General features: G+C 71.0%; 210 protein-coding genes, 4 tRNA genes, 1 pseudogene and 1 riboswitch (1 of these 216 only partly in view). Of the genes and pseudogenes, 133 read left to right on the top strand and 82 right to left on the bottom strand.

Annotated features, from left to right (window positions below; all coding sequences use genetic code 11):
* The 21 genes and pseudogenes from F4558_RS27125 to F4558_RS27025 form a co-directional block, all read left to right on the top strand.
* Positions 1–870 carry the 3' portion of a sensor histidine kinase gene (locus F4558_RS27125; RefSeq protein WP_197281397.1) on the top strand. The gene continues 210 nt to the left of window position 1, outside the view, so the window shows 870 of its 1080 coding nt (coding positions 211–1080); the start codon falls outside the window, past its left edge; its stop codon occupies positions 868–870.
* Positions 871–989: 119 nt separating this feature from the next.
* Entirely contained in the window at positions 990–2834 is a 1845-nt protein-coding gene (locus F4558_RS27120) for a DUF4153 domain-containing protein (protein WP_245241369.1), read from the top strand.
* Positions 2835–2879: 45 nt separating this feature from the next.
* The gene (locus F4558_RS27115; protein ID WP_231639855.1) at positions 2880–3293 is read left to right on the top strand and encodes a DUF485 domain-containing protein; all 414 of its coding nucleotides are present in this window, start codon (positions 2880–2882) and stop codon (positions 3291–3293) included.
* Complete coding sequence (locus F4558_RS27110; RefSeq protein ID WP_053651541.1) at positions 3294–4934, top strand: sodium/solute symporter; 1641 nt, start codon at positions 3294–3296, stop codon at positions 4932–4934.
* An 89-nt stretch (positions 4935–5023) separates the two neighbouring features.
* Positions 5024–5788: an ABC transporter ATP-binding protein gene (locus F4558_RS27105; protein ID WP_053651543.1), complete on the top strand. Its 765-nt coding sequence runs from the start codon at positions 5024–5026 to the stop codon at positions 5786–5788.
* Complete coding sequence (locus tag F4558_RS27100; protein ID WP_053651545.1) at positions 5773–7476, top strand: hypothetical protein; 1704 nt, start codon at positions 5773–5775, stop codon at positions 7474–7476. Before F4558_RS27105 ends, F4558_RS27100 begins: the two co-directional genes overlap by 16 nt.
* Positions 7477–7573: 97 nt before the next feature.
* Positions 7574–8128 (top strand): sigma-70 family RNA polymerase sigma factor, encoded by a 555-nt coding sequence (locus tag F4558_RS27095; RefSeq protein ID WP_167946500.1) that lies wholly within the window; start codon positions 7574–7576, stop codon positions 8126–8128.
* A complete protein-coding gene (locus F4558_RS27090) occupies positions 8121–9347 on the top strand; it encodes a DUF11 domain-containing protein (protein ID WP_167946498.1) in 1227 nt (408 codons plus the stop codon). Before F4558_RS27095 ends, F4558_RS27090 begins: the two co-directional genes overlap by 8 nt.
* A gap of 71 nt (positions 9348–9418) precedes the next feature.
* Complete coding sequence (locus F4558_RS27085) at positions 9419–9910, top strand: SRPBCC family protein (RefSeq protein WP_053652309.1); 492 nt, start codon at positions 9419–9421, stop codon at positions 9908–9910.
* Positions 9911–10064: 154 nt separating this feature from the next.
* A pseudogene (locus F4558_RS27080) lies at positions 10065–10616 on the top strand (flavin reductase family protein); the annotation flags it as partial.
* A 272-nt stretch (positions 10617–10888) separates the two neighbouring features.
* Positions 10889–11254, top strand: a complete 366-nt coding sequence (locus F4558_RS27075; RefSeq protein ID WP_053651549.1) for a DUF485 domain-containing protein — start codon at positions 10889–10891, stop codon at positions 11252–11254.
* Entirely contained in the window at positions 11232–12923 is a 1692-nt protein-coding gene (locus F4558_RS27070; RefSeq protein ID WP_053651551.1) for a monocarboxylic acid transporter, read from the top strand. Before F4558_RS27075 ends, F4558_RS27070 begins: the two co-directional genes overlap by 23 nt.
* Before the next feature lie 93 nt (positions 12924–13016).
* Positions 13017–13994, top strand: a complete 978-nt coding sequence (locus F4558_RS27065; RefSeq protein ID WP_053651553.1) for an NAD-dependent epimerase/dehydratase family protein — start codon at positions 13017–13019, stop codon at positions 13992–13994.
* Between the two features lie 76 nt (positions 13995–14070).
* A complete protein-coding gene (locus F4558_RS27060) occupies positions 14071–15294 on the top strand; it encodes an LCP family protein (protein ID WP_053651555.1) in 1224 nt (407 codons plus the stop codon).
* Between the two features lie 474 nt (positions 15295–15768).
* Positions 15769–16800, top strand: a complete 1032-nt coding sequence (locus F4558_RS27055; protein ID WP_231639874.1) for an LCP family protein — start codon at positions 15769–15771, stop codon at positions 16798–16800.
* 126 nt (positions 16801–16926) lie between these two features.
* The gene (locus F4558_RS27050) at positions 16927–17931 is read left to right on the top strand and encodes an LCP family protein (protein ID WP_446685548.1); all 1005 of its coding nucleotides are present in this window, start codon (positions 16927–16929) and stop codon (positions 17929–17931) included.
* 58 nt (positions 17932–17989) lie between these two features.
* On the top strand, positions 17990–18325 hold the full coding sequence (locus tag F4558_RS27045) for a rhodanese-like domain-containing protein (RefSeq protein WP_053652311.1): 336 nt from the start codon (positions 17990–17992) through the stop codon (positions 18323–18325).
* A gap of 10 nt (positions 18326–18335) precedes the next feature.
* A complete protein-coding gene (locus F4558_RS27040; RefSeq protein ID WP_053651559.1) occupies positions 18336–19124 on the top strand; it encodes a glycerophosphodiester phosphodiesterase in 789 nt (262 codons plus the stop codon).
* Between the two features lie 52 nt (positions 19125–19176).
* Positions 19177–20628: a PAS domain-containing sensor histidine kinase gene (locus tag F4558_RS27035; RefSeq protein ID WP_053651561.1), complete on the top strand. Its 1452-nt coding sequence runs from the start codon at positions 19177–19179 to the stop codon at positions 20626–20628.
* A gap of 61 nt (positions 20629–20689) precedes the next feature.
* Positions 20690–21106: an ATP-binding protein gene (locus tag F4558_RS27030; protein ID WP_312877450.1), complete on the top strand. Its 417-nt coding sequence runs from the start codon at positions 20690–20692 to the stop codon at positions 21104–21106.
* A gap of 61 nt (positions 21107–21167) precedes the next feature.
* Positions 21168–22055 carry a DUF5926 family protein gene (locus F4558_RS27025; RefSeq protein WP_167946494.1) on the top strand — a complete coding sequence of 296 codons (888 nt, stop codon included), beginning with the start codon at positions 21168–21170 and terminating at the stop codon, positions 22053–22055.
* A gap of 26 nt (positions 22056–22081) precedes the next feature.
* Here F4558_RS27025 and F4558_RS27020 read toward each other — a convergent pair whose 3' ends face one another.
* Positions 22082–23311 (bottom strand): arginine deiminase, encoded by a 1230-nt coding sequence (locus tag F4558_RS27020; protein ID WP_167946492.1) that lies wholly within the window; start codon positions 23309–23311, stop codon positions 22082–22084.
* Positions 23312–23474: 163 nt separating this feature from the next.
* Here F4558_RS27020 and F4558_RS27015 point away from each other — a divergent pair, with 163 nt between their 5' ends.
* The 5 genes from F4558_RS27015 (at position 23475) to pheA (ending at position 26932) form a co-directional block, all read left to right on the top strand.
* Entirely contained in the window at positions 23475–24215 is a 741-nt protein-coding gene (locus F4558_RS27015; protein ID WP_167946490.1) for a hypothetical protein, read from the top strand.
* Between the two features lie 163 nt (positions 24216–24378).
* On the top strand, positions 24379–24837 hold the full coding sequence (locus F4558_RS27010) for a hypothetical protein (RefSeq protein ID WP_053651568.1): 459 nt from the start codon (positions 24379–24381) through the stop codon (positions 24835–24837).
* Between the two features lie 74 nt (positions 24838–24911).
* Entirely contained in the window at positions 24912–25301 is a 390-nt protein-coding gene (locus tag F4558_RS27005) for an ACT domain-containing protein (protein ID WP_053651571.1), read from the top strand.
* A gap of 79 nt (positions 25302–25380) precedes the next feature.
* The gene (locus F4558_RS27000; RefSeq protein ID WP_312877400.1) at positions 25381–25965 is read left to right on the top strand and encodes a hypothetical protein; all 585 of its coding nucleotides are present in this window, start codon (positions 25381–25383) and stop codon (positions 25963–25965) included.
* Between the two features lie 10 nt (positions 25966–25975).
* Positions 25976–26932: a prephenate dehydratase gene (gene pheA, locus F4558_RS26995; RefSeq protein WP_167946488.1), complete on the top strand. Its 957-nt coding sequence runs from the start codon at positions 25976–25978 to the stop codon at positions 26930–26932.
* A gap of 76 nt (positions 26933–27008) precedes the next feature.
* On the opposite strand, the gene F4558_RS26990 is transcribed toward pheA, so the two are convergent.
* From F4558_RS26990 to F4558_RS26980, 3 genes are all read right to left on the bottom strand, one after another.
* A complete protein-coding gene (locus tag F4558_RS26990) occupies positions 27009–27731 on the bottom strand; it encodes an AIM24 family protein (protein WP_053651572.1) in 723 nt (240 codons plus the stop codon).
* 107 nt (positions 27732–27838) lie between these two features.
* Positions 27839–28186, bottom strand: coding sequence for a metallopeptidase family protein (locus tag F4558_RS26985; RefSeq protein ID WP_312877449.1), 348 nt, complete (start codon positions 28184–28186; stop codon positions 27839–27841).
* Positions 28187–28354: 168 nt separating this feature from the next.
* Positions 28355–28786 carry an OsmC family protein gene (locus F4558_RS26980; RefSeq protein WP_053651575.1) on the bottom strand — a complete coding sequence of 144 codons (432 nt, stop codon included), beginning with the start codon at positions 28784–28786 and terminating at the stop codon, positions 28355–28357.
* A gap of 172 nt (positions 28787–28958) precedes the next feature.
* On the opposite strand from F4558_RS26980, the gene F4558_RS26975 reads away from it, so the two are divergent.
* The 3 genes from F4558_RS26975 (at position 28959) to F4558_RS26965 (ending at position 31551) form a co-directional block, all read left to right on the top strand.
* The gene (locus F4558_RS26975; protein ID WP_167946486.1) at positions 28959–29705 is read left to right on the top strand and encodes a hypothetical protein; all 747 of its coding nucleotides are present in this window, start codon (positions 28959–28961) and stop codon (positions 29703–29705) included.
* 212 nt (positions 29706–29917) lie between these two features.
* Entirely contained in the window at positions 29918–30739 is an 822-nt protein-coding gene (locus tag F4558_RS26970; protein WP_167946484.1) for an HAD family hydrolase, read from the top strand.
* The gene (locus F4558_RS26965) at positions 30739–31551 is read left to right on the top strand and encodes an HAD family hydrolase (protein ID WP_167946482.1); all 813 of its coding nucleotides are present in this window, start codon (positions 30739–30741) and stop codon (positions 31549–31551) included. The genes F4558_RS26970 and F4558_RS26965 overlap by 1 nt, the downstream gene beginning before the upstream one ends.
* 7 nt (positions 31552–31558) lie before the next feature.
* Here F4558_RS26965 and F4558_RS26960 read toward each other — a convergent pair whose 3' ends face one another.
* Positions 31559–32161 (bottom strand): bacterial proteasome activator family protein, encoded by a 603-nt coding sequence (locus F4558_RS26960; RefSeq protein ID WP_053651583.1) that lies wholly within the window; start codon positions 32159–32161, stop codon positions 31559–31561.
* Positions 32162–32253: 92 nt separating this feature from the next.
* Between F4558_RS26960 and F4558_RS26955 the strand changes: the two genes are divergently transcribed.
* The gene (locus F4558_RS26955) at positions 32254–33051 is read left to right on the top strand and encodes an alpha/beta hydrolase family protein (protein ID WP_053651585.1); all 798 of its coding nucleotides are present in this window, start codon (positions 32254–32256) and stop codon (positions 33049–33051) included.
* Between the two features lie 79 nt (positions 33052–33130).
* Complete coding sequence (locus F4558_RS26950; RefSeq protein WP_167946480.1) at positions 33131–34318, top strand: ABC transporter substrate-binding protein; 1188 nt, start codon at positions 33131–33133, stop codon at positions 34316–34318.
* A 75-nt stretch (positions 34319–34393) separates the two neighbouring features.
* On the opposite strand, the gene ddaH is transcribed toward F4558_RS26950, so the two are convergent.
* The gene (ddaH, locus tag F4558_RS26945) at positions 34394–35227 is read right to left on the bottom strand and encodes a dimethylargininase (protein WP_334550341.1); all 834 of its coding nucleotides are present in this window, start codon (positions 35225–35227) and stop codon (positions 34394–34396) included.
* 59 nt (positions 35228–35286) lie between these two features.
* Here ddaH and F4558_RS26940 point away from each other — a divergent pair, with 59 nt between their 5' ends.
* Both F4558_RS26940 and F4558_RS26935 read left to right on the top strand, forming a co-directional pair.
* Positions 35287–35745, top strand: a complete 459-nt coding sequence (locus F4558_RS26940; protein ID WP_053651590.1) for an Lrp/AsnC family transcriptional regulator — start codon at positions 35287–35289, stop codon at positions 35743–35745.
* A gap of 79 nt (positions 35746–35824) precedes the next feature.
* Complete coding sequence (locus F4558_RS26935; protein WP_167946478.1) at positions 35825–36781, top strand: zinc-binding dehydrogenase; 957 nt, start codon at positions 35825–35827, stop codon at positions 36779–36781.
* A gap of 5 nt (positions 36782–36786) precedes the next feature.
* Here F4558_RS26935 and F4558_RS26930 read toward each other — a convergent pair whose 3' ends face one another.
* The 3 genes from F4558_RS26930 to mobA all read right to left on the bottom strand — a co-directional run bounded on the left by F4558_RS26930 (position 36787) and on the right by mobA (position 38960).
* Complete coding sequence (locus F4558_RS26930) at positions 36787–37893, bottom strand: T3SS (YopN, CesT) and YbjN peptide-binding chaperone 1 (protein ID WP_053651594.1); 1107 nt, start codon at positions 37891–37893, stop codon at positions 36787–36789.
* Between the two features lie 81 nt (positions 37894–37974).
* Positions 37975–38268 (bottom strand): DUF6457 domain-containing protein, encoded by a 294-nt coding sequence (locus F4558_RS26925; RefSeq protein WP_167946476.1) that lies wholly within the window; start codon positions 38266–38268, stop codon positions 37975–37977.
* Positions 38265–38960 (bottom strand): molybdenum cofactor guanylyltransferase, encoded by a 696-nt coding sequence (mobA, locus tag F4558_RS26920; protein WP_167946474.1) that lies wholly within the window; start codon positions 38958–38960, stop codon positions 38265–38267. The genes F4558_RS26925 and mobA overlap by 4 nt, the downstream gene beginning before the upstream one ends.
* A gap of 155 nt (positions 38961–39115) precedes the next feature.
* Between mobA and fdhD the strand changes: the two genes are divergently transcribed.
* Positions 39116–39970, top strand: coding sequence for a formate dehydrogenase accessory sulfurtransferase FdhD (gene fdhD / locus F4558_RS26915; RefSeq protein WP_167946472.1), 855 nt, complete (start codon positions 39116–39118; stop codon positions 39968–39970).
* Here the strand turns inward: fdhD and F4558_RS26910 are convergent.
* The 3 genes from F4558_RS26910 to F4558_RS26895 all read right to left on the bottom strand — a co-directional run bounded on the left by F4558_RS26910 (position 39960) and on the right by F4558_RS26895 (position 42803).
* Positions 39960–40673: a GAP family protein gene (locus tag F4558_RS26910; protein WP_167946470.1), complete on the bottom strand. Its 714-nt coding sequence runs from the start codon at positions 40671–40673 to the stop codon at positions 39960–39962. The genes fdhD and F4558_RS26910 overlap by 11 nt on opposite strands.
* 83 nt (positions 40674–40756) lie before the next feature.
* Complete coding sequence (locus tag F4558_RS26905; protein ID WP_053651598.1) at positions 40757–41338, bottom strand: TetR/AcrR family transcriptional regulator; 582 nt, start codon at positions 41336–41338, stop codon at positions 40757–40759.
* 418 nt (positions 41339–41756) lie between these two features.
* Positions 41757–42803: a DUF4192 domain-containing protein gene (locus F4558_RS26895; RefSeq protein ID WP_167946468.1), complete on the bottom strand. Its 1047-nt coding sequence runs from the start codon at positions 42801–42803 to the stop codon at positions 41757–41759.
* Positions 42804–42965: 162 nt separating this feature from the next.
* Between F4558_RS26895 and F4558_RS26890 the strand changes: the two genes are divergently transcribed.
* From F4558_RS26890 to F4558_RS26870, 5 genes are all read left to right on the top strand, one after another.
* Positions 42966–43880: a fructosamine kinase family protein gene (locus tag F4558_RS26890; RefSeq protein WP_167946466.1), complete on the top strand. Its 915-nt coding sequence runs from the start codon at positions 42966–42968 to the stop codon at positions 43878–43880.
* On the top strand, positions 43877–44890 hold the full coding sequence (gene moaA / locus F4558_RS26885) for a GTP 3',8-cyclase MoaA (RefSeq protein ID WP_167946464.1): 1014 nt from the start codon (positions 43877–43879) through the stop codon (positions 44888–44890). The genes F4558_RS26890 and moaA overlap by 4 nt, the downstream gene beginning before the upstream one ends.
* Positions 44891–44893: 3 nt before the next feature.
* Positions 44894–45148, top strand: a complete 255-nt coding sequence (locus F4558_RS26880) for a MoaD/ThiS family protein (RefSeq protein ID WP_167946462.1) — start codon at positions 44894–44896, stop codon at positions 45146–45148.
* Positions 45149–45161: 13 nt separating this feature from the next.
* On the top strand, positions 45162–46406 hold the full coding sequence (locus F4558_RS26875; protein ID WP_053651607.1) for a metallophosphoesterase: 1245 nt from the start codon (positions 45162–45164) through the stop codon (positions 46404–46406).
* A gap of 61 nt (positions 46407–46467) precedes the next feature.
* The gene (locus F4558_RS26870) at positions 46468–49665 is read left to right on the top strand and encodes a UvrD-helicase domain-containing protein (protein ID WP_167946460.1); all 3198 of its coding nucleotides are present in this window, start codon (positions 46468–46470) and stop codon (positions 49663–49665) included.
* Between the two features lie 70 nt (positions 49666–49735).
* On the opposite strand, the gene F4558_RS26865 is transcribed toward F4558_RS26870, so the two are convergent.
* On the bottom strand, positions 49736–50365 hold the full coding sequence (locus tag F4558_RS26865) for an A24 family peptidase (RefSeq protein WP_167946458.1): 630 nt from the start codon (positions 50363–50365) through the stop codon (positions 49736–49738).
* Between the two features lie 10 nt (positions 50366–50375).
* Positions 50376–51374, bottom strand: a complete 999-nt coding sequence (locus F4558_RS26860) for an EamA family transporter (protein WP_209273412.1) — start codon at positions 51372–51374, stop codon at positions 50376–50378.
* 272 nt (positions 51375–51646) lie between these two features.
* Between F4558_RS26860 and F4558_RS31810 the strand changes: the two genes are divergently transcribed.
* From F4558_RS31810 to F4558_RS26845, 3 genes are all read left to right on the top strand, one after another.
* Positions 51647–52279: an LppU/SCO3897 family protein gene (locus F4558_RS31810; protein WP_370469199.1), complete on the top strand. Its 633-nt coding sequence runs from the start codon at positions 51647–51649 to the stop codon at positions 52277–52279.
* 415 nt (positions 52280–52694) lie between these two features.
* Positions 52695–53117 carry an LppU/SCO3897 family protein gene (locus F4558_RS32270; protein WP_167947687.1) on the top strand — a complete coding sequence of 141 codons (423 nt, stop codon included), beginning with the start codon at positions 52695–52697 and terminating at the stop codon, positions 53115–53117.
* A gap of 152 nt (positions 53118–53269) precedes the next feature.
* Positions 53270–54511 carry an ATP-binding protein gene (locus F4558_RS26845; RefSeq protein ID WP_053651611.1) on the top strand — a complete coding sequence of 414 codons (1242 nt, stop codon included), beginning with the start codon at positions 53270–53272 and terminating at the stop codon, positions 54509–54511.
* A 22-nt stretch (positions 54512–54533) separates the two neighbouring features.
* Here F4558_RS26845 and F4558_RS26840 read toward each other — a convergent pair whose 3' ends face one another.
* Positions 54534–55082, bottom strand: a complete 549-nt coding sequence (locus F4558_RS26840; RefSeq protein ID WP_053651613.1) for a GNAT family N-acetyltransferase — start codon at positions 55080–55082, stop codon at positions 54534–54536.
* A gap of 135 nt (positions 55083–55217) precedes the next feature.
* Here F4558_RS26840 and F4558_RS26835 point away from each other — a divergent pair, with 135 nt between their 5' ends.
* Both F4558_RS26835 and F4558_RS26830 read left to right on the top strand, forming a co-directional pair.
* Positions 55218–55766: a DoxX family protein gene (locus tag F4558_RS26835; protein ID WP_053651615.1), complete on the top strand. Its 549-nt coding sequence runs from the start codon at positions 55218–55220 to the stop codon at positions 55764–55766.
* Positions 55767–55981: 215 nt separating this feature from the next.
* Entirely contained in the window at positions 55982–57427 is a 1446-nt protein-coding gene (locus tag F4558_RS26830; protein ID WP_167946454.1) for a glycosyltransferase 87 family protein, read from the top strand.
* Positions 57428–57431: 4 nt separating this feature from the next.
* On the opposite strand, the gene F4558_RS26825 is transcribed toward F4558_RS26830, so the two are convergent.
* The 5 genes from F4558_RS26825 to F4558_RS26805 all read right to left on the bottom strand — a co-directional run bounded on the left by F4558_RS26825 (position 57432) and on the right by F4558_RS26805 (position 63465).
* Positions 57432–57860 carry a molybdenum cofactor biosynthesis protein MoaE gene (locus F4558_RS26825; RefSeq protein WP_053652324.1) on the bottom strand — a complete coding sequence of 143 codons (429 nt, stop codon included), beginning with the start codon at positions 57858–57860 and terminating at the stop codon, positions 57432–57434.
* Positions 57857–59113, bottom strand: a complete 1257-nt coding sequence (locus F4558_RS26820; protein ID WP_167946452.1) for a molybdopterin molybdotransferase MoeA — start codon at positions 59111–59113, stop codon at positions 57857–57859. Before F4558_RS26820 ends, F4558_RS26825 begins: the two co-directional genes overlap by 4 nt.
* Before the next feature lie 61 nt (positions 59114–59174).
* On the bottom strand, positions 59175–59645 hold the full coding sequence (locus F4558_RS26815) for a MogA/MoaB family molybdenum cofactor biosynthesis protein (RefSeq protein WP_167946450.1): 471 nt from the start codon (positions 59643–59645) through the stop codon (positions 59175–59177).
* On the bottom strand, positions 59642–60133 hold the full coding sequence (gene moaC, locus F4558_RS26810) for a cyclic pyranopterin monophosphate synthase MoaC (protein ID WP_053651621.1): 492 nt from the start codon (positions 60131–60133) through the stop codon (positions 59642–59644). Before moaC ends, F4558_RS26815 begins: the two co-directional genes overlap by 4 nt.
* A gap of 260 nt (positions 60134–60393) precedes the next feature.
* Positions 60394–63465: an AfsR/SARP family transcriptional regulator gene (locus tag F4558_RS26805; protein ID WP_167946448.1), complete on the bottom strand. Its 3072-nt coding sequence runs from the start codon at positions 63463–63465 to the stop codon at positions 60394–60396.
* Positions 63466–64100: 635 nt separating this feature from the next.
* Here F4558_RS26805 and F4558_RS26800 point away from each other — a divergent pair.
* From F4558_RS26800 to F4558_RS26780, 5 genes are all read left to right on the top strand, one after another.
* Entirely contained in the window at positions 64101–66626 is a 2526-nt protein-coding gene (locus F4558_RS26800; RefSeq protein WP_167946446.1) for a putative bifunctional diguanylate cyclase/phosphodiesterase, read from the top strand.
* 80 nt (positions 66627–66706) lie between these two features.
* Entirely contained in the window at positions 66707–68035 is a 1329-nt protein-coding gene (locus F4558_RS26795; RefSeq protein ID WP_167946444.1) for a glycosyltransferase 87 family protein, read from the top strand.
* A 41-nt stretch (positions 68036–68076) separates the two neighbouring features.
* A complete protein-coding gene (locus F4558_RS26790) occupies positions 68077–68709 on the top strand; it encodes a phosphoribosyltransferase (protein ID WP_167946442.1) in 633 nt (210 codons plus the stop codon).
* 22 nt (positions 68710–68731) lie between these two features.
* Complete coding sequence (locus F4558_RS26785) at positions 68732–69106, top strand: TFIIB-type zinc ribbon-containing protein (RefSeq protein WP_053651634.1); 375 nt, start codon at positions 68732–68734, stop codon at positions 69104–69106.
* A 102-nt stretch (positions 69107–69208) separates the two neighbouring features.
* Complete coding sequence (locus F4558_RS26780; protein WP_167946440.1) at positions 69209–69886, top strand: maleylpyruvate isomerase N-terminal domain-containing protein; 678 nt, start codon at positions 69209–69211, stop codon at positions 69884–69886.
* 12 nt (positions 69887–69898) lie between these two features.
* Here F4558_RS26780 and dnaB read toward each other — a convergent pair whose 3' ends face one another.
* Positions 69899–71302, bottom strand: a complete 1404-nt coding sequence (gene dnaB, locus F4558_RS26775; RefSeq protein WP_053651638.1) for a replicative DNA helicase — start codon at positions 71300–71302, stop codon at positions 69899–69901.
* A 398-nt stretch (positions 71303–71700) separates the two neighbouring features.
* On the opposite strand from dnaB, the gene F4558_RS26770 reads away from it, so the two are divergent.
* Complete coding sequence (locus F4558_RS26770; protein WP_167946438.1) at positions 71701–73266, top strand: hypothetical protein; 1566 nt, start codon at positions 71701–71703, stop codon at positions 73264–73266.
* Between the two features lie 178 nt (positions 73267–73444).
* Here the strand turns inward: F4558_RS26770 and rplI are convergent, their stop codons facing one another.
* The 4 genes from rplI to rpsF form a co-directional block, all read right to left on the bottom strand.
* Positions 73445–73891 carry a 50S ribosomal protein L9 gene (gene rplI, locus F4558_RS26765; protein WP_053651640.1) on the bottom strand — a complete coding sequence of 149 codons (447 nt, stop codon included), beginning with the start codon at positions 73889–73891 and terminating at the stop codon, positions 73445–73447.
* Between the two features lie 14 nt (positions 73892–73905).
* Positions 73906–74187, bottom strand: coding sequence for a 30S ribosomal protein S18 (gene rpsR, locus F4558_RS26760; protein ID WP_051723758.1), 282 nt, complete (start codon positions 74185–74187; stop codon positions 73906–73908).
* Entirely contained in the window at positions 74187–74720 is a 534-nt protein-coding gene (locus F4558_RS26755) for a single-stranded DNA-binding protein (protein WP_197281387.1), read from the bottom strand. Before F4558_RS26755 ends, rpsR begins: the two co-directional genes overlap by 1 nt.
* Positions 74721–74800: 80 nt before the next feature.
* A complete protein-coding gene (rpsF, locus tag F4558_RS26750) occupies positions 74801–75091 on the bottom strand; it encodes a 30S ribosomal protein S6 (protein ID WP_007073791.1) in 291 nt (96 codons plus the stop codon).
* A 624-nt stretch (positions 75092–75715) separates the two neighbouring features.
* On the opposite strand from rpsF, the gene F4558_RS26745 reads away from it, so the two are divergent.
* Both F4558_RS26745 and F4558_RS26740 read left to right on the top strand, forming a co-directional pair.
* Positions 75716–76507: a deoxyribonuclease IV gene (locus tag F4558_RS26745; protein ID WP_053651642.1), complete on the top strand. Its 792-nt coding sequence runs from the start codon at positions 75716–75718 to the stop codon at positions 76505–76507.
* Entirely contained in the window at positions 76504–78984 is a 2481-nt protein-coding gene (locus F4558_RS26740; protein WP_245241367.1) for a hypothetical protein, read from the top strand. Before F4558_RS26745 ends, F4558_RS26740 begins: the two co-directional genes overlap by 4 nt.
* A 27-nt stretch (positions 78985–79011) precedes the next feature.
* Here F4558_RS26740 and F4558_RS26735 read toward each other — a convergent pair whose 3' ends face one another.
* The 3 genes from F4558_RS26735 to F4558_RS26725 form a co-directional block, all read right to left on the bottom strand.
* Entirely contained in the window at positions 79012–80520 is a 1509-nt protein-coding gene (locus F4558_RS26735; protein ID WP_167946436.1) for a glycosyltransferase family 87 protein, read from the bottom strand.
* 128 nt (positions 80521–80648) lie between these two features.
* Positions 80649–83489, bottom strand: a complete 2841-nt coding sequence (locus F4558_RS26730) for a transglycosylase domain-containing protein (protein WP_167946434.1) — start codon at positions 83487–83489, stop codon at positions 80649–80651.
* A 197-nt stretch (positions 83490–83686) separates the two neighbouring features.
* Complete coding sequence (locus F4558_RS26725; protein ID WP_167946432.1) at positions 83687–84130, bottom strand: DUF5318 domain-containing protein; 444 nt, start codon at positions 84128–84130, stop codon at positions 83687–83689.
* Between the two features lie 173 nt (positions 84131–84303).
* Here F4558_RS26725 and F4558_RS26720 point away from each other — a divergent pair, with 173 nt between their 5' ends.
* Together F4558_RS26720 and F4558_RS26715 are read left to right on the top strand one after the other, a co-directional pair.
* A complete protein-coding gene (locus tag F4558_RS26720; protein ID WP_053651651.1) occupies positions 84304–84942 on the top strand; it encodes a PadR family transcriptional regulator in 639 nt (212 codons plus the stop codon).
* A gap of 23 nt (positions 84943–84965) precedes the next feature.
* Positions 84966–86045, top strand: coding sequence for an inositol-3-phosphate synthase (locus F4558_RS26715; protein ID WP_053651653.1), 1080 nt, complete (start codon positions 84966–84968; stop codon positions 86043–86045).
* A 113-nt stretch (positions 86046–86158) separates the two neighbouring features.
* On the opposite strand, the gene F4558_RS26710 is transcribed toward F4558_RS26715, so the two are convergent.
* Positions 86159–86644, bottom strand: a complete 486-nt coding sequence (locus F4558_RS26710; RefSeq protein WP_167946430.1) for a methylated-DNA--[protein]-cysteine S-methyltransferase — start codon at positions 86642–86644, stop codon at positions 86159–86161.
* Between the two features lie 141 nt (positions 86645–86785).
* Here F4558_RS26710 and F4558_RS26705 point away from each other — a divergent pair, with 141 nt between their 5' ends.
* The gene (locus F4558_RS26705) at positions 86786–87328 is read left to right on the top strand and encodes an NfeD C-terminal domain-containing protein (RefSeq protein WP_053651657.1); all 543 of its coding nucleotides are present in this window, start codon (positions 86786–86788) and stop codon (positions 87326–87328) included.
* Between the two features lie 26 nt (positions 87329–87354).
* The gene (locus tag F4558_RS26700; protein WP_167946428.1) at positions 87355–88890 is read left to right on the top strand and encodes a flotillin family protein; all 1536 of its coding nucleotides are present in this window, start codon (positions 87355–87357) and stop codon (positions 88888–88890) included.
* 138 nt (positions 88891–89028) lie between these two features.
* Here F4558_RS26700 and F4558_RS26695 read toward each other — a convergent pair whose 3' ends face one another.
* On the bottom strand, positions 89029–90489 hold the full coding sequence (locus F4558_RS26695; RefSeq protein WP_053651662.1) for a CCA tRNA nucleotidyltransferase: 1461 nt from the start codon (positions 90487–90489) through the stop codon (positions 89029–89031).
* Positions 90490–90614: 125 nt separating this feature from the next.
* Between F4558_RS26695 and murJ the strand changes: the two genes are divergently transcribed.
* The 7 genes from murJ (at position 90615) to F4558_RS26660 (ending at position 98984) form a co-directional block, all read left to right on the top strand.
* Positions 90615–92372, top strand: coding sequence for a murein biosynthesis integral membrane protein MurJ (gene murJ, locus F4558_RS26690; protein ID WP_053651664.1), 1758 nt, complete (start codon positions 90615–90617; stop codon positions 92370–92372).
* Between the two features lie 446 nt (positions 92373–92818).
* Positions 92819–94423 (top strand): protein kinase family protein, encoded by a 1605-nt coding sequence (locus F4558_RS26685; protein WP_053651666.1) that lies wholly within the window; start codon positions 92819–92821, stop codon positions 94421–94423.
* A gap of 43 nt (positions 94424–94466) precedes the next feature.
* On the top strand, positions 94467–95174 hold the full coding sequence (gene sigM, locus F4558_RS26680) for an RNA polymerase sigma factor SigM (protein ID WP_167946426.1): 708 nt from the start codon (positions 94467–94469) through the stop codon (positions 95172–95174).
* On the top strand, positions 95171–96175 hold the full coding sequence (locus F4558_RS26675) for an RsmA family anti-sigma factor (protein WP_167946424.1): 1005 nt from the start codon (positions 95171–95173) through the stop codon (positions 96173–96175). The genes sigM and F4558_RS26675 overlap by 4 nt, the downstream gene beginning before the upstream one ends.
* 182 nt (positions 96176–96357) lie before the next feature.
* Positions 96358–97308 carry a thioredoxin-disulfide reductase gene (gene trxB / locus F4558_RS26670; RefSeq protein ID WP_053651670.1) on the top strand — a complete coding sequence of 317 codons (951 nt, stop codon included), beginning with the start codon at positions 96358–96360 and terminating at the stop codon, positions 97306–97308.
* 30 nt (positions 97309–97338) lie between these two features.
* Positions 97339–97662, top strand: a complete 324-nt coding sequence (trxA, locus tag F4558_RS26665) for a thioredoxin (protein WP_053651673.1) — start codon at positions 97339–97341, stop codon at positions 97660–97662.
* A 161-nt stretch (positions 97663–97823) separates the two neighbouring features.
* Complete coding sequence (locus F4558_RS26660; RefSeq protein WP_053651675.1) at positions 97824–98984, top strand: N-acetylmuramoyl-L-alanine amidase; 1161 nt, start codon at positions 97824–97826, stop codon at positions 98982–98984.
* 56 nt (positions 98985–99040) lie between these two features.
* Here F4558_RS26660 and F4558_RS26655 read toward each other — a convergent pair whose 3' ends face one another.
* Positions 99041–99709, bottom strand: a complete 669-nt coding sequence (locus F4558_RS26655; protein WP_053651677.1) for a GNAT family N-acetyltransferase — start codon at positions 99707–99709, stop codon at positions 99041–99043.
* Positions 99710–100005: 296 nt separating this feature from the next.
* On the opposite strand from F4558_RS26655, the gene F4558_RS26650 reads away from it, so the two are divergent.
* Both F4558_RS26650 and F4558_RS26645 read left to right on the top strand, forming a co-directional pair.
* Positions 100006–101319 (top strand): aminotransferase-like domain-containing protein, encoded by a 1314-nt coding sequence (locus tag F4558_RS26650; RefSeq protein ID WP_053651679.1) that lies wholly within the window; start codon positions 100006–100008, stop codon positions 101317–101319.
* Positions 101320–101326: 7 nt separating this feature from the next.
* The gene (locus F4558_RS26645; protein WP_167946422.1) at positions 101327–102328 is read left to right on the top strand and encodes a D-alanine--D-alanine ligase family protein; all 1002 of its coding nucleotides are present in this window, start codon (positions 101327–101329) and stop codon (positions 102326–102328) included.
* A 414-nt stretch (positions 102329–102742) separates the two neighbouring features.
* Here F4558_RS26645 and F4558_RS26640 read toward each other — a convergent pair whose 3' ends face one another.
* The 9 genes from F4558_RS26640 to rpmH form a co-directional block, all read right to left on the bottom strand.
* The gene (locus F4558_RS26640; RefSeq protein ID WP_376767577.1) at positions 102743–103783 is read right to left on the bottom strand and encodes a hypothetical protein; all 1041 of its coding nucleotides are present in this window, start codon (positions 103781–103783) and stop codon (positions 102743–102745) included.
* Between the two features lie 1593 nt (positions 103784–105376).
* Positions 105377–106405 (bottom strand): ParB/RepB/Spo0J family partition protein, encoded by a 1029-nt coding sequence (locus tag F4558_RS26635; protein WP_053651683.1) that lies wholly within the window; start codon positions 106403–106405, stop codon positions 105377–105379.
* 27 nt (positions 106406–106432) lie between these two features.
* On the bottom strand, positions 106433–107521 hold the full coding sequence (locus F4558_RS26630; protein ID WP_280846146.1) for a ParA family protein: 1089 nt from the start codon (positions 107519–107521) through the stop codon (positions 106433–106435).
* 470 nt (positions 107522–107991) lie between these two features.
* Complete coding sequence (gene rsmG, locus F4558_RS26625; RefSeq protein WP_370469166.1) at positions 107992–108900, bottom strand: 16S rRNA (guanine(527)-N(7))-methyltransferase RsmG; 909 nt, start codon at positions 108898–108900, stop codon at positions 107992–107994.
* Positions 108901–108904: 4 nt separating this feature from the next.
* Positions 108905–109516, bottom strand: a complete 612-nt coding sequence (locus tag F4558_RS26620) for a Jag family protein (protein ID WP_053651690.1) — start codon at positions 109514–109516, stop codon at positions 108905–108907.
* Between the two features lie 211 nt (positions 109517–109727).
* Positions 109728–110714: a membrane protein insertase YidC gene (yidC, locus tag F4558_RS26615; protein WP_167946420.1), complete on the bottom strand. Its 987-nt coding sequence runs from the start codon at positions 110712–110714 to the stop codon at positions 109728–109730.
* The gene (gene yidD, locus F4558_RS26610; RefSeq protein WP_209274737.1) at positions 110711–110974 is read right to left on the bottom strand and encodes a membrane protein insertion efficiency factor YidD; all 264 of its coding nucleotides are present in this window, start codon (positions 110972–110974) and stop codon (positions 110711–110713) included. The genes yidC and yidD overlap by 4 nt, the downstream gene beginning before the upstream one ends.
* 29 nt (positions 110975–111003) lie before the next feature.
* Entirely contained in the window at positions 111004–111420 is a 417-nt protein-coding gene (gene rnpA, locus F4558_RS26605; protein ID WP_053651695.1) for a ribonuclease P protein component, read from the bottom strand.
* A 34-nt stretch (positions 111421–111454) separates the two neighbouring features.
* The gene (gene rpmH, locus F4558_RS26600) at positions 111455–111592 is read right to left on the bottom strand and encodes a 50S ribosomal protein L34 (RefSeq protein WP_007453904.1); all 138 of its coding nucleotides are present in this window, start codon (positions 111590–111592) and stop codon (positions 111455–111457) included.
* Between the two features lie 632 nt (positions 111593–112224).
* Between rpmH and dnaA the strand changes: the two genes are divergently transcribed.
* From dnaA to F4558_RS26575, 5 genes are all read left to right on the top strand, one after another.
* Positions 112225–114051, top strand: coding sequence for a chromosomal replication initiator protein DnaA (gene dnaA, locus F4558_RS26595; RefSeq protein ID WP_167946418.1), 1827 nt, complete (start codon positions 112225–112227; stop codon positions 114049–114051).
* Positions 114052–114879: 828 nt separating this feature from the next.
* Positions 114880–116013, top strand: coding sequence for a DNA polymerase III subunit beta (gene dnaN / locus F4558_RS26590; RefSeq protein WP_053651697.1), 1134 nt, complete (start codon positions 114880–114882; stop codon positions 116011–116013).
* Positions 116014–116053: 40 nt separating this feature from the next.
* Positions 116054–116926 carry a phosphogluconate dehydrogenase (NAD(+)-dependent, decarboxylating) gene (gene gnd / locus F4558_RS26585; RefSeq protein WP_053651699.1) on the top strand — a complete coding sequence of 291 codons (873 nt, stop codon included), beginning with the start codon at positions 116054–116056 and terminating at the stop codon, positions 116924–116926.
* Positions 116927–116942: 16 nt separating this feature from the next.
* On the top strand, positions 116943–118076 hold the full coding sequence (gene recF, locus F4558_RS26580; RefSeq protein WP_053651701.1) for a DNA replication/repair protein RecF: 1134 nt from the start codon (positions 116943–116945) through the stop codon (positions 118074–118076).
* Between the two features lie 76 nt (positions 118077–118152).
* On the top strand, positions 118153–118704 hold the full coding sequence (locus tag F4558_RS26575; protein WP_053652330.1) for a DciA family protein: 552 nt from the start codon (positions 118153–118155) through the stop codon (positions 118702–118704).
* Here the strand turns inward: F4558_RS26575 and F4558_RS26570 are convergent.
* Positions 118695–118940, bottom strand: coding sequence for a hypothetical protein (locus F4558_RS26570; protein ID WP_053651703.1), 246 nt, complete (start codon positions 118938–118940; stop codon positions 118695–118697). The genes F4558_RS26575 and F4558_RS26570 overlap by 10 nt on opposite strands.
* A 101-nt stretch (positions 118941–119041) precedes the next feature.
* Between F4558_RS26570 and F4558_RS26565 the strand changes: the two genes are divergently transcribed.
* Positions 119042–119533, top strand: coding sequence for a MarR family winged helix-turn-helix transcriptional regulator (locus F4558_RS26565; RefSeq protein ID WP_167946416.1), 492 nt, complete (start codon positions 119042–119044; stop codon positions 119531–119533).
* Here F4558_RS26565 and F4558_RS26560 read toward each other — a convergent pair.
* A complete protein-coding gene (locus F4558_RS26560; protein WP_053651707.1) occupies positions 119518–120072 on the bottom strand; it encodes a hypothetical protein in 555 nt (184 codons plus the stop codon). The genes F4558_RS26565 and F4558_RS26560 overlap by 16 nt on opposite strands.
* Positions 120073–120595: 523 nt before the next feature.
* On the opposite strand from F4558_RS26560, the gene gyrB reads away from it, so the two are divergent.
* The 9 genes from gyrB (at position 120596) to F4558_RS26520 (ending at position 128412) form a co-directional block, all read left to right on the top strand.
* Positions 120596–122542, top strand: a complete 1947-nt coding sequence (gene gyrB, locus F4558_RS26555; RefSeq protein WP_053651709.1) for a DNA topoisomerase (ATP-hydrolyzing) subunit B — start codon at positions 120596–120598, stop codon at positions 122540–122542.
* A gap of 129 nt (positions 122543–122671) precedes the next feature.
* Positions 122672–125194, top strand: a complete 2523-nt coding sequence (gene gyrA, locus F4558_RS26550) for a DNA gyrase subunit A (RefSeq protein WP_053651710.1) — start codon at positions 122672–122674, stop codon at positions 125192–125194.
* Positions 125195–125198: 4 nt separating this feature from the next.
* A complete protein-coding gene (locus F4558_RS26545) occupies positions 125199–126104 on the top strand; it encodes a DUF3566 domain-containing protein (protein ID WP_167946414.1) in 906 nt (301 codons plus the stop codon).
* A 150-nt stretch (positions 126105–126254) separates the two neighbouring features.
* Positions 126255–126328, top strand: a tRNA-Ile gene (locus F4558_RS26540).
* A 43-nt stretch (positions 126329–126371) separates the two neighbouring features.
* Positions 126372–126500 carry a DLW-39 family protein gene (locus F4558_RS31325; RefSeq protein ID WP_209273410.1) on the top strand — a complete coding sequence of 43 codons (129 nt, stop codon included), beginning with the start codon at positions 126372–126374 and terminating at the stop codon, positions 126498–126500.
* A 37-nt stretch (positions 126501–126537) separates the two neighbouring features.
* Positions 126538–126613: transfer RNA gene (locus tag F4558_RS26535), tRNA-Ala, on the top strand.
* Between the two features lie 202 nt (positions 126614–126815).
* Positions 126816–127355 (top strand): hypothetical protein, encoded by a 540-nt coding sequence (locus tag F4558_RS26530; RefSeq protein ID WP_209273409.1) that lies wholly within the window; start codon positions 126816–126818, stop codon positions 127353–127355.
* Positions 127356–127454: 99 nt separating this feature from the next.
* Positions 127455–127994 carry an RBBP9/YdeN family alpha/beta hydrolase gene (locus tag F4558_RS26525; RefSeq protein ID WP_209273408.1) on the top strand — a complete coding sequence of 180 codons (540 nt, stop codon included), beginning with the start codon at positions 127455–127457 and terminating at the stop codon, positions 127992–127994.
* Positions 127995–128091: 97 nt separating this feature from the next.
* Positions 128092–128412, top strand: a complete 321-nt coding sequence (locus F4558_RS26520) for a hypothetical protein (RefSeq protein WP_231639861.1) — start codon at positions 128092–128094, stop codon at positions 128410–128412.
* Between the two features lie 11 nt (positions 128413–128423).
* Here the strand turns inward: F4558_RS26520 and F4558_RS26515 are convergent, their stop codons facing one another.
* Both F4558_RS26515 and F4558_RS26510 read right to left on the bottom strand, forming a co-directional pair.
* Positions 128424–129257 carry an MBL fold metallo-hydrolase gene (locus tag F4558_RS26515; protein ID WP_376767576.1) on the bottom strand — a complete coding sequence of 278 codons (834 nt, stop codon included), beginning with the start codon at positions 129255–129257 and terminating at the stop codon, positions 128424–128426.
* Positions 129142–133611 (bottom strand): cation-translocating P-type ATPase, encoded by a 4470-nt coding sequence (locus F4558_RS26510; RefSeq protein WP_167946410.1) that lies wholly within the window; start codon positions 133609–133611, stop codon positions 129142–129144. Before F4558_RS26510 ends, F4558_RS26515 begins: the two co-directional genes overlap by 116 nt.
* Positions 133612–133855: 244 nt before the next feature.
* On the opposite strand from F4558_RS26510, the gene F4558_RS26505 reads away from it, so the two are divergent.
* The 5 genes from F4558_RS26505 to F4558_RS26485 all read left to right on the top strand — a co-directional run bounded on the left by F4558_RS26505 (position 133856) and on the right by F4558_RS26485 (position 137730).
* Positions 133856–135265: an MFS transporter gene (locus F4558_RS26505; RefSeq protein ID WP_312877398.1), complete on the top strand. Its 1410-nt coding sequence runs from the start codon at positions 133856–133858 to the stop codon at positions 135263–135265.
* Positions 135266–135318: 53 nt separating this feature from the next.
* Positions 135319–135972, top strand: a complete 654-nt coding sequence (locus F4558_RS26500) for a GAP family protein (RefSeq protein ID WP_167946408.1) — start codon at positions 135319–135321, stop codon at positions 135970–135972.
* A gap of 78 nt (positions 135973–136050) precedes the next feature.
* The gene (locus F4558_RS26495; protein ID WP_231639864.1) at positions 136051–136854 is read left to right on the top strand and encodes an SDR family oxidoreductase; all 804 of its coding nucleotides are present in this window, start codon (positions 136051–136053) and stop codon (positions 136852–136854) included.
* A gap of 37 nt (positions 136855–136891) precedes the next feature.
* Complete coding sequence (locus tag F4558_RS26490; RefSeq protein ID WP_053651724.1) at positions 136892–137086, top strand: hypothetical protein; 195 nt, start codon at positions 136892–136894, stop codon at positions 137084–137086.
* Positions 137087–137181: 95 nt separating this feature from the next.
* A complete protein-coding gene (locus tag F4558_RS26485; RefSeq protein WP_053652334.1) occupies positions 137182–137730 on the top strand; it encodes a YbaK/EbsC family protein in 549 nt (182 codons plus the stop codon).
* A gap of 48 nt (positions 137731–137778) precedes the next feature.
* On the opposite strand, the gene F4558_RS26480 is transcribed toward F4558_RS26485, so the two are convergent.
* The 6 genes from F4558_RS26480 to F4558_RS26455 form a co-directional block, all read right to left on the bottom strand.
* On the bottom strand, positions 137779–138414 hold the full coding sequence (locus F4558_RS26480; protein ID WP_053651726.1) for a DsbA family oxidoreductase: 636 nt from the start codon (positions 138412–138414) through the stop codon (positions 137779–137781).
* 20 nt (positions 138415–138434) lie between these two features.
* A complete protein-coding gene (locus tag F4558_RS26475; RefSeq protein ID WP_167946406.1) occupies positions 138435–138860 on the bottom strand; it encodes a SufE family protein in 426 nt (141 codons plus the stop codon).
* Positions 138861–138927: 67 nt separating this feature from the next.
* On the bottom strand, positions 138928–139353 hold the full coding sequence (locus F4558_RS26470) for a CBS domain-containing protein (protein ID WP_053651731.1): 426 nt from the start codon (positions 139351–139353) through the stop codon (positions 138928–138930).
* Between the two features lie 47 nt (positions 139354–139400).
* Positions 139401–141182, bottom strand: coding sequence for a proline--tRNA ligase (locus F4558_RS26465; RefSeq protein WP_167946404.1), 1782 nt, complete (start codon positions 141180–141182; stop codon positions 139401–139403).
* Between the two features lie 71 nt (positions 141183–141253).
* Positions 141254–142411, bottom strand: a complete 1158-nt coding sequence (locus F4558_RS26460; protein WP_312877448.1) for a hypothetical protein — start codon at positions 142409–142411, stop codon at positions 141254–141256.
* On the bottom strand, positions 142297–143436 hold the full coding sequence (locus F4558_RS26455) for a transporter substrate-binding domain-containing protein (RefSeq protein ID WP_167946402.1): 1140 nt from the start codon (positions 143434–143436) through the stop codon (positions 142297–142299). Before F4558_RS26455 ends, F4558_RS26460 begins: the two co-directional genes overlap by 115 nt.
* Before the next feature lie 356 nt (positions 143437–143792).
* Between F4558_RS26455 and F4558_RS26450 the strand changes: the two genes are divergently transcribed.
* The 3 genes from F4558_RS26450 to F4558_RS26440 all read left to right on the top strand — a co-directional run bounded on the left by F4558_RS26450 (position 143793) and on the right by F4558_RS26440 (position 145984).
* Positions 143793–144560 (top strand): SGNH/GDSL hydrolase family protein, encoded by a 768-nt coding sequence (locus F4558_RS26450; protein ID WP_053652335.1) that lies wholly within the window; start codon positions 143793–143795, stop codon positions 144558–144560.
* A gap of 2 nt (positions 144561–144562) precedes the next feature.
* Positions 144563–145009 (top strand): hypothetical protein, encoded by a 447-nt coding sequence (locus F4558_RS26445; RefSeq protein ID WP_167946400.1) that lies wholly within the window; start codon positions 144563–144565, stop codon positions 145007–145009.
* Positions 145010–145081: 72 nt separating this feature from the next.
* Positions 145082–145984, top strand: a complete 903-nt coding sequence (locus tag F4558_RS26440) for a sulfurtransferase (protein WP_053652336.1) — start codon at positions 145082–145084, stop codon at positions 145982–145984.
* A 183-nt stretch (positions 145985–146167) separates the two neighbouring features.
* On the opposite strand, the gene F4558_RS26435 is transcribed toward F4558_RS26440, so the two are convergent.
* From F4558_RS26435 to F4558_RS26425, 3 genes are all read right to left on the bottom strand, one after another.
* On the bottom strand, positions 146168–147349 hold the full coding sequence (locus F4558_RS26435; protein WP_167946398.1) for a hypothetical protein: 1182 nt from the start codon (positions 147347–147349) through the stop codon (positions 146168–146170).
* The gene (locus tag F4558_RS26430; RefSeq protein ID WP_053651743.1) at positions 147346–147888 is read right to left on the bottom strand and encodes a SigE family RNA polymerase sigma factor; all 543 of its coding nucleotides are present in this window, start codon (positions 147886–147888) and stop codon (positions 147346–147348) included. The genes F4558_RS26435 and F4558_RS26430 overlap by 4 nt, the downstream gene beginning before the upstream one ends.
* Before the next feature lie 66 nt (positions 147889–147954).
* Complete coding sequence (locus F4558_RS26425; protein ID WP_053651745.1) at positions 147955–148536, bottom strand: TetR/AcrR family transcriptional regulator; 582 nt, start codon at positions 148534–148536, stop codon at positions 147955–147957.
* 106 nt (positions 148537–148642) lie between these two features.
* Between F4558_RS26425 and F4558_RS26420 the strand changes: the two genes are divergently transcribed.
* A complete protein-coding gene (locus F4558_RS26420) occupies positions 148643–149791 on the top strand; it encodes an FAD-dependent oxidoreductase (RefSeq protein ID WP_053652337.1) in 1149 nt (382 codons plus the stop codon).
* A gap of 9 nt (positions 149792–149800) precedes the next feature.
* A complete protein-coding gene (locus F4558_RS26415; RefSeq protein WP_167946396.1) occupies positions 149801–150364 on the top strand; it encodes a VanZ family protein in 564 nt (187 codons plus the stop codon).
* On the opposite strand, the gene F4558_RS26410 is transcribed toward F4558_RS26415, so the two are convergent.
* Positions 150258–151523: an MFS transporter gene (locus F4558_RS26410; protein WP_167946394.1), complete on the bottom strand. Its 1266-nt coding sequence runs from the start codon at positions 151521–151523 to the stop codon at positions 150258–150260. The genes F4558_RS26415 and F4558_RS26410 overlap by 107 nt on opposite strands.
* 124 nt (positions 151524–151647) lie before the next feature.
* Here F4558_RS26410 and F4558_RS26405 point away from each other — a divergent pair, with 124 nt between their 5' ends.
* The 5 genes from F4558_RS26405 to F4558_RS26385 all read left to right on the top strand — a co-directional run bounded on the left by F4558_RS26405 (position 151648) and on the right by F4558_RS26385 (position 159470).
* Positions 151648–153435 carry an HSP90 family protein gene (locus F4558_RS26405; RefSeq protein WP_167947672.1) on the top strand — a complete coding sequence of 596 codons (1788 nt, stop codon included), beginning with the start codon at positions 151648–151650 and terminating at the stop codon, positions 153433–153435.
* A gap of 2 nt (positions 153436–153437) precedes the next feature.
* Positions 153438–156314 (top strand): hypothetical protein, encoded by a 2877-nt coding sequence (locus tag F4558_RS26400; protein WP_167946392.1) that lies wholly within the window; start codon positions 153438–153440, stop codon positions 156312–156314.
* A 129-nt stretch (positions 156315–156443) separates the two neighbouring features.
* Positions 156444–157013 (top strand): TetR/AcrR family transcriptional regulator, encoded by a 570-nt coding sequence (locus F4558_RS26395; protein WP_157552169.1) that lies wholly within the window; start codon positions 156444–156446, stop codon positions 157011–157013.
* A gap of 72 nt (positions 157014–157085) precedes the next feature.
* The gene (locus F4558_RS26390; protein WP_167946390.1) at positions 157086–158453 is read left to right on the top strand and encodes an acetyl-CoA carboxylase biotin carboxylase subunit; all 1368 of its coding nucleotides are present in this window, start codon (positions 157086–157088) and stop codon (positions 158451–158453) included.
* Positions 158454–158549: 96 nt separating this feature from the next.
* The gene (locus F4558_RS26385; RefSeq protein ID WP_053651758.1) at positions 158550–159470 is read left to right on the top strand and encodes a hydroxymethylglutaryl-CoA lyase; all 921 of its coding nucleotides are present in this window, start codon (positions 158550–158552) and stop codon (positions 159468–159470) included.
* Between the two features lie 60 nt (positions 159471–159530).
* Here F4558_RS26385 and F4558_RS26380 read toward each other — a convergent pair whose 3' ends face one another.
* A complete protein-coding gene (locus F4558_RS26380) occupies positions 159531–160106 on the bottom strand; it encodes a snapalysin family zinc-dependent metalloprotease (protein WP_053651760.1) in 576 nt (191 codons plus the stop codon).
* Positions 160107–160270: 164 nt separating this feature from the next.
* Between F4558_RS26380 and F4558_RS26375 the strand changes: the two genes are divergently transcribed.
* The 3 genes from F4558_RS26375 to F4558_RS26365 all read left to right on the top strand — a co-directional run bounded on the left by F4558_RS26375 (position 160271) and on the right by F4558_RS26365 (position 165831).
* Positions 160271–161803 (top strand): acyl-CoA carboxylase subunit beta, encoded by a 1533-nt coding sequence (locus F4558_RS26375; RefSeq protein WP_167946388.1) that lies wholly within the window; start codon positions 160271–160273, stop codon positions 161801–161803.
* A 71-nt stretch (positions 161804–161874) separates the two neighbouring features.
* Positions 161875–163023, top strand: coding sequence for an acyl-CoA dehydrogenase family protein (locus F4558_RS26370; RefSeq protein WP_053651763.1), 1149 nt, complete (start codon positions 161875–161877; stop codon positions 163021–163023).
* 144 nt (positions 163024–163167) lie between these two features.
* Positions 163168–165831 carry an ATP-binding protein gene (locus F4558_RS26365; RefSeq protein WP_167946386.1) on the top strand — a complete coding sequence of 888 codons (2664 nt, stop codon included), beginning with the start codon at positions 163168–163170 and terminating at the stop codon, positions 165829–165831.
* A gap of 284 nt (positions 165832–166115) precedes the next feature.
* On the opposite strand, the gene F4558_RS26360 is transcribed toward F4558_RS26365, so the two are convergent.
* Complete coding sequence (locus tag F4558_RS26360) at positions 166116–166637, bottom strand: MarR family winged helix-turn-helix transcriptional regulator (protein ID WP_053651767.1); 522 nt, start codon at positions 166635–166637, stop codon at positions 166116–166118.
* A 101-nt stretch (positions 166638–166738) separates the two neighbouring features.
* Here F4558_RS26360 and F4558_RS26355 point away from each other — a divergent pair, with 101 nt between their 5' ends.
* Both F4558_RS26355 and F4558_RS26350 read left to right on the top strand, forming a co-directional pair.
* Entirely contained in the window at positions 166739–167320 is a 582-nt protein-coding gene (locus F4558_RS26355; protein WP_053651769.1) for a YceI family protein, read from the top strand.
* 281 nt (positions 167321–167601) lie between these two features.
* Positions 167602–169080 carry a glutamate-cysteine ligase family protein gene (locus tag F4558_RS26350; RefSeq protein ID WP_053651771.1) on the top strand — a complete coding sequence of 493 codons (1479 nt, stop codon included), beginning with the start codon at positions 167602–167604 and terminating at the stop codon, positions 169078–169080.
* 72 nt (positions 169081–169152) lie between these two features.
* On the opposite strand, the gene F4558_RS26345 is transcribed toward F4558_RS26350, so the two are convergent.
* Entirely contained in the window at positions 169153–170622 is a 1470-nt protein-coding gene (locus F4558_RS26345; protein ID WP_209273407.1) for a hypothetical protein, read from the bottom strand.
* 122 nt (positions 170623–170744) lie between these two features.
* On the opposite strand from F4558_RS26345, the gene F4558_RS26340 reads away from it, so the two are divergent.
* Together F4558_RS26340 and F4558_RS26335 are read left to right on the top strand one after the other, a co-directional pair.
* The gene (locus F4558_RS26340) at positions 170745–171428 is read left to right on the top strand and encodes a PASTA domain-containing protein (RefSeq protein WP_167946382.1); all 684 of its coding nucleotides are present in this window, start codon (positions 170745–170747) and stop codon (positions 171426–171428) included.
* Positions 171429–171585: 157 nt separating this feature from the next.
* The gene (locus F4558_RS26335; protein WP_053651778.1) at positions 171586–172428 is read left to right on the top strand and encodes a PASTA domain-containing protein; all 843 of its coding nucleotides are present in this window, start codon (positions 171586–171588) and stop codon (positions 172426–172428) included.
* 31 nt (positions 172429–172459) lie between these two features.
* On the opposite strand, the gene F4558_RS26330 is transcribed toward F4558_RS26335, so the two are convergent.
* Both F4558_RS26330 and F4558_RS26325 read right to left on the bottom strand, forming a co-directional pair.
* A complete protein-coding gene (locus F4558_RS26330; RefSeq protein ID WP_053651780.1) occupies positions 172460–172885 on the bottom strand; it encodes a hypothetical protein in 426 nt (141 codons plus the stop codon).
* A 105-nt stretch (positions 172886–172990) separates the two neighbouring features.
* Positions 172991–173275 (bottom strand): hypothetical protein, encoded by a 285-nt coding sequence (locus tag F4558_RS26325; protein ID WP_053651782.1) that lies wholly within the window; start codon positions 173273–173275, stop codon positions 172991–172993.
* Between the two features lie 611 nt (positions 173276–173886).
* Between F4558_RS26325 and F4558_RS26320 the strand changes: the two genes are divergently transcribed.
* The 3 genes from F4558_RS26320 (at position 173887) to F4558_RS26310 (ending at position 175568) form a co-directional block, all read left to right on the top strand.
* Complete coding sequence (locus F4558_RS26320; protein ID WP_053651784.1) at positions 173887–174762, top strand: helix-turn-helix domain-containing protein; 876 nt, start codon at positions 173887–173889, stop codon at positions 174760–174762.
* Entirely contained in the window at positions 174732–174953 is a 222-nt protein-coding gene (locus tag F4558_RS26315) for a DUF397 domain-containing protein (protein ID WP_053651787.1), read from the top strand. Before F4558_RS26320 ends, F4558_RS26315 begins: the two co-directional genes overlap by 31 nt.
* 213 nt (positions 174954–175166) lie before the next feature.
* A complete protein-coding gene (locus F4558_RS26310) occupies positions 175167–175568 on the top strand; it encodes a hypothetical protein (RefSeq protein WP_053651789.1) in 402 nt (133 codons plus the stop codon).
* Here the strand turns inward: F4558_RS26310 and F4558_RS26305 are convergent.
* Positions 175536–176135 (bottom strand): hypothetical protein, encoded by a 600-nt coding sequence (locus F4558_RS26305; RefSeq protein ID WP_053651791.1) that lies wholly within the window; start codon positions 176133–176135, stop codon positions 175536–175538. The two genes, F4558_RS26310 and F4558_RS26305, sit on opposite strands and share 33 nt — an antisense overlap.
* A gap of 216 nt (positions 176136–176351) precedes the next feature.
* On the opposite strand from F4558_RS26305, the gene F4558_RS26300 reads away from it, so the two are divergent.
* Entirely contained in the window at positions 176352–177908 is a 1557-nt protein-coding gene (locus F4558_RS26300) for a S8 family peptidase (RefSeq protein WP_167946380.1), read from the top strand.
* A 72-nt stretch (positions 177909–177980) separates the two neighbouring features.
* On the opposite strand, the gene F4558_RS26295 is transcribed toward F4558_RS26300, so the two are convergent.
* The 3 genes from F4558_RS26295 to F4558_RS26285 all read right to left on the bottom strand — a co-directional run bounded on the left by F4558_RS26295 (position 177981) and on the right by F4558_RS26285 (position 180049).
* Positions 177981–178787, bottom strand: coding sequence for a WecB/TagA/CpsF family glycosyltransferase (locus F4558_RS26295; RefSeq protein WP_053652339.1), 807 nt, complete (start codon positions 178785–178787; stop codon positions 177981–177983).
* On the bottom strand, positions 178784–179899 hold the full coding sequence (locus F4558_RS26290) for an NAD-dependent epimerase/dehydratase family protein (RefSeq protein WP_209273406.1): 1116 nt from the start codon (positions 179897–179899) through the stop codon (positions 178784–178786). The genes F4558_RS26295 and F4558_RS26290 overlap by 4 nt, the downstream gene beginning before the upstream one ends.
* Positions 179900–179963: 64 nt before the next feature.
* Positions 179964–180049 (bottom strand) — tRNA-Leu (locus F4558_RS26285).
* Positions 180050–180258: 209 nt separating this feature from the next.
* Between F4558_RS26285 and F4558_RS26280 the strand changes: the two genes are divergently transcribed.
* The 8 genes from F4558_RS26280 to F4558_RS26245 are packed head-to-tail and all read left to right on the top strand — an operon-like array spanning position 180259 to position 190036.
* Positions 180259–181047, top strand: coding sequence for an FHA domain-containing protein (locus F4558_RS26280; protein ID WP_007454122.1), 789 nt, complete (start codon positions 180259–180261; stop codon positions 181045–181047).
* A gap of 6 nt (positions 181048–181053) precedes the next feature.
* Positions 181054–181542: an FHA domain-containing protein FhaB/FipA gene (locus tag F4558_RS26275; protein ID WP_053651797.1), complete on the top strand. Its 489-nt coding sequence runs from the start codon at positions 181054–181056 to the stop codon at positions 181540–181542.
* Positions 181539–182999 carry a protein phosphatase 2C domain-containing protein gene (locus tag F4558_RS26270; protein WP_053651799.1) on the top strand — a complete coding sequence of 487 codons (1461 nt, stop codon included), beginning with the start codon at positions 181539–181541 and terminating at the stop codon, positions 182997–182999. The genes F4558_RS26275 and F4558_RS26270 overlap by 4 nt, the downstream gene beginning before the upstream one ends.
* A 30-nt stretch (positions 183000–183029) precedes the next feature.
* Entirely contained in the window at positions 183030–184520 is a 1491-nt protein-coding gene (locus F4558_RS26265) for an FtsW/RodA/SpoVE family cell cycle protein (RefSeq protein WP_167946376.1), read from the top strand.
* Positions 184517–186022: a peptidoglycan D,D-transpeptidase FtsI family protein gene (locus F4558_RS26260; protein WP_167946374.1), complete on the top strand. Its 1506-nt coding sequence runs from the start codon at positions 184517–184519 to the stop codon at positions 186020–186022. Before F4558_RS26265 ends, F4558_RS26260 begins: the two co-directional genes overlap by 4 nt.
* A 1-nt stretch (position 186023) precedes the next feature.
* Positions 186024–187505: a serine/threonine-protein kinase gene (locus F4558_RS26255; RefSeq protein ID WP_167946372.1), complete on the top strand. Its 1482-nt coding sequence runs from the start codon at positions 186024–186026 to the stop codon at positions 187503–187505.
* Positions 187502–189322 carry a Stk1 family PASTA domain-containing Ser/Thr kinase gene (pknB, locus tag F4558_RS26250; RefSeq protein ID WP_053651807.1) on the top strand — a complete coding sequence of 607 codons (1821 nt, stop codon included), beginning with the start codon at positions 187502–187504 and terminating at the stop codon, positions 189320–189322. Before F4558_RS26255 ends, pknB begins: the two co-directional genes overlap by 4 nt.
* An 18-nt stretch (positions 189323–189340) precedes the next feature.
* The gene (locus F4558_RS26245; protein WP_167946370.1) at positions 189341–190036 is read left to right on the top strand and encodes a SanA/YdcF family protein; all 696 of its coding nucleotides are present in this window, start codon (positions 189341–189343) and stop codon (positions 190034–190036) included.
* 29 nt (positions 190037–190065) lie between these two features.
* Here the strand turns inward: F4558_RS26245 and F4558_RS26240 are convergent, their stop codons facing one another.
* The 4 genes from F4558_RS26240 to F4558_RS26225 form a co-directional block, all read right to left on the bottom strand.
* Positions 190066–190716: an aminodeoxychorismate/anthranilate synthase component II gene (locus F4558_RS26240; RefSeq protein ID WP_167946368.1), complete on the bottom strand. Its 651-nt coding sequence runs from the start codon at positions 190714–190716 to the stop codon at positions 190066–190068.
* A 2-nt stretch (positions 190717–190718) separates the two neighbouring features.
* Entirely contained in the window at positions 190719–190997 is a 279-nt protein-coding gene (locus F4558_RS26235) for a hypothetical protein (RefSeq protein ID WP_053651811.1), read from the bottom strand.
* A gap of 3 nt (positions 190998–191000) precedes the next feature.
* Positions 191001–192503: a class E sortase gene (locus F4558_RS32420; RefSeq protein ID WP_446685552.1), complete on the bottom strand. Its 1503-nt coding sequence runs from the start codon at positions 192501–192503 to the stop codon at positions 191001–191003.
* A gap of 230 nt (positions 192504–192733) precedes the next feature.
* Positions 192734–193537, bottom strand: a complete 804-nt coding sequence (locus F4558_RS26225) for a DUF881 domain-containing protein (protein WP_053651815.1) — start codon at positions 193535–193537, stop codon at positions 192734–192736.
* Between the two features lie 221 nt (positions 193538–193758).
* Here F4558_RS26225 and F4558_RS26220 point away from each other — a divergent pair, with 221 nt between their 5' ends.
* Positions 193759–194022 (top strand): cell division protein CrgA, encoded by a 264-nt coding sequence (locus F4558_RS26220; RefSeq protein WP_053651817.1) that lies wholly within the window; start codon positions 193759–193761, stop codon positions 194020–194022.
* A 291-nt stretch (positions 194023–194313) separates the two neighbouring features.
* Positions 194314–196512, top strand: coding sequence for a (Fe-S)-binding protein (locus F4558_RS26215; RefSeq protein WP_167946366.1), 2199 nt, complete (start codon positions 194314–194316; stop codon positions 196510–196512).
* Between the two features lie 65 nt (positions 196513–196577).
* Here F4558_RS26215 and F4558_RS26210 read toward each other — a convergent pair whose 3' ends face one another.
* Positions 196578–197246 carry a GOLPH3/VPS74 family protein gene (locus tag F4558_RS26210; RefSeq protein WP_053651821.1) on the bottom strand — a complete coding sequence of 223 codons (669 nt, stop codon included), beginning with the start codon at positions 197244–197246 and terminating at the stop codon, positions 196578–196580.
* A gap of 81 nt (positions 197247–197327) precedes the next feature.
* Here F4558_RS26210 and F4558_RS26205 point away from each other — a divergent pair, with 81 nt between their 5' ends.
* From F4558_RS26205 to F4558_RS26195, 3 genes are all read left to right on the top strand, one after another.
* Entirely contained in the window at positions 197328–198641 is a 1314-nt protein-coding gene (locus F4558_RS26205; protein WP_167947669.1) for a hemolysin family protein, read from the top strand.
* Positions 198634–199638 carry a hemolysin family protein gene (locus F4558_RS26200; RefSeq protein WP_167946364.1) on the top strand — a complete coding sequence of 335 codons (1005 nt, stop codon included), beginning with the start codon at positions 198634–198636 and terminating at the stop codon, positions 199636–199638. Before F4558_RS26205 ends, F4558_RS26200 begins: the two co-directional genes overlap by 8 nt.
* A 164-nt stretch (positions 199639–199802) precedes the next feature.
* Entirely contained in the window at positions 199803–200813 is a 1011-nt protein-coding gene (locus F4558_RS26195) for a C40 family peptidase (protein ID WP_053651824.1), read from the top strand.
* Between the two features lie 67 nt (positions 200814–200880).
* On the opposite strand, the gene F4558_RS26190 is transcribed toward F4558_RS26195, so the two are convergent.
* Complete coding sequence (locus tag F4558_RS26190; protein WP_053651826.1) at positions 200881–202854, bottom strand: N-acetylmuramoyl-L-alanine amidase; 1974 nt, start codon at positions 202852–202854, stop codon at positions 200881–200883.
* A 234-nt stretch (positions 202855–203088) separates the two neighbouring features.
* A riboswitch (cyclic di-AMP (ydaO/yuaA leader) is annotated at positions 203089–203226 on the top strand.
* A gap of 13 nt (positions 203227–203239) precedes the next feature.
* On the opposite strand from F4558_RS26190, the gene F4558_RS26185 reads away from it, so the two are divergent.
* Positions 203240–204280 carry a C40 family peptidase gene (locus F4558_RS26185; protein ID WP_053651828.1) on the top strand — a complete coding sequence of 347 codons (1041 nt, stop codon included), beginning with the start codon at positions 203240–203242 and terminating at the stop codon, positions 204278–204280.
* A 75-nt stretch (positions 204281–204355) separates the two neighbouring features.
* Here F4558_RS26185 and dcd read toward each other — a convergent pair whose 3' ends face one another.
* The gene (gene dcd, locus F4558_RS26180; RefSeq protein WP_053651830.1) at positions 204356–204934 is read right to left on the bottom strand and encodes a dCTP deaminase; all 579 of its coding nucleotides are present in this window, start codon (positions 204932–204934) and stop codon (positions 204356–204358) included.
* Between the two features lie 77 nt (positions 204935–205011).
* Here dcd and F4558_RS26175 point away from each other — a divergent pair, with 77 nt between their 5' ends.
* Positions 205012–205569, top strand: coding sequence for a pyridoxamine 5'-phosphate oxidase family protein (locus F4558_RS26175; RefSeq protein ID WP_053651832.1), 558 nt, complete (start codon positions 205012–205014; stop codon positions 205567–205569).
* Between the two features lie 67 nt (positions 205570–205636).
* Here the strand turns inward: F4558_RS26175 and F4558_RS26170 are convergent, their stop codons facing one another.
* Positions 205637–206620, bottom strand: a complete 984-nt coding sequence (locus F4558_RS26170; RefSeq protein ID WP_167946362.1) for a zinc metalloprotease — start codon at positions 206618–206620, stop codon at positions 205637–205639.
* A 202-nt stretch (positions 206621–206822) separates the two neighbouring features.
* Between F4558_RS26170 and F4558_RS26165 the strand changes: the two genes are divergently transcribed.
* Positions 206823–206896 (top strand) — tRNA-Gly (locus F4558_RS26165).
* 443 nt (positions 206897–207339) lie between these two features.
* On the opposite strand, the gene F4558_RS26155 is transcribed toward F4558_RS26165, so the two are convergent.
* On the bottom strand, positions 207340–207774 hold the full coding sequence (locus F4558_RS26155) for a hypothetical protein (protein ID WP_167946360.1): 435 nt from the start codon (positions 207772–207774) through the stop codon (positions 207340–207342).
* A gap of 104 nt (positions 207775–207878) precedes the next feature.
* Positions 207879–208667 carry a nucleotidyltransferase domain-containing protein gene (locus F4558_RS26150; RefSeq protein ID WP_167946358.1) on the bottom strand — a complete coding sequence of 263 codons (789 nt, stop codon included), beginning with the start codon at positions 208665–208667 and terminating at the stop codon, positions 207879–207881.
* Between the two features lie 64 nt (positions 208668–208731).
* Here F4558_RS26150 and F4558_RS26145 point away from each other — a divergent pair, with 64 nt between their 5' ends.
* A complete protein-coding gene (locus F4558_RS26145; RefSeq protein WP_053651845.1) occupies positions 208732–209097 on the top strand; it encodes a VOC family protein in 366 nt (121 codons plus the stop codon).
* 75 nt (positions 209098–209172) lie between these two features.
* On the opposite strand, the gene F4558_RS26140 is transcribed toward F4558_RS26145, so the two are convergent.
* Together F4558_RS26140 and F4558_RS26135 are read right to left on the bottom strand one after the other, a co-directional pair.
* The gene (locus tag F4558_RS26140) at positions 209173–209874 is read right to left on the bottom strand and encodes a dihydrofolate reductase family protein (protein WP_167946356.1); all 702 of its coding nucleotides are present in this window, start codon (positions 209872–209874) and stop codon (positions 209173–209175) included.
* Between the two features lie 111 nt (positions 209875–209985).
* Positions 209986–210390: a hypothetical protein gene (locus tag F4558_RS26135; protein WP_167946354.1), complete on the bottom strand. Its 405-nt coding sequence runs from the start codon at positions 210388–210390 to the stop codon at positions 209986–209988.
* Between the two features lie 40 nt (positions 210391–210430).
* Here F4558_RS26135 and F4558_RS26130 point away from each other — a divergent pair, with 40 nt between their 5' ends.
* Positions 210431–210598: a cytidine/deoxycytidylate deaminase family protein gene (locus tag F4558_RS26130; RefSeq protein ID WP_245241365.1), complete on the top strand. Its 168-nt coding sequence runs from the start codon at positions 210431–210433 to the stop codon at positions 210596–210598.
* 53 nt (positions 210599–210651) lie between these two features.
* Positions 210652–211530, top strand: coding sequence for an LLM class flavin-dependent oxidoreductase (locus F4558_RS26125; RefSeq protein WP_167946352.1), 879 nt, complete (start codon positions 210652–210654; stop codon positions 211528–211530).
* Between the two features lie 7 nt (positions 211531–211537).
* Here F4558_RS26125 and F4558_RS26120 read toward each other — a convergent pair whose 3' ends face one another.
* From F4558_RS26120 to F4558_RS26110, 3 genes are read right to left on the bottom strand one after another with little or no spacing between them, the layout of a single operon-like run.
* The gene (locus F4558_RS26120) at positions 211538–211969 is read right to left on the bottom strand and encodes an ASCH domain-containing protein (protein WP_167946350.1); all 432 of its coding nucleotides are present in this window, start codon (positions 211967–211969) and stop codon (positions 211538–211540) included.
* A gap of 55 nt (positions 211970–212024) precedes the next feature.
* Positions 212025–213098, bottom strand: coding sequence for a questin oxidase family protein (locus tag F4558_RS26115; protein ID WP_167946348.1), 1074 nt, complete (start codon positions 213096–213098; stop codon positions 212025–212027).
* 33 nt (positions 213099–213131) lie between these two features.
* On the bottom strand, positions 213132–213683 hold the full coding sequence (locus F4558_RS26110; RefSeq protein WP_167946346.1) for a phosphoribosyltransferase family protein: 552 nt from the start codon (positions 213681–213683) through the stop codon (positions 213132–213134).
* A gap of 186 nt (positions 213684–213869) precedes the next feature.
* On the opposite strand from F4558_RS26110, the gene F4558_RS26105 reads away from it, so the two are divergent.
* The 4 genes from F4558_RS26105 (at position 213870) to F4558_RS26090 (ending at position 218245) form a co-directional block, all read left to right on the top strand.
* On the top strand, positions 213870–214508 hold the full coding sequence (locus F4558_RS26105; protein WP_053651861.1) for a septal ring lytic transglycosylase RlpA family protein: 639 nt from the start codon (positions 213870–213872) through the stop codon (positions 214506–214508).
* A gap of 101 nt (positions 214509–214609) precedes the next feature.
* On the top strand, positions 214610–215737 hold the full coding sequence (locus tag F4558_RS26100; protein ID WP_167946344.1) for a PP2C family protein-serine/threonine phosphatase: 1128 nt from the start codon (positions 214610–214612) through the stop codon (positions 215735–215737).
* A gap of 129 nt (positions 215738–215866) precedes the next feature.
* A complete protein-coding gene (locus F4558_RS26095) occupies positions 215867–217723 on the top strand; it encodes an acyl-CoA dehydrogenase (RefSeq protein WP_167947667.1) in 1857 nt (618 codons plus the stop codon).
* Between the two features lie 252 nt (positions 217724–217975).
* Entirely contained in the window at positions 217976–218245 is a 270-nt protein-coding gene (locus tag F4558_RS26090; RefSeq protein WP_007454197.1) for a DUF6458 family protein, read from the top strand.
* A 43-nt stretch (positions 218246–218288) separates the two neighbouring features.
* Here F4558_RS26090 and F4558_RS26085 read toward each other — a convergent pair whose 3' ends face one another.
* Positions 218289–218828: a SixA phosphatase family protein gene (locus tag F4558_RS26085; protein WP_053651864.1), complete on the bottom strand. Its 540-nt coding sequence runs from the start codon at positions 218826–218828 to the stop codon at positions 218289–218291.
* A 113-nt stretch (positions 218829–218941) separates the two neighbouring features.
* Here F4558_RS26085 and F4558_RS26080 point away from each other — a divergent pair, with 113 nt between their 5' ends.
* Complete coding sequence (locus tag F4558_RS26080) at positions 218942–219229, top strand: DUF6458 family protein (RefSeq protein WP_053651866.1); 288 nt, start codon at positions 218942–218944, stop codon at positions 219227–219229.
* A 205-nt stretch (positions 219230–219434) separates the two neighbouring features.
* Here F4558_RS26080 and trhA read toward each other — a convergent pair whose 3' ends face one another.
* Entirely contained in the window at positions 219435–220112 is a 678-nt protein-coding gene (trhA, locus tag F4558_RS26075; protein WP_053651868.1) for a PAQR family membrane homeostasis protein TrhA, read from the bottom strand.
* A 108-nt stretch (positions 220113–220220) separates the two neighbouring features.
* On the opposite strand from trhA, the gene F4558_RS26070 reads away from it, so the two are divergent.
* From F4558_RS26070 to F4558_RS26060, 3 genes are read left to right on the top strand one after another with little or no spacing between them, the layout of a single operon-like run.
* Positions 220221–220970, top strand: a complete 750-nt coding sequence (locus tag F4558_RS26070; protein WP_167946342.1) for a 5-oxoprolinase subunit B family protein — start codon at positions 220221–220223, stop codon at positions 220968–220970.
* Positions 220967–221830, top strand: a complete 864-nt coding sequence (locus F4558_RS26065) for a 5-oxoprolinase subunit C family protein (RefSeq protein WP_167946340.1) — start codon at positions 220967–220969, stop codon at positions 221828–221830. Before F4558_RS26070 ends, F4558_RS26065 begins: the two co-directional genes overlap by 4 nt.
* On the top strand, positions 221814–222563 hold the full coding sequence (locus F4558_RS26060) for a LamB/YcsF family protein (protein WP_053651874.1): 750 nt from the start codon (positions 221814–221816) through the stop codon (positions 222561–222563). Before F4558_RS26065 ends, F4558_RS26060 begins: the two co-directional genes overlap by 17 nt.
* A gap of 69 nt (positions 222564–222632) precedes the next feature.
* On the opposite strand, the gene F4558_RS26055 is transcribed toward F4558_RS26060, so the two are convergent.
* Entirely contained in the window at positions 222633–224465 is a 1833-nt protein-coding gene (locus tag F4558_RS26055; RefSeq protein WP_167946338.1) for an NHL domain-containing thioredoxin family protein, read from the bottom strand.
* Positions 224466–224585: 120 nt separating this feature from the next.
* Positions 224586–227249, bottom strand: coding sequence for an LppU/SCO3897 family protein (locus F4558_RS26050; RefSeq protein ID WP_167946336.1), 2664 nt, complete (start codon positions 227247–227249; stop codon positions 224586–224588).
* Positions 227250–227541: the final 292 nt, after the last annotated feature.

Here is a 227541-nt window from a genome sequence, read left to right as displayed (position 1 = left end):
GCCCACGGGATGACCTCACCGCTGCGCGAGATGACCGCCGCCGCCGGGGCGATGGCCCGCGGCGACTACACCCGACGGGTACGCGCCACGTCCCGTGACGAGGTCGGTGAGCTGGCCCAGGCGTTCAACAAGATGGCCGAGGATCTGCACGCCGCAGACCAGCGCCGACGCGAGCTGATCGCGAACGTCTCGCACGAGCTGCGTACGCCGATCACCGCGTTGCAGGGCGTTCTGGAGAACATGGTGGACGGGGTGGCCGAGCCCGAGCCGGCGGCGCTGCGCGCGGCGCTGTCCCAGACCCAGCGTCTGGGCCACCTCGTCGCCGACCTGCTCGACCTGTCCCGCCTCGACGCAGGGGTGGTGCCGTTGCGCCGGGTCCGCATCGACGTGGGGGACTTCCTCGACGAGGCTGTGGAGCACGCCACCGCCAGCGCGGCAGGCGCGGGGCTGGACGTGCAGTTCCGGCTCAGCGAGCTGGCGGCGCCGCTGACAGTGCACGCCGACCCGTGGCGGCTGCACCAGGTGTTCGCGAACCTGCTGGACAACGCGGCGCGGCACAGCCCGCCCGGCGGCACCGTACGGGTGAGCGCCGACGAACACGCCGGGCAACTCCACTTCGAGGTGAGCGACGAGGGGCAGGGCATCCCGTCGGCCGAACGTTCCCGGGTGTTCGAGCGGTTCACCCGCGGCGACCGGGCGGCCGGCGGTGGGACCGGGCTGGGCCTGGCCATCGCCCGGTGGGTCGTCGAGCTTCACGGCGGCCAGATCCGCGTCCTCGACCCCGCCGGAACCGCGAAGGGCTCCGCACCCGGGTGCCACATCCAGGTCACCATCCCGAGCAACGGATCACATCGAGAAGAGGCCGCATGACCAGCCCTGGCAGTACGTCCGCTCCGGCGCCCGGTCCGGTCGGACCGCCGCCCGCGCCGGGCCAGCCATGGTTCGGCCCCGCTCCGGCAAGCCCGCCGACAGCTGGCCAGTCCCGGCCCATGCTCACCCCACCCGTCCCACCAGGGCAGCCTTCGTTCATCGACAAGCACTGGCCGGGGCCGTCCCGCGCCCCGCACCCGCTGCTCCTGACCGTGCTGGCGGTGGCGGCAGCGCTCGGCGCCTCGACGCTGACGGTGGTCCGTCCCGGCCTCGGCTGGCTGGTGGCCGCGCTGGCGGCCACAGCCGCGCTCGCCGTCGCCGGTGCCGTCCGGCCGGGCACGTCGCCGCTGTCTGGCAGCACCGGACAGACCGCGCCCGGGGACGCACCCGACACCCGGCAAACGCCGCCGCCCGCCGCCACGTCCGCCCCCACCGCCGTCGGTTCCACGGTCGCGCCGCCGCCCGACCCGAAGCCGGCCACGACCGCCGCGACGTCACCACAGGCGTCGACCGCCGCACGGTCCGAACCGGAGCCCACAACGACGGCCGCCCCGACCACCCCGCCACCGACGGCAGCCACGCCGCCGGCCGCCCCGACCACCGCACGGCCCGCTGCGACCACGCCGAGCCCGTCCACGGCAGCGACAGCCACTCCGGCGGTAGCGACCGCCCGTCCCGATGCCACGGGGGCACCGGGGCGGGCGGCGCAGGCCGCCTGGGCCGCCGCGACCGTCGCGCTTGTCGCCGTGGGCACGGTCCGGGCCGCTGGCTGGCTGTTCGTGCTCTGCCTGCTCGCCGCCGCGGTGACAGCGACGCTCGCGGTCACCGGCGGGCGTACCCCTCTGGGGATGCTTGTGGCCGCGACGCTGCCGCCGGCCGCCGCGGTACGGGCGATGCCCTGGGCGGTACGCGGATTGCGCCGCACCGGCCCGGTCGGCCCCGGGGTGGGCCGGATCATCACCAGCCTCGCGATCTCGGCAGGTCTCCTGACACTGTTCGGTCTGCTCTTCTCATCCGCGGACGCCGTCTTCGCCGACCTGGTGAGCGGCCTCCTGCCGGCCATCTCGCCCGCCAGCGTGTTCAACTGGCTGTTCCGGCTGGGGCTGATCGGCATGGGCCTGCTCGCTGGCGCGTACCTGGTCAACCGCCCGCCCGACCTGGCCGGCGTGCGGGCGACGCCGGGTCGACCGGCGCACCGGCTGGAGTGGATCCTGCCGCTGGTGCTGCTCGACGCCCTGTTCACGGTGTTCGTGCTTGTGCAGTTGACTGTGTTCTTCGGCGGCGCGGAGCACGTGCTGCGCACGGCAGGGCTCACCTACGCCGAGTACGCCCGAGGCGGTTTCTGGCAACTGCTCGCCGTCACCGCGCTCACCCTGCTGGTGATCGCGGTCGCCGCCCGCCGGGCACCGAAGGCGACCCGTACCGACCGGCTGGTGGTCCGGGTGCTCCTCGGCGCGCTGACAGTGCTCAGCCTGGTCGTCGTCGCCTCGGCGCTCTATCGGATGCAGGTGTACGCCGACGCGTACGGCGCCACACGCCTGAGGTTGTTCGTGGCGACCGTCGAGCTGTGGCTCGGACTGCTCTTCGTCCTGGTGGCAGTGGCCGTGGCTCGACTACGGGCGGACTGGCTGCCCCGGCTGGTGATCGGCACTGCGGTGCTGGCGCTGCTCGGGTTGGCGCTCGTCAACCCCGATCGGCTGATCGCCGAGCGGAACGTCGACAGGTACCTGGAGACCGGACGCCTGGACGTCAGCTACCTGTCCGGGCTCTCCGCCGACGCCGTACCGGCTCTGGACCGGCTGCCCGAGCCGATGCGGACGTGCGCCCTGTGGGGGATCGCCGCCGAGCTGCCCCGGGACGGCTTCTGGGCGACGAACCTCGGACGGGAACGGGCCCGGCGCGTGCTCGACCCGATCCTTGCCAGCGGCAGCCCCGCGGACTGTGTCGGGATGCATCGCTGGTAGGCGGGGAGCGCTTGACATTCGCGCCGGGCGGGCAAGACTGCCGGGGTGGCCAAGCAACTCCCCGACGTGGGGTCGGGCGGTGCGACACCGCCGCCCCAGCGCGCCCGGATCGTGCTTGCCGAGATCACCCGGCGGGGCAGCCACGCCGAGCGGACCCGCGCCGAGCTGGCCCAGCAGACCCAGGTCGGTGAGGCGCTGGTCCGTGGCCTGGTCCGGGCGCAGCTCGCGCTGGCACTGCGGCTCTCGCTTGTGGTCGCCATCGGGCTGGGCGGGCTGCCCTGGCTGTTCGCCATCGCGCCGTCGCTCGGCCGGACCACAGTCGGGGGCGTCAACCTGCCCTGGCTGCTGCTCGGCGTGGCCTCGTTCCCGTTCCTGATCGCGGTGGGCTGGGCCTACGTACGGCTTGCCGAGCGCAACGAGCAGGACTTCACCGACCTGGTGCAGCGGCCGGAGCGCTGAGTGGGCAACGACTACGTGGTCCCGGCCATCGTCGCGGTCACCCTGGCCACGGTCGGGATTGGTTTCTACGGGCTACGGCTGGGCCGGACCACCTCCGACTTTCTGGTCGCCTCCCGGGTGATCAGCCCGACCTGGAACGCCGCGGCGATCGGCGGGGAGTACCTGTCGGCGGCGAGCTTCCTCGGCGTCGCCGGCCTGGTCCTCAAGTACGGCGTGGACGTCCTCTGGTACCCGGTCGGTTTCGCCGCCGGCTACCTGGCTCTGCTGCTCTTCGTTGCCGCGCCGCTGCGCCGCTCCGGCGCGTTCACACTGCCGGACTTCTGCGAGCTGCGGCTCGGGTCACGGCGACTGCGCATCCTGGCCACCGCCTTCGTGATCTTCATCGGTTGGCTCTACCTGGTGCCGCAGCTACAGGGGGCGGGCCTCACCCTGGCCACGCTCGCCGGCGCCCCGTACCCGGTCGGTGCACTGCTTGTCGCCGCCGTGGTCACCGCCAACGTGGCGCTCGGCGGGATGCGGGCCATCACCTTCGTGCAGGCCTTCCAGTACTGGCTCAAGTTGACAGCTCTCGCCGTACCGGTGATCTTCCTAGCGTTGCAGTGGCAGGCCGACGGCCGCCCGGCGGTGACGCCGCCCGACGGGCCGACGTTCCGGACCGCGACCACCGTCGTGGTCGAGCACCGCGCGACCCTCACCCTGCCAGGTGGCGACATCCGGGAGGTACGCCCCGGCGACGAGCTGTCCTTCGCCGCCGGTGACCCGGTGCCGCAGGTGTCCGGGGTGGCCACCGGAGCGGCGGACTGGCTGCTACCGAGCGCCGCCGGTGACGACGACCGAGGGCTGTTCGCCACGTACTCGCTGATCCTCGCCACGTTCCTGGGCACCATGGGTCTGCCGCACGTCCTGGTGCGCTTCTACACCAACCCCGACGGTGCGGCGGCCCGCCGGACGACGCTCGTGGTGCTGGCCCTTGTCGGCGTCTTCTACCTGCTGCCCACCCTGTACGGGGTGCTGGGCCGGATCTACACCCCGCAACTGCTTGTCAGTGGGCAGACCGACGCGGTCGTGGTGCTGCTGCCCGGCGCCGCCCTCGGCGACGGACTCACCGGGCGGCTGCTCGCCGCACTTGTCGCGGCGGGCGCGTTCGCAGCCTTCCTCTCCACCTCGTCCGGGCTGCTGACAAGCGTCGCCGGGGTGATCTCGACGGACGTGCTCGGTCAGGGCTCGGTACGCGGCTTCCGGCTGGCCACCGTGATCGCCGGCGCTGTGCCGGCGGTGCTGGCGCTGCGCCTGTCCGGGCTGGACGTGTCGCAGGTGGTCGGGTTGGCCTTCGCGGTCGCGGCGTCCAGCTTCTGCCCACTGCTGGTGCTGGGCATCTGGTGGCGAGGGCTCACCGACCTGGGTGCCGCCGCCGGGGTGCTGGTCGGCGGGGGCGCGGCGATCAGCGCGGTGCTGGTCACAGTGCTCGGCCCGCCGCTGTCCGGTTGGCCCGCCGTGCTCATCGCCCAGCCGGCCGCCTGGACGGTGCCGTTGGCCTTCACCGTGATGATCGCGGTGTCGATGGCGACCCGGCGGCGAACACCTGTCGACGTCGCCGCCACGATGCTCCGCCTGCACACCCCCGAAGCCCTCCGGCTGTGACACGGGCCATCCTGGTCCGCCACGGGGATGACCACGCGTCCGCCTGCCGCCGGACGGCAGAAGTGGTGGTCGCCCGATAACGTCGGCCCATGACTGTTGAGCACCCCGCCCTCGCGCTGCGTGGCCTGGCCAAGCAGTTCGACGGCACGGTCGCGGTGGCCGGCGTCGACCTGGACGTCCCCGCCGGCTCCTTCTATGGCCTGCTCGGCCCGAACGGCGCCGGCAAGACCACCACCCTGTCGATGGCGGTAGGCCTGCTGCGACCGGACGCGGGCTCGGCGTGGGTGCTCGGTCACGACGTGTGGCGCGACCCGGTCACCGCCAAGCGGCTGCTCGGCGTCATGCCCGACGGGGTGCGACTGTTCGACCGGCTGACCGGTGCGGAGCTGCTGGCGTACAACGGGCTGCTGCGGGGGATGGACCCGGCGGTGGTCGACAAGCGTGCGGCGGAGCTGCTGGACGTGCTGGCGCTCGGTGACGCCGGCCGGACGCTCGTGGTGGACTACTCGGCCGGCATGAAGAAGAAGATCGGCCTGGCCTGCGCGTTGCTGCACGGCCCCCGGGTGCTGGTGCTTGACGAGCCGTTCGAGGCCGTCGACCCGGTCTCGGCCGCGTTGATCCGGGACATCCTCACCCGGTACGCGGCCGGCGGCGGCACTGTGGTCTTCTCCAGTCACGTGATGGAGGTCGTCGAGCGGCTGTGCTCGCACGTGGCGATCCTCGCCCAGGGCGTCATCAAGCGGGTCGGAACGCTCGCGGACGTACGCGGCGACCGCTCGCTGGAGCAGGTCTTCGTCGAGGTGGTCGGCGGGCGCACCGCGACCGGTGACGAGTTGTCGTGGCTGTCCCGGTGAGCGTCGACGCCGCAACCGCCGGTCCGGTGCGGGCGGTCTCCGCACGGCACTTCGTGCGGCTCAAGCTGCGGGTGATGGGCAACAACTTCCGGGGCCAGGGCTGGCGGGTCGCCCTGTTCATCGGCGGCGCGCTGTTCGGGCTCTGGTTCGCCGCCAGCGGTTTCTTCCTGTTCGCCGCGCCGGGCATGACGGACAACGGCAAGTACGCGGTGTTGGTCGCGGCGGCCGGCGGCGGACTGCTGGTGCTGGGTTGGCTGCTGCTGCCGCTTGTCTTCTTCGGGGTCGACGAAACGCTCGACCCGGCCCGGTTCGCGTTGTTGCCGCTGCCCCGTCGCACGCTTGTCACCGGCCTCTTCGCCGCCGCGCTGGTGAGCGTTCCGGTGCTGGCGGTGTTGATCGCGTCGTCGGGGCTGGTGCTGACCTCGTGGGCGTTGGGGGGATGGTCCGCCGGTCTGGTGGCCGTGGTCGGCGTGCTCGGTGGGTTGTTGCTCTGTGTGGCCGCCAGCCGGGCGGTCACCAGCGCCTTCGCGACAATGCTGCGGTCCCGCCGGGTGCGGGACCTCGCGGCCGTGCTGCTGGCGGTGACGGCGGCGCTGCTCGGCCCGTTGCAGATATTCGGCCTCGCCGCGCTGCGGGAAACGGACTGGACCCGGCTGACCGGCGCGGCGACAGTGCTCGGCTGGACACCGCTCGGCGCACCGTGGACCGCAGGCATCGACGTGGCACAGGGGCGGGCGTGGGCGGCCCCGGTCAAGTTGCTGATCACGGCGGCGGCCATCGGTGCCCTGCTGGTCTGGTGGTCTCGGTCGTTGGAGTCGGCGATGGTCGGTGCCGCGAGCTCCGGTAAGGCCCCCGCTCAGCGCGGAGTCACCGGCGGCGCGGTCACGCAACTGTTTCCCCGGGTCGCCGGCTCGTTCCGTCGGGACCGGTTCGGCGCCCTGGTCGCCCGGGAGGCCCGTTACTGGTGGCGGGATGCCCGCCGCCGCGCCAACCTGATCACGATCGCCGTGGTCGGCCTCTTCGTCCCGGTGATGATCAACCTTGGTGGCGCGAGCTTCGCGGTCGATGGAGGGGAGGGCTTCACTATGGGTGCCGGCGACAGTTCGCCGGTGCTGGTGACCGTCTCCATGATCTTCGTGGGGGTGCTGGCCTCGGTCACGCTGGCCAACCAGTTCGGCTTCGACGGCAGCGCGTACGCCGCGAACGTGGTGGCCGGTGTGCCCGGCCGAGTCGAGTTGCGCGCCCGGATGACGGCCTTCTCGCTGTACGTCCTGCCCCTGCTGGCGTTCGTCGGCGTGGTGCTGGCGGTGGTGCTCGGTCGACCGGGCTGGATCGGGTTGACCGCCGGCAGCCTGGCCGCCACCTACGGCGTCGGGCTGGCGGTGAACAGTTTCGTCTCGGTGCTGGCGGCGTACTCGCTGCCGGAGACGAGCAACCCGTTCGCGATGAACAGCGGTGCCGGCCTGACGAAGGGTCTGCTCACCTTCGTGGCCATGATCGTCACGGCGGTGGGGGCTGTGCCGATGGTGGTTGCCGCCGCGCTGCTCGGTGACGCCTGGCTGTGGCTGGCCCTCCCGCTCGGCGCGGCGTACGGGTTGGGCGCCGCCCTGCTGGGCGCTTACCTGGCCGGCGACGTGCTGGACCGCCGGATGCCGGAACTGCTCGCCACTGTGACTCCCCGCCGCTGAGAATCGGGCGGTAGCGCCGCAACCTCCCACACCCGCACGGGGTGTGCTGATCAGACACCGCGCCGACCGGGGCGGTGGACCAGCAGGGGAGGCGCCGATGATGGTGCGGCAGCACGACCCCGGTGATCTCCGGGACGGGTTGTCTCCCACGGGCACAGGGGCCGCGGTAGACAGCTTCGAGGATTTCTACGCGGCCAACTTCCAGCCGCTGACGCTCCAGTTGTACGCCTACACCGCCGACATCGGCCAAGCGCAGGATGCGGTGCAGGAGGCGTTCAGCCGCGCCTGGGCCCGGTGGGACAGGTTGGTCCGCTACGAGCGTCCGGCGGCCTGGGTCCGTACGGTCGCGATGAACGTGGTGCGCAACCGTTGGCGTCGGCTGCGCGCCGCCCGTGCACACGCACGGTTCCACCGGAACGAGACCGTCGAGGGTCCCGGGCCGGACCGCATCGCCCTGGCCCGCGCTCTCGCCACGCTGCCGGAGACCCAGCGCCGGGCGGTCGTGCTGTTCCACGTGGCCGATCTCAGCATCGCCGAAATCGCCGATCAGGAGGGCGTCGCTCCCGGGACGGTGAAGTCCTGGCTGCACCGGGGCCGGGCCGCGCTCGCCGCCCAACTCTCCGACCCGAGGACGGAGGACCGCCATGTCTGACCACGACACGACACCCGAGCTGGACGAGGCCTTCGCCACCTTCCGGTCCGGTGGACCGCTGGTGGTGCCTGCCGGCGCCGGGGCCGCCCGCGAGGTCGCCCGCCGCCGTCGTACGAGCCGGGTGGTGGCGACCGGCGTGATAGCCGCCGCGTTGGTGGCCACGCCGGTGCTCGCCAGCGTGTGGGCCGATTCGGACCCGCCGACGCCACCGGCGCAGACCACCTCCCCGTCGCCCGACTCTCCTCCGACCGCCGCTTCCACCGCCCCCACGCCGTCGACGGCACCGACCTCCGCCGCGCCGCCGAACGGCCGGATCACTGAGAAGGACCTCGGCAACGCCGTCCTCGAACTGCCGGCCTGGCCCGGAACCCTCGCGGACGAGTGCCCCGCCGGCCGGGTCAGGTTCTCCCACGGCATCGCGCAGCGTCCGTCGGGCGTGGAGCTTCGAGCCCGCATCGTCCAGGTAGTCCATGCCGACCTCGACCGGGACGGGGCGCAGGAGACGGCGGCGCTGATCGACTGCAGTGGCCTGGAGATGGGTGAGGCGCGGGTGCTGGCCTTCGACCGGGACCGGGCCGGAGCCATCGTCACCATGGGCATCGTGATCGGGCAGACCGGCGACATCGGGGGAATCCGCCGGATCCGAGGGGAGGACCGGTCGGTCGCGGCGGAGGTGGTGGACCGGGCGGGCGACGGCCTTCCCGACAACCTCGCACAGCGTCAGTGGCGCACCTACTCCCGGCCGGACGGCACGTTCGTCCAGACGGGCGGGCCCACGGCGTTCCCGGCCAACCCGAGGATCACCGACCTCGCGGTCGACGGGAGCGAGCTCCGGCTCGCGCCGGCCGACGGGGACAAGGCGAGCGGCACGCTGCGCCTGACGGTACGGAACGACGGCCCCCAACGGGCCGCCGGCCCGCGGGTACGGGTGGCCCTTCCAAAGGGGTTCGACGTGACCTCCCTGCCCACGACCTGTACGCGCTTCACCTCCAGCCGGGGTGCCGACTTCACCTGCCGACTGTCGGCGCTGCCGGTGGGCGGCCGGGCGACTCTCGAGCTGCCGGTCTCGGTCGTGCGGTCCCAGGTGGGCACGGGCGTCGTGGGCACGTACTCGGCTGAGGTGTGGTGGAGCGACACCGACGAGGGGTTGCCCTATCCCGAACCGGCCGACGCGAAGAAGAACAACGTGATCAGGAAAGACATCCTCGTCACCGGCTGAATCGCGGCGAGGCGCCCGGGACCCTCGACGGTGACCTCCGGGCGCCTCGCCCCGCCGGGCACAATGGTCTGATGCCCGTCGTCGAAGCGGTGGTCACCGTGCCGGTCCCGCCCGAGCTGGCCTTCGCGGTCTCCCAGACCACCGCGCCCGTGCGCTATCGGTGGGACCCGTTCGTCCGCGAGCAGCACTTCGTCGACGGGGCGACCCGGCCCGGCAAGGGGGTGCGCACCTTCACCCGGTCCCGGCACGGTCTGGCGATGGTCAGCGAGTACGTCTCCTTCGCACCGCCGACGAACGTCGGCATGAAGATGGTCCGGGGGCCGTGGTTCTTCGAGCGGTTCGGAGGCGGTTGGCGCTTCGAGCCCGGCCCGCAGCCCGGCACGACGGTGGCCACCTGGCGGTACAACTTCCGCTGCCGGCCGGCGTTCCTGCGCCCGGTGGCCGATCGGATCGGCGTCTGGCTGCTCGGTCGCGACATCCGCCGCCGCATCGCCGGGTACGCGGCCGGGTGCGCCGACCCGGAGGTGCTGACCGCCGCCCGCCGGTCCCTCGGTGACGACTGAGCGCTCCCTGTCAGCGCAGGCGCATGAAGGCGTCCAGCCGATGCTGATTGATCGTTGATGTCACGTTCACCAGTTCCCACCCGAACTGCGACAGGTGCTCGATGGCGGAGGGCACTGTAGGGCTGGCCCGCCATCGTCGTCGGGGGCCGGTCAGCGGTGTCGAGGCGGCACAATGTTTCACGTGAATCCAGAGCCGGGCGCTGAAATCCATTCCACCGATCCGTTCGCGACGCCGTCCGCGCAACGCTCGCCGGTACGCAGGCTGCGGGGTCGGCTGGCCGCACCGGTGACGCTCTGGACCGCACCCGGCCCGGCCGGGCTGACCGTGTCGTCGACAGTGGTCGCCGAGGGTGAGCCGGACCGGCTGCTGGGCCTGATCGACCCGGAGTCGGACCTCTGGGCGGCGGTCGAGGACGCTGGGCGGTTCGCGGTCGCCCCGCTAGGCCCGCGCCACAGGCAGCTCGCGGACCGCTTCGCCGGCCTGTTCCCGTCGCCCGGCGGGCTGTTCGCCCTCGACGCCTGGACCGAGACGCCGTACGGCCCGGTGCCCGCGGACGCCGGCGGGTGGGCGGGTTGCCGGCTCGACAGCGCCCGGGAGTACGGCTGGGGCCTGCTTGTCGAGGCCACAATCGAGTCCGTCGACGTCACTGACGACGCCCCTCCGCTCCTGCACTACCGCGGCCACTACCGCGAGCTGTCCATCTGATCCGCCACCCGCCCACCGCCAGCCGCCCGCCGCTTCTCGCGTTGATCATGAGGTTGGCGGCGGCCGGCGTCCGATTTGTCGCCGCCAACCTCATGATCAACCGTGGAGGTCCGGACCGACCGGTCACCGGAGTGACCTGAGTCACTCGGCGCAGCCAGGCAACCGCTCGGCGCACTCGACGACCACTGTCGATCTCACCCTTCCCCGTCCGGGAGCGCGCTCTTTACCGTGCGCGAAACTCCTCCGACGCCTGTGAAGGTGGTGATCCACAGATGTCCACGGACACGCCCGCGCCGACCGCTTCCCAGCCGGACAAGTATCTGGCCGTACAACGGTCGGACGAGTTCGCCGGGCTGCGGCGCGCGTTGCGCGGCTTCGTCTTCCCGATGACCGTCGCGTTCTTCCTGTGGTACGCGCTCTACGTCATCCTCTCCGCGTACGCCCGGGACTTCATGGGCACGAAGCTGTTCGGCAGCAACATCAACGTCGCACTGGTCTTCGGCCTGCTCCAGTTCGTCTCCACGTTCCTGATCGCCTGGCTGTACTCGCGGTACGCCGACCGGAAGATCGACCCCATCGCCGACCGCATCCGCGCCGAGATCGGGGAGGTGACCCATGAAGACGGTCCACGCGGTTGAGACGTTCCTGGCTGCCGAGGCGACAAACCACACCGCCCGCAACCTGACGATCACGCTCTTCCTGGTCTTCGTGGCGGTCACGCTGGCCATCACGATCTGGGCCAGCCGGCAGACCAAGACGGCTACCGACTTCTACGCGGGTGGCCGGTCGTTCTCCGGCTTCCAGAACGGCATGGCGATCGGCGGCGACTACATGTCGGCCGCCTCGTTCCTCGGAATCGCCGGCATCATCGCGCTGTACGGCTACGACGGCTTCCTCTACTCGATCGGCTTCCTGGTCGCCTGGCTCGTGGCCCTGCTGCTCGTCGCCGAACTGCTGCGCAACTCCGGCCGGTACACGATGGCGGACGTGCTCGCCTTCCGGATGCGTCAGCGTCCGGTGCGTACGGCGGCCGCGGTCTCCACGATCACGGTGTCGATCTTCTACCTGCTGGCGCAGATGGTGGGAGCGGGCGCACTTGTCGCGCTGCTGCTGGGCATCCGGCCGGGCACGACGTTCCTCGGCATGGACGCCGCCACCGCCAAGGTCGCCACCATCATCATGGTCGGCGCCCTGATGATCATCTACGTCACCGTGGGCGGCATGAAGGGCACCACCTACGTGCAGATCGTCAAGGCGTTCCTGCTCATGGGCGGCGCGCTGCTGATGACCCTGCTGGTGCTGGCGAAGTACAAGTTCAACCTGTCGTCGCTGCTCGGCGACGCCGCCGCCTCGTCCGGCAAGGGCAGCGCGTTCCTCGAACCAGGGCTGCGCTACGGCGTCGAGGTGGCCGGCAACGCGACACAGACCTTCTACAACAAGGTCGACCTGCTGTCCCTCGGCATCGCCCTGGTGCTCGGCACCGCCGGTCTGCCGCACATCCTGATCCGCTTCTACACCGTGCCGACCGCGAGGGCGGCCCGAAAGAGCGTGCTCTGGGCGATCGGCATCATCGGCACCTTCTACCTGCTCACCCTGGCCCTCGGCTTCGGTGCGGCGGCGCTGGTGGGCAGCGAGGCGATCACCGCGCAGGACAAGGCCGGCAACACCGCCGCGCCGCAGTTGGCCGAGGCGCTCGGTATCGACTTCTTCGGCGGCGACCTAGGAGGGGCGGCCCTGCTGGCGATCATCGCGGCGGTCGCCTTCGCCACCATCCTGGCGGTGGTCGCCGGGTTGACACTGGCCTCCTCCTCCAGCCTGGCGCACGACTTCTACGCGAACGTCATGAAGAAGGGCGAGGCGTCGGAGCGGCAGGAGGTGCGGGTCGCCCGGATCTCCGCCCTGGTGATCGGCGCGATCTCCATCCTGTTGTCGATCTACGCGCAGAACCTCAACGTGGCGTTCCTGGTGGCGCTGGCCTTCGCGGTCGCCGCGTCGGGCAACCTGCCGGCGATCCTCTACAGCCTGTTCTGGCGGCGGTTCAACACCTCCGGCGCGGTGTGGGCGATCTACGGCGGCCTGCTCTCGGCCGTACTGCTGGTGTTCTTCTCGCCGGTGGTCTCCGGGGCTGCGACGTCGATGTTCCCGGACCACGACTGGCAGTGGTTCCCGCTGTCCAACCCGGGCATCCTCTCGATCCCGTTCGGTTTCCTGTGCGGGTGGATCGGCACCGTCATCTCCAAGGAGCACGACGAGGACAAGTACGCGGAGCTGGAGGTCCGCGCCCTCACCGGCGCAGGCGCCCACTGACCGCCGCACATCTTGTAAGGAAGGGACCCCTGTTAACGCCAGGCGTTAACAGGGGTCCCTTCCTTACATATCGGGATCGGTAGGCTGACCGGCATGAAGGTTGCTGAGCGCTTCGGTTCCGGTCACCGCGTTCTCGTCACCGGCGGCGCCGGTTTCGTCCCCTCACACCTGGTCGACTCGCTGATCGCCAGGGGCTGCACGGTGGTGGCGCTTGACAACTTCGTGACCGGCTCGAAGGAGAACGTCGCCCACCTGCTGGACCGGCCGACCTTCACACTGGTCGAGGCGGACATCTCCGAGGGCCTGCCGGCCCACCACCCGGCCCTGGCCGAGCGCTTCGACGCGATCCTGCACATGGCCTCGCCGGCCAGCCCCACCGACTTCGCCCAACTGCCCGTGGAGATTCTCCGGGTCGGCTCGGTGGGCACCCTGCACCTGCTGGACCGCGCGGTCGCCGACGGCGCCCGGTTCCTGATGGCCTCCACCTCCGAGGCGTACGGGGACCCGAAGGAGCACCCGCAGCGCGAGACCTACTGGGGCAACGTCAACCCCATCGGCGTACGCAGCGTCTACGACGAGGCGAAGCGCTTCTCCGAGGCGGCCACCATGGCGTACCACCGCTACCGGGGGCTCGACGCGGCGATCGTCCGGATCTTCAACACGTACGGCCCGCGGATGCGCCCGGACGACGGGCGGGCCATCCCCACCTTCATCTCGCAGGCGCTGCGCGGCGAGCCGATCACCGTGCACGGCACCGGCAACCAGACCCGCTCGATCTGCTTCGTCGAGGATCTGGTGCGGGGCATCCTGCTGCTGCTCGACTCGACCGAGACCGGCCCGGTCAACTGCGGCACCGAACACGAACTCACGATGCGGCAACTCGCTGAGTTGATCGTGTCGCTCTCCGGCAGCACATCCGAGGTGACCTACGTCACTCGCAGCGCCGATGACCCGGAGATGCGGCGTCCCGATCTTGGCCTCGCCCGGGAGCTGCTCGGATACGAGCCGACCGTCGCGCCCGAAGACGGCCTACGACGCACGATCGAGTATTTCCGAGCTCGGCTAGGGTAACCGGCGCGCGACGGACCGCCCATCGCCGAGTGTCGCCTGGCGGCGGGAGTGGCTCCCACTACGTACCCTGAGTTACATGTCAGCGACCTCTGCCGGCGTTCCTCAGCCGTACCTGCACCGCAGCGCCGGCCGCGCCTCGGTGCCCGGCTCCGACCGGGGCGCCTCCGGGCGCGCCCGCCCGACGGAGGCCCGCTGGTACCCGTCGCACGACGATGAGCAGCGTCAGCCGGGCGGCCCTGCCGGACCGCGAGGGCCGGGAGGCCCGGGTGGTGGCGGCGGCTCGGGGCGACGTGGCCCACGGCCACGCTGGGGACGCATCGGCCTGGTAGCCGGGGTCGCGGTGCTGGTCCTGGCGCTGCTCGGCGGCCTCGGCGCCTGGCTGTACGCGCGCAACCTCAACAACGACCTGGCCCGCACCGACCCGTTTGCGGAGATCACCGGCGGCCGGCCTGCCAAGGCTGTGGACGGCGCGCTGAACATCCTGCTGGTCGGCAGCGACTCCCGGGATCCGGACGCGCCGGTCGACACCAAGAGCCAGTGGCGGGCCGACACGATCATCGTGATGCACATTCCGGCCGACCACCAGGAGGCCTACCTGGTCTCCATTCCGCGTGACCTCTACGTGCCGATCCCGGGAAGCGCCGGCGCGGACTGCGGCTCCGGCCAGCGCGGGAAGATCAACGCAGCGTTCGCGTTCGGCGGTCTACCTCTGGCGGTCCGCACCGTGGAGTGCTTCACCGACGTCCGGATCGACCACGTGATGGCCATCGACTTCGGCGGGTTCAAGGAGGTCACCGACGCCCTCGGTGGCGTCGACCTGAAGGTGGAGCGGACGATCACCTCGATCCACAAGCCGTACCGGACGTTCACCAAGGGCACCAACCACATGGACGGCGCGGAGGCGCTGGACTGGATCCGGCAGCGCAAACAGTTCCCGGACGGCGACTTCGCACGGATGCGGCACCAGCAGGAATTCCTTCGGGCATTGATGGACAAGGCGGCGAGCACCGGCACGCTTGCGAACCCGAAGAAGCTCAACGACTTCCTCAAGTCGGTGACCGCTGCCGTCACGGTCGACCAGGACTTCTCGTTGACAGACATGGCGGTGCAGTTCCGTAACCTGCGTGGGCAGAACCTCACATTCCTGACCAGCCCCAACTCGGGCAGCGAGACGATTAACGGTGAGTCGGTGGTGGTCTCCGACCGGGAGAAGGCGCTGGCGATGTACCGGGCCATGTCAGCGGGCACCATGGCGGACTGGGTCAAAGCCAATCCGCCGAAGAGCAACGACGGCGGCTGAACACACCGTTTTAACGCCTGGGAATCATCAACGAAACCGTCGCTCACCTTCGGCAAACAACTCGATCACCGAGGGTCATTTCCTTCGGATGAGGCCAGCGTCATACCGCAACCAGCTCGACGGGTCATCGAGATAGGCCGATCGCCGGTAAGCTGCACCTGACATCCGAATTGAATCCGGATGAACTCGCCAAGTCGATTTGATGCACGTACAGTGGTCGCCGCCCCATCCTGATCACGAACTGGAGCACGAATGCCGGTTCAGGCCAGCCGACGCCCTACCTCAGCCGCGCCGAGCGGCCGAATTGCCGCATCCATACCAGTGCAGCCGGGCCGATCGGGTGGTGGGCCGGGTGATCGCCCGCCAGGTGGTGGTGGCGACGGCCGGTCGGGTGGAAAAGGGCCAGCCAAGAAGCGGCCCCGCCGCAAGGATCCGCTCTGGGCACGCCTGACTGTGATCTTCGGTGCGGTGCTGATGCTCAGCAGCGGGGTGGGCATCGTCGGCGGCAAGGTGCTGATCGGCCAGGCCACCGGAGACATCGCGCAACGCAACCTGCTCGGTGAAGCCAGCAAGTCCGACGCCGAGGGCGGGGCCAGCCTGGACGGCCCGATCGACATGCTGCTGCTCGGCGTGGACGCACGGGAGCGCTGGGCAGCCGACGACGTCCGCTCGGACAGCATCATCATCCTGCACATCCCGGCCTCGCACGACCAGGCGTACCTGATCTCCATCCCCCGGGACACCCAGGCGCAGATCCCCGCCTTTTCGAAGAGCGGCTACGGCGGCGGCACTGGCAAGATCAATAGCGCGTTCCAGGCCGGCGCCGCCAACGGCGGTGGCTGGGAGGGCGGCGCCCAACTGATGGCGCAGACGATCAAACGGCTCACCGGGATCAGCTTCGACGGCGCGGCGATCATCAACTTCGGCGGCTTCAAGAACGTCATCGACACGCTCGGCACCGTACGGATCTGCGTCAGCCAAGAGGTCGAGTCGCTGCACATGTCGTACGTCGACGGCAAGCCGATGTGGAACGCGGACGCCAAGAAGACAGGCAAGCCGAGGACCCCGGTGGTGCACAAGAAGGGTTGCCAGGAGATGGAGGGCTGGGCGGCCCTGGACTACTCCCGGCAGCGCAAGACCCTCCGCAACGGCGACTACGACCGGCAGCAGAACCAGCAGCAGCTGATCAAGGCGATGGCCAAGAAGGCCACCGACGGCGGCATGCTCACCAACCCGGCGAAGATGCAGCAGCTGATCAAGGCGGCCGGCAAGGCGTTCGTGCTGGACACCGGCGGCACGTCGATCGAGAACTTTATTTACACCATGCGCGGTGTCACCGCCAACGAGCTGACGATGCTCAAGACCAACAACGGCACCTTCAACAGCACCGGCACCGGCGCCGAGGCGCTTAGCGAAGAGACGATGGCCATGTTCCGTGCGATCAAGCAGGACAAGCTTGCCGAGTTCGTCTTCGCCAACCCCCAGGTGATCTCCACCCGCAAGTGAGCGGGCCGATGTGGGGGAAAACCCGCGACCGTCCCGTCACCGGCCGTAGCCTGACGTGAGCACGTTTCACGTAACAGCTGCGGGGAGGCGGACACGTCCAGGTCCGGACGCAACGTGGTGGGCCAAGTGGGCGCCGCCCGGTCGCGTCGTGCCCGTGGCTCACGGATCATGCTCGGCGTCGGGCTGGCCCTCGCCCTCCTGGCCGGGCTCACAGTGGTCGGTCTCAAGACACTCTCGCACCGGTACGACAGCTCGGTGACCAGGGAGCAACTGCTCGACGACGACGCGCGCAGCGGACGCACCGACCTGGACGGGCCGCTCAACTACCTGCTCGTCGGCACCGACAGGCGCGCCGGCAGCAGCGAACCCGACCAGCGGTCGGACACCATCCTCATCGTGCACGTACCCGCCGGCAGGCGCGAGGCGTACCTGGTCTCCATCCCACGTGACCTGCTTGTCGCCATCCCGCCGACGAACGGGTTCGGCGGCGGCCAAGACAAGATCAATGCGGCGTACGAGCGTGGCGGCGGTGGGCAGGCCGGCACCCAACTGCTCTCGGCCACCCTGAGCCGGCTCACCGGCCTCCGGTTCGACGGTGCGGCGCTCGTCGACTTCTCCGGCTTCCGGAAGGTCATCGACCTGCTCGGCGGCGTACGGATGTGCGTGGACACCGAGGTCCGCTCGATCCACACCAACCGGGTCTTCCCCACCGGCTGCCAGAGGATGGACGGGGCGCAGGCGCTGGACTACGTGCGGCAGCGCTACGACCTGCCCGGTGGTGACTACGACCGGCAGCGCCACCAGCAGCAGTTACTCCGGGCGATGCTGGACAGCGCCGGCCAGGCGGACCTGCGTACCGACCCGATGAAACTGGATCAGGTGCTGCGGGCCGTCGGCGGCTCGCTGACTGTCGACACCAACGGCGTACCCCTGGAGGATCTGCTCCTCGCACTGCGTGCGCTGCCGCCCGACGGGATGCGTGGTGTCCAGGTCCCGTCGTTTCCGCAGACCATCGACGAGGTCTCGTACGTGGTGCTCGACAACGGCGGGAACGGGCTGTTCGAAGCCGTCCGGAGCACCCGACTGCCGGCCTGGGCGCAGGCCAACCCGCGCTGGGTGACCCGGTTGTGATGGTGTCGACGGCGGGGCCGACACCGAACCGGCTGGCGAGGATCTAATGTTGGTCCCTGTGTTCGGACCCCAGGTTCCCACCGTGCCCGTGACCGAGATCGCCGACGACACCTACCTGCTCGACGTGCGGGAGGACGACGAATGGGCGGCGGGCCACGCCCCCAACGCCCATCACCTGCCGATGATGGAACTGCCGGCCCGGTTGGCCGAGGTGCCAACCGACCGGGATGTGGCGGTCGTCTGCCGCTCCGGCGGGCGCTCCGCCCAGGTCGTCGCCTACCTGGTGAACAACGGCTGGGACCGGGTGCGCAACGCCGACGGCGGGATGCGCCAGTGGGCAGCCGTCGGCCGGCCGGTGGTCGACGGAAACGGACAGCCCGGCCAGGTCATCTGAGGCGGTTTGCATGGGCGGGCCTCTGGTCTTCGCGCACCGCGGCGCCTCGTACGACCTTCCGGAGCACACTCTCGCCGCCTATCTGCGCGCCCTCGACGAGGGCGCCGACGGGCTGGAGTGCGACGTCCGGTTGACCCGCGACGGGCACCTGGTCTGCGTGCACGATCGACGTCTGGACCGCACCAGCAACGGCCGCGGTCTGGTCAGCGCACGTACGCTCGCCGAGTTGGAGGCGCTCGACTTCGGTTCCTGGCATCCGGGCGGCGCCCCGAGCGGTGACCTGCCGCCGGACGAGTCGCACACCCGGCTGCTCACCCTGGCCCGGCTGCTCGACGCCGTGCTGGCCGCCGGGCGGCCCGTCCGGTTGCTTGTGGAGACCAAGCATCCGTCCCGCTACGGCTCGAACGTGGAACGGCGGCTGGTCGCCCTGCTGCGGCGCTACGGGCTGGCCGATCCGGCACCCGACGACCTGGTCCAGGTCACCGTGATGTCGTTCTCACCGCTGGCGGTCCGGCGGGTCCGGGAGTTGGCCCCGACGCTGCCCACAGTGCTGTTGCTCGAGGTGCTGCCACGCTGGTGGCCCGCGGGTCGGCTGCCGTTCGGCGCCCGCATCGCGGGGCCGGGCATCGGTCTGGTCCGGGCCCGACCGCAGTTGCTGCCCGCGCTGCGGGCCGCCGGCAACCAGGTGTACGTCTGGACGGTCAACGAGCCGGCCGATCTGGAGTTGGTGCTGGCTGCCGAGGTGGACGGGATCATCACCGACAGGCCGGCGCACGCCCTCGCCCGACGGGATCGCTGATCGGCGTCGACCGGGGGTGCCGAAAGCCGGATCTCCGGGGCAGACTCGGCACATGCCGGAGCGTATCGACTTTCCCGCTCTCATCGCCGGCCACGCTGTCGTGATCGAGATGATCAATTCTGGGGACGCGGGGTTGCCGGTCCTCACCCAGCTGCTCCGGGCTGCCCAGCCGGCGCTCGGGGCGAGAGGTATGGCGTTCGTCGAGTTCGGTCCGACCGGTGGCCGGGTGATCGCGGCGACCGGCGCTGCGGACTGGGCATTGGGCCGTCCACTGGCAGCCGACGACCCGGACACCGTCTGCCTGCTCTCCGGGCCACGGGTGCGCCAGGTCCGCGTGGCGGACCTGAACGGCAAGCTCGCCGGTGAGCTGGCCGGCAGCGGGCTACGCCGGATGGTGGTGTCCCGGGCCGAGATCGGCGGGCACACCGTCGGCAGCCTGCACGCCCTCTACCCGGGCGACGGCGAGCCGGGCGACGAGCAGGCAGTGGTCTCCTACCTCGCATCGTGCATCGCGCACATGTACGGCGACGCGAGCGGGCTGCCGGTGCACGGTGACGGACCGGTGGTGGCGGCGCTCGCCGACGGTCTGGCGGTTGTCGACCGGGAGGCGACCGTCCGACTCTGGAACCCGGCCGCCGCGCAGGTCACCGGTCAGACCGCCGAACAGGCGTTGAACCGACCGCTGCCGTTGCCGCTGCCGCCTTCCGGCCAGGTCCGCGACCACCGGCTCCCGGACGGACGCTGGCTGCGAATCACCTCCGGCGAGCTGCCCGGCCCGGGTGCGCTGCGGGTGGTCACCTTCCGCGACATCACCGACCAACAGCGCCGCGACCACGACCGGGAGCTGTTCGTCGCTGTGACAAGCCACGAGCTGCGAACCCCGGTCACCGTGATCAAGGGATACGCGGACACCCTCACCGACCACTGGGACTCGCTCAACGACGCCGACCGTCGGCAGGCCGCCCGGGTGATCGGGCAGCGCGCCAACGAGCTGGCCCGGCTGGTCGACCGGCTGCTCTCCTCGGCCGCGGAGACCGGCCCCGGCGACGACCCGCCCAGCCCGTTCGACCTCGGTGAGGCTCTGCGTGCCGCCGTCGTCGACCTGCCTGTGGAGCTGCGTCGGCGGCTGGTGCTGCGCCTCCCCGCCGACCTGCCCAAGGCGCTCGGCCACCGGCCCAGCCTGACCACTGTGCTGACGGAGCTGGCGACGAACGCCGGCAAGTACTCGCCGCCGGGCTCCCCCATCGAGATCACCGCCGGAGTCGACGGCCAGCTCGTCGGGTTCCGGGTCAGCGATCGAGGAATCGGCATCCGTCCCGAGCACGTGGAGCGGGCGTTCGACAGGTTCTGGCAGGGCGAGTCCGGCGACCGGCGCGGCTACCCGGGGGCGGGGCTCGGTCTCTATCTCGTCCGCCGGATCGTTGAACAACAGAATGGATGGGTATCCCTACGTCCAAGGACCGACGGCGGTACGGTCGCAGAGGTGCGACTGCCGCGCGGTTGACCGGCGGCGGCGCGACGTGGAGGCGACGGTGGCAGCGGCAGTGAGGGATCGGGCGTGGTGCGTGGTGGTTCCCCACCATCCCGCTGGAGCACGGCTGGCCCGGCACCGGCTGGCCGACGATCTGGCTGACGTCGTACCCCCGAGGCTTCTCGCGGACCTGATCGCGGTCCTCGCCGAGCTGGTGGGCAACTCGGTGCGGCATGCCCGGCCGCTTCCCGGCGGCGTGGTCCGGGTGGCCTGGCGGTTGCGGCCCTCGGCCGAGGGTCCGCGCGTCCAGTTGGGGGTGACCGACGGCGGCGCGAGCACCAGGCCACGGATCCGGACGGCCAGCCTGGACGCCGCCGACGGGCGGGGTCTGCACATCGTGGCCGGTCTGGCCACGCGCTGGGGTGTCGAGCGCGATGGCATGGGTCAGCGTGTGTGGGCGGAGTTCGATCCGGCGACGACGAGCCGTTCGGACCTGGTGGCTGCGGGCTGAACGGCGGTACGGGGCGGGTCCGGCCCACGACGGGCCGACCGGCCCTCTAGGCTGTGACGCCGTGAGCAAGCGTCGAAAGAGCCAGCGCGCCGCCGTCGACACCGCCCCCCGGAAGGACAAGGTGCGGGACGTTTTCGTGCCGCGACCGTTCGAAGGGCTGGCCGACGAGCCTGAATGGATCGCGCTGCGTGAGCTGGTGCCCGCCGCGTCCGCGCCGCTGCGGCTGGCGCCCACTGTCGTCGAGGAGTTCGGCGACCGGCCTGTCACGCTTGCCACGGTGCTGCCGATGGCCGCACCCGCTGTGAGCAAGCCGGACGGCCGGGTGCTCATCGGCCTGCAACGGCACCAGCAGTCCGGCGACGTCTCCCGCGACCTGGCCGACGCTCTGCTCTGCGCGTTGCGGGCCGAGCCGGGCGGCCAGGTGGCCGTGCCGCCGCTGCCCGGCCCCGGCCCCCGACTCCAGGACATCCTGGTGGACGGCCCGCTGGAGATCACCATGCACGACGGGTTCGAGTTCTGGCTCGATCCCGGCGCGGCGGACGATCCGACCGTCCAGGCGTCGCTGGAGCGGGCCAACGCCGCCATCTACCCGACCGTGCGGATGGCGGCGGCGAGGGCCGCGTACTGGTGCCAGGTCCCGGAGAAGGCACACGTGCGCTGGGTGCTGCCGGACGACGAGGACGCCGCCCTGGACGCGCTGGCCCGCCTCGGCGCGGCCGGCACGCTGACGCTCGGCGAGCAGACCAAGTTCGCTGGCATGTTCCGCGCGCACGGCCGGCTGGTGCCGGTCTGGGACCTGCCGGAGCAGGCGCCGGCGACCGACTGGGAGGACCCGGTGGCGCAGTTCAGCAAGCGGTACGCGGAGGCGCTCGCCGCCACCGATCCGCTGGACGCCGCCGGCCGCCGGGCCCGTCAGGGGCTGCTCGGCCGCCAGCTCACCCTGCGCTGACGTTAGGAGGGGCCCCTTGTTATGCATCAGGCGCTAGTAGGGGGCCCTTCCTTCAGCGAGTCGCGGACTATCGGGCAGGACATGCAGCGGGGGCCACCCCGGCCGGAGCCGAGCTCGGAGCCGGCGATCGGGATGACCTCGATGCCGGCCCGCTCCAACTGCGCGTTTGTGGCGGTGTTGCGTTCGTAGCCGACGCAGAGCCGGGGCGCCAGGGCGAGCGTGTTGTTGCCGTCGTCCCACTGCTCGCGTTCCGCGGTGACCGGGTCCAGCCCGGTGTCGATGACCCGGAGCTGGTCGAGGTCCATCGCGTCGGCGGCGGCCCGCAGGAAGGGCGCGGGGCCGTCGACCCGCGGGTCCTCGCCGTCGGCGCCGGCGATCACGGTGTACGCCGAGAGGGTGCTGGCGATGTTGGGATACATGAGCACGGCGTCGGCGTCGACCATCGTGCAGACGGTGTCCAGATGCATGGTGGCGCGTTCCTGGGCGATCGGCACCACGAGGATGGTGTGGGCCAGCCCGGCGGCGAAGACCTGCCGGCCCAGACGTTCCGCGCCGGCCGGTGTGGTGCGCTCGCCCACCCCGACCGCCAGCACGCCGGGGGCGAGCAGCAGCACGTCCCCGCCCTCCAGGTGCTCCAGGTGGGGGCGGTAGACGAACTCGGTGCCGGCGAAGCGTGGATGGTGGCGGTAGATGGCGTCGGTGAGTGTGGTTTCCCTGCGGCGGGCCGGCATGGCCAGGCTGGTGACACCGACCCGGTCGCCGATCCACAGCGACGAGTCCCGGGTGAACAGCAGGTTCGGCAGCGGATCGATCACAAAATCGTGACGGTCCATCAGGGTGTAGACCAACCCGCCCGGCCGCTCCGGGCTGATCCGCAGTTCCTCGTGGGCGAGCCCGGCGGTGAGCACGTCGGCCAGCGCGACCGGGTCCAGGTAGGCGAGGTGGTCGGCGACCCGGGCGCGCAGGGTGTCGCCGAGCCGGGGGGAGCGCAGCACGTGCTCGGTGAGTTCGGCCCGGGCGTCGGCGACGGCGAGCGTCTCGGCCAGCAGGGTTGCCAGGTAGAGCACCTCGACACCGCGCTCGCGCAGCGCGGCGGCGAACGCGTCGTGCTCCTCCTGGGCGCGGCCCACCCAGGGGATCGCGTCGAACAGGAGGGAGTCGTTGTTGCGGGGGGTGAGCCGGGCCAGTTCCGGGCCGGGCCGGTGCAGGAGCACGGTGCCGAGCCGGCCGACTTCGCTGTCGACGTAGTGGGTCACCCCCGCAGCGTAGGGCAGGGTTTAGCGGCATCCGACAAAAGAACTGTGGATGAATATGGCATTCATCCACAGTCACTCCGGCGTTCCGGCTTGCCGAACACCGGGAGTGGCAACGTAGGGTAGTGAGGACATAACTTCGAGGGACCTTTTGCCGGAGGTCGCGATGACTGTCTTTCCCGCACGACGAGCCGTACCGACTGGCCGGGCACTGCCGCCCGCCGCGGTGCCCCACCCCCGCGTCGAGTCGCCGGGGGTTCTCGAGCCGATCCGTCCGACACCTCTCGAATGGGCGCGCCGCCGGCGTGCCGAGCGGGGCGCCCGTCGGCTGGAGGCGGCCGGAGCACGGGCACTCGGTCAGCTCGACCATCTCGGGCCGGCCTGGCACGTCATCGAGTGGCCCCGCACGGATGTGGCGGACGCCCTGCTCGACCGCGCTCAGGACGACCGCGCCGGGTTCCTTGCCATCGGGCCGAGCGGCCTGTTCGCGGTGACAATCGCCGACCACGGTCGCGCCCGGGTGCTCGTCGCCGGTGACGTGGTGCAGATCAACGGCAAGCGGCCGCCGTACGTGGCCGAGGCCCGTCGGGACGCCAAGCGGGCCAGCAAGGCCCTCAGCGACGCTGTGGGGCTGACGATTCCGGTGTCGCCGGTGCTGACCTTCGTGGGCTCCGGCGTGATCAGCGTCTACGGCCTGCCGAAGGACTGTCTGATGGCGACCCACCGGGAGCTCGACCGGCTCCTCGTGGCAGGTGGCAGCCGGATCAGCCCCGCCACTGCCGAGAAGCTGTCCCGGGTGGCGCAGCATCCGAGCACCTGGCTGAAGGGCACGTACCGTCCAGCGGCCGACTACCGGTGGTACGACGAGGGCCGAACGGCCGCTGACAAGCCGGCCCACCACCGGTAACGTCACCGACGACGCCACGCGGCCCCGGTTCCCACCCCCACCGGTTCCCGCGCCGTCACCGACCGCCCGGTTCCGACCGTGCGGTCCGGTGACCCGGTGCGCTCGGTGGTCCCGTCGGAGACCGGCTAGCGTGGACAGTCCGTCGGTGTACATAGGAGGCTCGGTGGCCCACGTCGAACTTTCGCTCTCGGAAGTGTTCGTGCCGGCGGCGCGAGCCTCCACAGAGCCGGAGTCCGACAACTTCGGCCAGTGGTCCTCGACGGTCTGCCGGGCCGACGAGCCGTGCCTGCTGATCGACGCCGACACCCGGGTGGTCGCCATCTCCACGGCCGGCTGCGAGCTGCTCTGCCTGGGCGAGCCGGCCGGCCTGATCGGGCGGCCACTGCTCGACGGCGGGCTACGCCTGCTGGACTTCACCGCCAACCGGGGCGAGCTGACCGAGGCCGAGATCGACAAGATCCCGCCTCTGCTGGCACTCTCCTCCGGCCGCCTCGCCCGAGGTCTGCTGCGGGTGCAGGGCGCGGCGGCGGGCAGCTCCGACGCGACCGTCGATGCGATCTCCACCCCGGTGCACGCCGACGGCACAGTGGCAGGCTCCCTCACCTTCTTCTCCGAGGTCTGACCTGCGGCGGATGTGGCGTTCACCGCACGCGGCGATGCCGGCGGCGGCCCACACCGACACCGTAAGGTGCCTTCATGCTCGATATCGCTCTGCTGCCGGGGGAGTACGCCGTGTGCCGGTTGGCCCCCGGCGCCGCCCTGCCGTACGCGCTGTCGAGCGAACTGGACCCCGCCGAGGTGGTAACTGTGAGCTGGACCACCGACGGGATATCGGTGATCTGCCCGACCACCCGAGCCCCGGCACAGGCCGTGATGGAGACCTCCTGGCGCTGCCTCAAGGTCGCCGGCCCGGACGGCGTGGCCGCCACGGGAACGCTTGCGGCTCTCGTCGCGCCGCTCACCGACGCCCGGGTCAACGTGGTCACCTTCTCCACCTTTGACACCGACTACCTGCTGGTGCCGATCGTCCGCCTGGCCGAAGGCACGGCGGCCCTGGAGCGCGCCGGGCACCGCGTACTCGGCTGAGCTTCACCAGGCCGGCCGCTCGCCCTACGATGGGCTCGGCCACCCCCCGGCCGCCACGACCTTCCCCGAGGATCGGCCTGTGCCGTTCACCCCGTTGCGCCGCCCGTCTCCCCCACCGCAGGCGACGGTCCGTACGCTGCCCACGACCCGGATCCTGCTGGCGCTCTTCACGATCGTGGCGCTGACCGGCTGCGGAGCCCCACCTGAACTGCGGCAGCCATCCAGCGTGCCCACGGTCACCGGCACGCCCACCGCGCCAGGGCCTACCGGCAGCCCGACGGCATCGCCCACCGCCGTGCCCACTGCTCCTCCGGTCGGCACCCCGTCGGCCACGCCCGATGCCGGCCTGGTCGCCATCGCCTGCCGGAACGGGCCCACCGGTCACCAGGTTCTCCGGCTGCTGCGCGGCCGGACGGGAGTCCTCCCGAACAACGTGCAGGTAAAGGTCCGCAGCGGGCCGCTCTGCGCCGCCGACTGGCAGTACACCGTGGTCACCGTGACCGGGCACGAGGAGCTCCAGGTCGTCACCCGGGGCCGACCCACCGCCCCCGAGCTGGTCACCGCCGGCACCGACGTGTGCACCGCCGAGGTCCGGGCCACCGGGCCGGTCGGGATCCGCACCCTCGCCTGCGACGCCGGCACACCGCCCGGATCGGGTGCGTAGGCTGGTCGGCATGCCCGGAACACCGCCCACGCGCTTCGTCTACCTCGGCCCGGAGGGCACCTTCGCCGAACAGGCCCTGCGCACGATTCCCGCCGCCGAACACGGCAGCCGTACGCCCGCCCGCAGTGTCGGGGAGGCGCTGGACAGCGTCCGGGCGGGGGACGCCGATGCCGCGCTGGTGCCGCTGGAGAATTCGATTGGCGGGGCGGTCGGCATCACCTTCGACGAGATGATCGAGGGCGACCCGCTGGTGATCACACGCGAGGTGATCCTGCCTGTGGAGTTCGTGCTCGCCGCACGGGCGGGGACGTCGCTGCCGTCGATCCGCACGATCGCGGCGCACCCGCAGGCGTCCACCCAGTGTCGGGGCTGGCTGCGCGACCACCTGCCCGACGCGGTGGTGGTCGACGTGCTCTCCAACGGCGCGGCCGCCGCAGGCGCCGGCTCGGGTGAGTTCGACGCGGCGATCTGCGCGCCGATCGGGGCGGCCCGGCATCGGCTCGCGCTGCTCGCCGACAAGATCGCCGACCACCCCGACGCGGTGACCCGGTTCGTGCTGGCCTCCCGCCCAGGCCCACCCCCGCCGCCGACCGGTGACGACCTCACCTCGCTCGCGGTCTACATCGCCCACGACCGGGTCGGTGCGCTGCTGATCGTGCTGATGGAGTTGGCCGTCCGTGGGGTCAACATGACCCGCATCGAGTCCCGGCCGACCGGCGAGGCCCTGGGCCGGTACGTCTTCTTCCTGGACTGCACAGGGCACGTGGCCGACGTACGGCTGGGCGAGGCGTTGCAGGGGCTGCACCGGGTCTGCGCCGACGTCCGCTTCCTTGGCTCCTATCCCCGGCACCGCTGGGCCGAGACAGCCGGCGAACGACCCGTACCGGCGCCGGCCGGTCTCTCCGACGTCGACTACGCCGACGCGGCGGCCTGGCTGGCCCGACTGCGCACCGGAGAGCTGACCTGACCCCGGCTGGGCCGGCTGGTGGGCCGGGCTGGGCGACCCCGCACGACTGACGCGCCCGCCCAGCCAACCGAACGGGTCAGCTCAGCAGGCCGCCGAGCAGGCCGCCCTCCTGCTGCTGCTCGCCGCTGCCCCTGACCGGCGGTTCCTCGGACGGCTGCACCACGACGAAGCCGTGCCCGGCGAAGCTCATCGTGTACGCCTCACCGGTGCGCCGGCCCAGCAGTGTGCCGAGACCGAGCTGCTCGGCGCGGTGGTAGCCGGTCTGGAGGTTAGCCGACCAGCAGACCGCGGCCTGCGGGTCGACGTACGTCGGGGCGTCCACGTTGAGCACCACAGGGGTGCCCTTGGTGGTGATGGCGATCCGGCCGTAGCCGCTGAAGACGCAGTTGAACAGGCCCGACGAGGAGGTCATGCCGGCGCCACCGACCATCCTGATGTCGTACTGGAGGGTCGAGTCGAAGGCGAGCACGCTGGAGCCGTTGATGGAGAGCGCGTCGCCCGGCTCCAGGTCGATGATGTGCACGTCCTTGGCCAACTCGGCAAGGAAGACGTCACCCTGGCCGGTGACCTTCATCAGCGGTACGCCCTCGCCGGTGAGCTTCTGCTTGAGGAACTTGCCGAGCCCGCCCGAGCCCAACGCCTGGAACTGCACGTTTCCCTGGTAGGCGACCATGGACCCGACCCGGGCCATCGCCTCACCGTTGAGCTCGATCTTCAACATCTTGGAGTTCTGCAGCCGCATGCCGGGCTGCGCGGACTCCTTCTCGAGGTTCTCGGCGGAGAACAGCTCGCTGCGCATGAAAGGTGCCTCCTGAAAGGTCGCGGTTGCTGCACCGACGGTAGGCGACTCCAGCAAGCACGGACCATCAGCCGAGCGGCGTGCCGCTGCCGGGAGGTGGGGCGGGGTCAGCCCCAGCCCAGCGCGTGCAGTCGTGCGTCGTCGATGCCGAAGTGGTGGGCGATCTCGTGGACCACCGTGACGGCCACCTCGTCGACGACGTCCTCGTCGCTGTCGCAGATCCGCAGGATCGGGCGGCGGTAGATGAAGATCCGGTCCGGCAGCACGCCGGCGTAGTCCCAGCCCCGGTCGGTGAGCGCGTGCCCTTCGTAGAGGCCGAGCAGGTCGGGCTCGGTGGGCGGCGGGTCGTCCTCGACCAGGATCACGACGTTGTTCATGAGGCCGAGCAGTTCCCCGGGCACATCGTCGAGGGCGTCACCGACCAACTCTTCGAAACGCTCGCGGGTCATCTCCACCGGCACGCCACCATTGTGCCCGACGTCCGGCCGATCGGCCCGGTCACGCCGCAGGACCTGATCGAGGGCCGGCGGAGAAGGCGCGATGCCCGCGCGCTCGCGGAGGGAGCGGCCGCCCGGTCGGGCGGCCGCTCCCTCCGTGAACGTACGGGGTAGGGGTCCGTCGCCTCAGGAGGCCAGGCGAGCGGTGAGGGTGATCTCGGCACCCGGCGAGAGCAGGCGGGAGATCGGGCAGTTCGCCTTGGCGGCCTCGGCGAGCTTCTGGAACTCCGCCTCGTCGATCCCGGGCACCTGGCCGACGGTCTCCAGGTCGATCCGGGTCACGGTCATCCCGGCGTCGGTCTTGTCCAGGTGGACCTTGGCGGTGGTCTCGACGGAGGTGGGCGTCGAGCCGGCGTCGGCGAGGCCCTTCGAGAACGCCATCGAGAAGCAGCCAGCGTGCGCCGCGGCGATCAACTCCTCGGGGTTGGTGCCCTCGCCCTCCTCGAAGCGTGACTTGAAGGAGTAGTTGCCGGACAGGCCGCCCTTACCGGTGCGGACCGTGCCGGAACCCTCGGTGAGATTGCCCTGCCATTGTGCGGAAGCGGTACGGATTGGCATGAGGAGAACGCTAGCGGAAAGGTGACCGCCGAGCGACCGACCGGCACCGACGCCCGCCCTGCGATCCCTGTCACCTGATCGCGGTTCGGCGTGGGCGACTTCGCCAACGCGACCAGCCACTCGCTCTGTGCCATGATTCGACGCAGGCCCGTGACCGGCGGAAGGATGGCCGATGTCCGATGAGCTGCCGATCCCCCGCCAGGGCGACCCGTCCGACGGACCGAGCGTGATCGAGTGGGGTGGCGACGACGAGCCCAACGAGCGTCGACGCTTCGGCTTGTCGCTCACCGGCTTCACCCGCGATCCCCGGCTGCCCCTGTTGCTCGCCGGGCTCGGCGGGGTCGCCGGGGTCGCTTCGCTGATCGGCGAGTGGCTGGTGATGACCCTGCCCAACAGCGGGCCGGTCGGGACCAGCACCATCGACGTTCCGGCCGGTGTGTCCGACATTGGCGGTTTCGGGGTCGGCTACCTGGTGGGTCTTCTCGGCCTGGTCTGCACCGTCGCGTTGGCGCTGCGGGGCACTGCGTCCGTCCGGCAGAACGCCCGGCTGATGGGGCTCGCCCTCGCCGGATCCCTGCTGGCGCTGCTGATCGCCGCGACGGCGACGCTGAACGACAGCGGTCAGCGGACCTACTTCTACGCACCGCAGGACGGTTTCCGGGTCGAGTACGGCCGCGGTCTGGTGATGGCGTTCGTCGCCTGCGTGCTGCTCGGGGCGGCCCTGCGGCTGGCCCCGAGCGCCCCCGAGCAGGTGCAGGCGGGGCCGACTGCCGACCACCACCCCGACGACGGGGCACCGGAGCGCGGTTGGCGCCGCCGCCGGGACCGGACCTCGACCCCGGAGGACGGCCTGCCCGCGCCGGCCGACCTGACCGTCACGTCGGCGGCACCGTTCACGCATCCCCAACCTCCGGCCTGAGCTGCGCGCCCCTGGCCCCGACGGGTCAGTGAGCGCACCCGCCTGACCTGCCGTTTCGGCGACACCGACGGTAGGCCGCCCGTTGGTTACCGATTCGCCTGGAAGCCGTGGTTGCGACCGCTCACGCGAGGTACGGTTGCTGCCCGCCGTCACGCCGGGTTCGATCCGGGACCGCACGGCAGGCTGCGACGGCGGCGGGCGAAGGAGGAACCATGACCCGCCCGGGACTACCCAAGCTGATCGCCACCGACCTCGACGGAACGCTGGTACGCAGCGACGAGACCGTCTCCGCGTACACCCATGGGGTGCTGGACCGGGTGCGGGCCGCCGGAATTCCGGTAGTGGCCGCCACCGGACGCGGCCCCCGATTGACCGAACTGACCCGCAACGACATCCGGGCCGCCGACTTCCTGGTGATGGCCGGTGGCGGTCGGGTCGTCGACCAGAGCGACCCGACCGGCCCGGTGGTGCTCCGCGACGAGCGGCTGGCCGGCGAGGTGCTCGCCCAGTTGCTCGCCGACCTGGAGGCGGCGGCCGGCCCGCTGACCGTCATGGTCGAGGCGTCCGATGAGCACGACGCCCCGCTGTGGGGTGACTACCACGCGAGCTGGCCCTACCAGGACCGGTTCGAGGCGCGCAGCCGTGCGGAGTGCCTCTCCGGTGACGTGATCAAGGCGTTCGCGCGCACCGCCGACCACCACGTGGATGAGCTGCTGGCGGTGGCCCGCCAGGTCATCCCGCCGCACATCGCCACGCTCACCCAGGCCGGGCTCGGCTTCATCGAGATCTGCCCGCCCGGCGTGGACAAGGCGTCCGGGCTGACGGCTGTCGCACAGACCCTCGGTGTCGACCCGGGTGACGTGCTGGTCTTCGGTGACATGCCCAACGACCTGCCGATGTTCGAGTGGGCCGGCTGGTCCCGGGTGGCCGTTGCCAACGCGCACCCGATGGTGCGCGCCATAGCCGACGAGGTGACCCTGCGCAACGACGACGACGGGGTGGCCGTCTACCTGGACCGACTACTGTCCCGGTGATGGGAGAGACCCCTCGACTCGTCGCCACCGACATTGACGGCACGCTGATCCGCGACGACCACACGGTCAGCGCCCGCACCGCTGGCGTGCTCGCCCGGCTCGTCGCGCAGGGCACGCCGGTCGTTCTGGTCACCGGCCGTCCGGTCCGCTGGCTCAAAATGGTGTACGAGCAGCTGGCCGAGCCGCTGCCGGCGGTGTGCGCAAACGGCGCCGTGGTCTACGACCCGGTACGCGACGAGGTGCTGCGGGCCGACCCGCTCGCTCCGCAGCACCTCGCCGAGGTGGCCGAACGGCTACGCGCCGAGGTGCCCGGCATCAGCTTCGCCGTGGAGATCCTGGACAGCCGGGAGATGCGTCACGAGACGCACTACCCGCTGCGCTGGGATGCCGACGTCGACGGCATCCGGCCGATCGCGACGCCGGAAGAGCTGCTCTCCCTGCCGGCGGTGAAGCTGCTTGCCCGGGCCGGCGAGCAGGACCCGGACGCGTTCGCCGCGCTGATCGCCACGGCGGTGGCGGGGCTCGCCGAGGCGACGCACTCGTCGTCGTCCGGGCTGGTGGAGATCTCCGCGGCCGGAGTGACAAAGGCGGCAGGGCTCGACTGGTACTGCGACCGGCTCGGCATTGCCGCGGCGGACGTCGTTGCCTTCGGTGACATGCCCAACGACGTACCCATGTTGACCTGGGCCGGGCGCGGCGTGGCGGTGGCAAACGCGCACCGCGCCGTCCTGGCGGTCGCCGACGAGGTGACGTCGGCGAACTCCGAGGACGGCGTGGCGGCGTACCTGGAGAAGATTTTCGGGGTGGGCTGAGCGCCGATCAGAGGTACTGGCCGGTGCTGTGCCCCTCGCCGCCGGCCGGCTGACCGATGCCTGGCATCCCGGGCACCATCCCGCCGGCTCCGCCAGGGCCGCTGGGCAGCGCCTGCCGGCCGCCGCGCATCTGCTCCAGCTGCACCCGGGCGGCCATCTGCTGGGCGACAAGGGCCGCCTGGATGCCGTGGAACAGGCCCTCCAGCCAGCCGACGAGCTGGGCGTGCGCGATCCGCAGCTCGCCCTCGCTCGGTGCCTTGTCCTCCGTGAAGGGCAGCGAGATCCGCTCCAGCTCGTCGCGCAGCTCGGGGGCAAGGCCCTCCTTGAGCTCGACGATCGAGCGCTCGTGGATCTCCCGCATGCGGTGCCTGCTGGCGTCGTCAAGGGGAGCCGCCTTGACCTCCTCCAGCAACTGCTTGATCATGCTGCCGATCCGCATCACCTTGGCCGGCTGTTCGACCAGGCGGGTCGGGTCCTCACCCTGCCCCTCCTCGGTCTGCACCGTGCCGATCGGCCGCCCGTCCGCGCCGACCACCACCACGGTGCCGGAGTGGCCGGAGTCGTCGGAGCCGGGCTCATCGTTCTGTCCAGCGGAGTGCGCTTCGGTCATGGGTCCATCTTTACCCAGCCCGCGCGAGCCATGCCGCCCGGGACCAACTCCCGGGGCCACGCCACCCGGGCATGACGCGCTACCGTCGCGCCATGCCTGCCGACCCACGCGACGTGCTGACCCGGCCCGCGCCCGCGCCGGACCGGACGGTGGCCTACGGCGATCACCCGGACCAGGTGGCCGACCTGCGCTTTCCGGCTGGGGATGGCCCGGCCCGGCCGCTGGTCGTCGTGGTGCACGGCGGCTTCTGGCGGGCCGAGTACGACAGGGGGCACACCGGTCCGCTCGCCGCCGCGCTCGCCGCCGACGGATATCCGGTCGCCCAACTGGAGTACCGGCGCACCGGTCAGCCGGGCGGCGGTTGGCCGGGGACGCTGTCCGACGCGCTGACCGGGATCGCGGCGCTGCCGGAGTTGGCCGCCGAGGCGCTGCCCGGCCGTGTGGACGCTGGCGCCCCGATCGTGGTCGGTCATTCCGCCGGTGGTCACCTGGCGCTGTACGCGGCAGCGACCGCGCCGTCGACGGTGCGCGCGGTGCTCGCGCTGGCCCCGGTGGCCGACCTGGTCGAGGCGTATCGGTGGGATCTGGATTCGGGTGCGGTGACCGCGCTGCTGGGCGGCGGTCCGGCGGAGGTTCCGGACCGGTACGCGGCGACTGACCCGCGATTGCTGGTGCCCACGCGAACACGCACAGTAGTGATACATGGGTCTGTGGATCTTCAGGTTCCGGTGGCGATGAGCCGGGACTTTGTCACAGCGGCACGTGCCGCAGGGTCCGATATTTCCCTTATTGAGCTGCCCGGATGCGAGCATTTCGGGCTGATCGACCCGGAGTCTGCGGCTTGGTCCCGGGTCCTCGATGCATTGCGCTCACTGCACGATGATCATTAACCATTGACGCAGCGTCGTTGAGCAGGTAGAACGCCGGAGGGGCGTGTTCTGCCCTGAAACGCTCCTTGGAAGGAACTCGGTGTCGCAGATGAATCGCAGGCGGGCGCTCCAACTGTTGGCCGCGCTCGGTACCACCGGATTCGCCGCCGGGTGCGGCTCCGACACCGACAGCCAGCCGACCACCAACCGAAGCCCGATCAAGATCGGTCTGATCGTACCCAAGTCCGGCGGCGTCAAGTCCATCGGCGACGACATCACCAACGGCTTCCAGCTCTTCCTCGACCTGCACGACCAACGTCTGGGCGGGCACCCGGTGGAGTTGCTGATCGCCGACGAAGGTGAGACCGCCAAAAGCGGCAAGGCCGCCGTCGACCAACTTCTCAAGCAGAACGTGCTGGCGCTCACCGGGGTGGTCAGCTCGTCGGTGATGGTCGGCATCCGCGACACAGTGGAGGAGGCCCGCGTCCCGCTCATCGGCTCGAACGCCTCGCCGAGCAGCCTCCAGAGCGTCGTCTACATCTGGCGCACGTCGTACGTGCTTGACGAGGCCGGCCGGGCCCTGGGCCGCTACCTGCGCGACCAACTGCCGGCGAACGGCCGGTTGGCGATCATCGTCCCGGAGAACGTGGGCAGCCCCGACGTGGTGCGCGGCTTCCGGCAGGAGTTCGGCGCCACCGACGGGCGCATCGCCGACCCGGTGACAAACACCAACCCCACCACCAGCCCCAACAAGACCACCTACGTGGCGGACATCGAGAAGGCGTTGGCCAAGAAGCCGACGGCGGTCTTCTGCTTCTTCTCGGGCGCGGCCGCCGTGGAGTTCATCAAGCAACTGCGCGACCAGTTCTCCGGGCCCGTCTACGCGCCAGGCTTCCTCACCGAGGGCAACGTGCTGGAGAGCCTAGGCCAGGACGCCCTGGGCATCCAGACCGCCCTGAACTACTCGGCCGACCTCAACAACACGTCGAACCGGGTCTTCGCCTCGGCCTACCGGAAGAAGCACCAGCTCACGCCCACCACCTACGCCATGGCGTCGTACGACGCGGCGCAGGTGCTCGACCAGGCCATCCAGCTGAACGGCGGGTCACCGTCACCTCAGCAGGTCAACCTGGCCCTGGGTCGTATCGGTCAGATCGACAGCCCGCGCGGGATCTGGCAGTTCAACCAGCCACGCACCCCCCAGCAGAAGTGGTACCTGCGGGAGGTGCAGCGCGACGGTCAAGCCACCTCGAACGTGCTGATCAACGAGCTGGCCACCCTGGGCTGAACGCCCGTCGGAGCACGATCAGGGGCCGGCCTCCCGCACGGGAGGCCGGCCCCTGCCGTACGCGGCGGTGAACGGTCAGTGCCGCAGTTCGGCGATGCAGCACTTCACGCTGCCGCCGCCCTTCTTCAACTCGGCCAACTCGACCGGGACCGGTGTGTAGCCGGCGGCCTTGAGCTTGCCGGCCAGCCGGGTGGCTTCGCTGTTGAGGACGACATTCGCGCCGTCGCTCACCAGGTTCAGCCCGAAGGCCAGCGCATCCTCGCCGTCAGCGACCACCGCGTCCGGGAAGAGCTGGGTGAGGACCCGCTGGCTGGCCGCCGAGAACGCGCCGGGGAAGTACACGACGTTCGAGTCGTCGATGGCGGCGAGCGCCACGTCCAGGTGATAAAAGCGAGGGTCGATCAACCGCAGCGACACCACAGGGCGGCCCAGCGCCTCCTGCGCCTCCGCGTGCGCCGCGATCTCGGTCCGGAAGCCGTGCCCGGCCAGGATGAGCCCGCCATGCGCCTCCGGCACGTACGCGAAGTCACCCTCGCCCTCGTTGGTCTCGCTCGGCGCGATGAACCGGCAGCCCTGCGACTCGTAGAAGGCGTGGTGGGCGGCGGCCTCGGCGGCCCGCTGCTCGTGCTTGAACCGCGCGCCGTAGACGCTGCCGTCCACCATGAAGGCGCCGTTGGCGGCGTACACCATGTCGGGCAGGCCCGGTTCGGCCGTCAGCACGTGCACCTCGTGACCGAGGCCGATGAGCGTCTCGCGCAGCCGGTCCCACTGCTTGACGGCCAGGTCCCGGTCGACAGGGGCGGTCACGTCCATCCACGGATTGATCGCGTACTCGACCGCGAAATGCTCCGGCGAGCACATGAGATATGTCCGCTTTCGCGGGAATCGCTGCTGGTCCACGGTCACCAAGAGTAGGTACCGTAGAACTTTGGTAACAGCCACAACCATTGCTTCCCAGAGGCGGAACGTTGCAGATAGACGCCGTAGACCAGCGGATCATTGCGTTGCTCGTTGCCGACGCTCGTGCGTCGTACGCCGACATCGGCACCCGGGTGTCACTCTCCGCCCCAGCGGTCAAGCGTCGGGTGGACCGGCTGCGCGCGACCGGCGTGATCAGAGGGTTCACCGCCGTCGTGGACCCGGCTGCCGTCGGCTGGACCACCGAGGCTTTCGTCGAGCTGTTCTGCGCCGGCCGGACCACCCCCGCGCAGATCGGCGTCGCCGCACGCCGACACCCGGAGGTGGTCGGCGCCTACACCGTCTCCGGCGAGGCGGACGCGCTCGTGCACCTGCGCGCCGCCGACATCGCCCACCTGGAGGCGGCTCTGGAACGGCTCCGCGCCGAGTCGTTCGTGACGTCCACCCGCAGCACCATCGTGCTGTCCCGACTCGCCGAGTCCCCCGGCGTTGGCCCGTCCACCCGCTGACATTGACCTCAACCCGCGTTGAAGTGCTGGACTGCCCCTTCGAGTGGGCGGCGACGCGCGGAACGATCGAGGGGATCTCATGCGGGCAATCTGGTTACGTGAGTTCGGCGGCCCCGACGTGCTGGTGCCCGGCCCGGCACCCGACCCGACGCCCGGCCCCGGTCAGGTGCTGATCGACGTCGCGCACGCGAACATCACCTTCATCGAGACGCAGCTACGCTCCGGTCGACCCGGGCCGTTCCAGGTCACCCCACCGCTCATCCCCGGCAACGGCGTCGGCGGGGTGATCGCCGCAGTCGGGCCGGACGTCGACCCGGCGCTGACCGGGCGCCGGGTCGTCAGCGCCACCGGCGGCTCCGGCGGGTACGCGGAACGGGCGGTGGTGGACGCGGCAGCGCCCTTCGAGGTGCCGGCCGGGCTGGCGCTGGACGACGCGGTTGCCCTGCTGGCCGACGGACGGACCGCCACCCTGCTGGTCGAGGCTGCCGGCGTCCGCCCCGGCGACCGGGTGCTTGTGGAGGCGGCGGCGGGCGGTGTTGGCAGCCTGCTCGTGCAGCTCGCGGCCAGCGCCGGCGCACAGGTGATCGGTGTGGCCGGTGGCGCACGCAAGGTCGACCTGTTGCCCGGCCTCGGTGCCGACCTGGCGGTTGACTACCGCCTGCCCGGCTGGGCCGACCAGGTCCGGCACTCCGTGGGTGGAGTCGACGTGGTGTTCGACGGCGTCGGCGGGCCGACCGCCCGGACGGCGTTCGAGCTGCTGGACCCGGGTGGCCGGATGGCCAGTTTCGGGTTGGCCAGCGGCGAGTGGTCGCCGGTGTCGGCGGAGGACGCCGCAGCCTGGCAGATCATGCTGGTCCGATACGACGCGCCGCCCGCACGGATGCGGGCGTACACCGATCAGGCGCTGGCGGGCGCGGCGGCCGGCCAGCTACGGCCGCTCATCGGCCAGCGCTTTCCCCTGGAACGCGCCGCTGACGCGCACGCCGCCATCGAGGCGCGCGCGACAGTCGGCAAGACCCTGCTGGACGTGGCCTGACCCGCTCAGAGGTACATGCCGGTGCGGTGCTCGGAGTCCTCGCGTCGCACCGGCTTGTCGCCCTCGCTGAAGAACCGCTTGCCGCCGAACTCGCCGTGCAACCGGTCGTCCAACTCGTCGGCGAGACCTGTCATCACCTGCACCGCCAGCATCAGGTGGGTGGCCTGGAAGTTGCGGCCGAACACCGGGATGGACGCCCAGACCGTGTCATCGGCGCAGTAGAGACGACCGATCGGCATCCGGTTGGTCAGCTCGGACAGCTTCACGTAGAGCCGCTCGGTGGGCTCGACCTCGGTGAGCACCGGGGAGAAGACGTCCACCAGCGGCGGGTTGTCGCGCACCCGCACGAAGACCATCGCCGAACCGGCACGGATGTTGATGTCGCCGTCCGAGTCGATCTGCAACCGGTCGGGCTCGGACTTCAGCATCGTGGACACCACTGTGCGTACGCGCTCGGCCAGGTCGAGCACGTCGTCCCGCTCCACCTGCGCGGCGGCCGCCTCGGCCAACGCCTCTTCCAGGTCGCCCTCGACGTCCGCGTCCGGGCCGAACTCGCTGCGCGCGGTGCCCAGCGGCCCCACTGTCAACGGCTCGCCCTCGGCGTCGTGCACCAGGTAGACGAGGAAGGCCGGGTGCGGAGCGCCGTAGACGTCGCGCAGCGTCCGGGACAGCAGCGGGGCGATCCGGGCCGCCTCCGCCGTCGTGCCGTCCAGCCCGAACGAGCCGCCGGACCCGGGCACCACCCCGGGTGGCGACCAGCCCAGCGCCACCATGTCGGCCACGGCGGCGCGGTCCAACCGGTAGCCCTGCGGCAGTGCCGCGTTGCCGACCGCCCGAGCCGAGAGCCCGCCACCGCCAGCCACATCGACGCTGATCGAGTAGACGGCGTCACCCGTGCCGGAGGCCGTGGGGTCCAGAGTCAACTCCAGGTGCGCGCCGACGGGGAGTTCCCGCAGCCGCAGGGCGAGCATCCGGGCAAACTCCTGCCACGCCTCGGTCACCTTGGCCCGCAGGTCGGTGGTGCTGGGTTCGTCGAGCAGAATCGACTCCCCGTGCTCGGTCGTACCGCTGGGCAGCTCACCGTCCGGCGCCGAGGGGTGGTCAGCCGTCATGATCGCCTCCGTCCGTTCCGAACACCCTACCCACGCCCTCCGGAGGCCGAATCCACCCGGACCGGCATCGGACAACGGCGGTCAGGAGACTGTGGGATCGGCCGGGGCGGTGGGGTCGATGGGGTCGGCCGGGGCGCCGCCCAGCGCGACCGGCCAGTTGGCCGCGAGCGCACTGAGCCGGGCCGCGGCGTCCGCCGGGTCGGCGCCCCGACCAACCGCCAACCCCAGCAGGTACGCGGTGACGGGCGCGCCCGGTCGAAGCACCTGGTGGGCGACGTCGCGGGCAAGATCCAGAACCGCCGGAACCGGCACCTGGGTAGGGTCCAGATCCACCTCGGCGCACGCCGCCGTGACCCAGTCGTCGAGCACCGTCATCGCACCCACTCCTTCGCCCGGCGGACGTCATCGTCAGTGTCGCAGTCGAACCAGGGCGGCGGGCCGTCGACGGACCATGGCACCTCCCGCACGACAAGGCCGGCCAGCAGAGCCCGGACGGACGCACCGGCCAGGTCGCCGTCCCGCTCGACAGTCAGCCGCGCCAGCGCGGCCCGCAACGCGGCGACCCGCCACACCCCGCACAGCGACTGCCGCCGGCCGGACGCGTCGACGAAGCACACCCCGTCCGGCCGCTGCTCGCCGTCGACTGCGCCGGTGCGCTCCGGCGGAATGCCGCCGCCTGCGCCGGTGCGCTCTGGCGGAGTGCCGTCGCCCGGCGGGGCGGTTCCGGGGCCGTCGAGGTGGTTCAGCAGCACGCCGAGCGCGGCCCTCGTGAGCAGCGGCAGGTCTGCCGCGAGCAGCGCGACCACTGCCGTGTCCTGGTCGAGCAACGCCAGCCCCGCCGCCGTCGCGGCGACCGGCCCCCCGCCAGGCGGATCCTCCCGGGTGACCCGCACTCCGGCAGGGACCACATCGGCCGGACCGACGAGCACCAGCGGCACGGCATCGGCGACAGCCGCCAGCACCCGGTCGCGCATCGGCAGGCCACCGACCGGAAGCGCGGTCTTGTCCACCCCGCCCATCCGGCGGGCAGCCCCACCGGCGAGCACCACAGCGGCGTACGTCCCCACCCGGTCACGGTAGCCGGATCGACGCCGAACGGCGGTGCCTGCCGGGTGGCCCGATCCCGGGGGGCGTCGTGTCGGAGCCCTGGCGGCCGGTCACTGCGGGTGCCCGATGCCCGGCACTCGTGCGGGCGTACCGGCGCGGGGTGCAGGATGGCGGGATGGGACGGGCAACTGACCGACGGGGCGTACTCCGGATCGACCTGGGCGCGGCGGCCGACGGCCGCCGTTCCGTGCGCCGGCCGGACAACCTGGCGGTGGAGGAACCGCTGGAGATCCGGGTGGGCGCTGCCGGGCCCGGGCGGCGCAAACCCCTCGCCGTCACGATGCGCACGCCCGGCGACGACCTGGACCTGGCCATCGGGTTCCTGTTGACCGAAGGGCTGATCCGGTCGACCGACGACGTGCTTACGGCCCAGCTCTGCGCAGGCGCGGAGACGCCGAACACGTACAACGTGGTGGACGTGGTGCTCGCCCCCGGCGTGCCGGAACCGACCACCGACCCGTCCCGGAACTTCTACACGACCAGTTCCTGCGGGGTCTGCGGCAAGGCCAGCATCGACGCGGTCCGTACCCGGTCACTGTTCCCGGTCGAGGCGGACCAGCTCACCGTTGCGGCAGCCGTCCTCGCCGAGTTGCCCGACCGTCTGCGCGCTGCCCAGCGGGGCTTCGACCGGACCGGCGGGCTGCACGCGGCCGGGCTCTTCACCCCCGCAGGTGACCTGGTGGTGCTGCGGGAGGACGTGGGCAGGCACAACGCGGTGGACAAGGTGATCGGCTGGGCGGTGCGGGAACGCCGACTGCCGCTGGCCGGGCACCTGCTGCTTGTCTCCGGCCGGGCCAGCTTCGAACTGACCCAGAAGGCGTGGATGGCGGGCCTGCCGCTGCTGGCCGCCGTCTCCGCCCCGAGCACCCTCGCCGCCGAGCTGGCCGAGGAGGCGGGGATGACGCTTGTCGGTTTCCTGCGCGGAAACACGATGAACGTCTACGCCCGCCCCGAGCGGGTCACAGTCTGATCACCAGCTCGTCGAGCAGCCCCAGCCGGATCACGGCGTCGCGGGCCAGCAGGAAACCGGCGATGCCGAGGATCCAGCCGAGCATGCCGCCGGAGTGCCGCACGATCCACGCGTTGAGCCGGACCAGCACCGGCTCGACGAGCCTCGGCCACGCCAGCCTTGCCGCGAGCAGCAGGACCGCCGGCAGCACCATGACCAGGCAGTATCCGGCGAGCAATCCCACCATCTGCGCCGTGCCGACCCCGGAGGTGGTCAGCAGACCTATCGCTCCGAGGTACGGCAGCATCGTCGCCACCTCCGCCAGCGCGGCGAGCAGCGCCAACCCCACCAGCCAGCGCGTCGAGGAGTCACCGGCCGTCGCACGGTCCCGCCACCGCAGCACACCGCCACCGCGCGGGCGTCGCTTGCCGTCGTAGCGGAAGCTGAGCGCGAACAGCCCCACCCCGAGGACGAGCTGTGCCCAGAGCACCGGCCGGTTGTCGAACGCCCCGCCGAGGACGTCGGCCAGTCGGCTGCCGCCCACTGCGAGCAACAGCCCGACCGCGAAGTAGAACAGGGTGATCGTGCCCAGGTAGACGAGAATCCGCCGGGCGTTGACCGTTCCTGGCGCGAGCAGCAACCAGACGGGGATGAAGAGGGTGCCGATGCTGGTGCTGTCGACCAGGGCCAGACCGGCGAGCGTCAGCAGCAGTGCGACGCTCACGTGGGGCATTCGCTTCGGAGAGGCACCTGATCATTCTGCGGCGACGCACCGCCGGACAACTCGACCCATGGAACGAACGTCGGCTACATCCTTCGACGGACAGCTCCCGGTGCCCGAGCACCGTCGAGGAAGAGCGCGACGAGCTGAGCGCTGCCGTCGGGTTCCTTCGTGAGGTCGGTCGCGCGTACGAGGTGGAGGAACGCGTTCATGAGGAACCAGGGATCACCTGCGACGTCTCCGGCCTCGACTGCTCCGCGAAAGAGCTCGGCGACCGGGTTGAGAACGCCGTCGACGTACCGCTGTGACACGTCGGTGCGTGTCTCCTCGGAGACGAGGTCGAGCGCGTCGTAGACACGCTGCTCGAAGGAGATGGCCCGGGGGGAGTGCTCCGCCGACACCACTGCGAGCGCCCGCAGCTTCTCCTCAAGCGTCCCTTCGGTTGCCAGCGCCGCCGCGAGGCGGGTACGGAGATCCTCGACGAACCTCAGCGCGACGGCCGCGTAGAGCTCCTCCTTGCCACCGGGAAAGTGGTGGTAGATGGACGGCTTCTGGATGCCCACCGTCCGCGCAACTCCGACCAGGGACACGCCCTGATAGCCCACGGCTGCCAACTGCTCGCCGAAGGCGTCCAGGATCTGCGACCGGGTGTCTGCTGTGGCGGTCATCGGTTCCTCCGAGCGTGGTTGACGGCCAGGACGCAGGCGGCGACTCCAGCGACGACCGTCCGGGGTTCGTCGGTCTCGGCGCGGAACGACGCAGGCGAGGTGGTCAGGAACGTCCGCGTGGTGGGTTCGTCAGTCAGCCCGAGGGTCAGGGTGCGTTCCCCGACCCACCGTTTCAACGACTCCGGGGAGCCCCTGTGCGGTGACCGCGCCGTCGCGGAGCACCACGACGTCGGTGGCGAGGACGTCGGCCTCGTGCAGCGATCCAATGCGTTCCGGGTGCCGTAGGACTTCGTCAGGTCGCTGACGGAGATCGTAGAGGTGGCGGTCATGGAACCCAGCCTACCTATCGGTAGGTAGGCAGCCGGGCTGGGGTGACGCAGCAGACACCGCGCCCCTGGTGGCCACGCATCGGAGCCGGTCAGCTGCGGCCACGCCGGCGCCTCCTGCGGGGGCGGACCACGCCCGGCATTCCGACCGAGGGCCAGCCGTCCAGCTCGGACGGAGGCACGCCCCGCCGCAGCAGGTCGTCCAGGAGGAGGGCGAGCGAATAGTCCGGGTGCAGGCCGAGCGTGCGCTCCAGCGCCACCGCCGCCAGCGCACCCTGCCCAGCTCGCCAGGCGGCGAACGCCAGCAACGCACCGGGCGCGGCGGTGAACTCCGGCTCGGCCCGGCGCAGCACGTCGGTCCAGAGGGCGATGTCCCGGTCACGGCCGTCGGTGCGTTCCCAGGCGTGGTCGCGGACCGGCAGGTGAGTCAGCAGCAGGCACAGCCAGGCGACCTCGTCGTCGTCGAGCAACTCGTCGCAACGCTGGCGGCGCTGCGCCTCCCGGATCGCAGCCGCGCCTGCGGAGCGCACCGCCCGGCCGCCGAGCAGGTCACTGGCGGAGGCGTGCTCGATCAGGTCGGCCAGCCGCCGATCGGCTCGGACGGTGGCGGCGCGCAGCGCGTCCCGGGCGGAGCCCTGCACTGGCGCGACCTGCGCCACGAGGGCCGCCCGGTCAGGCAACGCAACCTGGCCGGCGAAGACGGCCGACGCGGTGACGGGATTGGCCGCCGGGTCGTAGGGCCGACCCTCGGGTGGGCAGCAGTCGGCCTCGGTGCAGAGGTAGGACCACCATCGACCGTCGGTCACCCGCAGCGCGTCGAGCACGTCCAGGCCGGCTCCTGTCAGGGCGATGCGGACGGCGTCCACGCTCGGGGTGACCCGGTCGGGCGGCCCGTAACCTACGACGGTGGCGGCCTCCGCGCCCTGCCGGTGGATCACTCCGGCGAGGTGCCGGGCCTGGTCGACCGGATCGGTGGACGGGTCGGGCAGGTCGGCGCGGGCGGCGAAGATGATCTGCCGGCCGAGCAGCGCCACAGCGACCACACTGTCGGCGGGATGGAAGCCGAGCAGGTACGGCACGGCGGCGAGCAGGTCGGCAGGTGAGCGGACGGCGAGCTGCGGGCGTTCGGTCGAGGTCATGTCGGCAGCCTGCGGGGCGGCCCTCCGGCTGCGCCGCCCCTGTGGATGACACGCGGCTTATCCACAGCTACGCAGCGTATTCGGCCTGGTAATCGCCGATCACGCATGCCTCGATGTGGTCGCGTACACCCGGGTGTCACGGGCAGCGGCTACCGTGCGCTGATGGACCTGGCGTACCTGCGCGCGCACCCGGCACACCTGCCGACGTTCCTGACCCATCAGCGGATCCGGGAGACGCCGGTCGCCGGTGGGGACATCTGCGCCGCAGCTCGGCTCACCCTCGACGACGGCCACTCGATCTTCACCAAGTCCTGGCCGGAGCGGGCCGACCAACCGGCGCCGGAGGGCTTCTTCGCCAGCGAGGCCGCCGGGCTGCGCTGGCTGCGGGAGGCCGACGCTGTGGGCGTACCCGAGGTGATCGTGGCGCTGCCCGACCTGTTGGCGCTCGACTGGCTGGAGCCCGGCGAGCCGACGCCCACGGCGGCCGAGCGGTTCGGTCGGGAGTTGGCCGGCCTGCACCGGGCCGGTCCGCCGGCCTTCGGCGCGACCTGGCCCGGCTTCATCGGGGCGCTCCCGCAGGACAACACCGTCGACGACCGGCAGTGGTCGACGTGGTTCGCCGAGCGTCGACTCGTTCCCTACCTGCGTCGATCGGTCGACGGTGGCGCGTTGGAAGGTGCCGACGCGGCGGTGGTCGAGCAGGTCATCGGCAGGATCGGCGAGTTCGGCGGGGACGAGCCGCCCGCCCGCATCCACGGTGACCTGTGGCCGGGCAATGTGCTGTGGGGTGCCGAGGGGCGGGTCTGGCTTGTCGACCCGGCGGCGCACGGCGGGCATCGGGAGACAGATCTCGCCCAGTTGGCGCTCTTCGGCGGCATCCCCCACCTGGATCGGGTCCTGGCGGCCTACCGGGAGACCTGGCCGCTGCCGGACGGATGGCGTGCCCGGGTGCCTCTGCATCAACTGCATCTGCTGCTCGTGCACACAGCGCTCTTCGGTGCCAGCTACCGGGATGCGGTCGTCCAGACCGCCGGTGCCGCTCTGAGCGGGCTCGAGCGCGCTACGGTCGACAGGTGAGCGTCGCCCCGCCGACCGACGGCGTCCTCGTCGACCGGTACGGCCGCGTCGCGCGGGACCTTCGCGTGTCCCTCACCGACAAGTGCAACCTGCGGTGCACCTACTGCATGCCGGCCGAAGGGCTGCCCTGGCTCGCGGGTCCGCAACTGCTGACCGACGACGAGATCGTCCGGCTGGTCCGGGTGGCCGTCGAGCGGCTCGGCGTGACAGAGGTGCGGTTCACCGGCGGTGAGCCACTGATCCGACCCGGGCTGGTCGGCATCGTGGCCTCGGTCGCCGCGCTCATGCCCCGCCCTCGCATCTCGCTCACCACGAACGGCATCGGCCTCGACCGGCTGGCTCCCGCGCTGGCCACGGCCGGCCTGGATCGGGTGAACGTCTCGCTGGACACCCTCGACGCGGCCCGGTTCACGCAGCTGACCCGCCGTCCCCGCCTGGACGCGGTGCTCGCCGGTCTCGCCGGAGCGGCTGCCGCCGGCCTCAACCCGGTGAAGATCAATTCGGTGTTGATGCGCGGCGTCAACGAGGACGAGGCGCCGGCACTGCTCCGCTTCGCCGTCGACAACGGCTACCAGTTGCGGATCATCGAACAGATGCCGCTGGACGCGCAGCACGGCTGGGACCGCACCACGATGGTGACCGCCGAGGAGATCCTGGCCTCTCTGCGTACCCGGTTCGATCTGAGCCCCGACCCGGCCGAGCGCGGCGCGGCCCCGGCGGAGACCTGGTTGGTAGACGGCGGCCCAGCCCGGGTCGGCGTGATCGCCAGCGTCACCCGCCCTTTCTGCGGCGACTGTGACCGCACCCGGCTGACCGCCGACGGCCAGGTCCGCGCCTGCCTGTTCGCCACGGAGGAATCCGACCTGCGGGCGGCCCTGCGCAGTGGCGCGACCGACGACGAGTTGGCCCAGCGGTGGCGCACCGCGATGTGGGGCAAGCGCGCCGGGCACGGCATCGACGACCCGGCCTTCCTCCAGCCAACCCGGCCGATGTCCGCGATCGGAGGCTGAGGCGTGACCCAGGACCAGCTGACCGTCCGCTACTTCGCGGGCGCGCGTGCCGCGGCCGGGCGCTCCGAGGAGACGGCGCCCGCCGGCCGGTCGCTCGACGACCTCACCGCCGACCTGGCCCAGCGGCACGGTGATCGGCTCGCCACCGTGCTGCGGGTCGCCAGTTTCCTCGTGGACGGCGTCACCTGTCATGATCGGCAGGCACCCCTGCCCGGCGGGGCCACGATCGATGTCCTGCCCCCGTTCGCGGGCGGCTGAGGGAGGCGCACGGATGTTGGCGGTACTCGGGTTCGTGACCGTGCTGGCTTTGGTCACCGGCCTCATCCACCTCTACCTGTGGAAGCGGCTGATCCGCGACACCACAGCGCCGGGCCGCCGGCGACGGGTCGGTGGGATCGCCGCCCTGGTGCTGGCGCTGCTCGTGCCGGCCACCATGGCCGGCACGCAGGCCGGTCTCTACTGGCTCGCCTGGCCGGGCTACCTCTGGCTCGCGCTGATGTTCTACCTGCTGGTCGTCCTCGTCGTGCTCGAAGTGCCGATGCTCGTGGCCCGGCTGGTGCTCCGCCGCCGCGTGACCGCCGCCGAGCCGACCACCGCGGCACCCGAGCCGGTGCTCGTCGGCGCCGCCGGGCCCACCGAGCCTCCGGCCGCCGCCGCCGTGCGGACACCGGACCACGACCCGGCCCGCCGGCTGCTGCTGGCCCGCGGGGCGGCCATCTTCGCCGGCCTCACCGCCACCGGCATCACGGGGTACGGCATCCGCACGGCCCTCGGCCCACCACAACTCGACAGGGTGCAGATCCCGCTCGCGAAGCTCCCGCGCAGCATGGACGGCCTCCGCATCGCCACCGTCTCCGACATCCACATCGGCCCGCTGCGTGGTCGTGCGCACACCGAGCGGATCGTCGCCGCGATCAACCGTCTCGACGCCGATCTGGTGGCCGTCGTCGGTGACCTGGTCGACGGTTCCGTCGCCGAGTTGGGCTCGGCCGCCGCGCCACTGCGTGACCTGCGTTCGAGATACGGCAGCTTCTTCGTCACCGGCAACCACGAGTACTACTCGGGGGTGGAGGAGTGGGTCCAGGAGGTGGACCGGCTCGGCCTGCGGGTGCTGCAGAACAAGCGGCAGGAGATCCAGGCCCGGGGTGGCGTGCTCGACCTGGCCGGTGTGAACGACCTGTCCGGCACGGGCACCGGCCTCGCCGCTGGCCCGGACTTCGCCGCCGCCCTCGGTGATCGCGATCCGAGCCGCCCGGTGGTGCTGCTCGCGCATCAGCCCGTGGCGGCGAAGGAAGCGGCCCGGTACGGCGTCGACCTGCAACTCTCCGGGCACACCCACGGCGGGCAGATGGTGCCGTTCAACCTCGCCGTCCGCCTGGAACAGCCGGTGGTCAGTGGCCTCGGTGAGGTCGACGGCACCAAGGTCTACGTGACGAACGGCGCCGGTTTCTGGGGTCCGCCGGTGAGGGTCGGCGCCGAACCGCAGATCACCCTCGTGGAGTTGCGCTCGTCATAGCGGACGTCACGTCCGCGCGTGGCGGTAGGCGGTGGGCATGGCGCACGTGACAGGATGCGGCGTGCCCCCGTTCAGCGCCGTACCCCCCGGTGGCTTCCCGCCTTTCGTCGCGGACCTGCACATCCACTCGAAATATTCGCGCGCGTGCAGCCGCGATCTCACGCTGCCGAACCTGGCGTGGTGGGCCCGGCGCAAGGGCATCGCCCTGCTCGGCACCGGTGATTTCACCCATCCCGCCTGGTACGACCACCTGCGGGAGACGCTGCGCCCGGCCGAGCCGGGGCTCTACCGCCTGGACCCGGAGGCGGAACGCGACATCGCCCGTCGGCTGCCGCCGCGCCTCGCCGGCACGACCGACGCGGACGCGGTGCGGTTCATGCTGAGCGTGGAGATCTCCACCATCTACAAGCGGGACGACCGCACCCGCAAGGTGCACCACCTGATCTATCTGCCGGACCTGGATGCGGTGGCCCGGTTCAACACAGCGCTGGGGCGGATCGGCAACCTCGGCTCGGACGGCCGGCCGATCCTCGGTCTGGACTCCCGGGACCTGCTGGAGATCACCCTGGAGGCGAGCCCGGATGGCTACCTCGTCCCGGCGCACATCTGGACGCCGTGGTTCTCGGCGCTGGGCTCGAAGTCCGGCTTCGACGCGATCGCCGACTGCTACGCCGACCTGGCCGAGCACATCTTCGCCGTGGAGACCGGGCTCTCCTCCGACCCGGCGATGAACTGGCGGGTCGGCAGTCTGGACGGCTATCAACTGGTCTCCAACTCCGACGCGCACTCCCCACCGGCGCTGGGCCGCGAGGCCACTGTGCTGGCGGCCGAACGGGACTACTTCGCCATCCGGGAGGCGCTGCGGACCGGCGACGGTCTCGCCGGCACCATCGAGTTCTTCCCCGAGGAGGGCAAGTACCACGCGGACGGGCACCGGCTGTGCGGGGTGAACTGGTCCCCGGAGCGCACCCGGGCTGCCGACGGGCGCTGCCCCGAGTGCGGCAAGCCGCTCACAGTGGGCGTCCTCAGCCGCATCGAGGAGTTGGCCGACCGCCCGGACGGGCACCGACCGGCACACGCCCGCGACGTCACCCACCTGGTGCCGCTCGCCGAGATCCTCGGTGAGATCAACAAGGTGGGCGCGCGTTCGAAGAAGGTGGAGGGGCGGCTCAACGAGTTGCTCGCCGCGCTCGGCCCCGAGCTGGAGATCCTCACCACGACACCGTTGCCGGACATCGCCCAGGCCGGGGGCGAGTTGCTCGCGGAGGGCATCGGTCGACTGCGGCGCGGCGACGTACGCCGGGTGCCCGGCTACGACGGCGAGTACGGCGTCATCACCCTCTTCGATCCGGCGGAGCTGGGAGCCGGTGCCGGTACGGCACAGGAGACGCTGTTCGACGTACCTGTGCCGGCGCAGCGGCGGCCCACCGAGCCGGCGGCCCGCTCCACGGCCAAGCGCCCGGCGGCGGCGAAGGCGGAGCCGAAGCGGAAGGCTCCGGCGCCGCCTCCTGCTCCGCCGATCGCGTCGCCGCCGTCGCCGCACGAGCCGTTCGAACCGATGCTCGCGGGGATGGAGGAGGTCGGCACCGGTCTGCTGGACCGGCTGGACGCGATGCAGCGGGTTGCGGCGTCCGCGCCCGGCGGCCCGCTGCTCATCGTGGCCGGTCCGGGCACCGGGAAGACCCGGACGCTCACCCACCGGATCGCGTACCTCTGTGCGGAGCTGAACGTCTTTCCCGAGCACTGCCTGGCCATCACCTTCACCAGGCGGGCGGCCGAGGAGCTGCGGCACCGTCTCGACAGCCTGCTCGGCCCGGTCGCCGAGGACGTCACGGTGGGTACGTTCCACGCGCTGGGGCTGACGATCCTGCGGGAGAACGCCGAGGCTGCGGGCCTGCCGGCCGACTTCCGGATCGCCGACGACGGCGAGCGCGCGGCGGCCCGGTCGGAGGCCGGCGACGACCTCACCAGCTATGTGGCGCTGCTGCGCAAGCAGGATCTGGTCGACCTGGACGAGCTGGTGAGCCTGCCGGTGGAGTTGCTGCGGGCCGACCGGAAGCTTGTCGAGCGGTACCGGGACCGCTGGCGGTGGATCTTCGTCGACGAGTACCAGGACGTCGACGCGGTGCAGTACGAGCTGCTTCGGCTACTCAGCCCCGCCGACGGCAACCTCTGCGCGATCGGCGACCCGGACCAGGCGATCTACTCGTTCCGGGGTGCCGACGTCGGCTACTTCCTGCGCTTCTCCCAGGACTTCACGGACGCCCGGCTGGTCCGGCTCAACCGCAACTACCGCTCGTCGGCACCGATCCTGGCCGCCGCCGTGCAGGCCATCGCGCCGTCTTCGCTGGTGCGTGGCCGGCGACTGGACCCGGCCCGACTCGACCCGGAGGCGCCGCTCGTCGGCCGCTACCCGGCGGCGTCGGTCGCCGAGGAGGCCGACTTCGTGGTCCGTACCGTCGACGAACTGGTCGGCGGGCTGTCCCACCGCTCGCTGGACTCGGGCCGGATCGACGGCCGGGTCACCACCCTGTCGTTCTCCGACATCGCCGTGCTGTACCGCACCGACGCGCAAGCCGCCCCGATCGTGGACGCACTGGCCCGGGCCAACATCCCGGTGCAGAAGCGCTCGCACGACCGGCTGCGGGACCGACCCGGGGTGGCAGCCATCGCCCGCGAGTTGCGGCACGCCGACGGGTTGGCCGGTTCGCTGGCCGCCCGGGTGCGCCTGGCCGGCCAGGTCGTCGCGGAACGGTTCGCGGTGCCCACCCTCGACGGCGCCGCCAGCACGGTACGCCCCGAGGACGTCCGCTCGGCCGTGGACCTGCTGACCCCACTTGCCCGACGTTGCGGCGACGACCTGGAGATGTTCCTGTCGCAGTTGGCCACCGGCGCCGAGGTGGACGCCCTCGACCCGCGCGCCGAGGCGGTCACGCTGCTGACCCTGCACGCCGCCAAGGGTCTGGAGTTCCCTGTGGTGTTCCTGGTCGGTGCCGAGGATGGGCTACTGCCGCTGCGCTGGCCCGGCTCGACATCCGACGAGGACGCGGTCGCCGAGGAACGTCGACTCTTCTTCGTCGGCCTGACCCGCGCCCAGGACCGCCTGTACGTCAGCCATGCCGCCCGCCGCACCCGGCACGGTGTGGAGCGCGACTGCTCGCCGTCACCGTTCCTCGGTGCCATCGACCCGGGCCTGTTCGAGCGGTTCGGCGAGACCGAGCCGCGCCGCCCGAAGGACCGCCAGCTCCGCCTGATCTGACGGTCCGGTGCGCGGGGGGGCGCGGGCCGCTCGGCCAGGGGTCGGGCGGTGGGCCGCCGGAGCGGCAGCGTCAGCGCACCACCGTGGCGAGCCAGGCGCCCGCGAGCAGGGCCGGGCCGAATGGCAGTAGCGTGCCCCGGCGGACCCGCCGCGCGGCGAGCAGGCCGAGCACCACGGCTCCGTGCAGCAGGTGTGGCAGGAACAGCCCGGCCAGCAGGGCGTCCCGGCCGAGCCAGCCGAGCGGTAGGCCGAGAACGCCCGCGAGCTTCACGTCCCCGAAGCCCAGCCGGGAGCCGGGCAGCACCGCCAGCAGCACGTGCGCCGCGCCGGCGACCGCCGCGCCTGCCAACGCACCGACCAGCCGCCCGGAGGTGTCGGTCAGCAACGCCGCGCTGGTCAGGCCACCAAGGGCCAACGCGCCAGCGGTGAGGACCAGTGCGTCGGGCAGCCGCAGGCAGGCCAGGTCGACAAGGGCCAGCACCAGCCCCACCGCCGCCACCGCGAGGAAGACCGGCAGTGCCGGGTCGTCACCGAGCGCTGCGGCGAGCCCGACGAACACGGCCGCCGCGAGCGGCGGACTGAGCCAGCCCGAGACGCGCCGAGGGGACGGCACTGTCGTAAAGCGCCGGGCAACCAGGGGTACGACGACACCGACCAGTGCGCCCAGCAACGCGACAGGCACCAGCGTGGCGGCAGACATGGACCGGAAGCTACTGCCGGTCGCCCGCTGGCGCGGCCCCCGATCGTGTAACCGCGCTCTTGCGCCGGGGCCGTTCGGTGCTCACCACCAGAGCCACCCCGGCGACGAGGACGGCACCGCCGAGCAGCACCTGCGTGGTGATCGGCTCGGCCACCAGCAGCGCACCCAGCGCCACCGCGACCGCCGGGTTCACATAGGCGTACGTCGAGACGAGCGAGATGGGTGCGTTGTGCAGCAGCCACACGTACGCCGTGAAGGCCACCAGCGAGCCGGCCACCATGAGGTAGACGAGTGCCGCCCACGAGCGGGTGCTTACCGACGCCGGATGGAAGTCGCGCAGCTCGCCCCGGAGGGCAGCGACGACGGCCAGTGCCAACGCGCCGGCCACCATCTCGTACACGGTGGCCACGAACGGGTCGGTGGGCATCCGGATCCGTCCCGACAGGAACGACCCGATCGACCAGGCGGTGGCCGCAGCCACCACTGTCAGCGCCCCGACCAGAGGCACCGCGCCCCCGCCGCCGCTGGGCAGCACCAGCAGGACCAGACCTGCGAAGCCCACCGTGACCCCGGCGAACGTCCAGAGCGGTGGCCGGTCCCCGGTCGCGGAGCGCAGCAGCACGACGAGCAGTGGCACTGTCGCCACAAGCAGCGCGGCGATCCCGGAGGGCACCGCCACCCCGGGCGGCCCGGATTCGGCTAGCACCACCAGGCCGTTGCCGCCGGTGAGCAGGAGGACTCCGATAAGCGCGGCGGAGCCGAGTTGCCGCCGGTCCACCCGCAGGGCACCGGGCCCTCGGCGTAGCCGCAGCACCACCGCCAGCACCAGAGCGGCGGCGGCAAATCGCCAGGCGGCCGAGAGCAGCGGAGGAAGCGTCTCCACGGTGACCCGGATGGCCAGGTAGGTCGAGCCCCAGAGCAGGTAGACCACGATCAACGCGGTCCAGATCATTGCCGGTGCGGCGTCGGCGCGGCGGCCTGGTGCGGCACTCGGTGGGGATGAGGTCATCGGTGGACCACGCTACGGTGACTTCGAAGTCGGCGTCGTCCATTGGTGGCCGGCCTCTCACCAGCCTGGAGGGCGGAATGACGAACTACGGACCACCGGGTGGCGGCGTCGGGGGCCCGTGGCGTGGGCAGCGACCCGACGACACGCCCGAACAGCGGGCTCGGCAGCCCTACCCACCTGCGGCCGAGTCCTACCCACCAGTGCCGCAGGGACCGCCGAGGTCCTACGGCGACAGTTCGTACGGCAACGGCCCCTACGGCGGCGGTCCAGGGGTGCCCTACGGCGGCGAGGACGGCGGGACGGCGTACGGAGGCGGCAACCCGGCGCCCTACGAGTCGGGCACGCCCTACGGCGGCGCGTACCGGCCCGCCGAGGCGAGCCCGGCGTACGGCGGGGAGCCGTACCAGCCCGCCGGTGATCCGTACGGCGGAGATCCCTCGCCCGCGCCGAGTAAGCGTGGCCGGGGGCCGCTGATCGCGGTTCTGGGCGTCGTGCTGCTGCTCGTGGCGGGCGGTGGCGCCTACTGGTTCCTGCGCGGATCGGACGACCCGGCCACTGTTGCCACCCCGACCGCTTCGGCCGCCGCCGGGGAGCCCGACGCGGACGTGCCCGCGCCGACCGATCCAACGCCGAGCGCCGCAGCACCGGAGTCGTCCGCCGACCCGCGATTCGCCAAGGTCGGCCAGTGCGTACGCAACGAGGGTCCGGCGGGCGGCAAACCGAAGCTGCTGATCAGCGACTGCGCGCCGAAGTCGTACGAGGTGCTGCGCCGCATCGATGGCGCGACAAGCGGTGAGCGCGACGCCGAGGCCAAGTGCGCCAAGGTCGAGGGCTACACCAACTGGTACTTCTTCGACAGCGAGTTGGACACCCTCGACTTCGTCCTCTGCCTCAAGCAGCGCTGAACCCACCATTCCGGGGGATGACATGACGACCTACGGCCCACCGCCCGACGAGGACCCGACCCGACAGCAGTGGGGCCCGCCGTCCGGCGGCGAGCCACCGACCGTACCCAGGTGGGATCCCCCGCCCGGTGCGGAGCCGCCGCCCGCCGCGTGGGGCCCTGCGCCCACCTCGGACGCGGGTCCTCCGTCCGGTGCCGGCCAGCCGCCGCCCGGCCCGTTCCCGCCCGCCGGCCCGACGCCGGGGCACTTCCCGCCTCCGGGCCAGTTCCCACCGGCCGGCCCTCCTCCGGGCCAGGCGGGTCCGTTCCCGCCCGCCGGGCCGGGCCCGGGAGACGCGCCGTGGGGGCTGTCGGCGCCTGGTGGGTACGGGATGCCGCCGGCCCCGCCGACGAACAGGACCGGCCGGAAGGTCGCTCTGATCGTGGCGCTTGTGGTGCTGCTCGTGCTCTGCCCCTGTCTGGGTCTGGCCGGCTGGGCGGTCTGGAAGGTCACCGACGAAGGTGAGGAGGCCAGGCCAATGCCGTCGGCGAGCGTTTCTGTCGTTCCGCCTGCGCTGCCCAGCGACGCTCCGAGCCCGGCCGAGCCGTCGCCAGCCGAGCCGTCGCCGGACAGGGAGGAGTTCGCCAGGGGTGACTGCGTGGTCAACGACGGCACCGAGGCCGACGCGGATCTGCGCAAGGTGCCGTGTGGGCCGGGCACCTACCAGGTGCTGCTGCGGATTCCGGCGACGACCGACGGGGACCGGTGCAAGACGCTGGCGCCGCAGGCCACTGCGAACTACGTGCACGACAACACTGTCGACCTGTTCGACTACGTGCTCTGCCTGAAGAAGCGCTAGGCGATTGACAAAACTAGGGCTGTCTAGCGTGGACGCTAGACAGCCCTAGTTTCTTGTCGACGGCCCCGACTTGCTGGCGACAGCCGACACGCCGGTAGCTCCGTCTATCCATTTCTAGCCTGGCAGCTAGATGGGCCGATACTCTGCGATGCGTGGATCCGGTCCGCAACCCCTACGCCCCGGGCGCAGGTCAGCGCCCGCCCGAACTAGCCGGACGGGGGCGGGAGCTCGACGTCTTCGACATCGTGCTGGAGCGCATCGCCCGGGGCCGCCCCGAGCGCAGCCTGATGCTCACGGGGCTTCGCGGAGTCGGCAAGACCGTCCTGCTCAACACCCTGCGGTCGCAGGCGATCAACCACCTCTGGGGCAGCGGCAAGATCGAGGCACGTCCGGACCAGTCACTGCGCCGCCCCGTCGCCGCCGCGCTGCACATGGCGGTCCGCGAACTCGCGCCCCGGCACCGCGCGCCCGACCGGATCGACGCCTTCCTCGGCGTCCTCAAGGCGTTCGCCCAGCGGTCCGCACCGGCTGGGCGCGCTGGGGCGTCCCCGAAGCTGCGCGACCGGTGGCAGCCCGGAATCGACGTTCCCGCCGCCAGCGGCCGCGCCGACTCGGGCGACATCGAGATCGACCTGGTCGAGCTACTCAGCGACGCCGCCGCCGTGGCCAGCGACGTGGGCACCGGCATCGCCATCTTCATCGACGAAATGCAGGACCTCGGGCCGGAGGACGTGTCGGCGCTCTGCGCCGCCTGCCATGAGCTGTCCCAGATCGGCGCGCCACTGATCGTCGTTGGCGCCGGCCTTCCGCACCTGCCGGCCGTACTCAGCGCCGCGAAGTCGTACTCCGAGCGGCTCTTCCGCTACCAGCGCATCGACCGCCTCGACCGGATCGCCGCCGACCAGGCGCTCTGCGCGCCGGCCGAGCGTGAGGAAGTGGAGTACGAGCAGAAGGCGCTCGATCTGCTCTACGAGAAGTCCGGCGGATACCCCTACTTCGTGCAGGCGTACGGGAAGGCGACCTGGGATCACGCGCCGCGCTCCCCGATCACGGCCGCCGACGTGCGGGTCGCCGCCCCGGAAGCGGAGGCCGAACTGGCAGTCGGCTTCTTCGGCTCCCGGTTCGAGCGGGCCACCCCGGCCGAACGCGAGTACATGCGGGCGATGGCCACGCTGTCCCTCGTGGACGGCGAGTCCAGTGGTGTCACGCGCGACGACATGGACGCCGCGGTGCCCACAGCGGAGATCGCCCGAGCGCTCGGCCGCAAGCCGGCCAGCCTCTCACCGGCCCGGGACGCGCTGATCAAGAAGGGGCTTATCTACTCCGGGGAGCGCGGCACGGTGGCCTTCACCGTCCCGCACTTCGGCCGGTACCTGCGTACCCAGCCGGCCTGACAGCGCACGGTCGTCTGCGGCGTCAGACCTTGGACCAGGGCGCGGGAAAGAGCACCTCACCTCGCGGCGGCGGTGCCTCGCCGCTTGTCGACGGCGGCAGGACCAACGCCTGCCACGGTTCGCCGAGCCCGGACCACGGGCTTGTCAGGCCCAGGTCGACGGCCGGCCCGAAGCCGAACCGCCGGTAGAAGGCCGGGGCGCCGAGCACCACTACCGTCTGCTCACCCAACTCGGTGGCCGCGTCCAGCGCGGCCTGCACCACCGCCGTGCCATGCCCCACCCGCTGGCGGTGGGGTGCGACGCCCACCGGCCCCAGTGCCAGGGCGGGAGCGTCGCCGCCCCGGTCGGGGCGCACCCGTACGCGGGTCAGCAGCGCGTACCCGACGACCTCACCGCCGTGCTCGACGACCATGGCGAGCTCCGGCAGCCACGCCTCGGTGCCCCGCAGCTCGTCGACCAGGACGACCTCCGGCGGTGTCGACACGTCCGGTCGGGCGAACGCGCCTGCCAGCACCCGACGCACCGACCCGGTGTCGGCCGGACCCTCGGGTCGGAGGCGCAGCGTCGTCACCCGCGCGACGTTACCCGTCGAGGCCGGTCCATCAGCGACTGTCGCTCGAATCGGCGTGGCGCGGCGTGCACGTCCACCGATCCGGATCCGGCGGTTGGCAGGGTAACGAACGCCGCGACGGGGTATGACTGATCCATGACGCCCGTACGCTCCCTCTCCCGTGCCATGTTGAGCGGCATCTTCGTCGTCAGCGGATACCGCAACCTCCGTGCCCCGGAACGGCTCGCCCAGAAGGCCGCGCCGGTGACCGAGCGGGCGACGCCGCTGCTGAAGAAGGTGCACCCCAACTTCCCCACCGAGACCGAGCAACTGATCCGCATCAACGCGGCGGTGCAGCTCGGCGCCGGGCTGATGCTCGCCACCGGACGACTCACCCGGCCCGCCGCGCTGGTCCTCGCCGGCACACTCGTGCCGACGACCGTCGCCGGGCATCCTTTCTGGAACCAGGACGACGAACCAGCCTTGCGTGACACGAACAAGGTTCACTTCCTGAAGAACCTCGGTCTCCTCGGCGGTCTACTGCTCGCCGCGGCCGACACCGAGGGCAAGCCGGGTCTACGGTGGCGCACCGGCCACCGCATCGGTCACTCTCGACGTTCCGTGCAGCGTGCCGTCCGTACGGCCAAGCGGGAGGCCCGGATCGCCGTCCGGTCCGCCGCGACCGCCCGACGCCTGCCCGGCTGACCTGCGTCGATCTCCCTCTCCGCTGCCTCCCACCCCCGCTAAGGCCGCGAATTACCTGAACCACCCGCTTGGCGTTAACGCGGTGGAAATGTCAAAAACATGTGTGGGATCGGACACGGTCGCATAACGCGGGAGGCACTGACGTGAGGCGCCGTTCTAGGCTCCGTGCAGGACCTGGACGGGTAGGACGACCTTGGTACGGGGGTGGCCACGCCATGCCGACGATTGTCGGTAGACGGGCGGACCGCCTCGCCCCAGTTCAACGCGTGATGCGTGGGATCGATCGCAGGAACGTCGTACGGGGTGCCATCGTGGCCGCCGTCGCCTATGCCGCATGGCTTGCCATCGGCGAGTTCGGGCGACCGTACAACTTCTTCGACATGAAGATCTACCACGGCGCGGTGGTGTGGTGGGCGAGCGGTCACGAGCTCTACGAGTTCATCGCGCCCGGCACCACGCTCGGCTTCACCTACCCACCGTTCGCCGGGCTCGTCATGCTGCCGATGGCGCAGCTTCCGATCGCCGGCGCCGGCATGGTCAACGCGCTCGCCAGCATCGCCGCGTTGGCGCTGATCCTGGCCGGGCTGCTCCGACCCATAGTGGACCGGCTGGGCTGGCCCCTCTGGTTCACAGTGGCGGTGGCGGTGCCACTCGCGGTCGCCATCGAGCCGGGCCGGGAAACCCTCGGCTACGGCCAGGTCAACATCCTGCTGTTCGCCCTGATCATGGCCGACCTGATCGGGCTTCGGTGGCGCTCACGCCGGGGCACCCACTACGACGCGACCGACGGCCCCCTGCTGCGCTTCATCTACAGCGGCGCCTGGGCCGGTGCCGGCATCGGCCTGGCCACCGCCGTCAAGCTCACTCCGGCGCTGTTCATCGCCTACCTGCTGATCACCCGTCAGTGGCGGGTGGCGGCCACCGCGATCGGCACCACCATCGGCGTCACAGTGGCGAGCTTCGGCATCGTCGGCGACGAGTCGCGGGCGTACTTCGGCAGCGTGTTGTGGCAGACCGAACGGGTCGGCGCGGCCGACATGACGCCCAACCAGTCGCTCGCCGGCCTGCTGGCCCGGTTGTACGACTCGATCGAGACTCCGGGGCTGCTCTGGTTCGCCTTCTCGGTGCTGATCCTGGCGCTCGGCCTGTCACGGGCGGCCAGTTCCCGCGCCGACGGTGACGAGTTGACCGCGTTCACTCTGGTCGGCCTCACCGCGAATGTGATCAGCCCGATCTCCTGGACGCACCACCTGGTCTGGGTGATCCCGGCGATCATCGTGCTGGCCGACGCGGCGGTCCGTCGCCGGGAGGCGAGTCGGAGCGTGGCGCAGCGCAGCAGCCAGGGTCCGGCGTTCGGCGGGCTGACCGGTCTCAACAGCCTCCGCCCACCGATCTGGTACCCCACCCTGACCGGGCTGCGGCACGGCGTCGCCGCGGTCGGGCTGTACCTGCTCTTCCTGGTCTCCCCGATCTGGCCGTACGAGCACCAACTGCCGGAGGAGTCGCACTACCAGGACGGCCTGTTCGGTGCGCTCATGGAGAACTCGTTGGCTCTCGCGCTGATCGTGCTTGTCGCCGCGCTGCCGTGGCGGCCGGGCGCCGAGCCGGCGTTCTACGGGGAACGCCTCAACCGCGCCGCGCTCGTCAACGGTCGCCGCTGAACCGTCAGGGGCAGTTGACCCATTCCTCGGTGCCGTCGGCGAAGACCTGACGCTTCCAGATCGGCAACCGGGCCTTGGCCTCGTCGACGAGCCGGGCGCAGGCCGCGAAGGCGGCCGCGCGGTGCGCGGTGCTCACCGCGGCGACCAACGCCACGTCACCGATCGCCAGCGGGCCGACCCGGTGCGAGACCGCCACCGCGTACACGTCGGGATCGGCGGCGATCTCGGCGGCCACGTCGCGCAACACCTGGGCGGCGCTCGGGTGCCCCTCGTATTCCAGGCTCACCACCGGGCGTCCGTGGTCGTGATCGCGGACCACGCCCTGGAAGGAGACGACCGCCCCGGCCCGCCGGTCGGCGACCGCAACCTCGTGCGCGGCGAGGTCGAGCGGCTGGTCGGTGACCTCACCGAACGTGATCACCGGCGTGGTCACGACGCCCACTCCCCAGGCAGTAGCGGCAGCGGCACGATCGGCACCCGGTCGCCCGGCTCGCCGCTGGTGTCGGGCCGGATGACAGCGAACCCGTCGGCGCCGGCAAGCCCGCGCAGCATCGCCGAACCGACGTGCCGCACCGGATGGGCGGTGCCTGCGGCCCGGTCCAACCGGACCAGCGCCAGATGTGTGTGATTGCCCCGGCCGGGCACCGCCTCGGCCAATGTGGCCTGCGGCAACACCGGCATCGAGCGGCCCTGGAGCCCGGCGAGCAGCGGGGCGACGAGCGACACCAACGCGACGATCGCCGACTGGGGGTTGCCGGGCAGACCGGCGACGAACCGGACCCGACCGTCGTGGCCGGCGAGCCGGGCCAGCAGCATCGGGAATCCCGGCCGGACCGCCACGGTGTTGACCACGTAGTCGGCGCCCAGCGCCTCCAGGGCCGGGTGCAGGTGGTCGACCGGGCCGTGCATCGTGCCGCCGGTCGTGCAGACCAGGTCGGCGTTTGCCAGCGCCGATCGCAACGCCGCCACGTGCGCGGGCAACGTGTCGGCCACGGGCCCCACCACGTCGGATGGGCGGACCTGGCAGCCGTACCGTCGCAGCCAGGCCGGGACCGCCGGCCCCAGGGCGTCGCGCACCCGACCCGCCGAGGGCGGGCCCGCGGTGAGCAACTCGTCGCCGAAGACCAGCAGCGCGGCCCGCGGCGCCCGCCGGACCCGCAGCGTGTCGTGTCCGCAGGAGGCGGCCAGGCCGATCACCGCCGGGTCGACAGGCGTGCCGACCGGCAGAAGTTCCTCATCGGCGTACGCCTCCTCGCCCGGCTGCCGCCACTCCGGTGTCTGCCGGGGAGTGCCGCTGACCAGGCCATTCGTGACCGTGGACTCCTCGACGCGCAGCACGGCCGTGGCGCCCTCGGGCACCATGGCCCCGGTCGCGATCTCGACTGTCGTGCCGTCGTCAGCGAGCGGGGCGGGAGTGTTGCCGGCCAGCACCCGGCCGACGACGCGCCACGGCCCATCGCCCCGCACGGCCCAGCCGTCCACGCTGGAGGTGGGAAAGGCCGGCAGGTCGGTGCGGGTGGTCAACGGCTCGGCCAGGGTCAGACCGTCGGTGTCGACAAGTGGCCGGGCGACGGCGGGGAGCGCTGCGGACAGGCCGACCGCGTACACCCGGGACCGCGCCTCCTCCCACCCGGCCGGCGGGGGCGCGACGACCCGGTCCGCGGTTGGTGCGGTTTCCGTGCTCACCGGTCGAGCCTAGCGGGGCGGACGGCACCACACCCTCGGTGCCCGCACCCCGCCCGCCCGGTCAATGGTCGCCGCCGCGAAGTTGGTCGACTGTGTGCCCGAGGATCGGCCCGAGCACGGCCAGCCCGTCGCGGGCGCCACCTGTCGAGCCCGGCAGGTTGACCACCAGCATCCGGCCGGCCACCCCCGCCAACCCGCGGGACAACACCGAGGTGGGGACGCGGTCACGGCTGTGCGCGCGGATGGCCTCTGCGATGCCGGGGATCTCGTAATCCAGCAGGCCGCGGGTCACGTCCGGCGTGCGATCCGACGGGGTGACGCCGGTGCCGCCGCTGGTCAGCACCACGTCGACGCCGTCGTCGAGAGCATCCTCCAGAGCTCTGCCGACCGGCTCACCGTCGGGCACCACCACCGGGTCGTCGACCTGACAGCCCAACTCGCGCAGGCCGGCGACGAGCAGCGGGCCACTGGTGTCGGCGTACACGCCGGCCGCCGCCCGGTTGGACGCGACGATCACCCGGGCCCGGATCACGGCCGGTCCTCCGGTCGGACCCACTCGCCGGTCTTGCCGCCCTCCTTGCGCAGCACCCGGACCGCCTCCACCGAGGCCGCCGGATCGACAGCCTTGACCATGTCGACAAGGGCGAGACCAGCGACGGCCACCGCGGTGAGCGCCTCCATCTCGACGCCCGTCCGGTCCGCCGTACGGGCGGTGGCGGTGATCTCCACCGTGTCGGCGGTCAGCCGCAGGTCGACGGTGACACCGTGCAGGGCGATCGGATGGCAGAGCGGGATCAGCTCCGGAGTGCGCTTGGCGCCCATGATCCCGGCCAACCGCCCGACCGCCAGCGCGTCGCCCTTGGGCAACCCGTCACGGTGCAGCAGGTCGATGACCTCGGGCGTCGTCCGCAGGCGGCCCGCCGCGACGGCCAACCGGCCGGTCACCGGTTTGGCGGAGACGTCGACCATGCGGGCCGCGCCGGCGCGATCGACGTGGCTGAGCTGCGCGGGTTCGGTCACGGCGTGAGCCTATCGGTGAGGTACGACGTGAAGGTGCTCGGAAGGAGCGGCAGCCCGGTCACGTCGCCGGGTGCATCAGCGCGCTCGCGGGACCGCCGCCCCTTCCCACCAACCCGCCACCGAGGTCACTGGGGAACCTGGCAGCAGGTGCCGTGTCGACGATTTGGTTCTGCCCAGAGGCAGAACCTCCCCCGTGCGTCGTCACGGCGCAAAGCTAGCGGGTCCGGCGATAAGAAATCGATAAGCGCTGTCCGCGCAGGTCAGTGCCCTGCTTCGGTGGTTTCCGTCTCGGCAAGGCGGCGCTCGGCGTCGAAGCGCTCCGGTACACCCATCCGCCGGAAGATCGCCAGCGCGCGCTCCCAGTGCCGCCGGGCCTCGGCCGGGTCGATGCCGGCGAAATGTTCGGCCAGCCCGGCCAGAGCCCGGCCCTGCTCGTACGGATGCGCGATCCGGGTCGCCAACCGCAGGGCCGCCTCGTGCATCTCGGCCGCCTCGACGTCCCGCCCCTGCGCCCGCAGGGTGCGCCCGAGGTCGTTCAACGCCGCCGCCTCGACGTGCCGTTCCCCTGAGGCGATCGACAGCTTCCGGGCGACCTCGTGTTCCTGCTGGGCCTCGACCAGTCGGCCAAGACCGCGATAGGCGATTCCGAGGTCGTTGCGCACCTCAGCCTCGGCATACCGATGGCCGGTTCGCTCACGCAGGGCCAACGAGGCTAGGAGGATCCGGATCGCCTGGGGAAGATCGCCCATGCGGGCTCGCACGCCGCCGATGTGGCTGAGAGCGTTGAGCACATGGAAATCGTCGGAGTGCATTCGCGCCCACGCCAGGTGGAGACGGTGTAGCCGCAACGCCTCCTTATGGCGTCCCAACGCCGAGAGCGCCAACCCAAGGTTCGGCAGCAATATCGGCCCGCCTACTTCGCCATAGGCCTTGTCACGCATGCACTCGAAGCCCAGCGTCACAGACTCGTTGAGCTGGCCGCTCCACCAGTAGACAGCGGCAAGGTTGGCGCGGTAGCGCGCCGTCCTCAACACGTCCCGGGAGTCGCGGGAGAGGGCGACGGAACGGGTGAGATGGTCCAGCGCCTTGCGGTTGTCACCGGTTCGGACATAGGCCGAAGCCAGGTAGTTGTTCATCAACGCCATCGCATCGGTGTCTCCCGCCGCCTCCGCCGCCTCCAGCGCATCACGGTGGGTCAGGATGATGTCTTCGAAATATCCGCGGATGTAGCAGAACCGCCAGAGGGCGCGGGCCAGTTGCCAGGAGTGCCGATAGAAGCCTGCCTCATGTGCTGCCAACACCATCGTCAGCAGCTCCGCCCGCTCGGACTCCAACCATTCAGCGTGCGGCTCTCCGAGCGCCTCGAACAGTTCAGAACGGCCGGACCAGAGGTGGGTGACCTGGGATCTGACGACACCGGGCTCCAGTAGATCGGCGACCCTGAGGGCCGCCTCCAGCATGAAGTCGAACAGCCGGCCAAGCCCGAGGCTCCGGTCGCTCGGGGAGTCGGTGCGAACGCACAGCTCGATGGAGTACTCGCGCATGAGGTCGTGCAGCCCGTACCGCGCGGAGTCCAGGTCCTCCGCCAGGTTCCGATCGACGAGCTCGTCGAGCGCCGCGCGGGCTTCCGTCACCGTCAGGCCGGTCAGGGCGGCGACGGCCGACGGGCTGAGCCGCTTACCGGGGTACAGACCGAAGAACCGGAAGACTCGCCTGGTCGCCTCCGGCAAAGGTTCGTACGAGGCGGCGAAGGCTTTGGCGACAGCGCTCTCCTCCTGCGCCAGATGGTGCAGCGCAGGCCCGCCAGCGGCCATCTGCTCGGCGAGATCCGCCAACCGCCAGTTGCGCCGGTGGGCCAGCCTCGCGCCGGCGAGTCGGATCGCCAGGGGAAGGTGACCGCATCGCCGGACCACCTCGGCAGCCGCCTCCGGCTCGGCGCTGACCCGAGCCCGGCCAACAGTCAGCGCAAGGAGGTCGACGCTCTCTTCGGGGTTCATGACCGGCAGCGTCTGCGAAGGGGCGACGTCCGGGTGGGAGAGTCGCCGCCGTGACGACACAAGCACAACGGCGGTCGGCTCGGTCGGCAGGAGTGGCAGGATCTGCTCGCTGCTCGCGGCGTTGTCGAGGACGATCACAGACCTCCGGCGAGCCAGTTCTCGTCGCCACAACTCCACCTTGGCCTCGAACTCGACCGGAACCTGCTCGGCCGGCACCTCAAGTTGACGAAGCAGGGTGACCAGGGCGCTCGCTGGCTCCACCTGATTCTTCTCGCCATGCCCGCACAGGTCGATGAACAGCACGGCATCCGGATACCGGGCGGACAACCGACGGGCCAGGTGGACGGCGAGGGTCGTCTTCCCGCTGCCAGCCATCCCGTCGATGATGTGCACGGCGGGCACTCGTTCCTCGACGCGCCGCGTCTCCGCCAGCAACCGCGCCAGCACGTCTTCCCGCCCGACGAAGTCGGCGACCGCCCGGGGCAGATGATCCACCGGCTTGAGCTGGCGCGTCTGTTCAGATACCGCTGCACTCTCCCCGTCGCGCACTATCGACTCGGAGCGTTCTGGTTGGGCGACCACGACCGGCGTCGGGACTGGGGTGGCGATCCTGCGGTGCAGTTCTTCGATATCGGCCCCTGGGACCACCCCCAGCTCCGCGCTCAGCCGTGTCCGGATCTCGTCGTACGCGACGAGCGCTCCAGCATGATCGCCGCTCTCATGCAGCGCCCGCATCAGGAGGGCGTAGGCCGGTTCGCGGAGCGGATGGCGGGCCACCACCTCCCGCAACAGCGGAATCGCCAGGTCATCCCGGCCGCAGCGGAGTTGGACATCCGCCAGGAGTTCCGTGGCCAACAGGCGCTCTTCCTCGGCAGCCACTGTTCGGGCGGTCAGGACCGGCCCGAGCGGGATGCCTGCCAGCATCGGGCCCTGCCACCGCGTCACGGCGCTGCCTAGCAGCACCCGAGCCTCGTCCAGGTGGCCGGCGGTCAGGGCTTCCCGACCAGCGCTTCGCTCCGCCTCGAAGCAAAAGATGTCTATCAGCTCCGGCGGTACGTCGAGCCGATAGCCGTTCCGCTGCCGCACGATGATCCCTCGGCCCGACGGGCAGGCCTCGAAAGCCCGGCGCAGATTCGCGGCATAGCTGAGAACATTCGCGACCGCTGATCGCGGTGGGCAATCGCTCCATAACTCATCGACGAGCTCGGACACTGTCACCAGCTGGCCCGGCTGAACTGCGAGCATCGCGAAGATCGCTTGCTGTTTCGGCGTACCAAGGCGCAACGTGCGGGTAGGGACTTGCACCGAAAGGCCGCCCAGAACCTGAATCTCCACCCCGTCCCCGCTCCAGCCATCGCCGGTATTCAGTCAATCACGCAACGAAGTTGACGACTTGCGCCTTGGACGCCTCGCCACTCGCGCGCGGAGCCACGGGTCGTCGACCTCAGGATCTACCGAGGAGACGCCGATTGCCCACCCATTACGGCAGCATGTCAGCAGCAAGTTGCATCGCCTGTCCCAGCAGGACGCCCCGACTGTGCCAACTTTGCCCAACCCGCCCTTACGCTCAGCCAAACTTCGGATGAGGGATCTGCCGTAACTCCCCCAGACTCAGGGGAATAACACGTCCATAACTTGAACGGATAGCGTCCGCTGTTGTCGCCTGGCCCCGGATCCAGCACCGACAGACCGACCGCACTCCGTTTAGCGGCGATGGACAGAACGTGATAAATGAGCCTCAGCTTGGCTAATGTTGCGCATACCGACATTTATTACTTCTAAGCTGCCCTTACTCCTCTTAAGCTGCCTTTCGTAGGAAGACCCCCTGGGGGTAGGTCATCCAACGGCACGGCTGAAGAGAGGGGCATCCCGATGCGTGGCACCGACTGGAACTGAAAACTCGGCCCGGGACTTCTGAGGCCCGAGGGGTAGGCTGCGAACACGGTGGAAGCAGTCCTTCGGGAGCGGGCGTGACCCTTCCTCAGCGACGAGAGATCGAGACCGATCGGCGGCTGTTGCTGCTCGTCGGTCTCATCGTCGTTGTGGCCGGAACCATCGTCGTCACATCGCTACCAGCCGCACTGAGTTCAGCAAAGCCTGCGACGGTGAACGACGCGGCGAAGCTCGTCATGATCACCCTCGTGATCGCGCTGGGCACCCTGGTCAAGGCCCGGGTGCGGATCCGGTCGACGACCCAGTCGATCAGTTGGAACGATACGGCGATCATCGTCGGCGCAGCCATTGCTCCGACTTCGGTCGTGGTGCTCTGCACTGCGGTCGGGATTGCTCTCGCTTCGATTCGCCTCGCGCCGATGAAGCTGGCCTTCGGCATCGGAAAGAACGTGATCGTGGCCTGGGGTGCCGGCACGGCACTGGCAATGACGACGTGGACCTGGCCCCCCGCGGGCACCGCGTCCCTCATCGTGCCGTTGGCCCTCGCCTACATGGTCGCCGCCCTACTGGACGATCTGCTCGCCATCCCGGTCATCGCGCTGGCTTCCGGGACCAAGGTCGTGAAGCAGTTTCGGAGCAATCTCGACCTCCGGCTCGGCGGCTTCGCCGTGCGTTTCATTGTCGCGGCCTGTACGCTGCTCGTCCTGCGCATAGACCCTCGTCTACTGCTTGCCGTCCCACCTCTGGTCCTGAGCTTGCACCTGGCCTACTCCGCGCGCATCCGGGGCCGCACCGAGCAGCAGGCGTGGCAGCGCCTCGCCCGCACCACCGACGCCCTCAACGTCGTCGACCTCGACAAGGTCCTCACCACCGCAGTTACCCAGGCGGCCGAGTTGTTCTCCGCCGACGAGGTCGAGATCGAGCTGCGCGAGGGCGCTCGTACCGTCCGGGGCGGCACCGGCGGCATCACCTTCGACGCCGCGACCGGTACGCCCACCGAAGTGGACGGCACCGTCGTCCCCGCGCCGCTGGAAGGTCATGACCGTTCCGTCGACGTCGGCATGCTGCGGCTGCGTTTCCGGGGCCCGGTGCAGCTCTCCGAGCGGGAGCGGTACACGCTGCGTACCTTCGCGTCCGCCCTCTGCACAGCCGTCCGAAACGCCCAGGCGTACGCCGAACTGGCCCGGGTGGCCGACGAACACGCGTACGCGGCCGCGCACGACGCGCTGACCGGCCTGGCCAACCGTCGGCACCTGCTCGATCAAGGCACCGAACAGTTGAGCACCCGGCACGCCGACGGCGTGACCGCGCTGGTGTTGATCGACCTCAACCACTTCAAGGAGGTCAACGACACGCTCGGTCACGCCGCCGGGGACCAGGTGCTGGTGCAGGTCGCGGACCGGCTGCGCAACGCCGCCCAGGGCAGTGACCTGGTGGCGCGTCTCGGCGGCGACGAGTTCGCCGTACTCCTGCGTGGGCTGCCGGCCCCCGCGATCGCCGCGCACCGGGCGGAAACGCTGCTCGCGGCGTTGCACGAGCCGTTCGGGCTGGACGGCATGCGGATCAGCGTCGAGGCCAGCGGCGGGATATCCGTCGCCCCGGCCAGCGGCGGCATGGCCGAGTTGCTGCGCCGCGCAGACGTGGCGATGTACCAGGCCAAGCGGGCCGGGCAGCGCATCTCCACGTACGCCCCGACCCGGGACACCGCCGACCTGGGCCGTCTCACCCTCGGCGGCGAACTGCCACGGGCCGTCGCGGACCACGAGTTCATCGTCAACTTCCAACCCATCGTCGACCTGGGCACCGGCGAGGTGACGAGCGCGGAGGCGTTGGCCCGCTGGCACCACCCCACGCACGGGCTGATCGATCCGCTGCGTTTCCTGGAGGCGGTGGAGCGCTCCGGCCTGCTGCCGGCCTTCGCCGAGGCGATCCTCGACCAGGCGCTGATCGCCGCGACCAACTGGCGTGACGCCGGCTTCGACATACCGGTCGCGGTGAACGTGTCTCCGCGCAGCCTGCTGGACGCGCGCTTCCCGGGCTCGGTGCTGGCCCGCCTGCGCACCCACGACCTGCCACCGGACCGGCTGGTGCTGGAGTTGACCGAGACGTTGACGCTCAGTCAGCTCGACGTGGTGGACCGGGTGTTGAGCCGGCTACGCGACGAGGGCGTCCGGCTTGCGCTTGACGACTTCGGCACCGGCTACTCCTCGCTCTCCCTGCTCTCCCGCATCCCGGTGCACGAGTTGAAGATCGACCGCAGTTTCGTGACGACGATGGAAAGTTCGGCGGAGGCAGCTGCCGTCATCCGCTCCACCGTCGACCTGGGCCGGAGCCTCAACCTGGACGTGGTCGCCGAAGGTGTGGAGAGCGAGCCGCAGCGACGCGCCCTCTGGGAGCTCGGTTGCGTCGCCGGCCAGGGCCATCTGTTCGCCCGGCCGATGCCCGCCGGCACGCTGCTCGCCACCTTGCAGCGGGGTTCGGGTGGCCGGCCCGGCGCTCTGGCACCGCCGCTGCACGACACCGGCGCGGTGATCCGGCTGACGCAGTCCCGCCGTCCGGGCGGCCGATCCCGCCCTGACCAGCTTCCCCACCTGCCGGCCTGACGGTCGCGCACCACCCGCCGGACGATCCCGCGGCGACGCGGACAACCGGGTGAGCAGCGAGGTCTGCCAGACTGACGCCCGTGATCGCCGAAGCCCCGACCGCCCGCCACCGTCGCTGGCGAACGCTCGACAACGCCGCTGGCGGGCTCGCCCTCGACCTCGGCCTGTACGCCGCTTCGGCCCTCTTCGCAGCGATCACAGCGGTCACCTCGACCCTGCTGCCGCATCGGGCCTGGGGTGCGGTCGCCGCCGTGGGATACCTGGTCGCGGCCCTTGCGGTGGTCGCCCAACTCCTCCTGCGTCGACGCATCCCGACATCCCGGCTGGTCGGCCTGCCGGCCCGCTGGGCGGTCACCGGACTCACCTGGGCCAGCACCGCACTGCTGCCCGTCATCTGGCAGAGCTTCGAGCGGGCCACCGGACGCACCGACCGGGCGCAGGAAGAGGTGCTGGTCGTGGAACAGGCAGGCATCCGGCTGCTCGACCACGGCACCCCGTACCTGGGGCGCGACGCGATCGCCGCCCTGCCGCCGGGCGAGCAACTCCTCGGCTACACCCCGTACCAGCCGGGCATGGCGATCTTCGGCCTGCCCCGGGCGCTGCTGGACAGCCCCTGGACCGACTCCCGGGTGTGGTTCGCGGTCGGCACCGCGCTGGCACTCGCCCTGGCCGTGAACGCCCTGCGCACCCCGACGCCCACCGCCGGAGATCACCCGCGAGGCGCCGCGCTGCTGCGGGGCGTACAGGCCGCCACCGTCCTGCCGATCTGCGCACTCACCCTCGCCACCGGCGGCGACGACCTCCCCGTACTCGCACTCTGCCTCCTTGCCCTCGCGTTCGCCGCCGCCGACCGGCCCGGCCGGGCCGGAATCGCTGTCGGCCTTGCCGGCGCACTGAAGCTGTTCGCCTGGCCGATCGCCCTCGTCCTGATCATCTGGGGCCTGACCCGGCGTGCCGGCGGCCGGGTCGCCGCAGGCGCTGTCGGACTGCCCGTCGCCGCCCTGCTCCCGGCCCTGCTGGTAGACCGCGACGCGCTCATCGAGAACGTGCTGCGCTTCCCCCTCGGCCACGGCCTGGTCACCAGCCCTGCCCAGTCCCCGTTCCCCGGCTACCTGATCGCCTCCGCACTGCCCGCTGGCAGGTTTGTCGCCTCCGCACTGCTCGTCGCGGCCGGTGTGGCAATCGCCGTCCGGCTCGTCCGCCGCCCGCCCCGCACTGCCGTCGCCACCGCGCTGATCTGCGGGTACGGGTTGCTCGCCGCGATCGCCCTGATGCCGTCCACCCGGTTCGGCTACCTCCTGTACCCGCTGGCCCTGCTCACCTGGGCACCCGCACTGCACCGCCCGGCAACCACCGAACCGACCGCACCGGCACCTGAGCGCGTTTCCGGTCGGGCCACATCGGTGTAACTGGCGGGCGGAACGACGCCGCAGGGCGTAGACCTGAAGGCATGACCACGTACCGCGACCGCGACGACGCGGGCCAGGTGCTCGCCGACCGCCTTACCGCACTCGTCGGCGACCCGGACGTCGTCGTCCTCGGCCTGGTCCGGGGCGGCGTGCCGGTGGCCCGGGTCGTCGCCGAGCGGCTCGGCGCGCCCCTTGACGTACTCGTCGTTCGCAAGCTCGGCATGCCCTGGGCACGGGAGGTCGCCTTCGGCGCGGTCGGCCCGGGTGGCGTGCAGGTGCTCAACGACGTGGTGGCGAGCCGGCTCAGCAGCGACGACATCGCCGAGGTCAACCACCGCGAACTGGCCGAGTTGGAACGTCGGGAACGGCTCTACCGGGGCAACCGCCCACCGTTGGACCTCACCGACCGGACCGCCGTGATCGTCGACGACGGGCTGGCCACCGGCGCGACCGCGCGGGCCGCCGTCGAGGTCGTCCGCCGGCTCGGCGCCCGCCGGGTAGTGGTCGCCGTCCCGGTCGGCGCGCAGGAGGCGTACGAGTTGCTGGCCGCCGAAGCCGACCAGGTCATCTGCGCCCAGCGCCCGCCGGAGTTCGGAGCGGTGAGCGTCTACTACGACGACTTCCACGAGGTTTCCGACGACGAGGTCACCGAGGCGCTCACAGCAACCGCATAGCTGCACCGGGTACCGTGTGGCGATGAGCCTCACCTGTCCCAAGTGTCGCGGAGAAATGCGTCAGTACGAGCGCAGCGGTGTCGTCATCGACCAGTGCGGGGAGTGCCGGGGCATCTTCCTCGACCGCGGCGAGTTGGAGAAGCTGTTCGAGGCGGAGGCCAACTGGAGCCGCCAGCAGGCCGGTGGCCCACCGCCGCCGCCTCCCGCCCAGCAGCCCGGCGGCTACCCACCGCCGCACGCCCCAGCGCAGCACCAGCCCGGGTACGGCTCCGTGCCTCCGCCGCCGCCCCCGCCCGGCTACCCGCAGGCGCCGGTCTACGGTCAGCAGCACCACGGCTACCACGGGCACTACAAGCGCAAGAAGCGCAAGGGCTTCCTCGACGAGATGTTCGGCTGAGCCCGACCGACACCTCCTGCCCGGGCCGATCCACGCGTCGGCCCGGGCACCTGACCCCGTCGATGGTTGGCGGGTGGTGCGGCACGTGCGAGGCTGCATCGCATGACCGCGATTCCGCAGGCCGAGGCGCTGGCCCAGGCGTACGACGGCATCACCGCCGTGGTCGACGGCCTGGACGACGCGGGCCTGCAACGGCCCACCCGCTGCCGGGGTTGGCTCGTCGCGGACCTGCTGCTGCACGTCCTCGGTGACGCCCAGCGGGCCCTGGTCACACTGGCCAGCCCCACCTCCGGCCCCGCCGACAGCGACGACGTGAGCTACTGGCGTGACTTTCCCGCCGACGGTGCTGACGCGGCCCAGCACGCCTGGTGGGTCCGACGATCAGCTGCCGCGTTCGACCGTCCTACCGGAATCGTCAGGCTCTGGACCGAGACCGCACCGGCGGCCGTCCGCGCCGCCGCGTCAACCGACCCCGAGGGGTACGTGAGCACCCAGGGCCACGTGCTGCGCGTGCCGGATTTCCTCGCCACCCTCACCACCGAGGCAGTCGTCCACCACCTCGACCTGACACCCGACCTGCCCGACGCCCCGCCGCCCGGTCCACTGGCCGTACGCGTCGCCGTGGCCACCATGGACGGCCTGCTCAGCGACGACACGGTCCGCCCGACCGCCTGGGACGATCACGATTTCCTGCTGAAGGCGACCGGGCGACTTCCGCTCACCGACCGGGACCGGCTGGAGCTGGGCGAGTCGGCAGGTTGGTTTCCGCTGCTCGGTTGACAGTCGGACCTGTCATCCGATTGCCATGTCCACGAACCGGGACAGGTGCAACTGCGCCGCCACTGTCACCGTGTCGGTCGGGCCATTCCGATGCTTGGCAACAATGAAATCCGCCTCGCCCGCGCGCGGCGACTCCTTGTCGTAGTAATCGTCGCGGTGCAGAAGTATGACAACGTCGGCATCCTGCTCGATCGAGCCAGATTCCCGCAAATCCGACAATTGGGGCCGCTTGTCGGTGCGCTGCTCGGGACCACGGTTGAGCTGACTGACAGCGATGACCGGGCACTCGACCTCCTTGGCTAGGAGCTTGAGGCCACGGGAGAGGTCGGCGACCTCCTGCTGACGACTCTCGGTGCGCTTCGGTGAGGTCATCAGCTGGAGATAGTCGACCACGATCATCTTCAGGTCGTGTCGCTGCTTGAGCCGGCGGGCCTTGGCCCGAATCTCCATGAGGTTCATGCTCGGGGTGTCGTCGACGAAGAGCGGAGCTTCGCTGATCTCGCCCATGCACCGGGCCAGCTTGGTCCAGTCGTCGTCGGAGAGCTGCCCGCTGCGCAGCACGTGCAACGGCACCCGCGCCTCGGCCGAGAGCAGCCGCATGACGATCTCGACCTTGCTCATTTCGAGCGAGAAGATGGCGGCCGCCTGGTTGGCGCGAATAGCAGCATTTCGGGCAAAGTCCATACTTGCGGTTGATTTGCCCAAACCAGGCCGGCCCGCCACGATGATCAATTGCCCAGCGTGGAGGCCGTTGAGCAGCCGGTCCAGGTCGGTGAAGCCGGTCGGCACGCCGGTCATCATCCCGCCCTGCGCGCCCACCGCCTCGATCTCGTCCAGCGTCGGCTGCAACATGTCGGCCAGGATCGCGAAGTCCTCGCTGACCCGCCGTTCGGTGACGTCGTAGACGGCCTGCTGGGCGAGGTCCACGATGTCGTCGACGTCTCGACTGCCGCCGTTCGCGGTGCCGTAGCCCAGCTGCACGATCTTGGTGCCGGCCTCGACCAGTCGGCGCAGCACCGCCCGCTCACTGACGATCCGCGCGTAGTAGGAGGCATTCGCGGCGGTGGGCACGCTGGCGATGAGGGTGTGCAGGTAGGGAGCCCCGCCGATGCGGGCCAGGTCGCCCGAGTCGGTAAGGGCGGCGGCCACGGTGATCGGGTCGGCCGGCTCGCCCCGACCGTAGATGTCGAGGATGGTGTCGAAGATCGTGGCGTGGACCGGCCGGTAGAAGTCGTTGGTCTTGAGGATCTCGACGACGTCGGCGATCGCGTCCTTGGACAGCAGCATGCCGCCGAGCACGCACTGCTCGGCGGCGACATCCTGGGGTGGGGTCTTGTCGAACTGGCCGTCCCGCTGCGCGGGCGGCTGGCCGCCGCCGGAGCGCGACTCCGCCCGCATGTCGTCGGTGACCGACACGGGTCCCCCTCCACTGCGTCGGATCCGGTCCCAGCTCTATCGCCGGGGTACGACACTTCTCCTCCGACCAGGCCGGTCGATCGGGGGCCATCGCGCCGGCGGTCGAGGGCCAACCATACGGACCCCGAGGTCAGCGACTCAACAAGGCCGGTGGACAAGCCTCGGGACAACCTGTGGACGCCGGTGGACGAGCATGTGCGCAGCGTGTGCACAGCCTGTGGATAACCGTTGGGGAATTCCTGGCTGCAACCCCCTGACCTGCTGATACGTAGTCCCCAGCCTGTGGAGGGGAATATTTCGGTCGGGTATTCGCCACGATCGTCCCGTACTATCTCCAGCGAACGGCTACACCTGGACAGCGGATTACGCTTTCGGTTCAGAAGGGTCACACTCCGGCCGTGAGTTACCGGGACTGGGAGCGCGGGGAGGGCAGCCCGCGCGAGCGCCAGCCGACCGCCTCGTGGGGTGATCCCATGCCCCTCTCCCCGGTCGACCCGTACGACGAGGATGCGCGCTATCGCACCTCCAGTCGGCGTCGCGCTCTGGAGCGGGGGCAGGACGAGCCGGTCGACGCGTACCTGCCCCGGTGGGCGCTGGAATCGGGTGTTCGACACGCCGACGGCGGTGGCCGGCATGCCGCCCCCGACGACGACGCCGAGGTCGAGCGGCCGGGCTCGGGGGCAGGCTGGCAACGCCCCGAGCAGCCGGGTTCCGGTGCCGGCTGGCGAAGCCCTGAGCCGACCGCCACCCGACGGTGGGCCGGCGAAACCACCTGGCGGGAGCAGCCCGCGATCGGTGCGGCTCCCGACTCGGACCACACCCGGGAGTGGACGCTCGACCGTCCACAGGAGCAGGGGTACGCGGGCCGACGGCGTGCCAACTCGGCGGAGGAAGACCCGGTTTCCGGCGCGGTTCCGGACCGTCGCCCCCGGCGTGCGCCCGCCGGCCGCCCCCAGGTGATCTGGTCCGGTGGCGACCTGGATGACGCCCCGTCGGAGCCGACGTCCCGCCCGGAGGTGAGCCGGCCCACCCGGCGCAGCAGGCGGGCAGCGGAGGATTCGTGGACGCGGCCGGCGGTCGATCCATGGGAACGCGGCTCGGAGCGGGCGGTGGAGCCCGACCCGACGTACGCCCCCGCGGTGGACCCGTGGGACGCCTCGGGCGTGCACGCGTGGCCGCCGACTGGTGCTGACGGCACGGACCTGAGCGAGCAGTGGTCGCAGGCGGAGAGCATCGGTGGCTGGGAGCGGTCGGACCAGACCGGCCAGTGGGAGCGGTCGGCGGTCGAGGACGACCAGTGGGACCGGACGCTGGCGCCTCGCTCCGACCGCTCCTCGGCAGAGGGATGGCCGAGTCGTGACAGTGGGTTCTGGTCCGGCACACGGTTGTCCGGGGACGACCCACGCTGGATGGACACGTCGACGTCGGCGCCCCGCTCACCGGTCGTGGGTTACACCGCTCCGCGACCGCGCAGCGCGCCCGTACCCCCTCAGGGTGTGCCGCGACGCCGGGCGAGCCAGTCGCCGGTCGGTACGGCGTCGGTACGTCGACGGGCCGAGTCGGTGGCGACGGGCGGCTGGGCGCGGCGCCTGGAGGACGACCTGCTCGACCCGGATCCCGGTGGGTCCTTCCGACCGCTGCTCTACACCGCGGCCTGTTACCTGGTGCCTGCGGTATTGATCTTCGTCTGGTTGTTGACGTTGGACGCCCAGGCGCCGGCGGGCTGTGTCACGGACATCAGCGGGGGCGGGTGTGACTCGGCCCGGTCGCGGGCGTTGGAGTCGCTGCTCGCCGGCTCGCCGCGCTTCGGGCTGGCGTTGCTGAGCAGTCTGGTGGTGGCGGCGCTGCTGCGGCGGGTCGGCACGACGTGGCGGTCGGCCACAATCGCGCTCGCCGCCGCGGTTGTCGGCGGTGGCCTCTCCACCGTGATGATCAGTGCGGTGACCGGTCAGCCGATCGGCTGACGGCACCGCCCACCGCCGCGCCTCACCGCCGCATCGCGGCATCGTCACGTCGCGCGTCGCCGCACTGTGCTGCACCGCTGCACCGCTGCACCGCCGTGCCGCGTCGCAGCACCGCATGAACACACGAGGGCCCGCACCGAGCGATCGGTGCGGGCCCTCGTGGTGGTGTTGCTGGCCGTCAGCCCTGAACGACGTTCAGGTTGAACGACGCGGTCACGTCGGGGTGCAGCTTGATCTTCACCGGGTAGGTGCCGGTCGACTTGATGTGACCGGGAACCTCCAGCCGGCGCCGGTCGAGGACCGGACCGCCGGCGCCCTTGACGGCGTCGACGATCTCGGCCGAGGTGACCGAGCCGAAGAGCCGCCCGCCGTCGCCGGCGCGGGCCTTCAGGTTGACCTTGAGACCCTCGAGCTGACCCTTGACCTCGTTCGCGTGGTCGAGGTCGCGGATCTCGCGGGCCGAACGGGCCCGCTTGATGACCGTGACCTGCTTTTCCGCGCCCTTGGTCCAGGCGATCGCGAAGCCCTGCGGCAGCAGGTAGTTACGGCCGAAGCCGTCCTTGACCTCGACGATGTCGCCCGGGGCACCGAGGCCGGACACTTCCTGAGTCAGGATGATCTTCATATCGGTGCCTCCTCTCAGCGGGTGGTGGCCGTGTACGGCAGGAGCGCCATCTCACGGGCGTTCTTGACCGCACGGGCGATCTGACGCTGCTGCTGCGAGGTCACGCCGGTCACCCGACGAGCGCGGATCTTGCCGCGGTCGGAGATGAACTTGCGCAGCAGCGCGGTGTCCTTGTAATCGATGTAGGCGATCCCGTCCTTGTCGAGCGGGTTCACCTTCTTCTTCGGCTTGCGCAGTGCCGCAGCCTTGGCCGTTGCACGTGCTCCTGGTTTGCGATCGCGAGCGCTAGGCGCCATTAGAACGGTGGCTCCTCGTCAAAATTGGCGCCCGAACCGGCACGCGCGGGAGAAGGAGCGGCCGAAGCCCAGGGGTCGTCGAAGTTGCCTCCGCCGCCGCCCTGGTTGCCACCACCACCGCCACCGAAGCCGCCGCCACCGCCGCCGGAGCGGGACATCTTCTGCACCTTTGCCGTGGCGTAGCGCAGCGACGGGCCGATCTCGTCGACCTCAAGCTCGATGACAGTGCGCTTCTCACCCTCGCGGGTCTCGTAGGACCGCTGACGCAGCCGACCCGACACGATCACCCGGGCGCCGCGCTGCAGCGACTCGGCGACGTGCTCGGCGGCCTGCCGCCAGACGGTGCAAGCGAGGAACAGCGGCTCGCCGTCCTTCCACTCGCCCGACGCCTTGTCCATGAAGCGGGGCGTCGAAGCGACTCGGAACTTGGCGACCGCGGCCCCGGAGGGGGTGAACCGCAACTCGGGGTCATCGGTCAGATTGCCGATGACCGTGATGGTGGTGTCTCCTGCCATGACCATCTCCTCGCGCACTCAGCGTCTCGTCGTACAGGCTCTCAGAGCCCTCCGACAGAGTCGCGGAGGCTGATCCGGACGAACCGGGGTTTGAAGGCTTAGCGCATTTCCGGTCGGATGACCTTGGTGCGCAGCACGGACTCGTTGAGTCGCAGCTGACGGTCCAGCTCGGCGACAGCGGCAGGCGTGGCCTGCAGGTCGACGACGGCGTAGATGCCCTCTGCCTTTTTGTTGATCTCGTACGCGAGGCGCCTGCGGCCCCACACGTCCGTCTTCTCAACCGAGCCACCCGCGGTCCGGATCACGTTCAGGTACGTGTCGAGAGACGGGGCAACGGTGCGTTCCTCGAGGCTGGGATCGAGGATCACCATGATCTCGTAATGACGCAAGACGTTCTCACCTCCTGTGGGCTAAGCGGCCACGGTCCTTCCGTGGCAGGAGGTCGTGCGTCGTTGCCGCACGCGCCGGGGGGTCCCGGCCGGACGCGGACAACCTGACCAGGATAGCCGGTCCGGACGATCATGCCCGGGGCGGGCGGGGCAGCCGTCGGCACGCGTTGACGGGGGCCGCCGTCCGACCAGCACTGGTCGGTGACGAGCCCCCGTCAACGAGGCCGCGGGGCGTCCCGTCCGCATTCCTTGGGTGGGACCTGGGGAGGAACGACCACACCGATGAGGTTGGATCGAAGACGCCCCGCGGAGCTTTATCGTGTTGTTACCTGACGATACAACGGCCCTCGTCCCTTGTTGGGGGAAAAGGCGCAATTTTCCGAGAATCTTCATCGGTGGACGTCTTGTGCGTCGGAGGGGTGCGCCCCCGTCCCGCCGGGCCGCGAGACGGGGTGCCCTCGCTGTCGAGCCGACGACCGCCGTTGCCGTCCGGGGCGCTCACGCCACCAGCGGTGTCGGACGCTTGTCGCCGGTTCAATTCATCAACGATCGTCGGTCCGGCCGGTGACGACACCGCACCGGTCGTTACCGCACCCGTCGGAGGGGCGACGTAGGCTCGCTCCCATGCGTATCGGAGCCCACGTCGACTCGACCGACCCGCTGGCGGAGGCATCTGCCCGATCCGCCGACACCGTGCAGTTCTTCCTCGCCGACCCGCAAGGGTGGAAAGCCCCCAAGCCGCGGGAGGACGCCGAGCAGCTGCGCGCCGCCGAGGTCGACCTCTACGTGCACGCGCCGTACGTCATCAACGTGGCCACCCTCAACAACCGCATCCGGATCCCCAGCCGCAAGCTGCTGCTCGGGCACGCGACCGCCGCCGCCACGATCGGCGCCAAGGGCCTGATCGTCCACGGTGGGCACGTCAACGCCGGAGACGACCTGGCGGTCGGCTTCGACAACTGGCGCAAGACCTTCGCGTACGCGGCCGACTCCGGCGGATTCGGCGTGCCGGTTCTGATCGAGAACACCGCAGGCGGCGACAACGCGTGCGCGCGCCGGCTGGACGCGCTGGCCCGACTCTGGGACGCCATCGGCGACCACGAGGTCGGCTTCTGCCTGGACACCTGCCACGCGTACGCCGGTGGTGAGGAACTGCTCGGGCTGGTCGACCGGGTCAAGGCGATCACCGGGCGGATCGATCTGGTGCACGCCAACAACTCCAAGGGCGGGTTCAACTCCGGCCAGGACAGGCACGACAACCTGGACGGCGGGACGATCGACCCGGAGTTGGTCGTGGCGGTGATCCGGGCCGCCGGTGCGCCGGTGATCGTCGAAACCCCGGGCGGCGTGGCCGGCCAGGCAGCGGACATCGAGTTCCTCCGTCAGCAGCTCGGGACGGAGCACCCGGGAGCATGACGACCGGACAGCACGGGACGGGCAACGTCCGGCCCTCCGTCGGCGGGGACGCCCCGCTCCGACCGACCAACCCGCCCGGCACCGCCAAGGCCAACGCCCAGTCCGGCACCGCCGAAACGAGTACCAGCGCCGCCAAGGCAAGCACTGGCAGCGTCAAAGCCAGCGCCGCAGAGGCGACCACCGGCGCCACCGGCACGGACGGCTCGGCGGGAGACAACACGAGCACGAGCACGGACGACACCGCGAACATCAGCGCGGCGAGCAACGGCGCCACGAATGGCGCGGCCGGAGGAAGCACGGACAAGGACGCCGCCGAGAAAGCGACCTCGACCGGTAGCCGAAAGGCCGGGTGGTGGAAAGCCGGGACCGCCGACGCCGCAGGCAAGGCCGATGTCGGCACGGCCAAGGCCGGTAGCGGAACGGACGCAGGCAAGTCCGCAGCCGGCACGGCCGTCGCCGGAAGCGTGACGGACGCGGACAAGGCCAAGACCGACACGACCAAGATCGACACGGCCAACGCCGACACGGCCAACGCCGACACCACCAAGGTCGAAAGCGAAACGGACGCGGGCGACAGCGCCGCGACCCGGACCAAGACCAAGACCGATGCCACCGAGAAAAACGCCGACGAGAAGGCTGCGGGCGAAACGGTCGCCGATGTCGCCGAGAAGGACGCGGCCGACGGCAAGACGAAGCCCGTGGAGGCCGAGCGGTGGAACGCGTTCGCCTCCGCGCCGGAGCCGGCGCCCAGCCGGTTGACCCGGGCCGGCCGGGCGGTCGGCCGGTTCGTGGTCCACGAGTGGACCCTGGCGAGCCTGGCCTCCGTGGCGCTGGCCGTGCTGATGACCTGGCCGACGATGCGTTACCCGCGCTACACGCTCCCGCAGGACTACTGGGACCCGAGCCTCCAGGCCTGGCAGATGGCCTGGTCCGGGCACATCCTGCTGACCGAACCGGCGCGGCTGTGGCAGTCCAACACCTTCTTCCCCGAGCTGTGGAGCTTCGCGTTCTCCGACACGCTGCTCGGTTACGCACCGGCGGGGATGCTCGGCAGCGGGCCCGAGGACGCGGTGCTGCGCTACAACATCATGTTCGTGCTGGCGCACGCGCTCGCCACGCTCGGGGCGTACGCGCTGGCCCGGCAGTTGGGCGCGGGTCGCATCGGCTCGGCCGTGGCCGGGGTCGCCTACACGTACGCGCCGTGGCTGCTGGCCCAGGCCGGGCACCTGCACGTGCTGTCCAATGGCGGCATTCCCCTGGCCCTTGCCATGCTGGCGCGCGGGCACGGCTGGTCGCTGCGGTACGGCTACCGGCCCGAGCGGCGACACGACGGCTGGGTCTACGCCGGGTGGCTGGTGGCTGCCTGGCAGATCAGCCTCGGCTTCGGTATCGGCCTGCCGTTCGCGTACATCCTGGCCGGCGGGGTCGTGGTCACCGCGGTCCTGTTCGTCGTGCGGCGGCTCCGGACGGGTCGGGCGCTGCCGTTCGGTCGCCGGCTGTTCGTCGCCGACCTGGTCGGTGGCGCGTTCTTCGCCGGTGTCGGTCTGCTGATGGCGTACCCGTACTTCAAGGTGACCGAGCTGCACCCGTACGCCGAACGGTCTATCGACGACATCCGCATGTATTCGCCGCCGGTGTCCGGGTTCGTGACGGCGCCCGCCGAGTCGCGAATCTGGGGTGGCTTGCACGAGGGCGCCCGCGGTGCTCTGCCGTGGCACCCGGAGATGACGCTGTTGCCGGGGTTCGTGCTGTACGCGCTGGCCGCCGGCGGGCTGCTCTTCTCGGTGTGGCGGCTGCGGCACCGGCTGCTGCTGCTCGCCGGGGTGCTGGTGACGATGGCCTTCGCGATGGGCACCCGCTTCTTCGGCGGCAGTTTCACCTATGGGCTGCTGTTCGAGCACGCGCCGGGCTGGAACGCCCTGCGTACACCGGGGCGGTTGATGCTCTGGACGACGTTGCTGCTCGCGTTGCTCGCGGCGGGCGCGGTCACCGCTCTCACCGATCGTGTCCGTGAGCTGGCCGCGCAGCGGATCCCGTCCTGGCCCGGGCCGTGGTTGCGGCTGGCCACCCTGCTGCCGCTGCTGCTTGTCATCGCCGAGGGCCTGAACGCCACGCCGCACCAGGTGGTGCCGACCCAACCGACAGCGATGCGCGCAGCGGAGGGCCCGTTGCTGGTGCTGCCCAGCAGCCAGAACCAGGACCAGCACGTGATGCTCTGGTCGACGAGGGGGTTCCCCGATGTGGTCAACGGCGGCAGCGGCTTCACCCCGCGCCAGCTCGACGACGTCCGCCGGGTGAGCCAGTCGTTCCCGGACCAGACAAGCGTCGACTACCTGCGGACGTTGGGCGTGCGCACTGTGGTGCTGCTCCGCAGCCAGGTCGTCGGTACGCCATGGGAGATCACCATCGACGCGCCTGTCGAATCGCTCGGCATCAGCCGGCAGGACGTCGGTGACGCTGTGGTGTACCGGCTCTGAACCCTCTCTCGACGCCCGGGGCCCGGCTCAGGTGGTGACTGCCGGCTCGGGCTCCGGCGCGGGATTGCCCTCCCGGCGGCGCCAGCGGTCCAGCCAGGGTGCGTCCGGCGCGCCGTCGAGCACGCCGCCGTCCGGGTCGTCGTCATAGGTGGCCCGTACCGCGTCCTGCTCGGGGTGCAGGATCTCCCGGATGACCAGCACGCAGAGCACCACCACGGTGCCCAGCCGCAGCGACGCGGCCAGCACGAACACCCCTTCGGGGAAGACCGGGCGGCTGGTCGCCGCGCCGAGCAGCTCACCGTAGAAGGCGACGAAGTAGCAGACCTCGGCGATTTGCCAGGCCAGGAAGGCGCCCCACTTCGGCCGGGCCAGCACGATCAGCGGCAGCATCCAGAGCACGAACTGCTGGGACCAGACCTTGCTGAAGATGAGGAACGCGGCGACCACAAGGAACGCGAGCTGGGCGAGCCGGGGCCGGCGTGGTGCCCGTAGCGCCAGCACCGCCACGCCGAGGCAGGCCAGCCCGAACAGGGCGTACGAAACGATGTTGAGGGTTGGGATGTTGGCGTTCAGCCACTCGAACGGACCGAGCCGGCCGGGATCGGTGCCGATCTTGCCGTCGAGGTAGCGCCCGATGTACCAGAGCGTGCCCCAGTCGATCGGCCGGGTGGTGTTCAGTTCGAAGAAGCGGCCCCAGTTCTCCGGGTACGCCCGCGCAGGTTGCAGGTTCACGAGCACCACGGCGACGATCGCGGTCCCGATGGCGGTGAGCGCGGCGCGGAGCCGGTTGGCTCGCAGCGCCAGGATGAGGATCGGCCCCAGCAGGAACAGCGGCCAGAGCTTCGCCGCACCGGCGAGACCGAGCAGCACGCCTGCCACCGCCGGTTGTCGCCGTGCCCAGGCCAGCAGCCCGAACGCGGCGAGCCCGATGGCGAGTAGGTCCCAGTTGACGGTGGCGGTGAGCAGCAGCGCCGGGGCGATCGCGAACAGCGCGGCGTCCCACGGTCGTCTGCGACGCAGCGCGAGGATCACCGCCACGGTGGCGACCGCGAGCGCGCCGAGCACGAGGGCGTTGAGGTTGTAGAACCACTGGGCCTGGTTGATGGTCGGGTCGCCGTCGCCGATCGCATGCACCGGCAGTCCGAGGGCACCCATGAAGTAGCCGGTCAGCACCGGGTACTCGACGGGATGGTCGCGGTAGGGCACCTTGCCCTCGTTGAGCCCTTCGGCGTAGTAGAGGGCGAGCACATCGGTGTAGCAGAACCGGTTGTACTGGACGTTGTTCTGCCAGGCGCCGTCCTGGCAGGGCGACTTCTGCACCCAGTGCAGCGCCAGCGTGAGGCAGACCAGCGCCAGCACGATCCGGGCGGCGGTCCAGAACCGACGCTCGGAGCCGGCCGGCTGGTCCAGTGCCGTCGCGTGGTCGCCGAGCGGCCCGCCGATGGCGCCGGAGAGGCCGCGGACGAACCCATCGGACCGGGACGGGTGGTCGGTGGTTCCGGCGTCGTCGATGCCGGGCGTCGACTGGGTGCTCATGAAAAGGCATCCTGCCGTACGACGGGGGTGCGCGTCCCGCCCCAATGCGGGAGATGTCCGGGTACGCCAAACGCCGCCGCCGGTCGGACATGTCGTCCGGCCGGCGGCGGCGTCGCGTGCGGGGTGGGTCAGTCCCGGGTGGAAGGTGGCAGGCTGGGTAACAGGCCGCCGCCGTTGCCGCCATTGCCGGGCCGACCGGGCCCACCGGGAGTGTCGCCGCCGGCGTTGCCGTCGGTACGCGGGCAGAACGGGTTGGTCAACGGGTCACAGGGCTGCCCGCCGCCAGGCCCGCCGGGTCCACCCGGTCCGCCAGGCAGACCGGGGGTCGGCGGCGGAGCCACCGGCTCCTTGCCGTTGCCTGCGTCAACGTCGCCCTCGCCAGTGACGCTGGGCAGGGAGACCTCGTCCTGCCCCTTGAGCGCGGTGTTCATGTACTTCTCCCAGATCGGACCAGGCAGTGTCGAACCGCCGATGGGCTTGCCGCCGGTGAGGCGGATCTGGGGCTTCCTCGGGTCACGGCTGCCTACCCAGACCGCTGTGGCGATCTGCGGGGTGTAGCCGACCGTCCACGCGTGGGCGTTGTCCTTCCGGTCGTACTCCCAGGTGCCGGTCTTGGCGGCGGCCGCGCGGCCGCCCTCGAGCGAGAGCCCGTTCGGGCCGGGGATCTGCTTCAGGACACCGGTGACCTCATCGGTGATCTTCTTGTCGATCCGCTGCTCCGGCTTGATGCGCTCGCTGCCGACCACCTTCCACTTGCCGGTGTCCTTGTCCTGCTGCTCCACCTTGATGATGAAGTGCGCCTTGATGTACTTGCCGTCGTTGGCGAACGTGGCCATGGCGTTGGCGTGGTCGAACACCGTGATCGGGTACTTGCCGAAACCCGTGTAGTTGTCGAACGGGTTCGGCCCCTTCTTCGACAGGTCGAAGGCCTGCGGCGGGTCGACGCCCCACATGGTGGTCACGCCGGCCTTCCGGGCCATGTCGACGACCTTCCCGGCACCGATCTTGTCGGTGACCCAGTAGAAGGGCACGTTGTACGACTGGACCGTCGACTCTTCGAGCGTGCACCACTTGCCGCACTTGAGGTTGGTACGGCCGGCGTTGCCGATCGCAACCGCGGAGCCCTCCGGCTTGTACGGCGTGGGGTCCCAGTGCGACTTGACCGAGATGCCGGCCTCGATGGCGGCAGCCAGTGTGTAGACCTTCATCGAAGAACCCGGCTGGTGACCGCCGGTCAGGTCACCGTTCTTGTCGGTGTTCTTGCCGGCGTAGTCGAAGTCCGCGCCGCTGTCGCCACCGTAGTAGGCGAGCACGCGGCCCTTCTTCGGGTCGATCGAGACGACAGCCGCCATGAGGTTCTTGGGCTGGTCGTTGAGCTCGGAGCCCTTCTTCGACTGCATCGCGACGTTCTCGGCGGCCGACTGCAACTTCGGGTCGATGGTGGTGGTGATCCGGTAGCCGCCGTCCCGTAGGGCGTCGACGCAGCTGGCCTTGCCCTCCGCCCCGCTGTCGGAGCAGAGACCCATCTGGTCCATCTCCTGGCGGACGTAGTTGATGACGTTGCCCCGAGGGCTCTTGACGCCGAAGCCGACGCCGTCCTTCTTCGGCGGCAGCGCCTTCGGGTATTCGAGCTGGGTGGCGGGGTCCAGCCAGCCCTCCTTCTTCATGCCACCGATCACGTAGTCCCACCGGGTCTTGGCGTCCGTCGGGTTGACCGCCGGGTCGTAGCCCTTGTGGGTGGTAGTGGCCACCGGTTGCTTGATCAAGGCGGCCAGGACCGCGCCCTCGGCGGGGGTGAGCTTGATGGCCGACTTGCCGAAGTAGGTCTGCGCCGCAGCCTCGATGCCGTACGCACCCCGCCCGAAATAGATCACGTTCAGGTAGTGCTGCATGATCTCGGGCTTGCTGTACGTGTCGTTGAGCTTGGAGGCGAGGATCGCCTCCTTCACCTTCCGGCCGTACGTGTCGTCCTTGAGGTTCTCGAACGCGTTGCGGGCGTACTGCTGGGTGATCGTCGAGGCACCCTGCTTGTCACCGTTGGAGACGTTGTTCCACGCAGCCCGGACGATGCCCTTGTAGTCGACGCCGGAGTGCCGGTAGAAGTTCCGGTCCTCGGCTGCCGCCACCGCGTGCTGCACGTGCTCCGGGATCTGGTCGATGGTGACAAAGGTGCGGTTCTCGCTGCCCAGCTTGGCCAGCTGGGTCTTGCCGTCCTTGGCGTAGACGGTGGTGGACAGCGGCAACGGCATCTCGTTGGGCATGACCACGTTTGTCGAGTAGTAGGTGAAGCCGACCACGCCGATGCCCGCGAGCATGATGAAGACGGCGAACCCGGCGATCAGCAGGTTCATCCGCTTGCGCTTCTTGGCGCGGGCCGCCCCACTCGGGTCGCCCGAACCGCGACCGCCCCGGCCACCGCGACCCGGACCGTTCGGTCCGCCCGGGCCACCTGGCCCACCCGGGCCACCGGAGACCGGGGAGACACTCGCCCGGGCGACAGCGGCACGGCCACCTACCGACGCCGTACCGACCCTGGCCCGGCCTGCCGAAGCCGCGCCGACGGAGGCGGCGCCGACGACGGCACGGCCCGAAGGCGCGCCCGGGGACACCGGCACCGAGGCCCGGCCGGCGCCGGCACGACCGGCTGCCACACCAGGAGCCGGGGACACCGGCACGGAGGCCCGGCCGCTGCGGCCCGGCGTAGCCGGACCCACCGAGGCGGATCCGGCGGCGACGCCGCGCGGCGGCACGGAGGCCGAGCCGCCCACCGAGGCACGACCACCGGCGGCCCGCGGTGTCACAGAGGCCCTGCCGGGAGGTGCCGCTGGCTCCGGGGCGGACCAGCCGCCCGCGCGGGAGTCACCGCCGGGTCGACGGTACGAGTCGTCCGCGCCCGGTCCGGGGTCACCGTCCGGGCCGGGGTACTCGGCCCGCCCGCGCGCAGAACTGGGATCGCCGTACGAGTTCATTCCTCACACCCTGCCGGTCGCGGTGGGGCGCTGCTGCGCCGCCACCGGGTTGCCGTGAGTTGCTTCACCCGGGGCACCGGCACGGGGGTGCCGGTTCGCTGGGTCCATTGCTGTATCAATAGGGCCAATCGGACCAACGAGCGGTTGGCCGTCCCGGGTCACGTCCACGGCCCCGGGGCCGGTCCAACCACCTGAGATCACCGTTGCGCCTCTCGCCTCCGTCGACCTGCGCCCTCGGCGCTGGCCACGTCCTGCTCGTCAGCGCCGTCGCCGCTGAGACCGTCCCGGCCGAGCAGGTACTGCTCGACGAGGTGGTTCCAGTCACAGCCGAGGCACACCTCCACCACGAAGACCTGGAACTCACGCAGTGTCATCGCCAACACGGGCAGCTCGGTGAGCGTCCGGGCCTGCCCGGCGGACTGCTTGAGTTCGTCACCGTAAATGTAGTGGACCAGGGTCAGATTCTCGCTGCGACAGATCGGGCAGCGCAGGTCGGTCGGCTCCCCGTGGAACCGGGCAGCGTTCTTCAGGTACGGCGAGGCGTCGCACACGTCGTACGTGCCGACCCGGCCGGCCAGAAGCTCACGCAGCACTGCTCGCTTCTGAAGCGAGTAGTCGACGACCTGGCGCTGCGTACGCATGCGGAGAAGGGTACGCGGTCCGGCCGGACCAGGCGACCATCGTCACGATCCGTGACGGCAGGATCCCGGAACGAGGGTTTGCCCTGGCTTCGATGACCCGCTAACGTGCGATGTATCGGTCCGATACATCGCGGCGGTTACCGCTCGGCGCCAGGGGTAAGAGAGGGTGGCCCATGCTCGACCTCGCCATCCTCGGCCTGCTGCAGGAGTCTCCGATGCACGGCTATGAGCTGCGCAAGGAGTTGACCGCCAAGCTCGGGGCGATCCGCGCGGCGATCAGCTACGGCTCGCTCTATCCCACGCTACGCAGGCTCCAGGCGGCGGGGTGGATCACCGAAGCCGCTGAGACACCCGTCACCGCCGAGGAGGTTCCCGCGCTGACCAGCCGACGAGGTCGGGTGGTCTACAAAATCACTGCGGAGGGCAAGGAACGCTTCGCCCAGCTGATCGCACAGGCGGGGCCCGAGACGTACGACGACACGGGCTTCGGGGTGCACTTCGCGTTCTTCGCCCGGACCGACCAGGCGACCCGACTCCGCATTCTGGAGGGTCGCCGCCGCAAGATCGAGGAACGTCGCGAAGGGCTTCGCGACGTGCTGGGCCGGGCGGCCGAGCGCCTCGACGCTTACACCTTGGAACTGCAGCGCCACGGCCTTGACGCCTGTGAGCGTGAGGTCCGCTGGCTGGAGGAGCTCATCGCCAACGAGCGCTCCGGCCGAGCCCCGACGGTCCCGCAAGCGGGGACGGCCGGTGGCCGACGAGAAGACAACAGCCCGCCTCCGCCTGGAGATACCAGGAAAGAGCGGCCGTGACAGAGAAGAAGGAGGCAGACGCTATGGGCTCCGTCCGCGTCGCCATCGTCGGTGTGGGTAACTGCGCCTCGTCCCTGGTTCAGGGCGTCGAGTACTACCGCAACGCCGACCCGAACGACCGCGTCCCGGGTCTCATGCACGTCACCTTCGGCGACTACCACGTCTCTGACGTTGAGTTTGTCGCGGCGTTCGACGTCGACGCCAAGAAGGTGGGCATGGACCTCGCGGAGGCGATCGTCGCCAGCGAGAACAACACCATCAAGCTCTGCGACGTGCCGCCCACCGGCGTGTCCGTGCAGCGCGGTCCGACCTTCGACGGTCTGGGCCAGTACTACCGCGAGATCGTCGAGGAGTCCGACGCCACCGCCGTCGACGTGACTCAGGCGTTGCGTGACGCGCAGGTCGACGTCGTCGTCTGCTACCTGCCCGTCGGCTCCGAGCAGGCCGCCAAGTTCTACGCCCAGGCGGCGATCGACGCCGGTTGCGCGTTCGTCAACGCCCTGCCCGTCTTCATCGCCTCGGACCCGGAGTGGGCGCAGAAGTTCACCGACGCCGGCCTCCCGATCGTCGGTGACGACATCAAGAGCCAGGTCGGCGCCACCATCGTGCACCGCGCGCTCGCGAAGCTCTTCGAGGACCGCGGTGTCGAGCTGCTGCGCACGTACCAGCTCAACTTCGGCGGCAACATGGACTTCATGAACATGCTGGAGCGCAAGCGGCTGGTCTCGAAGAAGATCTCGAAGACCCAGTCGGTCACCTCGCAGATCCCGCACGAGATGAGCAAGAGCGACGTGCACATCGGCCCGTCGGACCACGTGCCGTGGCTGGACGACCGCAAGTGGGCGTACATCCGCCTGGAGGGTCGCTCCTTCGGAGACACCCCGCTGAACGCCGAGCTCAAGCTCGAGGTGTGGGACTCCCCGAACTCGGCCGGTGTCATCATCGACGCCGTCCGCGCCGCGAAGATCGGCCTGGACCGGAAGATCGGCGGTCCGATCCTGTCGGCCTCGTCGTACTTCATGAAGTCCCCGCCGGTGCAGTACGCCGACCACGACGCCCACCAGGCCGTCGAGGAGTTCATCGCCGGCGAGGTCGAGCGCTGACCCGCTGAAACACCAGCACGGTCGAGGGCCGGGTCCGCATGGACCCGGCCCTCGTCGCGTTCAGCTCGACATCTCCAGGTACGGCGAAAGCCTCAGCACCTGCTCGGTGAGCGTCAACCAACGGCCCAGGTGTGTCGCAGCGCGACCCCGGCCTCCAACTCCAGCAGCTTGACCTTGCGGGGCAGACCCCCACCGAACCCGACCAGCTTGCCGCCGGCGCCGACGATCCGGTGACACGGCACGATCACCGGGACCGGGTTGCGGTTACAGGCCACCCCCACCGCCCGTGCCGCACCGAGATCGCCCACCACGCTCGCCACCTCGCCGTACGTCGACGTCTCGCCGTACGGAATGCGGGTCATCTCCCGCCACACCGCCCGCTCGAACTCCGAGCCGCGCGGAATCGACACCGGAACGGTGAATGCTGTCAGTTCACCGGCGAAGTACGCCCGCAACTCGGCGACAGCCTGCCGGGACACCGCGTCGGCGGGCTCGTCGGCCGCAGCGTCGACACGACCGAAGTGCGTGCCGCACACGCTCGTGCCGTCAGTGGCCACGGAGAACTCGCCGATCGGTGAATCGAGCACGGTCCAGCGCATCCACCCATTGTCCCTGTCGCGGACTTCCCCGTTGGCCCGGCTACCAGCGTCGGGCCGAACGCCACTCCTGCGCCGCCCGGATCGCCGCAGCGGCAGTGGCTCGCGTGGCCAGATCAACTTCGCGTCCACTGGATCATCGAAATGTTGCGGGACGTCGATACTGTGCAGGTCGTGGCCACCGGGACGCTCATCTTTCTCCTCATCGGCGCGGCAGGTGTCGGGGTGCTGGTGCTCGCCCTGCTCGGCACCGAACTATTGCATTTCGGGCACGCCCACGTGGATGGACCGGCCTCGACCGAGGCGGTGGCGGGCTTCGCGGGCGCGTTCGGGTTCGGCGGGGCCATCGCCAACGAACTGCTCGGTGCGCGTACACCAGGAATGATCGCTGGCGCGGCGGCCGCCGGTCTGGTCGCCGCCGTGCCCACCGCGTGGTTGGCGTCCCGGCTGAGTCGAGCGGCGCGCAACATGCGCACCGACCCCACCCCCACCCGCAACGACCTGGTCGGCGCGCTCGGCCTGGTGGTGACCCCGGTGCCGGTCGACGGGTACGGCGAGGTCCGCGTACGCGTCGCCGGCCAGCCGGTCAAGCTCAACGCCCGCGCCGACCAGCCGATCCCGATCGGCGCCCAGGTCTTCGTCGTGCAGGCGCTCAGCGAGACCAGCGTGCACGTCGAGACCTACTGACTCCTCCTCGAAGACAGGATTCCTTCATGCCCTTGCTGATCGCCGTAGGCGGCGCCGTTCTTCTCGTGCTCGTCCTGGTGTTCTTCGTCCTCTCCCGGATCAAGGTGGCCGGGCCGAACGAAGCGTTCATCGTCACTGGCCGTAAGGGCCGCACCACCCAGACCGCCGACGGTGGCCGGTCCACCGACAACTCCGGGCAGAAGGTCGTGCTGGGTGCCTCGGTGTTCGTGCTGCCGGTGGTGCAGAAGCTCCAGTCGCTCGACCTGTCCAGCCGGCGGATCGACGTCGGCATCCGGGGCGCGGTGAGCAAGCAGGGCATCCGCGCCGACCTGAACGGCGTGGCGATCGTCAAGGTCGGCGGGACCGAGGACGCGATCCGGGCGGCCGCGCAGCGGTTCCTGCACCAGCAGGACGAGATCGACAACTTCACCCGGGAGGTGCTGGCCGGCGCGCTGCGGTCGATCGTCGGCCGGCTCACCGTCGAGGAGGTCATCCGGGACCGGGCGGCGTTCGCCAACGCGGTGGCCGAGGAAGCCGAGCACTCGATGACCAACCAGGGGCTGGTGCTGGACACCTTCCAGCTTCAGGACATCCTCGCCGAGGGCTCGTACCTCCAGGACCTGGGTCGGCCCGAGGCGGCCCGGGTGCTCAAGGACGCGGCGATCGCCGAGGCCCGGGCCCGGCAGCAGGCCGAGCAGGAGCGGCTGCTCGCCGAGGAGGCCATCGCCGAGGCGAACCGGAACCTGGCTCTGAAGCAGGCAGGCATCCAGGCGGAGATCGACGCGGCGAAGGCGAAGTCGGCCGCGGCCGGACCGCTGGCCCAGGCGGAACGGGACCAGGCGATCCTGTCCGAGCAGCAGAAGGTCGCCGAGCGCAACGCCGAACTCAAGCAGCGCCAACTGGACACCGAGGTGCGCAAGCCGGCCGACGCCGCCCGGTACAAGGTGGAGCAGGAGGCCGAGGCTTCCCGCGCTGCGGCGGTGCTGAGCGCGGACGCGCAGCGGCAGGCGGTCATCGCCGCCGCGCAGGCCTCCGCCGAGCAGGCCCGCCTCACCGGTGAGGGCGAGCGGGCCCGACGGGCCGCGCTGGCCGAGGCCAACGCGATCGAGGGCGCCAAGGAAGGTGAGGCCGAGCAGCGGCGGCGGTCCGCGATCGCCGAGGCGGTCGAGCGGGAGGGCACGGCCGAGGCCGCGGCCATCCTGGCCCGGGGCCAGGCCGAGGCCGACGCGATGGCCCGCAAGGCCGAGGCGTTCGCGGCGTACGGCGAGGCGGCGGTGCTGGACCTGCTTGTCAAGGTGCTTCCGCAGGTGGTCGAGGCGGCCAGCGCCCCGATCGGTGCGATCGACAAGATAACCGTCATCTCCACCGACGGCGCGTCCTCGCTGACGAAGTCGGTGGCCGGCAACGTGGCACAGGGGCTCCAGCTCGGCAGCGACCTGACCGGCATCGACCTGCCCGGCCTGCTGGCCCGGCTCGGCTCGGCGTCCGCCGCCGCCGGCAACGGCGCCTCGGCCGGCAAGGGCACCACGGCCGTGGACGGGACGGCCGTCGAGACCCGCTGACGACGTACGCCGACGGGCGCCGCTCCCGGTTCGGGGGTGGCGCCCGCCTGTGTACCTGAGAGATCTTGGAAGAAAACTACCCCCGGTGGGGCGCTTTCCCTCCAAGATCTTGCCGCGCGGTAGGGCGGAGAGAGCCGGCTAGTCGATCAGGCCTTCGGCGCGGGCCCAGCGCAGCAACTCCGCCTCGGCGGCGTCGCGGTCCAGCGGGCCGTGTTCCAGGCGCTGTTCCTTGAGGTGCTTCCAGGCCCGACCGACCACCGGCCCCGGCGGTACGCCGAGCAACTCCATGATCGCGTTGCCGTCGAGGTCGGGGCGGACCCGGGCCAGGTCCTCCTCAGCGGCGATCCGGCCGATCCGGTCCTCCAGCGCGTCGTAGTCGGCGGCGAGCTGGGCAGCCTTGCGGCGGTTGCGGGTGGTGCAGTCCGAGCGGGTCAGCTTGTGCAGCCGGGGCAGCAGGTCACCGGCGTCGGCTACGTAGCGGCGCACCGCCGAGTCGGTCCACTCGCCGCGCCCGTACCCGTAGAAGCGCAGGTGCAGCGCGACAAGCGCGGTCACCTTCGCGGTGATCTCCTTGGGGTAGCGCATCGCCTTCATCCGGGCCTTTGTCAGCCGGGCGCCTACCACCTCGTGATGGTGGAAGCTGACCCGGCCGTCGGACCCGACCGCCTTGGTCGCCGGCTTGCCCACGTCGTGCATGAGGGCGGCCATCCGCAGGATGAAGTCGCAGCCCTCCTCCTCGAACGAGACCGCGTTCTCGACGACCGTCAACGTGTGCTCGTAGACGTCCTTGTGTTGGGCGTGCTCGTCGATCTCCAGCTTCAGACCGGTCAGCTCCGGCAGGAACCGCTCGGCGAGCCCGGTGTCGACAAGCAGCCGCAGGCCGGCGATCGGGTCGGCGCCGCAGAGCAGCTTGGTGAACTCGTCACGGATCCGCTCGGCGGTGATCCGGTCCAGGTCGGCGGCCATCTCGGTCATCGCCACGTACACGTCCGGGTGCACGGCGAAGCCCAGCTGGGCGGCGAAACGGGCTGCCCGCAGCATCCGCAGCGGATCGTCGCCGAACGACTCGCGCGGGGTGCTGGGAGTACGGATCACCTTGGCCGCGAGATCGCCCAGCCCACCGTGCGGGTCGGTGAACCGGTGCTCCGGCAGGCTGACAGCCATCGCGTTGATCGTGAAGTCCCGCCGCCGCAGATCCTCGTCGAGGCTCGTGCCGTAGACCACCACCGGGTTGCGGCTGACCTGGTCGTACGACTCGGCGCGGAAGGTGGTGATCTCCAGCCGGAGGCCGCCGCGTTGGGCACCGATGGTGCCGAACTCCCGGCCGGTCTCCCAGATCGACTCGGCCCAGCCCTTGATGATCCCCAACGTCTCGTCGGGGTGCGCGTCGGTGCAGAAGTCCAGGTCGTCGCCTAGCCGCCCGAGCAGGGCGTCCCGCACCGAACCGCCCACCAGGTGCAGCTCATGACCGGCGCGGACGAACCGGCGGCCCAACTCGTCGGCCACCGGGGAGACCCGCAGCAGTTCGGCGACGGCGTTGCGCTGCGCGGCGGTGAGTTCGCGGCGGTCAGCGGTGTGAGGAGCGGAGGCTTCGGACATGGGATCGCCAGACTATCGGGCCGGCGTGCGATCCGATCCGCCGGGCGCGGGTAATGGGCGGGGTTGACTAAGGTCTGTGGCGTGCGGGTCGGTGCCCGGCTCGACGTACCCCTGGGAGGCTGGAGATGAGCGGCGGGCTCTACCGCAGCGCGAACGCCGCGCGCGACGGCGGGCCCGGAGCCGGTGGGCGCCCGCAAGACGGCGCCACCTTCATCTCCGCCGAGCCGCTGAACCAGCCGGCCATGGAGTCGACGGCGCCGCCGCAGGAGCAGGTGGCCGAGGCGAGCGCCGCGACAAACAGCGCGGTGATGGCCGTCGGCAGCCTGGTCAGCCGGGGTACGGGCTTCCTGCGCAACCTCGTCATCGCGGCGGCGCTCGGTGGCGCGCTGGTCGGCGACGCGTACACGACCGCGCAGATCCTGCCCGGGATGGTCTACGAGTTCCTGCTCGGCGGTGTGCTCACGAGCGTGCTGATTCCGGTGCTGGTCCGCCGCCGCAAGTCCGACGCCGACGGCGGCCAGGCGTACGCGCAGAGGCTGTTGACCCTCGCGGTGCTCGCCCTCGGCGTGGCCGCCGTGCTCGCTGTCGCGTTGGCCTCGCCGCTGACCTGGCTCTACGGCAGTGGCGAGTCGACAGGCGACTATTCGCAGCTGGTCACAGCGCTGGCCCGCCTCATGCTGCCGATGATCTTCTTCTCGGGGCTGAGCGCGCTGATCAGCGCGGTGCTCAATACCCGGGGGCACTTCGCCGCCCCGATGTGGGCGCCGATCCTCAACAACCTGGTGGTGATCGGCACCGCCGGCCTCTACATCGCCGTGTTCGGTGCGGAAATCGTCCGGCCGGGGGACATGACCACCGGGCGGGTGCTGCTGATCGGCGGCGGCACCCTGCTCGGCGTCGCCATCCAGGCGGCGGGCCTGCTGCCGGCGCTGCGCAAGGTCGGCTTCCGCTGGAAGCTGCGCTTCGACTTCCGCGCGCTCGGGCTGCGCGAGCTGGGCCGGCTCGGTGCGTGGATGATCTGCTACGTCGCGGTGAGCCAGGTCGGCCTGATCGTGCTGTTCAACCTGCTGAACCGGGCCGGCAAGGAGAACGCGGCCGGTCCGCTGATCTACAACAACGTCTTCCTCCTGCTGATGACCGCCCACGGCATCATCGCCGTCTCGATCATCACCGCGCTGATGCCCCGGATGAGCGCGGCCGCCGCCGACGGCAGGTACGCCGACCTCGCCGCCGACCTCTCCCGGGGCACCCGCACGGTCACCGCGGTGCTCGCTCCGATCGCGGTCTGCTACGCCGTTCTGGCCACGCCGATCGCGTTCACCCTGTTCCGGTTCGGCGCGTTCAACGAGGACAACGCCACCGCCACCTCGATCGTGCTGCTCGCCGCGGCGTTGGCGCTGGTCCCGTTCGCTGTGAGCCAGCTCTTCACCTTCGCGTTCTACGCGCTGCCCGACACCCGGACCCCGGCTCTGATCAACATTCCGGTCGTGGCGCTCCGGATCGGGGTGCAGATCGTGCTCTTCGTGGCCTTCTCGGCGAGCTTCGCCGGGGCCGGCATGATGATCGGTAACGCGATCTCCTATCTGGCTGCCGCTATCGGCTCCGCGTGGCTGCTCCGGCCGCGCGTCGGTCGGATCGGTCTCGGCGAGATCATGCGGACCGGCGGCCGGGTCGCGGTCGCGGCACTCGGTTCGGCACTTGTCGGTCTGCTGGTGGTCAAGCTGCTGCCCGGTGATGACACGCCGACGCGCCTGGAGGCGATCGTCCAGCTCGTGGTCGGCGGTGCGGTGATCGGCGGGACGTACCTCGGGTTGGCAATGGTGCTGCGGATCGGGGAGATCACCGAGGTGGTGGGCATGGTCCGCCGCCGCCTCGGTCGCTGATGGTCAGCCGGCGATCACAACAAGTTGGTAGACATACCGACGGTGACTGCGGATCACCAGCCTGGGGATGCACCTGTGGATAACTCCGCGATTCGCCGGCCAGCAACCAGATCGGCCTGTGGATAACCAACCGTACGGATGAGCGTGGCCGCCCGATCGGGGGGAACCCGATCCCCTGCGGGACGCGCCGACCGGGCCTGGCCCCACCGTCGATCGCTTGCGGTGAAGCCGTAGATTGGGTTAGTACATGTGCCAGCAACATGGCTGACAACGGTCGCAACCGGACTACTTCTCCGACTCCCGGCACCCCGCTGGGTACGGCGGGAAGATGACATGTCGGAGAGACGGGCAACCCGGGTAAGGTCGCTCTCGACGGGTGCGGCGGCGCCGACGCTGGGCGTCGACACCGGTCGGCCGGTTCCTTCGACGGCAGAGCGGGAAGCCACATGCCCAGCAGTGCGGGTCCATCGATCGACACGATCACCGAGGGAGGACGGGTGACCCAGGTCGGCGAAGGTCAGGAGGCGGACGAGAGCGCTCCGCCGGTCATGACCTTCGGTGCTCCCACGGCCGGTGAGATCCTCGCCGAGCGGTACGAACTGGTCGAGCACATCAACAACGACAGCGCGGGTCGGCTGGTCTGGCGCGGGGTCGACGTCATCCTGCGCCGTCCCGTCGCGGTGGTGCTCCGCTACCCGGGTGGTGACTCCGCCACCGAGATGCTCCAGGCCGCCGTCGCGGCCAGCCGGGTCATCCACCCCAACCTTGTCGGCGTGTACGACGCCATCGACGAGGCCGACCGGGCGTACGTGGTCCGGGAGTGGGTCGACGGGCAGTCGCTGCGTGACCTCGCCGCCGAGGGCCCTCTGGACCCGGCCCGCGCCACAGCCATCGGCAACGCCGTCGCCAGCGCGCTCGCCGCCGTGCACGCCACCGGGATGGTCCACGGAAACGTGCACCCCGGCACCGTCATGATCAGCGACGAGGGACGTGTGGTCCTGGCAGACGCGCGCACCGACGGCGACGACAGCCAGGAGAGCGACATCCGGGCGGTCGGCGGCGTCCTCTACTTCGCGCTGACCGGTCACTGGCCGCACTCCGAGGCACCGCTGCGCGGCGCTACCGCAGGCCATGGCCGGGCCGCCATCTCCGACGCCGTCCGGGACGCCGCCGGCACGATCGCGGCCCCCCGCCAGGTCCGGGCCGGAGTGCCCGCGTACCTGGACGACCTGACAATGGATCTGCTCGACGCCGAGATCGCCCCGCCGTCGTCCGATGTGCTCGCCGCCGAGCTGGCCCGCCTGGACGTACCCGAGGACGAGCACTACCTCGACACCAGCGGGCCGTTGCGGTTCGCCGCCGACACCGGGGAGGAGCCGTCCCCGCTGGCCGCGGCGGGTGGGCGCAAGGTCGCCATCGGCATCGCTGGCCTGCTGGCTGTCGCCCTGGTGGGTCTGCTCATCGGCATCAGCGCGCTCGGCGACAAGGACGAGGATCCGCAGAACACCGCCGGTGCCACGCCCTCCGCCAGCGCTCCGGCAGGTGACGCCACCCCGGCCGCCGCCACGGTCCGCAACCTGAAGGTGCAGGGCATCCGGATCGTCGACCCGGACAGCACCAAGCGGGACGAGCTCGGCGGCGCTGACAAGATCATCGACGGCGACAACGACAAGGGTTGGGAGACCGACCGCTACCCGAACGCCACGTACGGCAACCTGAAGACCGGCATGGGTGTCTGGCTGGATCTGGGCTCGCCGCACACTGTGAAGTCGGTGCAGGCCGTGCTCTCCGGTCGTGGTGCCACCGCGCAACTGCTCGCCGGCACCGCCGGCTACCCCTCCAGCTCCAACGGTGACAAGCAGATGGTGGCGAACTACAAGACCGAGATCGGTGTGTTGAAGGAGCACGACGGCACCACGATGACGTTCAACGGCTTCAACGCCGACGAGAAGTACCGCTACCTGCTGCTCTGGTTCACCGAGTTGCCGCCCAGCGGCGACGAGGACGGTTTCCGACTCGGGGTGCAGGAGATTACGGTCCAGGGTTCGTGAGCCGGGCAGCACGAGCCCGGCAGCGCCTCCGCCGGCGGTGGTGATGGAGGGGCGCGACGCGGCGACGGACCTTGAGCTGCTGCGCGCCCATGTCGCCGGCGACCGGGACGCCTTCGCCGAACTCTTCCACAGGCACCGCGACCGGCTCTGGGCGGTGGCTCTGCGGACGATCGGTGACCGCGAGGAGGCCGCAGACGCCCTTCAGGACGCCCTGCTGTCGGCCCACCGTGCCGCCGCGCGTTTCCGTGGCGACTCCGCCGTCACGACCTGGCTGCACCGGATCGTCGTGAACGCGTGCCTGGATCGGATCCGCCGCCGACAGGCGCACCCCACAGTGCCGCTGCCCGACGGCATCAGGTCCGTGGACGGGTCGGGCATCGGCGGCGTCGAACCGGCCGCACCGGCACACGACCACGACACCGCGCTTGTCGTCCGTGAGGCGCTCGCCGCGCTGCCCGTCGAGCAGCGGGCCGCTCTGGTGCTCGTCGACGTGCAGGGCTACCCCGTGGCGGAGGTCGCCCGCATCCTCGGTGTCGCGGAGGGGACTGTGAAGAGCCGGTGCGCTCGCGGTCGGGCGCGCCTGGCGGTGCTGCTCGGGCATCTCCGACCGGCGGCGTCGACGGTCCCTCGGACTTCGGCCGACCCGAACACGGACGTGCCCGGCGTCACGGCGGGGAACCCACGCCCGTCCGAGGGCGTCGGATCGGGGTCGGGCCGGTACCGGCGGGACGCCAACCAGGAGGACTCGTGACGACCGAGGGGTTCAGGGAGGTCGACAACGACCTGCTCGCCGACTACCTCGGCGGGGCGTTGGACGGCACTCCGCAGGAGTCGGAGGTCGCCCGACTGGTGGCCGTCGACCCGGCCTGGGCGCAGGCGTACGCGCTGCTGGCGCCCGCGATCACACAGGTCCACGCGGACCTGGCGCGGTGGGCCGAGCCAGCCCCGGAGATGCCGCCAGATGTCGCCGACCGACTCACCGAGGCGCTGGCGGCGGCAGGTCCCCTGCCGGATGACAGCGAGCACTCCACGAGCACGCCGGAGCCCGCTGCCGGCTCCGCGACGCCGGTGCTTCTGCCTGCGCAGGGCGGTCGCCGGCCCGCCGGCTCCGCGCCGGCCGAGCCGGGGCGAAGCACTCCCACCGGTCCGGGGCGTCGACAGCGACGGCAGCGACGGTGGGTCCGAGGTGCCGCTCCGGTGGCCGTCGCGGCAGTCGCCGTCGTCGCGGTCGGACTGGGGCTCACCCAACTGACGGGGAACGGCGCTGACACCGCCGACACCAGCGCCATGGACCGCCCGGCCAGCGCGCCCGAAGCAGCGGCGGGGGCCGGGGCGGCGCGCACCACCGGGCCGCCGCTGCGCAGCGGCACCGACTACACCCCGCAGACCCTCGGGCAGTCCACGGGCAGCGCCGTGACCGCCCGTCCGTTCAAGGAGCCCAGCGGAGGTCCCGGCGAGCAGCCCGGTGTGGACGCCGAGGGGGGCCGCCGGCCCGCTCCGGACGGCACGGACCAGTTGACCCGGCTCACCGACGAGGCCGCGCTCACGGCCTGCCTGGCGGACGTGGCTGCCGAGCACGGGTCCGCGCCGCTGGTGGTCGAGGTGCTCGACTACGCCAGGTTCCAGGGCGAGCAGGCACTGGTCATCCGGTTCACCGACGCGGCCGGTGCCCGCTGGGCCTGGGTGAGCGGCCCGGAGTGCGGCGTCCCCGGGTCCGGCTCGGACGGCAGGTATTCAGCGCGGGTAGGGTGAATCCGCGGTCATCGGTGCGATAACCGTCCACGTGACCTGACCCACCGGATGCCCGGCTCGGGAATCCCCACTTCGTACGATGACGTTCTGGAAGTCAGTTGCCGGCACGCACCACCCGCCGGCACTTGGATCAGCATCGGTGCGCGCGCCGACGCCGAACACACACAACTCGGGAGACGGCAGTGGACGAGGTCCGCAACCTGATCATCATCGGCTCCGGCCCGGCCGGTTACACGGCGGCGGTCTACGCGGCCCGCGCCAACCTGAAGCCGCTGATCATCGAGGGCGTGCAGTCCGGCGGCGCGCTGATGACCACCACCGAGGTGGAGAACTTCCCCGGGTTCGCCGACGGCATCCTCGGCCCCGAGCTGATGGACAACATGCGTAAGCAGGCCGAGCGCTTCGGCGCCGAGTTCCTCACCGACGACGTGACCCGCGTCGAGCTGGTGGACACCGGCGACGCCGGCGCCGGCGCGGTGAGCACCGTCTGGGTCGGCGAGACCGCCTACCAGGCCCGCGCGGTAATCCTCTCCACCGGCTCGGCCTGGCGTCCGCTGGGCGTGCCGGGCGAGCAGGAATACCTGGGCCACGGCGTCTCCTCGTGTGCCACCTGTGACGGGTTCTTCTTCCGCAACCAGCACATCGTTGTCGTCGGCGGTGGTGACTCGGCGATGGAGGAGGCAAGCTTCCTCACCCGCTTCGCCGACTCGGTCACGATCATCCACCGGCGAGACTCGTTCCGTGCCAGCAAGATCATGGCGGACCGGGCGCTGGGCAACGAGAAGATCAAGGTCGAGTGGAACAGCACCGTCGAGGAGATCCTGGGCGCCGACGGCAAGGTCACCGGCGTACGGGTCCGCAACGTGCACACCGGCGAGTCCAAGGTGCTGGACGTCACCGGCGTCTTCGTGGCCATCGGCCACGACCCCCGCAGTGAGCTCTTCCGGGGCCAGGTCGAGATGGACGACGAGGGGTACGTGAAGGTCCAGGCGCCAAGCACCCGGACGAGCGTGCCCGGCGTCTTCGCCGCAGGCGACCTGGTCGACCACACCTACCGTCAGGCGATCACCGCGGCCGGCACCGGCTGTGCCGCCGCGCTTGACGCCGAGCGGTTCATCGCGACGCTCAGCTGAAACAGGAAATACATCCCGGAGGAGGGCATAGTGGGAAATACCAAGGCGGTCACCGACAAGAGCTTCGTCGCTGACGTGTTGCAGGCAGACAAGCCGGTTCTGGTGGACTTCTGGGCCGAGTGGTGCGGTCCGTGCCGCAAGGTGTCGCCGCTGCTCGAGGAAATCGCCGGCGAGATGGGCGACCGGGTCAGCATCGTCAAGCTCAACATCGACGAGAACCCGGAGACGGCACGCGCCTACCGGGTCATGTCGGTGCCGACGCTCACCGTCTTCAAGAACGGTCAGCCCGTCCAGTCGATCGCTGGCGCCAAGCCGAAGGGCGAGTTGGTTCGGCTCATCGAGTCGGCCCTCTGACCAGCAGAAAAGCCACCGAACCCCGTACCCGATCGTTGGGTACGGGGTTCGCTGTCTTCGCGGCCCGCGTTTTTCCGGCCCTAGCCACCTGGCCGCCCCGGAACGCATAACCTCAAGCCTGGGCCGCCCGGCCAGCCAGCTTCCTGCAGAGGGGGTCGAGCGTGCGTCCGATCCGACCCGGTGACCGGGGACCAGCGGTCACGGAGATCCGTACCATCCTGCATGGTCTCGACCTGCTCGCCGCCGGTCCGCAGACCGACGAGTTCGACGTCGACGCCGAACGCGCGGTGCGGGCGTTCCAGCAGTCCCGTGGGCTCAGCGTGGACGGCCGCGTCGGCACGGAGACCTGGGGCGCCCTGGAGGCCGCGCGGTGGCGGCTCGGCGCCCGCACCCTCTACCACGCGGTGCCCGACCCGCTCACCGGCGAGGACGTCCGCTCGCTCCAGGAACGACTACTGGAGATGGGGTACGACGTCGGCCGCGCCGACGCCATCTACGGCATCCGGACCTCCCGCGCCGTGGCGCAGTTCCAGCGGGAGGTCGGGCTCACCCCCGACGGCTCCTGCGGGCCGCACACGATGGACGCCCTGCGCCGGATCGGCCGCAAGGTCGTCGGCGGGCGCCCGCAGTGGCTCCGCGAGTCCGACGCGATCCGCCAGTCCGGGCCGGCGCTCGTCGGCAAGACGGTGGTCATCGACCCCGGGCACGGAGGCACCGACCCGGGCATGGTGGTGCCGGACGGCCCGCTGCGCTGGACGGAGGCGGATCTGGTCCACGACCTGGCGAGCCGGCTGGAGGGACGGCTCGCCGCCTCCGGTGTACGGGTGCAGCTCACCCGGGGTCCCGCGCCGGACAAGTGCCTGCCGGACACCGAGCGGGCGATGCTCGCCAACTCGCTCGGCGCCGACGTGTTCGTGTCGCTGCACCTGGACGGGCACGCCAACCCGGAGGCGGAAGGGGTGGCGACCTACCACTACGGCACCGACAACGGGGTCACCTCGTCGACAGGCGAGCGGCTGGCCGGGCTGGTGCAGCGGGAGATCGTCGCCCGGACCGGGCTGCGGGACTGCCGCACCCACGCCAAGACGTGGGACCTGCTGCGGCTCACGCGCATGCCGGCGGTACGGGTGGAGGTCGGCTACCTCACCTCGCCGACCGACCGAGCCCGGCTCATCGACCCCCGTTTCCGGGACCGGGTGGTCGAGGCGATCGTGGCCGCGGTGCAGCGCATGTACTTCCCGATCGAACGGGACGTACCGACCGGCTCGATCGACGTCAGCGAACTGCGGGCGGTGGTCACCGCCGGCACCGTCGTCGACTGACCCTCCCGCCCGTGGGTCGACTGACCCCGCCCGGGCGAAAGGCCGCCGCCCGACCGTCAGTTGCTGCTGGTGGACCGGGTGGCCGGTGCCGGTCGAACCGGACGCAGCAGGGTTTCCGGGCTCATCGAGCCGAGGAGCTTCTCCAGCGCGTACTCGACGTCGGACTTCCAGCTCAGCGCGGTGCGCAGCTCAAGCCGCAGGCGGGGGAAGCGGGGATGCGGACGTACGGTCTTGAAACCGACCGACAGGAAGAAATCGGCCGGCGCCACGCAGCCACCGGCCGGGTCGTCCGCGTCACCGAACTTGGCATCGCCGAACGCCTCGATCGCCTTGATCCCCCGCTTGGTCAGATCCCGCGCCACACCCTGCACCAGCATCCGGCCCAACCCGCCGCCGGAGAACGAGGCGACCACGTTGGCGGTCATCAGCAGCGCCGCGTCGGCCGAGACCGGAGAGGTCGGAAAGGCCATCGAGCGGGGCACGTAGGCGGGCGGCGCGTACATCACGAAACCCGCCGGCATGCCGTCGACGTACGCGAGCTTGCCGCAGGAACCCCACTCCAGCAGCGTCTGGGAGACCCACGCCTCCTTCTCCAGACCGGGGTCACCGGCGGCGCAGGCCCGGTCGGCGGAGACCGGATCCAGCTCCCAGTAGACGCACTGCCGGCAGGGACGAGGAAGATCTTCCAGCGTGTCGAGGGTCAGGCTGACCAGACGTCGCGACATATGGCGCATCCCCACAATAGGCTCGGTGGTGAGACCGGCACGGAACGACAGCGCCGCCTTCCTGCCCCCGACGAGCGATCGTACGCCGCTGATCGACCGTACGGGAGGGGACGCGCAGATACCCACCGCCCCGGGGGGACGGCGGCGGGCGTCCGGGATGTGGTCGGTCCGTCACTGCAGGCCGACATGCAGGCTCAGGCGGGCTACGATCGACAATCGGTGCCTCCAGCCCTCATGGTCACGAGTGGGCGGGGTACCCGGGGCGGGAGCCACCGAGCAGCGATCGAGGTGAGGTCATGACCGGCACGACGCTCGACGACTACACCGACCGGTACGCCCGGCGTGTACGCGGCATGACCGCCTCGGAGATCCGAGCACTCTTCGCGGTGGCCAGTCGGCCGGAGGTCGTCTCACTCGCCGGTGGCGCTCCCTACATCGCCGCGCTGCCACTCGACGCCGTGGGCGAGATGCTGGGCCGGCTGGGCTCCGAGCATGGTGTGACCACCCTCCAGTACGGCATCGGCCAGGGCACCCTCGAACTGCGCGAGCGGATCTGCGAAGTGATGTCCCTCTCCGGGATCGACGCCGCGTGTGGCGCCTCACCCGAGGACGTGGTCGTCACTGTGGGCGGGCAGCAGGCTCTCGACCTGGTGGCCCGACTCTTCCTCGACCCAGGTGACGTGGTGCTCGCCGAAGGCCCCACGTACGTTGGCGCGCTCGGGGTCTTTCAGGCCGCGCAGGCGCAGGTGGCGCACGTGCCGATGGACGCCGACGGGCTGATCCCCGAGGCCCTGGAGACAGCCATCGCCGACCTGGCCCGCGCCGGCAGGCGTGTGAAGTTCCTCTACACCATCCCCACCTACCAGAACCCGACTGGCGTGACGCTCAGCGAGGAGCGCCGGGAACGCGTCCTCGACATCTGCGAACGGGCCGGCCTGCTCGTCGTCGAGGACGACCCGTACGGCCAACTGGGTTTCGAGGGTGAGGCGCCCGCGCCTCTGCGTGCCCGCCGCCGCGACGGCGTCTTCTACCTCAGCACGTTCTCCAAGACCTTCGCCCCCGGGCTGCGGGTCGGCTGGATCCTGGCGCCCCACGCGGTCCGCGACAAGCTGGTCATCGCCAGTGAGGCGCAGATCCTCTGCCCCAGCGGCTACGCCCAGGCCGCCGTCGCCACCTACCTGAGCACGATGCCGTGGCGGGAGCAGCTGAAGGTCTACCGCGAGGTCTACCGGGAGCGCCGGGACGCCCTGCTGGACGCGCTGGCCGACCTGATGCCCGAGGGCACGAGCTGGACGACGCCGGCCGGCGGCCTCTTCGTCTGGACCAGCCTGCCCGACGGGCTCGACTCGAAGGCCATGATGCCGCGCGCTATCGCCGCGCGGGTCGCCTACGTGCCCGGCACCGGCTTCTACGCCGACGGGACGGGCACCGACGCCATGCGGCTCAACTTCAGCTTCCCGCCGCCGGAGCGCATCCGTGAGGGCGTCCGCCGGCTCGCCGGCGTCATGGAGCAGGAGATCGCGACGCGTCGCGTCTTCGGCGCGGTCAGCGGCACCGGAGGCCGTCGTGGCCGGCCCGGCTCCGACGTGCCGGGGCCCGACTTGGCATGATGCCGCAATGGGTACGACCGCTGTCGAGCGCCTCGCCGTGACCAACTCCGCTGTCGCGGCCGACCTGCGGGTGCTCGTACTCGCCGGCGGCCTCTCCTACGAACGTGACGTTTCGCTGCGCTCCGGTCGCCGGGTGATCGACGCCCTGCGTGCCGTCGGGGTCGAGGCAGAGCTGCGGGACGCCGACGTGGCGCTCCTGCCCGCCCTCGCCGCCGACCCACCGGACGCCGTCGTGATCGCTCTGCACGGGGCGAGTGGCGAAGACGGCTCCCTGCGGGGAGTCCTCGACCTGTGCGGCATCCCGTACGTCGGCTGCGACGCCCGCGCCTCGCGGCTCGCCTGGGACAAGCCGTCCGCCAAAGCAGTGCTCCGCGAAGCGGGCATCCCCACCCCGGACTGGGTGGCACTGCCACACGACCGCTTCTCCGAACTGGGTGCGGTCGCCGTCCTGGACCGCATCGTCGACCGGTTGGGTCTGCCCCTGATGGTCAAGCCGGCGCAGGGCGGGTCGGGTCTGGGCGCCGCTGTGGTCCGGGACGCCGCGTCACTCCCGGCCGCGATGGTCGGTTGCTTCGCGTACCACTCGACGGCGCTCGTCGAGCGGTACGTGGCCGGCAAGGACGTGGCGGTCTCCGTTGTCGATCTGGGTGACGGGCCGCAGGCGCTGCCGCCGGTCGAGATCGTGCCGCGTAACGGTGTCTACGACTACGCCGCTCGTTACACCGCCGGCCGGACCACCTGGCACGCCCCGGCCCGGCTGGAGCCGGAGGTGGCCGCCGCAGTGGCCGACGTGGCCCTCGCCGCGCACACCGCGCTCGGCCTCCGGGACCTGTCCCGGGTCGACGTGATCGTGGACGCCGCCGGTCAGCCACACGTGCTGGAGGTCAACGTCTCGCCCGGCATGACCGAGACGTCACTGCTGCCGCTCGCCGTCCAGGCCGCCGGTCTGGACTTCGGTCGGCTCCTCGGCTCGCTTGTCAGCCGCGCCGCTGCCCAGCACGCATCCTGACCCGTTACACGGCACGTGGCGGATCCGGGCCGGGGTGGGCAGCGCTGAGCTTCGTGGAGGCGATTGTCGCCAAGGAGTGCGGCTACGTACCCCGGCCACCCGGACCGGAGCGGGTGGCCGCGGACGACGAGCTGCCGATCTGCGCGTGAGGTGGACGGGTGTGGTGCCGCCGCCCGGCTGACAGGTCGGCAGTGGGCGGATGGTCGGTCGGCTCGGGTGTGCTTGCCGGTGCGGCGACATCGTCCGTCGCGTCTGGCGCGGTCGTGGGCGTGGCTCGGCAGGCCGACGATCAGTGGGCGGATTGCACGCCGAGTGGGGTGTGCTGGTTGGGGCGGCGGCGTCCATCGCGTCTGGCGCAGCCGCAGGCGCGGCCCGTGCGGCTGCGGGCGTGGCTCGTGCAGTCGCGGGCGTGACTCAAGCGGTCGCGGGCGTGGCTCCGGGGCCGGGTGCTGCCTCGGGGTCCTGGTCGGCGTCTTGCTCGGCGTTCTGTTCGGCCGCTGGGCCGACTGCTCGCTCGGGCGGGCGGAGCGCGTGCACGGCTGGGCCGGCTGCTCGCTCGGCTGAGCCGGCCGGGTTGACGGCTCGCTCGGTTGACCCGGCTGGGCTGACCGCTCGCTCGGCTGACCCGGTTGCTTGCTCCCGGGCTAGGTGGCCGGCGGCGACAGTGGGCGCGGATGGCGGGTCGATGTCGGTCGCGGCCGGATCGGTGACGGAGGGCACCCCGTCGTCCCCATCGCCGTCCGCGAGGTCGGCGGCGGGGCTTTCCTCGTTTGCCGGCTCCGGGATCTCCTCTGCCGCCTCGATCACCGAGACGGCCTCCTCTTGGGCCGCAGCGGCGTGCGCGGCTTCGGACTGGGCCAGCAGGCTCGATGGTGCCTGCCACTGGATTCGGGGCGGCTCCGCCAGCGGCCGACCGCCGAACTCAGCGAGCCAGGCGGCGACGAGCGCCAGATTTTCCCGCCACTGATCCTCGGAGATCGGCGGCAGGATCGAGTCCCACAGCGACAGGAAGGTTCCCCGCAACTGCAGCCGGCCGTACGGGCGGGCCAAGAACCACATGTGCAGGTGAGCGGAGCCGTCGCCCCAACGGTTGACGTGCACCCGCGCCACCCCGTCCAGCGACCGGATTGCACGTTCCAGGCGAACTGTCATCACCCCGAGTTCGGCGGCGAGCAGATTCGGTAGATCGCCCAGATCGAGGTGGGTCCGCGACTCCAGGATGAGCACCATGGGCAGACCGGTGGGGCGATCCATGGCGCGTACCCGCCACCGCTCTCCCACCCAGATGTACGCGTCGTCGGGAGCGTTGCAGGCGGTGCATTCCCGGAGGCCCTCGCCCTTGCGTGGCGGTTCGACCGGGACCGGTTCGTCGAGCTGCTTCACACGGAGATCACCTTCGAAGGGGAACGAAGGCCACTGGGTGAAGTCCGGGACTGAGGGAGGGGTGTCGTGCACGAAGCTGACCCTAACCGAGTCTGGCACCCATGTCCCTACTTGTTTGATCGGTCCGGGCCGTCCAGATCAGTGCCTCGCGTCGATCGGCCGACCCGACGCCAACACCCCGCCAAAGCGATATCCACAGGCTGCCGAGACGGCGAACACAGGCCGTCATCCACAGGCCGACACCCGCGTCCACGCGGTGTTTCACGTGAAACGGGGGGTGCCTGTGGACAAAGGGTGTGGATAACTTTTCCACCGCTCGGTCGTTGCGGTCGGGCTGCGGTGAGCCGGCTCAGACGACGTTTCGATGGAGTCGCGGACGACGGTCACGCCAGGTCGCTTGAGGGGCGCCGAGTCAGGTTCGGCTCTGCCGTTAAAGCGGCGGACCGGCCGTGGCGCCGTCCACAGGTTTGAGGGCTCCTTGCGGCGGCGGCGGAGGGCCTTCCGGCAACGGTGGCCTCTATCGCGGCGGTGGCTTCTGGCCGGGGATCGGCTAGGTGCGTGGCTCTCGCAGGTGCGTGGCTCTCGCAGGTGCGTGGCTCTCGCAGGTGCGTGGCTCTCGCAGGTGCGTGGCTCTCGGAGGTGCGTGGCTTCCACTGGGGCTGTGGGCTGGCGCGGGCCCATGCCCGTCTGTGCGGCCGAAGCTCTCGACGACGGCTCTCAGCGGTATGGCGTGCCCTTCGTCAGGCAGACCGCCGACGTGGGCCGGCGGTGGTCGGGGTAGTCGGGGTAGTCGGGGTAGTCGGCGGGCATCGCGCTTGATCGACTCGGGTTCCATGAAATCGGGGTGTCACCGGCGATGAGACACCTCGATTTCCGTGAACGCGAGTCGATCATCGGTCGAGGTGGCGCCGTTTCACGTGAAACGCCCGCGCTATGGCCCCTCCGGCCATACGTAGATCCTGAGACGGCGAGCGGACGCCTCGCGCGCCCTCTCAGCGGGCCGCTGCCGGCTCCCCGCCCTCTCCGAGCACCTCGGGTACGGCACGTGTCGCTGAGCGCCCTTAGAGCCGCAGAGGTCAACTCCGTTCTGAGCTTCATGCGGGCGGGCGCCCCCGTTCCGCCTCGCGCGTCCTTGCGGCAGGACCGCCAGGACGCGCGAGGCGGCGTGAGGCGGCCCAGGGCTGTCCCGGGGCGCGCCCTCCGGTGACGCAACGCGCAGGGCGACCCGGTGAGGCAGCGCGGGCGCGCGGGGCGAGGCGGGTGGCGGGCGGGGCCGGGCGGCGCGGGTGGCGGGCGGGGCCGGGCACGCAAAGCCGGGGCTGGGCGGCGGGGCGGGGGCCGGGCACGCAGAGCCGGGGCGGCCCGGGAAGAGCGACACGACGCTGGACGCCATGGCAGAGCGCGCTGAGTCGGGGCGGTGCCCAAAGCTAGGACGGCGCAGCCGAGGCGGCAACCACAGCGACCAAGGTGACGCGGAAGGGGCCGAGCAGCCGAGCAGCCGAGCAGCCGAGCAGCCGAGCAGCCGAGCAGCCGAGCAGCCGAGCAGCCGAGCGATGCTACGCCCCCAACCGACGCGCAGGGCCACGCGTCTGTTTCACGTGAAACGGGCCCAGACGCAGGACGGCCGCGCTACCCGGGGGAAGCGCGGCCGCAGGGGAAGCGCGATCAGTCGCCGGAACCTTCCTGCTGCACTCCGATGATCCCGACGATCCGCTCCAGGTCGTCCACCGTGGCGAACTCGATCGTGATCTTGCCCTTGCTCCGGCCGATGTCGACCTTCACCCGGGTGTCGAAGCGGTCGGACAACCGGTCGGCCAGGTCCGACAGGGCGGGTGCGTGCGGCTTCGCTCGGCGCTTCGCCGCCTGCGTCTTCGCGGGCCCGTCGTTCAGCGCCAGCGCGACGACCTCTTCGGTGGCTCGCACCGACAGTCCTTCGGCCACGATTCGCAGCGCCAACTGCTCCTGGGCCTCCGGGTCGTCGAGGCTCAGGAGTGCGCGGGCGTGGCCGGCGGAGAGGATACCCGCCGCCACCCGGCGCTGCACCTGCGCCGGCAGGTTCAACAGGCGGATGGTGTTTGAGATCTGTGGGCGGCTGCGGCCGATCCGGCGAGCCAGCTCCTCGTGGGTGGCCCCGAACTCCTCAAGCAGCTGCTGGTAGGCGGCGGCCTCTTCGAGCGGGTTCAGGTTGGCCCGGTGGATGTTCTCCAGCAGCGCGTCGCGGAGCATGGCGTCGTCGCGGGTGTCCCGGACGATGGCCGGGATGCTGTCCCGCCCGACCGCCTGGGCGGCACGCCAACGCCGCTCACCCATCACCAGCTCGTACTTCTCGTCGTCGAGCTGCCGGACGACGATGGGCTGAAGGAAGCCGACCTCCTGGATCGAGGTCTTCAGCTCCTCAAGCGCCTCCTCGTCGAAGACCTGGCGGGGCTGCTTCGGGTTCGGCAGGATCGCGTCGACCGGGATTTCGGCGAACCGGGCGCCCGGCACCGGACTGAGAGTGGACTCCGGCTGGTGGGCCGGCACGCTGACAGGCGCAGCCGGTACGGCCGAGGTCGCCGCACCGTCGTCCACGTCGACGTCCACGTGCCCGTTCTCCGGCTCGGCCGTCACGGTGCCAGCGGCACCTGGCACCGGCCCGGTCGGGATGAGCGCCCCAAGGCCCCGTCCCAGACCGCCCCGAGGACGGTTCTTCATGCCAAGCCTCCCAGCAACTTGTCCGCACTACGCATTCCGGCCCACCGGCTCCTTGACGCCCCGCTCGGCGATCTCCTGGGCTGCCTCGAAGTAACTCGTCGCGCCCCGCGAACCGGGATCGTAGGTCATCACCGACTGGCCGTAGCTGGGCGCCTCGGAGACCCGGACGTTGCGGGGAATGACGGCCTGGAGAACCTTGTCGCCGAAGTGGTTCCGCACGTCCTGCTCCACCGCGTCCGCCAGCCGGGTACGCCGGTCGTACATGGTCAGCAGGATGGTGGAGACGTCGAGCTTCGGGTTGAGGTGTTGGCGTACCAGGTTGATGTTGTTGATCAGCTGGTTGAGCCCCTCCAGGGCGTAGTACTCGCACTGGATCGGGATCAACACCTCCTGCGCGGCGACCAGGGCGTTGACAGTGAGCAGTCCGAGCGAGGGCGGGCAGTCGATGAAGACGTAGTCAAACTGGCCCGGGTAGGCGGTGATGGCCCGGTCGAGGCGCGACTCCCGCGCCACCACCGACACCAGCTCGATCTCCGCGCCGGCGAGGTCGATGGTGGCCGGTACGCACCAGAGGTTCGGGATCCCCTCGACCGCCTGCGCCACCTCGGACAGCGGCACGCTGTTGATGAGGCAGTCGTAGACGTCGGGAACGCCGGTGTGGTGCGGAACGTTGAGGCCCGTCGAGGCATTGCCCTGCGGGTCGAGGTCGACCACGAGCACCCGGTTGCCGTGCAGGGCGAGAGCCACCGCCAGGTTGACAGTGGTCGTGGTCTTGCCCACGCCGCCCTTCTGGTTGGCGACGCACATGACCCGGGTCCGGTCCGGCCGAGGCATTGTCACCTCGCCACTGGGATTCAGGATCTGCACGGCGCGCATCGCCTCCATAGCCAAGGGTGGGTCATCCTCTTCGCGCGTCGGGGTTTCACGTGAAACGTACGTGGGATCGGACGTGGCCGCCGTCGGCGACTCGGTCGGCACCTCGGGGACGACCACGGCATCCCGGGGTGCCGCAGCGGTGGGCTGATGCGGGACCGCAGGCTCGAAGCGCACCGCCGCAGCCGTGTTCCGCCGACCTGACGTCGGCCGCACCTCGGGTGCGTTGACCGGTCGGGTCAACCCCTCCGGTGTCCGACGACCAGCCGTCGGGGGCTCGACCGGGGCCGGCTGGCCCGCCGGTTCGTCCCGCGACACCGGCGGATCTCCGCCCTCCGCAGGAGGGGACGCCCCGGGCGCACCGGGCGACCAGCTCGGGTAGTCGGTTTCACGTGAAACAGGGTCGCTGGTTGACCCGGTCACGCGTGGATCGTCGTACCTGCCGTCGTCATGCACCTGTCATCCCTGCCCGCTTCGGATGGTCGGTCCGCGCCTCGGTCAACTTGGCCCGCACCCGCGCTCGCACCCCGGGGCGTACGGCCCCTTGGGAGCGGTCGGAGTCCGCGACGTCCGTCGGCCGCTCCACACTATCGACGCGCGGTCAGCCTACGGCGGACGGGCGCGGCCGGTCCACGTCGGGTTCTCATTCCCTCGTTCCATCCGTACGGGTACAACGAGGCAACCCACTGACCGGACGCCCGATGGCGCAACGATCAGCGGCGGCGTGCGCGTCCTGCACGGGCGCGCTTGCTGGCGGCCGGACGAGGTTGGCCGACAACGCGTTCACGGACGATCTCCACGACTGTGGTCGGCGGGTCGATCACCTCGACCCCGCACAGGCGCACTGCCGCCTCGCCGCCACCGAGCCGCGCCACGACGCCGGCGTGCTCCTCGACCTCCGCCGCGGCGGACGATCCCTTGAGTGCGAGCAGCCGTCCACCGCGTACCGCCAGGGGGAGGCACCAGGTCGCCAGCCGGTCCAGAGGTGCGACAGCGCGGGCGGTCACCACGTCTCCGCTGATCGGGTACCGATCGGCCGATCCGCTGGCGGCCTCGTCGGCCCGTCCCCGGAACACCCGCACCGACCTGGTCAGGCCGAGTTGTTCGACGGCCTCGATCAGGAACGACGTCCGTCGGGCGAGCGGTTCGATCAAGGTGACGGTCAGGTCGGGGCGTGCGATGGCCAGGACCATCCCGGGCAGGCCCGCGCCGGAGCCGACGTCGAGCACCGTCGCGTTGGCCGGGATCAGTTCCGCGACCGCCGCACAGTTGAGCAGGTGGCGGTCCCAGATCCGAGGTGCCTCCCGAGGGCCGATCAGACCGCGGACCACGCCGTCGGTCACCAGCAGTTCGGCGTACGCGGCGGCCAGGTCGAGCCGATCACCGAAGAGGGTGAGCGCGGCCGGAGCCAACTCGGGCGGCAGTGCCGCGTCGGCAGGCGACGGGCTGCGGTCACCGGACTCTGCCGCCGACGACGTGTCGCCGACATGCGCGTCCGGTGCGGAAGTGCCGCCGTCCTCGTCGTACCTATTCGGATCGGTGTCGGGCCGGACAGCGGACGGCCCGGGCGGCGTACCGCCCGGGCCGGTCACGGCGTCAGCCGCGGGGTCGTCGTGGGCCACCCGGTCAGTCCGCCGGCCGTACGACGATGCGACGGTTCGGCTCGACGCCCTCGGACTCGCTCGCCACTCCGGACATGGCGTTGACGACGTCGTGGACGCACTTGCGCTCGAATGCGGACATCGCCTCCAGCCGGACCGGCTCGCCGTACTCCTTGACCTTCTCGACGGCGTTCTTGGCGACGGCGGCGAGTTCCTTGCGTCGGGTCGCCCGGTAGCCACCGACGTCGAGCAGCAGGCGGCTCGGGGTCCCGGTCTGCCGGAAGATGGCCAGCCGGGTCAGCTCCTGAAGCGCCTCCAGGGTGGCGCCGCGCTGGCCCACCAGGTTCTGCAGTCGGGCACCGACCACCTCGACCACCGGCCGGCCACCGGCGACCAGTTCGTCGATGTCGCCGTCGTAGTCGAGGATGTCCAGCAGTCCTTCGACGTAGTCCGCCGCGATCTCGCTCTGCCGGAACAGTTCGCCCTCGCCGGCGGCCTTCTTCTCACGGCCACCCGCGGCGGGGGCGTCGTCGTCCACCTCAGACTCGTCGGCCTCGGTGTCGCCGTCTGCTGCGAGAGGCGCGGTGTCCTCCTCGTCCAGGTGCTGCTCGACGCGGGGGATGCTGGTCTCGGTCACGGTCTCATCTCCGTACTCGCTCGGCCGGACCGTCGGGTCCGCTGGTTTCCCGGGGCCGGCGGGAGGTCGCCGGTGCCCGCGGGCACGTCTGTACGGGCAGTGTCGCCCGTGACCGCGTCGTGCGCGGCCGGTTCCGCCCGGCGCCGGCCATCCGGCGGCTGCACGGTGCGGAACGGGCCGTCGCCGGTGGTCCGACGACGGCCCGTACGGGTCAGCCCTGCCGCTTGGCGGGGCGGCTCTTCTTCGGGTTCACCGGCTTGGCGCCCGGCTTCGGACCGGCCACCTTGGGGGCGGTGGCCTTGACCGGCGCGGGCGGGGTCGACTTGCCACGGCCGAACAGACCACCGGACTTGGCGGGCTGCACAGGGTTGCGGCTGGCGGCGGGAGCGGTGGTCTTCTTCGCGGTCACCGGCGGGGGGAACTTGCGCAGCACCCACTGCTGCTGGCCGAGGGTGAAGAGGTTGTTCGTGACCCAGTAGATGATCACACCGATGGGGAAGATCGCGCCGGAGATCAGCAGCGACGCCGGGATGCCGTAGAGCATCAGTCGCTGGATCATCCGCTGCTGCGGGTCTTCGGCCCAGCCGGTCTTGAGGATCATCTGACGGCTGGTCAGGTAGGTGGTCGCGATCATGATCAGGACCAGCAGACCGGCGATGACCTTGACCGTGGTGCCGTTGGCGCCGAGGCGGGCCAGCTCGTCGGCGGTGGATCCGAACTTGCCGGCGATCGGGGCGGTGAAAATCTTCGCGTTGGACGCGCTGTCGAACTGGCTGGCGGTCCAGCCGTAGAGGTCCTTGCTCTGCTTGGCCGGGTCCAAGCGGCGCAGCACGTGGAAGAGACCGAGGAACACGGGGATCTGGAGGAACATCGGAAGGCAGCCCATCAGCGGGTTGGCCTTTTCCTTCCGATAGAGCTCCATCATCTCTTTCTGGAGCGTCTCCCGGTCACCCTTGTGCTTCTCCTGCAGCTCCTTGACCTTGGGCTGGAGGGCCTGCATCGCGCGCTGCGACTTGATCTGCTTGACGAAGACCGGGAACAGGATCACCCGGACGGTGACCACCAGGAAGACGATGGCCAGGATCCAGGCAAAGTTGGTGCCGATCACCGCGCCGACGGGCACCCCGATGGCGTCCCAGGCGGAGTGCCAGGTCAGCAGGATCCACGAAATCGCGTAGTAGATCCAGTCGAGACTCAATTCGGTGCTCCAGTCACATCGGCACGGCGGCGACCGCCCGGCTCCGGCACCGGGTCATGTCCACCAGGGTGGAAGGGGTGGCAGCGCAACAACCGCCGGACCGCCAGCGCGGCTCCCCGGAGCGCGCCGTGGGTGGACACCGCCTCCTGGGCGTACGCACTGCACGACGGGTAGAACCGGCAGCGGGCCGGCAGAGCCGGACTTATCCACCGACGGTACGCGATGATAGGCGCTGTCAGCACCTTGGCACCGGTCGACATCGGGGACGCGGCGGCGGTCTTGTCGCTGCTCAACGGGACCGCCTCTCTCGGGGCGACCGGGCAACCGCGACGGCGGCGTCCAGGTCTGCGGCGAGCCGGGGATATGACGCCTCGGCTGCTGCGGGCAACGCCCGAACGACCAGGGTACTGCCGGTGGGCAAGGCGGCCAGTCGTTCCCGGACCAGCGCGCGCAGTCGGCGCCGGACCTTGTTGCGGACAACCGCGTTGCCCACCGCCTTGGACACGACGAAGCCGGCGCGGGCCGGGACGGAGGCTTGCTCCGCACCAGTTTCCCGCGCCGGCTTCGGCGAGGTCGATGTGGTGGGGTCGGCGGTCACCGGCACGGTCAGGTGGACCACGACGGCACCTCGTCCGGCGCGTCGGCCACCGCGAACCGCTGCGGCGAAGTCAGTGCTGCGCCGCAGTCGCTGCGCAGCGGCCAGCACGACTGCCCACGTCCCCCGGACCCGCCCGGTCGGCTCAGGCCGACAGGGTGGTACGACCCTTGGCGCGACGGCTCGACAGGATGGCACGGCCGGCACGGGTGCGCATGCGCAGCCGGAAGCCGTGGGTCTTCGCGCGCCGGCGGTTGTTCGGCTGGTAGGTGCGCTTGCTCACGTCAGGCTCTCCGTATTCGTACGCGCCCCGCGCGACGGGATCGCCGGGGTTCTGGGGTGGTCCAGGCCACCTCGACGGTGACCACCGATCGGTGCTGCCCTGCGGAACGGGACCTCGGCGACGCGGGGATGCGACCGTGGGCAGCAAACACCCATCACCCTAGCAGAGGACGAGAGAGCAGCCGCTCCAGCCTACGCAGGGGCGCAATGACCGTCAAACATGCCCAGCGCCGCCGTCGAGGACGCGCCCGGGGCCGAAGGGGCGGTTTTCGCTGATGCCGACAAGGTCGCTGCCGCGTCGCCGGTTGATGGGGCAGGGACAACGCTGTTACCGTGCCCGATTGCGGTGAGCATCGGAAGCTCCGGTCGTCGCGCGCAGGCAAGACCGGACACGCCGGTGAATCGTTCGGCACGGTGAACCCGCTTCAACGCCCGGCCAGGCAGGGGGCAGGTCGCACCCGCGTCCGCCGGGCGGCCCACAATCGGTCGGTACACAGGCTGTGGATAACCTGTGGACGACCCACTGGTCAGTCGTCCGGGTGGGTGATGTTCCACCCGCGCACGGGGCGGGCCCGGGACGGCCGGCTGGCAGACAGCGGCGGCCGGGAGCAGAGGCGAGGGGGTGGCACGACGGTGGCCGGTACGACCGACCTTGCCGCGGTGTGGTTAGCGGCGACCGACGAGCTCGCCGACGAGATCATCTCCGCCCAGCAGCGCGCCTACCTCCGGCTGACCCGGCTACGGGCGATCGTCGAGGACACCGCGCTGCTCTCCGTTCCGGACGCGTTCACCCGGGACGTGATCGAGTCACGGCTGCGCCCGGCGATCACCGAGGCGTTGACCCGCCGGCTCGGCAGGCCCATCCAGGTGGCGGTGACGGTGCGGGTGGCCGAGGACGCCACCGGACGCCCGGCCGGCACCGTCTACCGCAGCGCACCGGAGCCGGGCTCGACCGACGGCGAGATCCCGCTGTCCGGTTCCCTCGACGACGGGCACTCCGGACGGCCGCCGGCCGACAACACCATCCCCGAGCAGCATCAGCCGGGGTACGACCTCGCCGCACCGCCGGCGCCGCCCGGTCCGCCGCCCGGACCGGCTGCCGACGGCCACCGGTCCGGGCTGATTCCGGCCAGCCGCGACGGGCAGGAGGCGCTGTTCAGCGCCGCGTTCGTGGAGCCGCTGCGGTCTCCGCCCCGGGCGGGGTCGGACCGGCGCGGCTACGACGACCAGCCCTCCCGGCAGGATCAGCCGGGCCCGGACACCCGGCCCTACGAGCCCCGCTACCGCGAGGACGCCGGGTCGCCCCGGGACCAGCACGTGATCCGTCCGCTGCCCCGCGACGGTGGAACCGACAGCGGGCCCGGCCGCGGCGGGATGGATCACCGCGCCGGCGGCCGCGACGACCGTCGGCTGCCCGGCACCGACACCGGCGGCAACAGGCTGAACCCGAAGTACATGTTCGAGACGTTCGTCATCGGCTCGTCGAATCGCTTCGCCCACGCGGCGAGCGTCGCGGTGGCCGAGTCGCCGGCGAAGGCGTACAACCCGCTCTTCATCTACGGCAGCTCCGGGTTGGGCAAGACCCACCTGTTGCACGCCATCGGCCACTACGCCACAACGCTCGGTAACGCGCGGTCGGTGCGGTACGTGTCGACCGAGGAGTTCACGAACGACTTCATCAACTCGCTCCGGGACGACAAGACAAGTGCGTTCCAGCGCCGCTACCGCGACGTCGACATCCTGCTGATCGACGACATCCAGTTCCTGGAGAACCGCGAGCGTACGCAGGAGGAGTTCTTCCACACCTTCAACACCCTGCACAACGCCAACAAGCAGATCGTGATCACCTCCGACCGGTCGCCGAAGCAGTTGGCGACGCTGGAGGACCGGCTGCGGACCCGCTTCGAGTGGGGCCTGCTCGCCGACATCCAGCCTCCGGACCTGGAGACGCGGATCGCGATCCTGCAGAAGAAGGCAGCGCAGGAGCGGCTCTACGCCCCACCGGACGTACTGGAGTTCATCGCCTCCCGGGTGTCGAACTCGATCCGGGAGCTGGAGGGCGCGCTGATCCGGGTGACCGCGTTCGCCAGCCTGACCCGGTCGACCGTCGAGCTGTCGCTGGCCGAGGAGGTGCTGCGGGACTTCATCCCGGACGGCGCCGGCCCGGAGATCACGGCCGACCAGATCATGGTCTCCACCGCCGACTACTTCGGGGTGAGCCTGGAGGACCTGCGCGGCCAGTCCCGCTCCCGGGTGCTCGTCAACGCCCGCCAGGTGGCCATGTATCTCTGTCGGGAGCTGACCGAGTTGTCGTTGCCCCGGATCGGGCAGGCGTTCGGCGGTCGGGACCACACCACTGTCATGCACGCGGACCGCAAGATCCGGCAGCAGATGGCCGAGCGCCGCTCGCTCTACAACCAGATTGCCGAGCTGACCAACCGGATCAAGCAGAACACCTGAGGGGTACGGCGGCACGCGTACCCGGGACACGCCCGGCCGGAGATCCGGTCGGGCGTTCTTTTCGTCCGCGCCGGGGCACCGGCCCGTCTCCGAGGCGCCCGACTCGCGCTCTTTTTGTCTCCCGCGAGGGGGCCTCGGTTGACCCTCGACATGGTGCAGACCACAGGATCGACGCCGTGTCCGCTTCGTTGCTCACTCGTTCTCCACAGCTCGTTATCCACCGTCAGTGGATAACTACGGTCCGCGCTCCGCCAGTTACCCACAGGCTGTGGAGAAACCCTGTGTACGACGCTGTGGACGGCTGGGGACAACCGCGAGGTTATCCACCGACGCCTGTCCACCTGTGTACGGGCTGTTGAAGGTTCTGGGGACAACCACAATGGTGATCTTCCCGGCTGTCCACAGGCATGGGGAGAAAGTCGGTGGATTACCGGTGGACAACCGGTGGACAACGGTGGACAACCTGCCGCCGTCGCCGGGCTGTGGACAGACGAGGCGGTTGTACCCCGGGTTCTCCACAGCTAAATCACCGGTGGATAACCTGTCTGAGCTGCGCGAACTTGAGTTCTCCACAGTTTGCACAGGTGCGATGAAGACGATGAGTTATCTCTTCTAAGAGAACAAAAACCAATCATCACCGTTGGGCTTTCTGTGGATCGGGCCGAACGCTGCCGGACAGGCCGGTCAGCATCGACACGATCCATGGGGTCGGGCGCACAGCCGATGCCCCCGCGCCCTAAGGTGCGATGGGTACCCGCACGGTCGGGCGGGACGGTAGGCAGCGGTCGGCATGAGAGAGTTGTCGCTGACGTCGACGCGGAGGCATTGATGAAGTTCCGAGTGGAGCGCGACGCGCTCGCCGAGGCCGTGGCGTGGACCGCGAAGAGCCTGCCCAACCGGCCATCCGTACCGGTGCTCGCCGGGGTGATGCTGCGCGTCACCGACGGCAACCTGCGGGTTTCCGGGTTCGACTACGAGGTCTCCAGCCAGGTCACCGTCGAGGTGCAGGGTGACGCCGACGGTGCCGCCCTGGTCTCCGGCCGGTTGCTCGCCGAGATCACCAAGGCGTTGCCGGCCAAGCCGGTGGACATCGCCGCGGTCGGGGCCCACCTCGAGCTGGTCTGCGGCAGCGCCCGGTTCACCCTGCCCACCATGCCTGTGGAGGACTACCCCGCGCTTCCCGAGATGCCGCAGAGCGCCGGGACCGTGGACGCGGCAGCGTTCGCCACCGCCGTCGCCCAGGTGGCCGTCGCCGCCGGCCGCGACGAGACGCTGCCGATGATGACCGGCGTCCGGGTCGAACTCTCCGGCAGCACCCTGTCCATGCTCGCCACGGACCGGTACCGGCTGGCGCTGCGTGAGATCCAGTGGCGGCCCGACGACCCCGACGTCAGCATCAACGCGCTGGTGCCGGCCCGCACGCTCAACGACACCGCGAAGGCGCTCGGCCCGATCGGTGGCGAGGTCACCCTCGCCCTCGCGCAAGGTGCTGCCGGTGAGGGCATGGTCGGTCTCGCCGGAGGCACCCGACGCACCACCAGCCGCCTGCTCGACGGCGCCAACTACCCACCGGTGCGATCCCTCTTCCCCGCCACCCACAACGCCGAGGCCCGGGTGCCGGTCAGCACCCTGATCGAGGTGGTCAAGCGGGTCGCGCTCGTCGCCGAGCGGACCACCCCGGTGCTGCTCAGCTTCAGCGCCGACGGTCTGGTGGTCGAGGCCGGTGGCTCCGAGGAGGCCCGGGCCAGCGAGGCCATGGAGGCCACCTTCACCGGTGAGGCACTCACCATCGGTTTCAACCCCCAGTACCTCATCGACGGCCTGGCAAACCTGGGTTCCCAGACCGCCATGCTCTCGTTCGTCGACGCCTTCAAACCCGCGGTGATCTCGCCCGCTGGCGAGGATGGCGAGGTCATTCCGGGGTACCGGTACCTCATCATGCCGATCCGCGTGTCCCGCTGATCGCGCCCAGCAACACCCAGATCCACGGAGGTAGGAACAGATGCAGCTCGGCCTGGTAGGACTCGGCCGGATGGGCGGCAACATGCGCGAGCGGTTGCGGGCAGCTGGGCACGAGGTGGTCGGCTTCGACCACAACCCGCAGCTGAGCGACGCCGCCGACCTCGCCGAGCTGGCGGCAAAGCTCGAATCGCCGCGCGCTGTCTGGGTCATGGTGCCCGCCGGCGTCACCGACGCCACCATCGACGAGCTCGCCGCAGTGCTCGGCGAGGGCGACATCATCATCGACGGCGGCAACTCGCGCTTCAGCGACGACGCTCCGCGCGCGGAGCGGCTCAACGAGCAGGGCATCGGCTACATCGACGTCGGCGTCTCCGGCGGCGTCTGGGGCCGCCAGAACGGCTACGGCCTGATGGTCGGCGGCTCCCAGGAGCACGTGGACCGGCTCATGCCGATCTTCGACGCGCTCAAGCCGGAAGGTGAGTTCGGCTTCGTGCACGCCGGCCCGGTCGGCGCGGGGCACTACTCGAAGATGGTGCACAACGGCATCGAGTACGGCCTCATGCACGCCTACGCCGAGGGCTACGAGCTGATGGCCGCCTCCGAGTTGGTGACCAACGTCCCGGGGGTCATCAAGTCCTGGCGTGAGGGCACCGTCGTGCGCTCCTGGCTGCTCGACCTGCTGGACCGGGCCCTCGACGAGGACCCGGAGCTGGCCGAGCTGAGCGGCTACACCGAGGACACCGGCGAGGGCCGGTGGACTGTCGACGAGGCCGTCCGGCTCGCCGTGCCGCTGAACGTCATCACCGCCTCCCTGTTCGCCCGGTTCGCGTCCCGCCAGGACGACTCACCGGCCATGAAGGCGGTCTCCGCGCTGCGCCAGCAGTTCGGCGGCCACGCCGTCCACAAGCGCTGAGCGGTATCCACACCCTGTGTACGTCCAGCGGCTGGAACTGGTCGACTTCCGCTCGTACGAGCGGGTCGCCGTCGACCTCCAACCGGGGGCGAACGTCCTGGTCGGCGCCAACGGCGTCGGCAAGACCAACCTCGTCGAGGCGCTGGGCTACGTGGCGACCCTGGACTCGCACCGGGTCGCCACTGACGCGCCGCTCGTCCGGATGGGCGCCTCCTCGGCGGTGATCCGCTGCGCTGTCGCACACGAGGGGCGGGAACTGCTGGTCGAGCTGGAGATCGTGCCCGGCAAGGCCAACCGCGCCCGGCTGGGCAGATCTCCGGCACGGCGTGCCCGGGACGTGCTCGGCGCCCTGCGCCTTGTGCTCTTCGCCCCGGAGGACCTGGAGTTGGTCCGGGGTGATCCGGCCGAGCGTCGCCGCTACCTGGACGACCTGCTTGTCACCAGGCAGCCCCGCTACGCGGGCGTGCGGGCCGACTACGAGCGGGTCGTCAAGCAGCGCAACGCCCTGCTGCGCACCGCGTACCTGGCCCGCAAGACCGGCGGGTCCCGCGGCGGAGACCTCGGCACCCTCGCCGTCTGGGACACCCACCTGGCCCAGCACGGCGCCGAACTTCTCGCCGGCCGGTTGGAGCTGGTAGCTGCGCTCACTCCGCACGTCGCCAAGGCGTACGACGCGGTGGCCGCCGGCCGGGGTGCGGCCAGCATCGCCTACCGGCCCTCGATCGAGCTGACCGACGCGACAATGGACCGGGCCGCGTTGGCCGAGGCGCTGACCGCAGCGCTGGCCGCCTCCCGGTCCGCCGAGATCGAACGGGGCACGACCCTCGTCGGTCCGCACCGCGACGAGCTGGCCCTCGCCCTCGGCCCACTGCCCGCCAAGGGGTACGCCAGCCACGGCGAGTGCTGGTCGTTCGCCCTCGCGCTGCGGCTGGCCGGCTACGATCTGCTGCGCGCCGACGGCATCGAACCGGTGCTGATCCTCGATGACGTCTTCGCCGAGTTGGACACCGGACGCCGGGAGCGGCTGGCCGAGCTTGTCGGCGGAGCGAGTCAGCTGCTCGTCACCTGCGCCGTGGACGACGACGTACCGGCCGCCCTGCGCGGCACCCGATACCAGGTCGGCGAGGGGGCTGTACGCCGTGTCGAATGAGCCACGCGCCAACGGGAACGACACGGGCCGGACCGACCGGCGGGCCGGTGACGCCACGGACGCGCGTACCCCAGGGGTGTCCGCGGACGGCGGAGCTGGCGGGCAGGCGGAGGCCGCGAGCGGGCCGGAGCTGGCCCGTGCGGTCCTCGACGCGGCGCTGTCCCGGCGGCAGGCGGCGGCCCGCGCACGACGTACCCCCTCGGGCGCCGGTGGCGACGGCGCTGGCGGTTCGGGGCGGAGGCTGCGTGGCTACTCCGGTCCCGGCCCCGACCCGCGCGACCCGCAGCCGCTCAGCGCGGTGCTGAACCGGCTTGTAAAGGCGCGGGGCTGGCAGCAGCCGGCGGCCGAGGCCACCGTGTTCGGCGCCTGGGAACGGGTGGTCGGCGCGGAGGTCGCCCAGCACAGCCGGCCTGTCAAGCTGGAGAACGGCGAGCTGACGGTAGAGGCGCGCTCGACCGCGTGGGCGACCCAGCTGCGCCTGCTGGCCGGCTCGCTGCTCAAGCAGATCGCCCAGGAGGTGGGCCACAACGTGGTGCGCAAGCTGCACATCCACGGCCCGGCCGCGCCGTCCTGGTCGAAGGGGCCACGTCGGGTACGTGGCCGGGGACCACGGGACACCTACGGCTGAGCGGATCCGCCCCGGTTCCGGCCGGCCTCGCGGGCAGCCCGCTTCCGTTCGCGCTGCTCCTGGGTGTGACGCTTGCGCTCGGCCAGGTCGCGCTTCCACGCCTCGCGGGCCTCGGCGGTGCCGCCCTGAATCGCACCCTGCACACCTTCGGCGGGGCCGGCGAGGTTGCGGAAGGTCCAGCGCAGGAACCGGCCGCCCTCGCCCGGAGACTTGGGGGCCGCACCGTTCTCAGTCATCTGTCGCCTTCTCTCGCCGCGCCCGACAGGTAATTGGGCTACCAATGGTTGGTGTACCAATGATCGCTTACGATAATGACCATGCGTGGGGAGGGCAACCGATGATCGACCGACCGGAGGGCGACGATCCGCTGGCGTTGGAGCAGCAGGTCTGTTTCGCCCTCTCGGTGGCGGCGCGCAGCGTGGTGGCCGTCTACCGGCCCCTGCTGGAGCCGATGGGGCTGACCCATCCGCAGTACCTGGTCATGCTGGCGCTCTGGCAGCACGCGCCGCTCTCCGGTCGCGACCTGAGCCGTCTCCTGCAACTCGATCCGGGCACGCTGTCACCCCTGCTGAAGCGGTTGGAGGCCGCCGGCTATCTGCGCCGCGAGCGCGACGCCGCCGACGAACGCAGCCTCGCCGTCACCCTGACCGCCAGCGGTGCCGCCCTGCGCAGCCAGGCCGAACTGATCCCGGCAGCGATCGTGCGGCGGCTCGGGCTGCCCGTGGCGGACCTGCAGCACCTGCACGAGGTGCTCACCCGGGTCATCGCCGCGGCCAACCGGCCCGCCGACCAGCAGCCCTCGGAGGCGCCCGGTCAGGCGTCGGCGTAGACGGCGAAGCCGCGATCGGCGCAGCGCCTGTAGAACGCCGCCAAAACCCCCAACTCGGGGCAGGTGAAGTTCCACTGCGGCGGATCGCCGCTCTCGTCGCGCATCGCGTCCAGCCGGCTCTCCAGCCACCGGAGCTGTTGCTCGGCGAGCCGACCGTCACCGAGCAGCGAACGCAGAACCGTGCTCACCGACTCGAATGTGACAGCCTCGCCGTACGCGCGATGGCCGGCCACGAACCGTTCGATGCCGGCCGCGATCCAGGCACACCCGTCCGGATCGATTACCGGGTCCTCGTCCTCTGCCGCGGCGTCTGTGGCATACAACACACCCTCAAGGCCGAGCAGGAGATCAACCAACTCGGTGTACGCGGTCGCGCGGATGGTGCCGGTCTTCGCGATCAGCTCCGCCAGCGCCGCCGTCGGCGCCGAGATCCCGGGTACGTCGACGATCTCGCCGAAGTCGACGAACTCGGCCGGCGCGACCGGATCGTAGAAGCGGCCGGTCCGCGGCCAGTGCACCGCGACGTTGTCCAGCCCCATCTGTCACCTCTTAAAGAGCACGTGTCGGGACGATCGGGTCGATCGTCCCGGTTCCGGCCGCTAAAGATCAAGGCCGCTTCCGGAGCGCCGCAAACCTACGACACCCGAGATCCGACCGCGACCCCCGACCCGCCCGGCCGTGGGTCAACCCGTCCGGCGGCGGCGCGTGCGATCGAGGCATGGCGTGTGGGGGGAGTCGTGGGTAATGGGGTTCTGCCGGCTATGGACATCTCAGCCGCCTCGTTGAGGGTGCCGAGTGGCGGTTCTGTCCCGCGCGCACAGTAGGATTGACAGTGAGACGAAGACCCGGTGCGGAGTGCGGGACGGGGCCGGTGGCCCCGGATCATTCTCCATGTCGGGTCGAGCCGATCGCGATCCGCGGGCAACCGCGGCGACCGGCGCGTTCGACCCGCTGTCCGGAGGTCTCCGGCACCGGTCCGCGCGCCGACGTCGCGTCCTGTCCGCCGAACCCGCGCCCGACGCGCCCTGTTTTGGCGTGGACGACGCGAGAAAGTGGCCGAGGGTGGCAGCGCAGGACAAGCAGGAGTACGGCGCAGAGTCGATCACCGTTCTCGAAGGGCTGGAGGCCGTTCGCAAGCGGCCCGGTATGTACATCGGGTCCACCGGCGAGCGCGGTCTGCACCACCTCGTGTGGGAGGTCGTCGACAACGCGGTGGACGAGGCGCTGGCCGGATACTGCGACACCATCGACGTCGTGCTGCTCGCCGACGGCGGCGTACGCGTCACCGACAACGGCCGTGGTTTCCCTGTCGACCTCCACCCGAAGCTCAAGAAGCCCGGCGTCGAGGTCGCGTTGACCATCCTGCACGCGGGTGGCAAGTTCGACGGCAAGGCGTACGCGGTCTCCGGCGGTCTGCACGGCGTCGGTGTCTCTGTGGTGAACGCGCTCTCCACGAAGATGTTCGTCGAGATCCACAAGTCCGGCTCCGTGTGGCGGCAGCACTACACCAATTCCAAGCCGAGCCCGCTGGAGAAGGGCGAGACCACCGACCGCACCGGCTCTGCCGTCTCCTTCTGGCCCGACCCCGACGTCTTCGAGACCGTCGACTTCGACTTCCAGACCATCTACCGGCGTCTCCAGGAGATGGCCTTCCTCAACCGCGCCCTGCGCATCCACCTGCTCGACGAGCGGGTGGCCGAGGAGGAGGACGGCCGGCAGCGTGAGGTGACCTTCTACTACGAGGGTGGCATCGCCGACTTCGTCCGACACCTCAACGCCTCGAAGAGCCCCATCCACAAGACCGTGGTCGAGTTCGAGGCCGAAGAGGAGGGCATGTCACTCGAGATCGCCATGCAGTGGAACGAGTCGTACGGCGAGTCGGTCTACACCTTCGCCAACACGATCAACACGCACGAGGGCGGCACCCACGAGGAGGGCTTCCGCTCCGCGCTGACGAGCGTGGTCAACCGGTACGGCACCGACAAGAAGCTGCTCAAGGGGGACGAGAAGCTCTCCGGTGAGGACATCCGGGAAGGGCTCGCGGCGATCATCTCGGTCAAGCTGGCCAACCCGCAGTTCGAAGGTCAGACCAAGACCAAGCTGGGCAACACCCCTGTGAAGAGCTTCGTGCAGCGGGTCTGCAACGACCGGCTGGTCGACTGGTTCGACCGCAACCCGGCCGAGGCCAAGATGATCATTACGAAGGCCTCCCAGGCGGCTCGGGCACGGATCGCCGCGCAGCAGGCGCGCAAGCTGGCCCGGCGCAAGTCTCTGCTGGAGTCCGGCTCGATGCCGGGCAAGCTCGCCGACTGCCAGTCAACGGACCCCCGCGAGTCCGAGGTGTTCATCGTCGAGGGCGACTCGGCGGGTGGCTCGGCCAAGCAGGGCCGCGACCCGCGCACCCAGGCGATCCTGCCGATCCGCGGCAAGATCCTCAACGTGGAGAAGGCCCGGATCGACAGGGTGCTGAAGAACAACGAGGTCCAGGCGCTGATCACCGCGCTGGGCACCGGCATCCACGACGACTTCGACATGGAGAAGCTGCGGTACCACAAGGTGGTGCTGATGGCCGACGCCGACGTCGACGGCCAGCACATCCAGACGCTGCTGCTCACGCTGCTGTTCCGCTTCATGCGTCCGCTTGTGGAGATGGGCCACGTCTACCTGGCCGCCCCGCCGCTCTACAAGATCAAGTGGAACAAGAAGGGCGACGACGCCCAGTACGCGTACTCCGACCGCGAGCGGGACGGGCTGATCGCACTGCGCCAGCAGAAGAAGCCGAACGCCAAGCCGGACGACATCCAGCGCTTCAAGGGCCTCGGCGAGATGAACTACCCCGAGCTGTGGGAAACCACGATGAACCCGGCAACGCGTACCCTGCGTCAGGTCACTCTCGACGACGCGGCGACCGCCGACGAGTTGTTCAGCGTGCTGATGGGTGAGGACGTCGAGGCCCGCCGGTCGTTCATCCAGCGCAATGCGAAGGACGTGCGGTTCCTGGACATCTGACGGACTGCGGCGGATCGGCCGGGCGCACCCGACCGATCCGCCGGTCCACAGAGTTATCCACAGCTTGGCCGGTATCCACAGCGGTTATCCACAGCACGAAAACGACTCTGAGTCTGATAAGGGTATACAGTGACCGATTCTCCCGAGTCCACACCGAACGAGCCCGAGGTCCCCGCCGAGGCCATCGCCGCGGTGGTCGCGCACGACCGGATCGAACCGGTCGGGCTCGAGGTGGAGATGCAGCGCTCCTACCTCGACTACGCGATGAGCGTCATCGTCGGTCGTGCGCTGCCGGACGTCCGGGACGGGCTCAAGCCGGTCCACCGCAAGATCCTCTACGCGATGTTCGACTCCGGCTACCGTCCGGACCGCGGCTACGTCAAGTGTTCCCGCGTCGTCGGCGACGTGATGGGCCAGTTCCACCCGCACGGCGACTCGGCCATCTACGACGCGCTGGTCCGGATGGCGCAGCCCTGGTCGCTGCGCTACCCGCTTGTCGACGGCAACGGCAACTTCGGCTCGCCGGGTAACGATCCGGCCGCCGCGATGCGCTACACCGAGTGCAAGCTCGACCCCCTCGCCATGGAGATGCTGCGGGACATCGACGAGGACACCGTCGACCTGCAGGACAACTACGACGGCCGGGCCAAGGAGCCCACGATCCTGCCGTCGCGGATCCCCAACCTGCTTGTGAACGGCTCCGAGGGCATCGCGGTCGGCATGGCCACCAAGATCCCGCCGCACAACCTGCGGGAGATCGGCGCGGCGGTCCAGTGGTGTCTGGAAAACCCGGAAGAGGACGAGGAGACGACCCTCGAGGCGCTGCTCGGCATCGTCAAGGGTCCGGACTTCCCGACCCACGGTCTGATCGTCGGCACGACGGCCATCCAGGACGCCTACCGCACGGGTCGTGGCTCGATCCGGATGCGCGCAGTGGTGGAGGTCGAGGAAGACAAGCGGGGTCGGCCGTGTCTGGTCGTCAGCGAGCTGCCCTACCAGGTCAACCCGGACAACCTGGCCGAGCGCATCGCCGAGCTGATCAAGGAGGGCAAGCTCGCCGGTATCGCCGACATCCGTGACGAGTCCTCCGGGCGTACCGGTATGCGGATCGTGCTCGTGCTCAAGCGCGACGCGGTCGCCAAGGTCGTGCTGAACAACCTCTACAAGCACACCCAGCTTCAGGAGACGTTCGGCGCCAACATGCTGGCCCTGGTCGACGGGGTGCCGCGCACGCTCAACCTGGCCCAGTTCATCCGCTACTACGTCGAGCACCAGATCGACGTGATCCGCCGGCGGACCGCGTATCGGCTGCGTAAGGCTGAGGAGCGGGCGCACATCCTGCGCGGTCTCGGCAAGGCCCTCGACGCGCTGGACGAGGTCATCGCGCTGATCCGGCGTTCGCCAACCGTGGACGACGCCCGCCAGGGCCTGATCCGGCTGCTGGAGATCGACGAGATCCAGGCGACCGCGATCCTCGACATGCAGCTGCGCCGGCTCGCCGCCCTGGAGCGGCAGCGGATCGTTGACGATCTGGCCAAGCTCGAGATCGAGATCGCCGACCTGAAGGACATTCTCGCGAAGCCGGAGCGGCAGCGCAGGATCGTCTCGGAGGAGCTGGGCGAGATCGTCGCGAAGTGGGGCGACGACCGGCGTACGCAGATCATTCCGTTCGACGGCGAGGTCTCGATGGAGGACCTCATCGCCCGGGAGGACGTGGTCGTCACGATCACCCGAACGGGTTACGCGAAGCGGACGAAGGTCGATCTCTACCGCTCACAGCGGCGTGGCGGCAAGGGCGTCAGCGGCGCCACGCTGCGGCAGGACGACATTGTCAGCCACTTCTTCGTATGCTCCACCCACGACTGGATTTTGTTCTTCACCAACAAGGGCCGCGTCTACCGGGCCAAGGCGTACGAGCTGCCGGAGGCCAGTAGGGTAGCCAAGGGCCAGCACGTGGCCAATCTGCTCGCCTTCCTACCCGACGAGCAGATCGCGCAGATCATCGAAATCCCGAACTACCAGGTAGCCCCCTATCTGGTACTGGCCACGAAGAACGGCCTGGTGAAGAAGACGCGGCTCGAGGAGTTCGACTCCAACCGTTCCGGCGGAATCATCGCGATCAACCTGCGCGATGAGGACGAGCTGGTCGGTGCTGCGTTGGTGGCTCCGGAGAACGACCTGCTGCTGGTCTCCAAGAAGGCGCAGGCGATCCGGTTCAACGCCTCCGACGAGGCGCTGCGGCCGATGGGCCGGGCCACCTCGGGCGTGATCGGCATGCGCTTCACGGACGACGACGTCCTGCTGGCCATGGAGGTCGTCCGGGACGGTTTGGACGTCCTGGTGGCCACTAACGGGGGATACGCGAAACGTACCCCGATCGAGGAATACCCGGTGCAGGGCCGGGGAGGTAAGGGCGTGCTGACTGCGAAGATCACCGAACGGCGCGGTGGTCTGGTCGGTGCCGTGGTGATCGACCCGGACGACGAGCTGTTCGCGATCACCAGCAACGGTGGTGTCATCCGGACTCCGGTGAAGCCTGTACGCCGTACACGTGACCGGAACACAATGGGGGTCAAGCTGATGGACCTCCCGGACGGCGTGACTATCGTGGCGATTGCTCGCAATGCCGACGAGCCTGACGAACAGGACTAGTTGAATGACGGAGACACAGGCGAAGTCGGGGAACACGGGGACCTCGGCCAACCCGGTCGACGAGGAGGCCGCCAAGAGCGGCACACCAGCGACCGGCCGCGCGGCCGTGGGCCGGGCCACGGTTCCCGCCGACGCGCCTGCCCCGAAATTCACAAGGGCTCCCGGTATGACGCCGCCGCCGGAGCAGCCCGGCGACGACGGTGGATCGGGCGAGGGCAAGGCGGAGAAATCCACCACCGAGGCGCCGACGTCCGCCGGCTCAGCCCCGGCGGCGTCTGCCGGGAACTCGGCTCGCCCGACGACCACTCAGCCGATCAGCACACGACCCGGTCAGGCGTCCTCGACCAGCGCCACCGGCACCCAGCCTCGGATCACGCCGGGTATGGCCCGGCCGGATTCGGGGCGTACCGCCGCTGGTGGCCGCCCGGCGAGCGGCGGCGGCCTGCCCCCGGGCATCGGTAACGCGTCCGCCGTCGGGGCCGCACGCGTCGGTGAGGCGGTACGCGCCGCGCGTACCTCAGTCAGCTCGGCCGCGTCCCGCGGGCCGCGCCGGGCACGGCTGAACCTCAAGCGCATCGACCCCTGGTCGGTGATGAAGTTCGCGTTCGCCGTCTCGGTGGTGCTCTTCATCGTGGTGGTGGTCGCCACCTCGGTGCTCTACCTGGCATTGGACGCGATGGGCGTGTTCCAGAGCGTCAACGACAGCCTCAGCGACCTGGTGAACGCAGGCGGTGGGCAGAGCACCAGCGGCTTCCAGATCAACGCCAAGGGCGTGATCCTCAGCTCGGCGCTCATCGGCCTGGTCAACGTGGTGCTGTTCACCGCGCTGGCCACGCTGGGAGCGTTCGTCTACAACGTCTGCGCCGACCTGGTCGGTGGCATCGAGCTGACGCTCGCCGAGCGGGACTGAGTGACCGGGACGCCGGGGCGCTGCGAAAATGCGGTCGCTCCGGCGTCTCGTACTCGGGTAGGTTTCCAGGTGTCGATGGCCCGGCTCGCGGGGCTGGACCCCGATTTGGGGCCAGCTGAGCGGATGGGTTAATCTTGCTCGTCGCAACGCGGGGCTATAGCTCAGTCGGTTAGAGCGCAGAGCTGATAACTCTGAGGTCGCTGGTTCGATTCCAGCTAGCCCCACCGCATTGTCGTCCGACGGTAGTCGAGCGCAAGGGGTCGCCCCATGTTCAAGAAGCTGCTGATCCTGGCTAGCGTCGTCGGTGTGGCCGCCGTCGTCTACAGCAAGGTCAAGGCCTCCAACGACGAGCGCGCGCTGTGGCACGAGGCGACCACCTCGCCTGACCTGCGCTGACGTCAGGCCGCGACGAGCGATTGTCACGGCCACCCGCGGGGCCCTAGCTCAACTGGCAGAGCACTGCCTTTGCAAGGCAGGGGTTAGGGGTTCGAGTCCCCTGGGCTCCACCAGCACTTTCATCGGTTGATCTCGGTCGGCTGTCATTCGGATCGTGGAGTTCCCGGCAGTTCCATCACCGTGAGCACTGTTCTAGGCTTGCCGACCATGGCCGTACCCCTTGCCATCCCCGCACCGGACGCGACGGTGATACCCACGGGCCGGCGCCGTGCCCGGACGGGTCTACCCCTGGCCCTGCTTGCTGTCCTGGCCGGGGTGGCCGGTCTCGTCGCGGCTGTCGCGATCGTGGGCGGGATCCACGAGCCCCGGTCGTTCATGGCGGGGCTCTTCGGGGCCGGCATCCTGATGGCACTCGGTGTGCTGGGGGTTGTGCTCTTCGTGGTGTTCTGGCGGCAGCGCCACACGAGGGTCCTCATCGACCGCACGGGGCTGTGGCTCGACATCGGCGCCCGGCGGAACGTCGTCCCGTGGCGCATTCTCGCCGGTGTCGGCCTGTTTCAGAGCCAGGGGCGCAAGATCGCTTTCCATTCGCTGGAGTTGTACCCGACGGGTCCCATCGACCGTGACGATCCGGTGCTGTGGACGCTGGTGCGCGACGAGGAGCCGTTCCGCCCCGGGCTGCCTCATCTGCGGTACCGGCTCCGGATCGAGACAGCCGACGTGCCCCTGGCGGTGGCCGCGGTCCGCCACCACGCGCCGCACCTCTGGTTGGGTGAGGCCTGGCGTCCGGGCGGTCACATCGGACGTCCGGACCGCGCAGGGCATCGCGAGCGCACTCGGGCGCGGAGGCGGTAGCCGGCACGCGTCCCGCCACGCCTTACTGTCGGTGAGCCTGAACGCGGGAGCCGCTCGACGGATCACATGGTTGGATCGACGAGTCGACCCGGAGGGGGCATGGTGGCGGCCAGAGCGATCATCTTTCACGGGACCGGCGGCAGCCCGGACGTCTGCTGGTATCCCTGGCTGGCAGAGCGGCTCAAGGGCCGGGGCTATACCGTCGAGGTACCGCACTACCCAGCCATCAACGTCGAGCCGATCGCCACGTTCCTGCCAAGGGTGCTGAACGGGCACCGCTTCGACGAGGACACGGTCCTGGTGGGGCACTCCGGCGGCGCGGCTCTCCTGCTGGCTCTCCTGGAGCACGTGGACGTGACCGTTGCTCAGGCGATCCTGGTCGCCGGCTACTGCACCCCGCCCAACACGGAGGAAGAACCGGTCCTTCAGCCGAGCTACGACTGGGCCGCGATCCGGTCGCACGTGCGTGACATCTACTTCGTCAACTCGCGCGAGGATCCGTACGGCTGCGACGACCGGCAGGGACGCGCCATGTTCGAGCAGCTCGGCGGCACCCAGATCGTGCGCGACGACGGGCACTTCGGCGACTACGACCAGCCGTACGACCGATTCGAACTGCTCGACCGCCTCATCCCCTGACGCCGTGGGTAAGACCTCGAGGCACAGGTGTTTGGCTGGTTCCTTGCCTGAGCCGGCCCGTTTCCCGTCTCGATGTGCCGGAATGCATGATCACTGGATGAACGAGCAAACAGTGACGATGCAGGTGTACTGCCGGCTGGAGGTGATCGTGACCGATCCCGCGGCGGTCAGCGCTCTCGCCGTGCGAGAGCTTCGAGCCGCCGATATCGACTGGTCCACTGAGGAAGATGACCTCGAATCCGCCGTCGAGGAGTTGCGGGCCGACCTTGCCAGTTCCCTGGCCGGTGTCGTGGACATCAGTGGGCTCGTCGACGGCATCCCCGGGGTGGAGTTCCGCGGCGGCCTCTGCTGGGCGGAGCAGGCACCGCCCCGCGATCCGTTCGGGCAGCGGGATAAGCCCGCTCCGGCAGCCGGATAAGGCGCCGTCCGTCAGGAAGGCGGGGTGAGCGGGGCGGTCTCGCCCCGGGCGATGGTGCGTACCTGCTTGACCCAGCCACGGCGGCGGGCCTCGTCGACGAAGTCCCGCAGCGGGGAGCGGAACACCGGATAGTCGTCGTAGTGGATCGGCACTGTCAGCTTCGGCCGGATCAGCTCCACCAGGTCGGCGCCCTGCTGGGCGTCCATGGTGAGCAGGATCCCGGCGACCTTCGTGCCGCCGAGGTGGATCAGCATCGCGTCGATGTCCGGGTAACGCTCGGGGATGGCCGTGAGCAGGGGCCGGTTCAACGTGTCCCCGGTGACGTAGAGCCGGAACTCGCGCCGCCCGGCGCGCTCCACGTCGATCATCGTGCCCATCACGTCGGGGAGTAGCCGGTCCAGCGCGCCCGGGCCGTGCTTGCCGGGCATGGAGGTCAGTCGCATTGTCGTACCGTCGCGGTGCAGTTCCCGGGACGACCAGGTGGGCAGGCCCTCGGCGGCCCGGAAGCCCCAGCGGCGCAGCTTGCGCTCCGCTGCGGGCGTCGTGACGATGGGCAGCTCGCGGTCCAGTTCGCGTCGGGCGACCCGGTCGAAGTGGTCGCCGTGCAGGTGGGACAGGACCACGGCGTCCAGCTCGGGAAGCTGGGCGATCCGCAGCGCAGGGTCCGTGCGTCGGCGCGACCACAGACCCTTTACCCCAGCCGATTGCGTCCAAGCGGCGCGGCGGCGATCAGTCCTGGGATGCGTCCGTAGCCTGGTCCGGGTCTTCGCTCGATGGTTGCCGGTCGCCGGCGGACGGCAGGCGCTCCACCAGCCTGGTGAGCGCGCCGTTGGCGAAGGTGGCACCGAGCGCCGATCCGGCCCCGATGGTCCAGCCGACCGGCCCGAGCGGCGTGCAGCCGAAGAACTGGCTGAGCCCCGGTGTCTGTACCACAACGACCAGCACACCCAGTGACGCCGCCGTGGACGCCAGCACCGCGGGGCTGGTGCCTCCGGCCAGGACGGTCTGGCCGAGCTGGGTGCCGACCAGGGAGACGAGGGCGACAGTTCCGGCCCGCCGCCGGCGGCCGGTGTACCGGGCGAGCGTCCACCCGGTGGTCGCGCCAAGTGTGGTGGCTGCCGCGCGCAGCCCGATCTCCCTGCTGAGGGTCGCTCCGAGCGACGCGTCCGGACCCTCCCGGAGCAGGCTGTCGGTGCTGTCCGCGGCAGGTGGGCGGACGGCGATGGCCAGCGCCGGTGCCAGGTCGGTGAGGAGGTTGACCAGCAGGAGTTGTCGCCCGGTGAGCGCGGAGCGGCCGGTAGCGGCGGCGCTCAGGACGCTGAACGCGATCTCGCCGAGGTTGCCGCCGACGAGGATGCTGAGTGCGTGGCGTACCGACGACCACATGGCCCGACCCTCGACAAGGGTGGCGATGATGGTTTCCAGTCGATCGTCGGTGACCACCAGGTCGGCGGCAGCTCGGGCGGCCGGGGTGCCCCGCTGGCCGAGCGCGATACCGACGTCGGCGAGTCGGATCGCTGGCGCGTCGTTGGCGCCGTCGCCGGTCATGGCAACGGTCCGTCCGCATTTCTGCAGGGACTGGATGATCCGTACCTTGTGCGCCGGGGTGCAGCGGGCCACCACGTCCGTGCGGGCGAGCCGTTCGGCGAGTGCCTCGTCGTCGAGTTGGTCCAGCTCGCCGGCAGTGACGACCCGCTGCTCGTCGTGCTCGCTGATGGTGGCGGCGATCGCTTCGGCGGTGGCCGGGTGGTCGCCGGTGATCATGATGGTGTGCACGCCGGCCTGGCGGATCCGGCGTACGGCCGGCGCGGCGCTCTCCCGGACACCGTCGGCCATGGCGAGGAAGCCGACGAAGGCCAGGCCCTGGACCTGGTCGTCGGTGACGTCCGGGCTGGTCACCGTGCACTCGGCGACGGCAAGGATCCGGTGCCCCGCGCCGGCACGGTCGGCAAGCATCCGGTGCAGCTCGGCGCGTCCGGCGTCGTCCAGCGGCTCCTGCCGGCCGTCGACGCGGCGGGTCGCGCAGCGCGGCAGTACCGTCTCCGGCGCGCCCTTGACGCTCAACAACAGGCGGCCGTCGGTCTCCCCGACGCTCGCGTGGTAGCCGCGGGACGGCTCGAACGGCAGCCCACCGGCCGCCTGCCACCCGGGCGCGCCGGTCTGCTCCACCACATTGCCCGTGGTTGCCCCCCGCCGGACCGCCCGGTCGGTCTGCAACGCCAACTCCTCCGGATCGGCCGCCGCAGGCGTCGCCCGCAGCGCCGCCGCCAGCGTCAACCGGAGCCGGTCGTCCAGCCGGTCCACCGACGCGTACCGGTCGCCGGCACCGTCACCGACCCCGGCGAGCAGCAAACGGCCCTCGGTGAGGGTGCCGGTCTTGTCGAAGCACAGCACGTCCACCCGGCCCAGCGCCTCGATCGTGCGTGGATTGCGGACCAGGGCACCGTGCTCGGCCAGCCGTCGGGCGGCGGCCAGTTGTGCCGCGCTTACCAGAAACGGCAGCCCTTCCGGCACCGACGCGACGGCCAGGTTCGCGGCGGTCGCCGCCGTCTCCCGCAGGGGTACGCCCCGAAGCAGTCCCGCGCCGGCGACCGCGATCGCCGATCCGGCTGCCAACGGGATGGCGGCCTTGGTCAGCGAACCGAGCCGAGCCTCCACCCCACTGGTCGGAGGTGCCTGCCGGACGAGCGCCATGCTGCGCCCTGCCTCGGTGTCGGCGCCGGTCGCAACGACGACTGCGGTGCCGTGCCCGGCGGCGATGGTGGTGCCGTCGTAGAGCATCGAGTGCCGATCGGCGAGGGCGGTGGCGACCACCGGCCTGTCGGTCTTGGCCACCGGCAGCGATTCGCCGGTCAGCGATGACTCGTCGGCCTCCAGCCCCACCGATTCGAGCACCCGGCAGTCGGCGGGCACCGAGTCACCGGATTCGAGGGTGATGAGGTCCCCGGGCACCAGGTCCTCCGCGGCGACCACCCGTTCGGTGCCGTCCCGGCGGACCCTCGCGGTGACCGCCGAGCGGGACAGCAGTGTGGCAAGTGACCGTTCGGTGTTGCGCTCGTGGACCGCCCCGACGAGTGCGGAGCCGCCCACCACGCCGCCCACGAGTGCGGCGTCGACGAGCGAGCCGAACGTGGCCGAGAGCACCGCCCCGGCGGCGAGCACCGGGGTGAGTGGGTTGGCCAGCTCGTCCACGAAGGCGCGCAGCAGCCCACCGGCCGGGGCGTTGCTGTCGGGCCTACCGTGTCCGCTCTGCCGGCGGGACGCCTCCGCGCTGCTCAGACCGCCCGGCCCGGTGTGGAGCCGGTGCAGGACCGCGTCGACAGGCATCAGGTGCCAGGCGGTCGCCACCGGTGCAGGGGTGTCCGTGTGGTCCGGAACGCGCCCGGCCCGCCACACGCCGTGGGCGAAGGCGAGCGCCGCCGCGCCGTTCACCGAGGCGAGGGCGCGCAGGGGGAGCTGCGTCCGTGGGGCGGTGAAGGCGCCCAGTGCGCCGAGACCGGTGCCGGCCATCGCCAGGCGGATGTTCTGCCCGGCCATCCGTCGGGCCACCCCGGCCGCCTCCACGATGAGCGCCACCACCCGCAGGTCGGTGCCGACCAGCAGGTGCGCACCCCACGGTGGCAGGTCATCCGGCCCGCTCAGACCGAGGCCGCAGTCGGCGGCGGCGAGCCCTGCCCGGTTTCCGGACACCAGCATCACCACCGCGCCGTCACGTTGCAGTGTCCGCACCGAGTCGGCGAGCTGGTCACCGCCGGGCAGCAGGGCGTCGGCGAAGCCGTACCGTTCGTCGTCCGCTCCCGCGACCACCAGCCGCAGCCCGCTGTGCCGTGCGGCGGTCGGAAGGCCGTCGACGCCCGGCGCGGGTTCCGGCTCGACACGCAGCAGCGCGGCAAGCCGGTCGCCGTGCGCGAGGCCGAGCACCTGGCCGCCGGCCGAGCGCAGCCGGTCGCTGTCGGCGGTGTCGCCGGGGTCCTCGGCGTGCAGTTGCTCCAGCGGGCCGAGTCGCCAGCCGTCGACCTCCCGCGACGCGCCCGGCGCGTCGGGGTCGAACAGCGCGAACGCCCGCTCGGCCACCTGGTCGACGTCGGCTCCGGGCAGCGGTGCCAGGTCGGCGAGGCCCCCTCGGTCGGAGCCGAGTACGGCGGCGTCGAGCACCAGCGTGTCGATGCGGTCCAACTCCCGCAGCACGCTGCGGTCCATGGCGATCACGCCTCGGCGGGCCAGGATCCGGCCGAGCTGCGCGGCGTACCCCTCGCGGCCACTGCCGGGGGCCTTGGGCAGCGCGGAGAGGCCTACCGAGCCGGCGCGTTTGTGCCCGACTACGGGTATGGCCGCCAGCGCTCCCGCCGCGCCGGCGATCAGCATGCCGTTGACGTACCGCTCGATCGGACCGTCCGGCTTCGGTCGGGGGCGGTCGTCCGGGTGCCACCGTGCGCTGGCCCGGTCCGGTGCGCCGGTCAGCCGCGGTTCGGCCTGTTCCCAGGCGCGTAGCTGTGCCCGGGCTTCGCCCCACTGCACGATCCGCTGTGCGCCGTCCAGGACGATGCCGATCCAGCCGCCGGTGAGGCCCTGCACCACTGCCTCGGTGAGCGGAAACAGCAGTTCGGCGCGCGGGTCCGAGCGGAGTCCCCGATCGGCGAGCGCGTGCAGTTTCGGGTGCAGGTCGACAGCGCCTACGAGCCCGACCACCTCACCGGGTACGGGTGTCAGCGGCAGGATCCGGGTCGCCGCGGAGATGGTCAGGCCCAGCACGTCGGAGGCCAGCGCTCCGAGGGTGCGTGGCGTACGCGGCCCCTCCTCTGGCGGGTGGGGCGGTGGGACGTCCGGATCGGGGTCGTGATCGCAGGTCCGCTCGGTCCGCTCGATCGTCCTGATCAGGTCGCCCAGGTCCGGCTCCGGCGCCTGCACCGCGACCACCACCCGGCCTGAGGGCGCGTTCACGCGTGCCCAGATCACCCCGGGCAGCCCTTCCAACGCGCTCTCCACCTGCCGGGCCAGCTTGTCGCCGCCCGGTTGGCAGACACCGTGCACCTCGATGTGGTGCCGGCCGGGCCGGGAGCGGACCTTCCGGCGGGTCAGGCCGGCCAGCCGGGCCAGCCGGGTCGCGGTCGGGCCGACGGTGCGCGACGCCGCGCCGACCAACTGCGGCACGTTGACGGACGGCAGCAGACGGCCGGCGGCGCGACCCACCGCCGTCATCGAGGCGTACGGTCGCAGTGGCGCCCGCCCGGCTCCCTGCCGCTGCTGGTTCTGCCGTCGGCCATCGTGCCCTCCCGCTGCCTCGGATCCGGAGGGCTGGCTTCCCGACGTGGCATCCGTTATGCCCCGCGAGGAGGGGAACTTCGCCGTGGATGGCGGACGAGAGTCAGGTCACTCCCGGTTGACCTGAATTGAGGTTGAGGTCGCAGGCTTGGGCCATGCCGACCAGTACGAACCCGAACCCGTGTCTGACCGACGCTCCGACGGCGGCCCGGCGGTGACCGCCACCGCTGTTTCGCCGGAGCCCGGGCTCTGGGCACCGCGGCTGCGGGCCATGACAGTGGGCAGCGTCGCGCTGATCTCGCTCGTCGCGTTCGAGGCCCTCGCGGTCGGTACGGCGATGCCGACGGTGGCGCGCAGCCTGGACGGTCTCGCCCTGTACGGGATCGCGTTCGGCGGTTCGTTCGCCGCCAGCGTGATCGGCATGGTGGTGTCCGGCATCTGGTGCGACGCCCGGGGGCCCCGGGCGCCCCTGTGGCACGGCGTCGGCTGGTTCGTCGTCGGGTTGGTGGTGGCCGGAACGGCGCCGCTGATGGGTTTCCTTGTCGTCGGTCGGGTGGTGCAGGGCTTCGGCTCGGGCCTGCTCTCGGTGGCGCTGTACGTGATCGTCGCTCGGGCGTACCCGGAGGATCTGCATCGGCGGATCTTCGCGGCGTTCGCCGCCGCGTGGGTCGTGCCGTCGCTCGTCGGCCCGGTGCTGGCTGGCCTGATCGTCGAGCACCTGGGCTGGCGCTGGGTGTTCCTGGCGGTGCCGGCGTTGGCCGTTCCCGCGGTGTTGCTGATCCATCCCGGCCTGCGGTCGTTCGGCGCTACGGTCGCGAGCCGGGTGCCGGCGGGGGCGGTGGCCCGGATCGCCTGGGCGTGCGGGGCGGGGGTGAGCGCCGCGCTGTTGCACATCGGGGGACAGCAGCGCGGCGTGACCGCCGTGGTGCTGGTCGTCATCGCCCTGGCCGGTCTGCTGGTCTGCGCTCCCCGCCTGCTGCCGGCCGGGTTCCTGCGGGCCGCCCGAGGGCTGCCCACTGTGATCGGTCTGCGGGGTCTGGCCTCGGCGGCCTTCGTCGGCGCCGAGGTGGTCATCCCGCTTCTGCTCTCCCGGGAGCGAGGGTTCTCGCCGACGGCTGCCGGGCTGGTCCTCACAGTGGGGGCGTTGGCGTGGTCGGTGGGCTCCTGGGTGCAGGGGCGTGTCCCGGTGCCGGCCTCCCGGGCGAGCCTGCCCCGGGCGGGGCTGACCTTCATCACTGTCGGCATCGCGTTGGTGGCGGTCGCTGTCCAACCTGTTGTGCCGGTGGCAGTCCTCGTGCTGGGCTGGGCCGCGGCCGGTGTGGGCATGGGTCTGCTCTATCCGTCGCTGTCGGTGCTCACCCTTGAGTTGTCCGCCCCCGGTGAGCAGGGCCGCAACAGTTCCTCGCTGCAACTGGGCGACGCGCTCTTCGCGGCGACCGTACTGGCGCTCACCGGTGCCGTGCTGGCGGCCGGAAGCGCGCCAGGTGCGGGCAGCTACACGGTGACCCTGGTGGTGGCCGGCGGCCTGGCGTTGGTCGGTGCGCTGCTGGCCGGTCGGGTGGTGGTCGGACGTACGCGGCCGGGCGGGTGATCCGCGCGGATTCGACCGTGTGATGCCCGGCCGGGCCGGGAGGATGGCGGGCAATGAGCTTCCTGACCGTCCTGCCACTGGCCGTGGTGGTGGCCGCCGGAACGAAGCTGATCGTGGCGGTCTTCCTCGCCTCGTCGGACCGGCCCCGGGCAGCGTCGCTGAGCTTCCTCGCCGGTGTTGGGCTGGTGGTGGCCGCCGGGGTGACGGCGAGCTGGCTGCTGACCCGCTGGTTGGGTGGGCTGACCGCCGACGCCAGCGCCGTCGCGGGCCGGGTCGACAGGGGCCGGCTCATCGACGTGGTGGTGCTCGTCCTGCTGGTGATGCTGGCCGCGGTGGTCTGGGTGCGCCGGAACCGGGCCGGGCCACCCCGGTGGCTGGGCAGCGTCGGACGCGGCGACCCGCGCTGGGCGCTGCGAGCGGGTGTGGTGCTCGTCGTGGTGGCGCCCACCGACGACCTGACGATGGCCGCCGTCGGAGCGAGCGTGGCCCGACACGATCTGCCGTGGTGGCATCTGTTGCCGTTCGTGCTGGTCACCGTGTTCCTGCTGGCGTTGCCGTTGTTGGCGTTGCTGCTGCTCGGGCGTCGCGCGACCCGGGTGTTGACGGCCCTGCGGCGGTGGGCCGAGGGGCATGCCTGGGTGGTGAACGAGGTGCTTATCGCGTTCTTCGCGCTGTTCACAGTGCTGGACCTGGTGCGCTCGGGGTGAGGCGGCGCACACCTTGTCACGTGTCGCCTCCGACTGCCGTCATCTGCCGTGGGCCGGGTGGCTCGGTGGTGACAGTGGATGGCGGCGGGACGGGAGACGACGATGAAGGTGCTTGTCACCGGGGCGGGTGGTCATCTGGGTCGGCCGACGCTGGCCCGGCTACGCGAGGACGGGGTGGATGTCCGTGCCACCGGCCGGCGGGCGCGTCAGGACTCCGACGTCGAGTGGGTGGTCGCCGACCTTGCCACCGGGGACGGTGTGGCCGAGGCGGTGGCGGGAGTGGACGCGGTGCTGCACCTGGCGTCCTCGCCTCGGGGCAGGACCCACCAGGTGGACGTGCTGGGCACCCGTCGGCTGGTGGTGGCAGCCGCCGCGGCCGGCGTCCGGCACCTGGTCTACGTCTCGATCGTCGGCGTGGATCGGGTGCCGATCCCGTACTACCGGCACAAGCTCGCCGCCGAGCAGGTGGTCGCTGCCGGTCCGGTGCCGTGGTCGGTGCTGCGGGCCACCCAGTTCCCCCAGTTCCTGGACGACCTGCTGGCGTCCAGTTCCCGGCTGGGCCCGGTGATCGGCGACCGGGCGGTGCTCGCCCAGCCGGTCGACCCGGGCGAGGTGGCGGCCCGCCTCGCGGCCCGGCTGGTCGCCGGCCCGCTCGGTGGAATCGAGGAGTACGGAGGCCCGCAGGTGCTCCGCTTCGACGAGGCGGTCCGCGCCTGGCGGGAGGCCCGAGGCTCACGCAGACCGCTGCTGCCGGTGCGGATTCCGGGCCGGCTCGGTCGTGAGCTGCGCGCCGGTGGTCTGCTCACCGACGCCCTGCCGCGCGGCGTACGCACATGGGCCGACCATCTCGCCGACACGTACGGGGGAACCGGCCGGAAATGAGACCGACGGCCGTTCACGTTCGCCTTACGGTGACGCCATGTTCGCTGTCGTCATCACCGTGATCCTCTACGTCGCCGGTTTCGTCTTCCTCTACGGCGTGATCCGGGTCGGTGTCCGGCACGCCCTGGAGGATCTGGAGTTGTATCGGGCCAAGGCCCGTCGCGCCGAGGAGATGGCCGCCTCGCGCGACCGCACCTTCCTGCGCGAAAACGCCTTCCTGTCCGGCAGTTGAGTCGCGCTCCCGTGCAGCCCGACCAGGTGGCGTCGCGGGACGGCTCGGAGGTCGACGGGCGACCCGACGCGGCAGGTGCGAGGATCGCACCCGTGATGGGAACGCTGAAGACCGAACCGGCCCGTGCCCGCCTCGACCTGCTCGCCGCGCCGGTGGCGGAGGCCATCGCCCAGTGGCCCGTCGAGGCGCCGGTGGACGTCGACGACGTGTTTGTCGCTCCGATCGACGCCGACCTCGCCGACACGGCTGCCTTCTGCGCCGCGTACGAGGTGGGGCTGGAGGTGTCGGCCAACTGTGTGGTGGTGGCCGGCAAGCGTGAGGGTGTGGTCCGCTACGCGGCCTGCGTCATCCTGGCCACCACCCGTGCCGACGTCAACGGGGTGGCCCGGCGGGCGTTGGACGTACGCAAGGCGAGCTTCGCCCCGATGGACGACGCGGTCGAGTTGACAGGCATGGAGTACGGCGGCATCACGCCGATCGGGCTGCCGGCCCAGTGGCCGATCCTCGTCGACGCTCGGGTGATCGCCACGCCGCACGTGATCATCGGGTCCGGCGTACGGCACAGCAAGATCGCGCTGCCGGGGCCGGCGCTCGGCGCCCTGCCCGGCGCGCAGGTCGTCGAGGGCCTGGCCAAGCCCGCCTGAGCAGAGATCACCGTCGATACTGTTGCACGTGAAACATCGCGTGCGTGGTCAGTTCGTCGCAGACTCCCGCTGCTCGACCTCGGCGAGAGCGGCCAGCAACGTCTGCGTCTCCTGTGCGCCGGAAACCGCGTACTTCCCGGCCAGGACGAAGGTCGGCACGCTGCTGATGCCCAGGTCCCGGGCGGTGGCCAACTGTGCGGTGATGTCGGCGACGCGCTCGTCGGACTCGAGGAACCGGCGTGCGTCGGCGGCGTCCAGGCCGATCCCGCCGGCGATGGCGGCCAGTGCCTCCCGGGAGCCGATGTCGACACCCTGTTGGAAGTGCGCCTGGTAGAGCGCCTCGACCATCTCGGCGGCCCGACCGTGGTCGGTGGCGTACGAGACCAGCCGGTGCGCGTCGAAGGTGTTGGCGATCAGCGCGCTGTCGAAGTCCAGTCGTAGCCCGTCAGCGGCAGCGATCTGGGTCACGTGGTCGAACATCTGCCGCGCCCGCTCCGGCCCGCCGAACTTCGCGGCCATCGCCTCCACAGTCGGGCGGGGCTCGGGCACCGGCGACGGGTCGAGCTGGAACGGCCGGTAGCGCACCGTCACCTCGCCCTCGTAGCGGGCCAGAGCCTCATCCAGCCGCCGCTTGCCGATGTAGCACCACGGGCAGACGACGTCGGCGTAGATTTCGATCTCCATGATCGGTGGCAACCGCCCGGTCAGCCGAGTTGTTCCCGTACCTGCCGCTTGAGTCGGCCCAGGATCGCCGTGCCACCGCGTACGCGCAGCGGGCTGATCGCCTGCGCCAGGCCCATCCGCTGGTAGAGGTCGTCCGGCACGGCCAGCACCTCCTCGGCGCTCGCGCCGGCCAGTCCTTCGGCGAGGATCCCGGCGAACGCCCTCGTGGTGGGCGCCTCCGGCGGGCAGTCGAAGAGGGTGTCGACGACCCCGTCCGGCGTCACCCGGGCGCGCAGGAAGAACGCCGTCTGGCACTCCGGCACCTGCTCCATGCCCTCGCGCACGGTGTCGTCCGGCAGTGGTGGGACGACGTCCGCGTACTCCAGGAGCATCTCCAGCACCAGGTCGCGCGGCGCGGCAGCGAACTCGTCGACGATCTCGGCCAGTCGGGCCGGCATGTCAGCCATGCGTCGAGGCTACCGCCGTTAGGAGGGGCCCCTTCCTATACCCGAGGCGTTAAGAAGGGGCCCTTCCTTACACAGTGGGGGTTTGCTCGCTGATCTCGCTGAGGGCGCTCGTCGGGTCGAGCTGCATGGCCAGGTCGCCGAGCGACACGATCCCGACAAGCTTGCGGTCGCTGTCGCAGACAAGCACCCGCCGGATGCCCCGGTCCCGCATGAGCGTCGCCGCCTCACCAGCCGTGCAGTGCTGCTCGATCATGACCACCTCGCGGGTGATGATCGAGCCGATGGTGGTGGACGCCGGTGAACTGTTCTCGGCCACCGCCCTGACCACGATGTCGCGATCGGTGAGCATGCCGGCGAGAGTGGCGCCCTCGGTGACAACCACGTCGCCGATGTCCGCCTCCTTCATCACCTTGGCCGCCTCGTCCAGGGTGGTCTCCACCGGCAGATAGACCACCTGCTTGGTCATCACATCACTGACCCGGTAACCGGCCATGAGTTCCTCCGAAGACTTTTCCGCCCGATCGAACTGCCGTACCCCCGTCACCTGGCGGCTACACCCAGGTTCCCACGTTCGCTGTGTACTTCGTGGACGATGCGCTCCACCAGACCGTCCAACGGCAATTCCACGCGGTCGTCGCCGACCCGCGTACGCACCTCGACGTACCCGTCGGTCAGGCGGCGGCCGACCACGACGCTGCGCGGGATGCCGATCAGCTCCGCGTCGGTGAACTTCACACCGGCCGACACGTGCGTCCGGTCATCGACAAGCACGCGCACGCCGGCTGCGGCGAGGCGTCCGCCGAGCTCCAGCGCCGCGTCGAGCTGCGGCCCCTTACCCGCAACCACCAGGTGTACGTCGCACGGCGCGATCGCTGCCGGCCAGCAGAGCCCCCTGTCGTCGTGGTGCTGCTCGGCGATCGCCGCCACGGCCCGGGAGATCCCGATGCCGTAGCAGCCCATCGTGGGCCGGACGGGTTTGCCGGCAGGGCCGAGCACGTCGACAGCGAACGCGTCGGTGAACCGGCGGCCGAGCTGGAAGATGTGCCCGATCTCGATGCCCCGCCGGATCGTCAACTCGCCGTCGGCGCAGTCGGGGCAGGGGTCGCCGGCGCGTACCTCGGCCGCCTCGATCGTGCCGTCCGGTGTGAAGTCCCGTCCGGACACCACACCGGTCGCGTGTCGACCCGGCTCGTTCGCGCCGGTCAGCCACGCCGAGCCGGGTGCCACCCGCGGGTCGACCAGGTAGCGGACGCCCAGCTTGTCGAGCCCTTGCGGGCCGATGTACCCGCGTACCAGTTCCGGATGCTCGGCCCACTCGTCGAAGACGGCGACCTGTGCCGGGTGCAGGGCCGCGCCGACCCGCTTCAGGTCGACCTCCCGGTCACCGGGCAACCCGATCACCAGGGGCTCGGCCCGCTCGGCGCCCGGCTGCCGCACAGTCAGCACGACGTTCTTGAGGGTGGCGGCGGCTGTCCAGTCGTCCCGGCCGCCCAGCCGGCGGGCGTTGGCCAACTCCACGAGGCTGGCGATCGTCGGCGTCTCGGGAGTGTCGTGCACCTCGACGGCAGGCTGCGCGACCGGATCAGCGGCGGCCGGCGCCCGCGTGACGACCGCCTCGGTGTTCGCCGCGTAGTCGCAGGTCGTGCAGCCCACGAACGTGTCCTCGCCGACCGGCGTCGTGGCAAGGAACTCCTCCGACGCCGAGCCGCCCATCGCGCCGGACATCGCGTGCACCACCGTGTAGTCCAGGCCCAGCCGGTCGAAGATCCGCCGGTACGCCGCCCGGTGCCGGGCGTACGCCTCCCGCAGCCCTTCGTCGTCCAGGTCGAAGGAGTACGCGTCCTTCATCAGGAACTCCCGGCCGCGCAGCAGCCCTGCCCGGGGCCGTGCCTCGTCGCGGAACTTCGTCTGCACCTGGAACAACGTCACCGGGAAGTCCCGGTACGAGGTGAACAGGTCCTTGACGAGCAGCGCCGCCATCTCCTCGTGGGTGGGCGCCAGCAGGTGCTCGGCGCCGCGCCGGTCGGCGAGGGTGAAGATGTCGTCGCCGTACTCCGCCCACCGGCCGCTGGTCTGGTACGGCTCGGCGGGTAGCAGCGCCGGGAAGTGCACCTCCTGGTCGCCGATCGCGAACAGTTCGCCCCGCACCACCTCGGTGATCCGGTCCAGCACCAGCTTGCCCAGCGGCAGCCAGGTGTAGCCGCCCGATGCGGCGCGGCGGATGTAACCGGCGCGCAGCAGCAGCCGATGGCTCGGCACCTCCGCGTCGGCCGGATCCTCGCGCAGGGTCCGCAGCAACAGGGTCGACATGCGAAGCAGCATGGGCGCAGCGTAGAACGCACGCGTCGACCACGACGACTCAAATTCACCTCGCGCCGGGGCGTCGGCCCGTGTTACTTCGCGCCGGGTAGGCGGCCCGCGCAGCGCATGTCCGGGTCGGTAAGCGGTCGTCGGGGCATCATCCACTCCAGGGCGGTCTCCTCCACTGGCCAGCCGCGCACCGACACCAGGCTGTAGGGCGCCGCTGCCGCCTGCGGGCAGAGGACCTGCGACTGGACCTGGCCGTTCGGCAGGAACCGCACACCGGCGGTCTGGTCCAGCACGATCGTCGACGTGTCGGTGACAGTGATGAGCGCCCCGAGCACCACCTCCGTACCGGCCCCGCTGGCCGGCGGCGGGGCCGCCGTGAGATCTGGCGGCGGGCTCGCCGTCGGGTCCGGGGCCTCCGTGCGCGGCGTCCCGACCGCCGCCTTCGGCGCCACCTCGATCGCGGCGGTGGGCAGCAGCGGCACCCGGAGGAAGACCGCGCCCATCACCAGCGGAAGCACGGCGGCGACAGTGAACGCCAGACCGTGGGTCAGCGCCGGGGCGATCCAGCCGGGGATCGGGCCGGTGACCACCACTGTGGTGACGGGTGGCACCGCCAGCAGCGCCGCGGTGGCCCACTCGCCCTCCCGGAGCGCCGTCCAGATCGCCGGACCCAGCAGGCTGTACGCCAGGATCGCCGCCGCCAGCGGCAGCGCCACACTGACCAGCAGGATCCGCGTCGGTTCCTGCGGGTGCAGGTAGCGGGTGCGCAGCGCGAGCAGCCACAGACCCAGCATCAGCAGCGCCGGCAGGAAACGCAGCTGCCAGGTGAGCGCCCCCAGCGCGACAGCGGCGGTGAGCACCCAACCGGGGGTACGCGCCGTCAGGGAAGCCAGCAGCGACCGTTCCGGGTCGAAACGGTCAGGGGCGCTGAGCCGGAGCAGTCGGCCGAGCACCCCGAACGTCAACACGACAACGGGGAACGCCCACACCAGGGCGATCAACAGGGCGCTGAGCAGACCGAGCGGGCTCACGTACTGCACAAGCAGCAGCATCGTGGACATGTCCTGCCGGCTGAGCTGCCACAGCCGCAGCACCAGGAGCAGGACGGGGAATGCGGGCAGGAGGGTCAGCAGCCACTGCTGCGCCTGCCGCGCCCCCGCCATCCGACGCGGACGGCCCGCGTTGGCGGGGTTGCTGGCGATCCGGGGTGCGCCGGGGCGGGTAGCGCGATCCTCTCCCACGGCCACTGTCGCACCTCCACCTTCCTCGCCTCGGGTTGCTGCTGTTCCGCGACCGGCTGCGGGAGGTTGTATCCCTGCTGCCAGCGGAGGTTGGTGTTGTACGCGTCCTCCCAGGTCGAGTCCTCCTCGTCGTTGGCCGAGACGTAGAGCGCGAGGTCGACAAGGTCGCGCAGCGCCTTGTTCGGGCCGGTGTTGATACCCCACCTCTCCTGGGGCGACGAGCCGATGTCCCAGTGCTGCAACGGCTTGACGTTGCGGAGCGTGACCGGGAAGCGCTGACCGCTGTCGTCGGGCCGGTCGCCGGTGACGAAGCCGGCGAGGATCGCCGCGTCGGTGGTGACCGCCTCGACCGTGCCGTCGTACAGCATCTGGATGCACTCGCTGATCCGGTTGCGGCCTGTCGGCTTGGCGCCGGCCTCACCGAGGCGCTGGATGGACGTCGACGTGGTGAGCGAGCACACCGTCCGCCCGCTCAGGTCCTCCAGGCTGCTCACCTGGCCCTTGAAGCTCTTCAAGGTCACCACCGACTGCTCGGTGTGCAGGTACGAGGAGGAGAAGACAGCGCCCTCGTCCACGCGCTTGTCGTTGATGCTGTAGGAGGCGATGACCAGGTCGACGGTGACGAAGCCGTCGTTGTCGCGGGCCTGTCGACGGGCCCGGTCCTCGCTCTCGATCGGCAGGAACCGCACCTGGGAATGATCGAACCCGAGGAACCCGGCGATCATGTAGGCGATGTCGACGTCGAAGCCCTTCCAGACGTTGTTGCCGAAGCGCTGGGAGATGCCGGGCTGGTCGTCCTTCACCCCGATGACGAGCTGTTGCTTACCCTTCATGCCGGCCTGTTCGAGCAGTTCGTCGCGGGTCGGGGGACCGGCGGCGAGCACGATCGGGACAAGGGCCGCCACCAGGACGGCAAGCGCGACAGTGAGCCCCACGAGGCGGATCTGGCGACTCCGGGCGGTGCGTGGCGAGGTGGTGTCCGCCGGGGCTGGCCCGGCGGGGTTCGGTTCGCTTGCCTGACTCAAGTAGGCCTCCCGCTGCGCGGCCTGGTGACCGGCCCTCCATTGTGAGCCCTGGATGCGAGCCGGGGCGACCCGACGCGAGCCGGATTGTCGACTCACATCCGGTGCGCTCCCGGCGGGTCGCACCGACCGGCGTCGCACCGACCGGCGTCGCACCGACCGGCGTCGCACCGACCGGCGTCGCACCGACCGGCGTCGCACGGACCGGCATCGCACCGAACGGCGTCGCACCGACCGGCATCGCATTGATCCTCAGAACGGATGACGTCCGCCACGTCGCCCCTCCGGGGCATCGTCCGTCGCGTCAGCGGTGACAGACTGGTCGCCGCAAGCAACGGGGTGGCGTGAGGGAGACGCGGGTGCGCTGGCGCAGTTATGTCGCGGTCGGGGACAGCTTCACCGAGGGAATGGACGACGCGTACCCCGATGGCACCTACCGGGGTTGGGCGGACCTGGTGGCGACCCGGCTGGCGGCCGAGGCCGGCCCCGACTTCCGCTACGCAAACCTGGCCATCCGGGGTCGCCTCTTTCCCAGCGTGGTCGCCGAGCAGGTGCCCGCCGCGGTGGCGATGAAGCCCGACCTGATCAGCTTCGCGGCCGGCGGAAACGACGTGTTGCGCCGCACCTTCGACCCGGAAAGGATCGTCACCCGCTTCGACGACGTGGTTCGCCAACTGCGCTCGGGCGGCGCGGACGTCCTGCTCTTCCGGTTCGCCGACGTGATGGCCCGGCTGCCCGGCCAGCGCCTCGTCGCCCCCCGGGTGGAGTTGCTCAACCAGGCGGTCGGTGAGACCGCCGAGCGGCACGGCGCCATCCTCGTCGACCTGTACGCCGACGACACCTTCCTCAACCCGATGCTCTGGAGCACCGACCGGCTGCACCTGTCCGAGTTCGGGCACCGGCGGGTCGCCGGGCAGGTGTTGAACGCGCTCGGCGTGGGCTGCGACGAGGAGTGGCTGATGGTTCCGCCGCACCCGGCCCCGTCGCCGTGGCTCGCAGCCCGCGCGGCCGACCTGCGCTGGGCCGGCCGGCACCTCGCCCCGTGGATCAAGCGGCGGCTCACCGGCCGCTCGTCCGGCGACACGGTGACCGCGAAGCGTCCGCTGCTCGGGCCGATCGTCGACTGAGCGTGCGCACCCTGCACACCGCGCCCCTGCTGCGGCGTACCCCCGACGGCGAGGCGGTGCCGGGCCACGCCGTGCTTGTCGGTGGCGACCGGGTCGAGGCGGTGGGTCCGCTGGCCGAGTTGATCGAGGCGTACGCCGGTGTGCGTGTTCGCCGTTGGCCAGGCACGCTGGGGCCGGGGTTGACGCACGACGGGCCACTGCCAATGGCGCCCACCCCGCGCGAGCGGGTGCACGCGCTGTTGCGGCACGGGGTGACGACGGTGCTGGCCGAGCACCTGACCGACCCGGCGCTGCGGGCCGCCGTCGACAGAAGTGACCTGCTCGTGCTGTCCGCACCCGTGCCGCCGCACCTGCTTGCGGGCGGTCGGGCCGACCTGGCGGTGCACGACGCCGACGGCACCTGCCTGGTGACGGTTGTCGCCGGCCGGATCGCCCACCGTCGCGCCTGAGCCCACCCGACGTGTGCCGCGTCGCACCCGATGGCCCTCTGCCGGGCGGCACAGCGGCGTACCTTGGGGATCATGTCTGTGCCGAACGATCCTGATCCCCGCCTCCAGTCGTACGCGGACCCGCAGCGGCTGGTCACCACCGAGTGGCTGGCCGAGCACCTGGGCGACGATGGCCTCGTCGTGGTCGAGTCCGACGAGGACGTGCTGCTCTACGAATCCGGTCATATCCCCGGCGCCGTGAAGGTCGACTGGCACCTCGACCTGAACGACCAGGTGACCCGGGACTACCTCGATGCCACGCGCTTCGCCGAGATGTGCGCCGCCAAGGGCATCGGCCGGGGCGACACTGTCGTCTTCTACGGCGACAACTTCAACTGGTGGGCCGCGTACGCCCTCTGGGTGTTCTCGCTCTTCGGCCACGTCGATGTGCGACTGCTCGACGGCGGCCGGCAGAAGTGGGTCGCCGAGGGGCGCGAGCTGACCCGTGACAAGCCGAACCGGCCGCGCGCCGACTACCCGGTGCCGCTGCGCGACGACGCGCCGCTGCGGGCGTTCCGCGAGCAGGTGATGGCGCACATCGCCGTCGGACGGCCGCTTGTCGACGTCCGGTCCCCGGGGGAGTACACGGGCGAGATGCTGCACATGCCGGACTACCCGCAGGAGGGCGCGCTGCGCGGCGGGCACATCCCGGGCGCTGTCAACAAGCCGTGGAAGTCCGCCGCGAACGAGGACGGCACGTTCCGGTCCGCCGACGAGCTGCGCGCCATCTACGCCGACCAGCTCGGGCTCAGCCCGGACGACGACGTGATCGCGTACTGCCGGATCGGCGAGCGGTCCAGCCACACCTGGTTCGTGCTGCGGCACCTGCTGGGCTACCCGCAGGTGCGCAACTACGACGGTTCGTGGACCGAGTGGGGCAACCTGGTCCGGGCACCTGTCGTAAAGGGTGACCAGCCCGGCGGTATCGCCGCCTGAACAAGCCCGCCGCGTGGGCGGACACGTGCACGACCCGGCCGGCTGAGCGCTGTCACGCGCCAGCCGGCCGGACGCACGAGGGCGCCAGCCGGCCGGACGCACGAGGGCGCCAGCCGGCCGGACGCACGAGGGCGCCAGCCGGCCGGACGCACGAGGGCGCCAGCTGGCCGGACGTGCGAGCGGTCAGCCGGCCAGCGCCACGATGCCGGCGCGGTCGCGGAGCACGCCAGTGATCTCGCCGGTCTCCGGGTGCCACCGTGCCAGGCCCGCCGGTTCGAGGCGGAGCAGCACGGCACCCTGCTTGTCCCAGCCCAGCACCTCGCAGCAGCCCTTCGCCCGGTCCCAGCCGAGGTCGAGCACGTGGGCCACCGCGCCTGTGCGGGCGTCCAGCACCGCCACTCCCTCGGCGCCGTCGATTCTGTCGTTGGTGATCCAGGCAGCGCGGGCCACCCGGTCGCCGTGCAGCCAGCCCCGGCCGTAGAACTCGTTCACCTGGTAGGGGGCGGGCAGCAGTTCGCCAGTGACGCGTTCTTCGGAGCGGAGTGCGCCCTCGCGGGCGGTCCGGCTGCGCAACGTCAGGCCGTCCCGCTGGCCGCCCGTCTCGATCAGCGCGGCCTCGCGTCCCGCCTCCGGGTCGGGTACCGCCAGGTCCCAGGCCGACACGTCGATGGTGCTCGCCGCCTCGGTGTCGCGCTGCACCGCGTACGTCCGGCCGTCGCCGCCGACAAGCACCCGGTCGTTCGCCCAGACCACCAACTCCAGGTAGCCGTCGAGCGGGACGCGACGTACGCCCGCCTTGGTGAGGTCGACCATGACCAGCTCGTTGGTCTGCGCGAAGGCGGCCCACCGGCCGTCCGGCGACAGCACGCCCGGTTTCACGGCGGGCGCCTCGTTGCCGTCCCGGTCCCGGGTTGGCGCCAGCGTCACCACGTCGAGACTGCGCACCACGCCGTCGTCGCCGAGGACCCGGACCGGGCCGTCCGCGCGGTACTGGTCGTCAAGGGGTTGGTACAGCGCCAGCGCCCGCTGGACCGGACGGTCGGACAGCCGCACTGTCGCCTGGTCACCGAGCCGCGACAGCGGATCGGGTGGGTAGGTCAGCTCCGCCGGCGGGTGCTGCACGGGACCAGCGTGGGTCGCCTCGACGGTCGGTGTCACAGGGTGTCCCGGCGGCGGGCTGGCGGGCGGGCGCAGCGCGGCCACGGTGCCGCCGCCGACGAGCGCCACGGCCATGACGACCGCGCCGACAGTCCTCCGGGTACGCCGGGTACGCCGTGCCCGATCCCAGCCTGCCGACGCCGGTTGGCTGGGTAGGACGTCCTCGACGCTGACGGTGAGCAGTCGTCGCAGGTCCTGTTCGTTCACGGGTTCACCTCCACACCGGTTGCCAGGTCGCCCGAGTGCGCTCGGGTGGGCGGGGCGAGGTCCGGTGCCACCTCGCGGAGTCGGCGCAGGGCGCTGTGGCACTGGCTCTTCACGGTGCCGACTGTCACGCCGAGCGCTTCGGCAGTGGCGACCTCGGTCAGGTCCTCGTAGTAGCGCAGGACCAGGACGGCCCGCTGCCGGGGCGGGAGTTGTCCCAGCGCGTCGTGCAGCGCCAGCCGCAGCGCGCCGTCGCGGTCGCGGGTCGCCTGGTCCGGCGGCGCGGCGCTCAGCCACTCCCGGCGTCGACGACGCCACCAGGACACGGCGTCGCGGTAGAGGATGGCCCGCACGTAGGCGGCGGGGTCGCCGTCGCGTACCGAGGTCCAGCGCAGCGCCAGCTTCAGCAGGGCGTCCTGGAGGAGGTCCTCGGCCTGGTGTCGATTACCGCAGATCAGGTACGCCGCGCGGAGCAGCCGGTGCTGGTGGCTCTCCACGAAGGCGAGGTAGCCGTCGCGGCCGTCGTTCGCCGTCGGTGCCATCCGCCCCCCTCCCGGCTGTCGCGGTGCGTCACCTGGCAGACGCATGGCGAGGGGCAAAAGGTTGGGTCAGTTCTCGACCCGCCCGGTCAGGTAGCGCTGGAGGGTCGGTGCGATCCAGGAAACCAGTTCCTCCGGTGCCAGGTCCACCATGGGCGGCAGGCGAACGATGTAGCGGGTGAAGGCGAGGCCGAGGATCTGGCTGGCGACCAGGCCGGCGCGGCGGCCGGTTGTCGCCGGGTCGGTGCCGAAGGTGGCAACGGCCGCGGTGAGCTGGTCGGCGAAGATCCCGCGCATGCGTTCGGCAGCGCCCGGGTTGGTGCTGGCGGCCCGCAGCAGCGCCACCAGTGTCTCGTCGCCCTCCCAGCGGGTGAGGAAGTGCCGGACCAGCGTCTCGCCCAGTTGCCCGGCCGGTACGGCGGTGAGGTCGGGCAGCCGCAGGTCGAATTCGGCAGCCGCCGCGAACAGCCCCTCCTTGCTGCCGTAGTAGCGCATGACCATCGACGGGTCGATCTTCGCGTCGGCGGCGATGGCCCGGATCGTGGCCCGTTCGTACCCGTCGGCGGCGAACCGCTCCCGGGCGGCTCGCAGGATCGCCGCGCGGGTGGTGTCCGAGCGGCGGGGTTGGGTCCGGGGCGCCGTCTCTGTCATGTCAACGACCGTATGCCAACGCTTGTTGACACTCAAGGGGCACCAGCCCTAACGTTGCCAACAAGTGTTTGCCAACGGTCGTTGGCAAACCGAACCGGAGGTGGCCATGAGCACCGACGTTCTGGTGGTGGGAGCAGGCCCCACCGGCCTCGCCACCGCACTGACGCTGGCCCGCCGCGGCGTCGACGTGACAGTGCTCGACCAACAGGCCGAGCCGCCCATGACCTCCCGCGCGGCGGTCGTGCACGCGTACACCCTTGAGGTGCTGGACCTGGTCGGCGCCGCAGCGCCGCTTGTCGCCCAGGGTGTGCGGTCGCCGGGCTTCACAGTGCGCGACCGGGACCGGGTGCTCCTGAGAGTTCCGTTCCACGACCTGCCGTCCCGCTTTCCCTACGCGCTGCTGGTCTCCCAGTCCGTCACCGAGGAGGTGCTCGCCGGGCAGCTGGCCGACCTCGGCGTGCGGGTGCGGCGACCGAGCCGGCTGACCGGCCTTGCCCGGACCGGCGACGGGGTGCTCGCGCAGGTGGACGGGGAGCCTCTGCGCGCCCGGTACGTGGTCGGCGCGGACGGCCTGCACAGCACCGTGAGGCAGGCCGCCGGCATCGGCTTCACAGGCCCCAGCGACCTGGAGTCCTTCGCGCTCGCCGACGTGCGGGTGGACAGCTCGCTGCCGTGCGACGAGGTGGCCCTCTTCCTCGCCCGTTCCGGACCGCTGGTCTGGGCGCCCCTCCCGGACGGGGTGGTCCGGCTTGTCGCTGCCGTGCCGACGCCGCCGACAGACCCGGACCGGGCGTACCTCCAGGCACTGCTCGACGAACGGGGCCCGGCGCGGCGGCCCGACCGGGTGACCGACGTGCTCTGGGGCTCCCGCTTCCGGGTGCACCACCGGATCGCCGACACCTTCCGCTCCGGGCCGGTGCTGCTGGCCGGCGACTCCGGACACGTCCACAGCCCCGCCGGTGGGCAGGGCATGAACCTCGGCATCTGCGACGCGGTCGCCGCCGGTACCGCGCTGGCCGACGTGCTCGCCGGCGGTTCGGAGACGTTGCTCGACGACTACAGCGCCCGCCAGCGCCCGATGGCCGAGGACGTGCTGAGCCTCGCCGCCGGCCTGACCCGGCTGGCGACCGCCTCCCCGGTGCGCCGGCCGGCCCGCGATGTGCTGCTCCGGCTGATCGGCGCAGTGCCGCCGGTCCGCCGGAATGTCGCACTGCGCCTGTCCGGGCTGTCCCACAGGGAACGGACCCCGGGCTAGTCTGCGCCGATGGATCAGGTCTGGCGGGACTGGTGCGCCGTGCTGTTCACCGTGCTGGCCGGCCTTGCGCTGCTGGCCCTTGTCATCGTGCGCCTCGCCCGCGCGCGGCGGGAACCGTCGGACCGCGCGGGACGGCGACGCGGCATCGCCGAGGTGGGCGCCGTCGCCGGCACCCTGCCCTGGGTGTGGATGACCCTCGCGCCGCGCCCCGCCCCCCGCGACGTCCACCTGGTGCCGCTGCGTGACCTGGCCGACCTACTCACCGCCCCGCCGGCGACCGCAGTGGTCCAGGTGGTCGGCAACCTGCTGGTCTTCGCCGCGTTGGGCTTCTTCGCCCCGGTACGCTTCGCCGCCCTCGCCAGCGTCAGCAGGCTCTTCCTGCTCGGTGCCGCCGGTTCCCTGGTCATCGAGTTCCTCCAGTACGCGCTGGACCTCGGTCGGGTGTCCTCAGTGGATGACGTGCTGCTCAACGCGACGGGTGCGGCACTGGCCGGGCTTCTGTCGCGTCGCTGGTGGGCGCGACCGTCGGCGTCGGTGCGGCCGGCCGTAGTGCCCACCACGCCGCCAGTGTGACAAGTGCGAACGTGCCCGCTGCCCCGCCCATCACCGGCACCGTCCCGTACGCGGCGGCCACAAACCCGGCCAGCGCCGCCCCGACCGGAGCGGTGAGCAGACCGACCATCCGCTGGGCGGCACCCACCCGTCCGAGCAGCCCACTCGGCACCTGCTGCTGCCCGTACGACGCCCACAGGCTGTTCCACACCACGGTGCCGGCGGCGAAGGCGGCCAAGGCGATCCCGCCCGACACCGGGTGCCGGGCCAGCGCGAACCCGGCGAGCGCGACGGTCTCCGCGGCGAGCACAACGAGCAGCGCGGACACCGTGCCGAGCCGGGCGGCGAGCCGGCCCGCCCCGAGCGCCCCCGTCAAGCCGCCCACGATGGCAGCCGCCGTGAACAACCCGTACCCGGCAGGCGGGACCCGCAGCACGTCCAGCGCGTAGAGCACCTGCACCGCCAGGATGCCGCTGATCGCCAGGTTGCTCGCGGCCGTGAGCAGCGTGACCCGCCACAGTGTCCGGTGACCCCGCAGCCATCGCACTCCCTCGGCGATCTCGTTCCACACCGAACTACGCCGCGGCGGCGTCGCCGAGGCCACGGCGGGAGGCGGGCTCAGCGCCAGCACGAGCAGGGCGGCCGCGGCGAAGCTGACGGCGTCGACGGCAAAGGGGAGCGCAGGGGCGACGGCGAACAGGATGCCGGCAGCCGGCGCGCCGAGGAAGCCGCCAGCCACAGCGCTTCCGGCCTGTAGCCGCCCGTTCGCGCGGGCCAGCGCGTCCGGCGGAACCACCATGGGCAGCATCGCGAACGAGGCCGAGTCGAAGAGCGTCCCCAGCGTGGCGAGGACGAACGCCGCCACAAGCAGCACCACGACGGGCGACCGGTCGAGGGCGACCGCCACGGCCAGGGCCGCGACCACCACTGCGCGTACCCCGTCGACAAGCGCCATGGCCCGACGCCGGTCCCAGCGGTCCGCGTACACGCCGCCGAGCAGGCCGAACAGCAGCGGCGGCAACAGCCCGGCCACTGCGACCGCCGCGATGACCCGGGGATCACGGGTCACCGTCGCGGCCAGCAGAGCCAGAGCGGGGGTACGCAGCGCGTCGCCGAACCGGGACGAGACAGCGGCCGACCACAGGAGCCGGAAATCCCGGCCCAGAGCGGAGGAGGTCATGCCGGCGACCGTGCCGGTTCGACAGGGTCGAGGGTCAAGCCGCCGGTGGCGAAAAGGGGGGCCGCGCCGGCCCGTGAACGTCGGTACGGTGAGCGCCGGCACCGGGATCGGGGAGAAATCAGGCGTGGACCACACCTTCCAGGTCGACCTACGTGGCGTGGTCGACCTGCTCAGTCATCACCTCTACGGCAGCCCACGGGTCTACGTCCGTGAGCTGCTGCAGAACGCGGTGGACGCGATCACCGCGCGACGTGCCGCAGACCCGGAAGCGCCCGCGCTGATCCGCATCGAGCCACCGGAGCGCACCGGTGACGGCACCCTGCGAATCCACGACACAGGAATCGGTCTGACCGAGGCGCAGGTGCACGAACTGCTGGCCACCATCGGCCGCAGCTCGAAGCGCGACGAGCTGGGCTTCTCCCGGCACGAGTTCCTCGGCCAGTTCGGCATCGGCCTGCTCTCCTGCTTCCTGGTGGCCGACGAGATCCACGTGCTCACCCGGCACGGCGACAACCCGACGGTCCGCTGGACCGGGTACGCCGACGGCCGCTACGCGGTGACCGTTGCGCCGACCGAGGCCGCCCGTGCCGAGCCGGGCACCACTGTCACGCTCGTGCCCCGCCAGGACGCCGACCAGTGGTTCACCACTCCGACGGTCACCGACCTCGCGCGGCTCTTCGGTTCGCTGCTGCCGGTCACCGTCCGGGTCGGCGACGTGGTCACCACCACCGGCGAACCGCCGTGGTCGACCACGCCCGGCGCACCACTGGACCGCGCCGCGCTTGTCGGGTACGCCCGGGAGACGCTCGGTGTGGACCCGTTCGACGTGCTGCCGCTCGCCGTGCCGGAGGCCGGGCTGACAGGCGTCGCCTTCGTCCTGCCCACCCCGGTGAACCCGGCGGCCCGGGCCGGGCACCGGGTCTACCTCAAGCGGATGCTGCTCACCGAGACCGCCGACGGGCTGCTGCCGGACTGGGCCTTCTTCGCGCACTGCGTTGTGGACGCGACCGAGCTGCGCCCCACCGCCAGCCGGGAGGCCCTCTATGAGGACACCCTGCTGACGGCGACCCGGGAGGCGCTCGGCGACCAGGTCCGGGGTTGGCTTGTCCGGTTGGCTCGGCACGAACCGCGCCGGCTTGCCGAGTTCCTCCAGGTGCACCACCTCGGGGTGAAGGCGCTGGCGTTGCACGACGACGAGATGCTGCGGCTTGTCGACAGGTGGTGGCCGATGGACACCAACGTCGGCACGCTCACCCTCGCCGAGTTCCGGGAGCGCTACGGCGTGGTCCGCTACGCGGCGAGCCTCGACGAGTTCCGCCAGCTCGCCGCGGTGGCCGCCGCGCAGGACCTGGCGGTGGTGAACGCCGGCTACACGTACGACACCGAGTTGATCGAGCGGTTGCCGGTGGTGGACCGCACGGTGTTGATCGAGCGGTTGGAGCCGAGCGACCTCACGACCCGTTTCGAGGCACTGGACCCGCAGGTGGAGTTGGCGTTGCGGCCGTTCCTCACCGCCGCGCAGCGGGCCGTCGAGCGTTCCGGCTGCGAGGTGGTCGTCCGGGCGTACGACCCGGTTTCGCTGCCCGCGCTCTACCTGGTCAGCCGGTCGGCGGCGTTCAACGACCAGCTCGCCGCCAGCCGGGACCGGGCCGACGAGCTGTGGGGCGGCGTGCTCGACGCGCTCGCCGCGACCGCCCCGCCGGACCGCCCGCAACTGGTGCTCAACCATCGCAACCCGCTGGTACGCCGGGTGGCCATGCTCAGCGACCCGGAGCTTGTGGGGCTCGCCGTCGAGGCGCTGTACGGGCAGGCGTTGCTGCTCGGCCACCATCCGATCCGCGCGGCCGACGCCGCCCTGTTGAACGATTCCTTCCTCGGCCTGCTCGGCCGGGCCGTGCCGGGACGGGAGTGAGCATGAGCGGCGAGGATCTGTGGCGTGTGCTTCGCGGCATCGCCGACATGCCGTACGGGGCGGGGCAGATCGCCGCCCTGGAGCAGTTGCTACGACGGGTGGACGCCGCCGACGACAGGCATCTCGCCTTCGTCACCCGTATGCAGGCCACCACCGGGTACGTCTACGGCGGGGAGCCGGCGAAGTCGTTCGTGACCTTCTCCTGGTGCCTGTCGGAGTTCGATCGTGACCCGCAGCCCTACCACCAGCGGCACCTGCACCAGTTGCTGTGGCACTTCAAGTACATGGTGTCCGGCCTGCTGAAGTTCCCCGAGGTGCCACTGGACCGCACGTACGCGGTGCTCGACGACATGGAGCGGCGCTATCGGGCGGGCGGGCACAGCCTGCAGACCGTCCACAAGCATCGGTTCCGGGTGGCCGACCATGTGGGCGACGCGGAGGCTGCCGCGCACTGGTACCGGCTCTGGCAGACGACCCCCCGCGATGACCTCTCCGACTGCGCGGGCTGTGACCCGACGAGTCAGGTCGGCTACCTCGCCGACACGGGGCGGGACGCGGAGGCTGTGGCGCTTGCCGAGCCGGTGCTCGCCGGCCGGCTCACCTGCACCGAGCAGCCACAGGCGATCCTCACCGCGCTGCTCCTGCCGTACCTGCGGACCGGGCGGGGTGAGGCGGCGCGGGACGCGCACCGGGAGGCCTACCGGCGGCTGCGTGGCAACCTCGCGGACCTGTGGGACATCGGCGATCATGTCGAGTTCTGCACGTTGACCGGAAACGAGGCGCGGGCGGTCGAGCTGATCGAGCGGCACCTGGACTGGCTGGACCGGCCGCCGTCCCCGGCCGCCGCCATGCATTTCGCGGCCGCCGGCGCTGCGGCGCTGCGCCAGGCCGGCGCGTCGACGGTGTACCGCCGGGCAGCCGAGGGCCGGCCGGCGGCCGAGGTGCCGGCGTCGGTGTTGGCCGACGAGTTGGCCGAGACTGCGACCGGGCTGGCCGCCCGCTTCGACGCCCGCAACGGCACCACCCACCAGTCGGAGTGGATCACCCGCAGGCTCGCCGTGCGGCCGAGCGGCGAGCACCTGCCGCTGTCCGCGAGCGTCCGCCGTCGCCCGGCCCGCCCGGCCCGCCCGGCCGGGGCCGACGCGGCGACCGGCGCGTCGTCCTCCGGTGAGCAGGGTAGGGAGGCCCGGGTCGGCGAGCCGCCGGCCGTGCAGCCGCCCGCCGACGCCGGCCCGGACGACCTGCTGGATCTCGCAGAGCTGAGCTGGGGGCGCCACGAGCGGGCCACCTTCCGGGCGGCGCTGGCCGCCTTCGACGACCGGTTCGGCGCTGCCGACCTGCCGGTGGGTTCGGCAGCACACCGGTTGGCGCTGCGCGCGGCCGAGCGCGGCGACGAGGACGACGTCGACGGCGCCATCGAGATCAACCGCGCCGCGCTCAAGCTCTACCGGGAGGCGGCCGAGGAGGTGCCCGCCCAGGTGGTTGCCGGGCGGCTCGGCGTGCTGTTGACGCACTCCGACGAGACCGCCGAGGAAGGGTTGACGCTGGTCCGGGAGGCCGTCGAGGTGCTCGACCGGCTCGGTGAGGCCGGACAGCGGGCGGCCGGGTACGACCGGCTGGCGTTGGCGCTGCTGCACCGGGAACGGTGGGAGGACGCCCTCGCGGCACTCGACCGGGCACCGGCCGACGGGGGCGGCGACAGGCATCTGGCGACCCGGATCGCGCTGCACCGTGCTCATCTGTTGGAGCAGTTGGACCGCATCGAGGAGGCCCGCGCCGCCGCCGCCGCGGCCCGCCGGATCGCCGAGGAGTTGGGCGTCGGTGAGTTGCAGACGGCTGCCTGCCTGGCGTACGCGCGGACCGTCGACTATCCGGCGGAGGCGGTGGTCGCCTGCGACGAGGCGCTGCGATGGGCGCCGCCGGACGCGGAGCTGCCGGTGCGGGTCGCCAGGGCTCGGGCGCTGCTCGCCGCCGGTCGGGCCGCCGACGCTGTGGACGACTTCGTCGAGGCGGTGACGCTCTGCGTGGAACGGGGCGCCGAGGGTGACGCGTTCCTGCGCTGGGAGTTGGCGATCGCGTACCGGACGGTGGGTCGGCTCTCCGAGGCGGCCGAGGTGGCCGAGGAAGCGGTGCTCGGTCTGGCCCGGATGGGTGCCCAGTCGGAGGCGGACCGCTGCCGGCACCTGCTGGCCGGTGTCTACGCCGGGCTCGGTGAGATCGAGCCGGCGCTGGCGCTGCTCGGCCAGCTGGCCGACAACCTGGACGGACCGGACAATCTCCCGCACCGGGGGCAGGTGCTTGAGGAGGCCGGTGGGATCCTCTACGACGCCGACCGGGATGCGGCGGCCGCCGAGCGGTTCGCCGCAGCCGCCACGGCGTACCGGCTGGCCGACCTGCGGTTGGACGAGCTGCGGGCCCGCCGACGGGAGGCGTACGCCTGGTTCTGGTCCGATGATCGGCAGGCGGCGCTGCGTACTGTCGAGCTGGTGGACGCGCTGGCGGTGGAGCTGGCCGGGCGGACGGAGCCGGCGGCCACCTACGAGCTGGCGATGGTGGCCGAGGTCGGCGCCCGGGTGCTGACCGGGGAGGACCGACCGGACGAGGCACTGCGACGCATCGCCGGCGTGCCCGACCGGTTGCGGTCGATCGAGGCGTTCGGTGAGGCCATCCAGGTGGAGATCCTGGCCGGCGAGCTGCTGCTGCGCCTGGAACGGCCGGCGGAGGCCGAACCACTCCTGCGCCGCGTGCTCGGTGGGCTCCCCGCCGACTCGCGGCCCGTGCGCCAGACGGCCTGGCTGCTGGCCCGTGCGCTGGACCTGCTGGACCGGCCGACGGAGGCCGCCGCAGTGCGCGCGGAGCACCAGTTGGACGAGGACTGACCGCCGCCGGCCGCCCCTGCCGGACGAGGGGCGGCTGGCGGTCGGTGGGCGCAACTGACCGGTAACCAACCGGCGCGGTTCGCGGTCTACGCTTGCCCGGTGAAGGTGGAGCAGCAGGCGCGGGGCGCGGTGGGTGCGGGCCGGCGCCGGTCCCGCAAGGACGAGATCCTGGAGATCGCTGTCGGGCTGTTCGCCGCCCGTGGTTATCACGGTGTGTCGATGGACGACATCGGCGCGGCGGCGGGGGTCACCGGTCCGGCGCTCTATCACCATTTCGCCGGCAAGGAGGCCATGCTGGCCGCCGCGCTGATCCCGGTCAGCGAAGGGTTGCTGGCCGGCGGGCGGGAACGCTCCGCCGGGCACCCGGACGACCCGCGCGGCGTGCTGGAGTCGCTTATCGACTTCCATGTCGAGTTCGCGCTTGCCAACCCGGCGGTGATCGCGCTGCACCTGCACGAGTTGGACCGCCTGCCGGAGGAGCCGCGGCGGCGCATCCGCCGGCTCCAGCGGCTCTATGTCGAGGAGTGGGTGACAGTGCTTACCGCGCTGCACCCGGGCATGCCCGACGGTGAGGCGCGGGTGCTGGCGCATGCCGCTTTCGGCCTGATGAACTCGACGCCGTTCCTCGGTGGCGAGGTCGATCGGCAGCGTCGGGCCGAGTTGCTGCGCGACGCCACCCTCGCCGCGCTGCTCGCCTGAGCCGACTCGTCAGAAGCGGTCCGGTCATGGTTCCCTGACAGGCGTCCCGACATTCGGACACTTGGAGGAAACATGATCGAGTCACTGCTGGTCGCCAATCGGGGCGAGATCGCCCGCCGGATCATCCGGACCGCCAAGCGGCTCGGCATCCGCGCGATCGCGGTGTACTCGGAGGCTGACGCCGACCTGCCCTTCGTCGTCGAGGCGGACGAGGCGGTCCTCATCGGCCCGCCGAACCCGACGCAGAGCTACCGCAACACCGAGGCGATCCTCGCAGCCGCGAAGTCCACAGGTGCGCAGGCCATCCACCCCGGCTACGGGTTCCTGTCGGAGAACGCCGAGTTCGCCCGTACCGTTGAGTCTGCCGGGTTGATCTGGGTCGGCCCCGGCGCGGACGCGATCACCGCGATGGGCGACAAGATCAATGCTCGGAATCTGATGGCCGCGGCCGGGGTGCCTGTCGCTCCCGGGACCACCGACCCGGCCGCCGACCTGGACGCGGCGGTGACCGCCGCCGCGGAGATCGGCTATCCGGTGATGGTCAAGGCCGCGGCCGGTGGCGGCGGCATGGGCATGGGCGTGGCCGCCGACGAGGGCGCGCTGCGCATCGAGTACGACAAGGTGCGCGCGTTCGCCGAGCGGATGTTCGGCGACGGCTCGGTGCTGATCGAGCGGTTCTTCCCCCGGGTACGCCATGTCGAGGTGCAGATCCTCGGCCTCGCCGACGGTCGGGTTGTGGCGCTCGGCGAGCGGGAGTGCTCGGTGCAGCGACGCAACCAGAAGTTGGTCGAGGAGTCGCCGTCCCCGGCGGTCTCGCCGGAGCTGCGCGACCGCCTGCTGGCGGCGGCAGTGCGGGCCGGTGAGGCGGTGAACTACCGCAACGCGGGCACCGTCGAGTGCCTGTTGGTCCCGCGCGAGCCGGACGCTGCTGGCGCTGTTCCTGACTCCGAAGACTTTTTCTTCCTGGAGATGAACACGCGGCTTCAGGTGGAGCACCCGGTGACCGAGTACGTCTACGGCGTCGACCTGGTCGAGGAGCAGTTGCGGGTGGCCGCCGGCCTGGCGCCGACGTTCGACCCGGACGCTTTGTCGCCGCGCGGGCACGCCATCGAACTGCGGGTCAACGCAGAGGACCCGAAGCGTTTCCTGCCCGGCCCCGGCAAGGTCACGACCTGGGTGGAGCCCACCGGCGAGGGCATCCGGGTGGACTCCGGGTACGTCGAGGGCAACACCGTCACGCCGTTCTACGACAGCCTGTTGGCCAAGCTGATCGTCAGCGGTGCCAGCCGTGACGAGGTGATCGCCCGTGCGCGGGACGCGGTCGCCGGGTTCCAGATCGTCGGCCCGAAGAACAACCTGCCCTTCTTCGCCGAGTTGCTGGAGAACGAGGAGTTTCTCTCCGGCGCCTACGACACGGCGATCGTCTCCCGCATGCGCTGAGCCCTCGGGCGGCCGCCGGTCGTCGCGCTGTCCCCCCGCCCCCCGCCCCCGGCCCCAACCCTCCGTCCCGACCCGACGTCACAGCGAGGTGACCGAATGACCCAGTTGCCAGATTCCGTCTCGATCCGCGAGGTCGGCCCGCGGGACGGGTTGCAGAACGAGGACCCGATCCCCGCCGACGCCAAGGTGCGGCTACTCGACGCGCTCTCCGGCACCGGCGTACGCCGGATCGAGGCGGTGTCGTTCGTACACCCGAAGGCGATCCCGCAGATGGCCGACGCCGACGAGGTGTGGCGTCGGGCGACGAAGGCCGAGGGGGTGCGTTACTCGGCGCTGGTGCCCAACACCAGGGGTGCCCAGCGGGCGTTGGCCGCCGGGTTCACCGAGATCGAGGTGGTGGTGTCGGCGAGCGACACGCACAACCGGCGCAACGTCAACCGCGCCACGGACGAGTCGCTCGACGACATCGCCGAGCTGATCGACCTGCTGCACGGTGCTTCCGCACGGGTCGAGGTGATCGTGGCGACAAGCTTCGGCTGCCCGTACGAGGGGGATATCGACCCGCAGCGGGTGGCCGGCATCGTGGACCGGGTGGTCCGCGACGGCGCGGACCGGGTGGCGTTCGGCGACACCACGGGCATGGCCACTCCGCGTCGGGTCCGCGAGCTGCTGACCGCGGTACGCGACCGCAACGCGCACGTGCCGGTGCTGCTGCACTTCCACAACACCCGGGGCACCGCGCTGGCCAACCTGCTGACCGCCTTGGAATTGGGGGTGACCGAGTTCGACGCCAGCGTGGGCGGCCTCGGTGGCTGCCCGTACGCGCCGGGCGCCAGCGGCAACCTCGCCACCGAGGAGGCCGTGCACATGCTTCACGACATGGGCATCGACACCGGCATCGACCTGGCGGCCCTGATCGAGGCGGCCGAGCTGGCCGAGGAGTTGCTCGGCAAGAAGCTGCCCTCCGGCGTACTGCGGGCGGGTCCGCGTACCCGATTGACGCCGATGCCCGACTGACGGGCCGTGACGTGGTGGAGGGGCCGGCAGAGTGCCGGCCCCTCCGTCGTTTCGGCCAGGTCAGCTCACGGAGGTGAGCATGCTCGGCCAGCTGTCCTGGAAGACGTCCGCTCCGGCGCGGTCGGCGCTGCGTTCGGTGGCGGCGAAGGTGCCGGCGAAGAGGTTGCTCACCCGGTTCGCCTCGGCGCTGCTCGGGTACGCGTTGGTGCAGCTGGTGCCGGCGCTGCCGCCGGACATCAGCAGCGAGCAGTTGCCGTTGTAGTTGTCCGGCAGGCCGAGGATGTGCCCGATCTCGTGGGTCATGATCCGCAGCACGCTGTACTGGGCGGCCTGCTGGGTGTCGATGTAGACCCGGCCGTTGCCGAGGCTGGTCCGCACGGCGTACGAGCCGCCACCGGTGATCCGGTAGATCCGCAGGTTCGAGCCGCAGTTCGCCGAGAGCGTCAGGTTGACTGTGGCGTTGTTCCAGATCGAGGCGGCCTGGTTGGCGACGCTGGCGTAGCTTCCCGCCTGGCTGGTGTTGTAGCAGATGGTCATGGCGGCGGACGCGGGCGATGGGTTGGCGACCGTGATGCCGAGGGTGGCGAGTGCCGTCGCGAGTGACGCGACCGCGAGCCGCTTGAGTCGTGAGGTCATCGCTGACTCCTTATCCGGGAGGGGGTGCCAGGAGCCTAGCCCCAAACATCAATCCATTTCAATGTCTAGGTTGAGGGGTTGGCTGCTCCCCGCACGGGTCGCCGAGGGGCGCGCGAATGCGATAGCCTAACGATCGTTCAGGTCAGTACGGCGAGGGAGTCGGCGTGACGCTCGACGGTGAGGCACTGGAGCAACTGCGCAAGCGGGCCCGGTCCGGCGGCGCGGACAAGTACCACGCGGCCAACGCCGCCAAGGGCAAGCTCTTCGCCCGCGAGCGGGTCGCCCTGCTCGTCGACGAGGGCTCCTTCGTCGAGGACGGCCTCTACGCCAACGCGCTCGCCGACGGGCTGCCCGCCGACGGCGTGGTCACCGGCACCGCCACCATCGACGGCCGACAGGTCTGCCTGATGGCGAACGACTCCACGGTCAAGGCCGGCAGTTGGGGCGCCCGCACGGTCGAAAAGATCATCCGGATCATCGAGCGCGCATACTCCACAAGCGTCCCGATGGTCTACCTGGTCGACTCGGCCGGCGCGCGGATCACCGACCAGGTCGACCTTTTCCCCGGACGGCGCGGCGCCGGCAAGATCTTCTGGAACCAGGTGCGTGCCTCCGGCTCGATCCCGCAGGTCTGCGCGCTGTTCGGCCCGAGCGCCGCCGGTGGGGCCTACATCCCGGCGTTCTGCGACGTGGTCGCCATGGTCGACGGCAACGCAAGCATGTACCTCGGCTCCGACCGGATGGTCGAGATGGTCACCGGCGAGAAGACCACGCTTGAGGCGATGGGCGGGGCCAAGGTGCACACCGCCGAGTCCGGCGTCGGGCACTTCCTCTGCAAGACCGAGGCCGACGCGCTCGACGTGGTGAAGACCTACCTGTCGTACCTGCCGGCCAACTGGACGCAGCAGCCGCCGACCGCCCCGGCGGTCGACGCGCCCGCGAAGGCCGACCTGGCCGCGCTGGTGCCGGCCAGCGAGCGGCAGGCCTTCGACATGCGCCGGTACGTCAAGGGACTGCTCGACGAGGGGTCGTTCTTCGAGATCCAGGCGCTCTGGGCCAAGGAGCTGACAATCGGCTTCGGTCGGCTGAACGGCGAGGTCGTCGGTGTGCTCGGCAACAACTCGATGTTCAAGGGCGGGGTGCTCTTCGTCGACTCCGCCGACAAGGCGACCCGGTTCGTGCAGCTCTGCGACGCGTTCAACGTGCCGCTGCTCTTCCTCAGCGACGTGCCGGGCTTCATGGTCGGCAGCGCCGTCGAGAAGCAGGGCATCATCCGCCACGGCGCAAAGATGATCACGGCGATCTCCGAGGCGACAGTCCCGAAGATCTGCGTGGTGGTCCGCAAGGCGTACGGCGCGGGCCTCTACGCGATGGCCGGTCCCGGGTTCGAGCCGGACGCCACAATCGCGCTGCCTACCGCGAAGATCGCGGTGATGGGGGCCGAGGCAGCGGTGAACGCCGTCTACGCCAACAAGATCGCGGCGATCGGGGACGAGGCCGATAGGGCCGCCTTCGTGGCCGCCAAGCGGGCCGAGTACGAGCAGGACATCGACGTCGTCCGGCTCGCGAGCGAGCTGGTGGTGGACGCCATCGTCGAGCCGCACGACCTACGCGCCGAGCTGATCCGTCGCTTCGCGGCGGCACGCACGAAGGACCGCACGTTCTCTCGGCGCCGGCACGGCGTCACCCCGGTCTGATCCCCGACCACCCGCACAGCGACCGCCCGGCGTCACGAGCGCACGGCGGCCGTCCACACAGGAGGACTGAGATGGACTTCCGGCTCACCGACGAACAAGCGGCGCTGCGGTCCAGCGTGCGGGACTTCGCGCGCGAGGTGGTCGCCCCTGTCATCGCCGAGCACTACGAGCAGCACACCTTCCCGTACGAGGTGATCCGGCAGATGGGCAAGATGGGCCTGTTCGGCCTGCCCTTCGCCGAGGAGCACGGCGGCATGGGCGGCGACTACTTCGCGCTCTGCCTGGCCCTTGAGGAGTTGGCGCGGGTCGACTCCAGCGTGGCGATCACGCTGGAGGCGGCGGTGTCGCTCGGCGCGATGCCGATCTACAGGTTCGGCACCGAGGAGCAGAAGGCGACCTGGCTGCCGAAGCTGCTCAGCGGCGAGGCGCTTGCCGGCTTCGGGCTCACCGAGCCGGGCACCGGCTCCGACGCCGCAGGCACCCAGACGCGCGCCGTGTTGGACGGCGACGAGTGGGTCATCAACGGGTCGAAGGCGTTCATCACCAACTCGGGCACCGACATCACGGCACTCGTCACAGTCACCGCCGTGACCGGCACCAACCCGGACGGCTCGAAGGAACTGTCGACGATCATCGTGCCCACCGGCACGCCCGGTTTCAGCGTGGCGCCTGGTTACTCCAAGGTGGGCTGGACCGCCTCGGACACCCACGAGCTGACCTTCGACGACTGCCGGGTGCCGGCGGCCAACCTGCTCGGTGCGCGGGGTCGGGGCTTCGCCCAGTTCCTGCGGATCCTCGACGAGGGTCGGATCGCCATCGCCGCGCTGGCCGTCGGGCTCGCGCAGGGCTGCGTCGACGAGTCGATCAAGTACGCGAAGGAGCGGCAGGCATTCGGCCGGCCGATCGGTGCCAACCAGGCGATCCAGTTCAAGATCGCCGACATGGAGTTGAAGGCCCACACCGCCCGGCTGGCCTACTACGACGCCGCCGCGCGGATGCTGGCCGGCGAGCCGTTCAAGCGGCAGGCCGCCATCGCCAAGCTGCACGCCAGCACCATCGCCGTGGACAACGCCCGCGAGGCCACCCAGATCCACGGCGGCTACGGCTTCATGAACGAGTACCCGGTGGCCCGCTTCTGGCGGGACTCCAAGATCCTGGAGATCGGTGAGGGCACCAGCGAGGTGCAGCGCATGATCATCGCTCGCGACCTGGGTCTCTGACCCGCGCGGGCACCCGGGAGGCGAGCGGTTCAGCCACCTGTCCAGGCCGAGTTGTCCGTTCGGCTGTCGGATATCGGCGAGCGGGCGTCGGGAGCCAGACGGTCGACTGCCATCAGTCGGCGTCGAACCGTACTCTTCGTGCCCATGACTCCGGATCAGGACTGGTCGCGGAGCCCGGCTGGTCGTACCCGGCTGCCGGAGCTGCTCCGCACGCACCGGCGTGCTGCCGAACTGACCCAGGCGGAGCTGGCGTCCCGAGCCGGGGTGGGCGTGCGGACCGTACGCGACCTGGAACGCGGCCGATCGGTCCGGCCGCAGCGCACCACCGTCGAGCTGCTCGCCACGGCGTTGGAGCTGACCGGAGCCACCCGTGCGGCGTTCCTGAGCGCGGCCCGGGGCGCCGCCGGTGGTGAACCTCCGCAGCCGGAGGGCGGTGCGGTGGCCGGCGACACGGAGGCGACAGCCGCACCGGCAGCCCTTCCGCCTCCGGTCGCCCTGATCGGTCGCGACCGCGACGTCAGCGAGCTGGCCGAGATGCTGATCGCCGAGCGCGGCCCTCGACTGGTGAGCCTGGTCGGGCTGGCCGGCGTCGGCAAGACCGCGCTCGCCCTGGCCGTGGCACACGCGGCAGCCCGCGCGTATCCGGCCGGCGTCGCCGGTGTGCTGGTCGGGGAGGGTTCGGACGGGCCGGACGTGCTCGCCGGCGCGATGACAGTGCTGGGCGAGGCCCGGCTACCGGAGCTTGCCGCCCGATTGTCCGGCCGGCCGGCACTGCTGGTGATGGACGCGGTGGAGCGGGCCCCCGGCCCGGTCGCCGAGACGCTGCACCGGTTGACCACAGTGGTGCCGTCGCTGCGGGTGCTCGTCACCGGGAGACACCCGGTCGGTCTGCCCGGCGAACGGGTCTGGCCGGTGGCCCCGCTCGAGGTGCCACCGCCTGACGCCCAACACTCCGGCCCGGCCACGCTCGGTTCCTGGCCCGCGGTCGCGCTGTTCATCGCCCGGCTCGCCCAGGTCCGCCGGGAGCCGCCCACACCCGAGGAGTTGCCGGCGTTGGCCGCGCTGGTTCGCCGACTGGGTGGACTGCCGCTTGCCATCGAGCTGATGGCCGCCCGGGGCCGGCTGCTCGACCTCACCGAGCTGCTCGACCGGTACGGCGACCGGGTGCTCGACCTGACCACCCCCGCCGATCCGGCTGCCCACCCCGGATGGGACGCGCCCGAGTCGACAACCAACCGCCAGTACGGCACCGATGCCATCCGTACGCCTGTGGCGGTCACCCTGCGGGATGCCGTGGCGAGCAGTTACCGGCTGCTCGCGCCCGATGAGCGGGACGCGTTGCGGCGGCTCGCCATGTTCGGCAACCGGTGGTCGGTGGAGTTGGCCGAGGAGATGCTTGCCGACGCGGCCGACCAGGAAGGAACTGTGGCGATCGACCCGGTTCCTTTGCTGGACCGGCTCGCCGAACTCGGCCTGTTGAGCGTACGTGGCACCGGGCCGTTCCGGTTTCGGCTGCTCGACGCCGTCCGTGAGTTCGCTGTCGAGCAGGCGGTCGGCGCCGGCGAGTTGGCCTGCCTCCGGCGCCGGCACGCGGAGGTGATCGCCCGTCTGGTGGCGCGTACCGCCGGCGACCTGGCTGGCCCTCGACTGCTCGACGCGGTGCACCGGCTGGACGAGGCGGCAAGCGACATCAGTTCGGCGCTGACGCACGCGGCCACCGACGATCCGCTTACCGCTCTGCGACTGGCGGCCTGCCTGACCCGCTGGTGGCGGTTCCGGGGGCGCGACGTGACCGGCCGGCAGTGGCTGCGGCGTCTGCTGGCCGACCCGCGGACTGTCGACGCGGACCCGATCCTGCGCGGTTGGGCGAGTCTCGGGGTGGCGCGGCTCGCTGCCGAGCATGGCGCGGAGGCCGACGAGTTGCGCACGGCACGGACCGCGCTGGACCTGTTCCGGCAGGCGGGCGACGTGACCGGCGAGCTGGAGGCCCGGAGTGTGCTGGGCGCGCTGCTGACGAGCGTCGGCGCGCACGACGAAGCCCGCGAGCAGGCGGAGTCGCTGCTCCGGCTGGCCACGCGCAACGGGCGTACCCGGGACGTGGCGGTGGCGCAGAACAGCCTTGCCTGGCATGAGATCCGGATTGGTGATCTGGCTGCGGCGCACCGTCGGCTGGCGGCCGTGGTCCGGCTCGCCGCCGAGGGCGGTGAGCCACGGTTGCGGGTGCTCGCCTGGGCCAACAGGGCCGAAGTCGCCCGCCTTGAGGGCCGGTACGCCGATGCCGTGGACCAGGGGCGGCGGGCGGTGGCGGCGCTGTTCGAGTTGGGTGATCCGGGTCAGCGGCGTCGTGTGCTGGGGACTGTCGGGCTGGCGCTCGCCCAGGACGGGCGTGTCGTGGAGGCGGCCGAGGTGCTCGCCGAGCTGCGTACCGGGGTCTCCGAGGCGACGCTTGCCGCACCTGGTCGACGGTGGGGTCGGCGGGCCGGGCCGCCGCGACCACGCTCGGATGACGCGGTGCTGTCGTGGGGCGGGCCGGAGGCGGGCATCTGCGCGTTGATCGAGGGCAATCTGGCTCTGCACCGGGGTGACCGGGAGTTGGCGGCCGAGTGGTTCGCCGCCGCTGCCGAGGCCGGTCACGATCGGCGGGACGTCGTGGAGGCGCTGGTGGGGCTTGCTGCGAGCACGGGGGACCCGGTTGTTCTCGATCGCCTCGACCGGGCCTGTGAGGAGAGCGGCATCCGGTTGTTGCCGCAGGAGTCGGGCTTGCTCTACGCGCTGACGGCTGGACGGAGCGGGCCGCCGGGCCAGTAGCCGACGGGGCAAGGGTCGGCGGTGGATCGTTTCCCGGCGCGGGTTGTGACGTCCGTCGGGCGGGAGTGGCGCGGGCGAAAGCCCCCTTGGTGCTACCCCTCGCTGTCCGCCCGCGCCGTCACCCCCCGGTGAATCCCCGGTGTCTGCCAGCCTGCCACCGCTACCCGGGCGTAAAGGTGCTCTTCGTGAGTTTTGTCCGGTCGTCAAGGCCAGTTCTGCCGGTCTTTCTGCCGGTGCCGGGCACCACTCCCGGGTGGTTTCATACGGCGGGAGTGGCCGGCGGGTCAGGCCGTACCGTCGGGCTCCTCGATGTCGACCAGCTCGTGCTCCGGCGTGACGTCGTCACTGCCGGCGGTGGCACCGGGATGTACGGCGTCCCGTACGCGGCGCAGGCCGTCGAGCAGTGCCGCAAGGGCGTCGGGGTCGAGTTGACCGGTGAACCACTGCTCGATGATCAGCAGGTGTCCGGGCATCGTCTCGTCGAGCCGCTGCATGCCGGCCGCAGTGACCACCGCGTACGAGCTGCGTCGATCGTTGGGGCAGGCGCGGCGGGTGAGTAACCCGTCGCGTTCCATCCTGTCCACCACCCGGGTCACCCCGCTTGTGGACAGGGAGGTCTGGGCGGCCAGGTCGGTCATCCGTAGTTGGTTGCCCGGCGAGCGGGCCAGTCGGGTGATCACCTCGAACTCGACAGCGGACAGGCCGTGCTCTTCCAGTTGGGCGGAGAACCGGGCCGACAGCCCAGCATGCGCCTCGTAGAGCAGGCCGACGGCAGTGATCCGAGGATCGTCGAACACGTTTGTCACTCGCTCATCCTACCAGTTATTGACACGGGGAATATTGTTAGAGGTATAGTTGCTCAGGCAGTCATTAGGCTACTGAACGAAATCTTCCTGGAGGCTCCAGCATGACCAGCAGCACCGATGCGGTTACCCGCGACTGGGACGGCCTTACCATCCCGGCGCCCGGCACCTACGTGCTGGACGCGGCGCACAAGCGGGTCGGCTTCGTCGTCCGGCACATGATGGTGAGCAGGGTCCGCGGTGAGTTCAACGAGGCAACCGCCACCATCACCGTCGCCGAGGACCCGTTGCAGTCCTCGGTCGTCGCGACCATCCAGGGTGCCAGCATCGACACCACTCAGGCCGACCGGGACGCGCACCTGCGCAGCCCCGAGTTCCTGGAGGTCGAGAAGTACCCGACCCTGGAGTTCCGCAGCACCGGCGTCAAGTCCCGCCGTGGCAACGAATTCGTCCTCAACGGTGAGTTGACCATCAAGGACGTCACGCGTCCGGTCGAGCTTGAGGTGGAGTTCGAGGGCGTCGGCCGCAGCCCGTTCGGGCAGGACATCTTCGGCTTCTCCGCGAGCACCGAGATCGACCGCGAGGAGTTCGGCCTGACCTGGAACGTCGCCCTGGAGACCGGTGGCGTGCTGGTCGGCAAGAAGATCAAGATCGAGATCGAGGGCGAGGCCATCCGCCAGGCCTGATCCCCCCGGATCACCGGTACGCCGGGCCCACGCCGTACGTTCGGCGTGGGCCCGGCGTCGTCTCGGGTCCGTGTGAATTGTCACGAGCTGTTCGCATCGTCATCGGGTCGGACAGGTCTCGGCGGGGTACAGATGGCGCCACGAGCGTGCTCGCTCCGGTCGGCGTCGGATCACCGCCGTAGGCCCCTGGCCCTGGCCAGGCGAGCGCTCCTAACGTGGTGGTTCACAATGCGCTTTCCGGGACGGCAGGATCCCGACCGCGCCGGCGTCGGGAGGACACAATGGGCAGGGACGTCTCGCAGGGCGCCTTCACCCGGGAGGACCGCGTCCGCTACCGGCAGAAGGTCCGGCGGTGCCTGGACGTCTTCGCCCTGATGCTCGACGACTTCGGGTTCGACGCCGACCGGCCGATGACCGGCCTGGAGATCGAGCTCAACCTTGTCGACTCGGCGGCCGAGCCGGCGATGCGTAACGAGGAGATCCTCGCCGACATCGCCGATCCGCTCTTCCAGACCGAGCTGGGGCAGTTCAACCTGGAACTCAACGCCGAACCCCGGCTGATCGAGGGCACCGGCTTCGCCGACTACGAACACGACCTGCGCAGCAGCCTCTCCCGAGCCGACGAGCGGGCCGCCAAGTCCGACGCGAAGATCGTCCTGGTCGGCATCCTGCCCACTCTCACCGAGGGCCACCTGGTGGAGGACAACCTGTCCACAAACGAGCGCTACCGGGTGCTCAACGACCAGATCGTCGGTGCCCGAGGTGAGGCCATCGAGCTCGACATCCGTGGCGTCGAGCAGTTGCAGACGCACACCGACTCGATCGCCCCCGAGGCGGCCTGCACCAGTCTCCAGTTCCACCTCCAGGTCGCGCCGGACAGCTTCGCCGACTACTGGAACGCGTCCCAGGCCATCGCCGGGGTGCAGGTGGCCGTCGGCGCCAACTCGCCGTTCCTGTACGGCCGCCAACTCTGGGCCGAGACCCGGATCGCCCTGTTCAAACAGGCAACCGACACCCGTCCGGACGAGCTGAAGGCCCAGGGAGTACGCCCCCGGGTGTGGTTCGGCGAGCGCTGGATCACCTCGATTTTCGACCTCTTCGAGGAGAACGTCCGCTACTTCCCGCCACTGCTGCCGATCTGTGAGGACGAGGACCCGGTGGAGGTGCTGCACGCAGGTGGGGTGCCCGAGCTGGGTGAGCTGCGGCTGCACAACGGCACTGTCTACCGGTGGAACCGCCCGATCTACGACATCATGAACGGCCGCCCACACCTGCGGGTGGAGAACCGGGTGCTGCCGGCCGGCCCGACGGTTGTCGACATGTTGGCCAACGCGGCCTTCTACTTCGGGCTGGCCCGCGGCCTGGCCGAGTCGGACCGGCCGATCTGGAGTCAGCTCACGTTCAGCTCCGCCGAGGAGAACTTCCACGCGGCGGCCCGGCGCGGCCTGGACGCGGTGCTGCACTGGCCCCGCCTCGGCGACGTACCGGTCACCAAGCTGGTGCTGGACCAGTTGCTGCCCACAGCGGCCACAGGCCTGGACGGGTTCGGTGTCGACCCGGCGCAGCGGGACCGGCTGCTCGGCATCATCGAGCAGCGCTGCCGGACCGGCCGCAACGGCGCCGTGTGGCAGACCGAGGCGGTCTGGGCGGCGGAGCGACGCCGGGGGATGGACCGGACAGCGGCGCTGCACCACATGGTCCAGCGCTACGCCGAACTCCAGCACAGCAACGAACCGGTCCACACCTGGCCCGTCGACTGACCCGACCGCCCGGTCGTGGCGCACGCGTACCGGGAGAAGGCCGCCCACCGCTGGTGATCGGCGCAGGCAGGGTCAGTCGGTGCCGGGGCGGCTCGGCCGGCGACGCCGGCTGCTCGGGGCGGGGCTCTCGGCCGGCTCGCCGCCGATGGCGTCGGCCGGATCCGATAGATCCGGGTCCGTGCGCGGTGCCGGCACCTGGGGTACGCCGTCGCGGCGCGGAGGAACGGCGCTGCCCCGGGTCGGGGATGCGTCGGCGTCGCGTGGCCGGGGCACTGCGGCGTCCCGGCTCCGGGATCGCGTCGCCCGGCTCGTCGGCGGGGCGGAGGCGGTGGCGTCCTGCGCGGCGGTGAGCCCGTCCGACGGCTCGGCCGAAAGCGCCCCGACCGTCGACGTCGACCGAGGGTCGGCCCCCGGAGCTGTGCCGGTGGCCGGGGGCGGACCGGCATCTGCTGCCGGGTCCACCGCCGCCGGTTCCGATGTGGTCGCCTCCCGGCTGGCTGCCCGACGCCGGTCGGCGCGCTCGGCCAAGACGGCGACCAGCACCGAACCGCCGATGCCGGCGATCACCGCGTAGGGGGCGATGAGCTGCGTGGAGAACTGCGCGGGGCCCAGCGTCGCCCAGCGCGGCACGGTGGTCAGGTAGGCGAGCGCCACGAGGAGCGGGCCGGCCGCGCCGGAGGCCGCCGCGCCGACCCGATGCCCGCCCGCGCGTGCGGCGCGGCGTGCGGCGAGCGCACCGATCAGCAGAGCGGGAATGAGCGCCAGCAGCGCGCCGGGCCAGTAGAGCTGCCCCCCGATCCAGTACCGCGCGTGGTCCGGGTCGAGCTGCCAGGTGCCGAGTTGGGCGCCGGTCAGCCCGCGTCCGACGCGTACTCCGTCGACCACCGACACCACCGCGAGCAGCCAGAGCCAGGCGGCCGTGGCGGTGACGTTCAAGGCGGCGGTACGCGAGCGCAGCGCCCACAGCGCGACGAGGACGCCGATCAGGATGCCCAGCGTCGCGTGCAGGGCGGCCACCCGCTGCGGCACGCTGGTGTCGGCACCCACCGCGACCCGGGCCGGCACGGCGACAAGCAGAACGGTGACCAGCCCACCCAGCCCGGCGGCGAGCGCCAACGCAAGGCTGCGGAGCAGACCGTCCCGTTCGCCGCGCTGCGGGTCTGCCTCCCGCGTCGACCGACCTGCCGTCGTGCCCCGAACCTTGTCGGTGCCTTCGACCGGTGGCGTCCGACCTGCCTCGACCGCCGTCGACTCCGCACGGTCGGGCTCGGCCGTCGGGGTCGGCTCAGCGCTTGTCGCAGGCGCGGGTACGGAACGGTGGTGCAGCCGCTGTGCGCAGACCGCACCGAGCACTGTCGAGCTGGCGGCGAGCCAACTTGCCCAGGCGAGGCCGTCCGCCCAGGCCGTGTCGTTGGCTCCGGCGTCGGTGGGTGTCCAGGTGATGACGCCCAGTCCGTAGCCGAAGCCCAGCTGCGCCGCGCCCGCGCCGGCAGCGACCCCGACCGCTGTCACGATCGATACTCCCCAGCCCCGTCTGGCCATGCCGGGCAGCGTAACGTCCCGTCGTCGACGCGGCGAGTCGCAGCGACCCGCCGGTTTGTACTGTCAGCACAACGGGTTGGGCGGCAGACGGTACGGTCGCCGGTGATGAGGCGGTGGGCGGTATGACGGACGCGGACACGGGTCGGCAGGATTCCACCGGAAGCGGCGGCGGTGGCCGGGCCAGCGTGCTGCTCGGCGGCGGGCTGGTCGCCGTACTCCTCGTGGCTGTCGGTGCGACAGGCGGTTGGCTGCTGGCCGGCGAGGGCGACACGTCCCAGGCTGATCGGCAGGCGGCGGCGAGCGCGACCCCCACGCCGACGGACCGGGTCACCCCGTCCCGACCGGCCGCGGGCCGGACCACTCCCGCCGCACCTCGGACGTCCGCCACCACCAAGGCGGCGGGGCTGACAGTGCCACCGGTCATCGGTACCGACTTCGAGCAGGCACGGGAAACGCTGCGCAAGCAGCGGCTGGGCTGGAGACTTGTCTTCGGCACCGGCAGCGGCCGCACAGTCGAGAGCACCTCGCCGGCCGTGGGCACCCAGGTGACCCGGGGCACCACAGTGCAACTTCAGGTGGCCGGCCCTGCACCGGCCGCCGAGGTGCCCGACGTGGTCGGCGACGAGTGCGCCGAAGCGGCCGACGACCTGGTCGACGCGGGTCTCTACCCGCGCTACCGCAGTGGGCGCAGCGGTGAGGTCAGCCGGCAGGACCCGGCCGAGGACGGCCCGGCCCGCTGGAACGACGAGGTCAGCATCTGGTGCGGGGCGGCACCGGACCAGCCGACGACAAAACCCACCCCCTGACCGGCCGGCCCACCGGCGTACCCGCTCGGCCAGGCGAGCGCGGCCGACCGTCCTGCGGCACGCGGTTCACGTCGCTGATCCCGGCCCAGGTCGACCTGGGCGGTTAGGTTGGCGGTCGAGGGCCGTGCCGCCCGCCCGGTTCGGGAAAGGACGTGCGATGAGCGACGACCGCCAGGAGCCGCCCACCGGGGAGCCCGACGACGACCGGACGCACGCCCTACCGCCCCCGAAGCCCGAAGCGTCGCCGGACGAGACCGTGCCGTTCGACCGCACTGCGGCGGCTGGGCGTTCCGGGTCGCCGGACGAGACGATGCCGATCGACCGGACCGCAGCCGCTGGGCGTGAAGCGTCGCCGGAGCAGACCGTGCCGTTCGACCGGGCGGGGCCGGCGGGCGACCGGACGGCGCGGATGCCTGTCGAGCGGTCGACGACGCCGCCGTGGTCCGGGCGCGCCGAGGTGCAGGCGCCCCGGCCGGCCGAGCCCACCGGAGACTGGTACGTCGAGGAGCAGGGTGGCCGGCGCTGGTGGCTGCCCATCCTCTGGGGTGTGCTCGCCCTACTCCTCGCCGGACTGCTCGGCGCGGCGGTGTGGGTCCTGCTCGACGCGCGGGATGACGACCCCGACAACCCCGGGCCGACTCCGTCGCTGCCGTCGGCCACTGCTACCTCGGCAGCGCCGACCAGCGCCGCGCCCACATCGGCGGCACCGACAAGTGCGACGCCGAGCAGCCCACCGACGAGCGCCCCGCCGGAGCAGGTGCCGGTGCCGCCGCTGACCGGCCTGACACAGGCCACGGCGGAAGGGCTGCTGGACCGGCTCGGCCTGGCCTACCGGGTGGTGTACCGACAGTCGGAGTTGCCGCCGGGCACTGTGGTGAGCACCGAGCCGGAGGCCGGCACGTCCGTGTCGACCGACGAGGAGGTGCTGCTGGTGATCTCGCAGGGGCGGCCGTCGACGGGTACCGGCTCGGCCAGCCCGAGCCCGACGGGCACGCCGTGACCGCCGGGGACCGGCATGCCGTGACCGGCGCTCACCACATCCGACGGCGGGTGCCGACCAGACCGAGACCGGCCAGCGAGATGGTGAGGCCGAAGAGGCCGGACCAGAACAGTGAGCGGCGGACGTCCGTAGCGGTGTGCCTGGCCGGGGCCGCGTCGGTGGTCTCCTGCTGGCCGTTGGACTGACCGCCGGCACCGGAGCCGGCGGCCGGGCCTGTCGTTTCGGGCTGTTCCTCCGGTGGTTCGGCGCCGATCCAGCCGGCTGCGTCGTCAGCCGGGTCGGAGTCGACCACGGTGATCTCGGGAGCCGGCACCGGAGTGACCAGGCGTGTGGACGACAGCGCCGGGTCGCGGGCCAGGACCACGAGGATGGTCACGGCCCCGAGCAGGGCGAGAAGTCCGAGAGCACAGGTGATACGGGAGCGGTGGTGCCGCCGCATGGCGGGCTGATTGACCATGAACCATCCCAGGCTCAGGGTCCTGGACGTGCGGGTGGAACGGTGCCGGGGTGGGCGTACCAATTCTATGGCGACGGCACGCCCACCGGCGGCGGATCGGGCTGGTCAGCCAACTGCAACCGGGGTACGGGCCACCGACCGGCGGGCCCGTACGGTGTGCGGGCGGGGCTGCGGTGCGGCCTGCACCTGGTGCAGCCCGTCCCGCTGAACGAAGATCGACCGTCGGTTGACCGCGTCGCCAGCGGTGTTGAGTTCGTAGCCGTCGAGCCAGAGCCAGCCATCGTAGGTCGGCCACTCGAGCACCCGGATCACCCGGAACATGATGGGCCTGAGGAACTGGACACTCGCCGCGCGAGTCACATGCAGTACGTCACCGGAGCGGGGAAGCACATGGGCTCCTGGGAGGGTCGGCCGGCGGGGTGCCGGCGGTGACTGTCGGGGACGTCATGGCCCGGTGACGGGGTCGCGCCTCGTGGGCCGGTGGTGCGGGATGGCGGTGGTCGGGCCGTACCCGCTGGTGGCGTGCCGCCACCCGACCATCACCTGACCGCCTCCGGGAACCGCGCCCACCGCCACAGCCGGCTGGCTTGCAGCGGTGGGGTCCTTACCCCGGGGGCAGATCCGTGTGTCGCTGGCCCGGCCCGTGCCCCGAGCAGCGCCCCGGGTCACCACACCCGGAGAGCGGATCGGAACGCTGAGTGATCCGTGCCATACGGACAGAGTGCATCAGTGACGTGCTTCATGCAAGTTGCACGTCGACTTTTGCCAATACGTGAGTCCGACACGCAAACCGCTGCTTGAAGGCATACGCGTGCTGGCGTCACACTGGGGGCCGGTTTCGCCGTCGCGGCCGTCCGATGCCGGGCACCACACCCCTCGCCGCGAACGCCCGCCGGTCGACGGTCGCGCCTCCGGCGGGCGGCAGCCAGTGGCGCGTCGACCGGAGGTAGCCCGAGTGGGGTCGAGCAACCAGCGGAAGCCTCGGACGCAGAGGTCGCGCGATGAGTGAGCGGCGCAGCCCGACCATCAGGCGCCGGAGGCTCGGTGCGGAGTTGCGCCGGCAGCGGGAGTCGGCGGGCATCACCATCGAGGTCGTCGCCGAGCAGTTGGAGTGCTCGGCGTCCAAGGTCTCCCGGATCGAGACCGGGCACACCACCGCCACCCCACGCGACGTGCGGGACATGCTGCGGATCTACGGCGTGGTGGGCGCCGAGAGCGACGAACTCGTGCAGATCGCCCGGGAGGCCCGGCAGAAGGGCTGGTGGCATCCGTACAGCACCGTGCTCGTCGGGGCGTACGTCGGGCTGGAGGCCGCCGCGAGTTCGATCCGGGCGTACGAGCAGCAGGTGGTCCCCGGTCTGTTGGAGACCGAGGAGTACGCCGGTGCGATGATCCGCGCCGCCCGCCCGGACTTCACCGCCGACCAGGTGCACCAGCGGGTGCGTGTCCGTCTCGGCCGCCAGTCGTTATTGACCCAGGACGATCCGGTCGATCTGTGGGTGGTGCTCGATGAGGCGGTGGTAAGCAGGCCGGTGGGCGGGGACGAGGTGATGCGTGGCCAGCTCAGGCGGTTGGTCGAAGTGGCCGAGTTGCCGAACGTGACGCTGCAGATCCTGCCCTTCGAGGTGGGAGCGCACGCCGGCATGGACGGGACCTTCACGATCCTCAGCTTCCCCGAGCCCGGTGATCCGGATGTGGTGTACGCGGAGAACGCCACGGGTGGGCTCTTCCTCGAGAAGAGCGACGAACTGCAGAAGTACAGCTTCATCTTCGATCACATCCGTGCTGCGGCCATTCGTCCGGAGGAGTCCGTCGCACACATCGCAAAACTGGCAGAGGAGCCGAGATGGCGACCAAGGGGTTCCCCGTGGACCTGACGCAGGCAACGTGGTTCAAGAGCTCGAAGAGCGGGCCGAACTGTGACAACTGCGTGGAGGTGGCGTACGTGACCGGGGCTGTCGGAGTTCGGGATTCGAAGGACAAGGCCGGACCGGCGCTGGTCTTCGCTCCCGGTGACTGGCACGCCTTCGTCGCCGGCGCCAGGGGTGGTGTGTTGAGCGCGTCCTGACCCGGAGGTCAGCTGAGGTCCCCGTCCGGCCCCGACCGGGCGGGGACCTTCCGCGTCCCCGATTGCGGGCTGTCGGGCCGCCGGATCGACAGGTGCGGGTGAGGTTCCGCCGGGATTCCCGTCGCCACAGCGGGTCCGCCTCGTTGAACCGGTCGGTACGGCGCTGATCACGACCGCCGCACCGACCGCACCCGAACGAGGTAGGCGAGACGGATGACGACGATCGGTTCAGACAACCTCACCAACGGTCCGGGTAAGCCGGAGCGGTTCGGTGGCAAGTACCGCGGGGCACGTCGGGACACCGTACTGACCGAGGTGGTCTCGACCGAGCAGGAGTTGAACGGCCGGGAGTCGACGGACTCCGAGGCGGGCGATGCACCGCTCTCGCTGCCCTCGCTGGACCCGAACCCGCTAGTCGAGCCGTCGTTCCCGCCGACCGGCTGGCCGGTGGAGCCCACCGCGTCGCTGGCCGACCACCCGCTGCTGCGTGGCCTGCTCATGGAGTTGCCCCCGAAGGGCAGCGTGCCGCCGCCGGGTTGGCTGGACCGCTGGTTCGAGGCGACCCGGGCGATCCTGGAGTTGCTATACGTGCAGGGGTCCGGTCGCCCGCGCTGAGCGTGGCGCGGCCTGCTGGGTCCGCTCGGCGAGCCGGTTGTGCCGAAGTGCGTGCCGGACGCCGATGGCCGCCACCGCGAGTGCGCCGACGGTGATCGCCGGCCCGGCGACCCCGGGCTCCGCGCCGAGGTCCGCGCCGGCCGCCGCGATCACCGCGGGCATTGTCGCCAGGGCGGTCACCTGCAACGGCAACCCGACGAGCGGGTGCGCCGCGGCGGCGCGCAGCCCGTGCGGGGCGGGCGTGCCGGGTGCCGTATCGAACGCGCCGGCCCCGGCCCGGAGTCGGCGGATCCGCCGCAGGGAGCAGATTGCCACCACGAGCGCCGGCCCGGTGGCGAGGGCGAGGGCGGCGGCGGCCCGGTCGACAGGCGCGGTGCCGGCGCTGAACAGCCCGCCGACGGCCACCGCCGCGACGAGCGTCACGCCGGTCAGTGCCAGTGCCAGCAACAATCCGGTACGCCGTCGCAGCGCGCTCGCGTCGCGCAGCCGGGGCAGTCGGTCGGCCAGGACCCCGGCGGCCAGCCAGACGGCGGCTACCGGCAACAGGATGGCGAGCTGACTTTCCATGTCGGAGAGTCTTTCCCGATTCGACGCTCAGCGAATCCGGGCCGGTCCCCGGTTCGCCCCGGAAGCCCGCCCCGTAGGGGGTCATCCCATCAAGGTGATGGACGTTTCGACATGTTTCTTGGCCGACCGTGCCGATCTACCCTCAGCTCGATCGGCAAGTGTCGATTGAGTTGATCGGTGGCCGCGTTTCGCCGCCGGTCGGAGGGAGGTAGGGAAATGGGTCTTCCACGCAGGTCCGTACTGGTCGGGGTGGCAACGGCGACAGTGCTGGCCGTCGGTACCCCCGCCCTGGCCGCCGAGCCCGTCGGCGTGGTCCGGGAGGCCGGCGGAGCCACCGCCGTGCAGGACAGCTACATCGTCGTCCTCAAGGACAGCGCCGTCACCCTCAGCCGGGTCGGCGACGCCGCGAAGCGGCTGACCGGCAGGCACGGAGGGTCGATCGCCCGCACCTACGGTACGGCGCTGCGTGGCTTCGAGGTCACCGTCAGCGCGAAGGCGGCGGCCCGGATCGCCGCCGACCCGGATGTGGCGTACGTCGAGCAGAACCACACCGTGTCGATCTCCGGAACGCAGGCCAACCCGCCCTCCTGGGGTCTCGACCGGATCGATCAGCGCAACCGGCCGCTGGACAGCTCCTACACCTACCCGAACACGGCGAGCAACGTGCACGCCTACATCATCGACACCGGCATCCGCTTCGCCCACAGCGACTTCGGCGGCCGGGCCACCTCCGGCTTCGACGCTGTCGACGGCGGAGCGGCCGACGACTGCAACGGGCACGGCACGCACGTCGCCGGCACCGTCGGCGGTTCCGCGTACGGCGTCGCCAAGGGCGTTCAACTCGTCGGCGTACGGGTGCTGAACTGCTCCGGCAGCGGCACCAACGCCGGTGTGATCGCCGGTGTCGACTGGGTCACCCAGAACGCGATCAAGCCGGCCGTGGCGAACATGAGCCTCGGCGGTGGCGCGAACAGCTCCCTGGACACAGCGGTTCGCAACTCGATCGCGTCGGGTGTGACGTACGGCCTCGCGGCAGGCAACGACAGCGGCGCCAACGCCTGCAACACCTCGCCGGCCCGCACCGCCGAGGCCATCACCGTGGGCTCGACGACGAACACCGACGCCCGTTCGTCGTTCTCCAACATCGGCACCTGCCTGGACATCTTCGCGCCCGGGTCGTCGATCACGTCGGCCTGGCACACCAGCAACACCGCGACCAACACGATCAGCGGCACCTCGATGGCCACCCCGCACGTGGTCGGCGCGGCTGCCCTGGTAGCCAGCGCAAACCCGAGCTGGAGCCCGCAGCAGGTCCGGGACCAGCTTGTCGCCAACGCGACCCCCAACGTCGTGACCAGCCCCGGCACCGGCTCACCGAACCGGCTGCTCTACGTCGGCAGCGGCGGCACCACTCCGCCCCCGCCCACCGGCTGCACCGGCACCAACGCCACCGACGTGACGATCCCGGACGCCGGGTCGGCCGTCACCAGCGCGATCACCATCTCCGGGTGCGGCCGTAGCGCGTCGTCGGCCTCCACTGTGGCGGTGAACATCGTGCACACGTACCGCGGTGACCTGGTCATCGACCTGCTCGCCCCGGACGGTAGCTCGTACCGGTTGAAGAACTCGGGCTCGGACAGCGCCGACAACGTGATCGCCACGTACACGGTCAACCTGTCCAGCGAGGCCGCCGACGGCACGTGGCGGCTCCAGGTTCGTGACGTGTACTCGGCCGACACCGGCTACATCAACAGCTGGACCCTGACTGTCTGACCGGTCCCCGTACGACACGAGGCCCCACCCGAAGCGGGTGGGGCCTCGCGCCGTACGCGATTGGGGAAGGGGTCAGACCGCGAAGGTCGCCGGTCGCTCGGTGGCCGGGGCCGGCGGGCGGGCCTTCCACAGGCCGGTCTTCTGCCCGGCCAGCCGGGTCAGGTAGGCGGGGTTGAGGATCACGTAACGCTTCCAGAGGCGCTTCGGCTCCAGACCGAGCCGCCAGAACCATTCCAGGCCGGCGCGCTGCATCCACGGCGGAGGCTGGCGCAGCAGCCCGGCGTGGTAGTCGAAGGCCGCGCCGACCGCCATCAGCGGCATGTCCAGCAGCGGACGCATGGCGTACGCGAAGACCTCCTGGCGCGGGCAGCCGAGCCCGACCAGGACGAGCCGGGCGCCACTGGACCGGATGCGGTCGGCGATCTCGGCGTCCTCGCCCGGCTGGACGGCACGGAACTTCGACGGCTCCACTCCGGCGATCTTCAGCGCCGGGAACATCCGCTCCAACGCGGGGATCAGCTTGGCAAGCGTCTCCTCGGTCGAGCCGTACAGGTAGACCGGCAGTCCCTCGTCGGCGAAGCGGGAGAGCACGTGCAGGGTCAGTGTCGGCCCGTAGACCCGGTCGGTGAGCCCGGCGTCGTGCAGCAGGTTGAGCGCCCAGCGCACCGGCTGCCCATCCGGGGTGACCACGTCGAAGGAGTTGAGCCGCGCGTTGTGCGGCCGGTCCAGTACGCCGGTCATCACGCCGTGCACGGCCAGCGCGGTGAGCGCGAACGGGCGCCGCTCGTGCGCCGCGGTCACCACCGCGTCGGTGGCCGAGGTGTAGTCGGTGGCGTCGACCAGGACGCCGAGCACGTTGCGCTTGCTCTGTGCGGTCATGACTGCGGCACCCACTTGTCCACGTTGGCCTCGTAGATCTCCCGCAGGATCATCGGCACGTCGTACGTGATTTTCCAGTCCGGGTAGTGCTCCTCGAAGCGGCCCATGCTGCTCACGTACCACTGGTGGTCGCCGGTGCGGGCCTGCTCGACGTAGTTGATCCGCGCCTCGCGGCCGGTGATCTCCTCGGCGACGCGGAACGCCTCGATGTGCGACGTGTTGGAGTGCCGGCCGCCGCCCAGGTTGTAGACCTCGGCCGACCGGGGCGCCCGGAAGAACGCCTCGAACGCGGTCAACACGTCGTGCGAGTGGATCGCGTCGCGGACCATCTTGCCCTTGTAGCCGAACAGGTTGTACGTCCGGCCCTCCATGACGCAGCGCATCAGGTACGCCAGGAACCCGTGCAGTTCGGCGGCCGAGTGCGCCGGGCCGGTGAGCGTGCCGCCCCGGAAACAGGCGGTCTTCATGTCGAAGTAGCGGCCGTACTCCTGAACCATCACGTCCGCGGCGACCTTCGAGGCGCCGAAGACCGAGTGCAGCGAGTGGTCGATCGACATGTCCTCGGTGATGCCCTCGTACCAGCGGTGGTCCTCGGGCAGCTCGTACCGGGTGTCCAGCTCGACAAGCGGCAGGTTGTTGGGCCGGTCGCCGTAGACCTTGTTCGTCGAGCAGTGGATGAACGGCGCGTCGATGGCGTGCCGCCGCGTGTTCTCCAGCATGTTGAGCGTGCCGCCGGCGTTCACGTCGAAGTCCGTGTACGGCTCCTTGGCCGCCCAGTCGTGACTCGGCTGCGCCGCGCTGTGGATCACCACGGCGATGTCCGGGCCGTACTTCTTGAAGACCTGTTCAAGGCCGTCGCGGTCCCGGATGTCCACGGCGAAGTGGGTGTACGAGTCACCCAGGTCCCGGCTCAGCCGCTCCAGGCTCCACGAGGTGGAGCCGTCCTCGCCGAAGAAGTACCGGCGCATGTCGTTGTCGATGCCGACGACGTCCAGGCCGAGACCGGCGAAGTGCCGGACCGCCTCGGAGCCGATCAGACCACCCGAGCCGGTCACCAACGCGACAGTCACACGCCACTCCTGGTCCATCGGAGGCAGAATCCATCGGAGCATAGCGTGATGTCCGGCACGCCCCGATACGACGGAAGGGCCCCGCATTCCGCGGAGCCCTCGTCTCTGGTGGGGATGGGGGGAGTTGAACCCCCACGCCCTTTCGGGCACACGGACCTGAACCGTGCGCGTCTGCCATTCCGCCACATCCCCGTGGCACAACCCGGACCACTCTAGCTGCCCTGAGCCCGCTGTCTCCAACAGGACCCCGGAGATACTAGGCTGTTCCGGGTGCTCGCCTCGACCGGTTACCGTTCGTGGCGGACGAAAGAGTAGCACGGCAGTCCCGGCCCTTCCGAACAGGCCGGTAGCAGGCGGGCCGAGCGGCGTGTGAGCTGCGCGCGCGCCGGCCGGATACCATCATGTCCTCGGGACCCGAGGAGGAGCCGGTGAGCGTGCTGCAACGCTTCGAGAAGCGTCTGGAAGGCCTGGTCGAAGGGGCCTTCGCCAAGGTCTTCAAAGGGGTGGTCCACCCCGTGGAGATCCTCAATGCCATGCAGCGGGAGGCTGAGGCGCACAAGGCGATCCTCGCCGGTGGGCGGACGCTGGTGCCCAACCGCTACGTGATCGATCTCTCGCCGTTCGACCACAGTCGGCTGGCCCCGTACGCCGCCGCGCTGGCCCAGGAACTGGCCCAGTCGCAGGCGGAGTTCATCGGCGAGCAGGCCTGGACGGTCTACGGCGACGTGATCGTCGAGATCGAGCGGGGCGAGGGGCTGGACACGGGAATGTTCCGCGTCACCGCCGAGGTCTACACCGGTGGCGAGGTCGCCCCGGTGTCGGCACCCGGCTACGACGCCGGTCCGCCCGCCTACCCCGCGTACGACCAGGGTGGGGGCTACGGCCCGCCGCCCGGGCACGGTGGTGGCCGCAACGTGCGGCTGGTCTCCGGTGACGGCCGCACCTACCCCCTCCAGATGGGGTCGACGGTGATCGGTCGCGGTGACCAGGCCAACCTGCGCCTGCCCGACGTCGGCATCTCCCGGCGACACGCCCGGCTGGATTTCGACGGCGGCCAGGTCGTGCTGACCGACCTGGGCTCCACGAACGGCACCATGGTCAACGGGCAGCGGGTTTCCGCCGTCGCCCTGAACCCTGGTGACATGGTCCAGCTCGGCACCACGACGCTGACCTTCCGCGTGGACGGCTGAGCCGCCTTGCCGGCACTGGTCATCACCGTCGCCCGGTTCGGGTTCCTGATCCTCCTGTGGATCTTCGTGTTCACGGTGGTCGGTGTGATCCGTCGGGACCTCTTCGCGGGAGCCCGGTCCGGTCGCCTGGTGGCGGCACCACGAGCGGTCGGCGCCTCGACGGGGCAGCAGGCGGCCAAACCAGCAAAGGTGAAGCGGGGGCGGGCGGCCCATCAACTGGTGGTGACCGCCGGTCAACTGGCCGGCACCCGGATCACCCTCGGTGAAGCGCAGATCACCATCGGTCGGGCCGAGGATTCCACGCTTGTCATCACCGACGACTACGCCTCCGCGCGGCATGCCCGGCTCATGCCGCGCGAGGGGCAGTGGTTCGTCGAGGACCTCGGCTCGACTAACGGGACATACCTCGATCGCGCTAAGGTCACCGGACCAACCCCCGTCCCCCTCGGCGTGCCGATCCGGATCGGCCGCACTTCCCTCGAATTACGGCCATGACTCTGACCCTGCGCTATGCGGCCCACAGCGACCGCGGTCTGATCCGTGACGGCAATCAAGACTCCGTCTACGCCGGGCCGCGGCTACTCGCCGTTGCCGACGGCATGGGCGGTATGGCCGCCGGTGACGTCGCCAGCAACATCGTCATCGGTGCCATGGCGCCGCTCGACGAGGACGTCCCAGGGGACGCCCTCGTCGACGCGTTGCGTTCGGCCGTGGGCACCGCCAACCAACAGCTCCGCGACACGGTGGACGCCAACCCGCAGTTGGAGGGGATGGGCACCACGCTGACGGCGACCCTCTTCTCCGGCAGCAAGCTGGGGATGGTCCACATCGGCGACTCGCGGGCCTATCTGCTGCGCAACGGTGAGTTCTCCCAGATCACCAAGGACGACACGTACGTCCAGATGCTCGTCGACGAGGGCCGGATCAGCGCCGAGGAGGCGAGCAGCCACCCGCAGCGTTCGCTGCTGACCCGCGCCCTGGACGGCCGGGACATCGACCCCGAATATTCGGTGCGTCAGGTGCTGCCCGGTGACCGTTACCTGATCTGCAGCGACGGCCTGTCGGGTGTGGTCAGCGCCGAGACGATCGGTGATTCCCTGCGGGAGTACACCGACCCGCAGCAGTGCGTCGAGCGCCTGGTTCAGCTCGCCCTGCGCGGTGGCGGCCCGGACAACATCACTGTGATCATCGCCGACGCCACCGACCACGACATCGTCGAGGCGACCCCGATCGTGGGCGGCGCCGCCGCCCGGGACCGGGGCATGGCCACCTCCGCCGACAACTCGACCCCTGCCGCCCGGGCCTCGGCGCTCTCCGCGCCGCGCCCGGCTGTGCCGGAGGAGCCGACGTCCTCGGACGACGAGCCGGAGCAGCGGAGGCACCGACCGGTGCGGGCCACCGCGATGGCGCTGGCCATCCTGGTGATCATCGGCGGTGGTCTCTTCGCCGGCTGGACGTACACGCAGCGCCAGTACTACGTGGGTGCCACCGACGAAGGGCAGGTCGCTGTCTTCCGGGGCATCCAGGGGCAGATCGCCGGAGTTGACCTCTCCACCGTGCACCGCACCAGCAGCACCCGGCTGGACGACCTCACCGTCGCCGCTCAGGACACCGTCAAGGTGGGCATCCGGGCCAAGAGCGAGCCGGACGCCGAACGTCAGCTCGCCGAGCTGACGAGCGACACCCCGACCAACCCGAACCTGAAGCCGATCTGCCCGCCCGACCCGACGGCGGTGGGCGGCACGCCGTCGGCCTCGCCGACAACCGCCCTTCCCGGGACCACCCCGGAGCCGAACGGCAGCCCCAGCGCCGGGGCGCCGGTGACCCCCAACGGGGTCGTCAGCGCAAGCCCGACCCTCGCGGCCACCGATCTGACCTCCCCATCCGACGCCACGCCCTCCGATTCGACAGCGCCGGGGCTCGACCCGGCCGGCTGCCGGTCTCCTGAGTGAGCGTCGGCTGAGATCACAAGGACCCCACCCGTGACCGTAGCGGCCACACCGGCACCCTCGCCCGCCACCACGGGCGGGGATTCCGGCGTACGCCTGGCCCGGTCACGTCGCAACGCCGAGCTGTCCCTGCTGCTGTTGGCCATGGTGATCGTGGCCGCGTACATGGCGACCGTCGAGGCGAACCTGCTGGACACTGTCACCCCGGACTTCTGGATGCCCGCTGCCGCAGTCGGCGCGGTCTTCCTCGGCCTGCACCTGGTGATCCGGTTCCTCGCCCCGTACGCCGACCCGGCGCTGCTGCCTGCGGTGGCCCTGCTCAACGGCCTCGGGGTGGGCTTCCTGCGCCGGATCGACCTGGGCGAGGCGGCACCTGCCGACCGGGAGGGCCTGGCCACCTTCGCCGGTATCGGCGGCCGGCAGTTGGCCTGGACGCTCGCCTCGGTGATCCTCGCCGCCGTCCTGCTGGCCATCATGCGCGACCACCGTTCGATCTCCCGGTACGCGTACACCCTGGGGCTTGCCGGCATCGTGCTGGTGATGCTCCCGGCGGTGCTGCCCAGCAGCATCTCCGAGATCAACGGCGCGAAGCTGTGGATCCGGGTCGGTGGCTTCTCCATCCAGCCAGGCGAGTTCGCCAAGCTGGCGCTGCTTGTCTTCTTCGCCTACTACCTGGTGCGCAAGCGCGAGGTGTTGTCGCTGGCCAGCCGGCGTTTTCTCGGCATCGACTTCCCGCGCGGGCGCGACCTCGGCCCGGTCGTGGTGGTCTGGCTGATCAGCGTCCTGGTGCTGGTCTTCGAGAAGGACCTCGGCACCTCGCTGCTCTACTTCGGCATGTTCGTGGTGACGCTCTACATCGCCACCGAACGGGTCAGTTGGCTGCTGATCGGTCTGATCCTCTTCTTCGGGGGCGCCTACCTCGCCTACATCCTCGGCTCGACGGTCGGTGGGCCGTTCGCCAACTTCTACGTGCGCGCGGAGATCTGGCTGGACCCGTTCGCCGATCCGCACGGCAAGGGCTACCAACTCGTCCAGGGCCTGCTCGCCCTCGGCACGGGCGGGCTGTTCGGCGCCGGGCCGGGCGGCGGCCAACCGGACATCCTGCCCGAGGTGCAGAACGACTTCATCTTCGCCGGCATCGGTGAGGAGATCGGCCTCTTCGGCCTCTCCGCGCTGCTCGTGGTCTACCTGCTGATCGTGGAGCGGGGCCTGCGCGCCGCGCTCGCGGTGCGTGACTCGTTCGGCAAGCTGCTCGCCGGCGGTCTCGCGTTCACCCTGGGCCTCCAGGTCTTCGTGATCGTCGGCGGCATCAGCAAGCTCATCCCGCTCACCGGTCAGACCACGCCGTTCCTGTCCGCCGGTGGTTCGTCGCTGATGGCCAACTGGCTGCTCATCGCGGTGCTGCTGCGGGTCTCCGACGGCGCACGCCGTCCGGTGACCGGTGGTGGTGGCAAGGCGGCCCGACCGACGGGTGGCCCGCCCGAGCAGTTGCACGGTGCTCCCACGGAGGTGATCAAGCCGTGAACGCACCCCTGCGCCGCGTCGGCGTCGTCGTCATTGTCCTGTTCGGCCTGCTCTTCGCGAACCTCAACTGGATCCAGGCGTACAAGGCCGATGAATACCGCACCAGCGACTACAACGGTCGGGTCCAGGTTGCCGACTACAAGCGCAAGCGCGGCAACATCGAGGCCGGCGGCACCGCGCTGGCCACCAGCAAGGAGACCACCGGCAAGCTGAAGTTCCAGCGCTCCTACCCGGGCGGTGCCAAGTACGCCCACGTGCTCGGCTACAAGCCTGTCAACCTGGCCGACAAGGGCATCGAGCAGGTGGAGAACGACTTCCTGGCCGGCACCAGCGACCAGTTGATCGGCGACCGGTTCAAGGACCTGTTCACCGGTGACGAGACCGGTGGTGGCAACGTCCTGCTCACGCTCTCCAAGCGGGCGCAGGACGTGGCGTACGACCAGCTGCGCAACAACCAGGTGGGGGCGAAGAAGGGCGCGGCGATCGCCATCGACCCGCGTACCGGGGCGGTACAGGCGCTGGTCTCGATGCCAAGCTTCGACCCGAACCCGCTGGTCAGCCACAACACCAATGAGGCGACCGCGGCGTTCAACAAGCTGGAGCAGGACCCGGAGGGTCCGCTGAAGAACCGCGCGCTCGGCGAGACGCTGCCGCCGGGCTCCACCTTCAAGATCGTGATCGCCGCCGCAGCCCTGGAGAACGGCGTCACCAAGACCACCCAGATCCCGGCCGGGTCGAGCTACACGCCGCCCACCTCCGGCAGCCAGATCCGCAACGCCGCTCCGTCGATCTGCCCCGAGTCGCAGGTCACCCTGATGGACGCGGTCACCGAATCCTGCAACACCGGCTTCGCCCAGCTCGGGGTGCGCCTCGGCGCCGACACCGTGAAGGAGAAGGCGCGGCAGTTCGGGTTCGAGCAGGAAGACCTCACAGTGGGTCACCTCGGCGAGGGCGGCCTGCCCACGGCGGCCAGCCGGACCGGGGACATGCAGAACCCCGACGGCAGCACCGACCCGGCCGCGCTCGCCCAGTCCTCGATCGGGCAGAACAACGTCCGGATGACCCCGCTGGAAGGCGCCCTGATCGCGAGCGCGGTCGCCAACAACGGCAGCCAGATGCGGCCGTACCTGGTCCGGCAGTTGCTCGCTCCGGACCGGACCACCAGCTACTACACCGCCAAGCCCCGGGAGCTGCGCCAGCCGGTCAGCGGTCAGGTCGCGACCGACCTGCGCGAGATGATGGTCAGCGTGGTGCAGAACGGCACCGGCCGGAAGGCAGCCATCAACGGCTACACCGTCGGTGGCAAGACCGGCACCGCCCAGTCCGCCCCGGACCGCCCCGACCACGGTTGGTTCATCGGCTTCGCCCTGGACAAGAACGGCAACCCGGTCTCCGCGGTGTGTGTGGTGCTGGAGCAGGCCGGCAGTGGCGGGAGCGCCGAGGCCGCACGCATCGGCGGCCAGATAATGCGAGCCGCCATCGCCGACCCCGGGGGTCGCTGACATGCTCAGCCCCGGCGTCCAGCTCGGCAACCGCTACCGTCTCGACGAGCGGATCGCCAGCGGCGGCATGGGCGACGTGTGGCGCGGCACCGACCAGGTGCTCGGCCGTACGGTCGCCGTGAAGAGCCTGCTCCCCGCGCTGCTCGACGACCCGGACTTCGCCGAGCGGTTCCGCGGTGAGGCCCGCACGATGGCCACCATCAACCACCCCGGCGTGGTGGACGTCTACGACTTCGGCAACGACCAGCAGATCGCCTTCCTGGTCATGGAGTACGTCGAGGGCGACGCCCTGTCGTCCACGCTGAGCCGGGTCGGTCGGCTCACCCCGGCCCGGACGATGGCCCTCGTCGCGCAGGCCGCCGACGCGTTGCACGCCGCGCACGAGAAGGGCATCGTGCACCGCGACGTCAAGCCGGGCAACCTGCTGGTCCGGCCGAACGGCACACTTGTGCTCACCGACTTCGGCATCGCCCGTTCCGACATGGTCGGCCAGCTCACCGCCGCCGGCTCGGTGCTCGGCACCGCCTCGTACATCTCGCCGGAGCAGGCCACCGGCGGCGTTGCCACCCCCGCCTCCGACGTGTACGCGCTCGGCGTCGTCGCCTACCAGTGCCTCGCCGGACGGCGGCCGTTCGAGGGCGACAACCCGCTCGACATCGCCATGCGGCACGTCCGGGAGACGCCCCGGCCGCTGCCCGCCGACATCCCGCCGCAGGTCCGGGCCGTCGTGGAACGGGCGTTGGCGAAGGATCCGGCTGCCCGGTGGCCCAGCGCAGCAGCCCTCGCCGGTGTCGCCCGCCAGCTCAAGGCCGCGCTCTCCCAGCAGGCCCGGGCCGGTGGCAACCCCGGGCCGGTCTCCGCAGCGCCGGCCTCACCTGCCGCACCCGGCCGCGCGCAGGTGCCGCAGGCGCACCAGATGCGCCCGCCAGGTGCCCCGCACCGCCCGGCGCCCGCCGGGCAGCGGCCGAATTCGGTTCCGCCGGCTCAGCAGCCGCGCCCCATGTCGGTACCGCCGGCCCAGCAGCTTCGCCCCACCTCCGTCCCGCCGGCCCAGCCACTGCGCCCCACCACCGTCGCGCCGGCCGTTCCCTACGCCCGACCGCCGGCCGCCCCGGCCGGCTATCCCCGTGGCGCCGCGGCGGTGCCACCGCCACAGGTCCGCCAGGAACACCCCCCGGCGTACGTCCACCAGGCCGGCCCGGTGCAGCCCGGGCCGGACTCCCACCGGTCGCGGCCCGGAATGGTGCTCCTCGCCATCCTGCTGGCCGTACTGGTCCTCATCTGCTCCGGCGTGATTTCCTACAGCCTGCGGAAGCAGTCACAGGACGGTGCCGCCGGCGCGCTGGCCTCACAGACCGTGACGGCCGGCGCGCTGGGGCTCGACGGACGCGACGATGCGACCCGGACGTCGTACCGTCGTGAGGTACGAATCCAGCCGGACGACGGCGGGACGACGACGAGCGAAGGACGACAGACGCGATGACAGCGCAGGCCCGCCTGCTCGGTGGCAGGTACCAGGTCGGCGAGCTGCTCGGCTATGGCGGCATGGCCGAGGTGCACCGCGGTCGCGACCTCCGGCTCGGTCGGGACGTCGCGATCAAGATGCTCCGAACCGACCTCGCCCGGGACGCGACGTTCCAGATGCGGTTCCGTCGGGAGGCGCAGAATGCCGCCTCGCTCAACCACCCGGCGATCGTGGCTGTCTACGACACCGGCGAGGAGACCGCGCCGACCGGTGAGACGTTGCCGTTCATCGTCATGGAGTTCGTCAACGGCCGGACGTTGAAGGAGGTGCTCGGCGCCGAAGGGCGACTTCAGCCACGTCGAGCGCTGGAGATCTGCGCCGACATGTGCGCGGCGCTGGAGTTCAGCCACCGGCACGGCATCATCCACCGGGACATCAAACCGGGCAACGTCATGCTCACCCAGACCGGCCAGGTCAAGGTGATGGACTTCGGCATTGCCCGGGCTCTGGCCAGCGGCGCGACCACGATGACGCAGACAAGCGCGGTCATCGGCACGGCGCAGTACCTTTCCCCGGAGCAGGCGCGCGGTGAGGCCGTCGACGCCCGTTCCGACGTGTATGCGGGCGGCTGCGTGCTCTTCGAGCTGGTATGCGGGCACCCGCCGTTCGTCGGTGACAGCCCGGTGAGCGTCGCCTACCAGCACGTACGCGAGACGCCGCCGACGCCGAGCGACATCAACCCGGACGTCAACCCGGCTGTCGACGCGATCGTGCTCAAGGCGCTGTCGAAGAACCCGCTCAACCGTTACCAGAGTGCCGGGGAGATGCGGGCCGACCTGCTGCGCGCCGCCGCCGGTCGACCGGTGCTCGCCACTCCGGTGCTGCGTGAGGCCGAGACGGTGGCGATGGCTCCGGCCGGCGGCGGAGGCGGCTACCCGGCTGCCGGCGGCGGGGCGCAGACCCGGCAGATCCCGGCCCGGGTCGGCGACCCGCGTCAGCGCAAGGCGTCCTCCTGGCTGATCGCCCTGTTCAGCGCGGTCGGTGTGCTGGCGGTGATCGCCCTGGTGGCGGCCCTGCTCTGGAGCCAGCAGCAGGACGAGGCGCTGAAGCCGGTGCCGACCCTTACTGGCAAGAGTCAGACAGCCGCGATCACGGAGATCCGCAATGCCGGGTTCCAGCCGGTGGTGGGCGATCCGGTGTTCGCCAGCGACTGCACGGAGGGCAGCGTGGTCCGACAGGACCCCGGGCCGGGCGGTCGGCTGAAGCAGAACGCCTCGGTGACGATCCAGGTCTGTGGTGGCAAGCCCGAGGTAGCGGTTCCGGCGGGGCTCAAGGGCAGCAAGCGGGAGAGCGCGATCGCCCGGCTCACCGAGGCGAAGCTCAAGTACGAGGTCAAGACGGTGGACAACGAGGCGCCCCAGAACGAGGTCCTCAGCGTCGACCCGCCGGAGGGCCAGCGCGTTCCCGAGGGCACGCAGGTGACGCTGACGGTGTCCAACGGCAAGGTCCGCGAGGTGCCGGACGTGGTCGGGTTGAGCGAGAACGAGGCCACCCGCGTCCTTCGCAACGCGGGCTTCACTGTGAGTTCCCAGAACGGGCCGGAGGTGCCGGCGGCTGAGGCCGGCAAGGTCACCGACCAGAGCCCGAACGCCAAGGACAAGAAGCCGACAGGCACGAGGGTGACCATCAAGGTGAGCCAGCCGGAACCGGAGACCGACCCGACGCCGTCGGGCACACCGACGGGCACACCGACCGGTACGCCGACCACGCCTGGCAGCGGAGGCGGCGGCGGCCTGCCGTTCCCGCCTCCGCCGACCCGACTTCCCCAGGACTAGGCACACCTGGGCATCGGCATGACCGACTCAGAAGCGACAGCGGCCGGGCCGGTGCGCCGCTGGCCTCGACGCCTCAGACGCGCGGCCATCCTGGGCGTCGTCGTGCTGCTGCTCGCCAGCCTTCCGTGGCTGTGGACGACGCTCGCCGCACGCGGCCATCTGCACTCGGAGGCCGACGCGCCGGCCGCCGACGTGGTGATCGTCCTGGGCACCGCCGTGGCAGCTGATCGGCAACGTCCCGGTGACCGGCTCGCCGGCCGCCTGGAGACCGCCGCGGCGCTGGTGACCAGTGGGCGGGCCAAGGTCGTCCTCGTGTCGGGCGACGGCGGTGGCACCTCGGGTGACGAGCCGGCGGTGATGACGTCGTACCTCGCCGGGCTCGGTGTCGATCCGCAGCGCGTGGTGGCCGACCCGTTCGGCCTCGACACGTACGACAGCTGCCTGCGAGCACGCGAGGTGTACGGCGTCGAGCGGGCACTTATCGTCACCCAGTCCTACCACCTGTCCCGAGCGGTGACGCTGTGCCGGCAGATCGGCCTCGACGTCGACGGCGTGACCGCCCGCTGCGACGGCTGCGGCGCTGCCCTGCTCGCGGAGAAGTCGGTTCGGGACTACTTCGCCAGTGGCAAGGCGGCGTGGGACGCGGTCCGGGGCCGGGCGCCAGCGGTCAGCTCGCCCGCGGACCCGGCGGTCCAGAACGCACTACGGCCCTGACCTGCCCCGCGAGTCGACTCCGGCGGTTCTCAGGTGGTGGCGAACGCCGCCAGGCGGCGGGCGTCGACCTCGGCGGCCAGCGCGGGTGCCCGTTCCAGCGCCTCCGGGTGACCGCAGCCGGCCAGCCAGTTGGCGAGCATCAGGTGACCGCCCTCGGTGAGCACCGACTCCGGGTGGAACTGCACGCCCTCGATCGGCAGTGTGCGGTGCCGCATCGCCATCACCACGCCGGAGCCCGTCCAGCCGGTGACCTCAAGCTCGTCGGGAAGCGTCTCGGGCAGCACGGCCAGCGAGTGGTAGCGGGTGGCGGTGAACGGGTCGGGCAGGCCGGCGAGCACGCCAACCGACCGGTGCCGTACGTCGGAGGTCTTGCCGTGCAGCAGCTCGGGGGCCCGGGTCACTGTCGCACCGAACGCCTCGCCGATGGCCTGGTGACCGAGGCAGACGCCGAAGATCGGCAGCTCGCCCGCGTACTCCCGGATGACGTCAAGGCAGATGCCGGCGCGATCGGGGCTGCCCGGCCCGGGTGAGAGCAGGATGCCCGCCGCGCCCACCCGGCCGACCTCGGCCACGTCGATCTCGTCGTTGCGGCGGACCTCGCAGTCCACGCCGAGCTGGCCCAGATATTGCACGAGGTTGAAGACGAACGAGTCGTAGTTGTCGATCACCAGGACGCGCATGATCACCTGCTCGGGGAGGACGGCGCGGGATTGTTCTGCTCGGTGTCGTACGGCAGGTCGTGCTCGTCGCCGGCCGGGGTCTCCCCGGTCACCGCGTCCTCGCCGCCCGTCTCCGCAGGCACGCCGGACTCGACCTGCACGTCGTCGAAGGGCAGCAGCGGCTCGGCCCAGGGGAAGGCCACGAACCAGAGCAGGGCCACAGTGGCGGCCACCAGCAGCACCGAGCCGGTCAGCTTGCCGACCAGGCCGAAGGGGAGCTTGCGCCAGATGAACGCGTACATCGGTCAGCCCCCCAGCTCGGCGGGACGGCCCGCCGTCTTGGGTTGGGTACGGTCCAGTTCGGCGTGGACGATCAGGCGCTGGTAGTTGTCGAACTTCGGATTGCAGGTGGTGAGCGTGAGCATCCGCTTGGTCGGCTTCTTGTCCGGATCGCCGGGCACCGGAGCCACCACCTCGACCTGCGTCGGCTTGACGATCCGGGACTGCGAAACCAGATAGACGTACCACTCGGTCTTGCCCTCGACGACAATCGCGTCGCCCTCGTTCAGCTCGTCCAGCCGCCAGAACGTGGCCCGGTTGCGGTGGCCGGCGACGGAGAAGTTGCCGACCTGGCCGGGCAGCGCGCTGGCGGGGTAGTGGCCCGGGGCGTACCTGATGTCGGCCTGGGTGACACCTTCGACCACCACCCAGCTCTTGTCGAGCTTGGGGATGTAGAGGCCGGCGAGCGGCTTGCCGCGGACCGGAGGGGACGGCTTGGCGCTCGGGCCGGCGGACGGAGCGACAGTCGGGTCGTCGGTAGGGGCCCAGACCTGGGCGAGCTCGTTGCTGAGGTCGTTCTGGTGGGCGTCGACGATGGCCGACTTGCCCCAGATCTCGTAGCCGGCGAAGAGCAGCACCACGAGGCCGAAGGTGATCAGCACCTCGCCGGTGACCCGGATGCCGGTACGGATCCGGGACCCGAGCGACGGGCGGGTGAGTTCCGAGTAGACGCTCTTGTAGCCCTCGCCGGTCTGGTGCGGCCGGAGCTGGACCACCCGTTCGCCGCGGCGAGGGCGGGGCGGCTCGGCGGGGCCGTCGTCCGTACCGGCCGGGTCGTCGGTGGTCGGGGTGCGGGGCACCGCGCCCATCAGCGCCGTGGAATCCATGGCCGGGGGCCGGGGCGTGGGCCTTGCGGACACGGCGGGGATGAGCGCGGTGGCGCCCGGGTCGGCGGCGGGGTCCGGGCCGCGACCGGACCCGGCCTGAGGTGCGCTCCCCGGAGACCCGGTCGGGCGGGGGGACCGGGGGCCGACCTTCGGAAGGTACGCGGTCGGCTCGTCGCCCACGGCCCGGCTCGGACCGCCGCCGGATAGAGCCGGCCCGCCGCCGGCAGGAGCCGGCCCGGTGGGTACGCCGGACGGGCCGCTGGCGGCCGGCGGGCTGGTCGGCGCGCCGCCCGGTGCAGGCGGGCGGATGGGACCTGTCGGCCGGACCGGCCCTGGGTCGGCGGAAGCGCTCGGCCGGTCAGCACCGGCAGTGGGACGGCCGGATCCGCCGTACGGGCCGGGCGCGGTGGACCCGCCATGCGGGCCGGGCGCGGTGGACCCGCCATGCGGGCCGGGACCGGTGGGCGCGCCGCGTGGGCCGGGGCCAGTAGGCCCGCTGTGCGGGCTGGTGCTGGCCGCTGCGGCACCGGGCCAGGGCGGCGGTGCGGCTACGGCGGGGCGGTCCGAGGGGCCCGCCGGGCCGGCGTTCGGCGGCCGGGGAGCGGCCGGTGGACGGGTCGCGCCGGGGCGGGTGGGCAGCACCGGTTCGGGCCAGTTGCCGGCCGGACTCGGCCGAGCGGGAGGCGGCCCAGGTCGACCGGCAGCCGCGTCAGGGCGGCGGGGAGTGGGCTCAGGGAGGCCGGGAGCCGCGGGTCGGTCGGGAGTCGCCTCGGGTCGGCCGGGAGTCGCGGGTCGGTTGACCTTGGGCAGAAAGTCGGTCGGTTCGTCGGCCTGGTCGCGGTGTCGCCCGTCGCGCCGCTCGTCCGGGCCGCTCACCGGGGCACCGTCGCCGAGCGCAGGGCGGTGGAGTCCTCGAAGGCCGGGACCGTCACCGTGGAGACGGACTCCTTGTAGCCGAGCTGGTAGTCGTCGACCGCGTCCTTGAACAACCGGACTCCCTCAGAGCTGGCGAGGGCCTGCTGGAGGGCAGCGGGATCGCCGATTGCTACGATCTTGAACGGTGGGGAGTACACCCGCCCGTGCAGCAGCAGGGTGTTACCGACGCAGCGTACCGCGCTGGTGGCGAGCACGCGGACGTTCATGATTGACATGGCCTCCGCTCCGCCGGCCCACAGCGCGTTGACCACTGCCTGTACGTCACCCTGGTGCACCACAAGGTCGTCGTTGCTGGCGTCGGAGTGAGCCTCGTCGTTGTGCTGGGGCGCGTCGTTCAGCTCGACGGTGACGCCGGTGCCGGTGAGCGCGGTGAACCCGGCCGACTGGAGGCTGCGCTGGGCGCGGGTCTGCTGGGCCTGGATCGGGGCGTCGGAGCCGGCAAGTGTGTTCGTACGGTCCTCGACCTCGTTGCGCAGCGTGGCTGCTCGGCGCTCGCTAGCCACTACCTGCTCCCGGCGTTCCTCGATGAGCTGGTTGAGCTGGGGGCGCCGGTCCTCCCGCAGTGCGGTGCCGCCGGCAGTGGTCGCGGTGGTGGTGAAGAGCAGCCCCGCCGCGGCGGCGATCAGCGGTACGCCGATCGACCAGCCGGACCGACGTTGCCGTTGCCGCCGGGGCAGCAGCCCGACGACGGCCCGTCGGAGGACCTTCTGCCAGGAGGCCCCGCCGGATGTGTACTCCACCGAGCGTTCCTTCCGCGTGTCGGGGACCGGCCCGCGCCGGCTGGGCCGGGGATGCGAACAGTCCCGCATTTTTCGGTCACTCCGCGCATCGGCCTGACCCCATTCGTGGTCCAAGCGGCCGATCGGGACTACGCTAGCTGTCGAACATTATTGGCCATGAACCGTCGCCTCCGCGCCCGGTTGTCAGGCCGGACGAGGTCGTCACCCCTCTGGAGAGCGTCGTGCCCAAGTCTCAGGTCCGTAAGAAGAAGGTGTACACGCCGCCGACGGATGTCCGTCCGACGACTGCGGCGTCGACGCGCAAGCCTAGCCCGGTGTGGCTGCCGATCACGGCTGTCGCTCTGATCGTCGCGGGCATCGGCTGGCTGGTGGTCTACTACCTGTCCGAGCAGCAGTACCCGGTCGCCTCGTGGCAGTACTGGAACCTCGCCGTCGGCTTCGGCGCGATGGTCGCCTCGTTGGCGCTGCTCTCCCGCTGGCGCTGAGCCGGCTCGTCGCTGCGTTTTCGCAGACGATCAGGTCACCCCGACGCGCCCCTGTCCGGCAGGCGGTGGTCGGGCACCCTATGGTGTCCGCAGGCGGCGTGGCCTACTGCGAGATGACTCACGTTACTGCTGGGTAACCTTGCGCGTAGGCTGCACTGCATGACCGAGCGGAGCGAGGTCATCGACCGGTCCGGTCGCAGGTACGGCAGCGGCGCGACGCCGGCTTCGTCCTGACACCGGCCCCCGGTCGCTGAACTGCTCGACCGCAAGCACACCGGGGAGGCCAACTCGATGGGCAGCGTCCAGATCGTCACCACGATCCTCGCGGCCGGCATCACCGCCGTGGCGGTGTGGCTGGCGGTGCGTGCGGTCATGAAGATGACGGCCGTCATCCGGCTGGGGCAACCCGCTCCGGAGCGGTTCGGCGACAAGGGTGCCCGCACCAAGACCATGCTTGTGGAGACCGCCGGCCACACCCGGATGTTCAAGTGGGGTGTGGTGGGCGCGGCCCACTGGTTCGTGATGGTCGGCTTCATCGTGCTGTCGCTGCTCGTGTTGGAGGCGTACTTCGAGGTCGCCACCACCGACGGCGGTCTGCCGATCATCGGGAACTGGACGATCTTCGGCCTGGTCACCGAGATCATCGGCGTGCTGGGCCTGGTCGGCATCGTGGTGCTGATGGCGATCCGGCTGCGCAACCGACCCAACCGGCCGGGTGGCCGGTCCCGGTTCACCGGCTCCACGATGTGGCAGGGCTACTTCGTCGAGTGGGTCGTGCTGCTGGTCCTGGTCTTCGGGTTCGTGATCCGGGGCTTCAAGGTCGCCACGGACCACTTCGAGTTCCCGTTCTGGGCCACCCCGGTCAGCCACGCGGTCGGCGCGGTGCTCCCCGACTGGCAGGACGGCGTCAGCGTCGCCGCGGCCATCAAGATCATGATCTCGATGACCTGGCTGATCGTCATCTCGCTGAATGTCACGATGGGTGTCGCCTGGCACCGGTTCCTGGCGTTCCCCAACATCTTCTTCAAGCGTGAGCCGGCCAAGCCTGCCGGTTCCGGCCTCGGCGCGCTGCGCCCGATGACGAGCCAGGGCAAGCCGCTCGACTTCGAGGAGGCCGACCCGGAGAAGGACCAGTTCGGCGTCGCCCAGGTCGAGCAGTTCACCTGGAAGGGCCTGCTGGACTTCAGCACCTGCACCGAGTGCGGTCGCTGCCAGTCGCAGTGCCCGGCCTGGAACACCGGCAAGCCCCTGTCGCCCAAGCTGCTCGTGCTGAGCCTGCGCGACCACGCGTACGCCAAGGCGCCCTACCTGCTGGCCGGCGGCGGCAAGGACCTCACCGGCGAGGAGAAGGCCACCCAGGCGCAGCTCGCCCACCTGGACGTCCTGGCCCTGGCCGAGGGCGACAAGCCGTTGATCGGCACCGCCGAGGAGGGCGGGGTCATCGACCCGGACGTGCTCTGGTCGTGCACCACCTGCGGCGCCTGCGTCGAGCAGTGCCCGGTGGACATCGAGCACGTGGACCACATCGTTGACATGCGTCGCTACCAGGTGCTGATCGAGTCGAGCTTCCCGTCCGAGGCCGGCGTGATGCTGCGCAACCTGGAGAACAAGGGCAACCCGTGGGGCGCCCCGCAGAACACCCGCGAGGACTGGACCAAGGGTCTCGACTTCGAGGTGCCCCGGGTGGGTGAGGTCGACGACTTCGAGTACCTGTTCTGGGTCGGCTGCGCCGGCGCCTTCGAGGACCGGGCCAAGAAGACCACGCGGGCAGTGGCGACCCTGCTCAACGAGGCGGGCGTGAAGTTCGCGATCCTCGGCGAGGGCGAAACCTGCTCCGGCGACCCGGCGCGACGGATCGGCAACGAGTTCGTCTTCCAGATGCTCGCCCAGCAGAACGTGGAGACGCTGAACGAGGCGTTCGAGGGCCGCGAGAAGGCCAAGCGCAAGATCGTCGCGACCTGCCCGCACTGCTTCAACACACTGGGCAACGAGTACGGCCAGCTCGGCGGCGAGTTCGAGGTGGTCCACCACACCCAGCTGCTGGCCCACCTGGTGTCCACCGGCAAGCTCACCCCGGTGCAGCCTGTCGACGGCGGCGTCACCTACCACGACCCCTGCTACCTGGGTCGGCACAACCGCATCTTCGCGGCTCCCCGTGAGGTTCTCGGTGACGCCATCGAAGGTGAGATCGCCGAGATGCCGCGCAACAGCGAGCGCTCCTTCTGCTGCGGCGCCGGTGGCGCCCGGATGTGGATGGAGGAGAAGATCGGCAAGCGGATCAACGTGGACCGCGTCGAGGAGGCCATGGCCACCGGGGCGAAGACGGTCGCCGTCGGTTGTCCCTTCTGCTCGACGATGCTCAGCGACGGCGTCAACGGCAAGGGCGCCGGCGAGCAGGTCGAGGTGATCGACGTGGCTACCGTCCTGCTGCGCTCGGTCAAGCCGGAGACCCCGGCCGGTGAGCCGGAGGTCGTGCCGACCGCAGGCTGAGGCGTACCCCCGGCGGAAGCTGGACCACGACGGCGGCGGCACCCTGCGGTGCCGCCGCCGCTCGTTCAGCTGGTAGTTGTGGTGACGATGGCCGCGGTGGTCGCGACCATCAGCGCGGCCTGCATCTCGTCGATGGCCTTCTTGGCGGCGGCCGAGGCCCAGTCGCCCGCGGAGATCTCGTCCATCCGGGCCTTCACCCGCTCCTTCGGCAGCTCGCGGAAGAGCTTGCGGTCCAGGCCGACCGCCCGGGTCAGCGTGAGCAGCGCCGCCGTCCGGGCGTCGACCGGGCCGTTGCCGGTCAGCGCCGCCGCCATCCGCTCCCGGGCCTCCGTCTCCACCGCCGGCTGGGCGCCGGTCGGCGAGGGATAGCGGGTACGCGGGAAGATCAGCAGCACCTTGTCGGACTCCCGGCGCAGCACCCCGGTGTCCACCAGCCCGTCGAGGACCCGCTCCGGAAGGCCCTTGGCCAGCTTGCCGATCCAGTTCTTCGGCTTGCGGGGCCGCCCGGCGGCGGCCAGCATGGCCAGGGCGTCGTCCAGTAGCGGCACGCCGGTCGGGGCGGGATCGGTCACCACGAGGTGCTTGTCCGTCACCTCCACCCGGCCGGCGAGCGCCAGTTCCAGCAACACCGCACCGGCGAGGCCGTAGTCGAGGTGTGGGCGTCCGAGCCGGTTGGCGCCGTCGTCGTCGTACGCGAGCAGGACCAGTTCGTCGGTGAGCAGCAGACTGTCCATGCCACCACGCTAGCGGGGACCCGCCGCGGGCACTCCCGTGCCACAATCACGCGCATCGACGGACTTCTTGTTCTAGCGCTGCTGCCGCTTATCGGTTTCGTGCTGCTGACCGTCGGCAACGCGTTCTTCGTGGCGGCCGAGTTCGCCCTGGTCACCGTCGATCGGGCCGAGATCGACCGGCGGGCCGCCGCTGGTGACGAGGCGGCCCGGACGGTACGCGTCGCGCTGCGTGAGCTGTCGTTCCAGCTGTCCGGCGCGCAGCTCGGAATCACCATCACCGCGCTGCTGACCGGCTACCTGGCCGAGCCGGCCCTGGCCCGGATCTTCACTCCGTTGCTGCGTCCCGTCGCCGGTGACAGCACCGAGCGATTCACCCCTTACCTCGCTCTTGCCCTTGCCACGCTCATCTCCATGCTGTTCGGCGAGTTGGTGCCCAAGAACGCGGCGCTGGCCCGTCCGATGCCGGCGGCGCTGGCCACCGCCGGGCCGATGCACGCCTTCTCCCGGGCCTTCGGGTGGTTGATCCGCAGCCTGAACGGCTCGGCGAACGGGCTGGTCCGGGCGCTCGGGGTCGAGCCGCAGGAGGAGTTGGCGAGTGCCCGTTCTCCGGAGGAACTGGGTCTGCTGGCCGCCATCTCGGCCCGGGCGGGCGCGCTGCCGCCGGACACGGCGATGCTGCTGCGCCGGACCATCCGCTTCGGCGACAAGCGGGCCGCCGAGGCGATGACCCCTCGGGTCGACGTGGTCGCGTTGCGCGCCACAGCTACGGTCGCCGAGCTGCTGGAGGAGTCACGGCGGACCGGACGGACCCGCTTCCCGGTGTACGAGGAGACGCTTGACCTCGTCATCGGCGTAGCGGGTGTGCCGGACGCCCTGGGCGTACCGCTGTCGGCCCGGGCGTCGACAGCTGTCGGGTCGGTGGCCCGTGAGCCGGTGTTCGTGCCGGAGAGCCTGGACCTGGACGGCGTGCTCGCGGCGTTGAAGGCCGCCGGGGCCGACCTGGCCATCGTCGTCGACGAGTACGGCGGCACCGACGGTGTGGTGACGATCGAGGACCTGGTCGAGGAGCTGGTCGGTGAGATCGCCGACGAGTTCGATCCGGCCAGTGTGGACGAGCCCGGTCCGGTACGGCTGACCGTGCCGGGTGGGGAGCGCACTGTGCTCGTCGACGGCGTGCTGCGCTCCGACGAGCTGGCCGAACAGACGGGCTTCCGGCTGCCTGAGGGCCCGTACGAGACGTTGGCCGGGTTCCTGCTGGCCCGGCTCGGGCACATCCCGTTGGCCGGCGAGACGATCGCCGAGGGCGGCTGGGAGTTCACGGTGGTGGAGGTGGAGCGACACCGGATCGAGCAGGTCCGGGTGTTGCGCCCGGCGGAGCCGGAGAACGATGGCTGAGCTGCTGGTGACAGTGCTGCTGCTGGTCGGCAACGGGTTCTTCGTGGGCAGCGAGTTCGCGCTCATCGCGTCCCGGCGGACGGTGATCGAGCCGTTGGCCGTCGGGTCGAAGCGGGCTCGCTTGGCGTTGTCCGCGATGAACCAGATCCCGCTGATGATCGCTGGCGCGCAGCTCGGCATCACTGTCTGCTCACTGGGTCTCGGCGCGATAGCGGAGCCGGCGTTGGCGCACCTGCTGGAGTCGCCGTTGCAGGCCGTCGGGATGCCCGAGCGGGCGGTGCACCCGGTGGCGTTCGTGCTGGCGCTGGGCCTCGTGGTCTTCCTGCACACGGTGGTCGGCGAGATGGTGCCGAAGAACATCACGCTGGCCGGCCCGGAGGTGTCAGCGCTGTGGCTCGGCCCGGCGATGCTGGCGTTCTGTGTGGCCACCAAGCCGCTGCTGCTGGCGATGAAGTGGGCGGCCCGCCAGGTGTTGGCGCTCTGGCGGATCGAGGCGAGCGAGGCCGTGAAGACGGTGTTCACCGCCGAGGAGTTGGCCGGGCTGGTGTCGCAGGCGCGTACCGAAGGGTTGCTCGACGCCGAGGAGCACGCCCGGATCACCGGTGCCCTGGCCTTGCACTCACGGACCGCTGCGGACGCGTTGCAGCCATGGTCGACGGTGGTGACGGTGGCCGAGGACGTGTCGCCCGCGTCGTTGGAGGTGCTGGCGACCCGGACCGGCCGCTCCCGGTTTCCCGTGGTGCAGCGCTCAACCCGCCGTGTGCTGGGCTTCGTGCACGTCAAGGACGTCCTCGGGTACGCCGGGCAGGGGCGCCGGGCGGCGGTGCCGGCGGAGGTGTACCGGCCGCTGGCCGTGGTGCCGCCGGAGCGTACGCTTGCTGATCTGCTGCTGGCCATGCGCCGCGAACGGCGGCACATGGTGCTGGTCAGCGACGGCCGGCGCCCGCTCGGCGTGGTCACGCTCGACGACGTATTGACTGCAATCGTTGGCCAATGAAGCAATACCCTTGGTGTGCAAGTGGTTGCGCGACAGTGATGGTGACGAGGCCCGCCTTGATTCCGGTCCGGCGCTTCCCTAATGTTGGGCACCGACCGCTGTGGGTCGTCTGCCTCGGCCCTTCCCTCACGCGAGGCGCCCGACGGTCGGTTGCAAAGGAGTCGATGCCGGTGGCAACCATGCCCCCTCATCGTCACGCCCCGGGGTCGCCCGTTCGACCGGGCGGTCTACGCCGGGTCGCCCGTCGTCTGCTCGTGCTGGTCGCCGCGGCGGCCGTCGGTGCCGGCATGCTCGCCGCCCCGGCGCAGGCCGAGCCCACTGTCGACGAGATCGAGGCGCAGATCGACAAGAAGTGGGAGCAGTTGGAGCCCACAATCGAGCAGTACAACAAGGTGCGGGCGCAGCTGAAGGTCAACCGCAAGAAGTCGGCCGACCTCCAGAAGAAGATCGAGCCCCTGGCCCTGCAGAGTGAGCTGGCGCTCAACCGGGTCGGTGACCTCGCCTCCCGCTACTACATGTCGGGCCCGTCGCAGGAGATCGGCGCGCTGCTGATCAGCGCCAAGCCGGACACGCTCACCGAGCAGCTCACCATCCTCGACCGGCTCGCCGCGCGGGAGCGCAAGGAGGTCGAGGGCGTGCTGGCCGTCCGGGCCAAGTACGACGGCGAGAAAGAGAAGCTCGACGCGCTGATCGCCACCCAGACCAAGCAGCAGAACGACCTGGCGGCCAAGAAGAAGCAGATCGACGCCGAGATCAAGAAGCTCGAGGCGTCGCTGCCGAAGACCACTGTCAAGACCGCGGGCTGCCCGACCATCAACGGTGTGGTCAGCGAGAAGGCCCGTATCGCGATCAAGACGGCCTGCGGCAAGATCGGCAAGCCGTACGTCTGGGGTGCCACCGGCCCGAACTCGTTCGACTGCTCGGGTCTGACCCAGTACGCGTACAAGGCGGCCGGGGTCAGCCTCACCCACCACACCGGCAACCAGTGGAACGAGGGCAAAGCCATCTCGCGGGCCGACGCCCGCCCCGGTGACCTGGTCTTCTTCTTCAGCGACCTGCACCATGTCGGCCTCTATCTGGGCAACGACCAGATGGTGCACGCCCCACGCGCCGGTAAACCGGTGCAGGTGGCAAGCATCAACCACATGCCTGTGGCCGGGTTCCGCAGACCCTGATCCCACAGCACGTACGACGACGGCCCCCGGTCACCGACCGGGGGCCGTCGCCATCTTCGTCAGTGGGTCAGCGGGGTGCGCCCACCGGGGACGGCAGCACCTGCACGTCGGCCAGGTTTACGTACATGATGCGGTGGCCGAACTGGATCTGCACGTACCTGTTGTCGCCGCGGATCACCGTCCAGTCGCCGGGTGACGAGCCGTCGAAGGTGCTGGCCCGGTAGTACTCGCCGGGCAGCACCGCGCCGACGGCGTACCGCTGGCCGGCGGCCAATGTGTACTGCAACGGCGAGATCGCCTGGTAGGGCACGCCGGCGGGGTAGGCGGCCTGCTCCGGGTACGCCCGCCCGTACACCGGAATGGTGGCGCGGCCGGGCTTGGGGGTGACCACCATCCCCACGGTCCAGGTGGCGGTGGGTGCGGAGGCCGGGTTGTGGAACCAGGCCCGTTGCCCGAGGTACCAGATGGCCGTCCAGTCGCCCTGCCGACCGGCCAGCGCGTACGTCTGGCCGGCGGAGGCCCGGGCGCCGTGGTCGGACACCTCCATCGTGTTCGGGGTGCCGTCGGGGCGCAGCGCGATGTCGTTGACAAGCGGCGCGTCGGCCGACGGCGCGGAGCGCAGCACCACCGACGACGAACCGCGCGACGGGCACGGAACGCCTGGCGTGACGCAGCCGACGAACGCCGGCCTGTTGGTGGCGTAGTCCGGGTCGATCCGGACCAGGCCGGTGGCCGGGGTGCCGGTGTCGAGTCGCGGCGCGTGCAGCAGGTCGAAGTAGTGCGTCCAGTCCCAGTACGGGCCCGGGTCCCAGTGCATCCCGCGCACTGTCGCCGCGGTGGTGCCGGGCACGTTGTCGTGGCCGATGATGTGCTGACGGTCCAGCGGGATGCCGAGTCGCAGCGCGAGGTGCCGGACGAGCTTCGCGGACGTCCGGTACATCGCCTCGGTGTACCAGGTGCCCTGCGCCGCGAAGCCCTCGTGTTCGAGCCCGATCGACTTGGCGTTGACGTACCAGTTGCCGGCGTGCCAGGCGACGTCCTTGGTCTTGACGTGCTGGGCGATGTGCCCGTCCACCGAGCGCAGCGAGTAGTGCCAGCTCACGTAGGTCGGATCTTGGACGAGCTTCAGGGTGGTGGCCCAGCTCGCCTCGGTGTCGTGGATGACGATGTACTCGATCTTCTGCCGCTTGGGCCGGTCGGAGAGGTCGTGGTTGCCGTAGTCCCCGTCGCCGAACGCCTCGTACGGCGCCGGGATCCACTCACAGGAGATGGTGCGGGGGCACTCCAGCCCGTCCGGGCGGGCGAGCTTGCGCAGGCCCAGCCGGTCCAGCCAGGTTCGATCCGGCCGTACCGTGCGGGCCGGCAGCGTGACCCGCTGGCCGTCGTCGGTCACCCGGGACTCGCCGGCGCCGATGGTGGTGAAGACCTCGTCGGCGAAGGCCGCCGCGGCGTCGGCGCTGTCCGCGCCGGCGTAACGGGCAACCGCGCCGTACCAGGCAGCCGGGTCGGTGCCGGTGCCGATCGGTGCGCCAAGCTCCCGCTGGTACGACGCCAGCAGCGCCGCCCCGCCCCGGATGTTCGCGTTCGGGTCGGTGCGCAGCGACTCCGGGGCCACGCCGGTCAGCGCGGCGGCGGCGTCGACCGTTTGCAGGGCGGCGCTGGGCGGCGCGGGCTCCGAGGCTTCGCGGGGTGCCAGCGCGGTACGCGAGTCGTCGCCGCGCGGGTCCTCGGTGCCAGTGTCGTGGTGCCCGCGCCCGGGCAGGGCGGTCACGTGCCGGGCGTCGGTCAGGTGCATCGGGCCGTAGCCGCCGCTGGTGCTGGGCGTGCCGGCGTTGCTGTCCCAACGGGACTCCAGATAGGAGACGCCGAGCAGCACGTCGGTCGGTACGCCGTACTCGCTCGCTGCGGCAGCGTACTGCTGCTGGCGGTCGGCCGTTGGTGCGGCGGCGACCGGACCGGCGGGCAGTGGCACCACGGTCACGGCGACCACGGCGGTGACCAGCAATGTGCGCCGACGGGACGGCAGGGTTGGACGGTGCATCGAACCCCCTAGATTGCGTGGGTAACTGTGAGGTCACCCTCCCGCCGGCCAGGAGCTCCCGTCAATACCTTTCCATATTCGGATACAGGCAGAAAAAAACCTTCGCGCACGGTCCGTGACCCCGCAGAATCGCCACGGAGTGTCACTGCCGCACGGGTTGCGGATCGGTAACGGTCATCTCTACTCTGGTCAATCGTCGGCCCGGTAGCAGGTCTGCCCATCCCGGGCGGTAACGGACCGGCACCGCCGAGTCGCTCGACGAGTGAGCCGGGGACCCAGGTTCCCTCGGGGTGAATCCGCAGATCGTGCGGTAGGGCGTCGACTTCCCGCCCGAACCCGTCAGCTAACCCGGTAGGCGGTCAGGAAGAAGGAGTACGGAACCCCGGTGGCACTCCATGCCCCGCGGCCGTCGTCCGAGCGGTCGGCCTCAGCCGACCCCCTGTCGATCGTGCCGCGTCAACGCTGGTCCCGCTTCACCACAGCTCTCGCCGCCATGGTCGGCGTCGCCGTCGTCCTGACCGGCAGCGCCACGGCCGCGCACGCGGACCCGTCCGTCGCCGAGATCGAACGCCAGATCGACGCCGACTGGAACAAGCTCGAACCGATCATCGAACGGCACAACTCCACCCGCACCGAGCTGGCCGCCAAGCGTAAGCAGGCAAGCGCGCTGGCCGCCAGGATCGCCCCGCTGGAGCGCCAGGTCGACGCCGCCATGGACAAGGTCAGCGCCCTGGCCGTCCGCGCGTACATGGGTGAGAACGTCTCCACCGTCAACGCGATGCTCGGCAGCCGCTCGCCAAGCGAGATGGTCGGCCAGCTCGAAATGCTCGACCGCTTCGCGCACAACCAGCAGCAGGACGTGAAGCAGGTGGCCGACCTGCGCGACGAGTTGGCCCGGCAGAAGGCGCCGCTGGACGAGTTGGTCGCCGAGCTGACCCTGACCGAGGCTCAGCTCGCGGCGAAGAAGAAGCAGATCAACGCTGAGATCGACAAGCTACAGAAGCTGCGCCTCAAGGTGTACGGCAACGGCGGCGGGGGTCCGCTGCGTCCGGCGCCCTGCCCGGCCAGCTACCCCGGAGGCGGGGCGGGCACGGCGGTCAAGTTCGCCTGCGCCCAGATCGGCAAGCCCTACGTGTGGGGCGCCGAGGGCCCGAACTCGTACGACTGCTCGGGGCTGATGCTTGCCGCGTGGGCCAAGGCCGGCGTGTCACTGCCGCACAACGCCGCGCAGCAGAGCCGGGTGACGAAGGACGTCAGCCGCGCCGACCTCCGCCCCGGTGACCTGGTCTTCTACTACAGCGACATCCATCACGTGGGCATGTACGTCGGCGACGGCTGGGTGGTGCACGCCTCCCAGGCCGGTCAACCCGTCAAGATGAAGAAGGTCGACGACGGACCGATCCACAGTTACGGCCGTCCCGGCTGAGGTGTAAGGAGGGGCCCCTTCCTAACGCCTCGTGTAGAGAAGGGGCCCCTTACTAACACCGAACGGGCGAGCGGCTCAACGGGTCGGCCAGGCGCGCCAGTTCTGCCAGGAGCGGCTCGGCGTCGGCCCCCGCTGGCCCTGGTAGCGCGAGCCGTAGACCACCGAGCCGTACGGGTGCTCGGCCGGCGAGGAGAGCCGGAAGATGCACAGCTGCCCGATCTTCATGCCCGGCCAGAGGGTGATCGGCAGGTTCGCCACGTTTGACAGCTCCAGCGTCACGTGACCGGAGAAACCCGGGTCGATGAAGCCGGCGGTGGAGTGGGTGAGCAGTCCGAGACGGCCCAGGCTGGACTTGCCCTCCAGACGGCCGGCGAGCTGCTCGCCGAGGGAGATCACCTCAAGCGTCGAGGCAAGTACGAACTCGCCCGGGTGCAGCACGAACGGCTCGCCGTCGGGCACCTCGACCACCGAGGTCAGGTCGTCCTGCTGCATGGCCGGATCGATGTGCGTGTAGAGGTGGTTGTTGAAGACCCGGAACAGCCTGTCGAGTCTTACGTCGATGCTGGACGGTTGAACCAGAGTGGGCTCGAAAGGCTCCAGGCCCAGCGTGCCGGCCTTGATCTCGGTGACCAGGTCGCGGTCGGAGAGCAGCATCGGACCACCATAGCGAGGCAGCCGGTGACCAGCGTGTCGAGGTCGCCTCTCGTACATTTGTTCGATAGAATGCCCTCATGGCTTCCTGGTCCGATTTTGCCGCCGACGAGCCCCGCCTCGCCGACGGGATCCGCGTTCTCCTGCAGCAGTACGGGCCGGGCTTCGGCTATCTGGCCACGGTCCGCGCCGACGGCGGTCCCCGCGTCCATCCGGTGTCCCCGGTCATCACCGACGAGGGCCTGTTCTGCTTCATCATCGACTCGCCGAAGCGCCGCGATCTCGAACGCGACGGCCGTTACGCCCTGCACTCGTTCCCACCGGAGGAGAGCGACGACGAGGCGTACGTGGCGGGGCACGCCTCGCCGGTGACCGACCCGGCCCGGGTGGCCCGGCTGGCGCAGACCGCCCGAGCCGAGCCGCAGGTCGACTGGCGGCTCTTCGAGTTCACCGTCGACGTGGCGATGCTGACCCGCCGTGAGCACCAGATCACCGGCATTCCTGGTCTCCCGCCGAGCCGTCCGGCCGTTCGGGTCTGGCTCGACCCGCGAGCCCCGGCGGCCGCGCCGCTCGGCGTACCCCAGGCTCGCCCGACCCGGCTCAGCCGCGACGTCAAGTGCACGACGGCCGCCGCCTGACCACGGCCCAGAAACGCTGGTGCCGGCTCCGTCGTGGCGGAGCCGGCACCAGGTGTACGCGGGAGAGCTACGCCGCGCGGTACGCGTTCCAGGCGGTCAGCATGCGGCTGGCCTGGCCCGGGGTGAACTGGTACATGCACGAGTCGTAGGTGTAGTCCATGAAGTTGGTGATCGGGTCCAGCCCGGTCGCCGAGCAGGTGTTCCGCCCGGTCGGGCACTGGTAGGCCGGCGAAGCCTCGGCCGGGGTGTCGCTGACGCTGTCACCCGAGCCGCCGCAGCCGCCCTGGAAGGTGTGGTAGAGGTTCAGCCAGTGCCCCACCTCGTGGGTGCCGGTGTCGCCCTGGTTGTAGTTGGTCGAGGTGCCGCCCGGCAGCGACTCGCTCAGCACGACCACGCCGTCCATGCTGCTCAGGTTGCGCTGCGGGAAGGTCGCCCAGCCCAGCAGGTTGTTGCTCAACTCGCCGAGGTAGATGTTGAGCGTGTTCTTGCCGCCGGTCCGCAGCGAGGACTTCATCGACCGCTCCGCCGACGAGCCCTGCACGATCGGGTACCACGACGGGTTCGTCACCCGGTTGATCCTGTCGAGCCGGAAGGCGAACGCGGTGACCGCGCCGCCCGTCGCACCGGCGTACGCCTGGTTGAGGACGTTGATCTGCGAGGTGATCATCGAGTCCGGGATGTTGCCGCCCGCGCGGGTGGTGTTCTCCTGGATCACGTGCACCACCACCGGGATGGTGACGGTGGCCAGCGCCGTAGCGCCAGCGCCTGTCCGATAGTTGGCGCGCTCCCGCAGCGCCGCAGCCATGTCGGCTTCCCGCTCGCGGACCTGGTTGACGGTCAACTCGTTCGGGTCGTGCTTGGCCGCGCCACCGGGCTTCATCCGGGCGTCGGCGTGGCTGTCGGCCGGCTCCACGCAGGCGCCGTCGGGCGCCGCCGAGAAGGCCGAAGCGGCCGGAACGACACCCACCGCAGCGGTGCTGAGCAGCAGCGCGAGGGTTGTCGATGCGACACCGGCGGCACGCCGGGTCAGCAGGTTGGGACGGGGTCCCATGGGCCCACCTCTTTCTGGCGGCGCGGCAGGGGGTGTGTCACGCCAGGGCTGAGAACGTGTGGCTGACGTTACAACCCATCGATGCATTTGAGAACGACCATATGTTGCCGTGAGGAAACTTCTTGTAGGACGGGCTCGCCGGCCGGCGCGCAGGGGTGCCTGGGTGCACCGGCTGGGCGACTCGGGTACAGTGGTGCCGCTCGCGGGTGTAGTTCAATGGCAGAACATCAGCTTCCCAAGCTGACAGTGCGGGTTCGATTCCCGTCACCCGCTCCACGATCAAGGCCCAGGCAAGGACGCGAGTCCCAGCCAGGGCCTTCGATGTTCCAAGGTCAACGATCATGCGGTGTGTCATTGGCCCCGGTCATCCCGGCCGCATCCGGGTTCGCTGAACTCTTCCTAGGGGCACATCAGTGCGCCTCGGGAGACGTACCCCAACGGCGTACGCAAAGCAGACTTCTACGACCCGGACGGCAACGAGCTGAGCTTCGGCGGCGCAGCGCTCTGACGTATCCTCCGGCGACCTCGAAGAGGTGGCGAAGAGGTTGCCGCTGGTTCACGACGCCCAAGCGCTCGGCCGGTTGATCGAGCACGACCACGACTCGCCGGAGATTGCGTACTACGAAGCGTTCGCGGACCCACAAGCGCCGGCGGTGGACGATGCACAACGGCCCTACGCAGGGCAGTACCTCCGTAGGTTGCGGCGGCTTGACGAGACGTCACCTCCGGCCACAACCGCCGGTGGACCCACGGCCGTGCGCGTCCGGGCCGATGTATGCCGGCGGTGAGGACCAGGGCCTGAGGATCGGGTGACCGCCGGGCGGCATCACCGGGACGGCCGGTGGCCAGCCCGCGGCTTCGGTGGCCCGAGGATCGCCCCGACTCCCCACATTTCGGCGAGCGCCTGCCGACCGCTCTGCCGGCTTCTCCTGATCCGCGACTTTCTGCTGGTCGGGGCCGGGAATCGGCAACGGCGGGTAGTCCTCGTCGGACGGCTCGCGGTGCCCGTCCGTCCACACGACGATGTGCCAGACGTGCCACTGACGGCGGCGCGAGAAGCTCAGCGGCGACCAGAACGTCGACACCTGCGTCGCCAGATGGCCGGCCACCTCGCCGCCACGCCGGAGCACGGCCACCACCACGAAACGGGTCAAGCGCGGGCTCGGGCTCCGGAGGTTTCCACACCCGACAATCATCCAGCGGTGCGGCCCGGGTTGACGGGGCGTGGCCGTTCGACCCACGCCCCTTTCTGGTCAGATCAGTGCAGTCTCGTGCCCGCAAAGCGACGCCAGGCATCTTCGGTGACCGCGTTGACACTCTTACCTCCGGCAACAAGGTCTGTGGTCGTGAACTGCTCCGCCTCGCCCGAACGCCAGCGGACCGCCCGGTGGGCTAGACCGGCGTACTCGGGGAACAGTTGCGCCAGGTAGTCGCCGGCGGCGGCCTTCGAGATGATGTCACCACGGGCGAGCGTGTAGTGCAGTCGCGCGGGCCCGAGCACGAGCCAGACCACCATCTCGGCGTCCACGGCTGCCTCGGTTTCCCCGTCGGTTGGTTCCGAGGGAAACGTCGAGACCATCGCCTGCCAGTAATCGCGCAGGTTGTCGAGGTTGTAGCGGCGCAACTGCTCCTGGTCGACCCGGACTCCAAGCTCTGTCACGGCTGGGCCGCGAACCGGAATGCCGTACCGCTGCAAGGTCAGCCACAGCACTGGGCTGAGCTCGCCGCAGGGCTCGTCGGTTCGCAGCTCACCGTTGACCACGAACGGCAGGACCTGCCTGTCGCTCGGCCAGGACTTCACCAGCGCGGGCTCCAGGTAGACCCCGTCGAGATGGGGTGATCGCGGCATCTCGGCATGGACCTTCGCGAGCTGGGCAAGGTCGTCGCTCGTTGCCGGACGCGACGTCATGATCACGGTGTCGACGTCACTGACACCGGGTTGCCAGGCGCCGAGCGCGGCGGACCCGACGACGTAAAGACCTCGCACATAGCCGGGCAGCGCCTCGTCGGCCGCTTCGAGATACGTCCGCGTCAGACCGTCGATCATGACATCGACGGTAGCAACGCAACCCCGCTCGTACGGTTAGTGTCCGGTCAGGAGGTGGTCGCGCGTGTTCACCGAGGCGTTCCCCATCGTGACGACGACAGACCTGCCACGACTGATCGCGTTCTACCGGGATGTGGTCGGCTTCGAGCTGACCTATCGTTTTCCCGAGGACGGCGAGCCGGAGTTCGTGGCCCTCCGGTTGGGCAGCAGCGAGTTGGGCCTGGCAGCCGACCCGCACGCCGGTGACCCCGCGCTCTCGCGCCGTTGGGAGTTGTGCGTGTACGCCGACGACTGCGACTCGGCCGTGGAGGCACTGCGTACCGGCGGCGCGACCGTCACCGAGGCGCCCGTCGACCAGCCGTGGGGTGAGCGGTCCGCCCGGGTCACGGACCCCGACGGCAATCGCATGCTCGTGCTGTCCCGCCTCTAGAAGCCCGATCGCCGACGGTCACCGCATCGCCGACGGGTCACCGCATCGCCGACGGGTCACCGCATCACCGGCGGGTCACTGCGTCACCGTCGGCCCGCCGCCGCGTCCCCGGTCGTCGAGTACGAGCGGGGCCCGGCCGCGCACCGCGTACCGGATGTGGGTGACCTGCGGCGTGGGGATGACGCGGGTCGGCGTCAGTTCGATCGCCTCCTTGTCGGCGAGGTCGAGGTCCGCGTCGAACAGCCGCAGGCCGGTGCCGACCACGACGGGTACGACGTGCAGCTCCAACTCGTCGAGCAGGCCGGCCTTGAGTACCTGCCGTACGAGGCTGCCGCCGCCGGCCACGGCCACGTCCTTGCCGCCGGCTGCGGCGCGTGCCTGCTCGACGGCGCTGGCCACGCCATCGGTGACGTAGGTGAAGCTGGTGCCGCCCGCGCGCAGCAGGGTCTGGCGCGGACGGTGGGTGACGACGAAGACCGGCGCGCGGAACGGGGGCTCGTCGCCCCAGGGGATCTCGCCTCCGTCGGCCAACCGCCGGCCCATCACGTACGCCCCGGCGGCCCCGAACGACTCGGCGATCACCTCGGAGTTGACGTCCTGCTCGCCGCCGGCGAAACCCTGTCGTTCGCGCCACGCCGACGCCTCTGTCGCCCACCGGGTGACGCGGAAGAAGGCTGCGCTCTCGGCCGACTCCATCCAGTCGCCGTCGCCGTCGAAGCGGGGGCCGGCGTAGAACCCGTCCAGGGACATCGACAGCTGTGCGGTCACCTTTGTCATCTCGCGTCGATCCCTTCATCGGGGCACCCGTTGCGGGCACCTGCTCGGCGAAGGGTCGGAGTCGACGAGCAGCACCCGACAATGCGCCGGTGTGATGTGGACCACAGGAGCCTATGCCGAGGTGCGCGCAGCCTTCGTCGCGTACCACAGGCCGGCGTGCTCAGGATCGTTCAGCCAGTGCATCCGGGGCACCTCCTCCGGGCGGGGCCGCCAGTCGCGGTACGGGGCGAACGCCACCCGCCACGCGATCACGACGAAGACCAATCCACCTACGCCGACCAGCCAGAGCAGGGCGTCGCGTCGCCGGTAGGAGGCGCACGGGGCGAGCCAGGCAGTCAACACCGCAGGCACCACGAGGGGCGTGAGGTCGGCCATCGGTCCCGCGCCGAACCGCGTTTCGACAAGCTCGCGGACGAGAAGGTACGGCACGATCGCCGCCAGCACGATCACCGCCGCGACACATGTGCGTGCGCGCCGCACCAAGGGAGCGCGGGCGGCGAGAGGATCGACGGACATGCCCCGGAGGGTACGGCCCAGAAGTTGCCAGCCGTGCCCGATGTGCGCCACCGCCATCGACCGGTCCGGCCTGGGTCGGGTCGTGTTCGCCCTGTCCGCCGAGCAGTTCGAGAGCGTCAAGCCGCCCACGCCGGCTCCGGCCCCGGTCCGGTACGACGGCCCGGCCCTGTTCGCCGAGGCCCGGCGGCCGATCGAGGATCACTACTGACCGGACGCTCGTCGACCGCCGCGGCACCGGGGAGGCGAACTAGGCTGGCGATCATGCGAATTGGCATCGTGATCCTGCCCGACCAGCGCTGGTCCGAGGCGCAGCGCCGCTGGCGGCAGGCCGACGAGTGGGGCTTCGACCACGCCTGGACGTACGACCACCTGGGTTGGCGTGATCTGGTGGACGGTCCGTGGTTCGACTCGATGGCCACGCTGACGGCCGCCGCCACGGTGACCTCCCAGATCCGGCTGGGCACGCTCGTCGCGTCGCCGAACTTCCGGCACCCGGCCGCGTTCGCACGGCAGATCACCACGGCGGACGACATCTCGGGCGGCCGCCTGCTGCTCGGCCTGGGCGCGGGCGGCATCGGTTTCGACTCGGCGGTGCTGGGCGGCGAGACGCTGCCGCCGCGCCAGCGGGTCGACAGGTTCGCCGAGTTCACCGAACTGCTCGACCTGATCCTGCGAGAGGACGGCACCACCTGGCGTGGGGACTGGTTCTCGGCGGTGGACGCCCGCAACAACCCCGGCTGCATGCAGCAGCCCCGCGTGCCGTTCGTGGTCGCCGCGAACGGGCCGCGGTCGATGCGGCTGGTGGCCCGCTTCGGTCAGGGTTGGGTGACCACCGGCACCGACGCCGACGACGTGGAGGGTTGGTGGGGCACCGTGTCGGCGCTGTCCGCGCGGATGGACCGGACGTTGGACGAGGCCGGCCGCGACCCCGCGACCCTGGACCGCTATCTCTCGATGGACGCGGCCCCCGTGTTCTCCCTCAGCAGCGCGCAGTTCTTCGCCGACCAGGTCGGCCGGGCCGCCGGGTTGGGCTTCACCGACGTGGTGACGCACTGGCCGCGCGAGAGCAGCTGGTACGCCGGCGACGAGGCCGTCCTTGTGGACGTGGCGACCCGGCTGCTGCCTCAGCTACGCGGTTGAGCCGCCGTCAGGTGCTGAGGTCGCCGCTGGCCACGCCGCCCTCGCCGCCGGACACCAGTCGCAGGCGTAGGCAGACGATCGGGGTGTCGTCGTCCACGGGGGTGCCGAGCCGCGCCCAGTAGGTCGCGTGCCCGGCTCGCCACTCCTCGATCGAGCGGTCACCCTCGCCTTCGGCACGGGCAAAATCCCACGGTACGTCGGCGAAGCGGACCACCTCGACGCCGGTGATCTCCACGACGCCGACAAGCATGTCGTTGTCGTCGACCAGGGCCAGCCGTTCGCCGACGTGCTCCAACTCCTCGCCCTCGTCGGCGTACTCGGCCAGCCGGCCGGCCGTGGCGGTCTTCACGCCGGCCAGCACGAGGGTGTTCAGGGTCGCCCGCAGTTCGCCGGGGGTGCCGAGGTCGAGGGCGCGCAGGTCGCCGATCCGAGGCCACATCCTGCCGAGGCTAGGCGAGCGGCGTGCCGTCGTCGTCGAAATTCGCCGGCCACGGTCAGATCATCTGCCCCGCGTAGCCTGCGGCGGCGAGCAGCCGTTCGTCGCCGGTGGCCGCGTACGCGTCCAGCACCGCATCGGCCAGCTTGACCACGTGGGCGTCGCCGTTGCGGGCCGCGCGGGCGAAGACCTCCGCCGGGGTTGCGGCGGTCAAGGTCGGCGGCGTGATCCCGTCGGTCGGCGCGTACACCGAGGTCACTGCCGCCGTCGCGGCCCAGGCGGCGGCGAGGCTCGGCGCCCAGAGCGCCCGGTCGAGGGCGGGCAGGGTACGCAGTACCGCGGTCGGTGCCGTGACCGCGTGCACCAGCATGACCGGCGCGGCGTGCCCGAAGCGCAGGTAGTCCAAGCCGGCGCGGTGCACCAGCGCGGTGAGGCCCCGCTCCGCCTCGGCCGGGGTCCGTGCGGGGCGCAGTGCCGCGACTGCCGCCTCCCAGTGGGGTACGCCCGGAAGCTGCCCGAGCCGTTCCCGGATGCCCCCGGTCTGGTCGTCGATCCGGGGCAGCCCGGCCAGCGCGGCGGCCACGTCGAGGTCGGCGGTGTCCGGTCCTCGCGCGTCGACGGTGCCGGCCCGGTCCGGCGTGGCCCGGTCGAACAGGCGGTCGGTGCCGGGGACGGGCTGCCAGCGGGCCGCCCAGTAGCCGAGGGCCTGGCCGAGTTCGGTGAGCCGCCGGGGGTTCGCGTCGTTCGTGTCGAGGGCGCGGACGGCGTGCCCGACGCGGATCACGCCGTGGGTGGCGCCGGCGGCGATGCCGGGCAGCAGCCGGGGCCACCAGGTGCCGAGGACGTCCCGCCACGGGTGTTCGCGCAGTTGCCGGTCGAAGTACGCCAGCCAGTCACCGGCTCGCTTCGGGTCGCCGAGCGCCGCCCGCCAGTCGTCGATGGGACGCAGCCCTCGGGGCAGCTCGTCGAGGCGGGTGAGGTAGTCGTCGAGCCAGCGGTGCACGTGTTGCGGGTACCCGTGCCGGGCCAGCGCCTCGACGGCCATCGGTCCGTGGTTGGAGAGCCAGCCCTCGTATTCGGGGCCGGTGCGGTGCAGCCGTTCGTACGCTTCGTCGAGGATCCCGTCGCCCATCGGTCGATCGTCGAAGATGAAGTGCGGTTGAGGTCAAGCCGGCAGGTCGGTGCCGGCCAGCAGGCCGGTGATCCGTAGTTCGGCCGCGACCTCGGGCGGGCAGTCGACGACGGCCACGGCCGTGCCCAGCACCTCGGCGCCGCGCGCCGCGCAGATGTCGTAGAGGGCGTGGAGTTGCGCGCCGGTGCGTACCCAGTCGTCCACAACCAGGACCCGGTCACCGGGGCCGAGGTGCCGGTCGCGGACTGCCAGGTCGACCTGCCGGCCCCGGTAGTCCGGCGGACTCTTCGCCCAGGTGAGCGGCCCGGCTGGTAGGCGCCCGTCGTCGGCCTTGTGTGCGGCCACGAACCCGACCCCGAGGGCGGTGGCGGCCAGCGGGCCGAGAAGCAGTCCGGTGACCGCCGGGGCGAGCACCACTGTCGGCCGGGCGGCCCGGTACGGCGCGACCAGGGCCGGACCGAGTTCGGCAAGCACCGTCGGGTCACGCCACCAACCGGAGATGTCGCTGACGAGGTGGCTGGTGCCAGGTCCCGGGTCGATCCACCGGAACCTGTCGACGAGGCGTTCGGTCAGCTCACCGGGCATCGGTCCATCCTGCGGTACGCGCGTTCGTAGGGTCGGCACCTGGGCTGGTCGACCCATGCGGGCTCGGATGATCGGCTACACGTACCCGTGCAAATACGGGCATAGCACTATGATCACGTTGACTTCGGAAGTGCTTCTCTCGTTACGGTCCGACCCGGTTTGTTCAGTCGACGAAAGGACCGGGCCGTGGCTGGTAGGCACTCCCGTACCCGCATGTTCTCCTCCCCCGCGGGCATCGTGGCCACCGCGGCGGTCGGCGTCGCTGTCGCCGTCGGCGGCACCTTCGGTGCCGTCCAGCTGACCTCCGGCTCCACGGGATCGGAGCAGGTGGCTCTCGACCTCACGCCGACCACCGTCCCCAGCAGCCCGGCCACCAGTTCCCCGAGCGCCTCCCCGAGCGCGAGCGCCAGCGCCTCCCCGAGCGCGTCCGCGAGTCCGTCGGCGAGCCGCTCGCCGCAGGCCGCCTCCCGGGCCAAGGCCCGCACGAGTACGCCGAAGCCGAGCGCGACCGCGAAGAAGACCACACCGGCCGCCAAGGTGCTGCAGAGCGGTTCGTGCGGCGCGTCCTTCTACTCCGACGGGCAGCTCACGGCCAACGGCGAGTCGTTCAACCCGAGCGAGCTGACGGCGGCGCACAAGACGCTGCCGTTCAACACGAAGGTCCGCGTGACCAACCCGAGCAGCGGCAAGTCGGTGGTGGTGCGGATCAACGACCGTGGCCCGTTCATCGACGGCCGTTGCCTCGACCTGTCCCGCGCGGCCTTCGCCACCATCGCCTCGCTGGACGTCGGCGCGTTCACGGTGCGGTACGAGGTGCTCGGCTGAGTGGAGTTGACGAGGCCGATCCGGTCGGACACCTGCGCCGGCCGGACAGAACCTCCTCAGACGACGGGCCAGGTTCATACACGGGTTCACGTGGATCAGGCATGCTGTCCCTCGTACGCACACGACTCCTCCAGTCGGGCCACCGCCCGCTGAGCCCCGGATCCCGCGCCGGCCTCGGCGCGGCCCTTACTCTGCTCGTGATCGTCTCGGCTGTGGAGTTGTCCGACGGTCGGCGGGCGCACTACATCGCCATCCTGATGACGGTTCCGCTGCTGGCTGCCGCTCTGGCGTCCTGGCGGGTGGTGCTCGGCGTCGGCGCCGTGGCGACGCTGACCGGGGTGGGCTTCGCCGTCGTCGATCCGAAGATGTTGCTGGTCACCTCGGTCAACGTTGTCGGGGTGGCGCTCGCGACCGGGCTGGCGGTGGCGGTGGCGTCTGTACGGCAGCGGCAGGCTGAGCAGATCGGCGAGTTGACCAAGCTCGCCTCGGTGGCCCAGCAGGCTGTGCTGCGTCCGCTCGGTCCGCAGGTGGGCACGCTCTCGGTGGCCGGCCGCTACATCTCCTCCACCGCCACGGCCGAGATCGGCGGCGACCTGTACGAGGCGATCGACACGCCCTACGGCGTACGCATGATCATCGGCGACGTACGCGGCAAGGGGCTCGACGCGGTCCGGCTGGCAAGCATCGTCCTCGGCTCCTACCGGCACGTGGCGTACGAGCGGGCCGACCTGCGCGCCGTCGTCGCCGACCTGGACCGGGCGGTGGCCCGCAACGTCGGCGACGAGGACTTCGTGACCGCCGCTCTGGTGGAGGAGCGGGGTGGCACGCTCACCATCGTCAACTGCGGCCACCCGCCGCCGCTGTTGTTGCGCAGGGGCGCGGTGATCCCGCTGGAGCCGCCGGCACCGGCACCTCCACTCGGGTTCATGCCTGTGGTCCGCCCTCGCGTGGAGCGCCTGGAGCCCGGTGACCGGCTGTTGCTGTTCACCGACGGCCTCGGCGAGGCCCGGCGGGACGGCGAATTCTTCCCCACCGCCGACCGGGCGTGGCGGCTGCTCGGCCACGGCACGGTCGCGGACGGGCTCGCCTCGCTGGAGACGGCCCTCGTCGAGTGGGTGCATGGCCGGCTGGACGACGACATCGCTCTGGTGCTCATGGAGTACGCGGGCACGCCCACAGGTGTGGCGTCGGCCGTGCCGAGCTGGGAGGTCGGCGCCGCCGAGAGCTGAGCCGGCCGTTGCCACAGCAAAGTGTGTAATCGCTGTCACTTCGGAGATCGGCTTGTCGCTGCCTACCCGCGAGTAATACAGTGTGAGTTACTGATCGGTAACACCTGTCCGGAAGCGGGGCCAGTGAGCATGACCCACTACAAGAGCAACCTGCGGGACCTTGAGTTCAACCTCTTCGAGGTCTTCGGGGCGGACCAGGCGTTCGGCCAGGCGCCGTACTCGGAGCTCGACGCCGACACCGCCCGCACCTTCCTCGCGGAGCTCGACCGGCTCGCCCGCGAGGACCTGGCCGCCAGCTACACGGACAGCGACCGCAACCCGCCGGTGTTCGACCCGGCCACGCACACCGCGCCGCTGCCGGCGTCGTTCAAGAAGTCCTACCAGGCATTCATGGACTCCGAGTTCTGGCGCCTGGACCTGCCGCCGCACCTGGGCGGCACCACCGCGCCGCGCGCCCTCTGGTGGGCCCTCGCCGAGCTGGTGCTCGGCTCGAACGCCCCCATCTGGATGTACGCCTCCGGCCCGTCTTTCGCGCACGTCCTGGAGGTCGAGGGCACCGAGCAGCAGAAGCGGTGGGCCAAGCTCTTCATCGACAAGCAGTGGGGCTCCACGATGGTGCTCACCGAGCCGGACGCCGGCTCGGACGTCGGCGCCGGCCGCGCCCGCGCCATCCAGCAGCCCGACGGCTCGTGGCACATCGAGGGCGTCAAGCGCTTCATCACCTCGGGTGAGCACGACCTGAGCGACAACATCGTGCACTACGTGCTCGCCCGCCCGGTGGGCGTGGAGGGCCACGGCGGCCCCGGCACCAAGGGTCTGTCGCTCTTCGTGGTGCCGAAGTTCCACTTCGACGAGACCACCGGCGAGTTGGGCGAGCGCAACGGCGTCTACGCCACGAACGTCGAGCACAAGATGGGCCTGAAGGTCTCCAACACCTGCGAGCTGACCTTCGGCGAGCATGGCGTACCGGCCAAGGGCTGGCTGCTTGGCGACAAGCACGACGGCATCCGGCAGATGTTCATGATCATCGAGTACGCCCGGATGCTCGTCGGCACCAAGGCCATCGCCACCCTCTCCACCGGCTACCTCAACGCCCTGGAGTACGCGAAGAACCGGGTGCAGGGCGCCGACCTGGTCCAGCAGACCGACAAGACCGCTCCCCGGGTCACCATCACCCACCACCCGGACGTCCGGCGCTCGCTGCTGCTGCAGAAGTCGTACGCCGAGGGTCTTCGCGCTCTTGTTCTCTACACCGCCACCTGGCAGGACAAGGTCGCCATCGCCGAGGCGGCCGGCGACGAGAAGGCCACCAAGCTGGCCAAGCGGGTTAACGACCTGCTGCTGCCGCTTGTCAAGGGCGTCGGCTCGGAGCGGGCGTACGAGCTGCTCGGGCACGAGGCCCTGCAGACCTTCGGTGGTTCCGGCTTCCTCCAGGACTACCCCCTGGAGCAGTACGTCCGGGACGCCAAGATCGACACCCTGTACGAGGGCACCACCGCCATCCAGAGCCTCGACCTGATCTTCCGCAAGATCGTGCGGGACAACGGCAAGGCGCTCATGGCGGTCGCCAGCGAGATCCAGGAGTTCATCTCCTCCGAGGCGGGCAACGGCCAGCTCAAGGAGGAGCGGCAGGCGCTCGGCAAGGCGCTCGGCGAGGTCCAGAACATCCTCGGCGTCATGACCGGCTGGCTGGGCGAGGCGCAGGGCGGCGAAACCCGCGCGCTCTACAAGGTCGGGCTGAGCAGCCGGCGGTTCCTGCTGGCGATCGGCGACCTGGTGGTCGGCTGGCTGCTCCAGAAGCAGGCCGACGTCGCGCTCAAGGCGCTGGCCGGAGACGTCTCCGCCAGCGACAAGGCGTTCTACACCGGCAAGGTGGCCGCCGCTCGGTTCTTCGCCCGCGAGGTGCTGCCGCGCATCGGCGCCGACCGGCGGATCATCGAGGGCACCGACCTCGACATCATGGACCTCCCGGAGGAGGCCTTCTGACCGTGCCACGGCACGCTTGACGGTTTCCGGGCCGCACCACCCGGAACCGACAACGGCCGGCGGGGCAAGTGCCCTGCCGGCCGTTGTCGTCCCCGGACGCACGGCCGCGGCGAATGTCGGACCGGCCGTGCCGGCCGCCGGGGTACGTCGATTGATCGAGCCGCGCCGGGTAGGCCGGCCCCCTGGCGGGTAACCGGCGCGTGACCAGGAAAGGGAACGCCCAGAGCCACCGCACGGGGGAGTGCAGCGCACATGGGTGTAGGAAGCGGCATATTTCTCATCGCGCTCGGCGCGATCATGACTTTCGCGATCAGAGCCAATGTCTGGTGGATCGACCTACGCGCAGTCGGCTGGGTGTTCATCCTGGCCGGGCTTGCCGTGCTGCTCACCACGCTGTGGTTCTGGCAGGACCGGCGCAAGCGGGCCCGGACCCTCATCGTGGAGGAGAACCGGCTGTCTCATCCGACGGCGATGATGCCGCCGCCGCCCGACCCGCCGCCGCCGACCGCGCCACCTTCCTGACCCGAGTACGCCCTGAACCACCCGTCGACATTCGGCGGGTGGTTCAGTCGCGTGCGGTGTGCCGTTCGACGATCGGTGCTCCGGCGCGCGCCAACTCCGGCCAGGCGAGCGTGCTGCGGTGCACCACCAGCTCGGCTGTCCGCAGGCCCTCGTCGGCCGCCCCGTCCGGGTCGAGGAACGCCGACAACAACGAGACACCCGGGTTGTGGGCGACCAGCAGCACGCTTCGGGCCGACGGATCTGCGGTGCGGACCAGCGCCAACAGCTCCTCGGGGTGGGCGTCGTACGCGCCGGGCTCATAACGGACTGTCGGCCGAGGGCCGGTCGGCCCGCCCTCCGGCGGCGCACCGGTCATCCCCATCGCGACCCCGTGCCAGGTCTGCCGGGTACGCCGGGTGGTCGAACAGATCACCACGTCGGGCAGCAGATCGTGCCGGGCCAGCCAGGCGCCGGCCGCCGCCGCGTCGGCCTCCCCGCGTGCGCTGAGTGGACGGTCGTTGTCGTCCGTGCCCTCGGCGCCCGCCTCGGCCTTCGCGTGCCGGAGCAGCACAAGTGTCCGCGTCTCGACTCGGCTGTCCGTCATGCCACCAGCTTGCCCGATTGGCGATCTCCCCGCCGGGGTAAGTCGATGGATGCCGCGACCCCTACCAACGGCCGCGACGGGCCGTACGCCAGGTTAGAGCCGAGGAGCGAGACATGGGCATTGGTGGCAGCATTTTCCTGATCGCATTGGGCGCGATCTTCGCATTCGCCGTGGAGGCCGATCTGGGCTGGCTGGACCTGGCCGTGGTCGGCTGGGTGCTCATGCTGGCCGGTGTCGCCGGCCTGCTCGTCACCCTCTACTTCTGGAACAGCCGCCGCCGCACGGTGGTCGCCGCACCCGTCCGCCAGGACCGCGTGGTGGCCGACCGGGTGGTGCCGGTGCAGGACGACCGGGTCGTCGAGGAGTACCGCGAGGTGCGCCGGCCGGGTCGCCCGGTCTGATCCTCGCCCGCGAACTCCGGGGTCCCGCAGCGTCGCGGGGCCCCGGCTCGCGTGTGTGCGCCCTAAGTCCGCAGATCAGGCGCCGATGCAGGTGATCGACTCGCCTTCCTGCAAATCGCGGTGTCCCACCGCGTCGGATACCCCGATTTCAAGGGACCCGAGTCGACCGTGACCGAGCTGCGCCTCGCGCCGGCCCGCTCGTGGGTCAGGCGAACAGCGCGAAGTAGATCGCGATGTGGTGGCACAGCGCCGCGAGCAGCGTGCAGGCGTGGAAGAACTCGTGGTGGCCGAAGACGCTGGGCCACGGGTTGGGGCGGCGCAGCGCGTAGAAGACCGCGCCGACGCTGTACATGACGCCGCCGACGATCAGCAGCACCAGCGCGGTGACGCCGCCGCCGCGCAGGATCTCGGGAAGCATGGCCACCGCCACCCAGCCGAGCGCCAGGTAGAGCGGCGCGGAGACCCAGCGCGGTGCGTGCGGCCAGGCCATCTTGACCGCCACGCCGGCCAGCGCGCCACCCCAGACCAGGGACAGCATCACGGTCGCCTGTCGCGGTTCGAGCAGCATGACGCAGAGCGGCGTGTACGTCCCCGCGATGAACACGAAGATCATCGAGTGGTCCATCCGGCGCATCAGTTGGTAGCCGCGCTCCGACCACACGCGACGGTGGTAGAGCGCGCTGGTGCCGAAGAGGCCGCAGACCGTCAGGCTGTAGATGACGCAGCTCACCAGCGGCGCCCACCCTGGTCGGGTGGCGGCGATCGAGCAGAGCACGATGCCGCTGGCAACGGCGACGAAGAAGGCGTACGTGTGCAGCCAGCCGCGCATCCGGGGTTTGCCGATGTCGACCGGCTTCAGGCGAAGCGGGGCGGAGGTGGTCACCAGATCAGGTTACGCCACCGTAGGTTACCTGCAAGTAGTAACGCTCGGTGACGCCAGGCACCGTCCCGATGAATTCCTCCCCGGCAGGGCGTCGGCGAGGATGGGCCGATGCGGATCCGACCCGTCGGGGAACACGCCCTGCTGCTCGATTGCACCGCCCCGGCCCTCCCGCCCGCCCCTGTCCCCGCCGCAGCCCTCGGGGAAGCAACTCTCGTGGAGGCATGGCGGGCCGAGTTGTGGCGTCGCCGCGAGCAGGGCGACCTGGATGCCGTCGAGATCGTGCCGGCGGCCAGCACCCTCCTGCTCGACGGCCTGCGCGACCCCGCAGCCACGGCCGCCCTGCTGGCCAGGTGGGCGCCAACGGTCGCCGCCACGGCCAGCACCGCCACGGCCAGCACCGCCACGGCCAGCACCGCCACGGATCGGCCCAGCGGCGACCAGCCCGGCGGAGACCGGCCCGACGGCGACCCGTCCGGTGGTGCCGAGGTTGTCGTTCCGGTCGAGTTCGACGGGCCGGACCTGGCCGTCGTCGCCGAACAGTGGTCGGTCGACGTGCCGACAGTGCTGCGCCGCCTGACCGGCACCCGGTTCCGGGTGGCCTTCTGCGGCTTCGCTCCCGGGTTTCCCTACCTGACCGGGCTCCCCGCCGAACTGGCGCTGCCCCGGCTGTCCACCCCCCGTCCCCGGGTTCCGGCCGGCTCCGTGGCTCTCGCCGGCCCGTACGCCGGTATCTACCCGAGCGCGTCCCCCGGCGGTTGGCTGCTCGTCGGCCGGACCGACCTGACCCTCTTCGACGTGCACGACGACCCGCCGGCCCGGCTCAGCCCCGGCACCTCGGTCCGGCTGGCGGCGGCATGACCCACATCACCGAGATCGAGGTGCTCCGGGCCGGCGCACTCACCACCGTGCAGGACCTGGGTCGGCCGGGCTGGGCGCACCTCGGCGTACCCCGCTCCGGTGCTCTCGACCCGACCGCCCTGCGGCTCGCCAACCGGCTGGTCGGCAACCCCGAGGAGGCCGCCGGCCTGGAGATCACCCTGACCGGCTGCGCGGTGCGGCTGACTCGGGCCACCACCGTGGCGATCATCGGTGCCGAGGTTGCCGTCCGTGCCGGAGAGCGCCCCGGCGACACCGGACGCCCCCTCAGCCTGCCGGCGGGAACGGTGCTGACGATCGGGCCGGCCCGTCGGGGCGTACGGAGTTGGCTGGCCGTGGCGGGCGGGATCGACGTGCCAGCGGTGCTGGGCAGCCGGGCCACCGACACCCTCTCCGGACTCGGTCCCGCCCCGCTGCGCGACGGCGACCGGCTGCCCGTTGGCGTGCCGCTCGGGGAGCCCGCACCCGTGGACGTGACAGTCGGTCCGGCACCCGCGCCGGAGCTGCACCTGACAGTGCGCCTCGGCCCACGCGACGACTGGTTCACCCCCGCCGCGGTCGACCGGCTGCTCGGAACCGCGTACACAGTGAGCCCGGTCAGCAACCGGGTGGGCGCGCGACTGGCCGGCGCACCGCTGCCCCGCGCGGTCGCCGGCGAACTGCCCAGCGAGGGCATCGTGCTCGGCGCGGTGCAGGTGCCGCCCGACGGCCAACCCCTGATCTTCCTCGCCGACCATCCGACCACCGGCGGATACCCGGTCATCGGGGTGGTCACCGACGTGACCCCGCTCGCGCAGGCCCGGCCAGGTACTACCGTCAGATTCCATGGACCTCAACGCTGACCTGGGCGAAGGATTCGGCATCTGGCGGCTCGGCGACGACGACGCCCTACTGGGCCTCGTGACCTCCGCCAACGTCGCCTGCGGCTTCCACGGCGGCGATCCGTCCACCATGCGGCGGGTCTGCGAGGTCGCGGCACGGCACGGCGTGGCAGTGGGCGCGCAGGTCGGCTACCGGGACCTGGCCGGCTTCGGCCGGCGGCGCATCGCGTACGACTTCGCCGAACTGCGCGACGAGGTGACCTATCAGCTGGGGGCGCTCGACGCGTTCTGCCGGATCTTCCGCACCCGCGTCCGCTACCTCAAGCCACACGGCGCGCTGTACCACGCGGCGGCCACCGACGAATCCCAGGCCGCGGCCGTGGTCGCCGCGATCTGCGGCTACGACCCCGAACTGCCCGTCCTCTGCATGCCCGGCTCGGTGCTCGCCCAGCTCGCTGTCGGCGCGGGTCTGCCGGTGGTAGCCGAGGCGTTCGCCGACCGCGGCTACCTGCCCAACGGGTCGCTGGTGCCTCGCGGCACCCCCGGCGCGGTGATCAACGATCCGGAGGAGGTGGCCGCCCGGGTCGTACGGATGGCCACCGAACGCACCGTCGTGGCTGTCGACGGCACAGTCATCCCCTGCGCGATGGAGTCGATCTGCGTACACGGCGACACGCCGGGCGCGGTCTCCGCCACCGAACTCGTCCGGGCCGCCCTGATCGACGCGGGAATCCCGCTAGCCCCGTTCGCGTGAAAGGAAGGGCACCTTGTTATCGGATTTTGCATAACAAGGGGCCCTTCCTAACAGCTAGCCGTCGAGCAGCTAGGCGTCCAGGCCGCGCAGCACCAGCGGCAGCCGGGTCGCGGCGCCGTCGACCACCCGGACCGGTACGCCCCAGTCCTGCCGGGTCAGGTGGCAGGCCGCGTGCTCGACGTCCGCGTCGCACGTCGCCGCCTGCGCGGTCACCTGCAACACCCCGGCGGCGACCTCGCCGTTGAGCACCAGTCGGCGGGACAGTTCCGTGCCCGTGCCGCCACCGTCCAACAGCAGTTCCGGCGGGGACGCGGAGACCACCAGCCGGGTCGACGGCCCGTACGTCTCGTCGAGCTTCTGCCCCGGCGCGGGAGTGAAGACGATGTCGAGGGTGACAGCTCCTGCCGCGACATCGGTCGGCTTGCGTTCGGTGCGGTGCCGGGGCCCGTCGACGGTGCTCGCGCCGGCCGCCGACAGCGCACCCGGGGCCAACCGGGTCAGCCGGTGCCCGGCGGACTCCACCACAAGCACCTCACCGGCCGGGGTGAGCACGAGGTCGCTCGGCTCGGCCAGCCCGTCGGCGACCGTTGACACCTGGGACGTGGCCGGGTCGAAGCGGCGCACGGCACCGTTGTACGTGTCGGCGATCAGCACCGAGCCGTCCGGCAGCGCGCACACCCCGAGCGGGTGCTGGAGCAACGCCGACTCCGCCGGCCCGTCCACGTGGCCGAAGTCGAACAGGCCCTGCCCGACGGCGGTGCCCAGCACCCCGTTCTCGACGTACCGGACCGCGCTGGTCTCGCTGTCGGCGATCCACAAGCGGGCACCGTCGGCCGACACGGAGAGCCCTGACGGCTGCGCCATCCACGCCTCGGTCAGCGGGCCGTCGCGCAGCGCCTCGACTGTGGTGCCCGCGTACATGCCGGCGGTCCGCTTGATCGGGTCGAACCACCAGAGCTGGTGGATGCCGGCCATCGCAATGATCAACTTGTCGTCGTACCAGGCCAGGTCCCACGGGGAGGACAGATCCACGGCGAGCGCGTCGTGCGCGTGGTCGTCGACCGAGGCGCGCCACTGCCGGCCGCTGCCGGCCACGGTGACCACCTCACCGGACGCCAGCCGTACGCCGCGCAGCAGGTGGTTGACCGTGTCGGCCACCACCAGGTCGTAGCCGGCCACCTCGGCGACGTGCCGGGGCAGGAGGCAGAGCCCCTGCGGCTCGGAGAAGGTCGCCGCGCCGGCCGGCCCGTCGGCCCTGCCCCTGTCGCCCGAGCCGACCCGGCGGACCAGCGTCTCGCCGTCCGGGGCCAACTCGACCAGGGAGTGCCGCGCCGAGTCGGAGACCAGCAGGTTGCCGCCGTCCAGCAGCACCGCCTTGCCCGGGAAGCGCAGCGTCGTCTCCGGCGCCGGCGGCGGGACGTACGGGCCGTCGCCCCGGTGCAGGGTGCCCTTGGCCTCGTGGGTGGCGATCAGTTCGTCGATGAGGCGGGCCAACCCTTCGGCGTGTCCCTCGCCGGCCATGGTGGCCACCACGTAACCCTCGGGATCGATCACCGACAGCGTCGGCCAGGCCCGTGCGGCGTACTGCTGCCACATGTCCAGCTCGGGGTCGTCGAGGACGGGGTGATGCACCCCGTACCGCTCCACGGCGGCGGCCAGGGCGTCGGCGTCCTTCTCGTGTTCGAACTTCGGCGAGTGCACGCCGATCACCACGAGTACGTCGCCGTACTTCTCCTCCAGCGGCCGCAGCTCGTCGAGCACGTGCAGGCAGTTGATGCAGCAGAACGTCCAGAAATCAGCAAGGACGATCTTGCCGCGCAGGTCGGCGAGCTTGAGATCGCGTCCACCGGTGTTCAGCCAGCCCCGACCGCGCAGTTCGGGGGCCCGTACTCGTGCGCTCATGTCTTCATGGTGCCTGACCACCGGCACCCCGCAGGCCAGCGGGGGCGATTCGGGGCAACCAGCCGGGGACGAACGACGGCGGCGGGGCCACGGTTGCCCGTGACCCCGCCGTCCGTCGGTCTACTTCGTGGCCGGCTTGAGGCAGAGCACTCGGTTGGCGCCGTCACCGGGCAGCACCACGTGGGGCTGGGCCGGGTCGGCGCACTTGTCCTTCGTGTCCACCTTGGACACGATCGTGAAGGCGTCCGCCTCGCCGCAGTCCACCGCCGACGCGGCCTGGCCGGCCTGCTTCACGCAGGTGCCGACCGCCGGGTCGAAGGCAGGCGAGTTGTCGTTGCCGCCGAACTTGCCCAGCAGCATCAGCAGGCCGAGCGGCACCGCCAGGATGAGCACCGCCGCGACCAGCACCGCAGCGAGCACCCGCCCGTTGCGGACCTTCGGCGTCGGCGGCTCCGCTTTGGGCTCGTCGGCGTCCGGCTTGAACGCGTCGAACCGACCCTGGTCCGATCCGCCGTCCGCCTGGCCCCAGGCGGGCGCGGACTGCTGCGGCGGTGCCGGGAAGGCAGGGAACTGCGCACCCGGCGCAGGCTCGGTGGTCGGCCCACCGCCAAAACCCTGCCCGCCGAAGCCGGAGGCGCCGTTGACCGCGGCGCTGCCGGTGGCCGCCCCCGGACCACCGAAGCGGTCACCCGGGCGCTCGGTGCCGGACTGCGGCTTGACCCCGTTCACCGGCCGGTTGGTGCCGGGAGCGTCGACGAAGGACGGAACCCCCGGCGGGAAGGCCGGTGGCGCGGCGGCGGCCGAAGGAGACTCGCCGAAACCGCCGGGCGCCGACGAGCGGTCCCGGTCGTCGAAGCGCTGCTCGGACGGCGGCTCGCCGCCCCATCCGGGGAAACCCGATCGCTCCGGAGGGTTCTGCCAGTCCGGTGGGGACTGACGCTCCGGACCGCTCTGCCAGTCCGGGGCGCTCGGCCGGTCGGAGTCGTTGCGCCAGTCGGGCGTGCTCGGGCGCTCGGAGCCCGGGTCGGCCTGGAACGCCTCCGGCGCCGACTGGTCCGGCTCGTTCTCCGGCTCGGCCTGGGCCGGGCGGCCGTACACCCGGGGCTGTGGCGCGGACGTGCTGGCCGGTCGCATGGCCTGGTCCGCCGGTGGCATCACCCGACTCGCCAGGGGCACCGAGGCGCTCGCCGTGGCACGGGCCGCCGCGCCGCCCGCCGATCCGGCGTCCGACACCGGTACGGCGGCACGACCCGCTCCGGCCTCGGGAGAGGTACGCGGAGCGGGAACCATGGCACCAGCGGCGGGAGCATCCTCGGCGCGACCCCACCCGGCCGGCTCCGCGTCGTACTGCGCGGCGGCGTCCGGGGTGTCGCGCTCGGCGTACGCCGGCTGCTCGGGGATCGGCGGGTACTGGGCCGGGGGCGCGTAGTCGGCCGGCGGGGCGGCAGCCAGGCTCGCACCTGGCACGCGCTGCTCCTGCGGCGGCAGGGGGACCGCGTTGGCCGGTGAGATCCCCGGCGCCGGGGCGGGCTGGTAGACCGGCGCGTCGTCGCCCCGGCCACCGCGGGACTGCGCGGAGGCTTCCGCCTCGGCGCGACCCCACACCTCACCCGGCGCCCACGGCTGGACCTGCGGGACAGCGGCACCGCCCTGCGCGGCGTTGCCCGGGTCGGCGGCGGCCCAGCCGGGCGTCGCGTCGTTGCCGGGCACACTGACGCTGGCTCGGGCGGCCGGAGGGCTGGCCTGCTCCGCCTGTTGCCAACCCGCCGGTTCCTGCCGCTCGGCCGGCTGACCCTGGGCCGAGAGCACCCAGTCGGGCTGTTGCTGACGACCTTCGGCGCCACCCCAGGCCGCCGGCTGTGCCGGCTCGTCCTGGCGTACGTCGGTGCCGTCGCCCCATCCACCCGGCTGCGCCTGTTGTTGCTGCTGTGCCGCCCATCCGCCGGAGCGGGCCGGGTCGTCCTGACCGGGCCAGTTGGTCGTCGGCGGTTGGGCCGCGCCACGGGCGCCTGCCGGCTCGGCCTGCCCCCAGGCGGGGGCCGGCTGCTCGGCCTGCTCGGTGGGCTGACCCCAGGTCTGGGGCGTCTGCTCGGCCGGCGTCCACACCGGCTGGTCGTCTCGGCCAGCGGCGGCACCCACGGCCCAGCCGCCGGAACCGGACTGGTCGTCCTGCTGCGCGCTGCCTCCGGACCAACCGGCGGGCTGCCCGGGCTGGGCGCCGCGCCAGTCGCCGGCGGGCGGGCTGGCCTGCGCGGCACCGCCCCAGCCGCCGGAACCGGACGCGTCGTCCGGCGGGGTCTCGGTGCTCCAGCCGCCGGAGCGGGCCGGGTCTTCCTGGGCTGGCCAGGCGGTCGTGGCCGGCACCTGCGCGGCACCTCGCGCGGCAGGCTGGGCCGGCGCCCACTCGGGCTGCTCGGGCGCGCTCGCGGGTGCGGCCTGCTCGGGTGGTGTCCAGCCCTGCTGCGGAGCCGTCCACTGGGCGGGCTGCCCCTGCTCGGGGGCGCCACCGCCGGTGGCCCAGGCGGGCTGTGCGGGGTCGCTGGACTGTGGAGCGGCGGCGGCACCCCAGGCGGGGTTCGCCTGCTGCTCGGGGGACTGGGTCGCCCACGCGGGTGCGGGCGGGTTGGGCCGCGCTGGTGGCGGCGGCGCCCAGCCCAGATCGGGGCCGGCTGCGTTGTAGCCGTTGTCCGGCTGCGCCGGGCGGTCGCCGTACGGCGCCGGTCCGGCGCCCTGTGACACCTCGTCCGGCTCCTGGCCGGGGCGGTGCGGGCCCTCGGACGTCATGGGTGCGCCTCCTCCATCACATGTCGGCCGCCGGCACCGATCGGTCTCCTCGGCATGGCAGCCGGCGTCACCGGCGTACCGCCGTGCCGGCTCCCCGCACGGTATCCGGTGCCCGCACGAGGTGTCCAAGGAGCACCTGTCGTCACTCCGCGTTGCCGGTCGGTGTCGAGCAGCTTCTATCGGACCGGCGTCGGCAGTGCCGGCCGGCGGCGACCGAAGCCCACGGTACCGGGCGCTGCGGCAGGGCGGAATCCCGGTCCAGGTAGTGGTGGAACGCCGATGGCCCACCCGG

The organism is Micromonospora profundi (genome assembly GCF_011927785.1).
Lineage (GTDB): Bacteria > Actinomycetota > Actinomycetes > Mycobacteriales > Micromonosporaceae > Micromonospora > Micromonospora profundi.
Note: the sequence above shows the minus strand (reverse complement) of the source record. Positions and strands in the feature narration are given on the sequence as shown.

Excerpts from the sequence above, each read along its gene's own strand:
- F4558_RS27005 (WP_053651571.1), top strand. The coding sequence starts at position 24,912 with ATGCTCGATATCGCTCTGCTGCCGGGGGAGTACGCCGTGTGCCGGTTG.
- F4558_RS26100 (WP_167946344.1), top strand. The coding sequence starts at position 214,610 with ATGCTGTCCCTCGTACGCACACGACTCCTCCAGTCGGGCCACCGCCCG.
- F4558_RS26125 (WP_167946352.1), top strand. The coding sequence starts at position 210,652 with ATGCGAATTGGCATCGTGATCCTGCCCGACCAGCGCTGGTCCGAGGCG.
- F4558_RS26320 (WP_053651784.1), top strand. The coding sequence starts at position 173,887 with ATGAGTGAGCGGCGCAGCCCGACCATCAGGCGCCGGAGGCTCGGTGCG.
- F4558_RS26350 (WP_053651771.1), top strand. The coding sequence starts at position 167,602 with ATGGGCAGGGACGTCTCGCAGGGCGCCTTCACCCGGGAGGACCGCGTC.
- F4558_RS26735 (WP_167946436.1), bottom strand. The coding sequence starts at position 80,520 with ATGAGCACCCAGTCGACGCCCGGCATCGACGACGCCGGAACCACCGAC.
- F4558_RS26060 (WP_053651874.1), top strand. The coding sequence starts at position 221,814 with ATGGACCTCAACGCTGACCTGGGCGAAGGATTCGGCATCTGGCGGCTC.
- F4558_RS26170 (WP_167946362.1), bottom strand. The coding sequence starts at position 206,620 with ATGGGACCCCGTCCCAACCTGCTGACCCGGCGTGCCGCCGGTGTCGCA.
- F4558_RS26200 (WP_167946364.1), top strand. The coding sequence starts at position 198,634 with ATGGCTGAGCTGCTGGTGACAGTGCTGCTGCTGGTCGGCAACGGGTTC.
- F4558_RS26315 (WP_053651787.1), top strand. The coding sequence starts at position 174,732 with ATGGCGACCAAGGGGTTCCCCGTGGACCTGACGCAGGCAACGTGGTTC.
- yidD (WP_209274737.1), bottom strand. The coding sequence starts at position 110,974 with ATGTCGACCGGTGCCAAGGTGCTGACAGCGCCTATCATCGCGTACCGT.
- F4558_RS26390 (WP_167946390.1), top strand. The coding sequence starts at position 157,086 with ATGATCGAGTCACTGCTGGTCGCCAATCGGGGCGAGATCGCCCGCCGG.
- F4558_RS26500 (WP_167946408.1), top strand. The coding sequence starts at position 135,319 with ATGAGCTTCCTGACCGTCCTGCCACTGGCCGTGGTGGTGGCCGCCGGA.
- F4558_RS26730 (WP_167946434.1), bottom strand. The coding sequence starts at position 83,489 with ATGAACTCGTACGGCGATCCCAGTTCTGCGCGCGGGCGGGCCGAGTAC.
- F4558_RS26420 (WP_053652337.1), top strand. The coding sequence starts at position 148,643 with ATGAGCACCGACGTTCTGGTGGTGGGAGCAGGCCCCACCGGCCTCGCC.
- F4558_RS26830 (WP_167946454.1), top strand. The coding sequence starts at position 55,982 with ATGCCGACGATTGTCGGTAGACGGGCGGACCGCCTCGCCCCAGTTCAA.
- rpsR (WP_051723758.1), bottom strand. The coding sequence starts at position 74,187 with ATGGCGCCTAGCGCTCGCGATCGCAAACCAGGAGCACGTGCAACGGCC.
- F4558_RS26135 (WP_167946354.1), bottom strand. The coding sequence starts at position 210,390 with ATGTCCGTCGATCCTCTCGCCGCCCGCGCTCCCTTGGTGCGGCGCGCA.
- F4558_RS26860 (WP_209273412.1), bottom strand. The coding sequence starts at position 51,374 with ATGACCTCATCCCCACCGAGTGCCGCACCAGGCCGCCGCGCCGACGCC.
- F4558_RS26295 (WP_053652339.1), bottom strand. The coding sequence starts at position 178,787 with ATGACCGCACAGAGCAAGCGCAACGTGCTCGGCGTCCTGGTCGACGCC.
- F4558_RS26720 (WP_053651651.1), top strand. The coding sequence starts at position 84,304 with ATGCTCGACCTCGCCATCCTCGGCCTGCTGCAGGAGTCTCCGATGCAC.
- F4558_RS27035 (WP_053651561.1), top strand. The coding sequence starts at position 19,177 with ATGCCGGAGCGTATCGACTTTCCCGCTCTCATCGCCGGCCACGCTGTC.
- F4558_RS26960 (WP_053651583.1), bottom strand. The coding sequence starts at position 32,161 with ATGACCGAAGCGCACTCCGCTGGACAGAACGATGAGCCCGGCTCCGAC.
- F4558_RS27015 (WP_167946490.1), top strand. The coding sequence starts at position 23,475 with ATGACTGTCTTTCCCGCACGACGAGCCGTACCGACTGGCCGGGCACTG.
- F4558_RS26895 (WP_167946468.1), bottom strand. The coding sequence starts at position 42,803 with ATGACCTCGACCGAACGCCCGCAGCTCGCCGTCCGCTCACCTGCCGAC.
- F4558_RS26990 (WP_053651572.1), bottom strand. The coding sequence starts at position 27,731 with ATGCGCAGCGAGCTGTTCTCCGCCGAGAACCTCGAGAAGGAGTCCGCG.
- F4558_RS26925 (WP_167946476.1), bottom strand. The coding sequence starts at position 38,268 with ATGACGGTGCTCGACGACTGGGTCACGGCGGCGTGCGCCGAGGTGGAT.
- F4558_RS27065 (WP_053651553.1), top strand. The coding sequence starts at position 13,017 with ATGAAGGTTGCTGAGCGCTTCGGTTCCGGTCACCGCGTTCTCGTCACC.
- F4558_RS26385 (WP_053651758.1), top strand. The coding sequence starts at position 158,550 with ATGACCCAGTTGCCAGATTCCGTCTCGATCCGCGAGGTCGGCCCGCGG.
- F4558_RS26570 (WP_053651703.1), bottom strand. The coding sequence starts at position 118,940 with ATGACTGAGAACGGTGCGGCCCCCAAGTCTCCGGGCGAGGGCGGCCGG.
- F4558_RS26905 (WP_053651598.1), bottom strand. The coding sequence starts at position 41,338 with ATGACCGCCACAGCAGACACCCGGTCGCAGATCCTGGACGCCTTCGGC.
- F4558_RS27055 (WP_231639874.1), top strand. The coding sequence starts at position 15,769 with ATGCTCAGCAGCGGGGTGGGCATCGTCGGCGGCAAGGTGCTGATCGGC.
- F4558_RS26110 (WP_167946346.1), bottom strand. The coding sequence starts at position 213,683 with ATGCCCGGTGAGCTGACCGAACGCCTCGTCGACAGGTTCCGGTGGATC.
- F4558_RS26085 (WP_053651864.1), bottom strand. The coding sequence starts at position 218,828 with ATGACGGACAGCCGAGTCGAGACGCGGACACTTGTGCTGCTCCGGCAC.
- F4558_RS26645 (WP_167946422.1), top strand. The coding sequence starts at position 101,327 with ATGGGTACGACCGCTGTCGAGCGCCTCGCCGTGACCAACTCCGCTGTC.
- F4558_RS26415 (WP_167946396.1), top strand. The coding sequence starts at position 149,801 with ATGGATCAGGTCTGGCGGGACTGGTGCGCCGTGCTGTTCACCGTGCTG.
- F4558_RS26565 (WP_167946416.1), top strand. The coding sequence starts at position 119,042 with ATGATCGACCGACCGGAGGGCGACGATCCGCTGGCGTTGGAGCAGCAG.
- F4558_RS26695 (WP_053651662.1), bottom strand. The coding sequence starts at position 90,489 with ATGTCCGAAGCCTCCGCTCCTCACACCGCTGACCGCCGCGAACTCACC.
- F4558_RS26050 (WP_167946336.1), bottom strand. The coding sequence starts at position 227,249 with ATGACGTCCGAGGGCCCGCACCGCCCCGGCCAGGAGCCGGACGAGGTG.
- F4558_RS26485 (WP_053652334.1), top strand. The coding sequence starts at position 137,182 with ATGGGAACGCTGAAGACCGAACCGGCCCGTGCCCGCCTCGACCTGCTC.
- F4558_RS26480 (WP_053651726.1), bottom strand. The coding sequence starts at position 138,414 with ATGGAGATCGAAATCTACGCCGACGTCGTCTGCCCGTGGTGCTACATC.
- F4558_RS26095 (WP_167947667.1), top strand. The coding sequence starts at position 215,867 with ATGACCCACTACAAGAGCAACCTGCGGGACCTTGAGTTCAACCTCTTC.
- F4558_RS26965 (WP_167946482.1), top strand. The coding sequence starts at position 30,739 with ATGGGAGAGACCCCTCGACTCGTCGCCACCGACATTGACGGCACGCTG.
- F4558_RS27120 (WP_245241369.1), top strand. The coding sequence starts at position 990 with ATGCTCACCCCACCCGTCCCACCAGGGCAGCCTTCGTTCATCGACAAG.
- F4558_RS26310 (WP_053651789.1), top strand. The coding sequence starts at position 175,167 with ATGACGACGATCGGTTCAGACAACCTCACCAACGGTCCGGGTAAGCCG.
- F4558_RS26345 (WP_209273407.1), bottom strand. The coding sequence starts at position 170,622 with ATGGCCAGACGGGGCTGGGGAGTATCGATCGTGACAGCGGTCGGGGTC.
- F4558_RS26255 (WP_167946372.1), top strand. The coding sequence starts at position 186,024 with ATGCTCAGCCCCGGCGTCCAGCTCGGCAACCGCTACCGTCTCGACGAG.
- rplI (WP_053651640.1), bottom strand. The coding sequence starts at position 73,891 with ATGAAGATCATCCTGACTCAGGAAGTGTCCGGCCTCGGTGCCCCGGGC.
- F4558_RS26560 (WP_053651707.1), bottom strand. The coding sequence starts at position 120,072 with ATGGGGCTGGACAACGTCGCGGTGCACTGGCCGCGGACCGGCCGCTTC.
- F4558_RS26090 (WP_007454197.1), top strand. The coding sequence starts at position 217,976 with ATGGGTGTAGGAAGCGGCATATTTCTCATCGCGCTCGGCGCGATCATG.
- F4558_RS26340 (WP_167946382.1), top strand. The coding sequence starts at position 170,745 with ATGACGGACGCGGACACGGGTCGGCAGGATTCCACCGGAAGCGGCGGC.
- F4558_RS26980 (WP_053651575.1), bottom strand. The coding sequence starts at position 28,786 with ATGCCAATCCGTACCGCTTCCGCACAATGGCAGGGCAATCTCACCGAG.
- dcd (WP_053651830.1), bottom strand. The coding sequence starts at position 204,934 with ATGCTGCTCTCCGACCGCGACCTGGTCACCGAGATCAAGGCCGGCACG.
- F4558_RS26685 (WP_053651666.1), top strand. The coding sequence starts at position 92,819 with ATGCCCAGCAGTGCGGGTCCATCGATCGACACGATCACCGAGGGAGGA.
- F4558_RS26300 (WP_167946380.1), top strand. The coding sequence starts at position 176,352 with ATGGGTCTTCCACGCAGGTCCGTACTGGTCGGGGTGGCAACGGCGACA.
- F4558_RS26130 (WP_245241365.1), top strand. The coding sequence starts at position 210,431 with ATGTGCGCCACCGCCATCGACCGGTCCGGCCTGGGTCGGGTCGTGTTC.
- F4558_RS26210 (WP_053651821.1), bottom strand. The coding sequence starts at position 197,246 with ATGGACAGTCTGCTGCTCACCGACGAACTGGTCCTGCTCGCGTACGAC.
- F4558_RS26290 (WP_209273406.1), bottom strand. The coding sequence starts at position 179,899 with ATGCTCCGATGGATTCTGCCTCCGATGGACCAGGAGTGGCGTGTGACT.
- F4558_RS26280 (WP_007454122.1), top strand. The coding sequence starts at position 180,259 with ATGTCCTCGGGACCCGAGGAGGAGCCGGTGAGCGTGCTGCAACGCTTC.
- F4558_RS26865 (WP_167946458.1), bottom strand. The coding sequence starts at position 50,365 with ATGTCTGCCGCCACGCTGGTGCCTGTCGCGTTGCTGGGCGCACTGGTC.
- F4558_RS26635 (WP_053651683.1), bottom strand. The coding sequence starts at position 106,405 with ATGAAGAACCGTCCTCGGGGCGGTCTGGGACGGGGCCTTGGGGCGCTC.
- F4558_RS27105 (WP_053651543.1), top strand. The coding sequence starts at position 5,024 with ATGACTGTTGAGCACCCCGCCCTCGCGCTGCGTGGCCTGGCCAAGCAG.
- F4558_RS27095 (WP_167946500.1), top strand. The coding sequence starts at position 7,574 with ATGATGGTGCGGCAGCACGACCCCGGTGATCTCCGGGACGGGTTGTCT.
- F4558_RS31325 (WP_209273410.1), top strand. The coding sequence starts at position 126,372 with ATGTTCAAGAAGCTGCTGATCCTGGCTAGCGTCGTCGGTGTGGCCGCC.
- F4558_RS26365 (WP_167946386.1), top strand. The coding sequence starts at position 163,168 with ATGACTCCGGATCAGGACTGGTCGCGGAGCCCGGCTGGTCGTACCCGG.
- F4558_RS26975 (WP_167946486.1), top strand. The coding sequence starts at position 28,959 with ATGTCCGATGAGCTGCCGATCCCCCGCCAGGGCGACCCGTCCGACGGA.
- F4558_RS26400 (WP_167946392.1), top strand. The coding sequence starts at position 153,438 with ATGAGCGGCGAGGATCTGTGGCGTGTGCTTCGCGGCATCGCCGACATG.
- F4558_RS26650 (WP_053651679.1), top strand. The coding sequence starts at position 100,006 with ATGACCGGCACGACGCTCGACGACTACACCGACCGGTACGCCCGGCGT.
- F4558_RS26175 (WP_053651832.1), top strand. The coding sequence starts at position 205,012 with ATGGCTTCCTGGTCCGATTTTGCCGCCGACGAGCCCCGCCTCGCCGAC.
- F4558_RS26740 (WP_245241367.1), top strand. The coding sequence starts at position 76,504 with ATGACGACCGGACAGCACGGGACGGGCAACGTCCGGCCCTCCGTCGGC.
- F4558_RS26270 (WP_053651799.1), top strand. The coding sequence starts at position 181,539 with ATGACTCTGACCCTGCGCTATGCGGCCCACAGCGACCGCGGTCTGATC.
- F4558_RS26240 (WP_167946368.1), bottom strand. The coding sequence starts at position 190,716 with ATGCGCGTCCTGGTGATCGACAACTACGACTCGTTCGTCTTCAACCTC.
- F4558_RS26330 (WP_053651780.1), bottom strand. The coding sequence starts at position 172,885 with ATGGTCAATCAGCCCGCCATGCGGCGGCACCACCGCTCCCGTATCACC.
- F4558_RS26780 (WP_167946440.1), top strand. The coding sequence starts at position 69,209 with ATGACCGCGATTCCGCAGGCCGAGGCGCTGGCCCAGGCGTACGACGGC.
- F4558_RS27040 (WP_053651559.1), top strand. The coding sequence starts at position 18,336 with ATGGGCGGGCCTCTGGTCTTCGCGCACCGCGGCGCCTCGTACGACCTT.
- F4558_RS26425 (WP_053651745.1), bottom strand. The coding sequence starts at position 148,536 with ATGACAGAGACGGCGCCCCGGACCCAACCCCGCCGCTCGGACACCACC.
- F4558_RS26370 (WP_053651763.1), top strand. The coding sequence starts at position 161,875 with ATGGACTTCCGGCTCACCGACGAACAAGCGGCGCTGCGGTCCAGCGTG.
- pknB (WP_053651807.1), top strand. The coding sequence starts at position 187,502 with ATGACAGCGCAGGCCCGCCTGCTCGGTGGCAGGTACCAGGTCGGCGAG.
- F4558_RS26545 (WP_167946414.1), top strand. The coding sequence starts at position 125,199 with ATGACGGAGACACAGGCGAAGTCGGGGAACACGGGGACCTCGGCCAAC.
- F4558_RS26935 (WP_167946478.1), top strand. The coding sequence starts at position 35,825 with ATGCGGGCAATCTGGTTACGTGAGTTCGGCGGCCCCGACGTGCTGGTG.
- F4558_RS26520 (WP_231639861.1), top strand. The coding sequence starts at position 128,092 with ATGAACGAGCAAACAGTGACGATGCAGGTGTACTGCCGGCTGGAGGTG.
- F4558_RS27060 (WP_053651555.1), top strand. The coding sequence starts at position 14,071 with ATGTCAGCGACCTCTGCCGGCGTTCCTCAGCCGTACCTGCACCGCAGC.
- fdhD (WP_167946472.1), top strand. The coding sequence starts at position 39,116 with ATGGGACGGGCAACTGACCGACGGGGCGTACTCCGGATCGACCTGGGC.
- F4558_RS26790 (WP_167946442.1), top strand. The coding sequence starts at position 68,077 with ATGACCACGTACCGCGACCGCGACGACGCGGGCCAGGTGCTCGCCGAC.
- sigM (WP_167946426.1), top strand. The coding sequence starts at position 94,467 with ATGGAGGGGCGCGACGCGGCGACGGACCTTGAGCTGCTGCGCGCCCAT.
- F4558_RS26955 (WP_053651585.1), top strand. The coding sequence starts at position 32,254 with ATGCCTGCCGACCCACGCGACGTGCTGACCCGGCCCGCGCCCGCGCCG.
- F4558_RS26055 (WP_167946338.1), bottom strand. The coding sequence starts at position 224,465 with ATGAGCGCACGAGTACGGGCCCCCGAACTGCGCGGTCGGGGCTGGCTG.
- F4558_RS26150 (WP_167946358.1), bottom strand. The coding sequence starts at position 208,667 with ATGATCGACGGTCTGACGCGGACGTATCTCGAAGCGGCCGACGAGGCG.
- F4558_RS26705 (WP_053651657.1), top strand. The coding sequence starts at position 86,786 with ATGTTGCGGGACGTCGATACTGTGCAGGTCGTGGCCACCGGGACGCTC.
- F4558_RS26115 (WP_167946348.1), bottom strand. The coding sequence starts at position 213,098 with ATGGGCGACGGGATCCTCGACGAAGCGTACGAACGGCTGCACCGCACC.
- F4558_RS26070 (WP_167946342.1), top strand. The coding sequence starts at position 220,221 with ATGCGGATCCGACCCGTCGGGGAACACGCCCTGCTGCTCGATTGCACC.
- F4558_RS26305 (WP_053651791.1), bottom strand. The coding sequence starts at position 176,135 with ATGGAAAGTCAGCTCGCCATCCTGTTGCCGGTAGCCGCCGTCTGGCTG.
- F4558_RS26430 (WP_053651743.1), bottom strand. The coding sequence starts at position 147,888 with ATGGCACCGACGGCGAACGACGGCCGCGACGGCTACCTCGCCTTCGTG.
- gnd (WP_053651699.1), top strand. The coding sequence starts at position 116,054 with ATGCAGCTCGGCCTGGTAGGACTCGGCCGGATGGGCGGCAACATGCGC.
- F4558_RS27090 (WP_167946498.1), top strand. The coding sequence starts at position 8,121 with ATGTCTGACCACGACACGACACCCGAGCTGGACGAGGCCTTCGCCACC.
- F4558_RS26120 (WP_167946350.1), bottom strand. The coding sequence starts at position 211,969 with ATGTGGCCTCGGATCGGCGACCTGCGCGCCCTCGACCTCGGCACCCCC.
- F4558_RS26235 (WP_053651811.1), bottom strand. The coding sequence starts at position 190,997 with ATGTACGCGTTCATCTGGCGCAAGCTCCCCTTCGGCCTGGTCGGCAAG.
- F4558_RS26970 (WP_167946484.1), top strand. The coding sequence starts at position 29,918 with ATGACCCGCCCGGGACTACCCAAGCTGATCGCCACCGACCTCGACGGA.
- F4558_RS26380 (WP_053651760.1), bottom strand. The coding sequence starts at position 160,106 with ATGACCTCACGACTCAAGCGGCTCGCGGTCGCGTCACTCGCGACGGCA.
- F4558_RS26190 (WP_053651826.1), bottom strand. The coding sequence starts at position 202,854 with ATGCACCGTCCAACCCTGCCGTCCCGTCGGCGCACATTGCTGGTCACC.
- F4558_RS26725 (WP_167946432.1), bottom strand. The coding sequence starts at position 84,130 with ATGCGTACGCAGCGCCAGGTCGTCGACTACTCGCTTCAGAAGCGAGCA.
- F4558_RS26355 (WP_053651769.1), top strand. The coding sequence starts at position 166,739 with ATGACCAGCAGCACCGATGCGGTTACCCGCGACTGGGACGGCCTTACC.
- F4558_RS26715 (WP_053651653.1), top strand. The coding sequence starts at position 84,966 with ATGGGCTCCGTCCGCGTCGCCATCGTCGGTGTGGGTAACTGCGCCTCG.
- F4558_RS26525 (WP_209273408.1), top strand. The coding sequence starts at position 127,455 with ATGGTGGCGGCCAGAGCGATCATCTTTCACGGGACCGGCGGCAGCCCG.
- F4558_RS26245 (WP_167946370.1), top strand. The coding sequence starts at position 189,341 with ATGACCGACTCAGAAGCGACAGCGGCCGGGCCGGTGCGCCGCTGGCCT.
- F4558_RS26440 (WP_053652336.1), top strand. The coding sequence starts at position 145,082 with ATGTCTGTGCCGAACGATCCTGATCCCCGCCTCCAGTCGTACGCGGAC.
- F4558_RS27085 (WP_053652309.1), top strand. The coding sequence starts at position 9,419 with ATGCCCGTCGTCGAAGCGGTGGTCACCGTGCCGGTCCCGCCCGAGCTG.
- F4558_RS26335 (WP_053651778.1), top strand. The coding sequence starts at position 171,586 with ATGAGCGACGACCGCCAGGAGCCGCCCACCGGGGAGCCCGACGACGAC.
- F4558_RS26785 (WP_053651634.1), top strand. The coding sequence starts at position 68,732 with ATGAGCCTCACCTGTCCCAAGTGTCGCGGAGAAATGCGTCAGTACGAG.
- dnaN (WP_053651697.1), top strand. The coding sequence starts at position 114,880 with ATGAAGTTCCGAGTGGAGCGCGACGCGCTCGCCGAGGCCGTGGCGTGG.
- pheA (WP_167946488.1), top strand. The coding sequence starts at position 25,976 with ATGCCCGGAACACCGCCCACGCGCTTCGTCTACCTCGGCCCGGAGGGC.
- F4558_RS26700 (WP_167946428.1), top strand. The coding sequence starts at position 87,355 with ATGCCCTTGCTGATCGCCGTAGGCGGCGCCGTTCTTCTCGTGCTCGTC.
- murJ (WP_053651664.1), top strand. The coding sequence starts at position 90,615 with ATGAGCGGCGGGCTCTACCGCAGCGCGAACGCCGCGCGCGACGGCGGG.
- F4558_RS26080 (WP_053651866.1), top strand. The coding sequence starts at position 218,942 with ATGGGCATTGGTGGCAGCATTTTCCTGATCGCATTGGGCGCGATCTTC.
- F4558_RS27075 (WP_053651549.1), top strand. The coding sequence starts at position 10,889 with ATGTCCACGGACACGCCCGCGCCGACCGCTTCCCAGCCGGACAAGTAT.
- F4558_RS26510 (WP_167946410.1), bottom strand. The coding sequence starts at position 133,611 with ATGACGGCGGTGGGTCGCGCCGCCGGCCGTCTGCTGCCGTCCGTCAAC.
- F4558_RS26065 (WP_167946340.1), top strand. The coding sequence starts at position 220,967 with ATGACCCACATCACCGAGATCGAGGTGCTCCGGGCCGGCGCACTCACC.
- F4558_RS26890 (WP_167946466.1), top strand. The coding sequence starts at position 42,966 with ATGGACCTGGCGTACCTGCGCGCGCACCCGGCACACCTGCCGACGTTC.
- F4558_RS26140 (WP_167946356.1), bottom strand. The coding sequence starts at position 209,874 with ATGACAAAGGTGACCGCACAGCTGTCGATGTCCCTGGACGGGTTCTAC.
- F4558_RS26465 (WP_167946404.1), bottom strand. The coding sequence starts at position 141,182 with ATGCTGCTTCGCATGTCGACCCTGTTGCTGCGGACCCTGCGCGAGGAT.
- F4558_RS26835 (WP_053651615.1), top strand. The coding sequence starts at position 55,218 with ATGACGCCCGTACGCTCCCTCTCCCGTGCCATGTTGAGCGGCATCTTC.
- F4558_RS26745 (WP_053651642.1), top strand. The coding sequence starts at position 75,716 with ATGCGTATCGGAGCCCACGTCGACTCGACCGACCCGCTGGCGGAGGCA.
- F4558_RS26490 (WP_053651724.1), top strand. The coding sequence starts at position 136,892 with ATGTTCGCTGTCGTCATCACCGTGATCCTCTACGTCGCCGGTTTCGTC.
- F4558_RS27070 (WP_053651551.1), top strand. The coding sequence starts at position 11,232 with ATGAAGACGGTCCACGCGGTTGAGACGTTCCTGGCTGCCGAGGCGACA.
- F4558_RS26410 (WP_167946394.1), bottom strand. The coding sequence starts at position 151,523 with ATGACCTCCTCCGCTCTGGGCCGGGATTTCCGGCTCCTGTGGTCGGCC.
- F4558_RS26475 (WP_167946406.1), bottom strand. The coding sequence starts at position 138,860 with ATGGCTGACATGCCGGCCCGACTGGCCGAGATCGTCGACGAGTTCGCT.
- F4558_RS26655 (WP_053651677.1), bottom strand. The coding sequence starts at position 99,709 with ATGTCGCGACGTCTGGTCAGCCTGACCCTCGACACGCTGGAAGATCTT.
- F4558_RS26195 (WP_053651824.1), top strand. The coding sequence starts at position 199,803 with ATGCCGGTGGCAACCATGCCCCCTCATCGTCACGCCCCGGGGTCGCCC.
- F4558_RS26930 (WP_053651594.1), bottom strand. The coding sequence starts at position 37,893 with ATGACGGCTGACCACCCCTCGGCGCCGGACGGTGAGCTGCCCAGCGGT.
- F4558_RS26875 (WP_053651607.1), top strand. The coding sequence starts at position 45,162 with ATGTTGGCGGTACTCGGGTTCGTGACCGTGCTGGCTTTGGTCACCGGC.
- F4558_RS26710 (WP_167946430.1), bottom strand. The coding sequence starts at position 86,644 with ATGCGCTGGACCGTGCTCGATTCACCGATCGGCGAGTTCTCCGTGGCC.
- F4558_RS26215 (WP_167946366.1), top strand. The coding sequence starts at position 194,314 with ATGGGCAGCGTCCAGATCGTCACCACGATCCTCGCGGCCGGCATCACC.
- F4558_RS26470 (WP_053651731.1), bottom strand. The coding sequence starts at position 139,353 with ATGGCCGGTTACCGGGTCAGTGATGTGATGACCAAGCAGGTGGTCTAT.
- F4558_RS26495 (WP_231639864.1), top strand. The coding sequence starts at position 136,051 with ATGGCGGCGGGACGGGAGACGACGATGAAGGTGCTTGTCACCGGGGCG.